General features: G+C 32.3%; 217 protein-coding genes and 2 tRNA genes (2 of these 219 cut by a window edge). 141 read left to right on the top strand and 78 right to left on the bottom strand.

Annotated elements, in window-relative coordinates; translation table 11 throughout:
- Positions 1 to 1,390, bottom strand: partial view of a 2-oxoglutarate dehydrogenase E1 component gene (locus tag ACN5J3_RS02185; RefSeq protein ID WP_418510619.1) — the 5' portion only. 1,367 nt of this gene lie to the left of the window's left edge; the window shows 1,390 of its 2,757 coding nt (coding positions 1-1,390); its start codon is at positions 1,388 to 1,390; its stop codon lies off the left edge, out of view.
- A 116-nt stretch (positions 1,391 to 1,506) separates the two neighbouring features.
- Between ACN5J3_RS02185 and ACN5J3_RS02180 the strand changes: the two genes are divergently transcribed.
- A complete protein-coding gene (locus ACN5J3_RS02180; RefSeq protein ID WP_344727550.1) occupies positions 1,507 to 2,037 on the top strand; it encodes an alpha-ketoglutarate decarboxylase in 531 nt (176 codons plus the stop codon).
- On the opposite strand, the gene ACN5J3_RS02175 is transcribed toward ACN5J3_RS02180, so the two are convergent.
- Together ACN5J3_RS02175 and ACN5J3_RS02170 are read right to left on the bottom strand one after the other, a co-directional pair.
- Positions 2,034 to 2,384 carry a hypothetical protein gene (locus ACN5J3_RS02175; RefSeq protein WP_418510618.1) on the bottom strand — a complete coding sequence of 117 codons (351 nt, stop codon included), beginning with the start codon at positions 2,382 to 2,384 and terminating at the stop codon, positions 2,034 to 2,036. The two genes, ACN5J3_RS02180 and ACN5J3_RS02175, sit on opposite strands and share 4 nt — an antisense overlap.
- A complete protein-coding gene (locus ACN5J3_RS02170; RefSeq protein WP_418510617.1) occupies positions 2,384 to 3,358 on the bottom strand; it encodes a polyprenyl synthetase family protein in 975 nt (324 codons plus the stop codon). Before ACN5J3_RS02170 ends, ACN5J3_RS02175 begins: the two co-directional genes overlap by 1 nt.
- 123 nt (positions 3,359 to 3,481) lie before the next feature.
- Between ACN5J3_RS02170 and ACN5J3_RS02165 the strand changes: the two genes are divergently transcribed.
- The 7 genes from ACN5J3_RS02165 (at position 3,482) to ACN5J3_RS02135 (ending at position 14,088) form a co-directional block, all read left to right on the top strand.
- Positions 3,482 to 4,087 carry a TetR/AcrR family transcriptional regulator gene (locus ACN5J3_RS02165; RefSeq protein ID WP_418510616.1) on the top strand — a complete coding sequence of 202 codons (606 nt, stop codon included), beginning with the start codon at positions 3,482 to 3,484 and terminating at the stop codon, positions 4,085 to 4,087.
- Position 4,088: 1 nt separating this feature from the next.
- Complete coding sequence (locus ACN5J3_RS02160) at positions 4,089 to 5,423, top strand: TolC family protein (RefSeq protein WP_418510615.1); 1,335 nt, start codon at positions 4,089 to 4,091, stop codon at positions 5,421 to 5,423.
- Between the two features lie 20 nt (positions 5,424 to 5,443).
- Complete coding sequence (locus tag ACN5J3_RS02155; protein ID WP_418510613.1) at positions 5,444 to 6,616, top strand: efflux RND transporter periplasmic adaptor subunit; 1,173 nt, start codon at positions 5,444 to 5,446, stop codon at positions 6,614 to 6,616.
- A 10-nt stretch (positions 6,617 to 6,626) separates the two neighbouring features.
- Positions 6,627 to 10,145: an efflux RND transporter permease subunit gene (locus ACN5J3_RS02150; RefSeq protein WP_418509011.1), complete on the top strand. Its 3,519-nt coding sequence runs from the start codon at positions 6,627 to 6,629 to the stop codon at positions 10,143 to 10,145.
- A gap of 114 nt (positions 10,146 to 10,259) precedes the next feature.
- Positions 10,260 to 12,014 carry an aspartate--tRNA ligase gene (aspS, locus tag ACN5J3_RS02145; RefSeq protein WP_418510612.1) on the top strand — a complete coding sequence of 585 codons (1,755 nt, stop codon included), beginning with the start codon at positions 10,260 to 10,262 and terminating at the stop codon, positions 12,012 to 12,014.
- Between the two features lie 47 nt (positions 12,015 to 12,061).
- Positions 12,062 to 13,849, top strand: coding sequence for a chloride channel protein (locus tag ACN5J3_RS02140; protein ID WP_418510611.1), 1,788 nt, complete (start codon positions 12,062 to 12,064; stop codon positions 13,847 to 13,849).
- 2 nt (positions 13,850 to 13,851) lie between these two features.
- On the top strand, positions 13,852 to 14,088 hold the full coding sequence (locus ACN5J3_RS02135; protein WP_344727531.1) for a hypothetical protein: 237 nt from the start codon (positions 13,852 to 13,854) through the stop codon (positions 14,086 to 14,088).
- Here ACN5J3_RS02135 and ACN5J3_RS02130 read toward each other — a convergent pair.
- On the bottom strand, positions 14,085 to 14,534 hold the full coding sequence (locus ACN5J3_RS02130; protein ID WP_418510610.1) for a nucleoside deaminase: 450 nt from the start codon (positions 14,532 to 14,534) through the stop codon (positions 14,085 to 14,087). The genes ACN5J3_RS02135 and ACN5J3_RS02130 overlap by 4 nt on opposite strands.
- Positions 14,535 to 14,597: 63 nt before the next feature.
- Complete coding sequence (locus ACN5J3_RS02125; RefSeq protein ID WP_418510609.1) at positions 14,598 to 17,309, bottom strand: T9SS-dependent M36 family metallopeptidase; 2,712 nt, start codon at positions 17,307 to 17,309, stop codon at positions 14,598 to 14,600.
- A 149-nt stretch (positions 17,310 to 17,458) separates the two neighbouring features.
- On the opposite strand from ACN5J3_RS02125, the gene dxs reads away from it, so the two are divergent.
- A complete protein-coding gene (gene dxs / locus ACN5J3_RS02120; RefSeq protein WP_418510608.1) occupies positions 17,459 to 19,231 on the top strand; it encodes a 1-deoxy-D-xylulose-5-phosphate synthase in 1,773 nt (590 codons plus the stop codon).
- 9 nt (positions 19,232 to 19,240) lie between these two features.
- Here the strand turns inward: dxs and dgt are convergent, their stop codons facing one another.
- Positions 19,241 to 20,581, bottom strand: a complete 1,341-nt coding sequence (gene dgt, locus ACN5J3_RS02115; protein WP_418510607.1) for a dGTP triphosphohydrolase — start codon at positions 20,579 to 20,581, stop codon at positions 19,241 to 19,243.
- A gap of 212 nt (positions 20,582 to 20,793) precedes the next feature.
- On the opposite strand from dgt, the gene ACN5J3_RS02110 reads away from it, so the two are divergent.
- The gene (locus tag ACN5J3_RS02110; protein WP_418509004.1) at positions 20,794 to 22,062 is read left to right on the top strand and encodes a hypothetical protein; all 1,269 of its coding nucleotides are present in this window, start codon (positions 20,794 to 20,796) and stop codon (positions 22,060 to 22,062) included.
- Positions 22,063 to 22,213: 151 nt separating this feature from the next.
- A complete protein-coding gene (locus ACN5J3_RS02105; protein WP_418510606.1) occupies positions 22,214 to 25,084 on the top strand; it encodes a TonB-dependent receptor domain-containing protein in 2,871 nt (956 codons plus the stop codon).
- A 72-nt stretch (positions 25,085 to 25,156) separates the two neighbouring features.
- Here the strand turns inward: ACN5J3_RS02105 and ACN5J3_RS02100 are convergent, their stop codons facing one another.
- Positions 25,157 to 25,513, bottom strand: a complete 357-nt coding sequence (locus ACN5J3_RS02100; RefSeq protein WP_344727517.1) for a nicotinic acid mononucleotide adenyltransferase — start codon at positions 25,511 to 25,513, stop codon at positions 25,157 to 25,159.
- A 294-nt stretch (positions 25,514 to 25,807) separates the two neighbouring features.
- On the opposite strand from ACN5J3_RS02100, the gene ACN5J3_RS02095 reads away from it, so the two are divergent.
- The 3 genes from ACN5J3_RS02095 (at position 25,808) to ACN5J3_RS02085 (ending at position 31,090) form a co-directional block, all read left to right on the top strand.
- Positions 25,808 to 28,099, top strand: a complete 2,292-nt coding sequence (locus tag ACN5J3_RS02095) for an inorganic phosphate transporter (RefSeq protein ID WP_418510605.1) — start codon at positions 25,808 to 25,810, stop codon at positions 28,097 to 28,099.
- A gap of 293 nt (positions 28,100 to 28,392) precedes the next feature.
- The gene (locus ACN5J3_RS02090; RefSeq protein WP_417290682.1) at positions 28,393 to 29,127 is read left to right on the top strand and encodes a LytR/AlgR family response regulator transcription factor; all 735 of its coding nucleotides are present in this window, start codon (positions 28,393 to 28,395) and stop codon (positions 29,125 to 29,127) included.
- Position 29,128: 1 nt separating this feature from the next.
- Positions 29,129 to 31,090 carry a tetratricopeptide repeat protein gene (locus tag ACN5J3_RS02085; protein ID WP_418510604.1) on the top strand — a complete coding sequence of 654 codons (1,962 nt, stop codon included), beginning with the start codon at positions 29,129 to 29,131 and terminating at the stop codon, positions 31,088 to 31,090.
- On the opposite strand, the gene ACN5J3_RS02080 is transcribed toward ACN5J3_RS02085, so the two are convergent.
- A complete protein-coding gene (locus ACN5J3_RS02080) occupies positions 31,091 to 31,657 on the bottom strand; it encodes a DUF3109 family protein (protein WP_418510603.1) in 567 nt (188 codons plus the stop codon).
- A gap of 88 nt (positions 31,658 to 31,745) precedes the next feature.
- On the opposite strand from ACN5J3_RS02080, the gene ACN5J3_RS02075 reads away from it, so the two are divergent.
- The 3 genes from ACN5J3_RS02075 to ACN5J3_RS02065 are packed head-to-tail and all read left to right on the top strand — an operon-like array spanning position 31,746 to position 33,136.
- Complete coding sequence (locus ACN5J3_RS02075; RefSeq protein WP_418510602.1) at positions 31,746 to 32,327, top strand: MarC family protein; 582 nt, start codon at positions 31,746 to 31,748, stop codon at positions 32,325 to 32,327.
- Positions 32,328 to 32,330: 3 nt separating this feature from the next.
- Positions 32,331 to 32,534, top strand: coding sequence for a hypothetical protein (locus ACN5J3_RS02070; RefSeq protein WP_417290686.1), 204 nt, complete (start codon positions 32,331 to 32,333; stop codon positions 32,532 to 32,534).
- Positions 32,534 to 33,136: an FAD-dependent oxidoreductase gene (locus ACN5J3_RS02065; protein ID WP_418510601.1), complete on the top strand. Its 603-nt coding sequence runs from the start codon at positions 32,534 to 32,536 to the stop codon at positions 33,134 to 33,136. The genes ACN5J3_RS02070 and ACN5J3_RS02065 overlap by 1 nt, the downstream gene beginning before the upstream one ends.
- Here the strand turns inward: ACN5J3_RS02065 and ACN5J3_RS02060 are convergent.
- From ACN5J3_RS02060 to ACN5J3_RS02045, 4 genes are all read right to left on the bottom strand, one after another.
- A complete protein-coding gene (locus tag ACN5J3_RS02060; RefSeq protein WP_418510600.1) occupies positions 33,133 to 34,722 on the bottom strand; it encodes a S41 family peptidase in 1,590 nt (529 codons plus the stop codon). The two genes, ACN5J3_RS02065 and ACN5J3_RS02060, sit on opposite strands and share 4 nt — an antisense overlap.
- A 42-nt stretch (positions 34,723 to 34,764) precedes the next feature.
- Positions 34,765 to 35,196, bottom strand: coding sequence for a dCMP deaminase family protein (locus ACN5J3_RS02055; protein ID WP_344727500.1), 432 nt, complete (start codon positions 35,194 to 35,196; stop codon positions 34,765 to 34,767).
- 98 nt (positions 35,197 to 35,294) lie between these two features.
- Positions 35,295 to 35,885 carry a HupE/UreJ family protein gene (locus tag ACN5J3_RS02050; protein WP_417290689.1) on the bottom strand — a complete coding sequence of 197 codons (591 nt, stop codon included), beginning with the start codon at positions 35,883 to 35,885 and terminating at the stop codon, positions 35,295 to 35,297.
- A gap of 410 nt (positions 35,886 to 36,295) precedes the next feature.
- Positions 36,296 to 36,451, bottom strand: coding sequence for a MerC domain-containing protein (locus tag ACN5J3_RS02045; RefSeq protein WP_418510599.1), 156 nt, complete (start codon positions 36,449 to 36,451; stop codon positions 36,296 to 36,298).
- 323 nt (positions 36,452 to 36,774) lie between these two features.
- Between ACN5J3_RS02045 and ACN5J3_RS02040 the strand changes: the two genes are divergently transcribed.
- The 24 genes from ACN5J3_RS02040 to ACN5J3_RS01925 all read left to right on the top strand — a co-directional run bounded on the left by ACN5J3_RS02040 (position 36,775) and on the right by ACN5J3_RS01925 (position 61,494).
- A complete protein-coding gene (locus tag ACN5J3_RS02040) occupies positions 36,775 to 37,404 on the top strand; it encodes an ABC transporter ATP-binding protein (RefSeq protein ID WP_418510598.1) in 630 nt (209 codons plus the stop codon).
- Positions 37,401 to 38,609 (top strand): ABC transporter permease, encoded by a 1,209-nt coding sequence (locus tag ACN5J3_RS02035; protein WP_418510597.1) that lies wholly within the window; start codon positions 37,401 to 37,403, stop codon positions 38,607 to 38,609. The genes ACN5J3_RS02040 and ACN5J3_RS02035 overlap by 4 nt, the downstream gene beginning before the upstream one ends.
- Complete coding sequence (locus tag ACN5J3_RS02030; protein WP_344727490.1) at positions 38,599 to 39,057, top strand: hypothetical protein; 459 nt, start codon at positions 38,599 to 38,601, stop codon at positions 39,055 to 39,057. The genes ACN5J3_RS02035 and ACN5J3_RS02030 overlap by 11 nt, the downstream gene beginning before the upstream one ends.
- A gap of 209 nt (positions 39,058 to 39,266) precedes the next feature.
- On the top strand, positions 39,267 to 40,346 hold the full coding sequence (locus tag ACN5J3_RS02025; RefSeq protein WP_418510596.1) for a tyrosine-type recombinase/integrase: 1,080 nt from the start codon (positions 39,267 to 39,269) through the stop codon (positions 40,344 to 40,346).
- Positions 40,347 to 40,356: 10 nt separating this feature from the next.
- The gene (locus ACN5J3_RS02020) at positions 40,357 to 41,343 is read left to right on the top strand and encodes a hypothetical protein (RefSeq protein WP_418510595.1); all 987 of its coding nucleotides are present in this window, start codon (positions 40,357 to 40,359) and stop codon (positions 41,341 to 41,343) included.
- Between the two features lie 160 nt (positions 41,344 to 41,503).
- Positions 41,504 to 41,782 (top strand): helix-turn-helix domain-containing protein, encoded by a 279-nt coding sequence (locus ACN5J3_RS02015; protein WP_418510594.1) that lies wholly within the window; start codon positions 41,504 to 41,506, stop codon positions 41,780 to 41,782.
- 4 nt (positions 41,783 to 41,786) lie between these two features.
- Positions 41,787 to 42,314 carry a hypothetical protein gene (locus ACN5J3_RS02010; protein WP_418510593.1) on the top strand — a complete coding sequence of 176 codons (528 nt, stop codon included), beginning with the start codon at positions 41,787 to 41,789 and terminating at the stop codon, positions 42,312 to 42,314.
- Positions 42,315 to 42,364: 50 nt separating this feature from the next.
- The gene (locus ACN5J3_RS02005) at positions 42,365 to 43,606 is read left to right on the top strand and encodes a DUF3987 domain-containing protein (RefSeq protein WP_418510592.1); all 1,242 of its coding nucleotides are present in this window, start codon (positions 42,365 to 42,367) and stop codon (positions 43,604 to 43,606) included.
- Between the two features lie 342 nt (positions 43,607 to 43,948).
- Positions 43,949 to 44,701, top strand: a complete 753-nt coding sequence (locus ACN5J3_RS02000) for a DUF6371 domain-containing protein (RefSeq protein ID WP_418510591.1) — start codon at positions 43,949 to 43,951, stop codon at positions 44,699 to 44,701.
- 154 nt (positions 44,702 to 44,855) lie between these two features.
- Positions 44,856 to 45,899, top strand: coding sequence for a helix-turn-helix transcriptional regulator (locus ACN5J3_RS01995; protein WP_418510590.1), 1,044 nt, complete (start codon positions 44,856 to 44,858; stop codon positions 45,897 to 45,899).
- 194 nt (positions 45,900 to 46,093) lie between these two features.
- On the top strand, positions 46,094 to 47,233 hold the full coding sequence (locus ACN5J3_RS01990) for a hypothetical protein (RefSeq protein WP_418510589.1): 1,140 nt from the start codon (positions 46,094 to 46,096) through the stop codon (positions 47,231 to 47,233).
- A gap of 54 nt (positions 47,234 to 47,287) precedes the next feature.
- Positions 47,288 to 48,694: a serine hydrolase gene (locus tag ACN5J3_RS01985; protein WP_418510588.1), complete on the top strand. Its 1,407-nt coding sequence runs from the start codon at positions 47,288 to 47,290 to the stop codon at positions 48,692 to 48,694.
- 11 nt (positions 48,695 to 48,705) lie between these two features.
- On the top strand, positions 48,706 to 49,689 hold the full coding sequence (locus ACN5J3_RS01980; protein ID WP_418510587.1) for an alpha/beta hydrolase: 984 nt from the start codon (positions 48,706 to 48,708) through the stop codon (positions 49,687 to 49,689).
- Positions 49,690 to 49,746: 57 nt separating this feature from the next.
- Positions 49,747 to 51,564 (top strand): dienelactone hydrolase family protein, encoded by a 1,818-nt coding sequence (locus ACN5J3_RS01975; protein WP_418510586.1) that lies wholly within the window; start codon positions 49,747 to 49,749, stop codon positions 51,562 to 51,564.
- 20 nt (positions 51,565 to 51,584) lie between these two features.
- Positions 51,585 to 52,850 carry a TlpA family protein disulfide reductase gene (locus ACN5J3_RS01970; protein WP_418510585.1) on the top strand — a complete coding sequence of 422 codons (1,266 nt, stop codon included), beginning with the start codon at positions 51,585 to 51,587 and terminating at the stop codon, positions 52,848 to 52,850.
- 30 nt (positions 52,851 to 52,880) lie between these two features.
- Positions 52,881 to 53,702 (top strand): DUF4932 domain-containing protein, encoded by an 822-nt coding sequence (locus ACN5J3_RS01965; protein ID WP_418510584.1) that lies wholly within the window; start codon positions 52,881 to 52,883, stop codon positions 53,700 to 53,702.
- A gap of 105 nt (positions 53,703 to 53,807) precedes the next feature.
- Complete coding sequence (locus ACN5J3_RS01960) at positions 53,808 to 54,296, top strand: hypothetical protein (protein WP_418510583.1); 489 nt, start codon at positions 53,808 to 53,810, stop codon at positions 54,294 to 54,296.
- 69 nt (positions 54,297 to 54,365) lie between these two features.
- On the top strand, positions 54,366 to 54,857 hold the full coding sequence (locus ACN5J3_RS01955; protein WP_418510581.1) for a hypothetical protein: 492 nt from the start codon (positions 54,366 to 54,368) through the stop codon (positions 54,855 to 54,857).
- Positions 54,858 to 54,876: 19 nt separating this feature from the next.
- On the top strand, positions 54,877 to 55,341 hold the full coding sequence (locus ACN5J3_RS01950; protein WP_418510580.1) for a hypothetical protein: 465 nt from the start codon (positions 54,877 to 54,879) through the stop codon (positions 55,339 to 55,341).
- 206 nt (positions 55,342 to 55,547) lie between these two features.
- Positions 55,548 to 57,245: a M1 family aminopeptidase gene (locus tag ACN5J3_RS01945; RefSeq protein ID WP_418510578.1), complete on the top strand. Its 1,698-nt coding sequence runs from the start codon at positions 55,548 to 55,550 to the stop codon at positions 57,243 to 57,245.
- Between the two features lie 240 nt (positions 57,246 to 57,485).
- Entirely contained in the window at positions 57,486 to 57,836 is a 351-nt protein-coding gene (locus ACN5J3_RS01940; protein ID WP_418510577.1) for a nuclear transport factor 2 family protein, read from the top strand.
- 753 nt (positions 57,837 to 58,589) lie between these two features.
- Positions 58,590 to 59,078 carry a helix-turn-helix domain-containing protein gene (locus ACN5J3_RS01935; protein ID WP_418510576.1) on the top strand — a complete coding sequence of 163 codons (489 nt, stop codon included), beginning with the start codon at positions 58,590 to 58,592 and terminating at the stop codon, positions 59,076 to 59,078.
- 83 nt (positions 59,079 to 59,161) lie between these two features.
- Positions 59,162 to 60,403, top strand: a complete 1,242-nt coding sequence (locus tag ACN5J3_RS01930; RefSeq protein ID WP_418510575.1) for a hypothetical protein — start codon at positions 59,162 to 59,164, stop codon at positions 60,401 to 60,403.
- Positions 60,404 to 60,405: 2 nt separating this feature from the next.
- Positions 60,406 to 61,494 carry a serine hydrolase domain-containing protein gene (locus ACN5J3_RS01925; RefSeq protein ID WP_418510574.1) on the top strand — a complete coding sequence of 363 codons (1,089 nt, stop codon included), beginning with the start codon at positions 60,406 to 60,408 and terminating at the stop codon, positions 61,492 to 61,494.
- A gap of 216 nt (positions 61,495 to 61,710) precedes the next feature.
- Here ACN5J3_RS01925 and ACN5J3_RS01920 read toward each other — a convergent pair.
- Positions 61,711 to 61,792, bottom strand: a tRNA-Leu gene (locus ACN5J3_RS01920).
- Positions 61,793 to 61,945: 153 nt separating this feature from the next.
- On the opposite strand from ACN5J3_RS01920, the gene ACN5J3_RS01915 reads away from it, so the two are divergent.
- From ACN5J3_RS01915 to ACN5J3_RS01825, 19 genes are all read left to right on the top strand, one after another.
- Positions 61,946 to 62,887, top strand: coding sequence for a ribose-phosphate pyrophosphokinase (locus ACN5J3_RS01915; RefSeq protein ID WP_344727488.1), 942 nt, complete (start codon positions 61,946 to 61,948; stop codon positions 62,885 to 62,887).
- A gap of 23 nt (positions 62,888 to 62,910) precedes the next feature.
- A complete protein-coding gene (locus tag ACN5J3_RS01910) occupies positions 62,911 to 63,546 on the top strand; it encodes a 50S ribosomal protein L25/general stress protein Ctc (protein ID WP_418510573.1) in 636 nt (211 codons plus the stop codon).
- Positions 63,547 to 63,626: 80 nt separating this feature from the next.
- Entirely contained in the window at positions 63,627 to 64,262 is a 636-nt protein-coding gene (gene pth, locus ACN5J3_RS01905) for an aminoacyl-tRNA hydrolase (RefSeq protein ID WP_418510572.1), read from the top strand.
- A 259-nt stretch (positions 64,263 to 64,521) separates the two neighbouring features.
- On the top strand, positions 64,522 to 66,588 hold the full coding sequence (locus ACN5J3_RS01900; RefSeq protein ID WP_418510570.1) for a M43 family zinc metalloprotease: 2,067 nt from the start codon (positions 64,522 to 64,524) through the stop codon (positions 66,586 to 66,588).
- A gap of 82 nt (positions 66,589 to 66,670) precedes the next feature.
- Positions 66,671 to 67,609 (top strand): bifunctional riboflavin kinase/FAD synthetase, encoded by a 939-nt coding sequence (locus ACN5J3_RS01895; protein WP_418510569.1) that lies wholly within the window; start codon positions 66,671 to 66,673, stop codon positions 67,607 to 67,609.
- Positions 67,596 to 68,930 carry an HTTM domain-containing protein gene (locus ACN5J3_RS01890; RefSeq protein ID WP_418510568.1) on the top strand — a complete coding sequence of 445 codons (1,335 nt, stop codon included), beginning with the start codon at positions 67,596 to 67,598 and terminating at the stop codon, positions 68,928 to 68,930. The genes ACN5J3_RS01895 and ACN5J3_RS01890 overlap by 14 nt, the downstream gene beginning before the upstream one ends.
- A 64-nt stretch (positions 68,931 to 68,994) precedes the next feature.
- A complete protein-coding gene (gene serS, locus ACN5J3_RS01885) occupies positions 68,995 to 70,266 on the top strand; it encodes a serine--tRNA ligase (protein WP_418510567.1) in 1,272 nt (423 codons plus the stop codon).
- A 144-nt stretch (positions 70,267 to 70,410) separates the two neighbouring features.
- A complete protein-coding gene (locus ACN5J3_RS01880) occupies positions 70,411 to 70,539 on the top strand; it encodes a hypothetical protein (RefSeq protein ID WP_418508988.1) in 129 nt (42 codons plus the stop codon).
- A gap of 165 nt (positions 70,540 to 70,704) precedes the next feature.
- Entirely contained in the window at positions 70,705 to 72,483 is a 1,779-nt protein-coding gene (locus tag ACN5J3_RS01875; protein WP_418510566.1) for a tetratricopeptide repeat protein, read from the top strand.
- A gap of 44 nt (positions 72,484 to 72,527) precedes the next feature.
- Positions 72,528 to 72,851 (top strand): DUF4286 family protein, encoded by a 324-nt coding sequence (locus ACN5J3_RS01870; protein ID WP_418510565.1) that lies wholly within the window; start codon positions 72,528 to 72,530, stop codon positions 72,849 to 72,851.
- Between the two features lie 5 nt (positions 72,852 to 72,856).
- Entirely contained in the window at positions 72,857 to 73,633 is a 777-nt protein-coding gene (gene rsmA / locus ACN5J3_RS01865) for a 16S rRNA (adenine(1518)-N(6)/adenine(1519)-N(6))-dimethyltransferase RsmA (protein ID WP_418510564.1), read from the top strand.
- Between the two features lie 21 nt (positions 73,634 to 73,654).
- The gene (gene mgtE / locus ACN5J3_RS01860; protein WP_417290704.1) at positions 73,655 to 75,028 is read left to right on the top strand and encodes a magnesium transporter; all 1,374 of its coding nucleotides are present in this window, start codon (positions 73,655 to 73,657) and stop codon (positions 75,026 to 75,028) included.
- Positions 75,029 to 75,150: 122 nt separating this feature from the next.
- Entirely contained in the window at positions 75,151 to 76,086 is a 936-nt protein-coding gene (locus ACN5J3_RS01855) for a 2-hydroxyacid dehydrogenase (RefSeq protein WP_418510563.1), read from the top strand.
- Positions 76,087 to 76,095: 9 nt separating this feature from the next.
- The gene (locus tag ACN5J3_RS01850; RefSeq protein ID WP_418510562.1) at positions 76,096 to 76,506 is read left to right on the top strand and encodes a response regulator transcription factor; all 411 of its coding nucleotides are present in this window, start codon (positions 76,096 to 76,098) and stop codon (positions 76,504 to 76,506) included.
- A 108-nt stretch (positions 76,507 to 76,614) separates the two neighbouring features.
- Positions 76,615 to 76,986, top strand: coding sequence for a VOC family protein (locus ACN5J3_RS01845; protein WP_418510822.1), 372 nt, complete (start codon positions 76,615 to 76,617; stop codon positions 76,984 to 76,986).
- A 34-nt stretch (positions 76,987 to 77,020) separates the two neighbouring features.
- The gene (locus ACN5J3_RS01840) at positions 77,021 to 77,530 is read left to right on the top strand and encodes a DUF4199 domain-containing protein (protein WP_418508982.1); all 510 of its coding nucleotides are present in this window, start codon (positions 77,021 to 77,023) and stop codon (positions 77,528 to 77,530) included.
- Between the two features lie 6 nt (positions 77,531 to 77,536).
- Complete coding sequence (locus ACN5J3_RS01835; RefSeq protein WP_131508720.1) at positions 77,537 to 77,995, top strand: DUF1801 domain-containing protein; 459 nt, start codon at positions 77,537 to 77,539, stop codon at positions 77,993 to 77,995.
- 1 nt (position 77,996) lies between these two features.
- The gene (locus ACN5J3_RS01830; protein WP_418510561.1) at positions 77,997 to 78,383 is read left to right on the top strand and encodes a VOC family protein; all 387 of its coding nucleotides are present in this window, start codon (positions 77,997 to 77,999) and stop codon (positions 78,381 to 78,383) included.
- Positions 78,384 to 78,438: 55 nt separating this feature from the next.
- A complete protein-coding gene (locus ACN5J3_RS01825; RefSeq protein ID WP_418508979.1) occupies positions 78,439 to 78,903 on the top strand; it encodes a hypothetical protein in 465 nt (154 codons plus the stop codon).
- A gap of 118 nt (positions 78,904 to 79,021) precedes the next feature.
- Here ACN5J3_RS01825 and ACN5J3_RS01820 read toward each other — a convergent pair whose 3' ends face one another.
- The 3 genes from ACN5J3_RS01820 to ACN5J3_RS01810 are packed head-to-tail and all read right to left on the bottom strand — an operon-like array spanning position 79,022 to position 82,606.
- Positions 79,022 to 80,854, bottom strand: coding sequence for a GNAT family N-acyltransferase (locus ACN5J3_RS01820; RefSeq protein ID WP_418510560.1), 1,833 nt, complete (start codon positions 80,852 to 80,854; stop codon positions 79,022 to 79,024).
- Positions 80,855 to 80,876: 22 nt separating this feature from the next.
- Positions 80,877 to 82,127 (bottom strand): aspartate kinase, encoded by a 1,251-nt coding sequence (locus tag ACN5J3_RS01815; protein WP_418508978.1) that lies wholly within the window; start codon positions 82,125 to 82,127, stop codon positions 80,877 to 80,879.
- Positions 82,127 to 82,606 (bottom strand): N-acetyltransferase family protein, encoded by a 480-nt coding sequence (locus ACN5J3_RS01810; RefSeq protein WP_418508977.1) that lies wholly within the window; start codon positions 82,604 to 82,606, stop codon positions 82,127 to 82,129. The genes ACN5J3_RS01815 and ACN5J3_RS01810 overlap by 1 nt, the downstream gene beginning before the upstream one ends.
- A gap of 122 nt (positions 82,607 to 82,728) precedes the next feature.
- On the opposite strand from ACN5J3_RS01810, the gene fbp reads away from it, so the two are divergent.
- Positions 82,729 to 83,736 carry a class 1 fructose-bisphosphatase gene (gene fbp / locus ACN5J3_RS01805; protein WP_417290711.1) on the top strand — a complete coding sequence of 336 codons (1,008 nt, stop codon included), beginning with the start codon at positions 82,729 to 82,731 and terminating at the stop codon, positions 83,734 to 83,736.
- Between the two features lie 70 nt (positions 83,737 to 83,806).
- Here the strand turns inward: fbp and ACN5J3_RS01800 are convergent, their stop codons facing one another.
- Both ACN5J3_RS01800 and ACN5J3_RS01795 read right to left on the bottom strand, forming a co-directional pair.
- The gene (locus ACN5J3_RS01800) at positions 83,807 to 84,526 is read right to left on the bottom strand and encodes a tetratricopeptide repeat protein (RefSeq protein ID WP_418510559.1); all 720 of its coding nucleotides are present in this window, start codon (positions 84,524 to 84,526) and stop codon (positions 83,807 to 83,809) included.
- Between the two features lie 71 nt (positions 84,527 to 84,597).
- Entirely contained in the window at positions 84,598 to 86,898 is a 2,301-nt protein-coding gene (locus ACN5J3_RS01795; RefSeq protein ID WP_418510558.1) for a M28 family peptidase, read from the bottom strand.
- Between the two features lie 125 nt (positions 86,899 to 87,023).
- Between ACN5J3_RS01795 and ACN5J3_RS01790 the strand changes: the two genes are divergently transcribed.
- The 5 genes from ACN5J3_RS01790 to ACN5J3_RS01770 all read left to right on the top strand — a co-directional run bounded on the left by ACN5J3_RS01790 (position 87,024) and on the right by ACN5J3_RS01770 (position 92,848).
- Positions 87,024 to 87,491 carry a CBS domain-containing protein gene (locus ACN5J3_RS01790; RefSeq protein ID WP_344727441.1) on the top strand — a complete coding sequence of 156 codons (468 nt, stop codon included), beginning with the start codon at positions 87,024 to 87,026 and terminating at the stop codon, positions 87,489 to 87,491.
- Between the two features lie 221 nt (positions 87,492 to 87,712).
- Positions 87,713 to 89,908: a tetratricopeptide repeat protein gene (locus ACN5J3_RS01785; protein WP_418510557.1), complete on the top strand. Its 2,196-nt coding sequence runs from the start codon at positions 87,713 to 87,715 to the stop codon at positions 89,906 to 89,908.
- Complete coding sequence (locus ACN5J3_RS01780; RefSeq protein ID WP_418510556.1) at positions 89,905 to 90,636, top strand: LytR/AlgR family response regulator transcription factor; 732 nt, start codon at positions 89,905 to 89,907, stop codon at positions 90,634 to 90,636. The genes ACN5J3_RS01785 and ACN5J3_RS01780 overlap by 4 nt, the downstream gene beginning before the upstream one ends.
- Positions 90,637 to 90,770: 134 nt before the next feature.
- Positions 90,771 to 91,361 carry a hypothetical protein gene (locus ACN5J3_RS01775; RefSeq protein WP_418510555.1) on the top strand — a complete coding sequence of 197 codons (591 nt, stop codon included), beginning with the start codon at positions 90,771 to 90,773 and terminating at the stop codon, positions 91,359 to 91,361.
- A gap of 44 nt (positions 91,362 to 91,405) precedes the next feature.
- Positions 91,406 to 92,848 (top strand): leucine-rich repeat domain-containing protein, encoded by a 1,443-nt coding sequence (locus tag ACN5J3_RS01770; RefSeq protein WP_418510554.1) that lies wholly within the window; start codon positions 91,406 to 91,408, stop codon positions 92,846 to 92,848.
- Positions 92,849 to 93,071: 223 nt separating this feature from the next.
- Here the strand turns inward: ACN5J3_RS01770 and ACN5J3_RS01765 are convergent, their stop codons facing one another.
- From ACN5J3_RS01765 to ACN5J3_RS01755, 3 genes are read right to left on the bottom strand one after another with little or no spacing between them, the layout of a single operon-like run.
- Positions 93,072 to 93,422 (bottom strand): hypothetical protein, encoded by a 351-nt coding sequence (locus tag ACN5J3_RS01765; RefSeq protein ID WP_417290858.1) that lies wholly within the window; start codon positions 93,420 to 93,422, stop codon positions 93,072 to 93,074.
- Positions 93,422 to 93,952, bottom strand: coding sequence for a GNAT family N-acetyltransferase (locus ACN5J3_RS01760; protein WP_417290716.1), 531 nt, complete (start codon positions 93,950 to 93,952; stop codon positions 93,422 to 93,424). The genes ACN5J3_RS01765 and ACN5J3_RS01760 overlap by 1 nt, the downstream gene beginning before the upstream one ends.
- A 50-nt stretch (positions 93,953 to 94,002) precedes the next feature.
- A complete protein-coding gene (locus ACN5J3_RS01755) occupies positions 94,003 to 94,647 on the bottom strand; it encodes a spermidine synthase (protein WP_418510553.1) in 645 nt (214 codons plus the stop codon).
- A gap of 179 nt (positions 94,648 to 94,826) precedes the next feature.
- On the opposite strand from ACN5J3_RS01755, the gene ACN5J3_RS01750 reads away from it, so the two are divergent.
- A complete protein-coding gene (locus tag ACN5J3_RS01750; RefSeq protein ID WP_417290718.1) occupies positions 94,827 to 95,159 on the top strand; it encodes a single-stranded DNA-binding protein in 333 nt (110 codons plus the stop codon).
- 56 nt (positions 95,160 to 95,215) lie between these two features.
- Here ACN5J3_RS01750 and ACN5J3_RS01745 read toward each other — a convergent pair whose 3' ends face one another.
- On the bottom strand, positions 95,216 to 96,997 hold the full coding sequence (locus ACN5J3_RS01745; RefSeq protein WP_417290719.1) for a ribonucleoside-diphosphate reductase subunit alpha: 1,782 nt from the start codon (positions 96,995 to 96,997) through the stop codon (positions 95,216 to 95,218).
- 21 nt (positions 96,998 to 97,018) lie between these two features.
- Complete coding sequence (locus ACN5J3_RS01740; protein ID WP_417290720.1) at positions 97,019 to 98,293, bottom strand: ribonucleotide-diphosphate reductase subunit beta; 1,275 nt, start codon at positions 98,291 to 98,293, stop codon at positions 97,019 to 97,021.
- Positions 98,294 to 98,686: 393 nt separating this feature from the next.
- Between ACN5J3_RS01740 and ACN5J3_RS01735 the strand changes: the two genes are divergently transcribed.
- A complete protein-coding gene (locus ACN5J3_RS01735) occupies positions 98,687 to 101,269 on the top strand; it encodes a phosphoenolpyruvate carboxylase (protein WP_418510552.1) in 2,583 nt (860 codons plus the stop codon).
- A gap of 287 nt (positions 101,270 to 101,556) precedes the next feature.
- On the opposite strand, the gene ACN5J3_RS01730 is transcribed toward ACN5J3_RS01735, so the two are convergent.
- From ACN5J3_RS01730 to metG, 5 genes are all read right to left on the bottom strand, one after another.
- Positions 101,557 to 102,075, bottom strand: coding sequence for a ferritin (locus ACN5J3_RS01730; protein ID WP_417290722.1), 519 nt, complete (start codon positions 102,073 to 102,075; stop codon positions 101,557 to 101,559).
- 85 nt (positions 102,076 to 102,160) lie between these two features.
- Positions 102,161 to 103,060, bottom strand: a complete 900-nt coding sequence (locus ACN5J3_RS01725; RefSeq protein ID WP_418510550.1) for a DMT family transporter — start codon at positions 103,058 to 103,060, stop codon at positions 102,161 to 102,163.
- Between the two features lie 137 nt (positions 103,061 to 103,197).
- Positions 103,198 to 105,318 (bottom strand): Tex family protein, encoded by a 2,121-nt coding sequence (locus ACN5J3_RS01720; protein WP_418510549.1) that lies wholly within the window; start codon positions 105,316 to 105,318, stop codon positions 103,198 to 103,200.
- Between the two features lie 79 nt (positions 105,319 to 105,397).
- A complete protein-coding gene (locus ACN5J3_RS01715; protein WP_418510547.1) occupies positions 105,398 to 106,801 on the bottom strand; it encodes a hypothetical protein in 1,404 nt (467 codons plus the stop codon).
- Positions 106,802 to 106,803: 2 nt separating this feature from the next.
- On the bottom strand, positions 106,804 to 108,867 hold the full coding sequence (gene metG / locus ACN5J3_RS01710) for a methionine--tRNA ligase (RefSeq protein ID WP_418510546.1): 2,064 nt from the start codon (positions 108,865 to 108,867) through the stop codon (positions 106,804 to 106,806).
- A gap of 72 nt (positions 108,868 to 108,939) precedes the next feature.
- Here metG and ACN5J3_RS01705 point away from each other — a divergent pair, with 72 nt between their 5' ends.
- On the top strand, positions 108,940 to 109,956 hold the full coding sequence (locus ACN5J3_RS01705; protein WP_418510545.1) for a S66 peptidase family protein: 1,017 nt from the start codon (positions 108,940 to 108,942) through the stop codon (positions 109,954 to 109,956).
- Positions 109,957 to 110,002: 46 nt separating this feature from the next.
- The gene (locus ACN5J3_RS01700) at positions 110,003 to 110,362 is read left to right on the top strand and encodes a YraN family protein (RefSeq protein ID WP_418508964.1); all 360 of its coding nucleotides are present in this window, start codon (positions 110,003 to 110,005) and stop codon (positions 110,360 to 110,362) included.
- On the opposite strand, the gene ACN5J3_RS01695 is transcribed toward ACN5J3_RS01700, so the two are convergent.
- On the bottom strand, positions 110,363 to 111,673 hold the full coding sequence (locus tag ACN5J3_RS01695; protein ID WP_418510544.1) for a TlpA family protein disulfide reductase: 1,311 nt from the start codon (positions 111,671 to 111,673) through the stop codon (positions 110,363 to 110,365).
- A 21-nt stretch (positions 111,674 to 111,694) separates the two neighbouring features.
- Entirely contained in the window at positions 111,695 to 115,048 is a 3,354-nt protein-coding gene (gene mfd / locus ACN5J3_RS01690; protein WP_418510543.1) for a transcription-repair coupling factor, read from the bottom strand.
- A 209-nt stretch (positions 115,049 to 115,257) separates the two neighbouring features.
- Between mfd and ACN5J3_RS01685 the strand changes: the two genes are divergently transcribed.
- A complete protein-coding gene (locus ACN5J3_RS01685) occupies positions 115,258 to 115,689 on the top strand; it encodes a TerB family tellurite resistance protein (RefSeq protein ID WP_418510542.1) in 432 nt (143 codons plus the stop codon).
- 79 nt (positions 115,690 to 115,768) lie between these two features.
- Here ACN5J3_RS01685 and ACN5J3_RS01680 read toward each other — a convergent pair whose 3' ends face one another.
- Both ACN5J3_RS01680 and ACN5J3_RS01675 read right to left on the bottom strand, forming a co-directional pair.
- On the bottom strand, positions 115,769 to 117,868 hold the full coding sequence (locus ACN5J3_RS01680; RefSeq protein WP_418510541.1) for a M13 family metallopeptidase: 2,100 nt from the start codon (positions 117,866 to 117,868) through the stop codon (positions 115,769 to 115,771).
- Between the two features lie 105 nt (positions 117,869 to 117,973).
- Positions 117,974 to 118,486: a hypothetical protein gene (locus tag ACN5J3_RS01675; RefSeq protein WP_418510540.1), complete on the bottom strand. Its 513-nt coding sequence runs from the start codon at positions 118,484 to 118,486 to the stop codon at positions 117,974 to 117,976.
- Between the two features lie 152 nt (positions 118,487 to 118,638).
- Between ACN5J3_RS01675 and ACN5J3_RS01670 the strand changes: the two genes are divergently transcribed.
- Both ACN5J3_RS01670 and ACN5J3_RS01665 read left to right on the top strand, forming a co-directional pair.
- On the top strand, positions 118,639 to 119,583 hold the full coding sequence (locus ACN5J3_RS01670) for an NAD-dependent epimerase/dehydratase family protein (RefSeq protein WP_418510539.1): 945 nt from the start codon (positions 118,639 to 118,641) through the stop codon (positions 119,581 to 119,583).
- Positions 119,584 to 119,692: 109 nt separating this feature from the next.
- The gene (locus ACN5J3_RS01665; protein ID WP_418508957.1) at positions 119,693 to 120,292 is read left to right on the top strand and encodes a hypothetical protein; all 600 of its coding nucleotides are present in this window, start codon (positions 119,693 to 119,695) and stop codon (positions 120,290 to 120,292) included.
- Between the two features lie 42 nt (positions 120,293 to 120,334).
- Here the strand turns inward: ACN5J3_RS01665 and ACN5J3_RS01660 are convergent, their stop codons facing one another.
- The gene (locus tag ACN5J3_RS01660) at positions 120,335 to 121,600 is read right to left on the bottom strand and encodes an NAD(P)/FAD-dependent oxidoreductase (protein ID WP_418508956.1); all 1,266 of its coding nucleotides are present in this window, start codon (positions 121,598 to 121,600) and stop codon (positions 120,335 to 120,337) included.
- Positions 121,601 to 121,687: 87 nt separating this feature from the next.
- Between ACN5J3_RS01660 and ACN5J3_RS01655 the strand changes: the two genes are divergently transcribed.
- The 33 genes from ACN5J3_RS01655 (at position 121,688) to ACN5J3_RS01495 (ending at position 153,487) form a co-directional block, all read left to right on the top strand.
- Positions 121,688 to 123,208, top strand: a complete 1,521-nt coding sequence (locus ACN5J3_RS01655) for an HAL/PAL/TAL family ammonia-lyase (protein ID WP_417290735.1) — start codon at positions 121,688 to 121,690, stop codon at positions 123,206 to 123,208.
- A 123-nt stretch (positions 123,209 to 123,331) separates the two neighbouring features.
- Positions 123,332 to 124,462, top strand: a complete 1,131-nt coding sequence (locus ACN5J3_RS01650) for a WG repeat-containing protein (RefSeq protein ID WP_418510538.1) — start codon at positions 123,332 to 123,334, stop codon at positions 124,460 to 124,462.
- Between the two features lie 56 nt (positions 124,463 to 124,518).
- Positions 124,519 to 125,250 carry a 3-oxoacyl-ACP reductase FabG gene (gene fabG / locus ACN5J3_RS01645; RefSeq protein WP_418510537.1) on the top strand — a complete coding sequence of 244 codons (732 nt, stop codon included), beginning with the start codon at positions 124,519 to 124,521 and terminating at the stop codon, positions 125,248 to 125,250.
- 11 nt (positions 125,251 to 125,261) lie between these two features.
- The gene (locus tag ACN5J3_RS01640; RefSeq protein ID WP_418508954.1) at positions 125,262 to 126,485 is read left to right on the top strand and encodes a beta-ketoacyl-[acyl-carrier-protein] synthase family protein; all 1,224 of its coding nucleotides are present in this window, start codon (positions 125,262 to 125,264) and stop codon (positions 126,483 to 126,485) included.
- On the top strand, positions 126,486 to 126,728 hold the full coding sequence (locus tag ACN5J3_RS01635; protein ID WP_418508953.1) for an acyl carrier protein: 243 nt from the start codon (positions 126,486 to 126,488) through the stop codon (positions 126,726 to 126,728).
- Between the two features lie 20 nt (positions 126,729 to 126,748).
- Entirely contained in the window at positions 126,749 to 127,642 is an 894-nt protein-coding gene (locus tag ACN5J3_RS01630) for a lipid A biosynthesis acyltransferase (RefSeq protein ID WP_417290739.1), read from the top strand.
- The gene (locus tag ACN5J3_RS01625; protein WP_418510536.1) at positions 127,639 to 128,562 is read left to right on the top strand and encodes a dialkylrecorsinol condensing enzyme DarA; all 924 of its coding nucleotides are present in this window, start codon (positions 127,639 to 127,641) and stop codon (positions 128,560 to 128,562) included. Before ACN5J3_RS01630 ends, ACN5J3_RS01625 begins: the two co-directional genes overlap by 4 nt.
- Positions 128,563 to 128,577: 15 nt before the next feature.
- Entirely contained in the window at positions 128,578 to 129,711 is a 1,134-nt protein-coding gene (locus ACN5J3_RS01620) for a beta-ketoacyl-ACP synthase III (protein ID WP_418510535.1), read from the top strand.
- 1 nt (position 129,712) lies between these two features.
- A complete protein-coding gene (locus ACN5J3_RS01615) occupies positions 129,713 to 130,144 on the top strand; it encodes a hypothetical protein (RefSeq protein WP_417290741.1) in 432 nt (143 codons plus the stop codon).
- A complete protein-coding gene (locus tag ACN5J3_RS01610) occupies positions 130,144 to 130,599 on the top strand; it encodes an ABC transporter permease (RefSeq protein WP_417290742.1) in 456 nt (151 codons plus the stop codon). The genes ACN5J3_RS01615 and ACN5J3_RS01610 overlap by 1 nt, the downstream gene beginning before the upstream one ends.
- A 7-nt stretch (positions 130,600 to 130,606) precedes the next feature.
- Positions 130,607 to 131,017, top strand: coding sequence for a hypothetical protein (locus ACN5J3_RS01605; RefSeq protein ID WP_418508950.1), 411 nt, complete (start codon positions 130,607 to 130,609; stop codon positions 131,015 to 131,017).
- Positions 131,007 to 132,005: a BtrH N-terminal domain-containing protein gene (locus ACN5J3_RS01600; protein ID WP_418510534.1), complete on the top strand. Its 999-nt coding sequence runs from the start codon at positions 131,007 to 131,009 to the stop codon at positions 132,003 to 132,005. Before ACN5J3_RS01605 ends, ACN5J3_RS01600 begins: the two co-directional genes overlap by 11 nt.
- A 3-nt stretch (positions 132,006 to 132,008) precedes the next feature.
- The gene (locus ACN5J3_RS01595) at positions 132,009 to 132,752 is read left to right on the top strand and encodes an ABC transporter ATP-binding protein (protein ID WP_418510533.1); all 744 of its coding nucleotides are present in this window, start codon (positions 132,009 to 132,011) and stop codon (positions 132,750 to 132,752) included.
- Positions 132,745 to 134,013, top strand: a complete 1,269-nt coding sequence (locus ACN5J3_RS01590; protein WP_417290746.1) for an ABC transporter permease — start codon at positions 132,745 to 132,747, stop codon at positions 134,011 to 134,013. Before ACN5J3_RS01595 ends, ACN5J3_RS01590 begins: the two co-directional genes overlap by 8 nt.
- Positions 133,991 to 134,437: an acyl-CoA thioesterase gene (locus ACN5J3_RS01585; RefSeq protein ID WP_344727356.1), complete on the top strand. Its 447-nt coding sequence runs from the start codon at positions 133,991 to 133,993 to the stop codon at positions 134,435 to 134,437. The genes ACN5J3_RS01590 and ACN5J3_RS01585 overlap by 23 nt, the downstream gene beginning before the upstream one ends.
- Positions 134,430 to 135,581: a beta-ketoacyl synthase N-terminal-like domain-containing protein gene (locus ACN5J3_RS01580; RefSeq protein ID WP_418510532.1), complete on the top strand. Its 1,152-nt coding sequence runs from the start codon at positions 134,430 to 134,432 to the stop codon at positions 135,579 to 135,581. Before ACN5J3_RS01585 ends, ACN5J3_RS01580 begins: the two co-directional genes overlap by 8 nt.
- 6 nt (positions 135,582 to 135,587) lie before the next feature.
- Positions 135,588 to 136,649 carry a methyltransferase gene (locus ACN5J3_RS01575; RefSeq protein ID WP_344727352.1) on the top strand — a complete coding sequence of 354 codons (1,062 nt, stop codon included), beginning with the start codon at positions 135,588 to 135,590 and terminating at the stop codon, positions 136,647 to 136,649.
- A gap of 1 nt (position 136,650) precedes the next feature.
- Complete coding sequence (locus tag ACN5J3_RS01570; RefSeq protein WP_417290748.1) at positions 136,651 to 137,274, top strand: 3-oxoacyl-ACP synthase; 624 nt, start codon at positions 136,651 to 136,653, stop codon at positions 137,272 to 137,274.
- Position 137,275: 1 nt separating this feature from the next.
- A complete protein-coding gene (locus tag ACN5J3_RS01565; protein WP_344727348.1) occupies positions 137,276 to 137,533 on the top strand; it encodes a phosphopantetheine-binding protein in 258 nt (85 codons plus the stop codon).
- Positions 137,534 to 137,622: 89 nt separating this feature from the next.
- Positions 137,623 to 138,828: a beta-ketoacyl-[acyl-carrier-protein] synthase family protein gene (locus tag ACN5J3_RS01560; protein ID WP_417290749.1), complete on the top strand. Its 1,206-nt coding sequence runs from the start codon at positions 137,623 to 137,625 to the stop codon at positions 138,826 to 138,828.
- On the top strand, positions 138,829 to 139,893 hold the full coding sequence (locus tag ACN5J3_RS01555) for a beta-ketoacyl synthase N-terminal-like domain-containing protein (protein ID WP_418508945.1): 1,065 nt from the start codon (positions 138,829 to 138,831) through the stop codon (positions 139,891 to 139,893).
- A gap of 98 nt (positions 139,894 to 139,991) precedes the next feature.
- On the top strand, positions 139,992 to 140,663 hold the full coding sequence (locus ACN5J3_RS01550) for a polysaccharide deacetylase family protein (protein WP_418510530.1): 672 nt from the start codon (positions 139,992 to 139,994) through the stop codon (positions 140,661 to 140,663).
- A complete protein-coding gene (locus ACN5J3_RS01545; protein ID WP_418510529.1) occupies positions 140,656 to 141,273 on the top strand; it encodes a LolA family protein in 618 nt (205 codons plus the stop codon). The genes ACN5J3_RS01550 and ACN5J3_RS01545 overlap by 8 nt, the downstream gene beginning before the upstream one ends.
- Positions 141,274 to 141,343: 70 nt before the next feature.
- On the top strand, positions 141,344 to 141,868 hold the full coding sequence (locus tag ACN5J3_RS01540) for a hypothetical protein (RefSeq protein ID WP_418510528.1): 525 nt from the start codon (positions 141,344 to 141,346) through the stop codon (positions 141,866 to 141,868).
- Between the two features lie 14 nt (positions 141,869 to 141,882).
- Positions 141,883 to 142,545 carry a porin family protein gene (locus tag ACN5J3_RS01535; RefSeq protein WP_418510527.1) on the top strand — a complete coding sequence of 221 codons (663 nt, stop codon included), beginning with the start codon at positions 141,883 to 141,885 and terminating at the stop codon, positions 142,543 to 142,545.
- A gap of 6 nt (positions 142,546 to 142,551) precedes the next feature.
- On the top strand, positions 142,552 to 142,917 hold the full coding sequence (locus tag ACN5J3_RS01530) for a 3-hydroxyacyl-ACP dehydratase (protein WP_417290755.1): 366 nt from the start codon (positions 142,552 to 142,554) through the stop codon (positions 142,915 to 142,917).
- Positions 142,918 to 142,921: 4 nt separating this feature from the next.
- On the top strand, positions 142,922 to 143,413 hold the full coding sequence (locus ACN5J3_RS01525; protein ID WP_417290756.1) for a hypothetical protein: 492 nt from the start codon (positions 142,922 to 142,924) through the stop codon (positions 143,411 to 143,413).
- On the top strand, positions 143,414 to 144,061 hold the full coding sequence (locus tag ACN5J3_RS01520; protein ID WP_418508938.1) for a hypothetical protein: 648 nt from the start codon (positions 143,414 to 143,416) through the stop codon (positions 144,059 to 144,061). It begins immediately after the preceding gene.
- 49 nt (positions 144,062 to 144,110) lie between these two features.
- A complete protein-coding gene (locus ACN5J3_RS01515; protein WP_418510526.1) occupies positions 144,111 to 145,307 on the top strand; it encodes a DUF2062 domain-containing protein in 1,197 nt (398 codons plus the stop codon).
- The gene (locus ACN5J3_RS01510) at positions 145,300 to 148,980 is read left to right on the top strand and encodes an MMPL family transporter (protein ID WP_418510525.1); all 3,681 of its coding nucleotides are present in this window, start codon (positions 145,300 to 145,302) and stop codon (positions 148,978 to 148,980) included. The genes ACN5J3_RS01515 and ACN5J3_RS01510 overlap by 8 nt, the downstream gene beginning before the upstream one ends.
- 13 nt (positions 148,981 to 148,993) lie before the next feature.
- Positions 148,994 to 150,514: a phytoene desaturase family protein gene (locus tag ACN5J3_RS01505; RefSeq protein WP_418510524.1), complete on the top strand. Its 1,521-nt coding sequence runs from the start codon at positions 148,994 to 148,996 to the stop codon at positions 150,512 to 150,514.
- A gap of 16 nt (positions 150,515 to 150,530) precedes the next feature.
- Positions 150,531 to 152,201 (top strand): C45 family autoproteolytic acyltransferase/hydolase, encoded by a 1,671-nt coding sequence (locus ACN5J3_RS01500; RefSeq protein WP_418510523.1) that lies wholly within the window; start codon positions 150,531 to 150,533, stop codon positions 152,199 to 152,201.
- Positions 152,198 to 153,487, top strand: coding sequence for a phenylacetate--CoA ligase family protein (locus ACN5J3_RS01495; protein ID WP_417290762.1), 1,290 nt, complete (start codon positions 152,198 to 152,200; stop codon positions 153,485 to 153,487). Before ACN5J3_RS01500 ends, ACN5J3_RS01495 begins: the two co-directional genes overlap by 4 nt.
- A gap of 37 nt (positions 153,488 to 153,524) precedes the next feature.
- Here ACN5J3_RS01495 and ACN5J3_RS01490 read toward each other — a convergent pair whose 3' ends face one another.
- The 4 genes from ACN5J3_RS01490 to ACN5J3_RS01475 all read right to left on the bottom strand — a co-directional run bounded on the left by ACN5J3_RS01490 (position 153,525) and on the right by ACN5J3_RS01475 (position 157,491).
- Positions 153,525 to 153,848: a hypothetical protein gene (locus tag ACN5J3_RS01490; RefSeq protein WP_418510522.1), complete on the bottom strand. Its 324-nt coding sequence runs from the start codon at positions 153,846 to 153,848 to the stop codon at positions 153,525 to 153,527.
- Positions 153,849 to 153,981: 133 nt separating this feature from the next.
- Positions 153,982 to 154,055, bottom strand: a tRNA-Asn gene (locus ACN5J3_RS01485).
- Positions 154,056 to 154,125: 70 nt separating this feature from the next.
- Positions 154,126 to 155,472, bottom strand: a complete 1,347-nt coding sequence (gene rseP / locus ACN5J3_RS01480; RefSeq protein WP_344727278.1) for an RIP metalloprotease RseP — start codon at positions 155,470 to 155,472, stop codon at positions 154,126 to 154,128.
- 78 nt (positions 155,473 to 155,550) lie between these two features.
- Positions 155,551 to 157,491, bottom strand: coding sequence for a M1 family aminopeptidase (locus ACN5J3_RS01475; protein WP_418510521.1), 1,941 nt, complete (start codon positions 157,489 to 157,491; stop codon positions 155,551 to 155,553).
- A gap of 120 nt (positions 157,492 to 157,611) precedes the next feature.
- Here ACN5J3_RS01475 and ACN5J3_RS01470 point away from each other — a divergent pair, with 120 nt between their 5' ends.
- The 4 genes from ACN5J3_RS01470 (at position 157,612) to ACN5J3_RS01455 (ending at position 160,831) form a co-directional block, all read left to right on the top strand.
- Positions 157,612 to 158,283, top strand: a complete 672-nt coding sequence (locus ACN5J3_RS01470; RefSeq protein WP_417290765.1) for an SCO family protein — start codon at positions 157,612 to 157,614, stop codon at positions 158,281 to 158,283.
- Positions 158,284 to 158,356: 73 nt separating this feature from the next.
- Positions 158,357 to 158,584 (top strand): FeoA family protein, encoded by a 228-nt coding sequence (locus ACN5J3_RS01465; protein ID WP_344727272.1) that lies wholly within the window; start codon positions 158,357 to 158,359, stop codon positions 158,582 to 158,584.
- Entirely contained in the window at positions 158,581 to 160,680 is a 2,100-nt protein-coding gene (gene feoB / locus ACN5J3_RS01460) for a ferrous iron transport protein B (RefSeq protein ID WP_418510520.1), read from the top strand. The genes ACN5J3_RS01465 and feoB overlap by 4 nt, the downstream gene beginning before the upstream one ends.
- Before the next feature lie 7 nt (positions 160,681 to 160,687).
- The gene (locus ACN5J3_RS01455) at positions 160,688 to 160,831 is read left to right on the top strand and encodes a FeoB-associated Cys-rich membrane protein (protein ID WP_417290767.1); all 144 of its coding nucleotides are present in this window, start codon (positions 160,688 to 160,690) and stop codon (positions 160,829 to 160,831) included.
- Between the two features lie 34 nt (positions 160,832 to 160,865).
- Here ACN5J3_RS01455 and ACN5J3_RS01450 read toward each other — a convergent pair whose 3' ends face one another.
- Both ACN5J3_RS01450 and ACN5J3_RS01445 read right to left on the bottom strand, forming a co-directional pair.
- A complete protein-coding gene (locus ACN5J3_RS01450; RefSeq protein WP_418510519.1) occupies positions 160,866 to 161,282 on the bottom strand; it encodes a hypothetical protein in 417 nt (138 codons plus the stop codon).
- Positions 161,283 to 161,304: 22 nt separating this feature from the next.
- Positions 161,305 to 161,961 (bottom strand): metal-dependent transcriptional regulator, encoded by a 657-nt coding sequence (locus ACN5J3_RS01445; RefSeq protein WP_418510518.1) that lies wholly within the window; start codon positions 161,959 to 161,961, stop codon positions 161,305 to 161,307.
- A 100-nt stretch (positions 161,962 to 162,061) separates the two neighbouring features.
- Between ACN5J3_RS01445 and ACN5J3_RS01440 the strand changes: the two genes are divergently transcribed.
- Genes ACN5J3_RS01440 through ACN5J3_RS01420 form a run of 5 tightly spaced genes read left to right on the top strand, consistent with a single transcriptional unit; the run spans position 162,062 to position 168,288 of the window.
- Positions 162,062 to 164,317, top strand: coding sequence for a TonB-dependent receptor (locus ACN5J3_RS01440; protein WP_418510517.1), 2,256 nt, complete (start codon positions 162,062 to 162,064; stop codon positions 164,315 to 164,317).
- A gap of 42 nt (positions 164,318 to 164,359) precedes the next feature.
- Positions 164,360 to 165,274, top strand: a complete 915-nt coding sequence (locus ACN5J3_RS01435) for a metal ABC transporter solute-binding protein, Zn/Mn family (RefSeq protein WP_418510516.1) — start codon at positions 164,360 to 164,362, stop codon at positions 165,272 to 165,274.
- The gene (locus ACN5J3_RS01430) at positions 165,274 to 166,008 is read left to right on the top strand and encodes a metal ABC transporter ATP-binding protein (RefSeq protein WP_417290772.1); all 735 of its coding nucleotides are present in this window, start codon (positions 165,274 to 165,276) and stop codon (positions 166,006 to 166,008) included. The genes ACN5J3_RS01435 and ACN5J3_RS01430 overlap by 1 nt, the downstream gene beginning before the upstream one ends.
- The gene (locus ACN5J3_RS01425; RefSeq protein ID WP_418510515.1) at positions 166,008 to 167,135 is read left to right on the top strand and encodes a metal ABC transporter permease; all 1,128 of its coding nucleotides are present in this window, start codon (positions 166,008 to 166,010) and stop codon (positions 167,133 to 167,135) included. The genes ACN5J3_RS01430 and ACN5J3_RS01425 overlap by 1 nt, the downstream gene beginning before the upstream one ends.
- A complete protein-coding gene (locus tag ACN5J3_RS01420) occupies positions 167,128 to 168,288 on the top strand; it encodes a metal ABC transporter permease (RefSeq protein WP_418510514.1) in 1,161 nt (386 codons plus the stop codon). Before ACN5J3_RS01425 ends, ACN5J3_RS01420 begins: the two co-directional genes overlap by 8 nt.
- A gap of 1 nt (position 168,289) precedes the next feature.
- Here ACN5J3_RS01420 and ACN5J3_RS01415 read toward each other — a convergent pair whose 3' ends face one another.
- The 3 genes from ACN5J3_RS01415 to ACN5J3_RS01405 are packed head-to-tail and all read right to left on the bottom strand — an operon-like array spanning position 168,290 to position 169,727.
- Positions 168,290 to 168,712: a hypothetical protein gene (locus ACN5J3_RS01415; RefSeq protein ID WP_418510513.1), complete on the bottom strand. Its 423-nt coding sequence runs from the start codon at positions 168,710 to 168,712 to the stop codon at positions 168,290 to 168,292.
- Positions 168,713 to 168,767: 55 nt separating this feature from the next.
- Positions 168,768 to 168,953, bottom strand: coding sequence for a hypothetical protein (locus ACN5J3_RS01410; RefSeq protein WP_344727249.1), 186 nt, complete (start codon positions 168,951 to 168,953; stop codon positions 168,768 to 168,770).
- Positions 168,954 to 169,727: a TerB family tellurite resistance protein gene (locus ACN5J3_RS01405; RefSeq protein WP_418508893.1), complete on the bottom strand. Its 774-nt coding sequence runs from the start codon at positions 169,725 to 169,727 to the stop codon at positions 168,954 to 168,956.
- A gap of 117 nt (positions 169,728 to 169,844) precedes the next feature.
- On the opposite strand from ACN5J3_RS01405, the gene ACN5J3_RS01400 reads away from it, so the two are divergent.
- The 4 genes from ACN5J3_RS01400 (at position 169,845) to ACN5J3_RS01385 (ending at position 172,707) form a co-directional block, all read left to right on the top strand.
- The gene (locus ACN5J3_RS01400) at positions 169,845 to 170,255 is read left to right on the top strand and encodes a BrxA/BrxB family bacilliredoxin (protein WP_417290777.1); all 411 of its coding nucleotides are present in this window, start codon (positions 169,845 to 169,847) and stop codon (positions 170,253 to 170,255) included.
- A gap of 61 nt (positions 170,256 to 170,316) precedes the next feature.
- Positions 170,317 to 171,054, top strand: a complete 738-nt coding sequence (locus ACN5J3_RS01395) for a lysophospholipid acyltransferase family protein (protein ID WP_418510512.1) — start codon at positions 170,317 to 170,319, stop codon at positions 171,052 to 171,054.
- 10 nt (positions 171,055 to 171,064) lie between these two features.
- A complete protein-coding gene (locus tag ACN5J3_RS01390) occupies positions 171,065 to 172,048 on the top strand; it encodes an acyl-ACP desaturase (protein ID WP_417290779.1) in 984 nt (327 codons plus the stop codon).
- 2 nt (positions 172,049 to 172,050) lie between these two features.
- Positions 172,051 to 172,707, top strand: a complete 657-nt coding sequence (locus tag ACN5J3_RS01385; RefSeq protein ID WP_418510511.1) for an HD domain-containing protein — start codon at positions 172,051 to 172,053, stop codon at positions 172,705 to 172,707.
- On the opposite strand, the gene ACN5J3_RS01380 is transcribed toward ACN5J3_RS01385, so the two are convergent.
- Positions 172,708 to 173,592 carry an AraC family transcriptional regulator gene (locus ACN5J3_RS01380; RefSeq protein ID WP_417290861.1) on the bottom strand — a complete coding sequence of 295 codons (885 nt, stop codon included), beginning with the start codon at positions 173,590 to 173,592 and terminating at the stop codon, positions 172,708 to 172,710. It lies immediately after the preceding gene.
- Positions 173,593 to 173,807: 215 nt separating this feature from the next.
- On the opposite strand from ACN5J3_RS01380, the gene ACN5J3_RS01375 reads away from it, so the two are divergent.
- Both ACN5J3_RS01375 and ACN5J3_RS01370 read left to right on the top strand, forming a co-directional pair.
- Positions 173,808 to 174,383 (top strand): hypothetical protein, encoded by a 576-nt coding sequence (locus ACN5J3_RS01375; protein WP_417290781.1) that lies wholly within the window; start codon positions 173,808 to 173,810, stop codon positions 174,381 to 174,383.
- A 152-nt stretch (positions 174,384 to 174,535) separates the two neighbouring features.
- Positions 174,536 to 175,102 carry a Crp/Fnr family transcriptional regulator gene (locus tag ACN5J3_RS01370; RefSeq protein WP_418510510.1) on the top strand — a complete coding sequence of 189 codons (567 nt, stop codon included), beginning with the start codon at positions 174,536 to 174,538 and terminating at the stop codon, positions 175,100 to 175,102.
- 134 nt (positions 175,103 to 175,236) lie between these two features.
- Here the strand turns inward: ACN5J3_RS01370 and ACN5J3_RS01365 are convergent, their stop codons facing one another.
- The 7 genes from ACN5J3_RS01365 to ACN5J3_RS01335 all read right to left on the bottom strand — a co-directional run bounded on the left by ACN5J3_RS01365 (position 175,237) and on the right by ACN5J3_RS01335 (position 182,607).
- Positions 175,237 to 176,310 (bottom strand): PA0069 family radical SAM protein, encoded by a 1,074-nt coding sequence (locus ACN5J3_RS01365; RefSeq protein WP_418510509.1) that lies wholly within the window; start codon positions 176,308 to 176,310, stop codon positions 175,237 to 175,239.
- Positions 176,311 to 176,443: 133 nt separating this feature from the next.
- The gene (locus ACN5J3_RS01360) at positions 176,444 to 177,226 is read right to left on the bottom strand and encodes an enoyl-CoA hydratase/isomerase family protein (protein WP_418510508.1); all 783 of its coding nucleotides are present in this window, start codon (positions 177,224 to 177,226) and stop codon (positions 176,444 to 176,446) included.
- A 5-nt stretch (positions 177,227 to 177,231) separates the two neighbouring features.
- Entirely contained in the window at positions 177,232 to 178,686 is a 1,455-nt protein-coding gene (locus tag ACN5J3_RS01355) for a sensor histidine kinase (protein ID WP_418510507.1), read from the bottom strand.
- Positions 178,687 to 178,745: 59 nt separating this feature from the next.
- A complete protein-coding gene (locus ACN5J3_RS01350) occupies positions 178,746 to 179,297 on the bottom strand; it encodes a CopD family protein (protein WP_418510506.1) in 552 nt (183 codons plus the stop codon).
- A gap of 4 nt (positions 179,298 to 179,301) precedes the next feature.
- Positions 179,302 to 180,654, bottom strand: coding sequence for an MATE family efflux transporter (locus ACN5J3_RS01345; RefSeq protein WP_418510505.1), 1,353 nt, complete (start codon positions 180,652 to 180,654; stop codon positions 179,302 to 179,304).
- On the bottom strand, positions 180,644 to 181,687 hold the full coding sequence (hemH, locus tag ACN5J3_RS01340) for a ferrochelatase (protein ID WP_418510504.1): 1,044 nt from the start codon (positions 181,685 to 181,687) through the stop codon (positions 180,644 to 180,646). The genes ACN5J3_RS01345 and hemH overlap by 11 nt, the downstream gene beginning before the upstream one ends.
- Before the next feature lie 17 nt (positions 181,688 to 181,704).
- Positions 181,705 to 182,607, bottom strand: coding sequence for a helix-turn-helix transcriptional regulator (locus ACN5J3_RS01335; RefSeq protein WP_418510503.1), 903 nt, complete (start codon positions 182,605 to 182,607; stop codon positions 181,705 to 181,707).
- 191 nt (positions 182,608 to 182,798) lie between these two features.
- Here ACN5J3_RS01335 and hemA point away from each other — a divergent pair, with 191 nt between their 5' ends.
- From hemA to ACN5J3_RS01280, 11 genes are read left to right on the top strand one after another with little or no spacing between them, the layout of a single operon-like run.
- A complete protein-coding gene (gene hemA, locus ACN5J3_RS01330; RefSeq protein WP_418510502.1) occupies positions 182,799 to 184,061 on the top strand; it encodes a glutamyl-tRNA reductase in 1,263 nt (420 codons plus the stop codon).
- Entirely contained in the window at positions 184,054 to 185,628 is a 1,575-nt protein-coding gene (gene hemC, locus ACN5J3_RS01325; RefSeq protein ID WP_418510501.1) for a hydroxymethylbilane synthase, read from the top strand. The genes hemA and hemC overlap by 8 nt, the downstream gene beginning before the upstream one ends.
- A 59-nt stretch (positions 185,629 to 185,687) precedes the next feature.
- Entirely contained in the window at positions 185,688 to 186,713 is a 1,026-nt protein-coding gene (gene hemE / locus ACN5J3_RS01320) for a uroporphyrinogen decarboxylase (protein ID WP_418510500.1), read from the top strand.
- 5 nt (positions 186,714 to 186,718) lie between these two features.
- Positions 186,719 to 187,252, top strand: a complete 534-nt coding sequence (locus ACN5J3_RS01315) for a GNAT family N-acetyltransferase (RefSeq protein WP_418510499.1) — start codon at positions 186,719 to 186,721, stop codon at positions 187,250 to 187,252.
- Positions 187,253 to 187,279: 27 nt separating this feature from the next.
- Positions 187,280 to 188,569 (top strand): Na+/H+ antiporter NhaA, encoded by a 1,290-nt coding sequence (nhaA, locus tag ACN5J3_RS01310; protein WP_418510498.1) that lies wholly within the window; start codon positions 187,280 to 187,282, stop codon positions 188,567 to 188,569.
- A gap of 2 nt (positions 188,570 to 188,571) precedes the next feature.
- Entirely contained in the window at positions 188,572 to 189,480 is a 909-nt protein-coding gene (gene hemF / locus ACN5J3_RS01305; protein WP_344727207.1) for an oxygen-dependent coproporphyrinogen oxidase, read from the top strand.
- A gap of 11 nt (positions 189,481 to 189,491) precedes the next feature.
- Positions 189,492 to 190,481, top strand: coding sequence for a porphobilinogen synthase (gene hemB, locus ACN5J3_RS01300; protein ID WP_418510497.1), 990 nt, complete (start codon positions 189,492 to 189,494; stop codon positions 190,479 to 190,481).
- A 25-nt stretch (positions 190,482 to 190,506) separates the two neighbouring features.
- Positions 190,507 to 191,595 carry a CNNM domain-containing protein gene (locus tag ACN5J3_RS01295; protein ID WP_418508880.1) on the top strand — a complete coding sequence of 363 codons (1,089 nt, stop codon included), beginning with the start codon at positions 190,507 to 190,509 and terminating at the stop codon, positions 191,593 to 191,595.
- Positions 191,595 to 192,068, top strand: a complete 474-nt coding sequence (locus ACN5J3_RS01290; RefSeq protein ID WP_418508879.1) for a methylated-DNA--[protein]-cysteine S-methyltransferase — start codon at positions 191,595 to 191,597, stop codon at positions 192,066 to 192,068. The genes ACN5J3_RS01295 and ACN5J3_RS01290 overlap by 1 nt, the downstream gene beginning before the upstream one ends.
- Positions 192,069 to 192,103: 35 nt before the next feature.
- Complete coding sequence (locus ACN5J3_RS01285) at positions 192,104 to 193,255, top strand: serine hydrolase domain-containing protein (RefSeq protein ID WP_418510496.1); 1,152 nt, start codon at positions 192,104 to 192,106, stop codon at positions 193,253 to 193,255.
- A 4-nt stretch (positions 193,256 to 193,259) separates the two neighbouring features.
- Complete coding sequence (locus ACN5J3_RS01280) at positions 193,260 to 193,973, top strand: 3'-5' exonuclease (RefSeq protein WP_418510495.1); 714 nt, start codon at positions 193,260 to 193,262, stop codon at positions 193,971 to 193,973.
- A gap of 63 nt (positions 193,974 to 194,036) precedes the next feature.
- Here ACN5J3_RS01280 and ACN5J3_RS01275 read toward each other — a convergent pair whose 3' ends face one another.
- Positions 194,037 to 196,115, bottom strand: a complete 2,079-nt coding sequence (locus tag ACN5J3_RS01275) for a GEVED domain-containing protein (RefSeq protein ID WP_418510494.1) — start codon at positions 196,113 to 196,115, stop codon at positions 194,037 to 194,039.
- 171 nt (positions 196,116 to 196,286) lie between these two features.
- Here ACN5J3_RS01275 and ACN5J3_RS01270 point away from each other — a divergent pair, with 171 nt between their 5' ends.
- Positions 196,287 to 197,975 (top strand): ABC transporter ATP-binding protein, encoded by a 1,689-nt coding sequence (locus ACN5J3_RS01270; RefSeq protein WP_418510493.1) that lies wholly within the window; start codon positions 196,287 to 196,289, stop codon positions 197,973 to 197,975.
- A 398-nt stretch (positions 197,976 to 198,373) separates the two neighbouring features.
- Here ACN5J3_RS01270 and ACN5J3_RS01265 read toward each other — a convergent pair whose 3' ends face one another.
- The 7 genes from ACN5J3_RS01265 to ACN5J3_RS01235 form a co-directional block, all read right to left on the bottom strand.
- On the bottom strand, positions 198,374 to 199,027 hold the full coding sequence (locus tag ACN5J3_RS01265; RefSeq protein WP_418510492.1) for a 3-oxoacid CoA-transferase subunit B: 654 nt from the start codon (positions 199,025 to 199,027) through the stop codon (positions 198,374 to 198,376).
- 4 nt (positions 199,028 to 199,031) lie between these two features.
- Positions 199,032 to 199,733, bottom strand: coding sequence for a CoA transferase subunit A (locus ACN5J3_RS01260; RefSeq protein ID WP_417290802.1), 702 nt, complete (start codon positions 199,731 to 199,733; stop codon positions 199,032 to 199,034).
- Between the two features lie 70 nt (positions 199,734 to 199,803).
- Complete coding sequence (locus ACN5J3_RS01255; RefSeq protein WP_418510491.1) at positions 199,804 to 202,155, bottom strand: penicillin-binding protein 1A; 2,352 nt, start codon at positions 202,153 to 202,155, stop codon at positions 199,804 to 199,806.
- 2 nt (positions 202,156 to 202,157) lie between these two features.
- Positions 202,158 to 202,652, bottom strand: a complete 495-nt coding sequence (locus ACN5J3_RS01250) for a gliding motility lipoprotein GldH (RefSeq protein ID WP_418510490.1) — start codon at positions 202,650 to 202,652, stop codon at positions 202,158 to 202,160.
- Positions 202,642 to 203,814, bottom strand: coding sequence for a PSP1 domain-containing protein (locus ACN5J3_RS01245; RefSeq protein WP_417290805.1), 1,173 nt, complete (start codon positions 203,812 to 203,814; stop codon positions 202,642 to 202,644). Before ACN5J3_RS01245 ends, ACN5J3_RS01250 begins: the two co-directional genes overlap by 11 nt.
- 119 nt (positions 203,815 to 203,933) lie before the next feature.
- The gene (locus ACN5J3_RS01240; RefSeq protein ID WP_417290806.1) at positions 203,934 to 204,938 is read right to left on the bottom strand and encodes a radical SAM protein; all 1,005 of its coding nucleotides are present in this window, start codon (positions 204,936 to 204,938) and stop codon (positions 203,934 to 203,936) included.
- Positions 204,939 to 206,009 carry a rhodanese-related sulfurtransferase gene (locus tag ACN5J3_RS01235; RefSeq protein WP_418510489.1) on the bottom strand — a complete coding sequence of 357 codons (1,071 nt, stop codon included), beginning with the start codon at positions 206,007 to 206,009 and terminating at the stop codon, positions 204,939 to 204,941.
- A gap of 456 nt (positions 206,010 to 206,465) precedes the next feature.
- On the opposite strand from ACN5J3_RS01235, the gene recA reads away from it, so the two are divergent.
- From recA to ACN5J3_RS01215, 4 genes are all read left to right on the top strand, one after another.
- Positions 206,466 to 207,467 (top strand): recombinase RecA, encoded by a 1,002-nt coding sequence (gene recA / locus ACN5J3_RS01230; RefSeq protein ID WP_344727175.1) that lies wholly within the window; start codon positions 206,466 to 206,468, stop codon positions 207,465 to 207,467.
- A gap of 109 nt (positions 207,468 to 207,576) precedes the next feature.
- Positions 207,577 to 207,987 (top strand): hypothetical protein, encoded by a 411-nt coding sequence (locus ACN5J3_RS01225; RefSeq protein ID WP_417290808.1) that lies wholly within the window; start codon positions 207,577 to 207,579, stop codon positions 207,985 to 207,987.
- 28 nt (positions 207,988 to 208,015) lie between these two features.
- Complete coding sequence (locus ACN5J3_RS01220) at positions 208,016 to 208,561, top strand: RNA polymerase sigma factor (RefSeq protein ID WP_418510488.1); 546 nt, start codon at positions 208,016 to 208,018, stop codon at positions 208,559 to 208,561.
- The gene (locus tag ACN5J3_RS01215; protein ID WP_418510487.1) at positions 208,562 to 210,214 is read left to right on the top strand and encodes a hypothetical protein; all 1,653 of its coding nucleotides are present in this window, start codon (positions 208,562 to 208,564) and stop codon (positions 210,212 to 210,214) included.
- 79 nt (positions 210,215 to 210,293) lie between these two features.
- On the opposite strand, the gene ACN5J3_RS01210 is transcribed toward ACN5J3_RS01215, so the two are convergent.
- A complete protein-coding gene (locus tag ACN5J3_RS01210) occupies positions 210,294 to 211,034 on the bottom strand; it encodes a lysophospholipid acyltransferase family protein (protein ID WP_417290811.1) in 741 nt (246 codons plus the stop codon).
- 99 nt (positions 211,035 to 211,133) lie between these two features.
- Here ACN5J3_RS01210 and trpS point away from each other — a divergent pair, with 99 nt between their 5' ends.
- The gene (gene trpS / locus ACN5J3_RS01205; RefSeq protein ID WP_418510486.1) at positions 211,134 to 212,102 is read left to right on the top strand and encodes a tryptophan--tRNA ligase; all 969 of its coding nucleotides are present in this window, start codon (positions 211,134 to 211,136) and stop codon (positions 212,100 to 212,102) included.
- 14 nt (positions 212,103 to 212,116) lie between these two features.
- Entirely contained in the window at positions 212,117 to 212,269 is a 153-nt protein-coding gene (locus ACN5J3_RS01200; protein WP_418510485.1) for a hypothetical protein, read from the top strand.
- On the opposite strand, the gene dprA is transcribed toward ACN5J3_RS01200, so the two are convergent.
- The gene (dprA, locus tag ACN5J3_RS01195) at positions 212,262 to 213,365 is read right to left on the bottom strand and encodes a DNA-processing protein DprA (protein ID WP_418510484.1); all 1,104 of its coding nucleotides are present in this window, start codon (positions 213,363 to 213,365) and stop codon (positions 212,262 to 212,264) included. The genes ACN5J3_RS01200 and dprA overlap by 8 nt on opposite strands.
- 104 nt (positions 213,366 to 213,469) lie before the next feature.
- Here dprA and ACN5J3_RS01190 point away from each other — a divergent pair, with 104 nt between their 5' ends.
- Both ACN5J3_RS01190 and ACN5J3_RS01185 read left to right on the top strand, forming a co-directional pair.
- Positions 213,470 to 214,408: an SPOR domain-containing protein gene (locus ACN5J3_RS01190; RefSeq protein ID WP_344727161.1), complete on the top strand. Its 939-nt coding sequence runs from the start codon at positions 213,470 to 213,472 to the stop codon at positions 214,406 to 214,408.
- 89 nt (positions 214,409 to 214,497) lie between these two features.
- Positions 214,498 to 215,007 carry an acyl-CoA thioesterase gene (locus ACN5J3_RS01185; RefSeq protein ID WP_417290815.1) on the top strand — a complete coding sequence of 170 codons (510 nt, stop codon included), beginning with the start codon at positions 214,498 to 214,500 and terminating at the stop codon, positions 215,005 to 215,007.
- An 8-nt stretch (positions 215,008 to 215,015) separates the two neighbouring features.
- Here ACN5J3_RS01185 and ACN5J3_RS01180 read toward each other — a convergent pair whose 3' ends face one another.
- From ACN5J3_RS01180 to ACN5J3_RS01095, 18 genes are all read right to left on the bottom strand, one after another.
- Positions 215,016 to 215,798: a hypothetical protein gene (locus ACN5J3_RS01180; protein ID WP_418510483.1), complete on the bottom strand. Its 783-nt coding sequence runs from the start codon at positions 215,796 to 215,798 to the stop codon at positions 215,016 to 215,018.
- Positions 215,799 to 215,865: 67 nt separating this feature from the next.
- Complete coding sequence (locus ACN5J3_RS01175) at positions 215,866 to 217,095, bottom strand: murein hydrolase activator EnvC family protein (protein WP_418510482.1); 1,230 nt, start codon at positions 217,093 to 217,095, stop codon at positions 215,866 to 215,868.
- Positions 217,095 to 217,874 carry a DUF4292 domain-containing protein gene (locus ACN5J3_RS01170; protein ID WP_418510481.1) on the bottom strand — a complete coding sequence of 260 codons (780 nt, stop codon included), beginning with the start codon at positions 217,872 to 217,874 and terminating at the stop codon, positions 217,095 to 217,097. The genes ACN5J3_RS01175 and ACN5J3_RS01170 overlap by 1 nt, the downstream gene beginning before the upstream one ends.
- Positions 217,874 to 219,169, bottom strand: a complete 1,296-nt coding sequence (locus tag ACN5J3_RS01165; RefSeq protein WP_417290819.1) for a tetratricopeptide repeat protein — start codon at positions 219,167 to 219,169, stop codon at positions 217,874 to 217,876. Before ACN5J3_RS01165 ends, ACN5J3_RS01170 begins: the two co-directional genes overlap by 1 nt.
- A 72-nt stretch (positions 219,170 to 219,241) precedes the next feature.
- Positions 219,242 to 219,541 carry an antibiotic biosynthesis monooxygenase family protein gene (locus tag ACN5J3_RS01160; RefSeq protein ID WP_418510480.1) on the bottom strand — a complete coding sequence of 100 codons (300 nt, stop codon included), beginning with the start codon at positions 219,539 to 219,541 and terminating at the stop codon, positions 219,242 to 219,244.
- Positions 219,542 to 219,550: 9 nt separating this feature from the next.
- Positions 219,551 to 220,570, bottom strand: a complete 1,020-nt coding sequence (locus ACN5J3_RS01155; protein ID WP_418510479.1) for a sugar phosphate nucleotidyltransferase — start codon at positions 220,568 to 220,570, stop codon at positions 219,551 to 219,553.
- A gap of 92 nt (positions 220,571 to 220,662) precedes the next feature.
- A complete protein-coding gene (gene dut / locus ACN5J3_RS01150) occupies positions 220,663 to 221,097 on the bottom strand; it encodes a dUTP diphosphatase (RefSeq protein ID WP_418510478.1) in 435 nt (144 codons plus the stop codon).
- Between the two features lies 1 nt (position 221,098).
- Complete coding sequence (locus ACN5J3_RS01145) at positions 221,099 to 222,559, bottom strand: oligosaccharide flippase family protein (protein ID WP_417290823.1); 1,461 nt, start codon at positions 222,557 to 222,559, stop codon at positions 221,099 to 221,101.
- 146 nt (positions 222,560 to 222,705) lie between these two features.
- A complete protein-coding gene (gene atpG, locus ACN5J3_RS01140; RefSeq protein ID WP_418510477.1) occupies positions 222,706 to 223,566 on the bottom strand; it encodes an ATP synthase F1 subunit gamma in 861 nt (286 codons plus the stop codon).
- Positions 223,567 to 223,614: 48 nt separating this feature from the next.
- Positions 223,615 to 225,195 carry a F0F1 ATP synthase subunit alpha gene (gene atpA, locus ACN5J3_RS01135; protein ID WP_344727139.1) on the bottom strand — a complete coding sequence of 527 codons (1,581 nt, stop codon included), beginning with the start codon at positions 225,193 to 225,195 and terminating at the stop codon, positions 223,615 to 223,617.
- A gap of 29 nt (positions 225,196 to 225,224) precedes the next feature.
- Entirely contained in the window at positions 225,225 to 225,761 is a 537-nt protein-coding gene (gene atpH / locus ACN5J3_RS01130; RefSeq protein WP_418510476.1) for an ATP synthase F1 subunit delta, read from the bottom strand.
- A gap of 8 nt (positions 225,762 to 225,769) precedes the next feature.
- Positions 225,770 to 226,270 carry a F0F1 ATP synthase subunit B gene (locus ACN5J3_RS01125; RefSeq protein ID WP_418510475.1) on the bottom strand — a complete coding sequence of 167 codons (501 nt, stop codon included), beginning with the start codon at positions 226,268 to 226,270 and terminating at the stop codon, positions 225,770 to 225,772.
- 106 nt (positions 226,271 to 226,376) lie between these two features.
- Entirely contained in the window at positions 226,377 to 226,565 is a 189-nt protein-coding gene (gene atpE / locus ACN5J3_RS01120; protein ID WP_004569351.1) for an ATP synthase F0 subunit C, read from the bottom strand.
- A 39-nt stretch (positions 226,566 to 226,604) separates the two neighbouring features.
- Positions 226,605 to 227,723: a F0F1 ATP synthase subunit A gene (gene atpB, locus ACN5J3_RS01115; RefSeq protein WP_418510474.1), complete on the bottom strand. Its 1,119-nt coding sequence runs from the start codon at positions 227,721 to 227,723 to the stop codon at positions 226,605 to 226,607.
- A 140-nt stretch (positions 227,724 to 227,863) separates the two neighbouring features.
- Positions 227,864 to 228,235, bottom strand: coding sequence for a DUF6168 family protein (locus ACN5J3_RS01110; RefSeq protein ID WP_418510473.1), 372 nt, complete (start codon positions 228,233 to 228,235; stop codon positions 227,864 to 227,866).
- 2 nt (positions 228,236 to 228,237) lie between these two features.
- Complete coding sequence (locus ACN5J3_RS01105) at positions 228,238 to 228,465, bottom strand: AtpZ/AtpI family protein (RefSeq protein ID WP_417290829.1); 228 nt, start codon at positions 228,463 to 228,465, stop codon at positions 228,238 to 228,240.
- Entirely contained in the window at positions 228,437 to 228,844 is a 408-nt protein-coding gene (locus ACN5J3_RS01100; RefSeq protein WP_418510472.1) for a bactofilin family protein, read from the bottom strand. Before ACN5J3_RS01100 ends, ACN5J3_RS01105 begins: the two co-directional genes overlap by 29 nt.
- An 18-nt stretch (positions 228,845 to 228,862) precedes the next feature.
- A protein-coding gene (locus ACN5J3_RS01095) for a tetratricopeptide repeat protein (protein ID WP_418510471.1) crosses the window boundary here: on the bottom strand, positions 228,863 to 230,686 show its 3' portion. 738 nt of this gene lie beyond the right edge of the window; the window shows 1,824 of its 2,562 coding nt (coding positions 739-2,562); its start codon lies beyond the right edge, outside the window — the gene reads right to left on this strand; the stop codon is at positions 228,863 to 228,865.

Raw genomic sequence — 230,686 nt, 5'->3', positions numbered from 1 at the left:
TTGGGTTTTTATGCTTTGCAATAGCTTTGTATAATAATGGTTGTGTAAATTTTGGTTCATCACCTTCGTTATGACCATACTTTCTGTAACCAAGTAAATCTATAAATACATCGCGTTTAAATTGCATTCTGAAATCTAGAGCAAACAACATAGCATGTACTACAGCTTCTGCATCATCAGCATTTACATGTAATACTGGCGATAAGGTTACTTTACCAACATCTGTACAGTATGTACTTGAACGGCCATCAAGATAGTTTGTTGTAAAACCTACTTGGTTGTTTACTACAATATGAATAGTTCCGTTTGTTTTGTAACCTTCTAATTGTGCCATTTGAACCACTTCATAAACTAATCCTTGTCCTGAAATAGCGGCGTCACCATGTACTACAATTGGTAATACTTGTGATGGGTTTTCTGGGTACTTATCGTCTTGTTTTGCACGTGTTATTCCTTCTACAACAGCGCCTACTGTTTCTAGATGAGAAGGGTTTGGTGCAATATTTAAGTTTATCTTATTTCCGTTTTCGGTTTCTCTATCGCTTGTCCAACCTAAATGGTATTTAACATCGCCATCAAAAACTTCTTGTTCGTAATCTTTACCATCAAACTCACTAAAAATATCTTTAGCAGATTTCCCAAATATATTTGTTAAGGTACTTAAACGACCACGATGCGCCATTCCCATAACAAACTCTTTAACTTCATATTCAGAAGCTCTTTCTATAAGCGCGTCAAGTGCTGGAATTAAAGATTCGCCTCCTTCTAGAGAAAAACGCTTTTGACCTACATATTTTGTATGTAAGAAATTTTCAAAAGAAACTGCTTCGTTCAATTTTCTTAAAATATGCTTCTTTTGATCAGCGCTAAACTTTGGTTGATTATCGTTTATGTTAAGCTTTTCCTGAATCCATTTTATCTCTTCAGGATTTCTAATGTACATATATTCAACACCTATGGCATCACAATAAATGCTTTCAAGGTGTTTAATGATTTCACGTAAAGCTTGTGCGCCTATACCTAAAATTTCTCCAGCATTAAAAACAGTGTCTAAATCAGAGTTTGATAACCCAAAGTTTTCTAATGCTAATGTTGGTGCATATTTTCTGCGTTCTCTAACTGGGTTAGTTTTTGTAAACAAATGCCCACGAGTTCTGTAACCGTCTATAAGTTTTACTACTTGAAACTCTTTTTGAACGTGTTCTGGTATTTGTGTAGAAACACCTTCTATAACCTCGCCTTGCATGCCGTAGCTTTCACTACCAAAATCGTAACCTTGAAAAAAGGCTCTCCAACTTGGCTCTACAGAATCTGGGTTTTGTAAATATTGTTCGTATAAATCAGCAAAGTATGCTGTATGTGCTGCGTTTAAAAAGGAATATTTATCCATAAATAATTTAAAGCTGAATAGTTCAGACAAAATTTATACAAAAGTACAACTTTTACTAAAATTAGATATGCTTTTATTATTTTTATAACATAGTGTTTATATGTAAATAGTGAATTATGAAAAATGTGCTTGATTTATTAATAAAAAAATGGTTGTTTGGAGTTTTGTTTTGCTTGTTTTCAATAACCCTTAATGCGCAAAATGAACAACGTGATTTTTGGAGTCATGTTCGTTTTGGCGGAAGTCTTGGTTTAAGCTTTGGTGATGGCTTTTTTAGCGGCACATTAGCTCCAAGCGCCATTTATGAACTGAATCAATATGTTGCTCTTGGCGTGGGACTTAATGGCACATATAGTTCTAGAAAAAATTACCATAAATCTACAATTCTTGGCGGTAGTCTTATTGGACTTTTTCGCCCTATTAATGAACTTCAGCTTTCAGCAGAATTTGAAGAACTTCACGTTTCTAGAAACTGGGATAGTAGATTAGCAATTCAAGATGAAGATTATTGGTATCCTGCTTTGTTTATTGGCGCAGGATATCATGCTCAAAATGTTACAATAGGTATACGTTATGATGTACTTTATGATGACAATAAAAGCATTTATGCTAATGCTTGGATGCCATTTGTAAGGGTATACTTTTAAGAATATTGCTGTCTAAACCAGACTTTTTGCCACTCTCTTACTAATATTAAAAAAGCAACATTTTCAGCCAGTTGTAGTGTGTCGTTTCCGTCTAGCTGTTTTATTTTTTCTTCAGAAACATCTATGATGTAAAGCAGGTTTAAATAATCAGCAAATTTTTCTTGAATGAGTTTATATATGGTTTCGTGTAAAATTAACTTTAAACTCGTTGGAGGTATTTCGTCATCAAAGTCTAAATCAATATTTGCATAAAGAAAGTCTTTATTGATTTGTTTGATAAGTTTTCTATACAACTCGTGCTTGTTAGCCTCAAATATTAATGCATCAAATGTTTCTGGTAATTGCATTATACATTTCTATTCATTAACTCTTTACCAAATGTTTTTAAAACAGCTTTTTTGTCGGCAGAAATATTTAAGCTGTCTAAAACTTCAAAAGCTTTATTGGTATACTTTTCAATCTCTTTTTTTGTTGCATCAGCAGAACCACTTGATAAGAAAAACTGCTTTACGTCTGTAATTTTATCTGTTGCGTCTGTAGGGTTTATACCAAATAAATGCTGAAGCTGTATTTTGTCTTTTTCAGACAAAAACTCTATAGCTTTTAAATACAAATATGTTTTTTTGTTTTCAATAATATCACCACCTACTTGTTTTCCAAACGTTTTTGGGTCTCCAAAAGCATCTAGATAATCGTCTTGTAACTGAAACGCAATACCAAGGTTTTTACCAAAATTATAAATACCTTCTTGATCTTCTAAAGAAGCATTAGCAACAATAGCTCCCATTTGCATTGCTGCTCCTACAAGCACAGCTGTCTTGTATTCTATCATTTTTAAATACTCTGCAATGGTAACATCATCACGTGTTTCAAAATCTATATCATATTGTTGTCCCTCACAAACCTCTAACGCTGTTTTACTAAACAGCTTTGCTAATGCCTGAAATGTCACGGCATCATAATTTTCAAACAGTTGATATGCCATAATTAGCATAGCATCTCCAGAAAGAATTCCGGTGTTTATATCCCATTTTTCATGTACTGTTTCTTTTCCTCTTCGTAATGGAGCATCATCCATTATATCATCATGAACTAACGAAAAATTGTGAAAAACTTCAATACTTAAAGCCGCATCTAGCGCCTTTTTATAATCACAATTATAAATCTCTGATGCCATTAATGTTAAAACTGGTCGTAAACGTTTTCCTCCCAATTTTAATATATAGTTTACAGGATCATACAAGTTTGCCGGCTCTCTATCTTTAGAAAAGCCTTCTAAATATGCTATAAACTCTCTTTGGTAATCTTGTACATTTTGCATGAAACAAAAGTCGGTATTTGTCGTCATTATACAAAGCATAAAGTAACAATATTAAATAATCGTTAAAACTTTGGAAACTTTTTTTGTTTTTAAAGTTTCCTATTGTACTTTTGCCATCAAATTATGAAAGAAGATATTTTAAAAACAGCAGTTGAATTATTCTTAAACTACGGGTTTAAGAGTGTAACAATGGATGATATAGCAAACGCTCAAGGCATTTCAAAAAAAACAATTTATCAATATTTTGAAAATAAAAATGTCCTTGTTGAAGAAGCTGTTATGTATTTATTTCAAACTATTTCAACAGGTATAGAGAATATTCGTGGTTTAGAAAAAAACCCTATTGAAGAAATTTTAGAAATCAAAAAGTTTTTAATGCTTAACCTAAAAGATGAGAAATCTTCACCTCAATATCAATTAGAAAAATACTATCCAAAAATTTACAAAGACATAAAAGAGAAACAGTTTTGTGTTATGGAAGACTGTGTTGCCTGCAACCTAGATCGCGGTGTTAAAGTAGGTTTATACAGAGAAACTATTAATGTAGATTTTATATCAAAAATATACTTTACATGTATGATGGCTCTTAAAGATAAAGAGCTTTTTCCTCTAAACAATTTTTCTATGCACACACTTATGAATAATTATTTAGAGTATCACCTTCGTGGCATATGCACTCAAGAAGGTCTTAAAAAATTAGAACATTATTTAACAATCAATCAATCATAAAATGAGCAACAAACCCATATTATTTATATTTCTATTTCTATCGGGCATTGCGTTTTCTCAAGAAACACCAACTAGTTTTAGCTTACAAGAAGCTATAAACTACGCACTAGAAAACAACCGAACTGCAAAAAATGCAGAAAGAGATATTGAAGCTGCACAACAACAAAAATGGGAAACCACCGCATCTGGTTTACCTCAAGTGAGTGCAACAGTAGACTACCAAAACTTCTTAAAACAACAAGTTACTCCGGTAGATTTTAATGGTGATGGCATAAACGAAGAACTTGTTTTAGGTCAGCCACAATCTCTAACAGCAACCGCTACATTATCTCAAAAAATATTTGATGGTTCGTATTTAGTCGGTTTACAATCTGCAAAGGTGTATTTAGAAATCTCTAAAAATGCCAAAGAAAAAACAGATTTAGAAGTTAGAAAAAACGTTATTAACGCCTATGGCAATGTACTTCTTGCTGAAGAGAGTCTTACTATTTTAAATAAAAACATAGAAGTGTTACAAAAAAACCTTGATGACACAACTAAAATTTATGAAAATGGTTTAGAAGAAGAAGAAAGTGTTGAACAACTTCAAATTACATTATCTGGTGTAGAAAGTCAGCTTAACAATACCACGCGTTTAAAAGATATTGCATACCAAATGCTAAACATTACATTAGGTATAGACTTAAATTCTCAAATAACTCTAACAGATAATTTAGAAACATTAACAACTCAAAACATAAACCTAGGGCTTCTAGAAACTGATGACAGTGTAGAAAACACTATTGATTACAGAATAGCAGCCAATGATAAAATATCTAAAGAGCTTTTATTAAAATTAGAAAAGAGCAAATATTTACCAACATTAAACGCTTTTATAAATGGTGCTTATGCTGGAAACAGTGACACATTTACATTTGCTCAAGGCGACCAAAAGTGGTATGGTTCTTCATTATTTGGAGTAAGCTTAAACATTCCAATATTTAGTTCAGGAATGCGAAATGCATCAACACAACGCGCAAGAATTAATCTTGAAAAAGCTGAAGCTGACTTAACCGAAACCGAACAACAATTAAAACTTCAAATTGCATCTGCAAAAAGCGATTACCAACTTGCTATTGAAGAATACGACAATAAAAAACAAAATTTGAGTCTTGCTGAACGTATAGAACGTAAAAATCAAACCAAATTTTTTGAAGGTATCGGATCTAGCTTTGAATTACGCCAAGCACAAACACAATTATACACAGCACAACAAGAGTTTTTACAAGCCATGCTAGACGTTATCAACTCTAAAGCAACTTTAGAAACCACTTTAAACACCGTACAATTAAATTAATCAATCAAAAAAACCACACTATGAAACATATATATTCATTATTAATCGTGACGCTTTTAATCGTTTCGTGTTCTGGCGAAAAAAAGAAAAATTCTGTAGAAAGCGTTTTAGAGAGTAACAACCTTGAAACCATTCGTCAAAAACGTGCTGATTTGGTAAGTGAACAAGAAACTATTCAAGGAAAAATAAAAATGCTAGATGCTGCTATCTCAAAAATTGATACCGTTAAGCATGTACCACTTATAACAACACTTGTTGCAAAAGAAGAAGTATTTAAGCACGTATTAGAAATACAAGGAAACGTTACAACAAAAAACTTATTAGTAATTACTCCTGAATACAACGGAATTCTTACTAATGTATATGTAAAAGAAGGTCAAAAAGTAACTAAAGGCCAAACCCTTGCTAAAATAGATGATGGCGGATTAAGTCAACAATTATCTCAATTACAAATTCAAGCAGATTTAGCTAAAACCACTTACGAACGTCAAAAACGTTTATGGGAACAAAATATTGGTAGTGAAATTCAGTACTTACAAGCAAAATCTACCTACGAATCGCAAAACGAAGCTGTAAACCAACTAAAACAACAAATAGCTAAAACCACTGTAAAAGCACCATTTACTGGAACTATAGATGATGTTATAACAGAGCAAGGAAGCGTTGTTGCCGCTGGTCAAACGCAACTTATGCGTATTGTAAACCTAAACGATATGTACATAGAAACAGATGTTCCTGAACGCTACGTTACAGATGTAACAAAAGGAAAACATGTAAATGTTGAATTTCCAGTTTTAGGAAAAACTTTAGATACTGAAATAAGACAAGCTGGTGATTTTATTAACCCAGCAAACAGAACTTTTAAGGTAGAAGTTGCAATTCCAAATGCTGACAAAACTATAAAACCTAACTTAACGGCCAAACTAAAAATTAATGATTACACAAACAAAAATGCCATTTTAATACCTCAAAGTATCATTTCTGAAAACGCTGAAGGCGAACAATATGTTTATGTTGTTAATGATAAAAATGCCAAAGAAGAAGGCGTAGCAAAAAGAGTTATCATTAAAACAGGTAAAACTCAAGGCGATGTTATTGAAGTACTTGACGGCATTGAAAACGGTATAGAAATCATACAAGAAGGTGCTCGTAGCGTAAAAGACGGACAAACTGTAAAAGTGATCAACTACTAAACCAAAAAACATGACAAAAAAGAAAAAACAAGTCGATAAAGAATTTGGTTTATCATCTTGGGCAATAGACAACAAAACCACAATGTATGTCTTAATTGCAGTAATTTTCTATTTAGGTATATCTGCTTTCTTTAGTATGCCTCGAGAAAATTTCCCTGAAGTAAACGAAACCAAAATTTATGTAAACTCTGTATTTCCTGGCAATACAGCAGAAGACATAGAAAAACTTATAACAGATCCTCTTGAAGACAAGCTTAAAACAGTAAGTAATGTTGTAGAAATAACTTCTACATCTCAAGAAGATTACGGAATGCTAATCGTTGAGTTTGACGAAAACATTACCGTTGAGCAAGCCAAGCAAAAAGTTAAAGACGAAATAGATAGCGAAACTGCCAGTGAAGATTGGCCTACATTCAACGGCGCAAAAGTTGAGCCTGATGTATTTGAGTTAAGCCTATCTGAAGAAATGCCTATTCTTAACATTAACCTTTCTGGAGATTATCCTATTGAAAAACTTAAAGAATATGGCGAATACCTTCAAGACGAAATAGAAGACTTATTAGAAATTAAAAAAGTTGATATTCGTGGTGCACAAGAAAAAGAAGTTGAAGTTGCCGTAGACATCTACAAAATGATGGCTGCCAATGTCACCTTCAATGATATTATTGGAGCCATTAACAGTGGTAACGTTACAATGTCTGCCGGAAACCTAAAAGCAAGTGGTCAACGTCGTACTATTCGTATTCTGGGTGAAATTGAAAATCCAAATGAACTAGAAAATTTTGTAGTAAAATCTGAAAACGGACACGCTATCTATCTTAAAGATGTTGCCAATGTTTCTTTTAAAGAAGAAGACAAAACAACATACGCAAGAGAATTTGGTCACCCTGTAGTTATGCTTGATGTAAAAAAACGTGCCGGCAAAAACATGGTTGCTGCTGCAGAGCAAATTCAGGTTATAGTAAAAGATGCTGTTGAAAATGTTTTTCCTCAAGATTTATCTGTAACTATTGCCAACGACCAATCATCTGTAACTATTGGTCAAGTAGATGATTTAGTAAACAACATCATTTTTGGAGTTATTCTAGTAGTAACTGTTTTAATGTTCTTTTTAGGATTTAAAAACGCCATTTTCGTAGGGTTTGCAATTCCTATGTCTATGTTTATGTCCTTAATGATTCTAGAATTATTAGGTCAAAGCTTAAATACCATGGTGCTTTTTGGACTTATCATGGGATTAGGAATGCTAGTAGATAATGGTATTGTAGTTGTAGAGAACGTATATCGTCTCATGGACGAAGAAGGCTTGAGTAGATTTCAAGCTGCAAAAAAAGGTATTGGCGAAATTGCATTTCCAATTATTATCTCAACAGCAACAACCGTAGCCGCTTTTATACCATTAGGATTATGGCCTGGAATTATGGGTGAATTTATGATGATTCTACCTATTACACTTTCCGTGGTATTAGGTTCCTCTCTTATTGTAGCTATCTTTTTCAACTCTGTTTTAGTATCTCAATTCATGAATACTGAAGACAAAGATATGCCGCTCAAAAAAATAATCAGAACAACCGTAATTATGGCTGTTATTGGCATTCTTGTTTTAATTGTTGGTGGTGAATACCGTGGTTTAGGAACACTTATGGTCTTTACAGCTGTTATGCTTTGGGTATACAGATTATTCTTAAGAAAATGGGCTAATAACTTCCAAACAAAAGCGTTAGTTAAACTAGAGCGTTGGTATGAGCGTCAATTACGTTGGGCGCTTTCAGGAAGAAAGCCATACGCATTAAGTATTGGTACCTTTGTTTTATTAATTCTCTCATTCATAGCTTTCGGAGCATCACTAGCTACTCAAAGAACCAAAGTAGAATTCTTCCCAGACAATAAGCCTAATCAGATTATTGTCTATATAGAATATCCGCAAGGAACAGCTATTGAGAAAACAAACGCCATAACAAAAGAAATTGAAAAACGTGTTTACGATGTAATTAATCAAGATCAATACACTGACAATGGTTATAATTTCCTAGTAGAAAGTGCTGTTTCTCAAGTTGGTGAAGGTGCTGGAAACCCACAAACAGATGGAGGTTCTAGTGCTGAAATGCCACACAAAGCAAAAATAACAGCTTCTATGCGTGAGTATAAATACCGTCGTGGCGAAGACAGTGAGTTATTACGTCAAAAAGTACAAGAAGCATTAGTTGGTATTTATCCTGGTGTATTAATTTCTGTTGAAAAAGATGCCAATGGACCACCTGCTGGATCACCTATTAACATAGAAATTGAAGGCGATGACTACAATGAGCTAATTACTACCGCTGAAAACATGCGTGAATTTATCAATAACAAGAATATTGCTGGTATTGATGAATTAAAAATAGACGTTAACAAAGACAAGCCTAGCATGCAAGTTGTTGTAGACCGTAAAAAAGCTGGTGAATTAGGCGTTAGCGCATCGCAAGTTGGGCAACAACTACGTAACTCTATCTTTGGATCTAAAGCAGGTATTTACAAAAAAGATGGTGACGATTATGATATTTATGTTCGCTTTAATGAAGAAAATAGATATAACACAAGTGCCTTATTTAATCAAAATATCACATTTAGAGACAATACCGGGCAACTAAAAAGCATACCTCTATCTGCCGTTGCTAAACACGAAAACAACTCCGGTTTTAGTGCTATAAAGCATAAAGACACAAAACGTGTTGTAACTGTTTACTCTGCTTTATCTCCGGGATATACTGATGCTGGTGCTATTGTAACTCAAATTCAAAATGAAATGAAAAGTTACGAAGGGTTACCAGAAGGCATAAAAATAGATTACACAGGTCAAATTGAAGAGCAAAACAAACAAATGGCTTTCTTAATGGGTGCATTTTTCACTGGATTAGGTTTAATTTTCTTTATCCTTATATTTCAGTTTAATTCTATCTCAAAACCAGCCATCATTATGCTTGCTATCTTTTTAAGTTTTATTGGTGTATTTGGAGGTATTGTAATTACAGGAAGCGCTTTCGTAATTATGATGACTATGGTTGGTATCATTTCTTTAGCCGGTATTGTAGTAAATAACGGTGTAGTATTATTAGACTACGCTCAACTATTGATAGACAGAAAGAAACAAAACTTAAATCTTGATGGAGATGATTATTTAAATACTGAAGACTTATACGAAAGCATTGTTAAAGCTGGTAAAGCTCGTTTAAGACCTGTACTACTAACAGCAATAACAACCATTTTGGGTTTAATCCCGTTAGCCATTGGACTAAACATCAACTTCTTTACATTATTTGCAGATTTTGATGCCAATATTTACATGGGTGGTGACAACGTAGTATTTTGGGGACCATTAGCTTGGACCGTTATTTACGGACTATTAATAGCAACATTCCTAACACTTATTGTTGTTCCAATATTATTCTTCTTATCCGTAAAACTAAAAATGTGGATTAGAAGTAAAACATCTTCTGACTTACAAGAAGAACAAATCGCTTTTTCTATGAATAAGCGTATAGAAGAGTAGTTAAAGCTCACCCAAGAGCTTAATTAATAGCAGGAAAAAGCTTCAACAAATGTTGAGGCTTTTTCTATTTATAATCATTTAACTTCATTAAATTTGCACATTAAATTTTTTAGTATGTATAGAAGTCATAACTGTGGTGAATTACGAGCATCACACATAAATAACGAAGTAACACTAGCTGGTTGGGTTCAGAAATCTAGAGACAAAGGATTTATTGTTTGGGTAGATTTACGTGACCGCTACGGTATTACACAATTAGTTTTTGATGAAGAACGCACACCAAAGAACATGATGGAAAAAGCTCAAAAGCTAGGTCGTGAGTTTGTAATTCAAGTAACAGGAACCGTTATAGAACGTGCTTCTAAAAACCCTAATATCCCAACAGGAGATATTGAAATACTAGTATCTAAACTTACCATTTTAAATGATGCTTTATTACCTCCTTTTACAATAGAAGATAAAACAGATGGAGGTGAAGACATCCGAATGAAATACCGCTATTTAGACATTCGTCGTAATCCAGTAAAAAACAGTTTAATTTTTAGACACAAAGTCACTCAAGAAGTTAGAAACTACTTATCTAAAGAAGGTTTTATTGAAGTAGAAACTCCATATCTTATAAAGTCTACACCTGAAGGTGCTAGAGATTTTGTTGTGCCAAGCCGTATGAACGAAGGTGAATTTTATGCCCTTCCGCAATCACCTCAAACATTCAAGCAGTTACTTATGGTTGGCGGTATGGATAAGTATTTTCAAATCGTAAAATGTTTTAGAGATGAAGATTTACGCGCCGACAGGCAACCTGAATTCACACAAATAGATTGCGAAATGGCGTTTGTAGAGCAAGAAGATATTTTAAATGCTTTTGAAGGCTTAACACGTCATTTACTAAAAGAAGTAAACGGTGTTACTATTGATAAGTTCCCAAGAATGCTTTATGACGATGCCATGCGTTTATACGGAAACGATAAACCAGACATTCGCTTCGGAATGCAATTTGGCGAGCTAAACGAGGTTGCGCAACATAAAGATTTTGGTGTTTTTAACAATGCTGAACTTGTTGTTGGTATTGCTGTACCTGGCGGAAATAGTTACACCAGAAAAGAAATTGACAAACTTATTGATTGGGTTAAGCGTCCACAAGTAGGTGCTTTAGGTATGGTTTACTGTAGATGCAACGATGACGGGAGTTACAAATCATCTGTAGATAAATTTTACGACCAAGACGATTTAGCTAAATGGGCTGAAACAACCGGTGCCAAACCTGGTGATTTAATTTGTGTTCTTTCAGGCGATAAAAATAAAGTTCGTGCGCAATTAAGTGCTTTACGTATGGAACTTGCAGAGCGTTTAGGCTTACGCAAACCAAATGAATTTGCACCACTTTGGGTTATTGATTTCCCTCTTTTAGAATGGGATGAAGAAACCGAACGTTACCACGCTATGCACCATCCTTTTACATCACCTAAACCAGGACAATTAGAATTACTTGAAACCAACCCAGGAGATGTTAAGGCCAATGCTTATGATTTAGTACTTAACGGAAATGAAATTGGTGGAGGTTCTATAAGAATTCACGATAAGAAAACACAATCATTAATGTTTGATTATTTAGGGTTTACACCTGAAGAAGCTAAAGCTCAATTTGGCTTTTTAATGGACGCTTTTCAATATGGAGCGCCTCCTCATGGTGGTTTAGCCTTTGGTTTAGACAGACTAGTAGCTATATTAGGTGGTCAAGAAACCATTCGCGATTTTATTGCATTCCCTAAAAACAATTCAGGGCGTGATGTCATGATAGATGCACCAGCCCCAATAGACGACGAACAGCTTGAAGAATTAAGTTTAAAACTTAATTTAAAATCATAACTTTATAAAATCCTGCAACTTGCAGGATTTTTTAGTAGATTTAGTTTATGCCAAAAAAAACATTTTTTAAGAAACTTCTTATTTGGAGAGCCAAGTACATCTCTCACAAACAATTTGTTTATTTATTAAGTATTGTTATTGGCTTTACATCTGGTGTTGGTGCAGTGGTTTTAAAAAACCTTACGCACTTTATACAGCATTTATTAGAAGGAAATCTAGTGCAGTATTACCATCATGCGTTTTACTTTTTATTCCCAATTATAGGTTTTACACTCGTGTATTTCATTATGAAATATGTTGTAAGGCACAAAGTAAGCCACGGTATCCCTTCAACACTTCTTGCTATATCAAAACGAAAAGGGATTATGAAACGCTATCAAATGTTTGGCTCAATTCTAACCGCACCAATTACAATTGGTTTTGGTGGTTCTGTAGGTCTTGAAGGACCAACAGTTGCCACAGGCGCTGCTTTGGGGTCAAATATTTCCAGACTGTTTCACATGAATCAAACTACAAGAAATTTACTTGTAAGTTGTGCAGCAGCAGGCGCTATGTCATCAATTTTTAAAGCACCAATTGCAGCAATTATTTTTGCTATTGAGGTTTTTAGTTTAGATCTCACAATCGCATCTTTATTACCCTTACTTCTGGCTTCGCTATCTGCTATTTTAACATCATTTTTCTTTTTTGGCGACGATGTATTATTACCGTTTCAACTTGAAGACAAGTTTGATGTTGCTGATGCTCCACTTTATATGATATTGGGTGTTACCGCCGCATTAGTGTCTATATATTTTACAGATATATATGAACGTGTTCAAAAAATATTTGACAAAGTAAAATCACCAGCCAAACGTGTTGTTTTTGGAGGTATTGCTATTGGTATTTTAATTTATTTCATTCCACCATTATATGGAGAAGGCTTTGATGTAATTAACAATTTAGTAGCAGGAAATCCTGAAAAAGCGCTTGAAAATAATTTCCTAGATATGGATTTATCTAATATTTGGGTTGTTATTTTGTTATTAGCTGGTTTGGTTGTCTTTAAAATTATTGCAAGTGCCATAACATTTGGCGCTGGTGGTGTTGGCGGAATTTTTGCTCCTACACTTTTTATGGGAAGCATTATGGGTAACTGTTTGGCTAAAATCATAAATAATAGTGGCCTAATAAGCACTCCTGTATCTGAAAGTAATTTCACACTTGTTGGTATGGCTGGTTTACTTGCAGGAGTTTTACAAGCACCACTAACTGCTATTTTTTTAATTGCTGAACTAACAGGCGGATATGACTTGTTTATTCCCTTGATGATTACAGCTGCGATTTCATTTAGTATCACAAAATATTTTGTCCCTCACTCGGTTTACACAATGGAGTTAGGCAGGAAAGGTGAGCTTATTACACATGATAAAGATCATGCAGTTTTAACACTAATGGACATAAACACTGTAATAGAAACAAATTTTAAAAAAGTAACTCCAAATATGACACTTGGAGATATTGTTCACAAAGCTGTAATAAAATCTAACAGAAATATTTTTCCTGTGGTTGAGGACAAATCAAACAAACTAAAAGGCATTATTTTACTTGATGATATTAGACCTATTATGTTTGATCAATCGCTTTATGATGAAGTTAAAGCAAAAGAAGTTATGCAAAATCCTCCAGCTATTATTAATATGGAAACCGATAAAATGACTGTGATTATGAAAAAATTTCAGGATAGTAATGCTTGGAACCTTCCTGTTGTAAAACATGGCGAATATGTTGGTTTTATTTCAAAATCTAAACTACTTACGGCTTACAGAAGAAAATTAATAAACTTAACACATTAACAATGAAATACATTATAGCTGTAGCTACAATAGCATCTTTAGCAAGTATTGTTTGTGGATATATAATAGATACTGATTATTCTCAAAAATTAATCGGACTAGGAGTAGTTGGGCTTTTTATTATTGTTTTTCCTTTGTTTTCTTACTACAGATGGAAAGATAAAAACATAAAAGATTACATGCTAACAAAAGAGAATTTTGAAAAAATGCGTGAAAATGAAAGAAAAAACAACTATTAGTTTAAGTTTCTTTTTTCAATAAAAAATCGTTTAAGTAGTTGTGATGCTTCATCTGCTAAAACACCACCTTCTATTATAGTTTTAGGATGAAGTTTTGTTTTTAAATTGATACAACCCCTATTTTCATCTCTAGCCCCAAAAACAATTTTACTTATCTGACTCCAGTACAAAGCACCTGCACACATTTGGCAAGGCTCTAAAGTAACGTACAACGTGCAATTTTGAAGGTATTTGCCTCCTAAAAAATTAGCTGCTGCTGTTATGGCTTGCATTTCGGCATGAGCTGTTACATCATTAAGTAGCTCGGTTAAGTTATGAGCGCGAGCTATTATCCTATTATCTATTACTATTACTGCACCAACAGGTATTTCTCCTTTACGAAAAGCTTCTTCGGCTTCTTGAAGTGCTCTTCGCATAAAATAAGTATCATCAAAAGGGTTTTCCATAGTATAAAAATAAAAAAAGGCAACTTCATGAAGTTGCCTTTTTCATAGATTTATTTAAAAAAATTATTTTTTAATAATCTTATTATTTGCATTAAGCGAATCTCCGTTTATGTTAAGGATATAAATTCCTGTTTGAAGATTACTTATATTAATTTCAATTTGTCCAGATAACTGTGTTTGTTTTGAAAGCACTCTACGTCCATTAATATCTGTAACAGTTACTGTAACCTCTCCAAAGTTTTTAGATGTTTTAATATATAACACATCATTTGCTGGGTTAGGGTATACTTTGTAATCGCTAGTATTAAACTCGTCTACACTTAAGCTTGTACAGTTTGATAAAGATGGGTCTGTATCTAAAGGCATATTAAAATCTTCAACTTGATCTGTCATAGAGGCTGAAGATCCTTGAGATGCATTTACACCCAATCCTCTTGCTGCAAAAACTTCCCATATCAAACACTGATCTTCTCCTCCTGTTAAAATCATATCGGCTTGTAAAATAGCATCTCTACCATCAACAAATCCTGGTCCACAAGGCTGAAGTTTAAGACCGTCCATTACTATCTGCATTACTTTGTTGTTTCCTCCTGTACCATTATATAAATCAGGATCAAAACCATATTTATCAATATAAGCCCAAGTTAAATCCCAAAGCATTGTAGCCCAAACAAATCCTATATTGTGTTGACTATCATTCCATCTTACAATATTACCGTTAGCATCTGTACCTAGTTGAGTATCATCATTAGTAGCATCATAAGTAAAATCATTTACAGCAAAATCTGTACTATATTTTGCTGGTCTAATACCAATACCATCAGTACCTTCACCATTAGCAAAAACAGCGATACCTTTCCCGACTTCTGGAGAGTCTCCTGCTTTCATAGTTAACATTAATCCAAACCAATCAGACCAACCTTCTCCCATTTGCTCTCTGTTTGTAAGACAACTTGCAGCACTTGGTCCTCCAGTTAATCTATTTGAAATACCATGTCCATATTCATGAGCAATAATTCCATTATCAAAACTTCCATCTCTATCAAATGGCCCATTATTTACAATTGTAGCATTTATTGATTGATTAGCCATTAAAGCAGCTATTATTTGCTCTCCATCTGCGTTATTTACAAATATTGAAGGAATTGTAAACGCAGGATTACTTTGCCCAGCCATATTAACATACTCTACATACTCTGGATCATTATCAGGGTTATTATGATTTACCATAATTACTCCAACAGCACCAGCGTTTTGGGCATTTTGAATTTTATCTACAAAAGGACAATTTCCTCTTTTTATTACAGCTATTTTTCCAGCTACATTACTTGCATTTATAAGAGCACTACAACCTTCGGTTGGGTTTATAGTACCATCATTTACTAAAACTAAATCTGCAGTTACTGGAATATCAGATGGTCCAGTAATGTTATTACCAACTCCTGTTGCTGGTGTTGCAGCCACATAACCTCCTGCTAAATCTGTATTATTGATTGTTAACGGTGTTGGTAAACCTATTGCTTGCCATAAAAACATTTGCATTCTTGGGTTACTTCCATCAGCTGGTGTACTAAAGTTAGCATTGTTTAAACTTGAACCATCTTGACCATCAGCAAACACATAGTCATTCCCTAAACCTCCATTGTTATAATTGTTTTGTTGGAAATTTCCAGCTGCTTCATCAAATCCATAATGATACCAAATGTCATGCATCACATTATTCATATAGAATAAATTTGTTAATGACGCTTCTTGATATCCGCTAGGTTCTTGATTTAGATTTAAATCAAAATCAAAATTTAAACTTGCTGTACCATTTGCTGATAAACCAAAACCATTGTTACCATTAGCATCTTCTTGCGCCCAAACATTATTTCCTCTAGTAATAGAAAATTCTGCTCCCATTACACCATTGGTATCATGCCATCCGTAAGGAGAGGCTGTATCGTCAGAAGGGTTTGTTAACAAAGCTCTATCCCCATGAATTGGGCTCTCTTCTGGCAACGGAAAAACATTGTATTGAGAACCATCATCAGTAACTAAATAGTTTTCATTAAAAAGGCTAAATGATTCTTCTACTTTTAAAGCAGTAGCAGTATGGTTGTGTTGAGAATGATTGTCATTACTAAAGTTACATGACACAACCCAATCATTAAATTCTAAAATATCTCCAGAAGTAGCATCTACTCTTACACTCCACCAATGTGAGCTATCATTTGTGTAAACACTTAAATCCCAAGCTAGTTTCAACTCATTTTCATGTAAAACATAAACTTGCTCTACAGGTATATTTTCTTGAGAAATACTACCATTACTATAAATAAACTTTTTTCCACTAACAGCTAAAACACTTAAGTTTTGTGGTGCGTTTAAGTTAAAACGAGTGGCTACATTTTGAATTGCATTTTCAGGAGATAATGTTGCAGACTGTGTATTGATTTTATCTTCTATTTGAGAAATAAAATTATTTGCATAGTAAGAAACTCTGCCATTTTTTATTGCAACACTAGATAAAGCATTAAATATTTTTACTCCATGATATCTTTGATTAACATACACATGAGTTACTTTTGTTTTTTTTGTTAGATATTCGTTTGTTACTAACAAATCTGAAATATCTTCAGTCTGTAGATTAAGTTTTTCTTTATTAACATTCAGATAACCTTCAATTAAAGTTCCGTATTGGGAATTTTCTAAACGGTTTTGAGAAAAAACCGTTAAACTTACAGAAAGCACCAATGATAGAAACAATAATGGTTTTAAGTAGTTTTTCATCATTTAAGTATTTATTAATCAATTTTTTTAATGAATTCTACAAATATAGCCACAGAAGCTCAATTTTTACAACAAAAACTTAAAATTATTCTTTTGAATTTCATGAATTCAAACATTAATTATCATAATTTTGCAAATAATTAATCTTAATGGCAACGTCTCTTTTAAATTCTATTAACATTCCAAAAGATTTAAGAGCTTTAGAAAAAGACCAACTTATAAAACTTTCTAAAGAGCTCCGCGATTTTATTATAAATATTGTTGCTACTAAAGAAGGCCATTTAGGTGCTAGTTTAGGTGTTGTAGAACTTACCATAGCTTTACATTATGTATTTAATACTCCTAATGATTTATTAGTATGGGATGTTGGCCACCAAGCTTATGGTCATAAAATATTAACTGGAAGAAAGTCTACTTTCCACACAAATCGTCAACTTGAAGGCTTAAGCGGATTTCCTAAACGCGAAGAAAGTATATATGATACTTTTGGTGTAGGTCATTCTTCTACATCTATTTCTGCTGCTTTGGGTATGGCTATGGCATCAAAACTAAAAGGCGATACACAAACACAACATATCGCTGTTATTGGTGATGCGTCTATTGCAAGCGGCATGGCGTTTGAGGGTCTAAATCATGCAGGAGTAAGTGACACAAATCTGCTTGTAATTCTTAATGACAATGCTATAGGTATTGATCCTAGTGTTGGTGCTTTAAAACAATATCTTACTAACGTAAAAAAAGGCACTCAAAAGCAAGACAATATCTTTGAAGCTCTAAATTTTGAATATGCAGGCCCTATTGATGGACACAACATTTATAAGTTAATTGATGAATTAGAGCGTTTAAAAACCATAAACGGTCCTAAACTTTTGCACGTTATCACTACAAAAGGGAAAGGCTTAAAACAAGCTGAAACTGACCAAGTAAAATATCATGCTCCGGGAAAATTTGATGCAAAAACTGGTGAGTTACTAAAAAAAGCTTTTATAAATCAACCTCCAAAATATCAGGATGTTTTTGGAAAAACCATTTTAGAACTTGCAAAGACAAACAAAAACATTGTTGGAATAACTCCAGCAATGCCAACGGGAAGTTCTTTAAAATATATGATGAGTGAAATGCCTGACAGAGCTTTTGATGTAGGCATAGCAGAACAACACGCTGTAACACTGGCAGCAGGTATGGCTACACAAGGTCTTATTCCTTTTTGTAACATATACTCAACATTTTTGCAACGCGCTTATGATCAAATAATTCATGATGTAGCATTACAAAAACTGCCTGTGGTTTTTTGCTTAGACAGAGCTGGATTAGTTGGTGAAGATGGAGCTACGCATCATGGAGCCTTTGATTTGGCCTATTTACGATGTATTCCTAATTTGACAATTTTTGCACCTAGAGATGAGATTGAGTTACGAGACATCATGTTTACAGCTCAAATGGGAAATTTAAAACAACCTATTGCGATAAGATACCCTAGAGGTCGTGGCATAACTTTAGACTGGCAAAAATCATTTAAAGAAATTAAAATAGGAACAGGAGTGCTTTTGAAAAAAGGCAACAACATTGCTGTTTTAAGTATTGGTGCTATTTCAAAAAATGTTACAGAAGCGATTAACAGTATTAATGATCATGATAAAATTGCTCATTATGATATGCGCTTTGTAGCTCCTCTAGATGAAACATTATTACATGATATAATGAAAAATCACACCTCTATAATTACAATAGAAGATGGTGTTATAACTGGCGGTTTTGGTAGTAGTATTTTAGAATTTGCCGCTGCTAAAAACTACAAAAACAGTATTAAAAATTTGGGCATACCTAATAAGTTCATAGAACAAGGCTCTATTGATGAACTACAAAAACTTTGCTCTATAGATGCTGAAAGCATTAAACAAACACTTTTAGCTTACTTGTAAAACGTAACACTATAAGTGATTACCTCTTAATGTTTTAAAAGTTAAAATAGCGTTACTATCAGAAAGTAATGATACATAATTACAGATTCTTAACAAACATTCATAAAGTGAATCAGACGCATTATAAATAGAAGGATAAGCTTTCAAAATTAACTTATCATAATTAGACATTTCCTGATTGTGCTTATTTGTAGCTGCAACCACAAAAACGTGCAAAAGCTCTTTTAAAACTTCATAGCCAGCTATTTCTTTATCAATAACCTCTTTAGATTCATAAATGTTAGCTACACTTATTTTTATAATGTCATCTATTTGTGCTTCATACTTGCTCTTATCAAGTAAAGACACAGAAAATGTTCCATTTAATATATCTGCTTCATTAGCAACAAAAACCTCAACAGCTTCATTAATTAAGGTGTTTATAGCTAGTGCTCTTAAATAACTAACACGATCTTTGGTGTTAGTAAGTTGGTTGTATTTTTTTATTTGTATAGAATCTTTTACAAGATTTATCAAATATTCTAAAGCAAAATCTTCATTAATCAAGCCTAGATTAATTCCGTCTTCAAAATCAATAATAGTATAACAAATATCATCAGCTGCTTCAACCAAATAGGTTAAAGGATGTCTTGAGAAACTTATCGCATCATCTTGCTCTTTTTTTATAAGACCTAAATCATTTGCAACATCAATAAATGCAAATTTATCCTGCTGAAAAAAACCGTATTTTTTATCAGCAATATGTTGAGTTGGCTTTTTAGGTAACGACTCTTTGGGGTATTTCATGAAAGCACCTAAAGTTGCGTAGCTTAAACGAAGACCTCCTATTCTACCTGAACGACTTTCGGTTAAAATCTTAAAACCGTTGGCATTGCCTTCAAAGTCACACAAATCTTGATATTCTTTTTTTGTTAGCTTATCTTCAAAAAAATTACCGCTACCAGACTTAAAATACTCTCCAATAGCTTTTTCTCCAGAGTGTCCAAAAGGCGGATTACCTATATCATGAGCCAATGCTGCCGCTGCAACAATAGCACCAAAATCATTAGGCTGATATCCATGAACACTTTGCAAATGCGGATGTTTTTCAAGAATTTTTACACCTACTTTTCTTCCTAATGTTCTTCCTACAACACTTACCTCAAGACTATGTGTAAGTCTTGTATGAACAAAATCAGTTTTTGACAAAGGAATTACCTGTGTTTTATCTTGAAGGCTTCTAAATTCTGAAGAAAATATAATACGATCATAATCTACCTCAAAACCAAGTCTTGTTTCGTCTTGTTCTTTTCGTAATCGTTTATTAGTATCTCCAAATCGTTTTAGTGAGAGTAGTTGTTCCCAGTTCATAATGTAATTTAAATGAATTGCAAGATACTATTTTCAATGTTAAATAATTGTTTCGAATCATGAAAACAATCAAATAATAGGTAACATTAATCTAACCTTTTCATCACAGATGTTTAATTCTTGCGTAACTTAAACTTTACACTTTAAGAGTTTCTTTGCCGAAAGATTTTTACTTAAAAACCATAATTAAAAAAACGCAAAACAAAAACACAATGAAAAAATTAACATTAGCCGTTATAGGCCTATTATCAATAACTTTAACAGGTTGTTTTAAAGATGATGACACACCTATAGTTATAGAAGAAACTACTATTTACCAAAACAGTGGTAATGAGGAGACTTGCCCAACTATTATTAAGGCTGGTGGTATTGCGATAGATGAAACTTGGACAAGTGACAATATTTATATTCTTGACAGAAAAGTTGTTGTGCAAAATGGTGTTACCCTAACTATTGAGCCTGGTACAATTATAAAAGGTAGAGCTGGTCAAGGTTCTTTATCTTCTGCATTAATCGTTGCTAGAGGTGGTAAAATAAATGCTGTAGGTTCTCCTACTCAACCTATCATCTTTACTTCTGAAAGTGATAATATTTCTTGTGGACAAACTTCAGGAGATAACCTAGATGAAGACGATCGTGGTCTTTGGGGTGGTGTTTTAATTCTTGGATATGCTCCTTGTTCTCTTTCAGGAGATATTGAAGAAACTCAAATTGAAGGTATCCCTGCTGATGATACTTTTGGTCTTTACGGTGGTACAGATGCTGATGATGATTCAGGAAAATTCAAATATGTTTCAATCAGACATGGTGGTACTTTAATTGGAGATGGAAATGAAATAAACGGATTAACACTAGGTGGTGTTGGTAGAACTACAGAAATAGACCACGTTGAGGTTGTTGGTAACGTTGATGATGGTGTTGAGTTCTTTGGTGGAACTGTTGACGCTTCAAACCTATTAGTATGGGCTCAAGGAGATGATGCTTTAGATATTGACCAAGCTTATTCTGGTACTGTAAGCAATGCTGTTATCATTTTAGGAGCAAGCTCTGACCACGCATTAGAAATTGATGGTCCAGAAGGATCTGCTGTTGGTTCTTACACACTTGAGAATGTTACAATGAAAGGTAATCTTGATACTGCTGCTGGTGAGTACGCTGACTTTAGAAGTAACGCAATGGGAGCAAACAACAATATTTATGCATTCGGATTTAAAGATAGCTCTGATGTTGAATTAGATAACGATGGTGTTGCTACTAACTATAACAATGGAGACTTAACATTATCTAACTGGGAAGTTGTTTTACCAGCTGGTATTTCAAACGTGTTAGACATATTTAACAATACAGCTTCAGGTACTACACCTACTCCAAACTATGGTTCTGAAGCAACTGCAGTAACTGAAGGTTCTCAAACTGTAGGAGCAGATACTTCTGTATTTACTTGGACATACGCTAGTGAAGCAGGAGCATTAAACTTCTAAACAATAATATAACTATAAGCACTAAAGCTATCCTTTAAGAGGCTTTAGTGCTTTTTTAAAATCTTTCTTAAAGATTAGGAAACACTATAGGAATGTAAACTCTATTTTTTTATAGTAACACCTGAAAGTTAAGAAATAACAAAAAGCTCAGATGAAAAAAAACAAAATACTAATCACGCTATCTTTGTTGTTTATTACTTTGTTTGGTTATGCACAAACTGGAAAGGTGACAGGCACCGTAATTGATGGAGAATTTGTTGATCCGCTACCATTTGCCAATATTTTAGTTAAAGGCACAAGCAAAGGAACATCTTCTGATTTTGATGGTAAATACACTTTAGAATTAGAACCTGGAACCTATACCATTGTATTCTCTTACGTTGGTTATGAAACCAAAGAAGTTAGCGATGTAGTAATTAAAAGTAATGATGTTACTGTTTTAGATATGACATTAGCGCCTAATGCTCTAGATGAAATTGTAATTACAACAAGTGTAAAAAGAAACACAGAAAACGCTGTCCTTAATATGCAACGAAAATCTGTTGTTGTATTAGATGGTTTATCAGCTCAAAGTATAAAAAAGACAGGAGCAAGCAATATTGCTAGTGCTGTAAAAAGTGTTCCTGGTGTATCAGTTCAAGGTGGAAAATATGTATACGTTAGAGGTCTTGGTGATCGCTACACTAAATCTATTTTAAATGGTGTAGACATCCCTGGTTTAGATCCTGATAGAAATACAATTCCTATGGATATTTTTCCAACCAACATTATAGACAACGTATTGGTTGTTAAATCTGCAGCAGCAAATAACCCTGCAGACTTTACAGGTGGTATTGTTGATGTGGTTACCAAAGACTTTCCTACAAAAGCAGAATATAGTATTTCAGTAGGTTTTGGTTTTAACCCAAGCATGCACTTTAAAGACAACTATTTAAAATACGATGGTGGAGACACAGACTTTTTTGGATACGATGACGGAACAAGAAACAGACCTATAAACAGATACCAACCTATTCCTGGAACCTTTGAAAACAAGCTTTTATTAAATAGCTTAACAAATAGATTTCAAAAACAACTTAAAGCAGAACAAGCAACAAGTAATCCAAACTTCAGTTTAGGGTTTACTGCAGGAAATCAATACGAGCTTAAAAACGGTAACAAAATTGGGTATTTAGCATCTGCTTCATACAAAAACAATACAACGTTTTATGAAGATAGAATTGATGGTGGAACCATAAAAGCTGCAGATAAAAACAATTATCAACCTCGTTACTCTCTTTACACAAAAGGTTCTGAAGGTATAAACGAAGTACTTGTTAATGCATTAGTAGGTTTGGCATATAAAACAGATTTATCTAAATATAAATTTACAACATTACACATACAAAACGGAGAGTCTTCTGCTGGTTATTTTGATCAAGACTTATCTCAAGATAATACTGGTGGTGCTTACGAAGATGTTGTAAAAGACGCTTTACTTTATACTGAAAGATCTATTACAAACTTTAACTTAAGCGGTAGCCACAAATTAGGTGTTGATACTGGTTGGGGACTTGACTGGACACTATCTCCTTCTTTCTCTAAAGTAGAAGATAAAGATCATAGAATTACACCTTTATTAGTAACTCAAGAAGGTGAATACATAATCAACCCAAGTACAACAACAAACCCTACCAGAATTTGGAGAAGTTTACTTGAAGAAAACTGGGTGTTTAAAGCAGATTTAGATAAAAAATACGAATTATTCGGAAGACCTGCTAAATTTCAAATAGGTGGTAACTTTATTTACAAGTTTAGAGATTTCAGTATTGATGAATTCTTTATGACAGCCACAAACTTAACAGTTCCTAATGGCGATACAAACTTGCTACTTATGAATCAAAATTTATGGACTCCTGAAAATGACAACGGAACCCATTTAGTAGCAACTTCTAACAATCAAACATTTAAGCCTTCAAATGCTTATGAAGGTGAACAACAAGTTTATTCAGTATATCTTTCTAATGAGTTTAACTTAAGTGAAAATCTAAAAACTGTTTTAGGATTAAGAACGGAGTTATACCAACTTTACTATACTGGAGAAACAGCGCAAGGAGATGTTTATGATAGAGCAAATACTATAGACAAGCATGATTTTTATCCATCTGCTAATGTTATTTATTCACTATCAGAAAAATCAAACGTTCGTGCTTCTTACTCAAGAACAACAGCAAGACCTTCTTTTAAAGAAGCTTCTAGAATACAAATATTTGACCCTATCACCAATAGAACATTTATTGGTAATGGTTTTGGTATATTTGACCAAGATGGATCTGTTATTTATGACGCTGTAAAACCTACATACATTAATAACTTTGATGTACGCTATGAAATGTTTAGAGACAAAGGGCAAATGTTTGCTGTAAGTGGTTTTTACAAAGGTTTTAAAGACCCTTTAGAAACTGTATTTTTCCCAAACTCTTCTGAACAATTTACGGTAGCTAATTTAGGTGATGCCACAGTTTTTGGTGCGGAGTTTGAGTTTAGACAAAACTTTGGATTTGTTACTGAAAATTTAGAAAAATTAAAGCTTAATTTAAATGTTTCTTATATCTATTCAGAATTAACAATGTCTGATATTGAGTATGAAAGACGTCTTCTTGCTGCAAGAACAGGAGAATCTATAGATAACAAAAGAGAGCTTCAAGGGCAATCGCCATATTTAATAAATGCTGGTTTTGATTACGATAATGAAGATATCGGTTTTCAGGCAGGTTTATTTTACAATGTACAAGGTAAAGCTTTAGAAGTTGTTGGTTCTGGTATTGTTCCAGATGTATATAGCCAACCTTTCCATAGCTTAAACCTTACAATAAACAAGAAGTTTGGTAAAGAGAAGAAGTCTTCTATCGATTTAAAGATAAATAACATACTTGGAGATGAAAGAGAAAGTCTTTATGAGTCATTTAGAGCAAGTGATTTAATTTTCACTCAAAGAAATCCAGGAACAGAATTCTCATTAGGATACAGCTATAAATTCTAATTACAGAACTCATTATATAAAAAAACCCTTTTCATAACTTGAAAAGGGTTTTTTTATTTTTTCACTAACGAATTAGTCTCTTAACGCAATGTTAGATTTACTTTTCCATTCATTCACACTTGTTATTTTAGAGTCTTTAAAATCAACTTCATTCAGTGTTTCATTTGTCCAAAATAACCACTTACCTACTTTCTTACCATTATCATAATTTCCTATAGCAAGTTTATTTCCTTGTAAATCATAACTCGTCCAAGTACCTTGTAATTTACCTGATTCATTAAAGAAACCATGTTGTTTTACAACACCATTATCATAATAATAAGTTACTTCTGTTTTATCACCAATTTTTTCTACTTTAGGACTAATCTTTTCTTGAGCAAAAGAAAAACTAACACATAACACAATAACTACTAATACTATCTTTTTCATAACTTAATATTTATTAATTAAACTTCTCTTAACAAATATATGTATTAATTTACATTTAAAAAACATTTAGTTAACACTGGCTTAACATTGAAGTTATAATTAATTGATTTGTAGGTCTTTAAAAAATTCAATAATTAAAAACTTAACATTAGAGCTATAAAATAAGGCAGAAAAATGCGTTATTTTGAAGCATTTACTCATATACAAATAAAAAGAACATAACATTGGCTTAACATACTGTTGCTAATAAAATAGGAAATTTGCAACCTAATATGTCTATTTTTTATTGATTAAATGGAAAACGTTTACATTTATATGCTTGTTGCTCTTGCTGTTTTAGCAATAGCAGATCTTGTTGTTGGTGTTAGTAATGACGCTGTTAACTTTCTTAATTCAGCAATTGGTTCAAAGGCTGTTTCTTTTAAAACAATCATGATAGTAGCCAGTTTAGGTGTTGCTATGGGAGCAATGTCATCTAGCGGTATGATGGAAGTTGCAAGGAAAGGTATATTTAACCCTAGCCAATTTATGTTTGATGAAATCATGATTATTTTCATGGCAGTCATGATAACAGACATTCTCTTGCTAGATTTCTTCAATACGCTCGGCCTTCCAACATCAACTACAGTTTCAATTGTTTTTGAATTATTAGGAGCTTCAGTATGCGTTGCTTTACTTAAAATCTCTGCTAACGATTCGCAAACATTATTTGATTTAAGCCAATATATTAATAATGAAAAAGCCATAGAAATTATCCTGGGAATCTTACTCTCTGTGGTTGTTGCTTTTTCTATAGGTGCCATAATTCAATACATATCAAGAATACTTTTATCATTCAATTTTCAAAAAAAACCTTCTTGGTACGGAGCTATTTTTAGTGGCTTTGCAATAAGTGCCATCATGTACTTTATTCTTATAAAAGGTTTAAAAAGTGCTTCTTTTATGGATGCTGGCTTTATTGAAGCCATTACGCAAAATACATTTGCATTTATAGGCATTAGCTTTATTGCTTGGTCTTTAATCTCAATGCTTATTATTTCTTTCTTTAAAGTAAATATTTATAAAATTATTATTGTAATAGGAACGTTTGCTCTAGCTGTTGCCTTTGCTGGTAACGACTTGGTAAACTTTATTGGTGTACCAATTGCAGCTCTTAATTCATTTGAAGCTTGGTCTGCTAGCGGTATATTACCTTCAGAGTTTAGTATGGAAATACTTGCTGAAAAAGTGCAAACACAACCTTACTTGCTACTTATTGCAGGACTTATTATGGTACTTACATTATGGTTTTCAAGCAAAGCTAAAGCTGTAGTTAAAACATCAGTAGATTTATCTAGACAAGAAGATGTTAAAGAACGCTTTGAGCCTAACTTTTTATCTAGAGGTATTGTAAGAGTTGCTATAGCTATGTCAAAAGGGTTTAACAGTATTCTTCCTGAAAATACAAGAAAGAAAATAGATACCAAGTTTACAAAACCAAAAATGAACTATGCAGCTACAAAAAGCCAAGATTTACCAGCTTTTGATTTAGTTAGAGCTGCTGTAAACCTTATGGTTGCTAGCGTACTTATATCTATTGCTACTTCTATGAAATTACCTCTTTCTACAACCTACGTAACATTCATGGTTGCAATGGGTACATCACTTGCTGATAGAGCCTGGGGAAGTGAAAGCGCTGTATATAGAGTTGCTGGAGTATTAAATGTAATTGGCGGATGGTTTTTCACGGCATTAAGTGCCTTTGCTGCTGCTGCTTTAATGGCTTTAATTTTATTTTATGGCAAAGCTTATGCATTAACAGCTTTACTTACAATAGCCGCTATATTACTAGTAAAAAACTATTTATCACACAGAAAAAAATCTCTTGAACAAAAAGCTGAAGATAGCCTTGAGCGAGCAGAAAGTAGTTCTACACAAGGAGTGATTCATGAAAGTGCAAAAAACATTGCCAATGTTGTAAAACGAGGAAACAAGATTTATTCAAGTGCTATAAATGGGTTAGCAACACAAAACCTATCATCGCTAAAAAAGAATAAAAAGAACATTGAAAAATTATCTAATGAAATAGATGATTTGAGAGATAACCTATTTTATTTCATAAAAAACCTAGAAGAACCTAGTCTTACAGCAAGTAATTTTTACATCAACATTTTAGGTTATTTACAAGATATGACACAATCTTTAGAGTACATATCTAAAGCAAGTTACAAGCACATAAACAACAATCACAAAAAACTTAAGTTTAGCCAAATAAAAGAGCTTAAAGATGTTGATGAACGTTTAGAAAACTTATTTAAAGACACTAAAGCTGCTTTTGATTCAGAATCATTTGAAGAGATAGGAAACATCTTAAATAACAAACGTGGAATTTTTAATTTAGTTACCGAAAAAATTCAAAAACAAGTTGAAAGAACACGTACTGAAGAATCGAGCCCTAAAAACACTACACTGTATTTTAGCTTACTTTTAGAAACTAAAGATCTATTAACGGCTACTATGAATTTACTTGAAGAGTATCATAATGCTCATGATGACACTGTAGAACCAGCTAAAATAATAGAAAAAGCTAAAAACGAAGAAGAGTAATAACAAACTCACATACCTATTAAATATAAAAAGCCAGAAATAATTCTGGCTTTTTTAATAGTTTACCCCTTTAAAATAAACTACTGCGTTTTTGATTAATAGCAACGCTAATATCTATAAATTATCTGAAACACTAATAAAAAATGTATAATTGGTACAAAATAATGTACTATTGGTAATTATAACATGTTTAATTTTAATTTTTCTTAAAATAAATAGCGCTTTACACACAAAACACTACCAACCTTACAACAACTAAAAACAAAACCCTAGATATTATTATATTTGATAATATGATAAAAGCAATAATTGTAGACGATGAACCTAAAGCTATAGAAAGCTTAACTTGGGAACTCACTCATTTTAGAGAAGACATTGAAATAATCAGCAGTTTTAACAAGCCCGAAGAGGCACTAGCTTATTTAAAAACCAATAGGCCAGACTGTGTTTTTCTGGATATTAATATGCCAACTATGGATGGCTTTCAGTTTTTAGAAAAATTAGAAAAAAAAGACTTTGCTGTTGTTATCACTACTGCTTACAACGAATATGCGCTTAAAGCTCTAAAAAATGAAGCCATAGATTACTTGCTTAAACCTATAGATTCTGATGACTTACATGACACTATAGTAAAATTAAAAAAACACAAAACCAATTATTTAACCGTATCAAAGGTTGAAGAGGTTCTTTTAAATTTTAATGAATCATTAAATCAAAAGAAAATAACCATAAACACCGATGGTAAGCTAATATTTTTAAACACAGAGGATATTCTTTTTGTAGAATCTGATGGTAATTACAGTACCTTTAACATGGTAAACGACAAAAAAATAGTTGTTACAAAAAAACTTAAAGAAGTCAACACCATACTTCCTGAAACCTGCTTTTTTAGAATACATAATTGTTACATCATAAACCTAAACAAAATAAAAGAGTTTATAAAAAGTGATGGTTATGTTATTATGGATTCTGATGACAAAATACCTGTAGCTAGACAGCGTAAATCAGATTTTTTAGAAAAATTATAGTATGCCATTTCACTCTACATATTATAGCTTATTTATAAAAGTGTTTTGCTTTTTTATAAGCATGAGTTTTTATCAAGGGTATTCTCAAAACAATTTTGAGACATTAGCAGATAGTATTATAGATATTAAAACATCAAACTATCAAGATATAGACAACATATTTAGAGCTTTCAAAACTGACACTCTAAAAATGATGTATCTTTCAAAAAAAAGTAAAGAAACAAACTATTACGAAGGAGAAAGTTACGCTCTTAACATGATTGGTATTGTATACCGAAACCTATCACTCTATGATAAAGCTATTAACGCACATACAGAAGCTCAACAACTAGCAAAAAAAACAGAAAATATAGAGCTTGAAACCATAAGTTTGAATATGCTAGGAGTTGTATACAGACGTATGGATGCCATACGTTCTGCTTTAGACTATCATAAACAAGCACTTGATCTTGCTGAAACCGCAAACCCACAATCACTTGCCTTAAAAAGAAGTATTGCTGTATCTCAAAACAGCATGGGAAACATCTATTTAGCATTAAAACAATATGATTTAGCCATAAGACTTTTTCAAAAGTCACTAACTATAGAAGTGGGCTCTGATAATAAATTAGGTCTTGCTATAAACTATCATAATATAGGATATGCACAAGAAGCAAAAGGGCTACTTAAAAGCGCTCTAAACAATTACCAACGCTCATTAAAATATAACAATGATATAAACTCTGAAATAGGTCGTGTAATCTGCTACAATAGTATCGCTGGTATTTATATAAAACAAGGGAGAAACAAAAAAGCTCTACCATTGATTAATAGCGCACTAAAAAAAGCTTTAAATATAAACGACCAGTATTACATAGCTACTTCTTATTTAAATTTAGGTCTTGTAAACTTGAAATTAAACAACTTAAAAAACGTTGAGAAAAATTTAAACACCGCATTAAATATTGCAGAAAAATACAATTTAAAATCCTCTAAAATTGAGACTTACAAAACTCTATCTGAATATAATAACGAGGTAGGAAACTACAAAGAAGCTTTAAATTACTACAAGAAACATATTGAACTTGACAACACACTAACCAATGAGCGCAACTTGCAATATGTAAATGATTTAATCATTAAGTATGAAAGTGAAAAGAAAAACAATCAAATTAAAGCTTTAGCCAATGAAAATGAGTTAGTAAAAATAAGATTAGCTCAAAACAAACGTGTACTCATATTATGTCTTGTTGGTATTGCATTAATAGGTGCTATATTATTTATATTACACAGGCAACATCAATTAAGAAATGAAAAAAAAATAATCACTTTAGAGCAAGAAATGTTGCGAAACCAAATGAATCCACATTTTATTTTCAATTCATTAAACTCTATAAAACTCTACATAATAAATAACGAGAAAGAAAATGCTGTTTACTATTTAAATAAGTTCTCAAAACTTATCAGGAAAATTCTCATTGCTTCAACCGAAAAAGAAATTTCTCTAGAAAATGAATTAGAAACAATGACGCTATACATGAATATTGAAAATATTCGGTTTTCAAATAAAATACATTACAATGTAATTATAGATGAAAACGTAAGTCTGTCTAATATAAAAGTGCCTTCACTTATTTTACAGCCTTTTCTAGAAAATGCCTTATGGCACGGGCTTTCGTCAAAAAACGGAGAGAAAAAAATATCATTACAGGTAAGCAAAAACCCTAACAAGTACGTTACCATTTCTATTACAGACAATGGCATTGGCCGTGTTGCCTCTCAAAAAATAAAAAGTCAGAGTAAATTACAACGAAAGTCTGTTGGTTTAAATATTACAAAAGCTAGATTAGATAACTTTTCAAAAAACTTAAACGCTCAATACAGTATTCAAATAGAAGATTTATACTCTGATAATAATACACCTACAGGAACAAAAGTTATAGTAAAAATACCTTTAAAAAACCTTGCAAGCAAAGCTTCGTGATTATCGGTAATTATTTGATACTTTTTCAAGCTCCATATACCAATCTTCACCAAACTTTCTAATAAGAGCTTCCTTTACAAACTTATATATTGGCACTTGAAGTTCTTTTCCTAATGAGCAAGCATCATCACATATATGCCATTTATGGTAATTTACAGCCGAAAACTCACTGTAATCCTTAACTCTTATTGGGTATAAGTGGCAAGAAACAGGTTTTTTCCATGAAATTTCACCTTGGTTATAAGCTTCTTCAATAGCACAAAGTGCAGTTCCTTTTTTGTCAAAAATCACATAAGCACAATCTGCACCATCAATAAGAGGTGTTTCTAGCTCGTCATCTTCAGTAGTAATAAATGTACCTTGTTCTTCTATGGCTTGAATACCTTTTTTACGCAAAAAGGGTTTTACTTTTGGGTAGATTTCTTTTAAAATATCAGCCTCTTCTTTTTCAAGTGGTGCTCCAGCATCGCCATCAATACAGCAAGCGCCTTTACACGCAGAAAGATTACAAATAAAATCCTTTTGGATTATATCTTCTGAAACTATGGTTTTTCCTAATTGAAACATGTTGCAAAAATAGGCAAACTTTATTTTAAATCTTATTGTAAAAAATTATTAATGGTTACTTTTGCAAAAAAATTAAACCCATAATATTATGCAACTCAATTTTAAAGAAATATTTACAGCCTTTATGGTTTTATTTGCTGTAATAGATATTATTGGAAATATACCAATTGTTATTGACTTAAGAAAAAAAGCTGGTCATATACAAAGCGAAAAAGCATCTCTTGTTGCTGGTGTAATAATGATTGTTTTTTTGTTTTTAGGTCAGAATATTTTGTCACTAATTGGTGTTGGCGTAAATAGTTTTGCTGTTGCTGGTTCTTTTATTTTATTTTTTATTGCTTTAGAAATGATACTAGGCATAACATTATATAAAGATGATGAAAATGCAGCTATGACAGCTTCTGTATTCCCTTTAGCGTTCCCTTTGATTGCTGGACCAGGAAGTTTAACCACGCTGTTATCATTACGTGCCGAATTTAGAATAGAGAACATTATTGTTGCTGTAATATTAAATGTTTTAATTATCTTTATTGTATTAAAAACATCTTCAAGAATAGAGCGTTTAATTGGTCCTAACGGGATTAATATAATTAGAAAAGTTTTTGGAGTTATTCTACTAGCCATTGCAGTAAAACTTTTTGCTCATAACATAAAAGCATTATTCATTTAGTTTATGAAAATAGCCATTCCATTACTTACAGTTGTTGCGTGTATTTTAATTATTTACAACCTAACAAATTTAAATTATGACGCGTTACTAGAAGGTGAAAGCGTAATTGCATTAATAACAATTTTTGCATCATTATGTGCTATTTTGTTATTACAAATATTAAGGGTTTCAAAAAAAATTGAAAAACTAGATAAAAGAAAAAAATAATGTTTGATGTATTAATTATTGGTGGTGGCGCTGCAGGTTTATCTTGCGCATTAATTTTAGGCTCTGCAAAAGACAAAGATTTTGCAAAAGATAAACGCATTGGAATAATTACTCATCAAAAAACTTCACACTTAAACACGGCATTATTTAATAATGTTTTAGGGCTTAATCCTGGTACAACTGGACTTTCTATTTTAAATGATGGCAAACAGCAATTGGCTGATTTATATCCTCATGTTGAACAAATTGAAAAAGAAAAAGTCTCTCAAATAACCCAAAGTGATACTGGCTACACCGTTGTAACAAACAAAAATACATACACAACAAAATTAGTGGTTATTGCTGTTGGTTACACAAACTTATTAACCATAAAAGGTCTTGAAAATTATGTTGGTCCTCACCCAAGAGCAGCTATTGAAAAGGATAGAATTTGGTTAAAAAACGAAGATCATTTAGTAACTAAAGGCATGTATGTTGCCGGTACTTTGGCAGGTTGGCGTAGTCAATTTGCAATTGCGGCTGGTAGCGGATCTCAAGTTGGCACAGATATTTTAACGCTTTGGAATAACGGAAAGCACACCAAGGTTCATGATAAGATTTAATCAGCTGAATTAAGCTCTAGAACTTCATCAATCATAATATCATCTTGATTTATAACTTCTTCAAAAGCGCCACTACCAAATAATTGATTTGCTAATGTAGCTTTTATATATAGTTTCACTTCATCATTATAAGCTACAAAAGTGATATTTGCTTTAGTTTTAAAGTTTAAATAATCTTGAAAAGCAATTACCATTTCGTCATCAACCTCATAATCAGAAATAAAGTTTTCTCTTGTTAAATTTTGATAAGCTTCTCTATTTTTATCTAATTCTTCAAACACAAAATAACTAATGAATCCGCGCCTTTGCAGAAATGTTAGGGTTTCATTTTGCATGCTTGTATCTAGAGGAACAAATACATCAGGTATAATTCCGCCGCCGCCATATACAACTTTTCCTTTTGGCGTTGTAAATTTTAATGAATCTGCTACTTGAATTTTTTCAGGATCAAGCAATTCTCCTCGTTCTAATCGTTCAAAATAATCATCATAGTAATCTTTGTTACCATGTTCATAAGAGCGTTGTATAGAGCGACCTGTTGGTGTGTAATAGCGAGATACTGTTAATCTTACAGCACTACCATCTCCTAATTCCATTTCACGCTGTACCAATCCTTTTCCATAAGAACGGCGACCAACTATAGTCCCTTTGTCATTGTCTTGTAAAGCACCTGCCACAATTTCGCTGGCAGATGCTGAATTTTCATCAATTAAAACATAAACTTTGCCTTTTTCAAAATCACCTTTTTTGGTGGCAAAACTCTTCTTTATATTACCGCGTTTATTTTTTGTAAAAAGAATAAGTTTATCTTCTTCTAAAAACTCATCAACAATACTTTCGGCAATTGTTAAAAAACCTCCAGGATTACCTCTTAAGTCTAAAACAAGTTCTGTTGCCCCTATTTTTTGAAGGCTTTTTAGTGCTGTTTTAAATTCCTTATAAGTAGACTCTGCAAACCTGTTTATTTTGATATAACCAAGCGTATTACTTAACATATAGGCAGCATCAATACTTTTTATTGGTATATGATCTCTTTTTACGGTAAAATCTAACAGTTCTGATTCGCCTTTTCTAAATACTTTTAGTTTTACATTTGAGTTTATAGGACCTTTAAGCTTTTTTATTATTTCGTCATTGGTGATGTCTTTACCAAAAACAGGTTCATTATCTGCCATGATTATACGATCTCCACCAACAATACCTGCTTTTTCACTTGGACCTCCATGAACAGCTCGTATTACCGTAATGGTATCATTATAGGTATAAAAACTTACGCCAATACCTACAAAATCTCCTTTCATGTTTTCTGTAACACGCTGCATATCCTCTTTAGGTATGTACACAGAGTGAGGATCTAGATTTTCTAAAATCCCGTTTACAGTAACATCTACAATACTATCTGTATTAACATCATCAACATACTCATAGTCTATATAATCTATAAGTCTATTAAGCTTGTCTTTTTTACTATTTGATGAGAATAATCGATCAGAATCATCAGAAAAATTAAGTTTACCCCCAATAAAAATACCGGCTGCAATGGCAACACCTAAAATAAGTGGTAAATATTTTTTTCTAATTTTCATTATTAATTCTGTTTAAATAATCAATTAAACATCCTATACTTGTTAAGCATTAAGGTCATCAATTAATGTAAGTTCTATGCCTGCTTTTTTTAGAAAGCGTAATCCAGAGTCGTCTTTATAAGCTTGTTTATAAACAACTCTTACTATACCAGCTTGATGAATTAACTTACTACACTCTTTGCATGGTGATAACGTAATATACAAGGTAGCGCCTTTACAAGATTGAGTTGATGCTGCAACTTTTAAAATAGCGTTGGCTTCAGCATGTAAAACGTACCACTTTGTATATCCTTCTTCATCTTCGCAAAAGTTTTCAAATCCAGAAGGCGTACCATTGTATCCATCTGATATTATCATTCTATCTTTTACAATAATGGCACCTACTTGTTTTCGTTTACAATATGATAGTTTTCCCCATTCTGTAGCCATTCTTAAATATGCTTTATCATACTTAAGTTGTTTATTATCTGTCATACGCATAAATCATTATAACGAAGATACAGGCTTCGTATTTTAATTACAACCTTGATTGTAGAAGTTTATGAAAACTTTAGGTTACAGTTTTACTTATTTTAAGAAATAAAGTCGCTATTAAGTATCATAGGTATAACCAATCCCACTACAATTGATGAGATTACCATAACCCAATCGCGTTTTGAAAACCTAAAAATTGTTTGCATTATGTATGCTAAAAACAGCACAACAATTACCACAATTATTTGCGCAATTTCAATACCTAAAGCAAACTCTAATAGGGTTAATATTTTGTTATCTGATTTTCCTACTAAAATTTGAAACTCTCTAGCAAAGCCTAATCCGTGTACCAAACCAAAAAATAAGGTTGAAAAAAATAAAACACCTACTTTTTCTTTTTGAGCGCCTTTTCCTGCTGTAAACACATTAAACAACGCTACTACCAATATTGTAACCGGTATAAGAAACTCAACAATGATGCCATTAACACGGACCACATTGTAAGCAGCCAAAATAAGCGACAAAGTATGTCCTAATGTGAAAGTTGACACTAATAACAATACACGTTTCCAATCTTTAAACAAGTAAGGAACTGTTAAAACAATTAAAAATAATACGTGGTCGTAAGCATTTATATCTAGAACATGGTAAATACCATACTCTACATTAAACCAAAAATTTTCTAGCATAGTTTTTTATTGTAGGGTTTGGGTTGAGTTTCAAAAATACAATTTAAAATGAATTCTTCTTCATTTCACATGAAAAACAACATGCTAAAGATTAGAGTTTGCTATAAAAACTATTTGACAAACACTAAAATGGTTTAACATTTTCACAAACACACTCATAAATGCAAATGCTAACACCCTTTAAATCAACTAACACCTTTCTGAATATTCACAGCACTTGTGATTATAAAAATGAAGTCCAATTATTACAAATGCAGGTATATAAACAAAAAGTTCTGACACTAAAACTATCTCAAATGTTTCATTAACTATAGCTAACAACAATAATAACCAAGTAACCCAAAAAACATTTCGCAGCCAATTTTTAGTTACTTTTTTTGTTGCCTGTTTAATAGCTACAAATGATACAATTAAGAATCAATAAGCTGCCACCACATAGGCGCATGAGAACAAGTTGTAGCAGAACATGTTTTAGCTAAAAACAAAAAAGGCATTGCCAAACAATACACAAGGCATAAACCACTTGAAACTATTCCTAATTTGTCTGCTTTAAGTTTTAATATCATTCAATTAAATATTATTGCAACATTGTATCATTAATATTTTACTCGGGTCATAATTAAGCAATGTATTTAGTATACTGCTATCAATTTTGCGATTAAAATTAACTTATGAAAAACGGCGTTTTATCAACATATCATTAACACTTTTGTAGGTTTTTTTTGTTTAGTTTTGAATTATGATGTTTTATAAAGATTGATTAGAAAAAACAACCATTATTTTGAGTTAAATTACAATCTTCAAACAACAATTACAGCCTTTATATTTAAGGTTTAACAACACATTTAGACCTAAATTAAATCTAAAAAAAACAGATAAAAAATCAAGTATGATTAAAACAGAAAACATATCATACCAATACAACACAACAGAAAATATTCTTAAATTCCCTGATATTTCATTAAAAAATCAAGAGTCGTTATTAATACTGGGTAAATCTGGAATTGGTAAAACAACGTTATTACATCTTATGGCTGGTTTACTAAAACCAAAAACCGGCAAAATAACAATTGGTGATGTTTGCCTAAAAACATTAAGCAGAAAACAACTAGATTTATTTATTGGTAGGAATATTGGTTTAGTTTTTCAAAAAAATTATGCTGTAAAATCATTAAATGTTATTGAAAACATTAAAACACGCTTACTATTTTGTAATAAAAAAGCTGACGATTCTACGATATCAAACTTACTTCAGCAACTTGATATAGAACATTGTAAATCCAAAAAAATTAATGAATTAAGCGAAGGTCAATTACAACGTTTAGGCATTGCGCTTTCAGTAATTCACGAACCGAAATTAATTTTGGCTGATGAACCCACAGCAAGTTTAGATGATGAAAACTGTAAAACAGTTATGGAGCTACTATTAAACCAAGCTAGCAAAAGTAACGCCAACCTTATAGTAATTACACATGATCAAAGAGTAAAACCGTTGTTTCAAAACATCCTTGAGTTATGAATATTTGGAAAATCAGCATAAAAAATCTATTTCACAAACCACTATATACGTTTTTAAGTATTCTTTCTTTAGCAATTAGTATCGGATTACTTTTAGGCATAAAGCAATTAGACGCTTCAGTAAAACAACAATTTGATAATAGTTTAGGTAATATTGATTTAGTTATTGGCGCCAAAGGAAGTCCATTACAATTAGTATTAGCTTCTATTATGCATATAGATAATCCTACTGGCAATATCTCTTATAAAGAAGCAAAAAAAATAGGTAAAAACCCATTAATTAAAACAGCAGTTCCTATATCATATGGTGACAATTACAAAGGGTATAGAATTGTAGGAACAACAGAATTATTTGCGAATTTTTATGAAGCTGAACTTGAAGAAGGAAAGCCAATAAAAAAACCTAGGGAAGTTATTTTAGGCCATACCGTTGCACAACAACTTGGTCTTAAAATAGGAGATACCTTTTTAAGCTCTCATGGTTTTAAAGACAACACAATGGATGTGCACACTGAACCACTAACCGTTGTAGGTATTTATAAACCAACACAAAAAGTTATAGACAGACTTATAGTAACAAATTTAGAAAGTATTTGGGATGCTCATGATCATGAAGCGCATGAAGCCGGAGAAGCTCATGAACATCATGAAGATGAAAACAAAGAGGTAACATCATTACTTATTTCTTTTAAAAGCCCAATGGGACTTTTAACAATTCCTAGACAGATTAACGAAAAAACAGATTTTCAAGCCGCTTTGCCTAAATATGAGATACAACGCTTATTTCAATTTACAGGAATTGGTGTAAAAATCGTTTCTTGGATAGCTTATATCATTTTAGTTATTTCATGTATTACTATATTTATTAGCCTATTTAAAATGGTAAAAGAACGTGCTTTTGATTTAGCGCTATTAAGAACCTATGGAGCTAGCAATTTTCAGTTAATTAAAATTGTGGCTTACGAAGGATTTACAATTGGATTCCTTGCCACAATTTTAGGGATACTTATATCACAATCCGGTTTAATCATAGTATACAACATGATAGAAAATCAATACAAACAAAATATTGTACAAAGCATATCATATACAGATATATTAGAAACAAGCTTATGGGTTTTTATAATGATTATTGTGGCAATTTCATTATCAATACTCCCGATAATAAAAATGAACATTTCAAAAATATTAAGCAATGAAAAATAATTTAGTACTTATAATAGCAATAATAACATGCAACATCTTCACATGTTTTAGCCAAAAAGAAGTCACTTGGAAGGATTTATCAAACGTAAAATTTTCTGAAAAATATTTTCCTGCTTTTGAAGACACTTTTTTATATCCAAATTTCAGCCCAGAAGTAAAAGAATTACACGGTAAAGAAATAACTATTGTTGGATATTTTCTTGATGTTTCCCCAGAAGAAAACACCTATATCCTATCAAAAAACCCAATGGCATCTTGCTTTTTTTGTGGAGTAGGCGGACCTGAAACAGCTATAGAATTACAATTTTCTAAAAAACAAACACATAATACCGATGATTTTATCATGGTTACAGGAACTTTAGAGCTTAATGCTGATGATGTAGAACACTTCAACTACATTCTAAAAAACTGTAAAATCATGAAAACGATACCCAACGAAGACTTTTAGGTAAAAAACAAGTAACAAAAAAGCCTGCTAAACATCTGTTTATCAGGCTTAATACGTACTCAAGGTGGGAATTTTTAAGAAAAACAAAAAGTAAACAAATACCAAAGAAACGCAACTATAACGTGCATTTAAGCGTTTTTACAAAATACTCTATTTGCTTTTAATCCACCTTTATTTGCATATTTTTGTTACTAATTTGTTACTGATTTATGAGTGTAAAATTAAGGGAGCGAAAACTCGCTAAAGGAGCAATAAAATACTATTTAGATATTTATCATCATGGAGACAGAGAATACGAGTTTTTAGATATTGTAGTCTTTAAAAATGATAGTAAAGATGTAAAAGCTGAAAAAAAGAACATTGCCAATCTTATTCGTTCTAACCGTGAGTTAGAACTAATTTCTGAAAACACTACCTATGTCCCAAAACATTTAAGGAATATTAACTTCAATGATTTTGCAAAATCCTTTATTGACAATTACAATAAAAAGGACTTAAGGATGATTGAAGCGACTTTAAAGAAGTTTAACGAATACATAAAGAATGATCGTTTAAAATTATCTGAAGTAACACCATCAATCATGAATGGCTATAAAGACTATTTAAATGATTCTGCCAAACTTAATGGGGAAACACCTCATAACTATTTTACAAGGTTTAAGAAAATATTGAAAGATGCTGAACTTAAAGGCTTAATAAAAGATAATCCTGCTCGAAACATCAAATTTCAAAAGAAGAACAATTCTGAAGAGTTGAAAAAGCAAGTTTTATCTACAGATGAATTAAAAACATTAGCTAATACTGAATGTGGAAACGAAAACATTAAAACAGCTTTTTTATTTGCTTGTTATACTGGACTTGGATATGCAGAAATTAAAATTTTAAAATGGAAGCAAATAAAAGATAATAGGCTCATAACCAAAAGAGAGAAAACTTCACAAAAAGTAGAAATCAAACTTAAAGACAAACTAATTAATCTACTTGGAGAAAGAAAAGAAAAAGAGGATTATGTATTTCTTCTTTTGAATGATAGAGGTCAAAGTATTTCAGATAACGGTGTAAATAAATGCCTTAAAAACTGGGTAAAACGAGCTAAAATTGACAAGCATATAACATTTTATTGTGCTAGGCATACTTTTGCTACTCAGTTGCTTATTTATGGAGCAAATTTAAAAACAGTTGCTGATGCTTTAGGACATACTAACACCAGAAATACTATAAAGTACCTAAACTACATAGATAGCCTTAAAGATGAAGCTATAGACAACTTACCAGACATAAACTTCTAGATTTTATATAATGGATAAAGATATACAGCTCTATAAGACAACTTACAATAAGCAATTATTAATTGCATTAAGATATTTTAAAAAGGATTTAATTGAACAAAGCTTAAATGATTTTGACGAATATTACGCTTTTAATAATTCTTTAAATTCACTTTACAGTGTTAAACTTGAAATACAAAAAGAGCTACCTGATTTTAAACCTTTATTTGATGAATTTTATCATCCTAAAATTCCATTAAGAGCTGAAAAATTTTTAAATATTATCCCTAGAAGTTTAAAACCGAAATATCATGAAATTAGAAACCCTAATACTACATTTCTAGATTTTATAGAAAAAATTGCAACAGCAAATGCTTACAACGAAGTCGGAAGAATTTGCCATAATAATAATGCAATTTACCGAAAGATTTATGAATTAAATAGATTTGACTTGTTTAATACAGATGAGTATAAACCATTACTTGAAAACTCTGATTTATATAAAAAACTTTGGGATGGCACCTATAAAGAAAAGCCGTTAGAAGAATGCATAAAAAAAAGTGATTTATTACAAATATCCGAATACATACTCCCTTTTCAGAAAAAAACCTTAACTAAAAACAACTCACTAGAGCAAGAAATAACTGCCTCATTAAATTTTAAAATTAAAGCAAAATATAAAGAAAAGTTTAAAAACCACTACCCTTTTTTTACTGAACACTTTATAAATAAAGATGTTGTAAGCCAAGAAGCTTTCGAAAAAGTATTTTTTGAAGACACTAATTCTCATTCTGAAACTATAAAATTCTATTGCAACACAACTGATGCCTCATATTTACTTTTTAAGCTTAATAAATCAATATTTCAAAATCTTTCTCTAACTAATATTGAAAAATCTAAAAAGTTTATAAGTTGTGATGACAAATACCTAAAGCAGTCAAATTTATCTCACAGCAAAAAAAATGTAACTTATAATTATGAACTTTTGATAAATGATTTCATAGAAAAAATAAAATAAATACCACTAAAAATGTTAAAATTCATTCATACTATGAACATGGTATTCATAATCCATTCATAGTATGAATACCACTACTTTCTTTCCAGATTAAATTTGTTGCCGTTAACAAAAAAGGAATAGCGCTAATCCATTTTATAAATTTTAAAAAACAAAAAAAATGGAACACATTAAAGAAGTTCTAGAAAGAATTGAAGCAACTCTTTTATATCAAAAAAAGAGTTTAACATTAAAGGAGGCTTGTACTTATATGGGTTTATCAGAAAACACTATGTATAAACATACTTCTAAAAACAAAATACCATACTACAAACCTGAAGGAAAGACTATCTATTTCAAAAAAGAAGAATTAGATGATTGGATGTTACGTAATCGTCAATCTTCAAATGAAGAGTTATTACGTGAAGCATCAAAATACTCTCTAACTAGAAAAAGGTAGCAATATGAAAAGTACAGTAATAAACGCAAGAATATCCCAAACATTAAAGGACGACTTAGAAATTTTGGCGATTTTAAAAAACTTATCATTTTCACAAATGACTAGAATAGCCCTTGAAGAGTTCTATAACAATACTCCTATTGATGATATACCCATCAATAAGGACAGTCAAATAAAACCTGTTCTATTAGAAGATAACCTCTTACAGTCTTTTGAGTTTACAGAGTTAATATTCTGGATATATGATAAAAGAATTGACAGTAGCATAAATGAGATTTATGAATTTTATGAACAACATTTAAACTTAATAAATGAAATGCATAAACACCCAAGATTCAACAAAAAAATCCTTACCGAATTTTACAAAATTAGGGATGAGTTAAAATTTCGTTTAGAAGGGAAATGGCATGGAGATGAATTTCATTTTTCAGACGCCTATAATATGGACGGTTTCGATTATGAAGTTTTAAGAAACTTCATGTACGCTATCAGATATGACGAAAATAATAATAAAAATCTCTTCATAAAATAGCTCAAATGATGTATGACAGTATAGAAACCATAGAATCAAATCTAAATGATTTGACAAAGACTGACAAAGATAAAGCGCATGACAAACTTCATGCTATCATTAATAAGCTCCCTGAAGAATACAGGGGGCTTATTGAAAGTAGTTATAATTTTAAAAGGATTCCAAAAGAATACCTATTAAGTTCAATCCTTTTTACAATAGGGACAGCTACAGGAACAACATTTCACATAAAAGCATTAGGTTATCAGAATTATGGTAATCTCTATTACACAATAATAGGTAGCAGAGGGGATGCCAAAACAGAAGCTATTAAAACAGCAACAAAGCCTTTGAAAATTATTGATGACAACAATTACAAAGACTTCACTAGAGAACTGGAAGTTTCATATAATGAAGATGAAAAACCAAATAGAAAACAGATTTTGGTACAAAATGCCTCTATAGAAGCAGCTAACAAAATTCATTATGACAATCCTAGTTCTATTGGAATTTGTATTGATGAAATATATGGGTTAATAAACAACATGGGAAATAGCAATAGTAGAGATGGTGTCGCATGGAGAAATTTCTTATTAGAAGGTTACACTAATGGCTGTATTGATGTTTCAAGAAAAACAACAGATAGTTTTCGCATAAATCAATCCTGCCCTACTCTTGTTGGAGGATTACAACATCAGTTTATTCCAAAACTTATTGCAAATGGCAACTTGGAAAGTGGGTTTATAGACAGACTTTTATTTTGTGTAAAAATCACAAATAATAATAAGCTTCAAAAAGGTTTTGTAGGCATAGAAACACTTGATAGTTATTCATCATCTATAGTTAACATCCTTAACTATAAAATCCAAGCAGAAAAACCTGATGAAGAGATAAAATCATTCGAAATTCAAATAACTGATGAAGCCCATAACATGTTATTTGATTATGTCCAAAACTTAATTGAAAGGAAAGATAAAGCTGAACCAATATTCGAAGAATACATGTCAAAAATGCAAATATCAATACATAAACTATGCATAAATGTTTTTATGATGTTTCATTCATCCGAATCTAATTTTAGGAATCAACCTTTGACTATTGAAAATGTAGAATTAGCAATAGAGCTTAATGAATTTTATTTTTTAAATTTTAAGATCGCAATAGATGAGTATTACAAAAACGCTAATTCTTCAGAGCCAAAAATTGAAGATATAATCAAAATGGCGAAAAAAAATAATGCTAAACAAAAAGATGTGGTTGCTATTACTGGATACAACAAAGGTTCCATTTCAAGAAAATGGAAGGAATTATAAAAACAACATGCAACTTACAACTTTTACAAAAACCCTTGTAATGTTATTTATATCAATCAATTATAACATCCACCTTTTTGGTTACAGGTTGCAAGTTGCATTAAAAAAAGTTAAAGAATGTTACAAAAAGTCGTACATAAATTTACGTTTCACAACAAGCGTAATAGACACATAATCACTCCATGTTGTAAGAGACATAACAAGGATGGCAAGTTTGTCAACTATAGGGAATTACCTGATAATTATGGATATTGTCACTCATGTGGCAAGGTGACTCTTCCGAAAACAAGGTATACAGATAAACAAGGAAATTATTATGTATATAATGATATAACAAAGAACATGGAGAAAACTCTTGAAATATTGTATGACAAAAATGTAATACAACCGTATGACAATGTAGTACAAAATAGTAATACAATGTCTTACAAAGTAAATACTAAACAGAGATACATTGATTTTACGGAAGTTGAAAAGTCATGCAATAGCTTAAATGAGAATAATTTGCTATTATACTTACGTAATACATTTGGTAATACAGTCACAAACCTTGTAAAGAAAATGTATTACATAGGAACAACAAAGGACATGGGAACGGTGTTTTGGAATATCAATAAAGAAAACCGAGTACAAAAAGCTAAAATATCTTATTACAAACTAAATGGAAAGCGAACAAATAAATTTAATGCACCTTATAAAAATTCTGACGGTTACTATAGTTGCCTCTATGGAGAACATCTATTGAACAACTGCAAGGACAAAGCTGTTATACTTGTTGAAAGTGAAAAAACGGCGATAGTTTGCGCAATGCATTTTACAGAGTACCTTTGGTTGGCTTATGGAGGAATAAATGGTCTTACTGAAAGTAAAATTCATGTGCTAAAAGGAAGGAAAACTATAATAGTTCCAGACATGAGTGAAAACGCAGTTTCCATAGCAAACAAAAAGCTTACTGTTTTTAAAAATTTAGGAATAGATGCTAACATTTGGGATTTAACGGAAGGAAAGAAAGATAATACTTTAAAAAAAGAGGGGTTGTATAATTTTGATTTGGAAGATTTAATTAGTCGTTTCACAATGACTAATAATTCTTAAGATTATTATAATCATCAAATTAATTAATAGAAAAACTCCACATTAGTTTATCTTTGAAACGAAAATTCCAATTTAGTATCAGAAAAAACGATAAATTCATTATTGCTGTATGAATGTATTCCTATTTGCAATTGCCGCTTTTAATTTTTTATTCGTGACTTTCGTCATATGGAAGTACAGAAAAAGACTTGACAAATCATTTCTTATATTATCATTCTTTCTTTTAGGAAAAGGCTTAACACTAATCAGTAATTTAATTTTCAATTTAGAAGTAAATCTGCCATTGCTTTGGAGAAATACTGCTATTTTTTTCTATTCATTTCTTTTCTTTTATGCGCCGTTCATTTATTTCTTTTCAAAACAAGTAACAACTGGCATGATATTCAAAACAAAGCAAGCAATTCATTTTTTTCCCTTTGTTATATTCCTTTTATTAAATTCAATATTAATATTACAAATTAATGTATTTCACAATCAAAGCTTTATTACTGATTTAGCTAACATAATTGAGAAATTCACTTATCTCTATTTTGTTCAAGTAATTAGTTATAGTTTGGCTGCTTACTATTTGTTACTAAAAAACGAGAGGGCTGATGTACACTTTAAAAAATCTTTTAAATGGGTAAAGCATTTCATACTATTATTTATCATTGTATGGTTTCTATTTTTATCATCCACAGTTAGTGCTGTCTGTTTTAAAAACTATTCAATAGCCCAATCTTTAGAGATTTTTGGACTAGGTTTTCTTATAGTATTATCAAACATAACACTCTTTACATTATTTAAAAACCCTGAATTGTTCTACAATGATTTATTATTAAAAAAGACTCCTAATCCAAACAATAATGATTTAATAACAAAAGAAAATTACGATAACCTATGTCATGTTATTGTAAAGAAAGAACTACACAAAGAGTCTGATCTAAAAGTGGCTAGGTTAGCAGAAGAGATTGGATTGTCTGCTAGAAATACTTCCTTACTAATAAAAGAATATCATAAAGGTAATTTTTATGATTACATTAATTCCTTTAGAATTGAGGAGGCAAAAAAATTACTATTGAACAGCAATAACGATTTAACCATTTTGTCTATAATCTATGAATCTGGGTTCAATAGTAAATCAGTATTCAATACTGTTTTTAAAAAAAATGTTGGTATGACTCCTTCAGAATTTAGACAACTTCAAACCAAAGATTAAAAACCCTATACTATTATTCAGTATAAAACCTGTTAATTTCTGTTAAACTAGGTTCTAATTCTTGTATTTGCACATATTCGGTCGTGCAACATCTTTATTCAACATAGTTTTGATTCATGTTTATAAATTAGCGTTGTTAAGCACTGCTATTAGTACACCGCAATTCACTAAAGAATACATAAATTACGTTTACAATGAATCTAAAAGGAAAACACAAAAATTCTAAAACAAGTTGTTTCATATTGTTAATATTCCTGATAAGTATTGAGGTTTGTGCTCAAAAAACAGAATATTATAGGCATTTAGTATTTAGGGAAAGCCCGTATTCAGATATTCGAGGAATACACATGATTGATGGACAAACTTCAAAAAACGAAACCCATTATAAGTTTGTATATGATGGTCAAGATAGACTAATTGAGGTGTCACATAGATTGGGCGATTATATAATTAACAATAATGACAATTGGGATAGCTTTATATGGTTTTCTCCAAAAATGACAATCGAATACAAGAACAATCAAGAAATAAGATACTTCTACAATCGTTTAGATAAAAAAATAGAAACACATGGTAAAATGTACAAAGCTGTTTTTGATTTAGATAGAAACGGAAAACGAACTGCTGTAAAATTTTATGATAAGGATAATAATCCATCAGAAAATGCATGGAATATTCACACCTACCAATGGACACATTTAGGAAATGGCAATGTGCTAGAAAAACGATTCAACTTGAAGAGCGAATCACAACCAATTCGTCCAGATTTTACATTCTATACAGTAAAGCTTGAATATGGGAATGATGATTTGCTGGACTTTATTCACCATATTGATGAAAATGGAGAATACATGAACAACACCATGAATGCAGCAATGGACAGAATAGTTTATGATCAAGAAGGTAATTTTTCCCGATGGATGGTTTTTGACGAAGACTTAAAACCGTCAGAAGGTAATGCTCCAGAATTTGCTATTGGCGAACATTTATACGATGCACGTGGCAATAAAGTTGAACTTAGAGGTTTTGATGTAATTGGTAAGCCCAAAGCAATGCCCACTGGAGTAGCAAGAATTTTAAACACTTATGACTCGTATAATAATTTAATTGAAGAAAAAATACTCGACTTGCAAAACAATGTTTTACAGCACATAAAGCGAGAATATAGTAAAGATGGTAAACGTATAGAATGGATGAAATTTATTGGGCAAGATGGCAAATTATTAATGCATCCTCATGCAAAATATGCAGCCATGAAATTTGATTATGCTGAAGATGGAAGTATTTCTGGAAGAATTTTGTATGACGATGACCTAAATAGGATTAAGGGATAAGAAAGAGCCCTAAAAGTGATAAAAAACAAACACTACATAATATTCTTAGCCATTATGTTGAGTTATACAATTAACTCTCAAAACAAACAATCTATTAAGGAAGATTTATTGTTCTTATCTAAACAATTTAGAGATTCATTAAACTTTAACGGTAGTTTATTTGTTGCTAAAAATAACGAGGTACTTCTTGGTAAATCTTTTGGTTATTCCAATTTTGAGCACTGTACTAAAATTACCAATGAGACAACTTTTAGAATAGCTTCAGTAAGTAAAATGTTTACTTCGTATGCTATTTATATTTTGGCATCTCAAAACAAATTGAGATTAGAAGATAAAGTTGTAAAGTATTTGCCTAAGTTAAATTCAAAGTTCAATAATCTAAAGATTAGTCATATTTTAAATCACAGAAGTGGTTTAACAAGAACCGTTGATAATTATCTGGAAAATGTACCTCATTTAACATATAGCTCAGATGAAATAATTAATGTAGTTAACAAAACCGACTTAGCATTCCAGCCAGATGAATCGTTTCAATATTCTAATGTTGGGTATAGTATATTGGGATTAATTATTGAAAGCGTAACCAGTCAAAGTTATGGAGAAGCAATGAAAAGTTTAATTTTTTCACCTTTAAGCTTGCATCAAACCTCACACGAAATTGAAGGGCGTGTAATTAAAAACATTGCATCTGGTTATAATTTTTTGGAAGGAGAAACACTTAAAAGCGAGCATGAAAACAAATCGCATGTGTTGGCTGCGGGATCTATTATGTCTTCTATTAAAGATTTATATCGCTTTTCACAAGAAATAATAAAAGGAACGTTACTTACAAAGGAGTTGCATCAACAATATCTTGCATTAGACAAGAACTTTAGAACTCATGGTGGATTAATTACCTGGAACTATTCTTCTAAACTTCCTTTAGAAGAAAAAGAAGGTCAAATAGTAATGCATTCAGGGTTATGTCCTGGGTTCTCAAGTACAGTAGCTATCTTTTTAGAGCACAATTTAGTTGTTATAGGTTTGTCTAATAGAAACCCAATAGACATGTCTAAAATGTATAATAAGCTTGGGAATGTTGCTTTAGGGTTTGAAAAAGAAATAGTTAATACACCAACAATTAATAAACTTAATGCTCTAATTGTAAAAGGAAAACTTAATGAAGCTTTAAAACTGTATAGAACTTTATTGGATAAAGATGATGCTCATAAAATTAAAGCTACAGAGCTTAATAATTTAGGATATAACTATTTGCAATATCAAATGAACAAAAAAGCGATAAATGTATTTACTTTTTTCACCATGGTATATCCAGAAAACGCAAATGCTTATGATAGTTTAGGTGAAGCTTACATAACAAATAATAATACAGATGAAGCCATTAAGGCTTACACAAAAGCAGTAGCGTTAAACCCAAATAATAACCATGCAAAAAGCGTGTTGAAAAAAATTAAACAGTAAATAAAATCACAATGAAGAACATCGTAATAATTTTATTCCTTATGAGAAGTGTAGCACTATACGCTCAATCAAAAGAATATCCAGCACCTGGAGAGTTTGTTGATATTGGTGGATATAATATCCATTTATTAGTGGAGGGCAAAGACAAAAAAGGACCAACGGTAGTATTTTTTCATGGAGCAGGCGATATTGCATTACATTGGAATCTTGTACTACCAAAAGTAGGCAAGTTTGCAACAGCTGTTGCTGTTGATTTTGCAGGAGAAGGCTGGAGTGAACATGGGCACGGGCTAGCATTAAACCAACAAGTATACGATACCTATCAGGCCTTACAAAAAGCTGGCTACAAAGCACCATACATTGTTGTTGGACATTCTTTGGGCGGTATTCAAGCCAATTTGTTTGCTGTAGAATATAAAGATGAGGTAAAAGGAGTAGTCATGGTTGATGCTACACATTCAGATGTAACACTTAAAATCTTTAACAAGGAAACAAAACAAATGGAATGGAAACGCATGCGTTTAACTGCTGACCAGCCCATAAAAGAAGTGGTAAAAACACCATTGACTGAAAAGCCTGAAATAAAATCGTTTCAAGGGAAACGAGACTTTGGAGATATGCTTAAAAAGTTTTCTGATGAAGATAAAGCGCGCTTCAATTGGATTTATAATGAGCGCCCTTTCACTTACGTAAAAGGACAAAGTAATACTTATGAAGCCGAAATCATGCAAAATATGTATCTAAATAAGGGGAAATACACTTTGGATGTCATTCCGTTAATAGTCATTGCTGGAGGAAATAAAAGTATGCCTGAAGGCGATGAAAATTGGAGTTCAGGGCAGTTAGTAAAACATAGAGATTCGTTACAAAAAGATTTACTCAATCTATCTACAAATAGTAAGCTAATTATTGCTAAAAAAAGTGGGCATTACATACAAATTGATCAACCTGAAATAATTGTTAAACAAATAAGACAATTGGTTAAAAATCAATAAGCACAACTGTAACAATTTTATTATGAGGCTATCTTAATTAAAACAAACAGAACAACAATGAATAAAAAAATCTATTTCAATATCATCACTATAGTCTTAATTACTTTTAACGCTCATTCACAAAGCAATATTACTAACCACTTAACTTTTGGTGAGTTTTCCGTAGGCTATAAAGTGTTTCACACCTACGATAATAGCCGCTCTTTCTTCCAAAAATATGATTATTACGGCAATAGAACAGAATACCCAATAGGAAGGCCAATGCAAGTTTCTATTTGGTATCCGTCGAAACTTGGCAATAAATCTAATTACTTACTGTATAAAGATTATATTGGTTTCACGTCATCTGAAATAGACTTTGAAAAAACATCAATAGAAGACAAAGACACTAGTATCAATGCGCTTGTTAATTCCTTAAACAACAAGACAAAACAAGATCAATTAAAAAAAATACTGAATAGCAATACCCATGCTCTTCTAAATGCTGATGAAATCACAGGCGATTTTCCAATCATCATTTATGCTCCACCTATGAATACTTCTGCTATAGATAATAGTATTATGTGTGAATATTTGGCAAGTAAAGGATATGTAGTACTTTCAGTTATGGCAAAGGGTGAATTTTCACAACTTCAACAAAGAAATTTAAACGCTGTTAAAGTTCAAGCTGAAGATTTAGCATTCCTATTACAATATGCAAAAAGAAAATATCCGAGTGATAAAATTGGTGTTTTTGGGTTTAGTTTAGGCGGATTGTCAAATATTGTATTCGCCTCAAAAAATAAAGCTGTAGACGCAACCATTTCATTAGATGGCTCCATCATGTCCCAAGGATGGTTAAGTGACTTCACAAAAAGTGAATTATACAATCCAGAACATTTTACTTCCAATCTACTATTCATTGGTAAAAATTTAAAGTCACCCGATCAAAACCCAGCAACATTTCTTGAAAATGTAAAATATGCTGACAAAGCCTTGATTAGATACGATATTGAAAACCATAATTACTTTTCAGGGTTATTCTTATTGTATGAAATGGTTAATAACGAAACTCTAACTGAAGATGAAAAGGAAACCCATTATAAGTTTTATGCAGAAATGACTAACTATATAGGGCTCTTTTTTGACCACTATTTAAAGGACAAAAATAGTTTTAAAGAGTATGAGCCTATAAGCCATGATTTTAGTTTTCAATTTAAAAAAGGCAAAAGAGCACCTTTAGATCCTAATTCCATAGGACAGTTAATCATTGAAAAAGGGGTTGACTATATTGAAACCATAATCGACTCAACCTTGACCTATGAAGAAGATTACTTAAATACGGTAGACTGGCGAAGTTTGTTTCAAACCGCTAGTACTTTAAGAAATAACAATCAAGTTAATAAAGCCATTAAAACCTTATTATTAGCAGATCGCGTGATGCCCAACTTTTATACAATCCATCGTGAGCTAGGAAACTTATATTTAGAAAACAATAACTCAAATTTAGCTGCAAAGCATTATCAAAAAGCATTAGCTGACAATCCAAGAGACGTAGAAAGTTCAAATGCTTTAAAACAACTAAAAATCAAAATACCAGATTATCATAATACCCGTATTCAGGACCTACAACCCTATCTAGGTAAATATATTGTTGATAGCGAAAGATATAGAGAAGTATATCTTAAGGATGGTAAGCTTTATCTGGAGTCTAATTACTGGGTGGAACCCATTATTTTATGGCCCTATAAAGCAAATGTATTTTTAGTAGAAAGTGATAACCCAAGAGACAATATGCAGATTCTATTTCAGTTTAATACTGATAAAAAAGTTGTTTCGATGAGTATTCGTGGTTTAAATTCAGGAAGGGTAAATGCTCCAAGCATAAAGGAATAATAGATTTTAAACTTATAACCGTGAGAGCCATTTATTCTTTATTAATCAATTTATTTTTAGTGTTTTGCGTGAATATTTTAAATGCTCAAAACCTTAAATTTAAGATCTCAAATAACTATGTTATTCCTTTTGGCAACAATACCGATTTAGTAAGCTTTAATCCGTTATTTAAACTAAATAGTAATGCTGTTGTTAACAAAACAGAGCGTAAATCTATTAAACGTTTACCAGCACATTTAAAAGGAACAGATTTAGTATATGGTTTTTTATTTTTTAAAGGAAACAGTGTTTCAGAATTTGATAACGAAATCACGTTTATAGTTAAAAATTATAACTCTAATACACCCGAAATATTTATTGATAAAAACGGAAATTTAGATTTTACTGACGATGGTTCTCCAATCACTTTTGAAAATGATGAACTTATTGTAGGACTAGAAAATCAGAGTCATAAAGCATCTGCTTATCACTATAAATTAGGAAAAAGTAATATTGCTTCTAATAATGCAAGTAACTTAAAAAATCGTTTTGCATCTAAATATCCTAATTCAGAGATTGTTGATGCTAAATTTTGGTTGACTAATCAAAGACTGTCGGTTAAATTATCTCATCAAACCTTAAATAATAAACCTATAACCATTCTTTTAAATGATGCCTCAACAGATGGTATATATACGTTTGATACCAGTGATTTTGGTGATAGGATTGTAATTACTGAAGGTCATCTAGATTCAAACAAAGACTTAAATGCTGTTTTGCGATTAGGTGAACCTATTGATAAAAATGCAGTGTTTATGTTGTATGGAAAAAAGTATGGTATAAAACATATCAACCCTCAAGGAAGTGGTTTAGAACTTGAAGAAACCAATGTGCGAACCAGAATAAAGACTAAAGTTGGCTCCAAGGTTACAAACCTAGATGTTGAATTAATTGACGGAAGCACTGTTAATCTTAACGATTTTTTAGCTAATAATAAATTTTTATTGCTGGATTATGGAGGCAGCTGGTGTGGTGGATGTATTATGCAAAAACCAACAATTAAAGAAGTATTTAAAACCAATAAAGTAAATATAGTTGGAGTTTTTGATCACGATACCAAAACATCGGTTGCAAATTATGTAAAAAAGCATAATATAAAGTGGCCAGTGGCTTTAATGACACCAAAATTAAAATCAATGTTTTCTATAAATGCATATCCAACATATGTATTAATTGCTCCTAATAGAAAAATTGTAATGATTGATTTAAAATCAGAAAACATACTTGAATATATCAACAAAAAATAATCTGCCATTTATATCTAAAAAATCAATTTTATGAAAAACGCAATCATTACTTTATTTCTTTCATTTATTCCAATCTTTACGTTAGCACAAGCAATTGAGGAAACCATTGACAACGTTTTTTATTCTGAAACAGATACGGTGTATTATAAATGGTCTAACCATCCAAAATTATTTTCTGATGTTTTACGTATAGGAAAATCTATAAGCCCAGGAACGAATACTCAAAAAGGATTAGTGCTAACAGCTTACATAGGTGAAGACAGTTTAAAAATCGTAGCAGATAATTACCCATTTACTAAATATACTTGGGTACAAGTAAAAACACCTAAAGGTGATGCCAAAATAAAGTTTAGGTTTAATTCAGTAACCAATAATTTTTCAAATTTGTATGTTAATGAAAATAAAGACATAGCTACGTTTGAAATCCCTGAAGTATATGAACTAGCCAATATTATTTGGGCATTATCCCCAAGTGGTCAAAGGGCAAGTGATTTAGCATTGGACACAAAATACTACCAAAAGGTTAAGGATTATTTCAGTCCATTTTTAGACCATCCTATTTTTAAAAAATTGAATTTTTCAGGAGATGAATATTTCTCTAAATATTATAGTTTTCGGGAGAATAGTTATATGTATACATTTAATGATAGCAAGATAATTCATAATAATGTTTATTATTATGTTATGGGTGATGATTGGCACAGTTTTACCAATTTATTTTCAGAACTATTGCCTTTGGTTCAAGATTTTTCTGATAAAAGTAACTTCCAGAAATTTTATAGAGAAAACAAACCATATTATAATAATTCGATAAATAAAATGAAAGATCTTTTACCAATTAAGAATATGTAGAATTGGTTGGAGAAAGAGTTTCCAGTAAGAGAATATAATACCTACAGAGTGGTTTTTTCGCCATTAATTAGGAACTCTCATAGCACACAAAATTATGCCAAAATAGTGAACTTCGATACAAAGGAAATTTACAGAGAGTGTTTAATGTTTGTTTGTGGATCAGAGCGATACGACACTCAAACCAAATTAAACCAAAAACAAAAGTCTGGACTAATATCTGGAATTGTTTTTACCGAAATTGACCATAATTATGTAAATCCTACTTCTTCAAAATTCAGAAAAGAGATAGATGAAATTTTTAAGAATGATACTGTTTGGGCTAAAAAAGATCGTTTGACTTACAAAAACCCAATTGAAGTTTTTAACGAATATATGACGCATGCAGTATTTTGTACTTGGGTAAAAGAAACCTATACTAAAGAAAACGCAAAGTTTATTATTCGTGAAAGGGAAGCATTAAATGTAGAAAAAAGAGGTTTTTTTAAGTTTAAAGCATTTAATCAAGAATTACTTAAGTTACGAAGTCTTCATCCAAACTTAACAATAACTCAATTGTACCCTTATATGTTAGATTGGAGTAAACTCCAAGTTTAATTGATTAAAATTTTAATTTTTTAATGCTTAAAGTATATAGTCTTGTTGGCAAACATTATAAAAAACACAATGATAAAATCAATTTATATAGTTGCTCTCTTATTCCTTACGACAGACTCAGCTAATTCTTGTGAGTGTATATGCCCTGATGATTGTTCTTTCAGTGTAGTGTATAATTCAAGAAGCTTTGTAGCTCTAATAAAAGTTGTTTCTTATGTTGACTATCTAGACGAAGGGAAAACACCTTATTCAATGAAAGTTGAAATAAAAAAGAAGTATATGGGAGAAAAAACTAAAGACACAATAAAAATTTGGGGAGATAACGGTCAAGAGTGTCGACCATATATTTCTCATTTCAAAATTGGCGATTATTACTTAATTGCTCCCAAGCAAATAGGTTACCATAAATTAAAAAATGAAGAACCCAAGGGCTATGAATTTTTTAGTTGCTCCACAGATTATTTAAAAGTGGATATTGAAAATGAGAAAGCTTATGGGAATTATTCAAGAAAAAAATCTAAAATAAAACTTTCTGACTTTGAGGAAGAAATGAATAAATAGTAAATTAATAAACACTCAAATGAAACCACTTAAACTCGTAATGATAACAGCTTTGGCTTTAGGGTTTTGCACAGATTTATTTGCATGTGATTGTCCTGAATATCAAATATCTGAAATAGACTCAATTAGTTTTGATAAAAATGAAATTGTGCTAATTGGTAAAATTATAATTATTCAAGAAGACCTTTATGAAATTGAAATTAAAGAAGTATTAAAAGGGAAAGTAGAAAATAAGAAAATAATTGGTGTTTTCTCACTTCGGCAAGGATTTAGAAGTAGCTGTAGTTTTTACCCAAAATACAAGACGGACTTTTTACTATACTTAACTCCAGTACTATTTGACAACCAAATATATTATTATGCTAGCCAATGTAGTGGCAGCAGATCATTAGATCAAAAACAGAAACCTGTAGCTAGTTACGAATCTGATAAACATTTAAAAGATTGGACTGAAGAGTGGTTAGAACAAATGAAAAATAAATAAAAATACTTGCCAGCAAAGCTTATAGCTTATGTTGTGTGAACAGTTATCAGGAAGGTGTTCTGAAACCATAAAAGCAATATTCAAACCGTTAATTTCTGTCAAAATTAGGTTCTAATAGTTGTATTTGAAATTATTAGGTCGTTAAAACTAAATTTAAGGCTTATGTTTGAAGCTTTCATCAATCTAATTTATATCATCATTAAATCATGGCTTTTAATAAACAGTTTATAGTTTTTATTTCATTTCTGCTTTTTGCTTCAATTGTTAATAGTCAAAATAACTCTCTAAATTATAAAATAGCACTTAATGAAGTTGAAAATAAAATAGATATTACATTTTTATACTCACGAAAACAAGTTAATGATACGACTAGATTTGTTATACCTACTAATTTTGATAATAATACACTTGACACACTATCTATTGCTCAAAATATCACACTTAAGTCAACTGGAAGACTTATAAAAAAGTCATTAAGCAATTATGATTATATAGGTACAGCAGAAACTATTGAAATATCTTACACTATTAGTGTCAATAATGGTAATGAAGATTTTTTACCATGTAATGGTAATGACTATTTTTTGCCAATTTTAAATGATAATTTTTTTCACTTTTATTCAGATAAAAGCTTAATACTTCCAGATGCAAAGAACAATTTAAAAAGTCTATATGATGTAAATATTAAATGGGAAAATTTCCCAAACCATTGGCAAATAGCCAATGATTTAGGAGTAATTAATAAAAAGCATAGAGAACTTCAACAATCCGCTCTTAATATAACCTCAGGCAAAATAGGGCAAATGTTATTTTTTGGAGGCGATTACAAAAAGACAACATTTAGAGTGCAAGGTATAAACTTTCACACCTTTGTTTACGGTAAATATAAGTTTCAAAATAACGACGTAATTGCATTGTTAAAAAAGGTAGCTATGACTAATCTAAAACTTTGGAAACAGTTTGATAAAAAGAAAGACTACGTTATAAGTTTAACCCAAAAGGGTGCTGATTGTGGTAAAATTGGAGGTAGAAACATGACTAATTCGTTTGCCGTTTATATGTCTGGAAATTTTACAAAAGAACAACTTCCCTTAATTTTTACAAAAGCATTTACGCATGAGTTTACGCATACTTGGATTGGAGGGAATTTTGTTAGTAATCATCCTAAATGGGAATCCATGCGCTGGTTTGTAGAAGGGTTTTGCGAATACTATTCTATTATAATTAATGGTAAATCAGGAATTCTTCCTAAAGAAAAAGTTATAGAACTTATAAACCAAAATTACATTAAGTACAGAACGTCTCCATACGCACAAGTAGATTTAAATTATTTCTCAAAAAACTTCACTTTTAGTAACGCTTTAGATAAAATAGCCTACACAAAAGGTGCTTCTTTTGCGTTTTATTTAGATGGTTTTATAAGAAATAAATCTAACTCAAAATACACATTAACCGATTATATGCGAGCATTAATACAATCTAATAAAAGTATTAATGGCAATTTAGATTTTGATTCAATGAGCAACTTTGCTAACCAATTTTTACAAATAGATATTTCTGCATTACTAAACACTTACATTCAAAAAGGAGAAGTATTTGCTTTAGAATCTCCGTTAGTAAAATCTTATAAAAAGACAAAAGTTACCTCTTTAGATTATGGCTTTGATTTTATTGAAAGTGCAAAAAATCAAACTATTATAGGTGTTAAAAAAGGTAGCGAAGCTTATAAAAATGGCTTACGAAATGGACAAAAATTAATAGCTATTAAAAGTTTTTCAAACTCTATTTCTGATGCTATAACTCTAGAGGTTGAGCATGCCAACAAAACAGTAGAAATAACATATTTACCTAAAGGAAAAGTCCAGGAAATTGAAATTATTAAAGACTTAAAAGAATTTTATTAAGCATTTAAAAGCAAGATTATAAATTTAGATATGAAAAGAACAAGATTACTATTAAGCACAAAGGAGACCTTTTTAAAAAAGGAAGCAAAAGTTAAGAACTTTATATTTTTTATATGTCTCATCTGTTTTTCAAAAATCAGTGTAGCTCAACAATTTAAGGAGTTTAACGATAGTACTACAAACACAAAAAGTATAACCACTAGCTATTTTAATGCTTATATGGATTTAAACTTCGAGTCCATGAAAAAATTAATGCATAAAGATATTTCATTTTATGACCCAACATCAAAATACATTTTTGGTAGTATTAAAGTTATAGGCAAGGATGAAGTTTTTAAAAACTTTGTAGGTAATTATTCTGCTATTATAGATTTTAAGAAAAGTAATTTAGAATCATTTTTTTCAAGTAACACAGGCGTATTCAAATTTAATTTATCATGGAAATTTAAAGAAGCCGATAACAAAGTAGTTACAATTAAAGACATGCCTCTTGTTGTTGTATTAACTGTAGAAAACAACAAAGTAATTTCACATGTTGATTATGGCGACTACACATATTTTGTAAAACAAATAAAGAAGTTAGACCAATAGGTACAAAATGAAAATTTCAATAAAATAATTATTTCTTGCTTGAAAGCGTTACTTTATTAATTCATAAGTTTAAATTAGTTTTTCAGATTGTAAAAATTCATGGAGTTAACTGGAATTTTTGAAATAATTCTTTTAGGTCTTGGAGTATCTTTCATCGGTATATTTGTAAGTCCCTTTTTTTTATCAAAGACTAATTTTAAAATACAACGATATTTCTTTCTGTATCTATCAATTTTAAGTGTTGTGCTTGAGCTAGTCTACAAATCGCTATTATATAGCGGTATAATTAGGTACTATCCTAATTTATTTTTACCTGAACGCTACTTTAATCTTACAATATACCCCTTGCTTTTATTTTTTGTGTGGACGTTTACTAAAAAAGATTTTAAACTTAAGAAGCTACATATTGTATTGCTATTTATAGTACTTTTTTTTGGTGTATACCCTTATATAAACAGTTTATTGATACCAACAGATTTAAAAAGGCAAATGATAGCTAGGTTTTATGAAGATAGTAGGCCTGGCCCTTTTAATTACTGGTCAACCTTAAAAACCTTGTTTCAAGGTACTCTACTGCCCTTGTTTTTTTTAATCACTATGTTCTGGTCATTTGCACAATTTAAAAAAGCAAACATAAATATTAAAAATGCACGTTTGGTTAATTTAGTTCTGACAACAGTTATTATATATTTTTGTTATAGTCAGTTTTCAAATCTTATTTACAAAGGCTTATATGTTTTAACACAATACTCAATGATAGAATGGCCAGTAGATATTATTTTTTTATCATCATTATGCATCCTGTTTTGTGTGTTAGCTATGAAAGTGAATACAGGAAGCACCTTTTTTCCTGAACAAAAATATGCCAATAGTTCTATAAAAAGTAATATCTATGATGGCCTTATTACAAAAGTTAAAAATAGCATTGAAAGCAAAAAATTATATTTAAATGGTAAGCTTACATTAAACGAATTGGCAAAATCAGTAAATACCAACCCTAAATATTTATCACAAGCCATCAATCATAGTTTAGAATTAAGCTTTGTAGACTTTATCAATAAGTATAGAGTTGAAGAGTCAAAAAAACAGTTGTTAAAAGCAGATAATTCTATACTTACTTTGGAAGCCATCGGACTAAAGTCTGGATTTAATTCTAAATCATCTTTTTTTAGAGCATTCAAAAAGCACACCAATCTTACGCCTAAACAATTCATAGAAACGAAAACGAGTATCAATTCTTGAACTGCCTCTTGTTAGCTCAATATTTATCATGCTTCTTGGTTACTTCTAATGATATTTGACTAAAATTTAAATTATTATTAGTCATGAAAAAATTACTGTTGCTGTTTTTGCTTATTGCAGGTAAAACGACTCTAGCATCAAATTCATTAAATAACACCAGAGTAGTTTATTATTCTACTGTTGAGTTTGCTGAAACACCACTATCAGAAATTAAGGGTAGCATCCCATTACATAAAGATATTGCCATTAAACGAAACCACTATAGGTTTGAGTATGATGAATTAAACAGATTAAAGACCATCTCATTTTTTAATGGTAAGGAACCACAACATCCTAACCACACAGCTAACCTATTTACTTTGGCTCATAGAATGGAGTTTACCTATGCCAATAAAAGTGAACACATTAATTTTTTTGATATTAGAGGAAACCCTGTTGATGTGTTGGATAATGTACATCGCTTTACTTATAAATTAAATGAATTGGGATACCGAAGCCAGCTCATCTTCTTTAATGAGAATCATGAGCAAGTTGAAAATGGATGGAACATATTTGAGTATAATTGGGCATATCATTCTGATGGCTCTATAATAGAAACAAGAGTTAATAAAAACGGCGACGAGGTTGCCATAAGACCAGGCTTTGAGTTTTATAGGTTGCATTTGTTTTTCAATATAAAAGGGCATATCGCATTAATGCAGCAAATTGATGCTAATGGGAATATGATAGAAAACGAGTCTGGTGCAGCACAAGATAACATTACAACAAATGCCTATGGTAATTTTATAAAATGGGAAGTTTTAGATAAAAATCATCAATTAGAAAAAGGTAATGGACCAGATATTGCCATAGGAATCCAGACGTTCAATGAATTTGGCTATGAAACAGGTTTGGAGCATAGAGACGAAAACAATAAATTGGTGTATAGTGCTTATGGAATATGCATTAGTAAAACCCAGTTTGATGCTTTTGGAAATATTAAAGAAAGGAGATTTTATGGCCCAGACAGTAAACCCGCTAATCATGAATTTGCAGGTTATCATAGCCTTAAGATACAATGGGATGCTACAGGAAATAGAAGAACTAGTTTAACCTATTATGGATTGGACGGACAACCTACCTTGCATAAATCTAGAGGTTATCACAAGGTGACATATGAATACACAAAGAAAGGCTTATTAAAGAAAATACGGTATTTAGATATCAATTTGAATCTAGTTAACAGAATGGATAATGGTGTTGCCCAAATAGTTTATGACTATAATAAAAAAGGTAAACTGGTATCCACCGAAAGATTCAATACTAAACATCAAAAAGTAAATTGAAAATGCTTAACATAAAAATAATTCTTCTTCAATATTTTTTATTGTTTGCTTTTAATGCATTTTCACAAAGCAACCAAAAATTACTTGAACATGAACTGGATAGCTTGTTGTACCAATACCATAGTATTAAACAATTAAATGGGGTTGTTCTGGTAGCAAAACAAGGAAAAGTATTATATCAAAAATCGTTTGGTAAAGCAGATATAAGTAAAGCAATTGATAACACTCTTGAAACTAAATTTTCAATAGGTTCTTTAACAAAGTCGTTTACGGCAATTGCCGTGATGCAGTTACATGAAAGAGGACTTTTAAATTTACATAAGCCTATTAAAACCTATATACCAGAGTTAAACGCTACCGTTGGAAAACTAACACTCCATCAACTCATGAAAAATGCTTCAGGGTTACCTGTACACCTCAACAGAATAACGGACCTTGAATATAGAGATATCACCTCTGAAGAACTCATAGAGCTATATAATAACAAAGCTACATTGGCTTTTGAGCCAGAAACAGAATACAGTTATTCTAACCTCAATTACCAATTGGCTTCAGTAGTTGTAGAAAAGGTATCTGGATTGTCTTATAAAGCCTATTTAAAGCAGCATGTTTTTGACCCAATTAACATGAAAAACAGTGGTGTGGAAAGAACATTTGATTATCCAAAAGATAAAGCAAAAGGGTACGATGTGAATGATGGTAAACTTGTAAAATCTGAACGAAATTATATGGCTTATGCTAAAGGAGGAGGTGATGTTTATACTACAGCAAAAGATCTTTTAAAATGGGATCAGGCATTATATTCAGATAAGTTAGTGTCAAATAATTCAAAACTCTTGTTATTTAATGGAACTCTTGAAGACTATGGTGGTTATGGTTACGGATTTAAAATCAAATACTATAATAGACATTCAACTTCTAAAGGTAAAATTGTGAGACATGGTGGGTCAATGTATGGGTATATATGTAATATCAATAGGTATTTAGACGATCAAGTGACCATTATCATACTAGGAAATATTAGACCATCCCCTATTATGGAAATTAATAAGGTAATTGAAAACAAACTTTTTAATCATAGCTTCATCTAGTTAGGCTTGATTAACAAAACTGTTTAACCTTTCATACAGACCATAAAATCCATACTCACTTCCATACTCGCTCCTATACTCACTTTTGAAATCAGCAGAACATATTTTTGCCTTTTTTACATCTTTTCTTACAGAATAAGAATATTTTTTGTTACTTTCGTGTTACTAATAAAAACAAAAAAGCCTGAAAAACAGTTGTTTAACAGGCTTATTATGTACTCAAGGTGGGAATCGAACCCACACTCCCGAAAGAACTGGATTTTGAATCCAGCGCGTCTACCAATTCCGCCACTTGAGCTAATTCTAAAAACGGGATTGCAAAATTATAAAATAAATAGCTACAAACAATCAAAATAGTCTCTTTTATCTTTTAGCAGTTAAAATAAATTTCTAAATTTGCACCTTGTTAAACAAGAATGAATATAATTCATTATTAAACGATAGATTAACAATGCCTAATTTAAATACCGAAGCTAAAATTTTCGCTTGCGCTCAAAGTAAAGTACTTGGAGAAAAAATTGCCGCAAATTTTGGAGAGAGTTTAGGAAATGTTATTACTTCAACATATAGTGATGGCGAATTTCAACCATCTTATGAAGAATCTATTAGAGGGACACGAATATTTATAATCGGATCAACTCATCCTGGACCAGAGCATTTAATGGAAATGCTTTTAATGATAGATGCTGCAAAACGCGCATCTGCAAGGCACATAACAGCCGTATTGCCTTACTTTGGTTGGGCCAGACAAGACCGAAAAGATAAACCTAGAGTTCCTATAGCTGCAAAATTAGTAGCTAAAATGCTTGAAACAGCTGGAGCAACTAGAATTATAACCATGGATTTACACGCAGATCAAATTCAAGGATTTTTTGAAAAACCAGTAGATCATTTATTTGCATCTACAATTTTCTTACCTTATTTGAGAAGCTTAAACCTTGACAACCTAACAATAGCGTCACCAGACATGGGAGGTTCAAAAAGAGCCTACGCATATTCAAAAGCACTAGAAAGTGATGTTGTTATTTGCTACAAGCAACGCGCTAAAGCAAATGTTATCTCTCATATGGAGCTTATAGGTGATGTTACTGGAAAAAATGTTGTTTTGGTAGATGATATGGTTGACACAGCTGGCACACTAACAAAAGCTGCCGACTTAATGATGGATCGTGGTGCAAAAAGCGTAAGAGCCATTTGTACACACCCAATATTATCTGGCAACGCATATGAAAAACTTGAAAACTCTAAGTTAGAAGAATTGATCGTTACTGATTCAATTCCTTTAAAACAAGAAAGCAAAAAAATTAGAGTATTAAGTTGTGCTGAACTATTTGCTGATGTTATGTATAACGTACATTACAACAAGTCAATTAGTTCTAAATTTATAATGTAATTAATAATTAATATAAACAAAGAATGAAATCAATTACAATTAACGGATCTAAAAGAGAAAGCGTAGGCAAAAAGTCAACAAAAGCCTTACGTAATGCTGGACAGGTACCTTGCGTATTATACGGAGGTGATAAGCCATTGCATTTCTCTGCAGATGAAATAGCATTCTCAAAACTGGTTTATACGCCTAACGCGCATACAGTTGTGATTGCTTTAGACAATGGTGAAACACTTAATGCTATCATGCAAGACATTCAGTTTCACCCAGTAACAGACAGCATTTTACACATAGACTTCTATGAGTTAAATGACGAAAAACCTATTACTATGGAGGTTCCTGTACACTTTATTGGAAACTCTAGAGGTGTTAAAGCTGGTGGTGTTTTACGTAAAAACTCACGTCGTTTAAGAGTAAAAGCTTTACCTAAAAACTTACCTGATTTTATTGAAGTAGATATTACTCCTTTAAAAATTGGTGATAAGTTATATGTAACTGCTTTAGAAAACGAAGCTTACAAAATAATGCATACTGATAGCACTGTTGTTTGTCAAATAAAACGTGCAAGAGCAGCTATGGCTTTAGCAGCACTTGAAGACGATGAAGACGAAGATGAAGAAACAGAACAAACTTCAGCTGAAGCAACTGATGCTCAAGAATAGTAAAAACTAATCTAGTTTATTTAAAAAGCATTCTGATTCTATTTCAGAATGCTTTTTTTATTTTTACACAAACTACTAAAATGTGTAAATTTCTATACCGTTTATTTAAAAAGCAGACAACATCTACTTTAATTAATGAAACAAATTCTATGAAAAAATTTTTAATCGTCGGACTTGGTAACATAGGAGAGAAATACGCAAATACCAGACATAATATTGGTTTTAAAATTCTTGATCATTTAGCACAAAAAGAAACACTTACTTTTGAAACTCAAAAATTAGGAGATATAACCACCTACAAATTCAAAGGAAGAACATTTATCTTGCTAAAACCAAGCACTTATATGAACTTAAGTGGTAAAGCTGTACAATATTGGCTTACTAAAGAAAAAATACCATTAGAAAACTTACTTGTCATCACAGATGATTTAAATCTTCCTTTTGGTAGTATTCGATTAAAAACTAAAGGAAGTGATGGTGGCCACAATGGATTAAAAGATATTCAAGATAAACTACAAACAAACAAGTACAACAGATTTAGGTTTGGTATAAGTAATGAGTTTAGTAAAGGCAAACAGGTTGACTACGTATTAGGAGACTGGAATGAAGATGAATCGCTTAAACTACCTGAAAGATTAAATACCTCCGTTGAGCTTATAAAATCTTTTGGAACAGCAGGCGTAAACAACACTATGAATTCATTTAATGGTAAGTAAAAAAAAGGAAACTCCAATGAGAGTTTTCTAAATTATTTTTTTTAATCTAAATAACTCATTACAAAAAACTTAATTCACCTTAACATACAAACAACAAGCTTGAATTTTAATTTAAATGTTTAATTTTAGTATATAAATCTATAAAAAGAAGAACCAACAATATATTTTATACATTTTTAATTGTATTTTTTAAATTATGTTTAGTTTTTAACTTATTATTTCTATATTTTTATAATCTTATAACACATTTTAATAGATTATGAAAAAAACTACTTTCTCAATTAGAATGCTTCTTTGGCTTTTATGTATACCGAGCTTTTTAATTGCACAACAAAAAAACTCTCAAAATCCTGAAAAGTGTTTTACAGACACATACAACGCTAGACTTTTAGGAGAGCACCCAAACATGATGGGTTCTGAAACATTTAGACAGCAATTAAACACGAAAATTGAACAAATGAACAACTCTTCAGAGCGAAGAATTGTTATTTCAATTCCTCTAGTTGTTCATGTATTACATAACGGTGAAGCTTTAGGAACTGGCCCTAACATTTCTGATGCCCAAGTTATTTCTCAAATTACGGTTATGAATCAGGATTTTAGAATGATGATGGGAACACCTGGAGAAAGCACAGAAGGTGGTGTTGATGTTGAAGTTGAGTTTGTATTAGCTCAACGCACACCTGATGGATGCCCTACAAATGGTATAAACCGTGTTAATATTTGTCAAGACGGAACTAATCAATCTGATGTACAATCATGGAAAGCACAAACTTCTTGGGATCCTAGCAAATATATGAATATGTGGTCTTCAAAATATGTTGGAGATTTAGATGGTATTTTAGGCTATGCTCAATTCCCTGGCGGTCCAGCAAGTACAGATGGCGTTAGTGCGGGTCACACATATTTTGGAAGTTCAGATTATGATGATGGCACATTTCAGTTAAGCCCTCCTTTTGATAGAGGAAGAACAATGACTCACGAAGTTGGTCATTATTTAGGTCTATATCACACATTTCAAGGTGGCTGTTTTGGAGCTGGTGATGAAATTGATGACACTCCTGCAGTTGACTCCCCTAACTATGGTTGTCCAACAGGTCACACCTCTTGCGGAACTCTTGACATGATTGAAAATTACATGGATTATACAGACGATATCTGTATGAATACTTTTACTAGCGGTCAAAAAACTAGAGTACAAGCTGTACTAGCTACATTTGCAAATCGCTCTACTCTTGCAGCATCAGATGGAGCTGACCCATTACCTGCAGTTAGTGTAGATGCTTCTGCTGAAATAGAAAGCACTAATATTTCTTGTGGTACTGAAGCAAACCCTGTAATAAGAATAACCAACTGGGGCACAAACACTCTTACAAGTGCCACAATTACATATGATATTGATGGTGGGACATCAGAAACATATAATTGGACTGGCTCATTAGCAGCTGGAAACTTTGAAACAATCACACTTCCTTCATTAGCATCTAGCCCAGGGTTACATGACTTAAACATATCTATCTCTGCTTCTGGTGATGCACGTGCTTGCAATAATAGCAGTAGCACTTGTTTTACTTTAACTGCTGAATCAGGAACTTGTGCTTCTGTTGCTAATACAACTTATGAAACTAGTACTGAAGGCGTTGTTATTAATGATGGCACAACAGATATCTTAAGCAATCTTAACACCGGAAAACCATCTGGCTATAGTGATTATACAGCAACAACAACAGACCTGATTAGAGAAGAGTCTTACGACTTAAGTGTTTATGTTAACACAGATGGTAATTACTTTGTAAGCACTTACGTGTGGATAGACTGGAATCAAAACTGTTCATTTGATGATAATGAGGAATATGACCTAGGTGTTACACAAAACGTTTCAAACGGTTTAGCATCAAATTCTCCACTAGAAATTACAGTTCCTTCAAATGCAACTTTAGGAAACACAATTATGCGTGTAACTACAATGTGGGCTGGTAATGCTGGTACTGAAACTCCAACTGCTTGTGATAATGGTCATGATGCTGAAGTTGAAGATTACACTATAAATGTATTAGGAAGCTTAAGCGTAGATGAGTTTTCTGTTAACAGCATTAGCTTATATCCTAACCCAACAACAAACGTGCTAAACATCTCTTTAGCTAATAAAAATGAGCTACCTGAAAACTATGCTGTTTATAACATGTTAGGTCAAGTTGTTCTTAAAAAACACATAACAAATGACTCTGACTTGTCAATAAACACATCAAGCTTCAGTAATGGAATGTATTTTATTAAAATAAACAAAGGAACTAGCCAAGTTTCTTTACCTTTTATAAAGAAATAAACCTTTTAAAAAGTAAACTTATAAAGAGGATTGAAACTTATTCAATCCTCTTTTTTATTTTTGTATCATCAATATTTGTAATTTGAAAATAATAAAATCTAAAAAAGAATCTTTTCATCAAGCAACTGCTATTACCATTGGCACCTTTGATGGTGTACATATTGGGCATCAAAAAATTATTTCCAGGTTAATTAATACTGCAAAAAAACAAGGTCTAGATGCTGTAATTCTAACGTTTTTTCCTCATCCTAGAGTGGTATTGCAAAAAGATACTAGTATAAAACTTATTAATACGTTAAATGAAAAAGCCGAGATTTTAGAAAATCTTGGTTTGGATATTTTATATGTAAAAGAGTTTACTCAAGAATTTTCCAGACTTACTGCTGAAGATTTTGTTTCTAAAATTCTAGTAAATCAATTAAACGTAAAAAAAATAATTATAGGTTATGATCATCATTTTGGAAGAAACAGAACAGCTAATATTGATGATTTAATTGCTTTTGGGAAACAATATAATTTTGAAGTTGAAGAAATTACAGCACAAGAAATCAATGATGTTTCTGTAAGCTCTACAAAAATTAGACAAGCATTACTGCAAGGAGATATTAAAACCGCAAATAGTTATTTAGGTTACCACTTTATGCTTAATGGTAGTGTTGTAAAAGGCAAAGGCCTTGGTCATACAATCGGTTTTCCTACGGCAAATATACAAATTGATGAAACCTACAAGCTTATACCAAAACATGGCGTATACGTTGTGTCATCTATCATAAATAACAAAACATATTATGGCATGATGAATATTGGTGTAAACCCGACAGTAAGTAATGATATTAAACAGTCTATTGAAGTACATTTTTTTAATTTTGACAATAGTATTTATGGAAATGCATTAACAATAAAACTCCTTCATAGACTTCGAGATGAAATAAAGTTTGAATCTGTTGATGCTTTAAAAGAACAACTAAAGAATGATGAAATATCATCAAAATTATATTTAGAAAACAATGAACCTAAATAATGTGTTATTTAAACATATAGACAATAGCCCTTTAATTATTTTCAGGATAATTTTTGGATTATTATGTTTTTTAGAATCGGTTGGGGCCATAGCAACTGGTTGGGTAAAACGCACATTAATAGATCCTCAATTTACATTTTCTTTTATTGGTTTTGAATGGCTACAACCATTACCTGAAAATTGGATGTATGCCTATTACCTTGTAATGGGTGTTTTTGGTTTTCTTATTATGCTTGGCTACAAATACAGAATGAGCACCATTATGTTTACGCTTATGTGGCTTGGCACCTATCTTATGCAGAAATCATCTTATAACAATCATTATTATTTACTGATTTTTTTAAGTGCTATCATGGTTTTTCAACCTGCAAATAAATATTTTTCTATTGATGCCAAACAAAACCCAAGTATAAAAAGTATATCTATGCCATATTGGTGTAGCTTACTGCTTATCATACAAATGTTTATTGTTTACACCTTCGGCTCAATTGCAAAAATATATCCAGATTGGCTTGATGGTACCGTCATGGAGCTTCTTATGAGAGGCAAACAAAACTATTACCTTATAGGCGATTTTTTACAGCAAACCTGGTTACGATACTTTTTGGCTTATGGCGGTATTCTTTTTGACGGACTAATAATTCCTTTATTACTTTTTAAACCCACAAGAAAATGGGCTTTTTATGCATCTATTTTCTTTCACCTGTTCAACTCTATTGTTTTTCAAGTTGGTATTTTCCCTTACCTATCACTTGCCTTTGCCTTATTCTTTTTTGAACCAAAAACTGTGAGAAACATTTTTTTGAAAAAGAAACCATTTTATAATAAAGGCGAAGTAATAATACCTGCATACCAAAAGCCTTTAATTATTATTGGTACCATATATTTCATCATTCAAATAGGGTTACCATTAAGACATCATTTTATAAAAGATAATGTTTTATGGACAGAAGAAGGCCACAGAATGTCTTGGCGCATGATGTTACGCACTAAGCATGGTATTGCTACATACAAAATTGTAAATAAAGAAACTCAAAAAGCTACAGTAGTAAACCTAGATGACTATCTTACAAAAAAACAACAACGACTAGCTAGCGCAAAACCTGATGTAATTTGGCAGTTTGCCCAACACTTAAAAAAAGAATATGCAAAAAAAGGAGACGATATTTCTGTATATGTAGATTCAAAAATTAGTGTAAACGGAAGACCTTACAAATCACTAACAGATCCTAAAGTAGATCTTGCTGCACAAAAATGGCTTACTTTTAAGCATAGTCCGTGGCTTTTACCGTCAAGTTTAGAAGAAAAAACATCTAATTAAACCCTTTTTTAAAGATTATATCTCTTTGTAATTGTTTAAATTTGTCGCTTAAATTTTTAAACGTATGTTACAAATTCCTTTTATTAGAGAAAACAAAGCATTGGTTATTGAGCGTTTAGCAAAACGAAATATTGATGCAACACAGTCTATCAACGACGTGATTACTTTAGATGAAGACAGACGTAATCTTCAAACACAGTTAGATACCCTTAAAGCAGAATCTAACAGTATCTCCAAAGAAATAGGAAATTTGTTCAAATCCGGGAAAGCACAAGAAGCAAATGCTTTAAAGGAGAAAACAACGCAAATAAAAGAAGAGACAAAACAACTTGAACAAGCTTTAAATGATAAAGCCGAAGCATTAAGTAATTTATTATACCAATTACCTAATGTACCTCATGAATCTGTTCCAGCTGGTAACACAGACGAAGACAACGAAGAGATTTTTAGAGAAGGTGACATTCCAACACTTGTTGATGGTGCATTACCGCATTGGGAATTAGCTAAAAAGTATGATATTATCGATTTTGAATTAGGTAATAAAATTACTGGAGCAGGATTTCCTGTATACAAAGGCAAAGGTGCAAGATTACAACGTGCACTTATTGCTTACTTTTTAGATAAAAACACAGCTGCAGGTTATACCGAATACCAGTTACCACATTTAGTAAATGAAGCTTCTGGATATGGCACCGGACAATTACCTGATAAAGAAGGACAAATGTATCACGTTACTGGTGATAACTTATATTTAATTCCAACTGCTGAAGTTCCTGGAACCAACCTTTTCAGAGACACGCTACTTAACGAGAGTGATTTACCAATTGGTATTACAGGTTATACACCATGTTTTCGTCGTGAAGCAGGTAGTTATGGCGCTCATGTTCGCGGATTAAATCGTTTACATCAATTTGATAAAGTTGAAATTTTACGTGTTGAGCACCCTGATAATTCTTACAAAGCGTTAGATGGTATGGTTTCTCATGTAAAAGAGATATTAAACGAATTAAAACTTCCATATAGAATTTTACGTCTTTGTGGTGGAGATTTAGGGTTTACATCTGCATTAACTTATGACTTTGAAGTATTCTCAACCGCACAAGACCGTTGGTTAGAAATTTCTTCAGTATCAAACTTTGAAACCTTTCAAGCGAATCGTTTAAAATTACGATTCAAAAACAGTGAAGGTAAAAACAAATTAGCGCATACACTAAATGGTAGCTCATTGGCTCTACCAAGAGTGCTTGCCGGAATATTAGAAAATTACCAAACAAAAGATGGTATAAAAGTTCCTGAAGTTTTAATTCCTTATACAGGATTTGATATGATAGATTAAGATTATTACTTCTGTAATATTATTCTTGTTTTATCGGTAAAACGCTAAAAATTAACGTTGTTTAACGATTTTTTAGCGTTTTTCTTTTTTTTATAAATATTTTTTTTGAAGTTCGTTATACCAAATCTAAAATGAAATCTAACATTGAAAAATCTGAAACGAATTTTTCTATTAATAACTGTAATTACTGTAGCAAGCATAGTGCTTTTTTCTGATTTAGACAAAGACGAAACTAAAAGCAATGCCTTATCTACTACAGCAGTTATAAAATAAAAATAGTCCCAATCGAGTAATTGAATCATGTTTTAACTTAACAGTGATTAATAGCACATTTATTTTGATTGGCAAAATGCCTGAATTAATATTCAGGCATTTTTTTTATAATAACATTTACATTTTCTACCCATAGCATTTGCTATATTTACACAAAGTTAAAATATGAGACTAGTTGTTTTTTTATGCTTTCTTTTAAGTTTTAATGCCTTTTCACAAGAAGACCTTGAAGCTAAAGAATATTATAAAAACGGAGAATTTGAAAAAGCACTTCTCTCCTATCAAAAGCTATACAAAAACAACCCTAACAGCAATTACTTTATTCAGTTAATAAAATCTCATCAACAACTTGAACATTATAATACGGTTGAAAATTTACTTCAAGAACGCTTAACAAAAATTAAAGATCCCAGACTATTTGTAGAATTAGGATATAATTTTAAGCTTAAAAACGATACCATTTCAGCCAATGTAAACTTTAATAAAGCGATAGATTTTATAAACCAAAACCCCAATTACGCTTACACTATAGGTCGTACTTTTGAAGACCACTCGCTACTTGAACAAGCTATTCAAGTTTATGAAAAAGGATTAGAATTAAGTCCTAATCCTAATTTCAAACTTCAACTTGCCAGAATTTATGGTGAGCAAGGACATATTGAAAAAATGTTTAAAAGCTATCTGGAATTTGTAGAAATTAATGAAAATGAAACTTATATAAACTCTATAAAAAGAGCTTTTAATGAATTTATTAGTGAGAATAGCGAAAACGAAAACAATATTATGCTTCGTAAAATTCTTCTAAAAAAAATTCAAGAAGAACCTAAACTACTTTGGAATGAAATGTTAAGCTGGTTGTTTATCCAACAGAAAGATTATAACAAAGCATTTGTTCAAGAAAAAGCTATTTTTAACAGACATCCAGAGTCTCTTGACAGAATAAACGAGCTGGCTTTAGTAGCTCTAAACGATAAAAACTATGACATTGCTCAAGATATTTACACCTATTTATCTGAAACAGCACAAGAGCTAGACACAAAACTAAACGCGCATTATAACTTATTACAAATTGAAACACAGCTAGCAACTTTAAAAGATTTAGATGCTATTGATACTAAATACCAAAACCTATTCAAAACCTACGGCAAGTTTTCTCAAACTTTACAACTACAAATAGCTTACGCTCATTTTTTAGCATTTAACAAACACCTACCTAAAGAAGCAACAACATTTCTGAAAGAAACCTTACAACTGCAACTTACAGTAATTCAAGAAGCCCAAGTAAAAATAGAACTTGCAGACATATTAGTCCTTCAAGAAAAATTTAATGAAGCTTTAATTTATTACACACAAATACAGCGTAGCTCAAAAAACAGTACTATTTCTCAAGAAGCAAGATATAAAGTTGCAAGAACAAGTTTTTTTAAAGGCGATTTTAAATGGGCAGAATCTCAACTTAAAGTCTTAAAAGCATCAACATCGCAGCTTATTGCAAATGATGCACTAGACTTGATGTTACTAATTACAGATAACAAATACGAAGACTCAACACAGTTAGGACTTAAACTCTATGCAAAAGCAGATTTAATGGATTTTCAAAACAAACCACAAGAAGCCATTACCTTATTAGAGGAAATTTTAACACAGCACAAAGGCAAAACAATAGAAGACCAAGCATTATTTAAACAAGCCCAACTTTTTGAAAAAAACAAACAATACGACAAAGCCATAAAAAACTACCGGGCTATCATCACAAATTTTAAAGATGATATTCTTGCTGATGATGCCTACTATTATCTTGCTGAACTTTATAACAACATCTTAAGCGATCCAGAAAAAGCCAAAGAAAATTACGAGCAAATAATCTTTAATCATCAAGACAGTATTTATTTTGTTGAAGCACGAAAAAAATTTAGAATGCTTCGCGGTGATGCTATTAACTAGTATAATTGTATTTTTGAGCCATAAAACATTAATGCGCTTAAAAAATGATTGTTTACAACGTAACTGCAAACATAGATGACAGCATTCATAACGAATGGTTAAACTGGATAAAAAACCACATTGCATTGGTTTTGGCAACAGGTCATTTTACTGAAGCTAAATTAACTCGTGTTTTAGTAGAAGAAGAAATGGGTGGCTTAACCTACTCTATTCAATATAGAGCAAAATCTCGTGAAGATTTAGATGCTTATTATAAAAACCATGCTGATGCTTTACGACAAGACGGACTAAAACGTTTTGCTGACAAAATGCTAGCCTTTAGAACCGAACTAGAAATAGTTGATGAATTTTCAGTAACTTTTAACTAACAACAATGTCTGTAAAAGCAAAAAAACATTTAGGTCAACACTTTTTAACCGATGAATCTATTGCCCAAAAAATTGCCGATAGCTTATCGCTTAAAGGTTATAAACACGTTTTAGAAATTGGCCCAGGAATGGGTGTGCTTACTAAATATTTGCTCAAAAAAGACATCACAACCCACGTTATTGAGATTGATACAGAATCGGTTGAGTATCTTAAAGCCAATTACCTAAATCTTGCTGATAGAGTTATAGAGCAAGACTTTTTAAAATACGATATCACAAAAGTTTTTGGCGAGCAGCCTTTTGCTATCATAGGCAATTACCCATATAATATTTCATCACAAATTGTATTTAAAACTTTAGAAATGCGTGACCAAATTCCAGAATTTTCTGGAATGTTTCAAAAAGAAGTTGCGCAACGTATTTGCTCTAAAGAAGGCAGTAAAGTATACGGTATTTTATCTGTTTTAACACAAGCATTTTACAATGCTGAATATTTATTTACAGTTCCACCTTCGGTGTTTAATCCACCACCAAAAGTAGATTCTGGTGTACTTTTATTAACAAGAAAAGAAAACTACACCTTACCATGTGACGAAACCTTATTTTTCAAGGTTGTAAAACAAGGATTTCAACAACGCCGAAAAACACTTCGTAACAGTTTAAAAACATTCAATTTGTCAGATAATTTAAAAGCAAATGCTATATTTGGCAAACGCCCAGAGCAATTAAGTGTTAGCGATTTTATCATGCTTACACAATTAATTGAAAACGATAATTCATAATTCTCTAAAAAAACATTCAATTTGTCTGAAGAAAAAGAAAACATACAATTTGAACTCACAGATGAGCTTATAGAACGCGTAGAGCTTCTTATAGAAGAACAAAACGATAAAGAACTCCGCAAGTTTTTAAGTGATTTTCATTATGCTGATGTCGCCGAAATTCTAGATGAATTAAATCTAGACGAAGCCATTTATGTCATAAAGTTATTAGATTCTGAAACCACTTCAGATATCTTAATGGAGCTTGATGAAGACAATCGTGAAAAAGTATTAGACCAATTATCTTCTAAAGAAATTGCTGAAGAAGTTGAAGAATTAGACACTGATGATGCTGCTGATATTATTGCTGAACTCTCTGAAGAACGACAGCTAGAAGTAATCTCTCAAATTGAAGACGAAGAACATAAAGCTGAAATTAGAGAACTTCTTGCCTATGACGAAGATACAGCTGGTGGACTCATGGCTAAAGAACTTGTAAAAGTTTATGAAACCTGGACTGTTGCTGGTTGTTTACGTCGTATTCGTGGTCAAGCAAAAGATGTAAAACGCGTACACTCTATTTACGTGGTTGACAAACAAGACAAACTTATTGGAAGACTTTCTTTAAAAGACTTAATTGTTGCTAAAAGCGATCAAAAAATTGCTGATATCTACATAAAAAGTGTTGACTATGTTACCGTTGATGAAGATGCAGAAGAAGTTGCAAGAGTCATGCAAAAGTATGACCTAGAAGCCATTCCTGTCATTGATGAAAACCAAACACTTTTAGGTCGTATTACCATTGACGATATTGTAGATGTTATTCGTGAAGAAGCTGATAAAGATTACCAAATGGCTGCCGGTATCTCTCAAGATGTAGACTCTGACGATAGCATCTGGAAACTTACCAAAGCCCGTTTACCTTGGTTACTCATAGGTGTATTTGGAGGTATTGGAGCTGCAAGTATCATTAGTGGTTTTAGTGAAGCTATGCTTAAATTTCCTGAATTACTTCTTTTTATACCACTTATACAAGCAACAGCTGGAAATGTTGGTGTACAGTCTTCAGCTATTGTAGTTCAAGGTCTTGCCAATGACACCATAGACGGCAACATTGTAAAACGTCTATTTAAAGAGTTTGGTCTCGGTTTAGTAAACGGTCTTGCCATTGCCTGTGTAGCCCTTGTAATTAGTCATTTTGGTTTTGGTACAACCTATCATGTATCTATAACTATTGGTGTTGCATTAATATCTGTAATTGTAATGGCGGCTCTTATAGGAACATTTATTCCTATTGTTTTAGATAAGCGAGGTATTGATCCAGCAGTTGCAACAGGTCCTTTCATCACAACAAGCAATGATGTATTTGGTATTTTAATTTACTTTTTAATAGCTAAACTTATTTTAGGATTTTAATTAGGGCGTTACCCTTTTGGGTCGCGCTTTTGCCAGTCGCTTTTTTTTAAAAAAGAGCTCCAACAATGGCGCAATCGCTAACGCAAAACTTCGTAATTTTACAAAGCAACAACCATTTCATTATGCAAATATTACATCTAGATACCAATCACGAGCTTCTCATTAATCAACTTAATGCATCAGGATTTACAAATCATGAAGATTACACGGCATCAAAAACTGATGTTGAAGCAAAAATTCATGAGTATGATGGTATTGTAATAAGAAGTCGTTTTACTATAGACAAGCAGTTTCTTGATGCTGCCACAAACTTAAAGTTTATAGGTCGTGTTGGTGCTGGTTTAGAAAACATAGATTGTGATTATGCCGAAAGCAAAGGCATTTATTTAATTTCAGCACCAGAAGGCAACCGCAATGCTGTTGGCGAACACGCTTTAGGAATGTTACTTTCCTTATTCAACAAGCTCAATAAAGCTGATAACGAAGTAAGACATGGTCAATGGTTACGTGAAGCTAACAGAGGCATTGAGCTAGATGGTAAAACTGTTGGGCTTATTGGTTATGGTAACATGGGAAAAGCCTTTGCTAAAAAACTTCGTGGGTTTGATGTTGAAGTTTTTTGCTATGATATAAAACCCAATGTTGGCGACAATAACTGTAAACAAGTGTCTCTTGAAACTTTACAAGAAAACGCTGATGTTTTAAGTTTACACACACCACAAACACCACTAACGCTCAATATGGTTAATGCTGATTTTATTAACGGGTTTCAAAAACCGTTTTGGCTCATTAATACAGCACGCGGAAAAAGTGTTGTCACTACCGATTTGGTTTCAGCTTTAAAAAGTGGTAAAATTTTAGGTGCAGGATTAGACGTTTTAGAATATGAAAAAGCCTCTTTTGAAAGCCTTTTTTCTTCTGATATGCCAGAGGCATTTCAATATATCATTCAAGCCGAAAATGTATTACTAACACCTCATGTAGCTGGTTGGACAGTTGAAAGCAAAGAAAAACTAGCGCAAACCATCGTTGATAAAATTAAAGCTAGATTTTGTTAACTTTCATCTATGAAAAAAACAATAGCTGTTTTTGCTGGTTTAATTTTTGCCTTGTTACTACTTTTTCAGGTTAGCAAATACGCTATCATATCTGGAAATGTAAACATAGAAATTGTAATTGCTGTTACTGCGATTGTTTTCCTAATTGTTGGTATTTACCTCAACAAAAAGAGCCTTCAAAAAGAAACCGTTGATACAACCGAAATTGATCACAATAAAATAAAAGAATTAGATATTACATCACGAGAATATCAAGTGCTTCAACATATTGCTCAAGGATTATCAAACAAAGAAATTGCCGAGACATTATTCCTATCAGAAAGCACTATAAAAACGCATGTGTCTAACTTATTGGTAAAACTAAATGCCAAAAGACGCACGCAAGCACTTCAAGTTGCAAAAGAACTTCAAATACTATAAAATTATGTATTTTAGACCAAAGTACTAACGGTTTGGTACTTTAGTATGAGTCGATTTTTAAAGGCTTCTCGTAGTTTTGTATTAATAATTAATCAATACCACACAATTATGGAATTAGGCGCATTTTCAATTAGTTTAAGCGTAAAAGACATTACTGTTTCAAAAGCATTTTATGAAAATTTAGGATTCACCGTTTTTGCTGGTGATTTAGAAAAAAACTACCTCATTATGAAAAATGGGAAGGCTTTAGTAGGCTTGTTTCAAGGTATGTTTGAAAACAACATACTTACCTTTAATCCTGGTTGGGACGAAAACGCAAAAACATTAGATACATTTACTGATATTAGGCAAATTCAGCAGCATTTAAAAAGTAAAAACATAGCGTTGCAAAGTGAAGCAGACGAGACAACTTCAGGGCCTGCAAGTTTGGTTGTAACCGATCCTGATGGTAATACCATATTAATTGATCAACATATTTAAAACCCGTTTTTAACTTATAAAACTAACTGACAATATGAAAAAAACTGTATTAAAATATGGAGGCTACGGACTTATAACTGCCGCTGTTTTATTCTTTCTAGCATTAACCTTTGGTAAAAACTTAAGCTATTCGGCCCAAGAAGTTATTGGTTATACGTCAATGATTGCATCATTATCATTTATATTTTTTGGGATAAAACACTATCGCGACAAAGTAAATAATGGTGCTGTAAGTTTTGGAAAAGCTTTGGTTATTGGCTTATTAATTTCAGCTTTAACAGGACTTGGAATTGCTATGGTAGATTACATTTATACAACCGTAATTAATCCTGATTTTGCTTCAGAATATTTAGAAGTCACTTTAAAAACTTATGAAAGCACTTACTCTGGTGCCGAACTAGAAGCTAAAAAAGCTGAACTCACACAACAAATGCAAGATTATGGTGGCTCTGGATTTATGGCTGCCTTAATGTTTGTAACCGTTGTATTAATTGGGTTTGTACTATCTTTAATATCTGCTTTAATTTTACAACGAAAAAAATAAATTATTATGCAATACAAAGCGTCATCTCCCGAAGATTATATAAGTCAAGTTCCAGAAGAACGTCAAGATGTTTTAAAAACATTACGCAAAACCATTAAGGCCAATTTACCAAAAGGCTTTGAAGAAGGTATTCAATATGGTATGATAGGCTATTATGTGCCACATAGCAAATATCCTGATGGTTACCATTGCACACCAGAAGAACCATTACCATTCATGAGTTTTGCTTCACAAAAAAATTCAATAAATCTTTACCATAGTGGTATTTATGCTGTACCAGAAATACACGATTGGTTTGTAAACGAATACCCAAAATACAGTAAGTACAAGCTAGACATGGGAAAAAGTTGCGTGCGTTTTAAGCGTATTAATGATATTCCAATGGAATTAATTGCTGAACTCTGCACAAAACTAACTCCAGATCAATGGATAGACATATACGAAACCAACCTTAAAAAGAAATAAAATGAAAAAACGCGTTACAGGCATTGGCGGATTGTTCTTTAAAACAAAAGATCCAAAAGCAACAAAAGACTGGTACAAAAAGCATTTAGGTTTTAACACCGATGATTATGGCTGCACCTTTTGGTGGAAAGATAAAGAAGGCAATGATTGCTCAACACAATGGAGTCCGTTTACTGAAGACACAGCCTATTATCAGCCTTCAAAAAAAGATTTTATGTTTAATTATCGCGTAGAAAATCTTGAAGAATTACTAAAAACATTAAAAGACGAAGGTGTTACCATTGTTGGAGAAATGGAAGAATACAGCTACGGAAAATTTGGTTGGATTATGGATAACGATGGCAACAAAATTGAACTTTGGGAACCTATTGATAAAGCTTTTTTGTAAACCAATATTTTTTTTTTTTAACTTTAGACTTCTAACCATATAAACAGATTTACAAATGTCAGATGAAAAAAATTTAAGCGACGATCTTAACGATATGTTAGACGACGCTAAAGATGGTGCAAAAAAAGCAGCAGACAAAGCAGAAGATACTGCTGATGGCGCTAAAGAAAAAGCAAAAGAATTTGCTAGCGAAGCAAAAGAAACTGCAAAAGAATTTTCTGATGGAGCCAAAGAAGCTTTTGGTAAAGCATCAGGAGATAACAAAAAACTATTAGCTGGTATTTTAGGTATCATTTTTGGAGGCTTAGGCGTTCATAAATTTATTCTTGGTTATAACAAAGAAGGAGGAATCCTTTTAGGTGTTTGGCTATTAGGAGCAATATTATCTTGTATAGGTATTGGTATTTTAATTGTTTGGATTCCTGGAGTTATAGGATTAATTGAAGGTATTATTTACCTAACAAAATCTGACGAAGAATTCTACAACACATACCAAGTGGGTAAAAAACCTTGGTTTTAATTATACCTTAAAATAAAAAAAGTCGCAAACACTGTTTGCGACTTTTTTTTAAACGATACCTGTTATTTCTTGATAGAAAAGATTAGAAATACAAAATAGCAACGCTATATATGTAAACTTACTCTTCTTCATTTTGCTCTGAAAGTTTTTGTTCTAATTCAGCTTGAAACTCTTCCATAACGGGTCTGACAGTACTCTCAGGTAAATCAGCAATTTTTATATACATCAAACCATCAACAGAGTTATTAAATAATGGATCTACATTAAATGCTACAAGCTTTGCATTTTGCTTGATGTATTTTTTAAGTAAAACTGGCAATCTTAAAGCTCCTGGTTCTACTTCATCAATAATTTTATCAAACTTGTTTAAATCTGCTTCTGTCTCATCAAAAACAAAGTCTTTATCGGCATCTTTTAGTTTTACTTTAAACTCTTTTTTAGGATGTACATACTGTGCTATGTAAGGATCATAATAATGAGATTTCATAAACTCTATCATAAGAGACTTTGAAAAGTTAGTAAACTGGTTACTAATACTAACGCCTCCTATTAAAAACTTGTGCTCTGGATACCTTAAGGTTGTATGCACAATACCTTTCCATAGTAAAAATAAAGGCATTGGTTTTTGCTGATATTCTTTAATGATAAAAGCGCGTCCCATTTCTATAGACTGGCTCATCATTTTATGTAATTCAGGCTCAAAACGAAATAAGTCTTGAAGGTAAAAACCATCTATACCAAAACGTTTAAATATTTCAGAGCCTAATCCCATTCTGTAAGCACCAGCTATAAGTTGTTGTTCACTATCCCATAAAAACATATGATGATAATAGGTATCAAAAGCGTCTAAATCTATGGCTTCATTAGTTCCTTCTCCCACTTCCCTAAAGGTTATTTCACGTAAACGACCTATTTCTCTTAATACATTAGGTATAACATTTGCTGGTGTTAAAAACACCTCGTAGTTTTTACTTTGTAGTAGTCTGTAATCACCATCTCTTGCTGCTTCAACCTCTTTATTCATAACAGCTTTATCTATTGGTGTTGCAATACGTTTAGGTGGTTTAGGCACTTTTAATGTTGACGAAATATTGCTTAAAAACTTCCCTTTTTCATCAAAAGAATTTGATAGCATATATGTTTTTCGCCTTAAAAACTCTGAAAACTCTGGTAAGGTTGCGTGTTCTTTTTGATCATTTACTGATATAGGTCTTCCTATTCTTACTTTAATAACACGTCGTTTTTGTGTAAGTAGTTCTGACGGAAGCTTGGCTGTTCTAAATGTATCGCTAATTTTGGATAGCTTATAAAACAACTGACTGTTCTTGGCATGGAAATATATAGGAACAACTGGAACTTCAGCTTTTTTTATTAATTTCATTGCTGCTTCTTCCCAAGGTTTATCAACTACTAATTTGCCATCTTTGTAAGTAGAGACTTCTCCTGCCGGAAAAACACCAAGCGGATGTCCTTCTTTTAAGTGAGAAATAGCACTTTTAAAACCTGAAACACTAGACTTTACATCTTTCCTGCTTTCAAAAGGGTTTACAGGCATTATATATGGCTTTAAAGGCTCTATTCTATGCAAAAGAAAGTTGGCTATAATTTTAAAGTCTTCGCGTTGCTCTAACATTAATTTTAGCAATAAAATGCCATCAATTCCACCTAGAGGATGGTTTGAAACTGTTATATAAGCACCATCTTTTGGTAAACGTTTTAAGTCTTCTTCAGGGATTTCAAATTTGATTTGAAATTCATTCAAAATACTATCTAAAAACTCTAATTTCTCTAAATGTTTATTTCTATTGTATATGTTATTAAGTGTCGATATTTTTAACACTTTCATAAGCATCCAACCAAAAAAAGTTCCTGCAATTCCGTACTTATCTAACTGTATGGCTTTTGCTACTTCTTTTGCGGTTACTAATCCTTTATCTTGAGGTTTGGTCATAATTGTAAATGTACTAAATGTTTTATTTAGTTACTATTTGCACTGTTTTTTGTGTCAGCTGCTTTAATAATACGTTTTTCCCGGTTTCTATCTGCTTTACAGAAGCGTCGTTGTAATGCCTAATGGTATAAAGCGATACATTTTCGTTACAGGTTACTCTAAATCTAGCTCTTAAATGCTGTAGTAATTTCTCAAGGTTTCTATACATATCGTCAACACAAACGGAAAAGCTAATAGCTGAATTCTGAATCATGTGTACTTTCATTTTGTATAAATGTAATAGATTAAAAATATCGCTAATATTCTCTTCTACAATATAAGAGAAGTCTAATGATGATAATGAAATTAACACTTGGCTTTTTTTCACTATAAAACAAGGAACTGCAGGCTCTATACCATAACCTTTGCATACTATTGTGCCTTCATTCTCTGGTTTTAAAAACGACTTTACCTTTAGCGGAATTTCTTTTTGTTGTAAAGGCTGTAATGTTTTAGGGTGAATTACTGATGCTCCATAAAAAGCAAGTTCTATCGCTTCTCTATATGAAATTGTGTTAAGTAACTGCGCGTTTTCAAAATATCTTGGATCGGCATTTAAAACACCTGGAACATCTTTCCATATGGTAACACTTTTTGCATTGAGACAATATGCAAAAATTGCAGCGGTATAATCACTTCCTTCTCGCCCAAGTGTTGTTGTAAAATTATTAGCATCACTTCCTAAAAACCCTTGAGTAATGTTTAAAACACCTGTGTTAAAGTTTGTTGCTATTTGAGCTTGAGTAAGCTCCCAGTTTACATGCGCGCTACGATAATAATTATCTGTTTTTATAAACTCCCTAACATCTAGCCAATAATTATTAAGACCAATATCATTCAGGTAACAACTTACAATCGTTGTAGATACAAGTTCTCCAAAGCAAATTGTTTGATCATAAACAAAATTATAGTCTGGAGATTTATTTCTATCAAAAAAAACTCCTAGCTCATCAAAAAGCGTCGCAACTTTTTTAAAGACTACATGCTGTTCATTATCAAATAAATCTAATAAAATAGCATTGTGGTATTTTTTTAAATCTTGAATTGAACTTTGAAGTTCAGCTTTATTATTAAAATAGTTATCTATAACTCCTTCTATAGCATTGGTGGTTTTTCCCATAGCAGAGATAACAACCAATGTGTTTTCATACCCAACTGTTTTTAATACAGTTGCCAAATTTTTTACTCCGTTAGCATCATTTATTGATGCACCTCCAAATTTAAATACTTGCATTATAGTTTTGATATATACGCTTTAATAGCATTTTCATCAAGTTGAACAACATCCCAATCTCTCATAACGTTGGCACCCTTTTTTTCATAAAAAGCTATTGCAGACTCATTCCAGTCTAGCACTTCCCAGCTTATTCTTTTCACGCCCAACTGATTCCCATATTTTACAACTTCATCAAGCAAAAGAGTTCCTAATCCTTGACCTCGCATATCTTGACTTACTATTAAATCTTCTAGATGTAAAACAGCGCCTTTCCAAGTAGAGAATCGCATATAAACCAACGCTATCCCTACTATTTTAGTGTGATACTCTGCAACAAAACAATGAAAAGATGGATTATTAGAAAAACCATAATTAACTAAATCATTTACAGTCACCTCAACAGCATCTGGTTCTTTTTCAAAAACTGCAAGTTCATTAATTAAGTTTAACACAGCAGGCATATCACCTTTTTCAGCGACTCTAATTGTAAAATTCATGAGAATTATTTTAATACCAAATATAACTTAAAGTAAGTGATTATCTATTATTAATCTTTGACGAAAACGTTGTAGTTTCGTAAAAAATACGATATTTGTAAAAACACAACACTACAGGTTTCATGTCTCGAAAAAATCAAACTCTAGGAGAGTTTATCATTGAAAATCAAGCATCATTTAAGTATACATCTGGAGAATTATCTAGACTTATTAATTCAATAAGGCTAGCTGCAAAAGTTGTAAATCACGAAGTAAACAAGGCTGGTTTGGTTGATATTATTGGCGCAGCTGGTGATACTAACATTCAAGGTGAAGACCAACAAAAGCTAGATGTTTATGCGAATAACAAGTTTATACAAACCATGACCAAAAGAAATATTGTTTGTGGTATTGCTAGTGAAGAAGAAGATGATTTTATAACCATAAACAGTCAAGATGAAAACAATCAGAATAAATATGTGGTTTTAATTGATCCGCTTGATGGTTCTTCAAACATTGATGTTAATGTTTCTGTTGGAACTATATTTTCTATTTATAGACGTGTTACACCTGTTGGAACTCCTGTAACTATTGAGGATTTTCTTCAAAAAGGAAACCAACAAGTTGCTGCTGGCTATGTTGTTTATGGAACATCAACAATGATCGTTTATACTACTGGAGATGGCGTAAATGGTTTTACACTTAACCCAGCAATTGGAACATTTTACTTATCACATCCTGATATGAAGTTCCCTGAAGATGGACATATTTATTCCGTAAACGAAGGAAACTACATTCACTTTCCACAAGGCATCAAAGATTATATAAAGTATTGCCAAATGGAAGAAGGTGATCGCCCTTATACAAGTAGATACATAGGCTCTTTAGTATCTGACTTTCATAGAAATATGATAAAAGGTGGGATTTATCTATATCCAAAAAGTTCTAAAAACTCAAATGGTAAATTACGTTTACTTTATGAATGCAATCCGATGGCTTTTTTAGCTGAACAAGCAAGCGGTAAGGCAAGTGACGGATTTACACGTATATTAGACATACAGCCTACAGAACTGCATCAGCGTGTACCTTTTATTTGCGGTAGTAAAAACATGGTGAAAAAGGCTGAAGAGTTTATGGCCAAGTACGCATAGTCATATTTTAAAACAACAAAAAAAGCAGCATAAAATTATGCTGCTTTTTTTGTTCTAAATATACCGTTATCTAATTTTTATTTTCTCCTGAATTTTGAGTTTCTGCAGGTTTTTGTTTTTGAGATAACAGGGCGTTTTTACTAATATTTGCCATATTGAAATTTGGCGCCATTGATAACGCTTGATCTAAAAACGAAATAGCGGTATCAATATTATCTGTTTTATTTTCGTTAAACTTTACCAAACCTTTTAAATACAAAAAAGCTGCTTTTAACGGCACTCTATATGGCTGCTGTGTTTCATAAAATGCTTTTGCCATATCATCTTGAGAGTTCAATAATCCGTATTGAATATAAGTATTTGCCTCTGTTAGTTTTTGAGTTTGTAAATATAGTTCAGCTAACTCGTATGCAGCACCTACATTTGGCTCTCTATCATACATCACTTTAAACTGTTCAATAGCACGTTCTGTTTCTCCTAATGATTTTAACGATACAGCTTTTACCTCTAATGCCATATCAGAATCTGACACGTTTTTTTCAATACCAATAGTATTTAATGCCTGAACGTATTTACCTTCGCTCATGTAAATGTATGACAATGTATCTTTTCTGGCTTGAGATGGTGCTAGCACATTAAGATGCGTTAAACCATTTATCATGCCTTGAATATCGCCTTGCTCTCGCATTTGTTTATAAAAAGCTTCATAATGCTTTAGTAATTGCTGATTTGTTTGTGCATTTACTGAAAAAGCAGTTACTAATACAACAAGTAGTAATAATCGTTTCATTATTATATAATTTTAATTTATCGGCTCAAAACTAAAAAAAATCTGTATGTAAACTCTTAAAGCAATGCTAATTATTTAATAGTAACCGAGCTTTTTATTACTACAGCATCATTTAAAACAAATGGTTTTGGAATCATATTTGCTTTTCTATCTGGAACAGAAAACATAGCATTTGTAAGTAAATCGTATGTGCACTCATAAAACTGCAAACTTGTTTCTTGGCTTTCAGGAACTGTAATAATTATATCTAATGGTTCATTGTCTGTCACAAAATAACTAAACAACCTGTTATTTAGTCTTTCACTGAACACGTATTCAGAATCTGTGTTTTTATAGGCGCTTACACCATTTATTGTTGCGCTATAAAATACATTTGTTGTATCAGAAAAAACCTCAATACGCTCTGCTTGTCGTTTTGAAGTAATACAAATAGCAATTTGTCTTTTTCCATTTACAATGGTATCGTGTGTTATATCTATTACTGGTTTTTGTAACTGTTTTAAAGGTGCTTTTTTAGTATACGTAAACCCTGATTTGTATTTACTACCTATGGTGTTTTGCTTTAGTAAATCGGCATTATCTGGAGTTTTGGTAAGATAAGCTTCTGTCCACGCATCTAAAACATCATCATACGTTGCCCAAACAGCAGTATTTGAGTTCGTATCTAACATGTAAATTAAGCTATTCGGTTTAGGAGTATTCTGTGTAAAATGAGAATTTGTATGGGCTGATATCAAGAACCAAACACTTGCTATTATAAATACAACTGATAGTCTATTTTTATGCTTAAAATATCCGAAAACAGAGATTAATAAACTAAAAATAAACACTACAAAAATACAGGACACAAATAAAATTTTGAGCCCTAAACCAACGGGAAACATTTTTACTAAAGGCGCCATAATTGTAAGCAGTGGCATTCCTAATAAAGCAAGTAAAATAAGGTTTGGTTTTTTTTGTCTAATGACAACAAACAAACTCAATAACGCAAAAAACACCGGAATAATAAAAAAGCTAGCACCTTGTAGTTTAAATGCTACTATTGCACAAATAAGCAACCAAAACGACAACGGAGCAACTAACAAACTAGCTGTATTTTCAACGTTGTAAACTTTATGATATACATAAAAACAAATGGCTAAAGCAATACAAACAAACAGAGCTATATATGTATGCCCGTTGTAAGTAAATCCGTGAAGCATTTCATTGTATTGAGGATATACAATAAGTATAAGTTTCCATAGGCCAAAACCAATTCCTCCAGATACTAGTAGTGCTATGAAAAACGCACCATATCCTTTTCTAATTTCAGAAATAGTCATCGCTTTTCTTTTTAAACCATAAACCAACAACACTATAAATAAAACCAAAGCAATTATAAGCATAGGAATAATCCAAGAAAAAGGATAAATCACCGTTTTAAATAATGGTACATTAAAGTAAATGTAGTCTTCTGTGCTTTTTATATTTGTTAAATCAGCATCAGCAAAATATGTTAAAAGCGGCATTAAATAACTACCTTGATGTTCAAGTGTATTTCTATCTAATCGGTCATAAGTATCCAAAGCTGTGTGATAATCAAAATGATCATCTATAAAGGCGAAATTAAATCCGTCAATATCTTTATCTGCTCTAAAACGTGTTAAATCGGTATCATTTGGAAGCATTTTATAAATACTATAGGCTAAAGAATTAGCTACTGGAAACTCTGGATTTGCCGCAACAAAACCTTTCATTAAATTAGCGTTTCCTTGGTTTGTTTCTATTAGCATATAGCTTGGTCCACCGCTTCCACGAGCTTCAAAATTTAATACTAAACCAACATCTTTTGCCCACGGATGTTTATTAACAAAAATATCAGCGCCATTAAGTCCTAGTTCTTCACCATCGGTTATAAGAATAATAATGTCATTTTTAGGTTGTTTTCCTGTACTTAAAAAAGCACGTATTCCTTCCAAGATTGTAACTACTCCAGATCCAGCATCACTTGCGCCTATAGAAGAATGCGGATTACTATCATAGTGAGACAATAATAAAAGTGCTTTGCCAGAATTGCTTCCGGGTATTCTTGCCAATACATTTTTAGGCTTTGATAAATTACCCCATTGACTCATAGAGTAATCTATTTGCACTTCTGTTTTTAGTTCTAATTTTTCTAATTCACTTATGATATAATCTCTAACTTTTGCATGCGCTTCATTACCTAAATAATGAGGTGCTTTGGAAATTTCTTTTAATTGAACTAAAGCGCGATCTGTAGAAAACGCATTATTAGGCGTATCTATATTTGAGATTTTACTTGGCAAAAGCACGTAAAAACTCCAAAAAACAGTAATAGCTATAAGTATAAGAGCAATCGCTTTTTTTATCATAATGTATGAGCATATTGGTTAGCTGTTATAAAAATACATATTTATAAAGCAAGTTCACACCACAACAATCACTTTAGGATAACTCATTAAAAAAGTGTATATTAGAAACACTAAAAACACGTATCATGGGTATAAAAAGTTTTCAAGGCGCTAGAAAGCAACAGCAAAATTCTATTGTAGATGAACCTTTTAAGGTAAGTGATTATATGACTCGAGACTTAATTACGTTTAAGCCAGAACAGTCTGTTGAAGAGGTTATTGAATCTTTGATAACCAATAAAATTTCTGGTGGACCTGTTGTAAATGACAAAAACGAGCTTGTTGGTATTATTTCTGAAGGAGATTGCTTAAAACAAATAAGTGATAGCCGTTATTACAATATGCCTATGGAACAAGATAATGTAGAAAAACGCATGATTAAAAATGTAGAAACTATAGATGGCAATATGAATGTGTTTGATGCTGCCAAAAAATTTTTAGATTCTAAAATACGACGTTTTCCTATAGTTGAAAATGGTAAACTTGTAGGACAAATAAGCCAAAAAGATATTCTTAAAGCTGCCCTAAAACTTAAAGGGCATAATTGGAAATAAAACACAAAAATGCTTTTTTGTTTAAATGAAGCAAATATGTAATGAAACCAAGCACATATTTAATGAATGCTGTCATTTATATAACACCTATTTAGTGTTATTATTAAAACCCCTATTTTAACTTTTTTATGTTTATATTTAAAACCATTGATATGTTTTAAATATTGCTATTCGCCTTATCTGATAACACATCATCATACAACAACCCATTTTACAGGTTCATGAAGAACATTAACTTAGCCTTAATTTTTTTAATCTGTTTTTTTACAGCATTACAAACTACGTTTTCTCAAAAAACAGCTATAGACAGTTTAGAAAACGTTTTAAAAACACATCAAAAAAAAGATACTATTCGTTTAAATACGCTTAATTATTTAGCGTTTTACAATTACCGAAATAATCCGCCTCAAGCTATAAAATATATAGATGAGGCTTTGTCTTTAGCTGAAGAGTTACAAATTGTAAAGTTTTTAGCGCACAGTTATTACATAAAAGGTGTTGTGTATACAGAACAAGCCAATTTTGAAGTAGCGATTGAAAACTATGAAAAGTCTGTACAACTATATACATCTATTGATGATAAAAACGGCTTAAAGAAGTGCAACAATGGGTTGGGTGTATTAAATGCTTATAGAGGAAATTTTGATCTTGCTATAACGTATTACAAAAAAGCCCTAGAGCTTGCCAAACAAATTGATAATGACGAAACCGTCCATAAATATTTATATAATATTGGAAACATTCAAGCTAACACAGGAAATTACAAGGATGCATTAATCAATTTTAAAAAAGCCTTAAAGGTTAATAGAGAAACAAAGGACTCTTTAGGAATACTTAACTCTTTAAACTCTATAGCCAATATTTATTACAGTCAAGGCAATTATCCTGTAGCTTTAGAGTACCATAATAATTCTTTAGAAATTGCTAAAAGTGCTAAAGATTCTATAGGAATATTTCAATCATTAAATAACATAGGAAATGTTTACCGTTTTCAAGGTCTTAATAATAAAGCGCTACATTTTTACAACAAAGCACTAGAAATTGACAAGGCCAAATTCAATGTTAAAAACGTAACAGCTTTAAAAAATAATATTGCAGGGATTTACTATGATAAAAACGAATTTGATAAAGCCATTACTTATTACAATGAATCTATCGCTTTAAGTAAAGAAATTAATGACAATGTAAATTTAGCTACTGCTCTTAATGGGCTTGGTTTTATTCATTTAGAAATTGACAAATACACACAAGCTTTAAGTTATTTTAAAGAAGCAAATACAATAACTTTAAACAATAACAATTCATACAATTTAGCAGATTCTTATCACGGTATGGCTGAAGCCTACTATCTCATGAAAAAATACGATCTCGCTTTATCTAATGCAGAAAAATTAGGGCAACTATCAGAAGAACAAGAACTTTTATTACATCAAAAAAACGCTTATTACATTCTGGCTAATGTTTACGAAAAAAAAGGAGACTTTAAAGCCGCCTTATTAAATCATCAGCAATTTAAAACTATAAATGACAGCCTTTTCAATGAAGAAAGCATAGAGAAAATCACACAATTAGAGTATGAATATAAATACAAACAAGCGTTAGATTCAGCAAGTATTAGAGAGTTAAAGCTTACAAAAACAGTAATGGCTACTTCTCAACATTTAGAGGAAACACAACGCAATTTATTTATAGGTGTTATTGCATTTTTAATGACTGCTATTGTTTTAGGAGGTATTATTTTTTCATTAAAATTGAGAAATGAAAAAGCAAAAACACAAAACATTGTCATTGAGCAGAAATTATTGCGCTCTCAAATGACACCGCATTTCATTTTTAATTCACTCTCTGTGTTACAAGGCATGATATTAAATAAAGAAGATAAAAAATCAATATTTTATTTGTCTAAATTTTCAAAGCTATTACGTATTACACTAGAGAACTCCAGAGATAAAATGGTTTTACTCTCACAAGAGCTTTTAGCAATTCAAAACTACCTAACACTGCAAAATTTAGAAAATGATGCTTTTAAACATACCGTTTTAGTTGATGATACAATAAATGTCTCGTTGTTTGAAATTCCTCCTATGCTTATTCAACCCTTTGTAGAAAATGCTATTGAACACGCATTTAAAAACAAAACAGACGATAAGCAAATAGACATAAAACTTACTTACAATGATAAAAAATTAATTTGTACTATTGCTGATAACGGCATTGGCATTGATTGTTCTATTATAAAAAGCAATAATAAAAACAAAAGCTCTCTAGCCACAACCATTACTGCTGAACGCCTTGCTGTACTTTCTAAAGATTATAACATGGAAGGATCTGTAACTATTGAAGACAGAAAAAAGTATAATGAACAAGGCACTTTGGTCACTTTAGTAATACCTCATAAAATCATTCTTATATCATGAAAACGTTACTCGTTGAAGACAAAGCATACATAAGAAAAGGCTTATTAAATTTGCTACAGCTTATTGATACAGATGTTACTGTTATTGGCGAATGTGAATCTGTTAAAGATGCCGTTGTAGTTACAAATGCTTGTAAACCAGATTTGATTTTTTTAGATATAAATCTTACTGATGGTAATGCCTTTGATTTTCTAGATCAGACTGAACATCTAAACTTTAAAATCATTTTTATTACTGCTTATGAAGAATATGCCTTACAAGCACTAAAAATTGGTGCTGTAGATTACATTCTAAAACCTGTTGATATAACAGATCTAGAGATAGCCTTACAAAAAGTAGCTGCCTTGACAGTTACTGAACAAAAGCAACAAATAAAAACAGTAAAATCAGTTTGGAACAATGAAGATTCTAAACTCATTTTATCACTTCATGATAGCTTTCAGGTTATAGATCTTAACGAACTTATGTATTGTGAGTCTGACAAAGGTTATACATCATTTTATTGTAGTAATGGCAAAAAACACGTGGTTTCTAAAACGCTAAAAACATTTGAAGATCAACTAAATGCTGCAAATTTCACACGACCTCATCAATCATATATGGTCAATTTAAAATTTATTGACAAGTATGATAAATCGGGAACTATTTACTTAAAAAACGGAAAAAAAATACCCGTTTCTTCAAGAAAAAAAGATGCGTTTGTCTCTTCTTTTTTAAACAAAAACTAGAAAACCTAGCTCAATTCACTTTTCAAATATAGTTTCTAGTGCAACGCTTATGGATTTATAGCCCGTATATATCTATTCACTATTTCACACTCAATATCCGTAGCATACATTTATCATAAGCAACAGATAAAAGTATGTCTATAAACATCTCTAAATCAAACAAAAAAAAGCACATAGCTTTAGTTTTTATTTTATCTCTTCTTTTTTATTCATGTAGAGATAATTTAAGTCAACAACCTACTACTGCCAAAGGTTTTAGTGTTTTAGAACAACACCTTAAAAGCAAGTTTGGTGAAGATGCTTACTATACTAATTTAAGTGTTGTTCATAACTCAACTATAGGCAATAGCTTAAATGTTATTGTTGCTGAAAACCCAGAATCATTAAAAATGGAAGAATGGAATATGGTAAAAAATGATTGGCAGCAAAATTCTGATATAGCAATTGAAGTACCTCAAGGCACTAAAGCTACCGATTACATGTACCAACTGAATAACAATATAAACCTAACAAAATTGGGTGGTTTGGTAGAAACATCCAAACTAAAATTAAAGAAAAGTAAAAACCTTAAAAATCCAAAATTGAGTATCGCGTCTATAAAGTTCCCAAAAAACGGTGACATATCTAAAGCAGAATACTTGGTGACTTTAGAGCCTGAACATGGAGGAACCACTTTTAGCTTTTTCTACACTTTAGATGGCAACCTAATTAAAATAGATTACTAAACATTAAAACAATTTTAAATCAATAACCTTAAATCTTTAATATTATGAAAAACTTTACACGTTTTCACAAACACTTAAGCAATAGATGTTACATGAGTAAAAAAAATCTACTTGCATTAATCGCTTTTTGTATAGCTGTGATTGGGTATTCGCAGACTTTTGTTGATAATTATTTTACTTATCAAATTATAAATAATTCAACTTCGGTTGTAATATCAGATTATGATGCAACCGGAGGTACTGTAGTTAATATACCTGCTACTGTTGACTATAATGGTACAGCGTATAGTGTTACGATTATAGGTTCTAATGCTTTTGAAAGTAAAGGATTGACGAGTGTTTCTATGTCCAATAACATTACAAGTATTTACCCAAATGCCTTTAGGAATAATGCTATTTCTACCTTAAATTTATCAGACAATATTACGTTCTTAGGGGCTACATCGTTTTTCAATAATCAGCTAACTAGTATTACTATTCCAACGGGAATTACTGAAATAGCCAATAGTACTTTTGGTAATAATCAAATAACAAATCTTGTCATTCCAGATAATATTACTAGTATAAATTTTAATGCTTTTACTAATAACCAATTGCAAAGTGTTACTATTGGAACAGGAGTTACAGATATAGGAGATCAAGCATTTTTAAATAATGCGATAACAAATGTTGTAATACCAGATAATGTGACTTCAATTGGCACAAATTGCTTTTCTGTAAATCAATTACAAAGCGTTACCATTTCCTCTAATATCACGAGCATACCAAATCAAGCATTTAGAAACAATCAATTATCAAACGTTGTAATACCAGATAATGTAACAAGTATTGGCTCTAATGCTTTTTCTAACAATCAAATAGCTAACATCGTTATACCTGATAATGTTACTGGCATAGGAACCAGTGCTTTTGCTAATAATAATGCAACAAACCTAACACTTGGAAATAGTGTATCTTCAATTGGAGTTACGGCATTTACGGGCAATAATTTATCATCAATTACTATTCCTGCTAGCGTTACTAATATAGGTTCAATTGCTTTTGGATATAACCCAAATTTAACAAGTGTTACATCGTTAGCAACAACACCTCCAACTGTGGTTACTGGTGGTAGTTCGGATACTTTTGGGAATTACGTATATCGTGGCAATATGCACCTACATATACCTCCTGGTACTATAAGTGCTTATGTGACTGATGCAGGAGCATTGTGGACTGGTTTTAATCCAGTAACTGAAGACGCTTTAAGTGTGGATGAGTTTCAACTTCAAAATACTGTAAAAATCATAACAAACCCTGAAAGCTTAACTATAACATCAACCAATAACCTACAGTTGAATAGTTATACACTATATACTATTACTGGAGCAAAAATACATACAGGTGCAAGTAGCGAAATTTCAACGAGTACAATGTCAAAAGGTGTTTACATCCTAAAATTAGATTTCAATCAAGGAACGCTTGTTAAGAAGGTTATTATTAACTAAAACCATTTCACAACAAGGTTATGTGTTTGCTATAACAACTATTATGCAGTTTTGGTCAATAAAATCGAGCTGCATAATAGTATTAAATTAAAGAGAACCTCAATTTTTTTAAAAAAACAAACTATGTCTAAATTGTTTTATAAATACAAATTAGAATTATTTTTATTGGTGTTTTACAGTATTACATCCTTACTGCTATGGTGGATTTTTTAAGGTAATAAAATTAATTTTCTCGCTTTACCAGGGCATAATAATCACCTTCTAAAGGCAAATAACCTTGGTCATAAACAAAATAATAAACCGTTCCGGCCTTTGTGGTATAAATGCTTGTTATGTAGTTAAAATCAAAACCTTTTTCAATGAGTCTTGCTCGTGAGGTTTTAGTTTTTTTATCAGGATTCAAAGCTTCTAAAATGCGGTAATTTTTACGTAGACGGTTATTCGTATTTCTAATTAAGTTTTTACTATCCTTGTTTATTCGGTTATTATAAGAATTACGGCACGCATCACTACAGAATTTTTTATCAATTCTGCCTACTATTTTTTCACCACATTCTGGACATTGCTTTTGAATCATTTATTTTCAATTTTATACCAACGTAAATCCATAGCTTCTTCTTCAAAATAAAAATCTTCTACATAATGCAATCCTATTTTTAAAAGCGCATTATGAGATGCTCTATTGTCTTTTTCTGTTGTTGCATAAAGTGCTGGTAGCTTCATGGTATGAAATGCATATTGCACTGCAGCTTTACCTGATTCAGTAGCGTATCCATTTCCCCAAAAACGCTCAATTAGTCTGTAACCTACATCATAATATGTCGTAAAACCATTCATATTATATTCTGTATTTAACCGAATACCAGACCATCCCATAAACTCATCTGTTTCTTTGTTGATAACAGACCATCTACCTATACCACGCTCTTTATACTGCTGCTTTACTCCTTCTATTACTTTCTGTGCTTCGGCAATTTTCTTGATAGGTTTATTACCTAAATAACGATGAACATTAGGATTTGAATCAAGCTCAAACATCCCTTCCAGATCTTCGTCTCTCATTTCTCTTAAAAGAAGTCTTTCGGTTTCTATATTAAATTTCATACTACAGAAATAAAGTCTTATAAATATATAAATTATTCACTTACAAACATCTAAATAGAATTTGCAACAACAACAGTGTTAGTATCATTCACTTTTTCGTAAACATCAACCTTATAGACTTTCGTTTTTAAATAACTAATCACAGCTTCTAAATTTTGCTCTATATGTGTTTTTAATGAAGCATTAAAAAGCAAACAACCTTTTGCTGATTTAAGTCTTATAACATTTTGCCAGAATTGATGTTCTAAAAATTGTTTTGGAACTTCTGTGTCTATAAATAAATCAACAATTATTAAATCATATGTAGATGAGTTTTGAGCTACATAATTAAGTGCGTCATCGCATACTATATGTAATTTGTTGTTAGTTTGAAGCGCAAATTCTTCTTTTGCTATTTTAATAATTTCTGGGTCAATATCAACAGCCGTAATAACTCCTTCAAAGTTAAAATCCTCATAAAGGGTTTTTATAACACTTCCGCCTCCTAATCCTAAAAGTAAAACAGAACGCACTTTATGAAGGTCTATTTTCTCTAAACCAAATTTTAAAATACGCTGTAATGAACCGTAGGAATAATTGGCGTTTTTAGAGTTTAAATGTTTTTTCCCATTATACCAGGTTATTTCCAAAACACCATTTACATCAGATTTTATCTTTTTAGTAATAGGATACAAATAGCTTAAAAGTCTTACCATACTTACAAATATAGTGAATAATGATGCTTTATAACGATAGCTTTTATTCGTTTACAAACATTTACAAACGAATTTAAATAGGTAACTACCGACTTTCTATTAGTAGTCATAGCATCTTTGCCTTGTCGAAACGTAAGAACTCGATGGTATTAACTGTTTAACATTTAAAAAATAAAATTATGAACACGCTTAGAAACAAAGTACAGTTGATTGGTAGATTAGGACAAGATCCTGAAATTGTAAATTTTGATAATGGTAATAAAATTGCCAAATTCTCTCTTGCTACAGATGATAGCTACAAAGACAAAAACGGAAATAAAATAGAACGCGCTTACTGGCACAACATCATTGTTCGTGGTGGCCTTGTAAAAGTAGTAGAGAATTATATTTCTAAAGGACAAGAAATTGCGGTTGAAGGTAAACTTACAAATCGCTCTTGGGAAGACAAAGAAGGTAAAAAACACTACACAACTGAAATAGTTTGTAATGAACTTTTGATGTTGAGTAAATAAACTGCAATAAAAAAAACCGCTCATTCGAGCGGTTTTTTTACTATTCAATATGATGATTAAGCCTCACAGCTTGCACACTCTTTTTTCTGTTTGAATTTTTGTGCAGCATTCATACTGTGTTGGTAGTACAATGATTTTAAACCAAGTTTCCAAGCTGTAACATGAATGTTGTTTATTTCTTTTACAGGCATTTCAGGATGCACAATAATGTTTACAGATTGTCCTTGATCTATAAATTCCTGTCTTGCTGATGCTTGATAAACTACATCTAATTGGTCAATTTCAGAGTACGTTTTAAACACGTTTTTTTCTTGCTCTGTTAAAAACTCTAAATGTTGTACAGAACCATCCATATCTCTAATGCTTCTCCAAACTTCCGTTGTATTTTGTCCTTTTTCTTCTAATAAATTTTCCAAGAAAGGATTCTTTATTGTTGTTTTTATTTTAGCAATATCTTTCACATAAATATTTGACCATATTGGCTCAATACCTTGAGATACTTGTCCTAAAATAAACGCCGAAGATGTTGTAGGCGCTACAGCGTTTAATGTTGTGTTTCTACGACCGTAACCTTTTAATACTTTAGGCTCTCCAAATTTTACAGCCAATTCTTCTGAAGCTTTGTATGAACGCTCTTTTATAGTTTTAAAGATTTCACGGTTTAAGTTAAATGCTTCTTGACTATCAAAGGCATGCATTCTAGACTGTAATAATGAGTGCCATCCTAAAACACCTAATCCTAATGCACGGTTTTCTTTTGCAAAGTTGTAAGCACGCTCCATAAACAAGAATGTTTGACGGTCGTCTCTGTTATCAGAATCACGATATACTTCTAGTTTTTCAATGAATTCTGTGATTACAGCATCCAAGAAGTAAATCATAGTTTCTACTGCGTCAGTGCTCTTCCACTTATCGTAGTGTAATACATTTATACTAGAAAGTACACATACAAACGACCAATCATCGTTTGATGGTAACATAATTTCAGTACATAAGTTACTTGCGTGTATGCTGTGGTTTTTATCTTTATAAACTTCTGGTTTACCATTGTTAGCATTGTCTGTAAAGAATACATAAGGGTAACCCATTTCACCACGACTTTGTAATACTTTTGCCCAAATAGTACGTTTTTCAACATCACCAGCAATCATTTCTTCCATCCACTTATTGGTAACTGTTACACCATGTGTTAATTGCTGTATTGGGTTACCTTCAGTACCTATTTCTAAAAACTCTTTAATATCTGGATGCTCAATTGGTAAATATGGAGAAAAACGACCACGACGTACAGAACCTTGACTAACCACATCAACCATAGACTCAAACAACTGCATAATATGAACTGCACCAGATGCTTGCCCATTGTTTTTTACAGGAGCTCCTCTATGGCGAATTTTACCAAAAAACCCAGAAGTACCACCACCTAATTTTGACATCATACCAACTTCAGACTGTGTGTAAAGAATATTACCCATGTCATCATCAATATGAGAACCAAAACAGCTTATTGGTAAACCACGTTCTTTACCAAAGTTAGACCAAACTGGAGATGCTAAAGAGAAAAACCCTTCAGACATATAGTGATAAAACTTATCTGCATATCCAGGAATTTGAAGAATATGTTCTGCGCGTTCAGCAATTTCTCTAATACGTTGCTTGGGCGTTACACCTTCGGTTAAGTATCCTGCTTCTAAAAACTGTTGACTGTATTCGTTTAACCACTCAAATCCTTCTTCCTTTTTCGTGTTGGTTAAAAATTCTTTTCGGGCATTTACTAGTTCATCAGTTGTGTTTTTTTGATCTTGTAGTTGCGGCTGGTGTATTGTTTTGTTCTCCATAGGTTATAAAAAATAGTCTGGTTAAAATAAGTCGTCGCTTGTTATACTTTGTGTTCTTTTACTGTAATTGATAGAGCGTTTTACAAAGAAATCGCCATGTTTTGTACCAATAATCTCGTCATCAAACCATTCGGTTTGTGTAAGTAGTGTTTCGTCTATATCAAATACTTTTTCAATACCAATGCTTTCTAAAGATTTGTTGAAACGGTTTTTAATAAACTCGTTTACAACTGTTTTTGGTAAGAAATCTAATTCGCCTTCTTCAAAAATCCAATCTACAATCTTGCTTTCAGCAACATAGGCTTCTTTACACATATCTTGAATCATGGTATTGTAGCTTGCATCAAACCACTCTGGGTGCTCATCTTTGATGATATTGATGATATCTATACCAAAATCTCCATGAATTTGCTCTTCTTTTGATGTTGCTTCAACCACGTTAGAGATACCTTTAAGCATATTTTTATGCTTGTTGAATGCCATAATGATTAAGAATTGAGAGAATAAAGACACGTGCTCAATAAATAATGAGAACAATAATACAGACTCTGCATATTCTTGATTGTTTTCACTTTTAGCGTTTTTTAATGCAGTTTCTAAATACTGCACACGCTTCATGATTACTGGCTTTTTCTTTAGCTCTTCAAATTCTTTGTTTAATCCTAAAATTTCAAGAAGGTGCGAGTATGCATCAGCATGTCTTACTTCACTTTCTGCAAATGTTGAACCTACAGATCCTATTTCAGGCTTTGGCATTCTGTGGTAAATATCTCCCCAAAACGTTTTTACTGCAATCTCAATTTGAGAAATTGCTAGCATCGTATTTTTTATAGCAGATTTTTCTACTTCAGAAAGATTTGATTTGAAATCTTGTATATCACTTGTGAAATTAAACTCGGTATGTATCCAGTATGAATGACGAATTGCTGGAACATATTCGTACAATTGAGGATACTCGTAAGGTTTTAAGTTTACACGTTTTTCAAAAATGTTACTCTTACGACTTAAAGCTTGTTTGTTTCTGTATATAATGTAAGCTTTTGCAACATCGTGAAAAGAACTTTCCATTAATTTATCTTCTACTACATCTTGCACTTCCTCAACCGTAGGCAAATAATCAGCATCTTGTTCTTTACGTTTTAGTAAAACATCATAGACACTATTTGCTATAAGTTGTGCGTCTCCAAAATCTCCATTTTCAACCGCTTTCATGGCTTTTAATATGGCATTTGTGATTTTGCTTAACTCAAAAGGTTTTTTGCTAAAATTTCTTTTAGTAATGTGTAAAATTTCCATAAGTAATAACGAATTAGAATATATCTAAAATAAGATAATGTAAAAGTCATAAATTATTCCAAACGAAATGAAACACCTCAAATATTGTTCTTAACATTTTATCAACATTCCTGTTAATACACTAGTTTACAGGGATTTAAAAACACCTGATAAAATCACGCAAAAGCCTACAAACACTAGGCTTTCAAAACGATTTTGAACTAATTTTAAAATAAAAAATAGCTTTTTATTGATAAAAAAACACTATGGAAAATGCATTGAGAAAAAAGCAAAAAAGGGGTGATTAAAAGCTCATTTTTTGATTTAAATACAATTATTTTGACAGAATAATCAAAACTTAATAAACATGACAATCGTTTCATAAAGCTTTATTATTTTTATAAAAAAAGATTTATGCCTACGCAACCTAAATTAACAAGATTTAAGCAAAACGTTTTATCAAAATATCAAATATACAACAGTATATTCATGACGCTTCCTTTTGATACCATTTCAAAAACAGGTGTATTACTTCCGCTTTTTCACGAAACTTGCGAAAAAGGTTTTGCAAATGGAGATAACCCAACAACAATTGTTGAGACATTCTTTAAAAAATATCAAGCTAGACGTTCAGAAGAAAGCCAGATAAGCCTATTATTTCGCTTTATTCAATACATAGAGCGTCAAGTTGTATTGTTTGATGCTATTGAAGACGCTGCTTTCCCTATAGTTAATAATATGGATGGTATTGGAACTCTTCGTAGCTTAAAAGAAGCTATAAAATCTGAAGACAAAACAGAAACCTTAAAAGCTTATTTAGAAGAGTTTAAAGTACGTATTGTACTCACTGCACATCCTACACAGTTTTATCCTGGCGCTGTTTTAGGTATTATTACAGATTTAGACAACGCTATAAAATCTAACGACTTATTAAAAATAAACGATTTACTAGCGCAATTAGGAAAAACACCTTTTTTCAAGCATAAAAAACCAACACCTTATGATGAAGCCGTGAGTTTGATTTGGTATTTAGAGAATGTGTTTTACGAATCTTTTGGCCGTATTTTCGACTACATTCAACAAAATATTTTTGATGGCAACACCATTGAAAACGACATTATTAATATTGGATTTTGGCCAGGTGGCGATCGTGACGGAAACCCATTTGTTACACCAGTAACAACACTAAAAGTTGCTACCAGACTAAAACACACGATTTTAAAAAACTACTATACTGATATACGTAAGCTAAAACGCAAGTTAACTTTTAGAGAAGTTGATAATAAAGTAGCAGATTTAGAAGCAAAAATTCACGCTATGCGCAATAATAATAACAGCCATTTATTAACGCCAAGTGAATTTATAAGCAACCTAAAAGATATCAAAGATATTATTATAAAGGAGCACCAATCGTTATACTTAAACGACATAAATAGCCTTATAAACAAAGTGCATCTTTTTGGTTTTCATTTTGCTTCTCTAGACATTAGGCAAGACAGTCGTGCTCACGATGCAGTGTTTAATAATATGGTTGATACATTAATTGAGCATGGAAGCGATATTTTTCCTGAAAATTACCATGATTTATCAGAGAAAGATCAAGTAAAAATTCTTTCAGAAATAAAAGGAGAAATCAATTTAGACATTTTTCAAGATGAAGATGTTTTAAAAACATTACAAACAATAAAAGCCATAAAAACCATTCAGGAAACCAATGGCGAACGCGCTGCTAACAGGTACATTATAAGCAACAACCAAACAACGCTAAATGTTATGCAATTATTTGCCATGCTAAAGCTTGTAGCTTTTCATGAAGATTTAACAGTTGATATTGGACCACTATTTGAAACCATAGAAGATCTTGAAAATGCGCCTCAAGTTATGGAGGAGCTTTATACCAACCCTAATTATGCTGCACACTTAAAAAAACGCGGAAACAAACAAACCATTATGTTAGGCTTTTCTGACGGAACAAAAGATGGCGGTTACCTAATGGCAAATTGGGGTATATTCAAAGCCAAAGAACGCCTTACCGAAGTTTCTAGAAAATATGATGTTACCGTAATATTTTTTGATGGTCGTGGTGGACCACCAGCGCGTGGCGGCGGAAAAACGCATCAGTTTTATGCTTCGTTGGGACCAACAATAGAAGATAAAGAAGTACAACTTACAATACAAGGACAAACCATAAGCTCAAACTTTGGTACTCAAGATTCATCACAATACAATTTAGAACAACTTATTAGTTCGGGAATTTACAACAGATTAAACGAAAACAACATAGGCATGTCTGAAGAAAACAGAATGGTTATGAATGATTTAGCTGTAAGAAGCTATAAAACCTATTCCGATTTTAAAAGTCACCCAATGTTTTTACCGTATTTGGAGCGCATGAGTACGCTAAAATATTATGCTAAAACAAATATTGGAAGTCGTCCTTCAAAACGTGGAAAATCTACAGAATTAGTTTTTTCTGATTTAAGAGCTATCCCTTTTGTTGGTAGCTGGAGTCAGTTAAAGCAAAATGTTCCTGGTTTTTTTGGTGTAGGAACAGCCTTAAAACATTATGAGGATACTGGCAATTTTGAAAAAGTAAAACAACTGTACAATAGTTCTAGTTTCTTTAAAACATTAATTGAAAACAGTATGATGTCATTATCAAAATCATTCTTTGATTTAACTAAATATATGGCTGATGATCCTGAATTTGGTGAGTTTTGGAAATTAATCTTTGCTGAATACGAACTTTCTAAACGTTTAATTTTAAAACTAACAGGTTACAAAGAACTTATGGAAGAGGAGCCTGCAGGAAAAGCATCTATAGACGTAAGAGAGTCTATTGTTTTACCGCTTTTAACTATTCAGCAATTTGCACTAAAGAAAATTCAAGAGCTACAAAAAACAAACCCTGATGATAAAGATCAAATAGAAGTATTTGAAAAATTAGTAACCCGATCTTTGTTTGGAAATATTAATGCAAGTAGAAACTCTGCTTAATTTTAAATAAAAAAACCCTCGATTTTCGAGGGTTTTTTATGCTACTTTTTTTAGTAAATCAAAGCAAGGGCATTTACCACAGCGCTTATTTTCACCTTTTTTATACTTTTTACAACATTTACTTTTAACCTTATCAGCATTGATAATTCCTGCTTCATGTAAGGTTTTTAGTGCCTTTTTTTGTTGTTTCTTTTCTTTTTTCTTCTTGCCCAATGTATACTAACTTGTAGAATATGAGGCAAAAATAAATTATTTTAATTAATTCTAAATAAAATTAACTGTTAAAATTATTCAGGACTTTCTGAAGCTGCTGTACTTATTGTTATTTGTTGAATATCTCTATCAAATAAATACAATCCACCTTTATCATTTCCTATCATATTTATTTTATCTAAAATGGTACGAGCCATAGCTTCTTCTTCTATTTGCTCACTTACATACCATTGTAAGAAGTTATGTGTTGAGTAGTCTTTTTCTTGTAACGCAATATGTACTAACTCGTTAATACTATCTGACACAAATACTTCATGGTCAAAAAGCTTTTCAAACATTTCCTTAAATGAATTAAAAGTCACATTTGGTGCATTTAATGCAGAAACATGAGCATGTCCACCACGTTCGTTTACATATCTAACTAATTTAAGCATATGAGCACGCTCTTCATCAGACTGAGAGTACATAAACCCAGCAACACCTTCTAGCCCTTTTACTTCAGCCCAACAAGCCATTGCTAAATATATTTGAGACGACTCTGCTTCTATTCGTATTTGGTCGTTTAATGCTTTTTCTATTTTTTCTGATAACATAATGTCTTTCTTTTTACGTAAAGTTAAGCATTTTTAAGCGTTAAAGATGTTAGAATAGTTTTAAATTACCTTCGTTGCAGTAATATTATAAAGGCTTTACTTTTGACTTAATTTTTCTAAATGAATATGATGTTAGTGGTGTTTCTTTAAAAGTAATCCCAATACCTAAAAGCAAAATGATTCCTCCAATTACCATTTGAATAGTTACTTGCTCTCCTATAAACATCCATGCAAGAACAGTTGCCAAAATTCCTTGACCAAGTAAACTCACAGAAACTCTTGTAGCACGCATATGTTGAGTTGCGTAACTAATAAGAAGCCAAGCTAGCAACTGACAAACTAATGCTTGAATTATCAACACAATCCATCCCATGTTACTAAACCCATAAAAGGGTTCATTAAGAAAATAGCTTAACACACCTAAATGAATACTTGAAGCTATTAAGTTAAGTGTCATAAAACTTAAAATATCCATCGTTTTTAAAACATATTTACTTATCAGCATATAGAAAGCATAAAGCACTCCAGACAACACACCAAAAACAAATGCCAAATCAAAATCTAATGTTTTAAACACCTGAAAACCTACTAGTAACACCATACCAAAAATAGCAACAAGTGTTCCTATCCAAAAATTAGGTTTTGGTTTATTCTTTAAAAATAGGAATGCTAGAATACCAACCCACACAGGAGATAAATTTGTCAATAGTGATGCTTGCGTAGCAGTTGATTCTTGTATAGCAATATTCCAAACTGTGACATCAGTGCCAAAAATAACACCGCAAATAACAGCTAGTAAACCCGCTTTAAAACTAGGAATTTTTAATGCTCGCTTGTACAGCATATAGGGCAGCAATACAAGTAGTGAAAAAAACATTCTGTAAAATGCAGAAATTACACCAGAGGTTAAACTTAACTTAACCAAAACAGGGAATACAGAAATACATATAATCCCAATAGCCAAAACCATTCTCGCCTTTTTCATAAACTAAAAAAAATGCAAAGCTAAATCTTATATTGAATTTTAAGGCTTTATTTTCACACAAAAAATGTTAAATATTATCAGCTAATGTTGCGAAACAAATTTTAGACCTACAATAGAGATAATTAAAATAACCCAATTCAGGATTTATGTAGTTTTAATTGAATGCGCTTACGCGGAATATCAACCTCTAAAACTTTTACAATGACCTGTTCGTGTAAACTAATATGCGCACTAACATCACTTACAAAACCATCTGATAAGTTTGAAATATGAATTAAGCCGCTTTCTTTAATTCCAATATCAACAAAAGCTCCAAAATTGGTTACATTATTAACAATTCCGGGAAGCAATTGACCTTCTTGAACATCATTGATAGTTTTTATGTTTTGATTAAAGGTAAACACTTTGGCTTGTTCTCTAATATCTAATCCTGGTTTTTCAAGTTCTTTTACGATGTCTTTAAGTGTTGGCAAACCAACTGTGTCTGTACAATAGGGTTTTAAATCAATACCATTTAAAACGGCAGAATTTCCTATAAGCTCTGAAACACGTTTTCCTTCATTTTTTGCAATAGCTTTTACAATACTATAGCTTTCAGGATGCACAGCAGAATCGTCTAACGGATTTTTTGCATCTTTAATTCTTAAGAATGCTGATCCTTGTTCAAAAGCTTTATCTCCTAATCGTGGTACTTTTTTTAAATCGGTTCTTGAAGAAAATGCACCATGTTCATCACGATAACTAACAATGTTTTCGGCTAATTTAGGGCCAATTCCAGACACATAACTCAACAAACTTTTACTTGCTGTATTTAGATTAACGCCAACAGCATTCACGCAACTTTCTACAACCGTATCTAGTTCGGTTTTTAGCTTGTTTTGATCAACATCATGCTGATATTGACCAACACCAATAGATTTTGCGTCAATCTTAACCAACTCTGCCAACGGATCTTGCAAACGACGACCAATAGAAACAGCGCCTCTTACAGTAACATCATAATTAGGAAACTCGTCTCTAGCAATTTTTGAAGCCGAATAAATACTAGCTCCTGCTTCACTTACCACAAATACTTGAATATCATTTTTAAAACGAATACGTCTGATAAGTGATTCCGTTTCGCGCGAAGCGGTTCCGTTTCCAATAGCAATAGCTTCAATTTTATAAGCTTCAGCAAGTGTGCTTATTTTTTTTATTGCGCCTGTGCTATCGTTTTTAGGTGCATGCGGATAAATGGTTTCATTGTGTTTAAGTTGCCCTTGCGCATCTAAACACACTACCTTACAACCGGTTCTAAAACCAGGGTCTATAGCTAAAATTCGCTTTTCTCCTAATGGTGAACCCAACAACAATTGTTTTAGGTTTTTGGCAAAAACAGTTATCGCAGCTTCATCAGCTTTTTCTTTGGCATTTTGTAACGCTTCATTGCTCAATGATGGTAACAATAAGCGCTTGTATGCATCTTTTATAGCAATCTCGATTTGGTCGGAACACGCATTGTCAGATTTTATAATACGCTGCGCCATTTTATCTAAAGCACGTTCATCATCAATTTCAATTTTCACACGAATAAAACCTTCGTTTTCGGCACGTAAAATGGCTAGCAAACGATGTGAAGGAATACGACTCAACGACTCGCTCCAATCAAAATAATCTCGGAATTTTTGAGCATCTTCTTCATCAGCTTTCTTTTTTACAACTTTGGTTGCAATGGTTGAAAAACGTTCTAATTGATAACGCATATTGTTTCTTACGTCAGTACGCTCATTAATCCATTCGGCAATAATATGTCGCGCGCCTTCTAGAGCATCATCAACCGAACCAACAGCATCTTTTACATAGTTATATGCTATGCTTTCAATATCGTGAGCGTTTTGACTCATTATGATTTTAGCTAAAGGTTCTAATCCGTTAGCTTTAGCAGTATCAGCTTTTGTTTTTCGGCTTTTTTTGTATGGCAAGTAAATATCTTCAAGTGTTGTAATATCTTGAGCGTTGTTTACTTTTTGTTCTAATTCTGACGTTAAAACATCTTGCTCTTCAAGTGCTTTTAAAATAGCCGCTTTGCGTTTTTCAAGCGCCTCAAAGAGTTCTTTGTATTTTACAATATCACCTATTTGAACTTCGTCCAGATTTCCTGTAGCTTCTTTTCTGTAACGTGAAATAAACGGAACAGTACAGGCATCGTTAAGCAAGCTAATGGTGTTTTTTACAGAGTTTTCTGATAATTGAGTTTTAGAGACTATATAGGAAATCATATTAAATAGAAAAAGTACTCGCTAAATTTCACGAGTATATTGGTTTTTAAATATAACTAGTAATCAATGAAAATACTTTTTAAAAGGAATAAAATTTATACATTTTTGAGACGTCGCTATAAAAGCCCCAAATGTATGAACCATCATATTTAAAGACTGTTTGAGCACTCATTTCCTTTAATTTTTTATCTTCAATAAAATTATGAATTGCATCAAATTTATTATCTGGAATATCTCCTTGAACATGATTAAAGTTACTATCTAATAAATTTAATATTTTTACAGATTTACTGTTAGAATACGAATCAAACATTGAAAAAATAATGGCTCCTGTAAGACCTCCAACCATAGCGCCAACCATTATTATTGCTCCTGGTTTTGGCTCATAACTACCAATAGTCACAACATAATTAGCATCTAATTTGTAAACAGACAATGCCATTTTAGAATACAATATTTTTCTAATAAATTTTGTTGTCTTTTCAAACTCTCTGTAGTTATCAAAATCACCTCCCTCTTGGATAATTGGGGTATTTTTAAAATAAATAGAGTCTTTTTCAGTAATAGAAAACTGCTTTAATGATTTATGACTTTCTAAATCAATAATATCCATTACAAACCTCTCATTGGTTACATATGCTTCAAACAATTTATCGCCTAACAAAAAACTATTATGAGTATTGTAATAATTCCCTTTTTTAAAGCTTTCATTTGTGATCTTCTTAAAATCATAACGAGGCTCTTTTAAGTTTAATTTAATGATATAAGTAAACTTACCTGTGAGATTAATCGTTAAAAAAACATGTCCGTCTTGAGAAAAAATTTTTGTAGGTAATGAAGCTTGTTCTAAAGAGCAAGGCAAACTGTTATCTATAAATTCAAATTTGGTTAGTTTATTAATTACATACAGAAACGAGTACAGTGAAAATGTTAGTTCATTATCACTCTCAAAAACCTCATCTGACAAATCATAAGATTTCTCAATAAAATCTCCTTGAACATTGAAAGAATATAATTTTAATATTGATTTCTTTTTTTCTACAGTAAGCAAATGGAGTTTGTTTTCATCTGTAATAAATTGGATAGCTTTTTCTCCTTTTATACTTAAATTCAGATCTTTAATTACTGTATAAGCCCCTGTTGTAAAGTCTATTTTAACGCAGCCGATTTTACTCTTTGAACGATTAGAAAAAAACAAAGTATATGTGTTTTTTTCATATATGCAGCCCACCAAATCACCTGAAGAAATGTTAGAAACAACTGTTTCATATAGCAATTCTTTTTTGTCATTATAAAGTTCTGCCACATACCCTTTTTTTACTTTATAAAACAATGCAATATTTCTTGTTTCCTTATTTACAACAGGCACAATATCACTAACAGGATGTGTCTCAAAATGATAATTAGAAGATTGTAACCAAGCATTTTGAGCTATAGACGTGTAACATAATAAGCAAAAAAAGAAGGCTATAAAACTCCTCATAATTAACTTATCTGTAAACCGTTCGCGACATCTTGGTTGGCATCAGGGTTTACAAACACCAATTTGCCTTCAGGACTTTCGGTCATTAAAATCATACCTTCGCTTTCAACACCACGTAATTTCCTTGGTGCTAAATTCACTAAAACGGTAACGCGTTTTCCAATGACTTCTTCAGCAGTAAAACTTTCAGCAATACCAGAAACTATGGTTCTGGTGTCAATACCTGTATCAACTTTTAAGACTAAAAGTTTTTTAGCTTTCGGCATTTTTTCGGCTTCAATAATCGTTCCTACACGTAAATCTAACTTTGTAAAATCATCAAAAGTAATTTCTTCTTTTTGAGGTTCGGCTGCTTTATTGGCAGCTTCATTGGCCTTTTTACTCGCTTCTAGTTTATCTAATTGTGCTTGAATGTCTTTATCTTCAATTTTATTGAATAACAATTCAGCTTTTCCTATTTGATGTCCTGCAGGAAGCAAAACATCTTTAGTTGAAATGTCTTCCCAAGAAGATTCCGTATCAAGTGCGGAATGAGAAAGGATAGATTTCAATTTCTCTGAAGTAAACGGTAAAAACGGCTCGCTTATAGTTGCTAAAGCCGATGCTATTTGTAGTGCTACAAACATAATTGTTTTTGTGCGTGCCTCGTCTTCTTTAATGACTTTCCAAGGTTCTTCATCAGCTAAATATTTATTACCCAATCGTGCAAGATTCATCAATTCCTGACTTGCCTCACGAAAACGGTAACGCTCAATAGAACTTGCTATAACATCTGGATAAGCTTTTACAGCAGCAAGTGTTTCTTCATCAACTTGAGAATAGTCGCTTGGTTCTGGAATAATACCATTGTAGTACTTGTTAGTTAAAACAACTACACGATTTATAAAGTTTCCAAAAATGGCTACCAACTCGTTATTGTTTCTTGCCTGAAAATCTTTCCAAGTAAAATCGTTGTCTTTGGTTTCTGGTGCATTTGCTGTTAATGCATAACGCAAAACATCTTGCTTATCAGGAAAATCTTCTAAATATTCTGGCAACCAAACTGCCCAGTTTTTAGACGTAGATAATTTATTGCCTTCTAAATTTAAAAACTCGTTAGCTGGCACATTATCTGGTAAAATATATGAGCCTTCTGCTTTTAGCATACTTGGGAAAATGATACAGTGAAATACAATATTATCTTTTCCTATAAAGTGAACCAGTTTGGTGTTTTTGTCTTTCCAGTATGGTTCCCAATCTTTTCCTTCGCGTTCAGCCCATTCTTTGGTTGCCGAAATGTAACCAATTGGTGCATCAAACCATACGTAAAGCACTTTGCCTTCGCCACCTTCAACAGGAACAGGAATTCCCCAATCTAAATCACGTGTTACAGCACGAGGTCGTAAACCATCGTCAATCCAAGATTTTACTTGTCCGTAAACATTAGGCTTCCAATCTTTTTTATGACCTTTTAAAATCCATTCTTTTAAAAAATCTTCGTGCTTATCTAATGGTAAAAACCAGTGTTTTGTTTCTTTTAGGGTTGGAGCATTGCCAGTAATAGCCGATTTTGGGTTAATTAAATCGGTAGCATTATGGCTGGTTCCACATTTTTCACATTGATCGCCATAAGCTTCTTCATTGCCGCATTTTGGGCAGGTTCCAATCACAAAACGGTCTGCCAAAAACTGTTTAGCTTCTTCATCATATAACTGCTCGGTAACTTCTTCAATAAACTCACCTTTTTTATACAACTCCAAGAAAAACTCTGAAGCCGTTTCATGGTGAATTTGTGCTGATGTTCTTGAGTAATTATCAAAGGTAATTCCAAAATCTTCAAAAGATTTTTTAATAATAGTATGATATTTATCAACGACATCTTGAGGTGATACACCTTCTTTTTTTGCTTTTATAGTAATAGGAACACCATGCTCATCGCTACCGCAAACAAAGGCCACATCGTTTCCTGTTAAACGTAAGTAACGTGCATAAATATCAGCAGGAACATACACACCAGCTAAATGCCCAATATGAATTGGACCATTTGTGTAAGGTAATGCTGCAGTAATTGTATATCGTTTTGACATTGTTGTATCTTTTTGAAGCCACAAAAGTACGTAATTTAAGAGCGTTTCTGAAAAAAAATGTACATTTACAATATGTCTAAATTTGTCCTTAAAATATGTTTATGTTGTTTGGTTTTTTTCTTCGGAATACAAGCCTTTTTTGCGCAAAATAAACACTCACAAACCACTACTAATTTGATACAACCAGAATATCTTAAAGCAGGCGATACCGTTGCTATTGTAGCGCCTTCAGGAATATTAAAAAATCGCCAAGGCGAAGTACAACAAGCTGTTGATTTAATTAAAAGCTGGGGCTTGCATGCTGTTGTTGGCAAACATGTTTTTAGTCAAGCAAACCATTTTGCTGGAACTGATGATGAGCGTTGTGAAGACTTTCAAAAAGCTATGGACGACCCAACTATAAGTGCTATTTGGTGTGCTCGTGGTGGATATGGAGCTGTAAGAATTTTAGACAAACTGGATTTCACAAAACTTAAAACAAAACCTAAATGGCTTATAGGTTATAGTGATATAACTGCACTTCATAATTTATTTCATAACCAAGGATTTGAAACTATACATGCTATGATGTGCGTGAGCCTTACAAAAGATTTAACCGAAATTCCAGAAACTGTGAGCACGTTTAAAGCTGCTATTTTTGGTGAGTCTCTTTCTTATACTCTAAAAGGTTCAAGCTACAATAAATCTGGTGTTGTAACAGCACCTATTGTTGGTGGCAACTTAACTATGTTACACACAATGTTAGGATCAAACACCAGTATTAATACTTCTGGGAAAATTTTATTTATAGAAGAAATTGGCGAGTATAAATATCATATAGACCGTATGTTACAAAGTTTAAAACGCGCTGGCTATTTTGATAATTGCGCAGGTGTTTTAGTAGGCGACATGACAAAGCTTCGTAAAAACACAACGCTTTGGGGAACATCTATTGAGCAACTTATTTTAGATGCTTTGGCTGATTACGATTTCCCGATTGCGTTTAATATGCCTGCTGGTCATGAAAAAGACAATCGCGCCATGATATTGGGAAGCACTGTAAAATTGACTGTTGACAAGGATAAATCAACGGTGGTTTTTGAAAAGTGAAACGATTTTAAATTGAAGCAGGGATTTCTGCTTTCGTAGGAATAAAATGGCACAACATAACGAACTTGGTAAAATAGGCGAACAGTTAGCTACAGATTATTTAGAATCTAAAGGCTATGAAATTATTGAGCGAAATTTTAGATTTCAAAAAGCAGAAATTGATATCATTGCCAAATGTAAAAACACCATGATTTGTGTTGAAGTTAAAACTAGAAATTCAGCTTTTTTTGGCGATCCTCAAGAATTTGTTACACCTTCAAAAGTTAAGTTACTGGTAAAAGCCATGGATGCCTATATTACTGAAAATGATATTGATCTAGAAGCACGCTTTGACGTGATTGCTGTTTTAAAAAACAATACAACCGAAACGGTTACGCATTACGAAGATGCGTTTTATCATTTTTAATTAATCTTGAAAATACGCTTCTAAATCTTCGGCGTGTTCTGGTTTTGCTAATATAGTTTTGTCGTTATCTAATATAAAATAACTTGGTGTCGCTTGAACTCCATAATCTTCAACCAACGGACTATCCCATTTCCCTAAATCATAAGTATGTATAAAATCTGGAAAGTCAGTAATTGTTTTTTTCCAATTTAAAACACCATCTTCAAGCCCATACGCTATAACTTTAACATCAGGATGTTTTTCCATGATAGCCTTTACTTTTGGCAGTTCCTGTAAACAATGACTGCAAGTACTACTCCAAAAAATCAACAATCCTTTATGAGGCATATCTACCTCGTATAATGAAGTTTTTATTGGTTTCTTTTTTTCTAAATATGTGAACTTAAAATCTGTTGCTTTCTTGCCTATAGCGGTTTTGTTATAATTAACAAGCACCTGTTCTAAATCTGCTCTATTAAATGCTTTAGCCAGCGGTAACAAATAAGTGTCACTAATGTACGTTGCAACTGATGCTTGATTATTATTAAGCATGTGTTGCCAAAGTGTTTCTAGTAAATAAATTTTTGTTTGTGAGTTTTGATCTCCTACAGCCTTTACCACGTGATCTATTGCTTTTTTATACGCTTTTTCATTTTCTGGCATTGCAAACACATAGGCTTCTACTCTATTTATCAAAAAATCTGAACTTTGAATTAATGGATTACCAAAATCTATCGCATCAAAATAATGTGTCATTAAGTTTACTGAATACGTTTCTACATCTTCAAATGCTTTAGGAACATACATTTTGTTTGATTTTACAAAAGGCAAAATCATCATGTTTGCTGCTTGCTTTTCAAAATCATCTTGCGTTTTATCAAGTGTTTTAAAAACGGCTTCCAATGATTTTTTATTAGGTGAATTTGAAGCGTAAAGTTTACTTATCTCACCATTTAATTTTGAAATACTATCAGTATATGTATGCCAAAGTATATTTTCTGAAGATTCTGAAAAGCTTAAACCTTTATCCAAATCAAAGTGAAAAGTCACATGCTCTCTACCGTTGTAAAACACCTCAAAATTGTTATCCTCTGGCGGAATTGCATAAACAATTTTATAAATACCTGTTTCCGCGTTTTGATCTAAATTAAATACAAACGATCCGTCAGATTCAATTTTTGATTGGTTTATATAACTTGCTCCTTCTGGTGTAGACTTGTATAATAATGCAAATGTGAATGATTCGGCAGGTGAAAAAACACCTTTAATATTGTGCTGTGAAAACAGCATTATTGGAAACAAAAGCAGTATTAAAATATGTTTTTTCATCATTGTTTTTTCTTTTACATTCAATTATTGAGCCAAAATTGGTTTTAAAACAGCTAGTGCTTGATCTACAGTTTTTATACGCTCAAAGGTTAGTAACAATCGTAAGCCTGCTCGTGTTTGCTTTTCTTTCATTTTACAAGCTTGCGGATGTGATTGTACAAATTGTAACACTTTAGTAAAACCACTGCTTTGGTAAAAACCACTTTGTTGATTATTGATAAAATAACCTACCATTTTACCATGCTTCATCACTAATTTTTCTAGGCCAATTTTTGCTGCGATCCATTTTATTCTCACACTATTTAATAAATCTACAACTTGTGTTGGCAGTTCTCCAAAACGATCTATAATTTCAGATTCAAATTTTTGTAATTCCTCTTCAGTTTTAAGATTATTTAGTTGCGTGTACAGATTTAAACGCTCTGTAATATTATTTACGTAATCATCTGGAAATAAAAGCTCAAAATCACTATCAATTGTAATATCTTTTACATACTCTTTAGGTTTACCTTCGTCTTGATACAGCTCTTTAAACTCGTTTTCTTTAAGCTCTTCTATGGCTTCGTTTAATATTTTTTGATACGTGTCAAACCCTATATCGTTAATAAATCCGCTTTGCTCTCCGCCTAACAAATCACCTGCTCCACGAATTTCAAGGTCTTTCATTGCAATATTAAAACCACTTCCTAGCTCGGTAAATTGTGATAAAGCTGTAATACGTTTTCTGGCGTCTTCGGTCATAGCAGAATACTCTGGAGTTATAAAGTAGCAAAACGCTTTTTTATTGCTTCGACCAACACGACCACGCATTTGGTGTAAATCACTTAAACCAAAATTATTAGCATTATTAATAAATATGGTATTAGCATTTGGTACATCAAGCCCACTTTCTATAATGGTTGTACTAACCAAAACGTCAAATTCGCCACTCATAAACGACAGCATAAGTTGCTCTAGTTTTTTACCATCCATTTGACCATGACCAACGGCAATTTTGGCATCTGGCACCAAACGTTGAATCATTCCTGCTACTTCTTTTATATTCTCTATACGGTTATGAATAAAGAAAACTTGTCCTCCACGTTCTATTTCATAACTCACAGCGTCACGAATGGTTTCTTCGCCAAAACGAATTACGTGACTTTCTATAGGATATCGATTTGGCGGTGGTGTTGTAATTACCGATAAATCTCTTGCTGCCATAAGGCTAAATTGAAGTGTTCTAGGTATTGGCGTTGCAGTAAGCGTTAACACATCAACATTTTGTTTTAGTGTTCGTAATTTTTCTTTTACAGCAACTCCAAATTTTTGTTCTTCATCAACAATAAGCAAACCTAAATCTTTAAAAGCAACATTTTTATTTGCTAGCTGATGAGTACCAATAATAATATCTATGGCGCCACTTTCAAGATTTTCAAGCGTGTTTCGTTTTTCTTTAGCGGTTCTGAATCGGTTTACATAATCTACTGTTACAGGAAAATCTTTTAAACGCTCCTTGAACGTACGATAGTGTTGATATGCCAAAATAGTTGTAGGCACCAAAACAGCGACTTGTTTACCATTATCTACCGCTTTAAATGCCGCACGAATAGCGACTTCAGTTTTACCAAAGCCTACGTCACCACAAACCAAACGATCCATTGGGCGTTCACTTTCCATGTCTTCTTTAATATCAGCAGTAGCTGTACTTTGGTCTGGTGTGTCTTCGTATAAAAATGATGCTTCTAACTCATGCTGCATATAACTATCAGGATTATACTGATAGCCTTTTTCTAACTTACGCTTGGCATAAAGTTTTATCAGATTGAAAGCAATTTCTTTTACACGTGTTTTAGTTTTTTGCTTTAGAGTTTTCCAAGCTTTACTTCCTAGTTTATAAACCTTTGGTGGTTTTCCATCTTTACCATTGAACTTGGTAATTTTATGAAGCGAATGTATACTTAAATATAACACATCACGCTCACCATAAATAAGCTTTATAGCTTCTTGTTTTTTGCCTTCAACATCTATTTTTTGCAAACCTCCAAATCGTCCAATACCGTGATCTATATGAGTTACATAATCACCTATATCTAGATTTGTAAGCTCTTTTAATGTTATGGCTTGCTTTTTTGCATAACCATTTTTTAAATGAAACTTATGATATCGTTCAAAAATTTGATGATCTGTATAACACGTAATTTTGTTATCGTGATCTACAAAGCCTTGAAACAAGGATAAAACAACCGTTTTATAATGCACATCGTGATCTACATCTTCAAAAATATCATGAAATCGTTTGGCTTGCTGTTCACTTACACATGCTATATAATTTGTATAACCTTTATTATGATGCAGGTTTAAATCATCTATCAACACATTAAATTGTTTGTTGAAAGATGGCTGTGGTGTTGTGTTGTATGTAATAACTTTTGCGGCATCAGAACTACTTGTCAAAATATTTGACGTTCCAAACTCAACCAAAGTAAAATCTAACAATTGTTTTTTTAACAAAGCAGCATTACAAAACAATGCTTCAGGTTCTGCGTGCTTTATGTCTTTAGATAACTTTTGAAAAGCTTCTTCTGCTTTACCATAAAAGTCGTCAATTCTTGAAAATAGCATATCGGCATTTTTTATAAACACCACTGTTTTTTGAGCCATGTATTTCAAAAAACTCTGTCTACTTTCTTCTAAAAACTTATTAGCAACATTAGGAATGATGCTTATTTTTTTTATTTGCTCTGTTGATAATTGTGTTTCAACATCAAAAGTTCTAATACTATCTACCTCATCGCCAAAAAACTCAATTCGGTAAGGTTCATCATGAGAAAACGAAAACACATCTACAATACCACCACGTACTGAAAACTCGCCTGGTTCTGTAACAAAATCTACACGTTTAAACTTGTATTCAAATAACACTTCGTTTACAAAGTCAATAGAAAGATTATCATTAACCGCGATTTTTAAGGTGTTTTTTTCTAATTCACGTCGCGTAACTACTTTTTCAAAAAGTGCGTCAGGATAGGTTACAATGACTGCTGGTTTTTTTTGAGAGTTAATACGGTTTAGCACTTCTGCTCTTAATAACACATTGGCATTATCAGTCTCTTCTATTTGATAAGGTCTACGATAACTGCCTGGATAAAAAAGCACGTCTTTACCATTAAGCATTACCTCAAGGTCGTTAAGGTAAAAAGCAGCTTCTTCTTTATCATTAAAAACAAGTAAGAAAGGCTTATTAGATTGCTTAAAAGTTTCAGATAAAACGAAAGAAAAAGACGACCCTACAAGTCCTTTAAGATGTGTTCTACTTTGAGATTGGGCAATAGCGGTGTGCAAATTTTGCGTTTGCAAAGCCTGATCATACGTTTGCGAGAGGATAGATTTACTCAAGACTCTGATATTTTGATGACAAAGATAAAACTTACATTGTTTTTGACTATTTATTGCTATGAGAAATTTTTGTTAAGAGTTATACTAAAAATCAAAACTCATAGTTACTACTCTATTTGCAAATACTTGCTATTAAAAAAGGGAGAGTTTTCATTTAAATAATGAAGGAAGTTTAATTATATTTGCACGACTTTAAAAAACAAGAACATATGTCAATTTCAGATTTATTTGATAGCGGGTTTAAAAAACGTAACGAAGATCATTTTGCTGCCATAGTTAGAGTAGCTATGGATGATGGTATTATTAGTGAAGACGAAAAGTCTTTTTTAGACCGATTAGCTAGAAATTTGGATATCAGTGAAGCTGATTATAAATTAATTTTGAAGGATTACCAATCTCATCCTATCAACCCACCAACATCTTATGATAAGCGTTTAGAGCGTTTATATGATTTAGCGCGTATGGTTTATGTAGATCACATAAAAGGAGATCATGAAGAGTTGGTTTTAAGAAAGATTGGTATTGGTCTTGGGTTTACGCCAGATAACGTAAAATACGTTGTTGACAAAGCTTTAACGCTAGTAAGCAATGGTGTAGATTTAGAAACTTTTATGGAAGAAATAAAAAATATGAACAAGTAAAAACCTGTTTATATTCTTTTAAATACTAAATAAAAAAAGCGAACTTTTCAGTTCGCTTTTTTTATGCTGTTATGATTTATTACCAAATCTTAACACGTTCTTCTGGTGCTATATACATACTATCTCCTTCTTTTATACTAAATGCTTCATAAAAAGCATCAACATTTAATAAAGGCTGTACAGCACGATTCATTCCTGGTGAATGTGGGTCTGTTTTAATTTGCGTTTTAAGAGCATCATCTCTATATAATGTTCTCCAAACAGTTGCCCAAGACATAAAGAAACGTTGTTCTGGTGTATAACCATCTATTTCTCCTGGATTTCCATTTTCTTTTAAGCTCATTTGTAATGCATCGTAAGCAGCATTAACACCTCCTAAATCTCCAATGTTTTCACCTAAAGTAAATTCACCATTAATATGTACATCTGGTAATACTTCTAAACTACTATATTGATCAGCTAATGCTTTTCCTAGTTTTGTAAACTCTTCTAAATCTTCATCTGTCCACCAGTTGTTTAGGTTTCCATCTTTGTCATAACGTGCTCCAGAATCGTCAAAACTATGAGATATTTCATGACCAATTACAGCACCAATACCTCCGTAATTTACAGCATCGTCAGCTTTGTAATTATAGAAAGGTGGTTGTAATATTGCCGCTGGAAATACAATTTCGTTATAAGAAGGGTTAAAATAAGCGTTTACAACTTGTGGCGCCATATACCACTCGCTTTTATCTACTTGTTTTCCTAATTTTTCAATATCTTCTTGATAGTTCCAAGCTCTTGCATTTTGCATATTTTGAAGGTAGCTTCCTCCTTCTTCAACACTTTGAATTTTTAAAGCAGAATAATCTTTCCATTTATCAGGATACGCTATTTTAATTTGCGTAGCTTGAAGTTTTTCAATAGCTTTTTTCTTTGTGTCTTCACTCATCCAAGGCAATACCGAGATTCTTTGCTCAAATGCTTTAATAACATTTTGAATCATCTCTTCGGCTTTTGCTTTTGCTTCTGGCGGGAACTTTTTATCTACATAAAGCTTTCCTAATGCCTCACCAACTGTCCAGTTTATTGTTTGTAGCGCACGCTCATCTCTTGGTCTTTGCTTTTTAGCACCACGAAGTGTTTTGCTATAAAAATCCCAGTTTGCTTGGTCTAACTCATCGTTTAGCATGCCAGCTGCTCCATTAAGTGCTGACCAACGTAAGTAAGCTTTCCAATTGGATACATTTTCTTTAGCCAAAATATTTTGTAGTTCTTTCATGTATTTTGGTTGACTAACAATAACTGTATCTAAATTTTTAGCACCAATTCCGTCAAAATAAGCTTTCCAATCTATTGCAGGCACCATTTTTTGTAAATCTGAAACAGCAGTTGGGTTGTAAGTTTTTCTAGCATCTCTCAACTCAACTTTATCCATTTTTGGTTTTGCTAGGCTTGTTTCAAATGCCAAAATTTGTTTTGCTTGGGCATTTGCTTGGGCTTCTGAATCTCCTAAAAACTGAAGCATTTTTGTTATATGCGCCACATATTTTTCTCTTTTCTCTTTAGAATCTTCATCGTCTTTTACATAATAGTCTCTATCAGGAAGTCCTAATCCTCCTGTTCCTAAATACCCAACATTCATGTTGCTATCTTTGGCATCAGCTCCTACTCCAAACCCAAAAAACCCAGCGCCTCCTTTAGGCTCCATTTCTATTAAATAAGCTTGAAGGTCTTGAATGTTTTTAATGTTGTCTATTTTTTCTAAAACTGGTTTTAGAGGCTCGATACCTTGTTTGTTTCTAGAAACTGTATCCATAATAGTTTGATAAAGAAAAACAGCTTTTTCTTGATCTGAACCTGGTAATACATCTATTTTTTCTAGATCTTTATTATCAGACATAGCTGCTTTAAGAATTCCTAAAGCGTCTTCGTCTGTTTTTTGTCTAAGCTCATCAAAACTTCCCCAACGAGATCTATCGTCTGGAATTGTGTTTGTTTTAAGCCAATTTCCATTTACATGCTTAAAAAAATCCTCGCTTGGCTTTACCGAGGTATCCATGTATTCTAAATTGATTCCAGGAATTGCTTCTTCCTCTACAATAGCCGTTTCTTTTTTAGCATCTTCTTTACAAGCTGTTAAGCCCATAAACGCTATAGCGCTAAATAGAGAAAGCCTTTGAATGTTGGTTTTCATAAAGTTTGTGTTTAATTTTTGGTAGTACAATTTACTACTATTTAGAGCCTTGAAACTTAAAATTGCTACATATTAACAAAATATTAATAAATAGTTTTTTTGTGTTTAAGGTTTTTGAATTCTTTGACTCTCTCTTTCAACCTGTTTATTCATTTGTAAGTTTAGGTTAGAAAAAGCCACCAATACTTCTTGTACAGATAATAGAAGTTCTTTTTTTTGAATGTTTGATAAGTTTGCAACACCTTCTAACTTATAAAGTTTTGTTTCTAATGCTAAAATTCTAGCTTGTATTAAAGGTGTTTGAAATTTTTCTGGAATGGTACTTTTTAAGTCTTTTATAAGTGCTTCAAGAATTTCAGAATTGTTTTTAAAATATGATATATCTGCTTTTTTTAGATTAGAAACCACTGTTTCTAATTCGTAATATTTCATCCAATTTGAAATAATTTTATCAGCTTTATTGTCTAATGCGTAGTCTACATATTTTAAGGCTTCAATATCGCTAATGGATATAATAGAACTCTCGGTAGTATTTTGAACTGACACTTCTGTACCTGTTGATGTTTTCTTGCAAGAAAACAAACAAACCGCTAAACATAAAATACTTAAAATTTTCATTCTCATCATTTAAGGTAAACACTACAAATATATTGCTTTCATTATTTTTTTGTAGCAATTACACAAATACTTTTAAACTAGGTATTTTATACTAAAAACTTTATTTCATCATTAAATTCTTGCTATTTTTGTGAACTTTTTAATAGGAAATAATGAGTTCAAAAATTTTAATAATAGGCGCCTGTGGCCAAATAGGATCTGAATTAACCCACAAATTAAGAGACATTCACGGTAATGAAAATGTTATTGCTAGTGATATTAATTACGGAAATTTAGACGTTGTTAACTCTGGAATTTTTGAAATTCTTGATGCTCAAGACTATTCTTCTGTAAAAATTTGTATAGAAAAACATAGCATAAACACCATTTACTTAATGGCTGCCATGTTGAGTGCTACTGGAGAAAAATTTCCTATGAAAGCATGGGATTTAAATATGGATTCGTTATTTCATGTTTTAAATCTAGCCAAAGAAGGCATTATTAAAAAAGTGTTTTGGCCATCTAGTATAGCCGTTTTTGGTTCTACAACCCCAAAAGAAAACACGCCGCAATATACCATTATGGAACCTTCAACAGTTTATGGTATTACAAAGCAAGTAGGAGAACGCTGGTGTGAATACTACCATAACAAATATGGCGTTGATGTAAGAAGCATAAGATACCCTGGAATTATAAGCTGGAAAACGCTTCCTGGTGGCGGAACAACAGACTACGCTGTTGATATTTATCACAAAGCTATTGCTGACAAAACCTACGAATGTTTCTTATCTGAAAACACCGAGTTACCAATGATGTTTATGGATGATGCCATTAAAGCAACTGTAGATTTAATGCATGCTGACAGTGATTCTGTAAAAATAAGATCCTCATACAATTTAGCTGCAATTAGCTTTACACCTATTGATATTGCCAACGCAATAAAAAAGCATATTACAGATTTTACAATTTCTTACAAACCAGATTTCAGACAAGAAATAGCAGACTCTTGGCCTAAAAGCATTGATGATTCTCAAGCACGCCAAGACTGGAATTGGACACACAACTTTGATTTAGAAGCCATCACTGAAGAAATGCTTACAAACTTATCTAAAGAGTAAAATATCTTTTTATCGCTTTTCTTATTTTAAAAATACGTTGATTGTCGTATACTTTTTTAGAAAAAGTTCTATTATTTTAGCTGTCTAAATCAATTATTTTTAAAATATTATGAAAAACATTTTATTTGTTGCTGTATTATTTGTGTCTACTACTATTATGGCTCAAAAGGCAAAAGTTACAAAAGGAGATTGGAGTGCCTTAAAAGGAATTTCTGTTTACAATTTAGAATTTGATTACTCTAATTTGGAAATCCCTAAATATGATTCTGAAGAAGAATTCTTAAAAGACAAAATGGCCAAACGTGAAGAGAAAGAAGTTGGCGGTGGTGAAAAATTTAAAAACTCATGGTTTGGTGATAGAGAAGATCGTTACGAACCAAAATTTATTGAATCATTTAACAAACGCTGGAAAAACAACGAAGTTTCTGTAGGTAAAAACATGGGTGCTGAATACACGTTAAAAATTCACACAACCTTTTTATACCCAGGTTATAATGTTGGTGTTATGAGACAAAACGCGAAACTTGAAGCTACAATTTCACTAGTAAAAAGCGACAATCCTGATACTGTATTATTTTCTGTAAACTATACTAAGGTTGAAGGTTACGGTGCTATGGGTAACGATTATAATTCTGGCTACCGAATATCTGAAGCTTACGCTAAATTAGGTAAAGAGTTTGCGGCAAACATTAGAAAAAAGGCTAAATAATATTTTTATTTAAACCAATACTAAAAGCGAATGAACAGTGTTTTATTCGCTTTTTTCTTTTTCCATATTGATTAAATGAGCCATTGTTTTAACAGCTCTGTTATGCTTTTTTACAAACGGATTAGTTTCATCCCAAACGTAACCTGCTAAAACTGCACATATTTGACGTTTTACATCTGGGTTTTCTGGTCTGTGAAAAAACAAAGTTTGTAAATTTCCTGTGTACCATTCTTTTACGTACGTTGCAAAAACATCAACACCTTTTTTAATGTAGCCTTCATATTCTTCTTTCCAATCTACAGTTTCTCCTTTCAGCTCTTTGGCTATAAGCTTGGATGATTGTAAAGCAGACTCGGTTGCAAATGTAACGCCTGATGAAAAAACAGGATCTAAAAACTCTGCACTATTACCGGTTAAAGCAAATCCTTTTCCGTAAAATTTAGTTACCGCTTTAGAATAGTTTTTTATGGTAATAGGTTCAAACAAATAATCTAAACCTTGAAACCTGTCTCTGTAGTATTTAGAATGTTTCAACAAGGCGTTTAAGCGTTGAGCAGTGGTTCCACTTTCAGATTCTATAAATTCGTGCTTACCTACAAAGCCTATACTTGTATTTCCATTAGAAAAAGGAATAACCCACAACCACGTATCTTTATCTAAAACATCAAATGTTATTATTGTACCTTCTTTTCCTTCAGGTCTTCTAACATCTTTTACATGTCCAAAAATTGATGAATGTTCTGGTATTTGAGACGGCTTGTCCAAACCTAAAAGCCTTGGTAATACTCTACCATAACCACTAGAATCTATAATAAAATTAGCGTTTACAAAATATGTATCTCCATCTTTGGTTTTTACAGATGTTTTAGATGTTCCGTCATCTGCAATAACAACATTGGTAACCTCATGCTCAAAAGCAACATCAACACCTTTCTTTATTATTTCTTGTACCAATGTATTGTCAAAATCGGCTCTTGGAACTTGCCATGTCCAATTCCATCCATCAGTATGTTTTTTACTAAAATCAAAATTACAAACAATATCGTCTCTTAAAAATCGTGCGCCAGATTTCACTTCAAAACCTTGAGCTTTTAAACAGTCCAACAAACCAACCTCTTCAAAGTGGTCCATACATCTTGGTAACAAACTCTCGCCTATTACAAATCTTGGAAACTTGCTCTTTTCTAAAACTTTTACACGTATTCCTTGCGAATGAAGATAAGCAGCTGCCACACATCCTGAAGGTCCAGCACCAATAATTAAAACATCTACATTTATATCACTAATAGTCATTGTAGTAAAATTCATTTATTATTTTAAATTTGCAATCCAAAATAACTATTTTAGTTTAAGTTATTAAAATAAATTATCAAAAATAATAGAACAAACACATAGATGCTAACATTTAACGGAACATTAAGTATAGAAGATTTTTATAAAGTTATTATTGAAAACAAGCCTATCTCTATTGATACAACTGTTTTAGAAACAGTAGAAAAGAGTTTCAATTTTTTAAAAGAATTTTCTGAAAACAAGGTTATCTATGGTGTAAACACTGGGTTTGGCCCAATGGCCCAGTATAAAATTAAAGACTCTGAACGTATTAGATTGCAGTATAATTTGATACGTAGTCATGCTTCTGGAACAGGACAACCAATTCCACCAATGTATGTTAAAGCAGCTATGCTTGCCAGATTAAACACATTATCATTGGGGCACTCGGGAGTTCACAAATCTGTTATTGAATTAATGACAGAACTTATAAACAGAGACATAACACCATTAATTTACGAGCATGGTGGTGTTGGTGCTAGTGGAGATTTAGTACAATTAGCGCATTTAGCTCTAGTTTTAATTGGTGAAGGAGAAGTGTTTTACAAAGGAGAAAGACTTGCCACAAAAGACGTTTTTAATGCCGAAGGCTTAAAACCAATCTCTGTTGAATTAAGAGAAGGTTTAGCTTTAATGAACGGAACCTCGGTTATGACTGGAATAGGTATTGTAAACACAATATACACCAGACGTTTACTTGACTGGATGATTTCTTGTTCTGCAGCAATAAACGAAATAGTAAAAGCTTATGATGACCACCTATCTCTAGAACTTAACGAATCTAAAAAACATGTTGGTCAACGCAAAATAGCTGAAGCAATGCGTGAGCATTTAAAAGACAGCAAACTAACTAGAAAAAGAGAACACCATTTATATTCTAAAAATGAAGATGTTTCTGTATTTAAAGAAAAAGTACAAGAATATTACTCATTACGATGCGTTCCTCAAATTTTAGGACCTGTTTTAGATTCTTTAAATAGTATTGAAAAAATATTAATTGAAGAAGTAAACTCTGCAAACGACAACCCAATTGTAAACGTAGACAAAAAACACGTATATCACGGCGGAAACTTTCATGGAGACTACGTTTCTCTAGAAATGGATAAATTAAAAATTGTCACTACAAAAGCTACTATGCTAGCAGAAAGACAACTTAATTATTTACTAAATACTAGGCTGAATGATATTTTACCTCCTTTTGTAAATTTAGGAGAGTTAGGTTTAAATTTTGGTATGCAAGGTGTACAATTTACAGCTACTTCTACTACTGCTGAAAACCAAATGCTTTCAAACCCAATGTATGTACACAGTATCCCTAACAACAATGACAATCAAGACATTGTAAGCATGGGAACAAATGCTGCGTTAATCACAAAAAAGGTAATAGAAAACGCATTTGAAGTTTTAGCTATAGAGTTAATTACTGTCGTTCAAGCCATAGAATACCTAAACGTACAAGACCAAGTATCTACTAATACCAGAAAAATATATAACGATATTCGTAAAATAGTACCTGCTTTTAAAGAAGATATTACTATGTACCCTTATGTAAACAAGGTAAAAGAGTTAATAATGAATAGTTAATAAAGGAGTGCTAGTTTCTAAAAATTAGTTCTTATCTTTACAAAAACCGTTTTATTCCTACCCTACTGTTAACTTTATTATGATAGCGCCATTAACAAATAAAACATAATTAAAACATTCATTATGAAAACAAAGTTACTATTATTTGGACTGCTTTTATTAAGCATAACAGGATTCACACAAGAACTTGCTTTAGCTAGAAAAGACGGTAAATTCGGGTATATCACAAAAGCAGGAGAATGGCACATTAAACCACAGTTTAAAACTGCAAAGAATTTTTCTGAAGATTTAGCCGAAGCTACTAGCAACGGAGACTTATGGGGCTACGTAAACAGAAAAGGCGAATGGGTTATACAACCTCAATTCAACAAAACAAAAGCTTTTAACTCTGGTTTAGCTATCGTTTTAAAAGATAAAGAGTGGATTTATATCAACACAAAAGGAGAACAAACCTTAACCAATGTCTCAACAGATAAGCTATACGATTTTAGCGAAGGTTATGCAGTAATAAAATCTGGAGATAAAATTGGTTTTATTAACACAAAAGGCGATGTCGTTATATCACCTAAATTCACCAAAGCTTTTGATTTTGTAAACGGCTACTCAAAAGTTCTAGAAAACAACAAATGGGGATTAGTAGACCCTACAGGAAAATATCTTGTAAAAACAGAATATGATGGCGTAAGCAACTTTTATAACGGCAACATTGTAGCTAATAAAGGAGAAACTTACGGACTTATAATAAACGGAGAATTCAAACCTGTTTCTGGCGCAAATAAAATTTGGGATTTTTCAAACAACCCTGATTATACATATGCCAAAAAGGGTGAAAAAGTAGGTTTTATAGACAAAAAAGGAGCATGGATTATAGAACCTTCTTTTGACAAAGTAAGAGCCTTTAAAAACGGTTTAGCTCCAGTTTCAAACGAAAAACTATGGGGTTATATTAACCTAAAAGGAGAACTTATTGTTCCAATGCAATATAGAGACGCTGAAACTTTCAGTGATGACGGTCTTGCACCTGTGAAAACTAAAAAACTATGGGGTTTTATAAATAAAAAAGGTGAACTTGTTATTCCAGAAAACTATGTCATTACTGCTGGCGGATTTGCTTCTTTATTCAGCAAAAATCCAGAAAAAGGTTTCATAGACGGACTAGCTAGAGTAAAAGAAAAAAAGTCATGGATGTATATAGATACTCAAGGAAACACCTTAAAAAACATGACATTTGAAAATTTGGAATTATTTAAATAAATTCCAACCCAGAAAACCTAACAAACTAATTACCCCAACTAAACAATACCCAATAAATGAAATGTGCCTTAATTACAGGTGGATCAAGAGGAATTGGAAAAGCAATATGCATACAACTAGCCAAAGATTCTGATTACCATATCTTAATAAATTACAACAGCAACGAATCTGCTGCATTAGAAACCCTAAAAGCGATTGAATCTGAAGGAAACACTGGCGAAATCATAAAGTTTAACGTAACAAATTCTGAAGATGTAAAAACAGCTTTAGACAACTGGCAAAACCAAAACAAAGACGCCATTATAGAAGTTATAGTAAACAATGCCGGTATTACAAAAGATGGGCTATTCATGTGGATGCCACAAAACGATTGGCAAGATGTTATAAACACCTCGTTAAACGGATTTTATAATGTCACAAACCATTTAATTCAAAAATTATTACGTAACAGATACGGAAGAATTATAAACGTAGCCTCTGTATCTGGTGTAAAAGGAACTGCCGGACAAACCAATTATTCTGCCGCAAAAGGTGCTCTAGTAGCAGCAACAAAAGCTCTTGCTCAAGAAGTTGCAAAACGCAAAATAACCGTAAACGCTGTAGCTCCAGGTTTTATAAAATCTGATATGACTGCTGAACTTGATGAAAAGGAATTAAAAAACCTTATACCAGTTAACAGATTTGGAGAACCTGAAGAAGTAGCACACGCTGTTTCATTTTTAGCTTCTAAAAAAGCTTCGTATATTACTGGAGAAGTTTTAAACATTAACGGAGGTATTTACTCGTAAATTTTTAAAAAATGAAGAGAGTTGTGATAACAGGAATGGGGATATATTCTTGTATTGGAGAAAATTTAGAAGATGTAAAGGAATCTCTGTATCATGGTAAATCTGGAATTGTTATAGACGAAAACCGAATCCCTTACGGATATCGTTCCCCTTTAACAGGTATGGTAAAACAACCTAACCTAAAAAATTTATTATCTAGAAGACAACGTATAAGTCTTGGTGAAGAAGGAGAATACGCATACATAGCAACTTTAGAAGCACTTAAAAACGCAAAAATTACAGACGATTTTTTTGAAACTAATGATGTAGGTATTCTTTATGGTAATGATAGTACAGCAAAATCTGTTGTAGATTCTGTAGATAAAATTCGAGACAAAAAAGACACTACACTAGTAGGTTCAGGAGCTATATTCCAAGGTATGAATTCTTCTGTAACAATGAATTTATCTACAATTTTTAAGTTAAAAGGTATCAATTTCACAATAAGCGCAGCCTGTGCAAGTGGTTCTCATGCCATAGGCATGGCTTATCAACTTATAAAAGGTGGCTTACAAGAATGTATAATTTGTGGTGGCGCTCAAGAAATAAACCCAATAGCAATGGGTAGTTTTGATGGATTGGGAGTGTTTTCATTAAACACTGAACACCCAGAAAAATCATCAAGACCTTTTGATAAAAACAGAGATGGCCTGGTTCCTAGTGGCGGAGCAGCAACATTAGTATTAGAAACTTACGAATCTGCTGTAAAACGTGGCGCATCAATATTAGGAGAAATAATAGGCTATGGTTTCTCATCAAACGGAGAACATATATCAACTCCTAATGTAAACGGACCTGCACGAGCTATGAAAATGGCTTTAAATCAAGCAAACATCAATGCCTCTGCTATAGAATATGTCAATGCTCATGCAACGTCAACACCAGTTGGTGATGCCAATGAAGCAAAAGCTATATTTGAAGTTTTTGGTGAAAACGGTCCTTATGTAAGCTCAACAAAATCTATGACAGGACATGAGTGCTGGATGGCCGGAGCTAGCGAAATCATTTACTCAATGCTTATGATGCAAAATGATTTTATAGCACCAAACATTAATCTTGACGAACCAGATGAAGACGCTTCTAAATTAAATTTAGTAAGTAAAACTTTAGATAAAAAATTTGATGTATTTTTGTCAAATTCGTTTGGATTTGGCGGAACTAATTCAGCATTAATAATTAAAAAAACAAAAGTGTAAATGAATAAAGAAGTTATTATTGAGAAAATAAACAACTTTCTTATAGATGAATTTGAAGTTGAGGAAGATGATATTTCACCAGAAGCAAATTTAAAAGAAACCCTAGAGTTAGATAGTTTAGATTTTGTAGACCTTGTTGTTGCTGTAGAGTCTAACTTTGGAGTAAAACTAGTAGGTGAAGACTTTGTGAACGTTGTATCACTTCAGGATTTTTACAACCTAATTGAAAATAAATTAAGCTAAAAAAGCAATTGTAATTTTTTATGGCTGCTGAATGGAAAGGTAAATCCAGAGGAACTGTTCTTGGGTATAGAATATTTGTGTTCTGTATGAAAAATCTAGGATTACGTGCAGCATATTTTGTTCTATACTTTGTTGCTGCTTACTTTGTGTTATTTGCCATGAATAGCTCTAAAGCTATTTACTATTACTTTAATGAACGGTTAAAATACTCACGTGGCAAAAGCCTAATAAGCATTTATAAAAGCTACTACGTATTTGGAAAAACCATTATAGACAAAGTCGCTATATCATCTGGATTACGTGACAAATTCACCTATCAATTTGATGGTGTTCACCACATTAAAGATGCTTTAAAAAGAAAAAAAGGTGGCGTTCTTATAAGTGCACATGTTGGTAACTTTGAAATTGCCGAACATTTTTTTGGGGAGTTAGAAGAAAACGCCTCAATAAGCTTACTTACAACAGATATAGAACACACAGCTATAAAAGAATACATTGAAAGCGTTACAAAAAAATCTAATATTAACTTAATTATTATTAAGGAAGATTTATCACATATATTTGAAATAAATGCAGCATTGGCTAGAAACGAACTTGTTTGTATTACTGGCGATCGTTACATTGACAACTCTAAATACCTAACAGAATCTTTATTAGATAAAGAAGCCAAATTTCCTGCAGGCCCATTCTTATTAGCATCAAGACTTAAAGTGCCTGTACTATTTGTGTATGTAATGAAAGAAACCAATACACACTATCATTTATATGCAAGAAAAGCTAAAGCCAAACAAAAAGATGCACAAGCCTTACTTAAAGAATATACAGAAAGTGTATCTTGGATGCTAGAAAAATACCCATTGCAATGGTTTAACTATTTTGATTTCTGGGGAACCCAAAACAAAAAACAACCATGAAACACGTTTTAGTTTTACATTATTCACAATCAGGGCAACTCACAGAAATACTCAATAACGTTGTATCTGATATGGTTAATCATAGCGAATTAACTATAGACTATCATAAAATTGAAATGGAAACACCATTTCCTTTTCCGTGGAGTAAAGAAGAATTTTATGGTGTATTTCCAGATACTTACAAACAAAATGCAAGACCAGTAAAAGCCGTACCCAAACATATACTAGAAAAAAAATATGATTTAATAATATTTGGTTATCAAGTTTGGTACCTAACGCCATCATTACCTACAACATCATTTTTAAATACCGATGACGCTAAAAAACTATTTAACAACACAAATGTTGTTACAGTAATAGGCTGTAGGAATCTCTGGATGATGGCTCAAGAAAAAATGAAACACAAGCTAAAAACCTTACAAGCAAATTTGGTTGGTAATATCGCTTTAGTAGACAATCATATAAACCACATAAGCGTTATTACAATTGCGCAATGGATGTTTTCTGGAAAAAAAGAACGCTTTCTCGGTATTTTTCCGAAACCAGGTGTAGCACAAAAAGATATAGATAATGCAAGTAGATTTAGCCCTACAATAGTAAAACACATACTTAAAAATGATTTTAGTACATTGCAAAATAGCCTTTTAAAGAAAAAAGCAGTAACCGTAAAACCATTTTTAGTAACTATGGACACTCGCGGAAATGTCATATTCTCAAAATGGGCCCAAATAATCACCTCTAAAAGTGAAAAAAACACACCAAAAAGAGCATTTTGGGTTAAAATATTTAATTATTACCTATTATTTGCTATTTGGATTATTTCACCTATAGTTTTTATCTTATTTTTGTTCACTTATTTACCTTTGTATGGCAAAATAAAAAAAGACAAGAAATACTACTCATCTGTTGTATTAAAATAGAAGATGTTAAAAAAAATGAAGGAAGTTTACATTACCAAAATATCAAAGTTTTTACCAAACCGTCCCATTACCAATGATGAGATGGAAGAAAAATTAGGAACAATCAATGGGAAAACCTCAAAAGGACGACGCATTGTGTTACGTAACAACCAAATAAAAACTAGATATTATGCTATAGATGACAATGGTAACATAACGCACAATAATGCGCAACTTACAAAAGAGGCTGTTGAAAAATTATTTGATGAAAATTTAAAACCATCAGATATTGAAGTGCTTTCTTGTGGAACCTCAAGTCCAGACCAAATATTACCATCTCATGCAGCTATGGTTCATGGGTTTTTAAAAAATGGGAATATAGAAATAAATTCACCATCAGGCGCATGTTGTTCAGGAATGAACGCGATGAAATACGCCTACTTATCAGTAAAATCTGGACAAACAAAAAACGCTGTTTCTACGGGTTCTGAAAGAACATCATCATGGATGAAATCTGATATTTTTGAAGATGAAGTAAAACATTTAGAATCGCTAGAAGAAAACCCAATACTAGCTTTTAACAAAGACTTTTTACGCTGGATGCTATCTGATGGCGCAGGCGCATTTTTATTAGAAGATGCTCCTAATGGTGACATGCCGTTAAAAATAGAATGGATGGAAGGCTACTCTTATGCTCATGAAATTGAAGCATGTATGTATGCCGGCGGAGATAAATTAGATAATGGCTTTTTAAAACCTTGGAGCGAATATCCTTCAGACCAATGGAGTAAAAAATCATTGTTTGCTATGAAACAAGATGTAAAACTTCTTGGTGAAAATATTCTTGTTAAAGGTGTAGATAGCTTAAAAATGGCTCTTGAAAAACACGGTGTAAAACCAGAAGAAATAAACTACTATTTACCTCATATATCTTCTTACTATTTTAAAGAAAACCTATACCAAGAAATGGTTAATCAAGGTGTTGAAATCCCTTGGGAAAACTGGTTTATGAATTTAAGCAAAGTAGGAAATGTTGGTGCAGCATCAATTTATATTATGCTTGAGGAGTTAGCCACTTCTGGAAAACTTAAAAAAGGTGATAAAATTTTACTTTCTGTTCCAGAAAGTGCGCGTTTTGCTTATGCTTATGCGCTTTTAACTGTTTGTTAAAATGACAGCCAGCAATTTACCAATAACAACTATATCTCACCTAATACCGCAAAAAGCACCTTTTGTGATGGTAGATACGTTAGTAGATTTTTCTGAAACTAAAGTTGTATCTTCATTAAAAATATTAGACACAAATATCTTTGTAGAAAACGGTGTTTTTCTTGAACCTGGTTTGGTTGAAAATATGGCACAAACAGTAGCTTTACATACAGGCTATGATTACTTTTTAAAAGGCGAACAAGCACCTACAGGTTACATAGGGTCTATAAAAAAAGTAACTGTTAACAAACTACCAAAACTAAACGAAACCATAACCACCGAAGCTCAAATACTACATGAGTTTATGGGAGTAACCATGGTTACAGTAAAAGCTTTTAACTCCAATAATGAAGAAATTGCTTCAGGGGAAATGAAAACAGTTATTGCTAGCTAATGAATAGGTTTCAAAATTTAGATATCACAAAATTTCTTCCTCACAGAAAACCATTTTTAATGGTAGATAATGTGTTATCTATTGATGACGAACACGTTGCAACCTCATTCAAAATAGAAAGTTCTTGTATTTTTAACGACAATGGCTACTTTAACGAAGTAGGCCTTGTAGAAAATGCCGCCCAAACATGTTCTGCCATTGTGGGTAAAAGTTATTTTGAAGATGACGATATAGAAGGCAAAGGCACAAAACTTATAGGTTTTATTAGTGCGATAAAAAACGTCACAATAAAAGAGTGCCCAAAAGTAAATACAACCATCATATCTAAAGCCAATTTAAAATCTAGGTTTGATACAGATGCTTATAGCATTTGTACTTTAGAATGTATTATCTCTCAAGACGATAAAGAATTAGTATCTTGTGAGATGAATTTAGTCATTCAAGAATTAAAATAGATTTTTTATGAAGAAGAATGAAGTCCCTCAAGACAAGAGTAATTTAGAGTCTGCTAATTTCAAAGAATTATGCTATGCTGTAGATGAAAACGGCGAGTATACAACAGCTCATAGTACAGGTTGGGCGCCAAAAACAATAGCATTAGATAACGCAATCGAAGAGATAAACGAACGCATTTCTACTGCAAAAAATCGCGTGCTAAACAACGAAACTAGCCCTATAGAATACTATATGGAATTCCACAAAATGGATCCTCAAATATTAGCTAGTTATGTAGGTATGTGGCAATGGCGCGTAAAACGTCATTTTAAACCCAAAGTCTTTAATAAATTATCACAAAAAACACTGCAAAAATATGCTGATGTTTTTGAGGTAAACATAGACCAATTAAAAAATATCACTTTACATGAAAATTAATTTCACGCATCATCAATCTGCACATTGCGAAAATGGTGTGATTTCTAATTTAATGAAATACAACGGGTTTAACGTTAGTGAACCCATGGCGTTTGGTATTGGCTCTGGTTTATTATTTTGTTATATTCCATTATTAATGGTAAACCACGCACCTGCAATAACCTATCGTGCAATGCCTGGATTTATTTTTAAAAAATTTGCCAAGCGTGTTGGAATTAAAATAAAGCGTGAGAAATTTAAAAACCCACAGCAGGCCAAAGCTAGACTTGACGAAAACTTAAAAAACAACAATCCTGTAGGTTTACAAGTTGGTGTCTATAATTTGGTTTATTTCCCTGACGAATATAGATTTCATTTTAATGCCCATAACTTAATTGTATACGGCAAAGAAAATGACACGTATTTAATAAGTGATCCTGTTATGGAAACCGTAACAACACTAACAGATAAACAATTAGAAAAAGTACGTTTTGCCAAAGGCGCTTTTGCTCCTAAAGGTCATATGTATTACCCTATAGATTTTCCAAAAGAATTACAGCTAGAAAAGGCTATAATAAAAGGAATAAAACAAACCTGTCGCGATATGCTAGCACCAATTCCAATTGTTGGTGTAAAAGGTATCAGAAAAGTCGCAAAGCTTATAAGAAAGTGGCCAAAGAAAAAAGGCAATAAAGTTGCTAATCACTATTTAGGTCAAGTTGTTAGAATGCAAGAAGAAATAGGAACCGGCGGCGGCGGTTTTAGATATATTTTTGCTGCTTTTTTACAAGAATCAAGCAAAATATTAAACAACCCTAAACTCTCTGAATTGTCTAATGAAATGACTAATATTGGAGACCTTTGGCGTGATTTTGCCCTAGATGCTTCTCGTATTTATAAAAATAGAAGTGCCAAAGATGATGCTTACAACAATGTTGCATCACAATTAGAAACTATTGCTGATAAAGAAGAAATCTTCTTTAAAAAACTAAAGAAAGCCATAAAATAATACATGATTAACGTTGAACAAGTCTCAAAAAAATATAAAGGTGCTGATCATTATTCAGTAACCAATTTAGACTTGTATATTGATGAAAAAGAAATTTTTGGTCTATTAGGTCCTAATGGCGCTGGTAAAACCACACTTATTTCAATTTTATGCTCGTTAATAAAACCAACTTCTGGATCTTTTACAATTGATGGTTTAACATACCAGAAAAATAAAAACGTGCTTAAACAACGTATTGGTATCGTTCCGCAAGAGTATGCATTATATCCATCTTTAACGGCTTTTGAAAACTTACAGTACTTTGGTAGCATGTATGGTTTAAAAGGTTCTAAACTAACATCAAAAATAAACAACACACTAGATTATTTAGGTCTATTACCTTTTGCCCATAAAAAAATAAACACATTTTCTGGCGGAATGAAACGCCGTGTAAATCTTATTGCTAGTATTTTACACGACCCTAAAGTATTATTTCTAGATGAGCCAACTGTTGGTGTTGATGTGCAATCTAAAAACGTTATTATTCAATTTCTTAAAGAGTTAAATAGTAACGGAACCACAATTATTTACACATCACATCACTTAAATGAAGCTGAAAACTTCTGTACGCGAGTTGGTATTATAGACCATGGTAAAATTATTATAAAAGGAGAACCCAAAACCCTAATAAAAAATCAAGAAGGCGCTCATAATTTAGAGGATGTTTTTTTAAGTCTAACCGGAAAAGCCTTAAGAGATCATGCATAAATTACTGGCAACCACAAAAAAAGAGCTCTTATTGCTTACCCGAGACATTGGTGGCATTGCCATTCTTTTTATTATGCCATTGGTGCTTATTGTAACCATAACGCTTATTCAAGACGGAACTTTTAAAACAGTAACAGATGCCAAAATAGCTATTTTAGTTGTTGATAATGATCAAGGTTCTGTTTCTGAAACCATATTAAACGGACTACAAGACTCTAATGCTTTTGAAATCATAAAAAAGAATACCGAAGAAGAAGCAAAGGATCTCGTTTTTAGCGGAAAATATCAGTTAGCCATTATTATTCCTGAAAAACTATCTGAAGGGTTAGAGCAAAAAGTTGCTCAAAATGTTGAAGGCATCATTGCTAAATTCAGCATGAGTGATTCTAAAAATCAAGAAGCGAGCTCACCATTTCAAAGCAAAGAAGTAAAATTATATTTTGATCCTGCCACGCAAGTGTCTTTTAAAAGCTCTGTAAAAAATGGCATTGACAAAATGATTTCAAAAATAGAAACTCAGTCTATTTACAAAGCGTTTCAAGAACAAATCACTGATGATCCTTCAGAAACCATTTTTGCCACAGATAATTTTATCACTTTCAAAGAAATTTTACCAAAAGATGACGATAAAGAAATGATTCCAAACTCGGTACAACACAACGTTCCTGCTTGGACATTATTTGCTATATTTTTTATTATTGTACCATTATCAATAAATATAGTAAAGGAAAAAAGTCAAGGTACTTTTGTAAGATTACGAACAAATCCTGTTTCTTACGCTACGGTTTTAGGAGGAAAAACAGTTGTTTACCTTATTGTTTGTTTAATTCAGTTTGTATTAATGCTTTTAATAGGTGTTTACTTATTTCCGCATTTAGGATTACCAACTTTAGACATTTCAGGTCGTTTACCATTACTCTTTGTCGTTGCTACATTTGCAGGTCTTGCAGCTATTGGTTTAGGTTTATTACTAGGAACCATTGCTAGAACCCAAGAACAATCTGCTCCATTTGGTGCTACTTTTGTTGTTATTTTGGCCGCATTAGGAGGTGTTTGGGTTCCTGTTTTTATTATGCCTAAAATTATGCAAACACTTTCTCATATTTCACCTATGAATTGGGGATTAAATGCATTTTATGATGTTTTTTTAAGAAATGGTTCTTTTTGGGACATTCTACCTGAAATAATTTTGCTATTATTATTCTTTATAATAACCACCTTAATTGCAATTGTTTATAATGAAAAGAAAAATGCCGTCTAAAGAAATAACGCATACCAGTCAAGTACGTGTACGTTTTGTTGAAACTGATCCTCTTGGAATTGTTTGGCATGGTAATTATATTCAATATTTTGAAGACGGTCGTGAAGCCTTTGGAAGGCATCATGGCATCTCATATTTAGATCAAAAAAAACATGGTTTTGCTACACCCATTGTAAAATCTAGCACCGACCATAAATTACCACTTAAATATGGTGATATTGCTACTGTAAAAACAATTTATGTAGATAGTCCCGCTGCAAAAATGGTATTTCGCTATGAGATTTATAATCAAAATCAAGAGTTAGTTTGTACCGGAGAAACCGTTCAGGTTTTTGTTGATAACATTGGTGAAGGCGATTTATGGCTTAATCTTCCAGATTTTTTTAAAACTTGGAAACAAAACGTAGGGCTTCTTGATGAATAACATTTACGCGTCATATAATAATATTATCTCATCATTAGGGTTTGACAGTAATACCGTTGTTGATAACATAAAAAACGAAATAACTGGACTACAACTTGTTAGTGACCCCAATATTTTACCACAAGATTTTTATTCGGCTTTAATAAACAATAACGATTTGGATACTGCTTTTAATAAGCTAAATCCCAAAGAATCCTATACTCGGTTAGAAAAAATGATGATAACCTCTTTAAGTGAGGTTATATCAGATTCTGAAGTTAAAATCACAGATCGTGTTGGGCTAATTATATCTACAACAAAAGGAAATATTGATGCTTTAGACACCAGCAACCCATTTCCTGAAAGTAAAGCTTACTTAAGTGAATTAGGAAAAGCCATAACATCTTTTTTTAATTTCAAAAATGATGCTATAATAGTTTCAAACGCCTGTGTTTCTGGTATACTAGCAGTTGCAATTGCAAAACGCTACATAAACCAAGGTATTTATGACCATGTGTTTATTACAAGTGGTGATATTGTAACGCCTTTTATTTTATCAGGTTTTAACTCATTTCAAGCATTAAGCAGTCAACCCTGTAAGCCTTACGACAAAAACCGCACTGGAATCAATATTGGCGAAGTTGCTGCAAGTATTTTAATAACAAAAAGTAACAACAATCTAGCTAAAGAAGCCGTAAGTATTCTGGGTGAAGGCTCTTGCAATGATGCCAACCATATTTCTGGACCGTCTAGAACTGGCGAAGGTCTTTACAGAAGTATTCAGTCTGCTATATCTCAATCCCAAATAAAACCCGAAGAAATTGATTATATTTCAGCTCATGGAACAGCAACCATTTTTAATGACGAAATGGAAGCTATTGCATTTAATAGATGTCAATTACAAAACATTCCTGTCAATAGCTTAAAAGGTTATTTTGGACACACGTTAGGTGCTTCAGGGTTACTAGAAACTATTGTTGGCATGCATGCTTTAAAAAACAATATGCTTTATGCCTCTAAAGGATTTGATACATTAGGTGTTTCCCAACCTATAAATGTTATAAAAGAAACTAAACAACCAACAAAACAGCTACAAATATTTTTAAAAACCGCATCAGGTTTTGGAGGATGTAATACCGCTGTAATATTTGAAAAAATTAACTAATTACCGATGTCAAATAAGCCAATAAGAGCCATAGATGCTGTTCAAGAAGCAGAAAAAATAGCCTTTGCACCCTTTGTTTTTCAAGCCGTAGTTTCATTAAGAAAACTAGGAATTTTTAATCTTATTTTTGAAAAAAGAAGAAAAGGCGGTATTACTCTTGAAGCTATTTCAAAGGAACTCCGATTAACAACTTATGGCGTTGGCGTACTACTAGAAATTGCTGAAAGCTATAACATTGTTAATAAAGATGAGCAAGGAAATTTTGAATTAACCACAACAGGCTACTTTTTAGCTTTTGATCGTACGGTTGATGTAAACATTAATTTCACACAAGATGTTTGCTACAAAGGATTATATCACCTAACCGAAGCCATAGAAACTGGAAAACCAGCCGGATTAAAAGAACTAGGAAACTGGGACACTATTTATCAAGGGCTTTCTGTATTACAACCTGATGTTCAAAAAGCTTGGTTTGAATTTGACCATCATTACTCTGACGAAGTGTTTCAAGAGGCTTTAGAATTTGTTTTTAGAAACAACCCTAAAACTATTTATGATGTTGGTGCAAACACAGGTAAGTTTGCCATAAGCGGCAGCAAACACAGCGATACTGTTTCTATAAAAATGATTGATTTACCAGGTCAATTAAAAATAGCCCTTCAAAATGTTGAAAAAGCAGGCTATGCTAATCGCGTAACACACCATGAAATAGATTGGTTATCAGAAAATCCAACATTACCAAAAGGCGCTGACGCCATTTGGATGAGTCAATTTTTAGATTGTTTTTCTGAAGATGAAATTTTAACCATTTTAAAAGCCTGTGCAAACGCCGTAAATGATAATGGTGAAGTTCTTATTATGGAAACCTTTACAGATAGACAACGTTTTGATAATGCGAAGTTTATTCTAGAAGCTACATCACTTTATTTTACAGTTATGGCAAACGGAAACAGCAAAATGTATCCTGCAACAGTGTTTAAAAAACTTATTGACAAAGCTGGTTTGGTGCTTAAAGAAGATATTGCTGTAGGAGAATATCATACCATTTTAGTTTGTAAGAAAAAATAATATGCATACCAACCATTACATAACATCTTTTTGTCACATAAAGAATCAAACTGTTTCTTTAAATAATACTGTTGTGTACCAAGATAAAACAGCTGACACCTTTACTAGCTTTATAAAAGGGGCTTATAAATCGCTTAATACTAGCTATTCAAAATTTTTTAAAATGGATAGTTTAAGTAAATTAGCCTTTTTAGCTGCTGATGTTTTACTTCAAAACGAACACTTAAATATTGAAGAAGAAAACAACATCGCTGTTGTTTTATCAAACAGAGCATCAAGTTTAGATACTGATAGGGCTCACCAAAATGCCATTCAAAATAAAAATGATTATTTTCCTAGTCCAGCAGTTTTTGTGTACACATTACCAAATATTTGTATTGGTGAGATAAGTATAAAATATAAGCTGTATTCTGAAAATAGTTTTTTTATATTTGACAGCTTTAATGCGCAACACCTATTTGATTATTCTAATAGCTTGTTAGCATCAAAAAAAGCAAAAAGTGTACTATGCGGTTGGGTAGATTTTGATGAAAATCATTATGAAGCCTTTTTGTATCTTGTATCAGAAACATCAAGCAATATAGAACACAACAAAAACAATATAAACACATTATACAATACATAATATGGAAGCCTTAAAACAAGAATTAAAAGAAAACCTTATCGAGCAATTAAACCTTGAAGATGTAACCGTTGATGAAATCGCTGATGACGATATGCTTTTTGGTGACGGATTAGGGTTAGACTCTATTGATGCTTTAGAACTAATTGTTATGCTAGATAAAACTTATGGTATAAAACTAACAGACCCAAAAGAAGGTCGTGCCATTTTTGAATCTATCAATACCATGGCTGCTTACATTACAGAGCATAGATCTAAATAAAAAACACCTTTAAACAATTAAGGGTTTCTAAGAATACAAACAGAATCATTAAACTAAACAAGAATTTTTCAGCTTTCGCATAAAACTATATGAGTAAAGGCGTCGCAATAACTGGAATGGGAATAATTTCTGCCATTGGAAACAATGTTGCAGAAAACTATCAGTCGCTTATTGATGGTAAAAAAGGGATTTCAAGAATTTCTAAAATACAAACCATTCATAAAGACGACATCATGGTTGGTGAAATTTCCCTATCAAACAGCGAGCTAGAAAAAGAATTAGGTTTAGATTCAAACAATAATTATTCTAGAACAGCCTTACTTGGTGTTATTGCAGCAAAAGAAGCTGTAAAAAACGCAGCTATAACAAACATATCTGCATACAAAACAGGGTTAATCTCATCAACCAGTGTTGGTGGTATGGATATGACTGAACGTTATTACTACGATTACTTAACCAATCCTGAAAATCAAAAATATATTGATGGTCATCATGCAGGTGATTCTACTCAAAAAATCGCTCAACAACTAGGCATAGATCAAAGTTTAGTAACTACAATAAGCACCGCTTGCTCATCAGCAGCAAATGCTATTATGCTTGGCGCTAGACTTATTAAATCTGGGCAATTAGACCGTGTGGTTGTTGGTGGCACTGATTGTTTATCAAAGTTTACTATCAATGGTTTTAAAACCTTAATGATATTGTCTGACACTTACAGTACGCCTTTTGATGAAAACAGAAAAGGGCTAAATCTAGGTGAAGCAGCAGCTTTTTTAGTATTAGAATCAGATACTGTTGTTAAGACTGAAAACAAAACCGTTTTAGGCTATGTAAAAGGTTATGGTAATGCTAATGATGCTTTTCATCAAACGGCTTCTTCAGACAATGGAGATGGTGCAACTTTAGCCATGGAAAAAGCATTAAAAGTTGCCGGATTAAAACCTGAAAACATTGACTATATAAACGCTCATGGCACTGCTACTGGTAATAATGATTTGTCTGAAGGCCGTGCAATTATACGCGTATTTGGAGATAATCACGTGCCTGATTTTAGCTCTACAAAAGCCTATACAGGACATACGCTTGCTGCTGCAGGCGCTATTGAAGCTGTGTTCTCCGTTTTAGCTTTGCAAAACGATGTCATCTATCCGAATCTGAATTTTAAAACCCAGATGAAAGAATTTGATATTACGCCAGAACTACAACTTAAAAAGAAGTCATTACAAACTGTTTTATCTAACTCTTTAGGGTTTGGTGGTAATTGTTCAACAGTCATTTTTTCTAAACAACAATAAATGAAACAGGTTTATATAAATAGCGTTGGCTCCATATCTTCTCAAAAAACATTTGATAACACAATGTTTTTAGATGAAATTACAGCCTATGACGATAATGTTATTTCTACTATAGACCCTAATTATAAAGATTATATTCCTCCGGCTGCTGCGAGACGCATGGCAAAAGGAATTAAAATGGGGATTGTTACCTCAAAAATAGCACTAAATGAAGCTGGTTTAGATAACGTTGATGCTATCATAACAGGAACTGGCATGGGTTGTGTTCGCGACTCTGAAAAATTTGTAAGTGCCATTATAGACAATGATGAACAATACCTAACGCCAACACCTTTTATACAATCTACACACAATACTGTTGGCGGACAAATAGCTTTAGATTTGCAATGCAAAGGCTATAATTTCACGTATGTGCATGCAAGCATTTCGTTTGAGTCAGCTTTAATTGATGCTAAATTACAATTAGAACTAGACGAGGCTAACAATATACTCATTGGTGGTGTTGATGAACTTGCAGATCATACGGTTAAAATACATCATATTGCAAAACATATAAAACAAGACGCGGTAAAGTCTTCTGAAGTATTAACTTCTAATACTTCTGGAGCAGTTTTTAGTGAAGGCGCTAACTTTTTTGTTTTATCAAACAAAAAACAAACCTCAACCTATGCTGAAGTTGTTGCTGTAAAAACATTCAATACACTTCCTGAAGCAAATTTGCATGATGCTGCGATTACCTTCTTAAAAGAAAATAATCTTGATGTAAATGCTATTGATGCTGTAATACTTGGCAATAACGGCGATGTAGATTACGATTCTTTTTACAACACATTAGCTAATACAACCTTTAGTCAAACACAGCAAGTATGTTATAAGCACTTGTGTGGCGAGTTTAATACGGCTTCATCATTTGGCTTTTGGCTAGGAGCTAAAATTATTAAAACGCAATCTATACCTGAAGCTACAAAACACAATCACATTGCGATAAAGCACTTTAATACTGTTTTATTATACAATCAGTATCGTGGAGAAAACCATAGTTTTACACTACTTCGCAAATGCTAAACTTTAAATCAGTAAATATAACCGCGAGTGTTATTTTTATAGGTTTAATAGTATGTCATTATTTTTTTAGCCTTTCACTTTGGTATATTGTTTTACTAATGGTTTTTTGGTTTTTAATTACTGCTTTAGGATCTGGTTTAATTGGTTGGAATTATCATTTAAAAGCAATACTCTCAAATACGTCAACAAAAACTAATCATGTGGCTATTACATTTGATGATGGCCCAAATTCTACCTTTACGCCTCAAGTTCTTGAATTATTAAAAAAGCATCATGCAAAAGCCACCTTTTTTTGCATAGGAAAACATATAGAAAATCATCCTGATATTGTAAAAAACATATTAGATCAAGGGCATACTATTGGCAATCACACCTATTCTCATGCTAATTCTTTTGGTTTTTTTTCAACAGAAAACGTAATTAAAGAGTTGCAGAAAACAAACAGTATTGTACAAAATCAAACAGGATTAAAATTAAATTTATACCGACCTGCTTTTGGTGTAACCAACCCGAATATTGCTCGTGCAGTAAAAGCGTTAAAACTTACCACTATTGGTTGGAATAAACGTTCATTAGACACCACAAAACTTTCTGATGAAGCTGTTTTAAAACGCATTACAACAGCACTAAAAGCCGGCGACATTATCTTGTTGCATGATACTAGTGAAAAAACTTTGATTGTTTTGGAACAGTTATTGTTATTTTTACAACAACAAAATTTAGAGTCTGTTACTGTAGATTCTTTATGCAAAATAAAACCTTATGCGTAACCTTGCTTACCTATGCTTTTTTATAGTTGTGTCATTACAAGCACAAACCCAAATGACTTTGGCAGAAGCAACAGCTTTAAAAGAAACTGTAAAATCTCAAGCAACAACAACAAAAACCATAACAAGTGATTTTGTACAAAACAAACATTTAGATTTTTTATCAAATGATATTATCACTAAAGGATCGTTAGCATTTAAAGTTCCCAATATGATAAAATGGGAATATGTAGACCCTTTTAAATACTCGGTAGTGTTTAAAAACGATATGCTTTATATAAATGACGAAGGCAACAAAAGCGATATAGATTTAGGGTCAAACAAAATGTTTAAACAACTTAATACACTAATCATAAAAAGTGTAAAAGGCGATATGTTTGACGAAAATGAGTTTGATATAGAATATTACAATAAAGACAATAACAGTTTGGTGTATTTTAGCCCGAAAGACAAAAAATTTGCCAAATATATTAAAGCCTTTCATATTACGTTTAACGAAAAAGGAGACGTCATTGCCTTAAAAATGATAGAACCTTCAGGCGATTACACAAAAATTACTTTTACAAACAAAATATTAAACAGCCCGCTTGACGATGCGTTATTTACTAACTAGTTTTTGCGTTATATGGCTGTTTTTTTCATGTAGCTCCTACCCAAAAAAGCAACAGTTTATAACAACCCAAGTGGCTAAAAGCCACATTACAAATTCGTACTTTTCTGATGTATCAAAAGACTACGTATATAAAACACGCATTTCAGTATATGATAATGATTTTGGTGGGTTACTAATCATAAAAAAAGTAGACAACAAACAACATCGTGTGGTTTTTACTACAGAAATGGGAAATAAAATATTTGACTTTTCTTTTTATACTGATGATTTTAAAGTAAATTACATTTTAGATGACCTTAATAAACCGCTATTAATTAATATTTTAAAACAAGATTTTAAGGTGTTAATCAAAGAAGACATTAGTATATTAAACGCATACAAAACCAGCAATACGCATATTTACAAAACAACAATAAATAATAAAGAACATTACTATTTTGTGCAAGATGCTATTTTGAATAAAGTGGTACGCGCAAACAACGGAAAAGAAAAAGTGCGTTTTCTGTTTTCAGAAATTAGTGATACTATTGCAAAACATATTGAAATAAAACACAATAACATACAATTACAAATCAATCTTAAATCAATTAAATAACCAATCTTAAAAACATGAAAAAAACAATTTTATTTTTCGCATTACTTACCGCAAGTATTACGGCTTTTTCACAAGTAAAAGTACGTCCAGGTGTAAGATTAGGGCTTAACGCCGCTAACATCACAAACATTAGTGATTCAGACACTAAAATTGCTCCTAACGCAGGGCTTTTTGTAAATATTCATTTATCAAACTTTTATGAGTTACAAGTTGAAACTAACTACTCTAATCAAGGAGCTTCTAGGGACAATAATGCTTTACACTTTACAACAGTAGATCCATACGATCCATATTATAGAAACTATTTAAACAACGATATAAATGTTCACTATGTGTCATTAGCGATTGCAAACAAGTTTTTTGTTATTCCTGATGTAGGCTTACACCTTATTGTTGGTCCTAGCATTGATATTAATGTTTCTGATGATACTTTTTTTGATGTGACTCCTGTTGATTTTGCTTTATTTGGAGGTATTGGTTATGAGTTTCCGTTTGGTTTAGGTATTGAAGCGCGTTACAAGCAAGGACTTATTGACACAAGAGATAATTATGATGGAGACAGCTTCTATGCTGGAAGTGATGGTTATTATATAGAAACCGATGGTGATTATTATGATGGTGACAACTGGTTAAACAGCGTTTTTCAATTAGGTGTATATTATAAATTCAACTTTTAGTAAAACATGCTGTTAAAAGATTTTTACACAGTAAATAAATTAGCTGTTGCCAACAATCAGGCAACAGCTAATATTAGCATAAACAAAGATCATGATGTTTTTAAAGGGCATTTTCCAGGAAACCCTGTAACGCCTGGTGTTTGTATGATGCAAATAATTAAAGAATTATCAGAACAAATTGTTGAAAAGGCACTATTTATGGAGTCTTCAACCAATGTAAAGTTTATGGCCATTATCAACCCAGAAAAAACACCTGATTTAGAGCTTACGCTAGATATATCAGAAACTGATGAAGGCTACAAAGTAAAAAACATTACAAAATTTGAAGACACGGTTGCTTTAAAGCTATCAACTACGTTCAAAATAAAATAACAACATGAAATTTCTTGTTTTTCTTATTACATTTTTTACTTTAAACACACTCTCTTTAGATATTAAAGATGTGCGTGTTGCTTACAGAGATGCTGCGCACAACGATGATAAAGTAACTGCTTTTAATAATTTAGTAGCCTCTGTAACCAAAAACGATGATGTTGCCCTAGTTGCCTACAAAGGCGCCGCAATAACAATGAAAGCAAAAATTGGTGGTAGCATAAAAGAAAAAAAAGAATTTCTAAAAGAAGGTGTAAGTTATATTGAGTTTGCTATTGAAAAAGCTCCTAATGACATTGAACCGCGTTTTGTACGCATAGGTGTTCAAGAAAACACACCCAGAATCGTGGGCTATAAAGACAATATAGATGAAGACAAAGCCTTTATATTAAAGCATTATAGCAACATAAAATCTACCGACTTAAAAAACCACATAAAAGACTACATACTAGAGTCTAAACTGTTTTCTGACGAAGAAAAACAAATCACAAATTAAATGAGAAGTACGATTACCTTTCTTACATTACTAATATCTTTTTCTTTATTTTCTCAAGACATTATAGTTACCAAAAATAATGATGAAATTTCATCAAAAGTTTTAGAAATAGGCATCAATAAGATTAAATACAAAAAACAAGAAAACCTTACAGGTCCAGACTATTTTATAGAAAAAGATCTTGTTGAAAAAATAATTTTTGAAAACGGTACTGTTGAGGACTTTAACATCATTCGTTCACAAGAAAAAGAAATTTCTCTACAAGAAACCAAAGCTTTTATAAAAGAGTATGTTGATAAATATGCCTATTCAGACAATGGCTTTTTAGTAAAAAGCTATAAAGTAAGTTATGAAGGTGACTTTTTGAGGTTAACACTTTTAAACAAAAAGAAAAGCAAAGAAATAAACAGCATGCTTTTTGATGTTAAAAATGCTTATGCCTTTAAGCGCGCTTCAAGACGAGATAATAACCTGGCGTACTTAAATATTTATTTACCTTTTTTAGCAAACGAGAAAAAAAATAAGTGGGAGAAAACAAAACTAGTTATAAGTGTTGAAGGTTATGAAAACGCCGTGTCTATTCTAAAAGCCATGAAACACTACAAAACACTTTTAGTAAATAAAAACAAAACTGAAAGCAAGTTTTAGGTAAAAATTAGTACTTTCGATATAGTAATACTAATAGCCCATTACGTTAGTGAATACCGTTCCAATCAAACAAAAAATAGCTAATTTAAACGTATGTGTTCTCATTCCAACATACAACAATGAGCGCACTCTAAAACGTGTAATAGATGGTGTTTTACAATATACTGACAACGTTATTATTGTAAATGATGGCTCTACAGATACCACAAAAACCATTTTAGATAGCTATACAGGCATAGAAACCATTCATTTTAAAGCCAATCAAGGCAAAGGTGTTGCGCTACGCAAAGGTTTTAAACATGCCGTTTCTTTAGGATATGATTTTGCCATAACTATAGATTCTGACGGACAACACTTTCCTAGTGATATTCCTGCTTTTATTGACACGCTAGAAACTAGCGAAAACAAAGACATTTTGCTAATAGGTGCTAGAAATATGGAACAAGAAGGTGTTCCTGGAAAAAGTAGCTTTGGTAATAAATTTTCTAATTTCTGGTTTTGGTTTGAAACAGGAATAAAACTTCAAGATACACAATCTGGATTTAGACTTTATCCGCTTCAAGTTCTTGAAAAATTAAATTTTTACACCACCAAATTTGAATTTGAAATAGAAGTTATTGTAAAATGTGCTTGGAAAGATGTTGTTGTAAAAAACATCCCTATTCAAGTACTTTATGATGAGTCCGAACGCGTTTCTCATTTTAGACCATTCAAGGACTTTACGCGTATTAGCATCTTAAACACTTGGCTGGTTTTTTTAACGCTTATTTACTACAAGCCTAGAAGCATTTTTAGAAACTTAAAAAAAAAAGGGCTTAAACGTTTTTTTTTAGAAGACTTTTTGGGCAGTTTAGATTCGCCTAGAAAAAAAGCACTATCAGTAGCATTAGGTGTATTTATTGGGTTATCTCCTTTTTGGGGATTTCATACTGCTTTGGTTATTTTTTTAGCTATTTTTTTTAAGCTAAACAAAACCATTGCGTTTGCTTTTTCAAATGTAAGTTTGCCTCCATTTATTCCTTTTATTGTCTATGCAAGCGTAAGAATAGGAAATGCCCTTTTAGGATTAGAGCACACGTTTTCTATAAAAGATTTTACCACCAACTTTGAAGTTGTTACGCATTTAAAAATGTATATTATTGGTAGTTTATCACTTGCAACAATTTCAGCCATAGCTTTAGGATTAATTAGTTACCTGATATTTTTTATTGTTGACAAGAAAAAAGTAACTTTAAAAAATGGCTAATCTTTTCTATAATATTTATAAAACAATTTCCCTTAAAAAACGTGTTGGTTTTCTAGTGGCCATTGTTATATTTTTAGGTTTAGGTTACCTAGCATCTTTTATTACTTTTGAAGAAGACATTACCAAACTAATTCCAACAAACAACAAAAACTCTCAAGCACAAAAGGTTTTAAAAACTGTAAACTTTGCCGATAAAATCATTGTAAACTTCACAAAAGAAACCAATGGCTCTGTGGATGATTTAACAAGTTATGCGTCAGAGTTTATAGACAGCCTAAAAACAACATCTGGTGATTATTATACAAAAATTCAAGGCAAAATTGCTGATGAAGATGTGCTAAACACTTTAGATTTTGTCTACGAAAACTTACCCTTATTTCTAGACAATACTGATTATAAAAACATAGAAGAAAAGCTTCATGCAGATAGTGTGAAAGCTATAACAAAGGCTAATTATAAAACACTTATTTCTCCTTCTGGATTTGTAGCAAAAGAAACCATTTTAAAAGATCCTTTTGGAATCTCTTTTATGGGACTAAAAAAACTTCAGCAATTAAGCTTTGGAGATGCTTTTAGTTTACACAATGGGTTTTTATTAAGTAAAGACAAGAAACATGTGCTTCTTTTTATATCGCCAACACATGAATCTAGTGAAACTGCTGAAAACAGTAAGTTTTCAGAAATTTTATACCGAATAAACAACAACCTAAACGATAAATATAAAACCAAAGTAAACAGTGAATACTTTGGTGGCGCATTAATAGCTGTTGAAAACGCTAAACAAATAAAAAAAGACATACAACTTACAGTAAGCATTGCAATGAGTATTTTACTCATAATTCTTATCGTTTTTTATAGAAAGCTTGCGTTACCCATTATATTATTTGTTCCAACAATTTTTGGTGGTTTGCTCGCTGTGGCACTTTTGTTTTTAATCCGAACAAAAATATCTGCTATATCACTTGGTATTGGTTCTGTTTTGCTAGGTGTAACACTAGATTATTCGTTGCATGTATTAACACACATACGAAGTAATAATAACGTAAAAGCGCTTTTTCACGAAATCACCAAGCCTATTTTAATGAGTAGCTTAACAACTGCTTTGGCTTTTTTATGCTTGTTGTTTGTAAAATCTCAAGCATTACAAGATTTAGGCATTTTTGCAGCAATAAGTGTTATTGGCGCTTCAATTTTTGCGCTTATTTTTATTCCGCAAGTTTATAAAGATGTTCCTAATAAGGTCTCAAAAAACACCTTTATAGACAAACTTGCTTCTTTTCCGTTACACAAAAGCAAATGGAGTTTTATAGTATTAGCCATACTTTTAGGAGTAAGTTTATTTACATATAAAAAGGTGACTTTCAATCATGATATCACTAAACTAAATTACGAACCGCCAGCTTTAATGGCTGCACAAAAACGATTAGACGCACTTACTAATGTCTCTTCAAAATCGGTTTACCTTGCATCTTATGGCAATACTAAACAAGATGCAATAAATGCCAATGATGCTGTTTTAAATAAGCTAAAGTCACTTAAAGCCAATAAGCAAATAATAAATTACAGCTCGGTTGGTGCTTTAGTACAGTCTGATATTACACAAAAAAACCGCATTCAAAAATGGCAATCGTTCTGGAATGATTCTTTAGTAAATAAAACCAAAACAAATCTTATAGAAAATGGCGCTTCGTTTGGTTTTAAACCAACCACGCATAATGACTTTTACAGCTTACTAGAATCCGATTTCAGTCCATTACAAATAAGCGATTATAACGCATTAAAAACGGTTGCTCTTGATGACTATATAACAACAAAAAACAATTTTACTACCGTTACATCACTTGTCAAAGTTAGTACAGAGCAAGCTACTGATGTTGTAAACGCGTTTAAAGACCAACCTAATGTGCTAGTCATAGACAGGCAACAAATAAATGAAACTTTTTTAGGAAACTTAAAAGATGATTTTAACCGATTGGTACAATATTGCTTTGTTGTTGTTTTGGTTATTTTATTGTTGTTTTACAGAAGTGTTTCCTTAACTCTAGTAACAGCAATTCCTATTGCTTTAACTTGGTTTTTAACCATAGGATTAATGGGGCTTTTTGGTATAGAGTTTAATATTTTTAATATTATTATATCAACCTTTATTTTTGGGTTAGGTGTTGATTACTGCATTTTTATCACAAACGGTTTATTACACGAATACCGTACAGGAGAAACAGCATTACCTACCCATAAAACATCTATTATACTATCTGTTATCACAACTATATTAGGTGTTGGCGTACTTATATTAGCAAAGCATCCTGCATTATACACAATGTCTTTAGTTTCTATTGTAGGAATATTATCTGCAATAACAATTTCATTTATTATACAACCTTTACTTTTTAAACTTCTTATAGGATCAAAAAACAAAAAACCGTATCCGCTATTACTACTTATTCAATCTACCATTTCATTTACTTATTATGGTCTTGGCGGCTTAGTTTTATCTATTATTGGTGTCATTATCATTAAGGTTGTTCCTGTAAGCATGAAGAAAAAAATGGCTTGGTTTCATGGTATTATGTCAAAATTTATGAAGTCTGTTTTAGATTCGTATCCATATACCAAAACTAAAGTCATAAACAACCACAAAGAAACTTTTGACAAACAATGTGTAATGATTGCAAATCACACTTCGTTTCTTGATATTCTGGCCATAGGAATGCTTCACCCAAAAATTATTTTCTTGGTTAATGATTGGGTATATAACTCTCCTATATTCGGAAAAGCCGTAAGACTTGTTGGTTTTTACCCTGTTTCTAGTGGTATAGAAAATGGTGTTGCTCATTTACAGAAAAAAGTAGATCAAGGTTATTCGTTAATGGCGTTCCCAGAAGGAACACGATCGTATACTAATAAAATTCGTCGTTTTCATAAAGGTGCTTTTTATTTGGCTGAACAGTTTAAATTAGACATTGTACCTATTGTTATTCATGGAAATTCTGAAATTTTACCCAAAGGGCGTTTTGTTATAAAACGCGGTACATTAACGGTAGAAATTCTTAAAAGAATACAGTATGGTGACTCTCAATTTTTTGGAGAAACAACAAAAGAAACAACCAAAAACATAAGTACGTACTTTAAACAAAAATTTCAAGACATTAGAAAACGCCTAGAAAATGACACTTATTTTCACAATGTAATTCTTGAGGATTTTAGATACAAAGGCTCAAACTATCTTAAAGACATAAAGCAAGACCTAAACACTTACAAAAGTGATTACAAAAAAATTATTGATACTGTTGGTAAAAGAGACCGTATTCTACATATTTCTAAAGATAACGGACAATTAGATTTTTTACTTTCTCTTGATAGCCCTGATAGAAGCATAACAACACTTATTGAAGACACTCAAAAACGAGCAATAGCAAAAAACTGTTATATTAGCAACAATCACAGTAAGATACAGTTTACAAACTCTTTTAGTGACATGTTAAATATTGAGGCAAACACGATTATTATAAATTCAGATGACATATCTGAATTAGAAATAGAATCGGTACTAAAAGAATCTGTTACATGCATTATTTTACTTAAACAAAGTTGTTTACTATACCCAAAAATAAACACTAGTAATTTTACAAAAACACTTGAAAACAATCAGCTTATTATGTTAACCAAATAAGCTATCATTTACTATGAAATCGCACTACGATGTTGTTATTACAGGAAGCGGATTAGGAGGCTTAGTTTCTGCTGTGGTTCTTGCCAAGGAAGGTTATCGTGTGTGCGTTTTGGAGAAAAACCAGCAATTTGGCGGCAATCTTCAAACATTTGCTAGAGACAAATCTATTTTTGATACTGGAGTACATTACATAGGCGGCTTAAGTAAAGGTCAAAATCTTTATACCTATTTTAAATATTTAGGTATTATGGATGAGCTTTCTTTAGATAAAATGGACGAAGACGGTTTTGATGTTATCACTTTTGATAATGATGATTCTGAATATAAATATGCTCAAGGCTATGACAATTTTATTGAGACATTAAGCAAAATGTTTCCAGAAGAAAAAGAAGCCATTCAAGCCTACTGCCATAAAATTCAAGAAACTTGTAGCAAATTCCCGCTATATAATGTAGAGCAAGGAAAACAATATGATATTAGTGTTTTTGGTGAACAGGCAAAAACCTTTATAGAGTCTATAACTTCAAACAAAAAACTACAAGCAGTACTTGTAGGAACAAATTTTCTATATGCTGGTGATGGCGAAAAAACACCTTTCTATGTGCATTCGTTATCTGTAAATTCCTATATAGAAAGCGCTTATCGCTGTGTAAACGGAGGAAGTCAAATTACAAAGCTTCTCATTAGAAGACTTAAAGAATTGGGCGGCGTTGTACATAAATACCATGAAGTTGTAGATTATAACTATAAAGATGGTAAACTTACATCTGCCATTTGTTCTAATGGTAATGAATTTTATGGTGATATTTTTATATCAAATATAGAACCCAAACTTACTCTAAAACATGTAGGCAAAGATAAGTTTAGAAAATCATATGTTAACAGGATAGAAGGTATTGAAAGCACAATTGCTGCTTTTAGTGTTTACATTGTTTTAAAACCTGAAACATTTAAGTATTTAAACAAAAATTACTATCATTTTAAATCCCCTGAATGTGTTTGGACGGCACAACATTACTCACAAGAAAGTTGGCCGGAAGGCTACATGCTTTCTATGGGACGCAAAAAAGGTCAAAGCGTTTATGGCGACAATATTACGATAATGACTTATATGCATTATGATGAAGTAAAACCTTGGGAAAATACGTTTAACACAACGGCGTGTCAAAATGATAGAGGACAATCATACGAAGCTTTTAAAGCTGAAAAAGCCGAAAAGGTTATTATTGAATTAGAAAAAAAATTCCCAAATATAAGAGCTTGCATACAAGAAGTATATACATCATCGCCTTTATCTTACAGAGACTACATTGCCACTAACAATGGCTCTATGTATGGTTATGTAAAAAACGTGAATAAGTCTATGCAGTCTTTTATATCGCCTCGTACTAAAATAGAAAACTTATTATTTACAGGGCAAAGTTTAAATATGCATGGTATATTAGGCGTTACAATAAGTGCTATTGTTACCTGTTCTGAAATATTAGGTATGGATTATTTAGTATCCAAAATAAAAAAAACAAACAGTCAATAAAATACATTGTAAGCGAATGATTTTAAAAAGAGTATTCATAGTTATATCCGTATTTATTTTGATTACATCCTGTGGTGTTTCAAAATCAAAACACGATATCCCAGATGTTAGCCACTATGATACGTCTGTTCCTAACCGCATTACACTATCAGACTCTACATTTAGCTCTGGCGCCAACTACTTAACAAAAAACCAACAACAACTTTGGGAATTATATGTTCAGGGCGATCCTTATCAAATAGGTTTAGAAACAGGAAGCTTAACCAGAGAACTATTTGAAAAACAAGAACGAGCTTTATTAAGCAAAGTTGCCGAAATGGTACCGTCAAAAACCAAACAATACCTACTACGTAAAGTTTTGGCTTGGTATAACAGAAAAATGTACCTACATATTCCTGAAGAATATAAAGCTGAAATTTTAGGACTTTCTAAATATGCTGGAGATGATTATGATTATATAGCAGATGATTATTTACGCATACTTTACTTACACGGCGCTCACGATATAGGTCATGCCTTTCAAGATTTAGCGCTTGTAGGCTGCTCATCATTTGCTGCTTGGGGAGACAAAACCGAAGACGGCAGCTTAATTATTGGACGTAATTTAGATTTTTATGCCGGTGATGCCTTTGCCGAAAATAAAATAATAGCCTTTGTAAGTCCTACAAACGGCCACAACTTTATGTCTGTTACTTGGGCAGGAATGATTGGTGTTGTTTCCGGTATGAATGATCAAGGACTAACCGTTACCATTAATGCAGGAAAATCTAAACTACCACTTATTGCAAAAACGCCAATTTCTATTGTAACTCGAGAAATCCTGCAATATGCTTCAACTATTGATGAAGCCATAGCTATTGCAAAAAAACGTGAAGTATTTGTATCAGAATCTATCTTTATAGGAAGTGCTAAAGACAAAAAAGCTGCCGTTATAGAAGTTTCTCCAGGTAATTTTGGTATTTATGAAGTCCCAAATTCTAATCAGTTAATTTGTGCCAACCATTTTCAGAGTGATGCCTTTGCTAATGATGAAAGAAACTTAAAACAAATAGCCGAAAGTCACTCGCAATACCGTTACGAGCGCATGGAAGAACTTCTTAATAACACACCAAAACTCACACCACAAAGAGCCGTTGATATTTTAAGAGATAAAAAAGGATTAGAAAATAAAGCCATTGGTTACGGTAATGAAAAAGCATTAAATCAATTGCTAGCGCATCATGGTATTGTTTTTAAACCAGAACAAAATATGGTTTGGGTATCTTCAAACCCATATCAGTTGGGCGAATTTGTTGCTTATGATTTAAATGATGTTTTTGAACAAGCACCTAATAACACTAATAAAACTTCGCTGCAAAACGCCAATTTGCTTATTGAGGAAGATCCATTTTTATACACAAAAGCCTATGAAAATTATGAAGCATATCGGGTTTTAAGCAGGCACATATCAAAAGCTATAAATAATGACGAACATATTGAGATATCTTCTTTAAAAGAATTACAAAATCTCAACCCAAACTATTGGGAAGCCTATTACTTAACCGGTCGTTATTATTATGAAAAGGGTTATTACACTGCAGCTTTGACTGCTTTTGAACACGCTAAAACAAAAGAAATTACAACAGTTCCTGATACGCGAGCTGTAAACGATTATATTAAAAAATTAAAGAGGAAATTAAACCTATGATTCCTGATATAGAAAAAGCATCAAAAGAAAAAATTAAAGCATTACAAGAAGACAAGCTACAGGAATTATTAAGCTATCTTCAAACACATTCTGCATATTATCAAGATGTTTTTAAAAAACACCAAATAGATATAAAAACCATTACGTCTCTAGAAGATTTAACCCAAATTCCTGTTACTACAAAAGACGATTTACAAAAGCATAACGATGCTTTTTTATGTGTTCCAAAACACAAAATTATTGATTATGTAACCACTTCGGGTACCTTGGGAGATCCTGTAACATTTGCCTTGACAGATGCAGATTTAGAACGACTAGCCTACAATGAGGCAATTTCGTTTGCGTGTGCTGGTGTAAAAGAAACAGATGTTTTACAACTTATGACAACAATTGATAGGCGTTTTATGGCTGGTCTAGCTTATTTTTTAGGAGTAAGAAAACTTGGCGCTGGTATAATTCGCGTTGGTGCAGGAATTCCAGAGTTACAATGGGATTCTATTTTAAAATTTAAACCTACCTATCTCATTGCTGTGCCTTCTTTTTTATTAAAGCTTATAGAATATGCCAAGCAGCACGACATTGATATTAATTCTTCTGGTGTAAAAGGTGCTATTTGTATTGGTGAATCACTGCGAAACCAAGATTTTTCTTTAAATACATTGGCTGAAAAAATCACCTCGCAATGGCATATTGATTTATACTCAACCTATGCTTCAACCGAAATGAATACGGCTTTTACCGAATGTGAAGCGCAACAAGGAGGACATCACCATCCTGAATTAATTATTGCTGAAATTTTAGATGATGACAATACCCCAGTTACACCCGGAAATGTTGGCGAACTTACAATTACAACTTTAGGCGTTGAAGGCATGCCTCTATTACGATTTAAAACCGGAGATATGGTTAAAGCACATACCGATGCTTGTTCTTGCGGAAGAAATACCATGCGACTGGGACCACTTGTAGGTAGAAAAAAACAAATGATTAAATATAAAGGGACAACCTTATATCCACCAGCAATGGATAATATTTTAAACGATTTTAATGAGGTTTTAAGCTATGTTATTGAAATTTCACACAACGACATAGGTACTGATGAAATATGTATTAAAATAGCAGCTTCTAACCCTGAAGAGACGTTATTATCAAAAATTAAAGATCATTTTAGAGCTAAATTAAGAGTATCACCTAAAATTGAGTTTCACGACAAAAAAACAATTCAAGCAATTCAGTTTCCAGCAATGAGCAGAAAACCCATATTGGTTATTGATAAAAGGGCTTGATAACATGTCGTTTTATTTTTATGTTATAATTTAATCTTCAAAAATGAAATTGCTCAAAAGGCATAAGCTGAAATGAGCTTTTTCTATTCATAGAAGGACAAATATATATTTTTAAACCAACGATTTCTTCTTTATTAAAAACAACTTTTTCTTTTTTATTATTAATAATTTCAATCCTTTCATCAAACAATCTCACTTCGTTATTAGCATTTACATAATAATCTATTAACAAGAAGCATGCTATTAAAACAGGGGACAAAAAGAAAATTGACATCAGGATAACATTTACTTCTACCTGATTTACATATGCATATAAAACTATAGAAATGAAAGCTAGAATAATAAAGAAACTAAATCCCATATTTTTACAAACACTCTTTATATTTATTCTATAATATGTCAATTTTTGCTTCACTCATTAATATTAACTAGTCTTCATATTCCTTAAAATTACAACAAAAAAAGCCTTACATTTCTGTAAGGCTTTCATTTTGCTCCCCCTCTTGGGCTCGAACCAAGGACCCTTTGATTAACAGTCAAATGCTCTAACCAACTGAGCTAAGGAGGAGTGTTATTCGCTTTTGCGAGCGCAAAGATATATTATTTTTTAATCTCTGCAAACTTTATCATTAAATTTTTTAATTAAAAATAGCTTTAAAGATATCATTACCGTTCGCAAACAGTACTAATGCTATTAAAATGATGAATCCAACTAATTGTGCGTACTCTAAAAACTTGTCTCCTGGCTTTCTTCCAGATATCATTTCGTATAATAAAAACATCACATGACCACCATCTAACGCTGGTATTGGAAGCAAGTTTAAAAATCCTAGCATAATAGATAAGAATGCTGTTATTCCCCAAAAATACTGCCAACTCCACGTAGTTGGAAATATATCATAAATGGCTTTAAATCCTCCTACACCTTTGTAAGCTCCTGTGCTTGGTGTGAAAATTGCCTTTACTTGCTTAATGTAAGAAGCTAACTTATCTTTTGTTTTCACAAAACCAACTGGGATTGCTTCAAAAAAGCTATAGTTTTTTGTTTCAAACTGATAGTACCCTATTTTTTCTAATGTCTCTGGTGTTGCACCAGTTGCGTAAACAATTCCTAACTTACCTTTTTCATTGATAGTAAGTGGCAATGTTACTTCATTATTATCTCTTAAAACAGATGCTTGTACTTGTTGTCCTTTGTAAGTTTCTAGTAAAGGGATTAATTCATCAGCATATTTAGTTTTTGTACTGTTTAAACCAGTAATGATATCGCCTTTTAATAGACCGCTACTTTTATTGAAAGAAGAATCCGGAACCTCTGCTACTAAAAATGGCATGCGAAGATTAATGAATGATTTTTCTTTAGAATCTATAAGTTGCGCTAAAAAATCTTCTGGTAATGTCACTGTAGATGTTTGCCCATTACGTGCTATAGTTATTTCTTTTCCAAAAAGCACCTTTTCTGATATTTCAGAGTAGTTCTCAATCTCTTGACCATCAACCGCAATTATTTTATCTCCTGTACGTAAACCGGCATTATTTGCAACTGTGCTTTCTATAAGCAAACCATCTTTTACATTATTGTTAGGCAAAAATTTATCTCCGTAAAAATAACTCATACCTATATAAATAATAATTGCTAGTATAAAGTTTACTGTAACTCCACCTAACATTATGATAAGTCGTTGCCAAGCTGGTTTTGTTCTAAACTCCCATGGTTGTGGTGGTTGAGCCATTTGCTCTTTATCCATACTTTCATCAATCATACCAGATATTTTTACATATCCTCCTAAAGGTAGCCAACCAATTCCATAAACGGTTTCTCCTATTTTCTTTTTAAATAATGAAAACTTCACATCAAAAAATAAATAGAACTTCTCTACTCTAGTTTTAAATAATTTTGCAGGGATAAAATGTCCTAATTCGTGTAATACGATTAGTAAAGAAAGGCTCAATAAAAATTGAGATATTTTGATTACAAACTCCATGTAATTTTATGTCTTGTTAAAATGAACGCACAAAAGTAATGTTTTAGCACCATTTAGAAAACTATAATTCGTTTATTACTAATTTTTTAACAAGGTTTTATTAATAACTCCCTGATTAGTTTGAAACTGAACAAATAGCAACCCATCTGAAAATGAAGAGACATCTATTGTTGATTGCCACGGCGCCACATATACTTTTTGTCCTAGTGTATTGTAAATAGTAACCTGTTCAACCATTAAATGGTCAGGCTTTGTAATATGAAATACACCTGTTGTTGGATTTGGATAAACGTTTAATATATCGTTTTTTAAATCAAAGCTATCAATACTTAATGTCACTGTATTGTTTCTAGAAATTAGATCATATTCAGGATCAAAAATAACATCGGTAACAGTAAAATTAACAGCACTTGTAAAACCTTGATTATTTACTGTGTTTTCTAAAACAATATTGAGCTCTTCTCCAGAGGCTCCTAAAATTCGTATAGGCACAGGAGCTTCAAAAAATGATACAGATGCGTCACTTTGTGTTTGGTTTAATGCAATATAAATTGATGATTCGTCAACTTGATGCCAAGTAACGTTGTATGTTGGATAACCTTCATTATATAACCAATCATTAAAAAACTCGGTTAAATTGGTTGCTGTAGAAGTTTCTACACTATTTATGAAACCTTCAGTTTTTGCATAATCATAAGCAAAATCTGGATGGTTTAGATAATCTCGCATAGCTTGATAAAATGCAGTATCTCCAAGTTTTTTACGAAGCATATGAATAACCATTGCTCCTTTGTTGTAGGATAATCTACTACTAAAAATTCTACCAATACTTAATGTATCTGTGTCTGATAAATACACAGCACCATTAGGCTGTGATGTAATGGAATTTACGGTTTGTTGTTTCCAAGTTGTGAAATAATCATTTCCATCTAAATGCTCTACCGTCAAACCAGATAAGTACGTAGCAAAACCTTCGTTAAGCCAAATGTCTTTCCAGCTACCACATGTTACTTTATCTCCAAACCATTGATGTCCTAATTCGTGAGCAATCAACCCTCTACTAAAAGATCCCATAAATGAAACAGTAGTATGCTCCATACCGCCGCCCCAACCAAATTGTGCGTGGCCATATTTTTCGTCTGAAAAAGGGTACTCCTCAAAAAGCGAGCTAAACAAATTCATAATATCTACGGTAACTCCTGTATTTGCTTGAGCATATGCTAAACTTTCAGGATAAACATAGTTTACAATATCAAAAGGTTGCCCATTATTATCAACCTGATGACTATATACTTCGTAATTGGTAATGGCAATAGCCACCAAATACGCAGGTATAGGATACTTGTGTTTAAAGCGTGTTGTTTTTTCTCCTGCTTGGGTTGTTTGCGATATTTCTAATCCGTTGGCAACTGCAATATACGCTTCATTATCAGGATTAAATTCAGGGGTATTTAAATACACATCTATTGAATCTATTTTATCTATTAAATCTTGCTTACAAGGCCACCAACCTTTGGCTCCGTAAGGTTCAGAAAGTGTCCAAATAATTGGGTCTCCACTATGAGTTGTTTGTTCAAAAGAGCCAAACCCAGAACTTTCAGGGTTTCCAGAATAGCTTACTGTCAAAGAATCTAAAACACCTGCATTTTGTGTTTCTGGAAGCGTTATCACTATTTCATCATTGCTGTTTTGAGAAAAAGCCAATGAATTACCACGCTGTATTACTTGAGAAACAACCATATTATCAGTAAGCTCTAAAGTTATTTGATTTAGGTTTTCTTTAGCTTCAAAATATGTTGTTACATCTCCAGAAATAAATGCAACAGAAGGGTCAATATTTAACTCTAACCTGTGATACTTAACATCATAATTACCTGTATTTAAATTGACGCGCTGCATCATTTGCCTAAAAGCGTTTCTTGCTTCGGCTTTTTGAATATCACTTTGAGTTTTTAAGTAATCCTGGCTATAAAAAACTGTTGTAAATAAACAGCAAATAACAAGTAGTTTTGTTTTCATTTTTCTTTCTCTTAAAAAGATGTAACATCTTAATTAGCATGTTAAAAATAGTGCTTTTAAATCTATTGTATTGTAATTTTGTATTTGAATTTTATATGACAACACATTCAAATTAGTTTTATGATTTCTTTTTTTAAACAATACAAGCGCTTCGGGATTGTTTTTTTTATATTATCTGCTATTATCATTTCTATCATGTATAGCATTTTAACACCTAAAAAAGTACTTCCTATTTATCAACCTACTATGGTAAATGCAGAATTGGTTGACAGCACACTTTTAGACACAAGAAAATATCATAAAATAGCCGATTTTAAATTACTTAATCAAAATGGCGAAACCATAACTCAAGCTACTTATAAAGATAAAATTTATGTTGCTGATTTCTTTTTTACTACATGCAAAACTATTTGTCCTATAATGACAGATCATATGTATAAAATACAAAAGGAAATAAAAAATGATGATGAAGTCATGCTACTTTCTCACACAGTAACTCCTGAAATTGACAGTGTTGCACAGCTTAAAAAATACGCTAAACTAAAAGGCGTAATAGACGGGAAATGGAATTTGGTTACCGGTGACAAAAAACAAATTTATGAGCTTGCCAGAAAAAGCTACTTGGCTGTAAAAACTAGTGGAGATGGCGGCCCTTTTGATATGATTCATACCGAAAATTTTATGCTTATTGACAAAAAGCAACAAATTAGAGGCTTTTATGATGGCACCAACCCTGATGATATATCGCGTTTACTTGATGATATTTCCACTCTAAAACAGGAATATCAATAGTTTTATTTGTAAGCATTTTTTTAGCCTAAATATTTCTCTTATTTTTGCTTTTTTAAAATCAATCTAAATAAGCTTGCAAACGACTTTAGCACAATTAAAACGTGGCCAAACGGGTATTATAAAAGATGTTTCATCTATACATATCCCGTTAAAACTATTAGAAATGGGTTGTCTGCCTGGCAATCAAGTAGAGCTTGTTCAAGTTGCTCCGTTTTCAGATCCTTTATACCTAAACATAAACGGTTCACATCTTGCAATTAGAAAAGAAACGGCTATCCATATTTTAATAGACATTGTATGAGTAAGCAAATAAATGTAGCCTTAATAGGAAATCCTAATACCGGAAAAACATCGGTTTTTAATGCCTTAACAGGTTTAAACCAAAAAGTAGGAAACTACCCAGGAATTACTGTTGAAAAAAAAGAAGGAATTTGTAAGCTACCTCGTGGCGTAAAAGCTCACATTATTGATTTACCTGGAACTTACAGTTTAAACGCTTCCTCTCTAGATGAAAGTGTTGTTATAGAATTACTTCTTAACAAAAATGATAAAGATTATCCTGATGTAGCCGTTGTGGTTTGTGATGTAGAAAATTTAAAACGAAACCTGCTACTTTATACACAAATAAAAGATTTAGAAATTCCTACCATTCTTGCCATTAACATGTCAGATAGAATGGTTTACAAAGGTATTTCATTAGACATAGAAACTCTTGAAAAAGAGCTTAACACTAAAATAGCATTAATTAGCACTAAAAAGAAAACAGGTATTTCTGAATTAAAAACACTAATTACAGATTACAAAAACCTGTCTACAAAACCTTGCTTAAATGCTAATGATATAGATCCAACCTATTTTAAGGATTTAAAAAGCGCTTTCCCAAACCAGTTACTATACAAACTGTGGTTAGTTATTACACAAGATGTTAATTTTGGAAAAATAGACCGTCAAGCTTTTGATGCTTTAGAAGATTTTAAAACCAAAAGCAACTCTGATTTAAAAAGGTTACAACAAAAAGAAACCATAAAGCGCTACCAGTTTATAAACAATATCCTAAAAAAAGGACAAACTATAGACTTAAGCTCTGCAAAAGATTTACGAATACGACTAGACAGAATATTAACGCACAAAGTTTGGGGTTACTTGATATTTGCTGCAATATTACTGCTTATTTTTCAAGCTATTTATGACTGGTCTGGTATTCCAATGGACTTTATTGATAATACATTTGCTTCTTTAAGCGAATGGGCAAATAACACACTACCAGAAGGTTCTTTTACAAGCCTATTGGCTGATGGAATAATTCCAGGTATTGGAGGCGTTGTAATTTTTATACCTCAAATTGCCTTTTTATTCTTTTTCTTGGCACTTTTAGAAGAAAGTGGCTACATGAGTCGCGTCGTGTTTTTAATGGATAAAGTTATGCGTCCATTTGGTTTAAGCGGAAAAAGTGTTGTTCCTCTTATGTCTGGTACAGCTTGTGCTATACCTGCTGTTATGGCAACACGAAATATTGAGAGCTGGAAAGAACGATTAATAACCATTTTAGTCACACCGTTTACTACGTGTTCTGCTCGTTTACCTGTATACTTAATTTTAATAGCTTTGGTTATCCCTGAAGGATCTTTTTTAGGGTTTAGTCTTCAAGCATTAACCCTGTTGTTGCTTTACATTATTGGGTTTGTTGCTGCCATTGGCTCTGCATTTGTTTTACACAAAACACTAAAAATAAAGAGTAAAACATTTTTTGTAGTAGAAATGCCTAACTACAAAACACCTTTGTTTAAAAATGTAGCTATAACTGTTATTGAAAAAACTAAAGCTTTCGTTTTAGGTGCTGGTAAAATTATTTTAGCTATTTCAATTGTATTGTGGTTTTTAGCTTCTTATGGCCCTGGAGATAATTTTAATAATGCTGAAACTATAATAAGCGAGCAATTTGCTAATGATAATATATCTGAAGATGAACTAAATCAACATATTGCTTCATTTAAATTAGAAAACAGCTATATAGGTATTGCTGGCCATGCTATTGAACCAATGATTTCTCCTTTAGGTTACGACTGGAAAATAGGGATAGCTTTAATTACATCATTTGCTGCCAGAGAGGTTTTTGTAGGAACACTAGCAACTATATACAGTGTTGGTAGTGATGACGAAGATACTATTAAAAACAGAATGGCATCTGAAATTCATCCGGTTACAAAAAAACCTGTTTTTAATTTTGCTTCAGGAATTTCTCTCATGCTATTTTATGCTTTTGCTATGCAATGTATGAGTACATTAGCAATTGTAAAACGAGAAACTAATAGCTGGAAATGGCCAACATCACAATTAGTTTTCATGAGTTCATTTGCTTATGTTGTTGCTCTAATTACATATCAACTATTAAAATAAAACTGTTATGAATCCTTTTATTCAAGAAGTACTAGTCATCACAGCTTTAGTTATTGCTGTTGGATTTTTAGTTATGAAATTTGTTTGGAATCCAAGAAAAAAATCTTCTTCAAAAAACTGCGGAAGCGGTAATGATTGTGGTTGTCATTGATTTGTTTTCAACCTTACCTATTGGTAATTATAATCTATTCAACAAGCTTGGTTACCAGCTGTAAGTAATATTCTTCTGGTTTAATTTTTATATCATATTCTGGATATGGAGCTAAATTCATTACATGTAGTTCTGAACCATCTAAAACAGTAACCAGAGACGCATTGCTTAAATAGCTGGAAGAAACTTTTATAATACGTTGCTCTTTTTTTACACCGTTTTTAAAAACATCAATTAAAACTTCTGCTTCTCCTGCCCAAATACAATTAACGCCTTTAGGACAACGAGAATCTGAAATTACCTTTACAAACTTAACAGAAATACCTTCCTTATTTAACATTTTACCATAACCCAACTTCGTAATGATTTTAGGCGATCTCACCTGAATGGTATCTTGAGAAAATCCAGATAAAGCAAAGAGAAAAATAAATATATAGATTAATTTATTCAAGACGTAATGGTTTATAAAGTCTTTAATTTTTCTTTAAATATAAGTTTTTTGCCACACTATTAGACACTGTAAATTCATTGTTGTTTACCTTTATCTTGATAGATTTATCAAATGGTTCTATGTACATGATTTCTATTTCAGATCCTAGTCGAATATTATTCGTATCTAAATATTGTAAAAATTCCGCAGAACTATCGTTAACACCAATACAACTATAAATATGACCCACTTGTGCTTGAGACAGTAGTGTTTTTTCAACTATTGGCATATTTCCGTTTATATCAGGTATTGGGTCTCCGTGAGGATCATGTTTAGGATAATCTAAAAAGCGATCTAACTGATTAATTAACTTTGGAGATTTTATATGCTCTAACTGTTCTGCTACTTCATGCACTTCATCCCAAGTAAAGCCTAATTTATCAACTAAAAAAACCTCCCACAAACGGTGTTTTCTTATAATACTAAGAGCTACTTTTTTTCCTGAATCTGTAAGAATAACACCTTGATATTTTTTATAATTAGCATAACCTTTTTCTGACAGCTTTTTAATCATATCTGTAGCAGAAGATGCTTTAGTATTCATTGCTTCTGCTAAATCATTGGTACTGACGGTCTCTTTCCCTTGCAAACTCAAATGAAAAATAGCTTTAATGTAGTTCTCTTCTGTTAGTGTTATCATAATTACTTTTTCTAAAAACAAATATACGTTATATAATTTTTTAAATATATTTTTAGTCTAATCTAAAAATATATTTATATTTGATTAAAATTAATTTAAAATGAAGCTAATTTATATATGCTTAATAACAATAATCACTACAGTATCGCAAGCGCAAAACAAAGCTGACATTTCAGGGAATATTAAAAACGACGAAGGAAACCTTACGTATGCTAATGTTTATTTAAAAAACACAACTCAAGGCGATATAACAGATGAGAATGGTAATTACACTATAAAAAATGTTACTGAAGGAGATTATATCATTGTCGCTTCATTTACTGGTTATAAAACCATTGAAAAAAAGATATCTATAAACTCTAAAAACCTTGAAATTAACTTTACGTTTGAGCAAGCTGAAAATCTTGATGAAATTGTTGTCACAGGCACACTCAAGCCCGTAAATAGATTAGAAAGTCCTGTGCCCGTTGAGATTTATTCGCAGGCATTTTTAAAGAAAAATCCAACCTCTAATATTTTTGAGGCATTACAAAACGTTAATGGTGTTAGGCCACAACTTAATTGTAATGTGTGTAATACTGGCGACATTCACATTAACGGACTAGAAGGTCCATACACATTAGTTTTAATTGATGGTATGCCTATTGTTAGTGGTTTATCCACAGTTTATGGATTGTCTGGAATTCCTAATTCACTAATAGATCAAGTTGAAGTCGTAAAAGGCCCAGCTTCCTCACTCTATGGTAGCGAAGCTGTTGGTGGTTTGATAAATATTATAACGAAACATCCTGAAAACGCACCAAAATTTTCAGCAGATGGCTTTATTACTGGCTGGGGAGAAGCCAATCTGGATTTAGGATACAAAGCTAAAATAGGACAAAAAGCAACCTTGTTACTTGGTACAAATTATTACAACTACTCTAATCCTATAGACAATAACAACGATAACTTTACTGATATAACACTACAAGATAGAATTTCAATTTTTCAGAAATGGGATTTCAAGCGCAATAATAACCGTAAGTTCTCATTAGCAGGTAGATATTTTTATGAAGATCGTTGGGGCGGCGAAATGCAGTGGAACAAAAACTTTAGAGGTGGAGATGTAATTTATGGTGAAAGCATATACACATCACGATTTGAGATTATTGGTAATTATCAATTACCAATTAAGGAAAAGGTAAACTTTCAGTTTTCATATTCAGACCATGACCAAAACTCTGTGTATGGCAACACACCATACATAGCTCAACAGCGTATAGGCTTCGGGCAATTGGTTTGGGACAAAACGTTAAAAAAACATGACTTACTTTTTGGCACGGCAGCTCGTTACAATTTTTATAACGATAATACTACTGCTACAATTAAAGCTGACGAAGTCGTAATTCCATCATTATTTGCCCAAGATGAAATAACACTTTCAGCAAAACAAAAATTATTGCTAGGCGCTAGGTATGATTATGACAAACGTCACGGCTCTATATTTACTCCAAGAATTGCTTATCGATATAAACCCACAAACAATGATATCATTAGATTAAATGCTGGTACCGGATTTCGTGTAGTAAACCTTTTCACTGAAGAGCATGCCGCTCTAACAGGTGCAAGAGATGTTGTTATTGAAGAAACATTAAAACCTGAAAAATCATATAATATAAACATTAACTACCTTAAAAAACTTTACACCAAAAATGGGATGATATTTACATTTGATGCATCTATTTGGTATACACATTTCACAAATGCTATTCTTCCTGATTATGATACCAACCCAAACAAAATTATTTACAGCAACTTAGATGGTTATGCTACATCAAAAGGAGCTAGCTTAAATATAGACACTGTTTTTGAAAATGGTATAAAAGCACTTCTGGGAGTAACATATCAAGATGTATCACAAACCGAAAATGACAACACAATAAATCAAATTCTAACCGAAAAATTTTCTGGAACTTGGGCTATATCTTATAAAAACTATAAAACAAACTTAACTTTAGATTACACAGGAAACGTTTATGGACCAATGCGATTACCAACACTTGGAAAATTAGACCCTAGAAGTGACAAATCTCCAACGTGGAGCATTCAAAATATACAACTAACTTATGATGGACTAAAAAATTTCGAGTTTTATGGCGGCATTAAAAACCTGTTAAACTGGACACCTAATAAAGGAGAACCTTTTATTATAGCACGTGCTAATGATCCTTTTGATGAGCAAGTAAGCTTCAATCCTGATGGAAGCGTCATACCTACTCCAAATAACCCTTATGCACTAACTTTTGATCCTTCTTATGTTTATGCACCTAATCAAGGTAGACGCTTATTTTTCGGAATACGTTATAATCTTAATTAAATTATTGAATATTTAGTAAATTCGCAATAAATATTTAGACCTATGAAAAAAATATTTTTCTTACTACTATCTATACCGCTGATGTTTTCAAGCTGTAAACAAGAAAAACAAAGCAACGGCAAATTAAATGTAGTAACCACTACGACTATGATCACCGATTTAGTAAAAAACATTGGCGGCGATAGTATAAATGTACAAGGACTTATGGGAAGCGGTGTCGACCCACATTTATACAAAGCTAGTGAAGGTGATGTCACCAAGCTTGCAAATGCTGATATCATATTTTATGGCGGATTGCACCTTGAAGGTAAATTGGTTGAAGTATTTGAAAAAATGGCACACCAAAACATTAAAACAATTGCTCTTTCTGATGCTTTAGATCCTAAAACACTCATCAGATCAGAATTGTTTAAAGGTAATTATGATCCTCATGTTTGGTTTAATATAGACTATTGGAAATCTATCACCAACTATGTTGTTGAGACTCTTTCCGAAGCAAATCCAGAAAACAAATTAATATTTGAAACCAATGGTAAAGAGTACATATCAAAACTAAACGCTTTAGAAAGTGAAATAAAAACCCGCATTGAAACTCTTCCTAAAGAAAAACGTATTTTAGTTACCGCCCATGATGCTTTTAGTTATTTTGGAAAAGCATACGGATTTAATGTTGTTGGTCTTCAAGGTATCTCAACTGCAGCAGAAGCCGGTGTTCAAGACGTACAAAAATTAGCTGCTTTTATTATAGAAAACAAAGTAAAAGCCATTTTTGTAGAAAGCTCTGTACCAAAACGTACTATTGAGGCATTACAAGCAGCCGTAAATTCAAAAGACCACCATGTAGAAATTGGCGGTACATTATACTCGGATGCATTAGGTAATGCTGGCACTGAAGAAGGCACCTATATTGGGATGTTTAAATACAATGTAAACACAATTGTAAACGCATTAAAATAATGAAAAAACTAGCCGTAAAAGTTGATGACTTAACTGTTGCTTACAACTACAAACCAGTACTTTGGGATATAGATTTAGAAATTCCTGAAGGCGTGCTTATGGCTATAGTAGGACCTAATGGCGCAGGAAAATCTACGCTTATAAAAGCTATTTTAGGCATTTTAAAACCCATAGCAGGAAGCGTTTCAATCTACGGGAAACCTTATGAAAAGCAACGAGAGCTTGTAGCTTATGTTCCTCAAAAAGGAAGTGTTGATTGGGATTTCCCCACTACAGCTCTAGATGTTGTTATGATGGGAACTTACGGAAGTTTAGGCTGGATAAAACGTCCTGGCCAAAAAGAAAAAAAAGCAGCGTTAGAAGCTCTAGAAAAAGTTGGTATGCTTCCATTTAAAAACAGGCAAATTAGCCAGCTCTCTGGGGGACAACAACAACGTATTTTTTTGGCAAGAGCTCTTGTACAAGATGCTGCTATTTATTTCATGGATGAGCCTTTTCAAGGTGTTGATGCAACAACCGAAGTCGCCATTATCAATATTTTAAAAGAATTACGAAAAGCAGGAAAAACAGTCATTGTTGTACATCATGATCTACAAACTGTGCCTGAATATTTTGATTGGGTAACATTTCTAAACGTAAAAAAGATTGCCACAGGTCCTGTTATGGATATTTTTAATGATGATAACTTAACTAAAACCTACGGAATTAATTACAAAGTAAGCATACAAGAGTAATGAATTTACAAGAGTATTTTTCTTTAATCATTAACGATTACACCTTAAGAACCATTACACTTGGAACCGCAATTCTAGGTGCTATTACAGGTATGCTAGGAAGTTTTGCTGTGCTACGAAAACAAAGCTTATTGGGTGATGCTATTTCTCATGCAGCATTACCAGGAATCGCCATTGCCTTTTTAGTCACAGGAATTAAAGACACTCATATACTCCTTTTAGGAGCCTTGATTAGTGGATTGATTGGGACCTTTTGGATTAGAGGTATCATTACAAAAACACATTTAAAATCTGATACGGCATTAGGACTTATTCTTTCTGTGTTTTTTGGTTTTGGAATGTTGTTACTAACATTTATTCAAAAACAACCTAACGCTAACCAAGCCGGATTAGATAAATATTTGTTTGGGCAAGCCGCAACACTAGTCGTAAATGATGTTTGGCTTATGGCAATTGTAACAGGAGTTTGTTTAGTTATTATGCTGTTATTCTGGAAAGAATTTAAAATTTTACTCTTTGATGCTGATTACACGAAAACACTAGGGTTCAACACAAAAACTATTGATGTTTTAATCACGTCATTTATTGTTCTAGCAATTGTATTAGGCTTACAAACCGTAGGTGTTGTTTTAATGAGTGCTATGTTATTAGCTCCTGCAGCAGCTGCAAGACAATGGACAAATAGTTTATCAACTATGGTTATTCTAGCAGCTATTTTTGGTGCCTTCTCTGGGGTTTTTGGAACAGCCATTAGTGCCAGTCAAAACAACCTTTCAACAGGACCTGTAATTGTACTTGTTGCAAGTGTATTTGTCCTTTTTTCATTTGTATTTTCACCAAGTAGAGGCTTATTGTTTCGTCAAATAAGGTTTATAAAAAACAGACGTGATTTAGAACTTCATAAAACTTTAGCTTTTATGTATCATATAGCAGAAGGTCACGAAAACATATCGCATCCGCATGCTATTAAAATATTAAACAACTTTCAAGGGTTTACAAGAGGAACACTTCAAAAACTAGTAGACAAAAACTATGTAATCATTGAAGGAAATATGTGGAGCTTAACAAAACAAGGGTTTGAAAAGGCGGCAAACCTATATAATCAACAAACCAAAGACGATGAGTAGCGCACAAATAGAAATACAGTTAATTGCTAGTTTAGTGGCTATTGCTTGTGCTATTCCTGGTACATTTTTAGTGCTTCGTAAAATGGCTATGATTAGCGATGCCATTAGTCACTCTATTTTACCAGGAATTGTTATTGGTTTTTTTATCACGCAAGACCTCAACAATCCATTACTTATATTTTTAGCTGCTTTTACAGGCATTATAACCGTTGTGTTAGTAGAACGTATTCAAAAAACAGGATTAGTAAAAGAAGATACTGCTATTGGACTTGTTTTCCCAGCACTGTTTAGCATTGGTGTAATTCTCATAGCAAAAAACGCCAATGATGTGCATCTGGATGTTGATGCTGTACTTTTAGGCGAACTTGCCTTTGCTCCTTTTGATAGATTAATGATTTCTGGAACGGATTATGGTCCGAAATCTTTATGGATAATAGGCAGCATATTAACAGTAACCATAACATTGCTTTTTGCTTTTTTTAAAGAACTAAAAGTAAGCACTTTTGATGCTGGTTTATCTGCGGCTTTAGGGTTTTCTCCTGTGGTAATACATTATGGCTTAATGACCGTTTCTTCTATAACCACAGTTGGTGCATTTGATGCTGTTGGCGCAATATTAGTTGTTGCATTAATGATTGCACCTGCCGCAACGGCCTACTTACTTACCACAGATTTAAAAAAGATGTTATTACTTTCTTGCTTGTTTGGTGTTTTAAGCGCCATTACTGGCTACTGGTTTGCCCACTGGTTAGATGCCTCGATAGCTGGTTCAATCACAACTATGCTTGGTGTGATATTTTTTATAGTATATCTTTTTGCTCCAAGCAAAGGCATAATCGCTGTATTATACAGAGAAAAACAACAACGTACTGAAGTCTCTTTACTTACATTCTTATTGCATTTAAAAAATCACAACGAAGAAAACGAACGCCATGTAAATCACCTAAACGAGCATATTAATTGGCAAAAAGTACGAAGTAAAACCGTTTTAGATTTAGCATTAAAAAACAATATGATAGAAATTAATAATCGGATTGTTTCTTTAACCGAAAAAGGTGATGCATTCACGTCAAAAGCCATTGATTATATTATAACCAATGAAGACGCTCAAATTGAAGACATGAAAGATGATTTCTTTTTGTTTAGGGGTTAATTTATTTTTTTAATAAGTCTCGTCCTTTTACCCAAAAAATATTCGACTTAAAAAACCTTAACGAAGTCGGTACTTCCCTATTCGTTTTATCTCTTGGAGATTTTGTAATAAATCTTGCTTTAGAATTATTGAAATTTAATGTGTGTGTTTTATCAATATCTGAAGTGGTTGTCTTGAAAACAACAATATTATTTTCAAGTTTCCAGGTACCCTTTCCATACATGTTTCTTTCTGGCGGAATACCTCCATCATGCTTGTCGTATACATGATAAACAAACGTACCATCATTGTTTAAAACTAACGTATCTACAACTAAAGCGTTACTAGAATCTAATCGCATTTCATAAGTCCCAACAATACCTTTTGTTTGAGCAACTGATAAAAAATGTACAATTATAACGAATAAAGAAAGAGTGATTTTCATATGATTGGTTTTTTAGTTTATGATCTACCAAAAAAACAATTACTATGCCACAGTTTTACTTTATTGGTTTTTCGTCTTCACCTAAACGCTTATCAACCATTTCAATATCTTGTTTTTTAAATGTACTTGGATGATCCATAATACCCAATTGAGAATCTGGGTTTTCCTTTGTATTTACTGTTAGCTTAATGAGAATATAAGCTATTACAAACACTGCTATGGTTCCTAATAAATAATACATTTAGAATCCTTTCTCTTTTTGAAGTTTTTCGTAAGCTTCTTGTACTTGTCTAAATTTTTCTTCGGCGCCTTCTTGATGTTCTTTGCCTAAATGCACAACTCTATCTGGATGATATTTTTTTGCCATCTTTCTATAAGCTGCTTTTATTTCAGCCACTGAAGCGTTTTTATCAATTTCTAAAATTTTATAAGCATTATCACTACTATTATAAAACATGGCTTTAATGCTTTCATAATCGCGAGAGCTTATACCTAAATACCCAGAAATGGTATAAATTTGTTTTACTTCAGATTCAGTAACATGACCATCTGCTTTAGCTATTCCAAAAAGAAAATGAAGCAATTGCAATCGTGATGGATGATCCATCATACGCTGTATTTGCAAACATACTTGGCGTGTAGGTATTTGTTGCTTATTAATTCCTTTAAAAAGCTTAAACGCATGATTAGCGCGTTCTTTACCGTACATATTAACAAACTGTTGACGTACAAAATCTAATTCGCGCTGATCTTGCTTGCCATCGGCTTTTATAACAACTGAAGCTAATATTAATAAACTCACCTCAAAATCTCCCGATTGTGTTTGCGGACGCTCTTGTCTAGATCTATAAGTTGTACGCTGCCTTTGTCTTGATTGGTCTTGCCCTAAAAACGGACGTTCCTTTCCATCAGATACTGCATCTACCATGCTTCCTAATGCCATACCAATAATAGCACCTATTGGCCCACCAAAAGACCATCCTAAAGCTGCACCAATCCATTTTGTAAAACTCATATAACTATCAATTTTATTTATCGTCAAATATACTATTTGTTAGTAGAACAGATGTGCTGTTTGTTACACAATTGGTATCTTTGCCATATTAAACAATAATCATAAAAAATATAATATATGTATCCAGCAGAATTAGTAAAACCAATGCGCGAAGATTTAACAAGTGTTGGCTTTGAGGAATTACAAACAGCAAGTGCTGTTGACGCTGCTTTAGCTAAAGAAGGAACTACGCTTGTTGTAGTAAACTCGGTATGTGGTTGTGCCGCTGCAAATGCACGCCCAGGAGCAAAACAAAGTTTACAAAATGCAAAACGCCCAGATCACACCGTAACTGTTTTTGCAGGTGTTGACAAAGAAGCTGTAGACAAAGCTCGTGAACACATGATTCCGTTTCCTCCAAGCTCGCCATGTATGGCTTTATTTAAAAATGGAGAATTAGTTCATATGCTTGAGCGTCATCATATTGAAGGAAGACCAGCTGATTTAATCGCTGAAAACCTTATGGATGCTTACAATGAGCACTGCTAAACAGCTGTTAAATAAATTAAAATAAAACCACGTTTTAAAACGTGGTTTTTTAATTTTGTATATGATTAAAATTCTCTCATACATATTAACCACAATATATTCTTTATGTTTTTTAGGAATATTGGTTATTTTTCATGCGATTCAGTGGTTTTGTCTTAAACTTTTTGGTTACAATGCTCATAAGGTAAGCGTTGATTGGTTACAGTTTTTTATAATGAGGTGTACTAATATTTTAGGAACCCGATATACGTTTACAAACCCGTATGATATAGAACCAAACCAACCACTAATTATTGTAGCTAATCATCAAAGCATGTATGATATTCCTCCTATAATATGGTACATGAGAAAATACCACCCAAAATTTATTAGCAAAAAAGAATTAGGTAAAGGCATCCCTAGTGTTTCTTTTAATTTGCGCCATGGTGGCTCTGTTTTAATAGATCGTAAAAACCCAAAACAGTCTTTACCTGCCATAATGAAATTTGGAGAATACATAGAAAAGAACCATAGAGCAGCTGTTATTTTTCCTGAAGGTACGCGAAGTAAAAACGGAAAACCAAAAGCTTTTCAAACTAAAGGTTTAGAAGTTTTATTCAAGAAAATTCCTTCTGCCACTATTGTTCCTATTACAATAAACAACTCTTGGAAATTATTAAAATACGGCAAATACCCAATGGGATTAGGTGCCAATGTATCATTTACGGTTCATAAACCAACAAAGCTTGCTTCTGCAACAGATAAACAAGAGCTCATAAAAAACATAGAGGCCACAATAACCTCTAGTATAAACCCATAAAAATCTAAACATGTCCTTAAAGAACGTAAGATTAGAAGTCATGCAGTTTTTAGAAAAAGATGTTGACTCTCTAATAAAAAAATATTTAATGCCTATTGAAAAAATTTGGCAACCTACAGATTTTTTACCTAACTCTGAAAGCGATAGCTTTTTAGATGACGTAAAAGAAATACGTGAATTATCAAAAGAGCTACCATATGATTTTTGGGTTGTTTTGGTTGGCGATATGATTACTGAAGAAGCCTTACCTACTTATGAATCTTGGCTTATGGATGTAGAAGGTGTAGATCAAGTAGGTAGAAATTCTTGGGGAAAATGGGTAAGACATTGGACTGCTGAAGAAAACCGTCATGGTGATGTGCTTAACAAGTACCTTTACCTATCTGGTCGTGTAAATATGAAAGAAATAGAAAAAACCACACAGTATCTTATTGCTGATGGTTTTGATATTGGTACTGATCGAGATCCTTACAAAAACTTTTTGTATACAAGCTTTCAAGAGTTAGCTACTTATATATCACACAATCGTGTGGCAAAAATTGCTAAAGAAAAAAGCAATAAACAATTGGCAAAAATGTGTAAAATAATTTCTGGTGACGAAATGCGTCATCATCACGCATATTGTGAATTTGTTGAGCGTATTTTTAAGGTTGACCCAAGCCAAATGATGCTAGCTTTTCAACACATGATGAAGCTTAAAATAACTATGCCAGCACATTTTTTAAGAGAATCAGGAGAAAAAATAAGCACTGCATTTGAGGAATTTTCAAATACTGCACAACGTATTGGTGTTTACACATCTCAAGATTATGTAGATATATTACAAAAACTCATCAAGCGTTGGGAAATAGATAAAATAACAAACCTAACTGATGAGGCTGAAAAAGCTAGAGATTATTTAATGAAACTTCCTAGTCGTTTAACGCGCTTATCTGAGCGTATGAAAGTCCCTGAAAATTCATATCAATTTAAATGGGTTGAACCTGCTATTTAGCCATGAATCATTCAGAAATAATTTTAAAAACAATTGCTTTCGTAAAACAAACGCTGAAAGACGCTGAAGGTGGTCACGATTGGTTTCATATAGAACGCGTTTATAAAAATGCATTACTTATTGCCAACCATGAAAATGTTGACACTCTTGTTGTTCAGCTTGGTGCATTACTTCATGATATTGCTGATAGCAAATTCCATAATGGAGATGAAAGTATAGGTCCTAAAATAGCTAGTGAATTTTTAGAGAACCTTAATGTTGACACAGCAACTATTCAGCATGTAATTAAAATTATTGAAAACATTTCCTATAGTTCATCATTAGATATCAATAAAACGTTTCGCTCTCCTGAACTAGATGTAGTTCAGGATGCTGACAGACTTGACGCGCTTGGAGCTATAGGAATTGCTAGAGCTTTTAATTATGGCGGGTTTAAAGATAGAGCTCTTTACAATCCGGAAATAGCTCCTAATTTAAACATGAGCAAGGCTGAATATAAATCATCAACAGCACCAACCATCAATCATTTTTATGAAAAGCTTCTTTTGCTTAAAGATAAAATGAATACAAAAACAGGAAAAAAACTTGCTGAAAAACGCCATACATTTATGCTTCAATATTTAGAACATTTTTATGCTGAATGGGAAGGAAAACAGTAATTAATACTGAATAATATGTTTTATTTCTGCGCGGTATTTTGAAGCACTTTTCCCTGTAATTTCATTAAACAGTTTATTAAAATGAGAAAAGTTATTAAAACCACTTTCAAAGCAAACATCGGTAATACTCAATTGACTTTCGTTTAAAAGCTTTGTAGCATGAACTACTCGATACTCATTTACTAATTTGGTAAAGGTTTTTCCTGTTGCTTTTTTTAAATACCTACAAAAAGCAGGCTCTGTCATGCTTACTTTATCAGCAATTTCCTCTAAAGTAATTTGACGCGTGAAATTGTTATTTATATACTTAAAAATAATGTTAAGCTTATCATTGTCTTTAGGTTCGGTTTCAAAAGCAATACCATCAACATTTAATAATGTATAGTCTGTAGATTTACCTAAATCATTTAATATTTCTAGTAGTTTGATAATGCGTTCAAACCCTTCATAATGAATAAGGCTTTCTATTTTTGGACCAACATACTTTTTTGTTTCAGGTTGAAAAAGGATGCCTTGTTTCGCTCGCTCTAAAAGCTGTTTTATTGCTGCCATTTCAGGCTTTAAAAAAAATAGCTCTCCAAGAAAATCAGGCTTAAATTGAATAATTGTTTCTGATCCTTTACTTGTTAACCTATCTGTAAACCCATAATGAGGCAAATTAGAACCCAATAAAATAAGCTGACTATTATTAAAGTAAGATAAATGATTTCCTATATGCCGCTTTCCTTGTCCTTTATTTACATAAACAAGCTCCAATTCAGGATGGAAATGCCATTTACCATTATTACTACGTACAGCCTCTAGAGATTCGGTATGTTGCTTTACTAAAATAGAACTCCCAAAACTGGTACTTACTTTCTCATATGTTGGTTTTATCCTCAAAATTAGATAGTTAAGTTTAAAACAAAGGTAGCACATAAAATGGTAAACTTCTATGATTTATTAACCCTTTTATGTGTTATTTTAACTTAATAATTAATTAACATTATAATAACGGTTAATTTTACATATAAATTAGAAAATTTTGATGTTTTTAATTCTTTACTTCTAGCATAATTTTGGACTATAAATTTTTTGTATAACCTATAAAAAGTAATGTCATGAAAAGATTAATTAAAAACAGTTTAGTGCTTGTAGCATTATTTACTACATTACTAAATTTTGGAAACGTAAAAGCAAAAGAAACCTATGTTACATTCTCTAATGTAAAAAAAGGGTCTTTATTAAGCCTTAAAGATGAAGACAACCAAATAATTTATAAAGAAGAAATACAGGCTGAAGGCTACTATTCAAAAAAGTTTGATTTCACTTTATTGCCTACGGGAAATTATTACTTTGAATTAGAAAAAGATCTAGAAATAAACACAAAACCGTTTAGCGTAACATTAGAAGCTATAGATTTTCATGAAGAAAAATCTGTAAAATTCTACAAACCTATAGTGTCACTAAAAGGCAGTAAAGTGCTTATCTCACAATTAACGCTAAACAAAAAGCCTCTTGATATAAAACTTTACTATGAAGATGGTATTGGGGGTTTTGAAATGATATACGCAACAACCCTAAAGGACAAATTAATTTTAGAAACTATCCTAAAACTTTCTGAAGAAAGAACTGGAACTTATAAATTAATCCTAAAAACAGAAAACTACAAGTTTGAAGAAATCTTAAATCTATAACCATATAAACAACTTAACGACTTTAGTTAGCTTGAATATAATTTGTTAAGTCCTTAAAAGCCTCTTTTATATCATGTACATATTTGAGGCTTTTTTAACTAAAAAAACATATATTTTATCATACCTTTAGGGCGTGTAAATGTTATTTATTAATGCATCCTAATTTTGAGTATTTAAAATCTTATTTTGATATTTCAGAAGAATCTTTCTATTTATTACAGCAAGTATCTTCTAAAAAGATATTAAAAGCAAATACAAAAATTGCCGAAGCAGGTAAAAAGGGTACTAAATTATATCAGCTAAATTCTGGTATAGCCAGATCTTTTATTGTTACTGAATCTGGCAAAGAGTGGAATAAAAATTTATATTCTCCTACAAGTTTTGTTGGTCCCTTAACAGCTATTTCTTTAGATAAACCATCTTTACTTACATTTGAAACTCTAACAGATTGTGAGGTTTACGAGGTAGATTTTATCATGTTTTTAGAGCATGCTAAAAAGCATATAGACATCAGTAATCTCTATAATAAAATTTTAGAAAAGGTTTATATAGCCTACGAAAAAAGGCAAATTGAGTTTATTACACTAAACGCTATAGAACGTTATAAAAAATTGCAAAAAAACATTCCTGAAATTGATTCACTTATACCTCAATTTCAAATAGCATCATACTTAAATATCACGCCTGTTCAATTGAGCAGAATTAGAAAACAAATATAAAATTCCTACAAATTAACATATGTTAATTTATAGGTAGGTTAAATCTTATATATTGCCGCTACTATTAATTTTTCTCCCAAGACTAGTTTAATAGTTATCAATAATAAGAGCAGGTTTACGCCTGCTTTTATTTATTAAAATAACTTCAACTGTCCATCTTTATATTGCTCGTGCAATTCTAAATTAAGTTTAGGCATACTCTTACTTTTAAAGTACTTGAGCTTCGCTAAATGAATTAAATCATTTATCTGTTTTGCTATTTGCCCTTCGCCTCTCATACGGCTACCGTATGTAGAGTTGTTTAGACTACCTCCATGACAACTTTCTATTTGGTGCAGTACTTTTTCTGCACGATCCGGCATTGTTTTTTGAATCCAATCGGTAAAAATTTCTCCAATAGCACCATTAAGCCTCACAATAGTATGACCTATACTTAAAGCTCCAGCTTCTGACACTGCTTTTGCCATAGGTAATATTTCATGACTATTTATTGATGGGATGATAGGCGCCAGCATCACATTTACAGGAATGCCATTATCACTCAATATTTTTACAGTTTCTAATCGTTTTTTTATGGTTGCTGTTCGTGGCTCTAAAACACGACGTGTGTTTTCAGATAGTGATGTAATAGATATATTTACGTTTATAAGGTTATGCGTTGCTAATTCTTTTAAAATATCTAAATCACGAAGTATTAAAGCGTTTTTTGTAATAATTGCTACTGGATGTCTATACTTTAAAAACACTTCTAGACATTGCCTTGTTATTTTGAATTCCTTTTCAGCAGGCTGATAACAATCCGTATTACCAGACATTACAATTGGATACGCGTGCCATTTTTTTCGTGTTATAAAAGCCTCTAGTAGTTTTGGCGCATCTTTTTTTACTAAAATACGTCGTTCAAAGTCTAATCCTGCACTATAACCCCAAAACTCGTGAGTATTCCTGGCATAACAATAAATACAGCCATGTTCACAACCTTGATACATATTCATAGAATACGCCATACCAACATCTGGACTTGCAACTTTGTTGACAATGGTTTTAGGAAATATTGGTAAATAAAGTGTTTTGTTTTTGTCTGGTTTCTCTCCTTCTTTGGCACAATACTCCAAGAAATCATCACGCATTTCATGACGCAATTCAAAGAATTTGTTGGGCACATTAATTTGTGCGCCACGACCTTTTATAGAAGACTTGGAACTCATTAAAAAATAAAATAAGGTGTTGTTATAGAAAATACGACACCTTAAAATTACATATTATTGTTCCTGAAAACTGTTAAAGAGAAAATGGGTTATCAACAAACTTGCACCAAACAATCTATAAAAAACTTAAAAACTATTCCCCTGGGAAATCAGCTTTACGTTTTTCTAAAAAGGCTGTGGTACCTTCTTTAAAATCAGCTGTGCCAAAGCAGTTACCAAACTCTTCAATTTCAACAGCAAAACCATCAACACCATCTTTATAATTAGCGTTTACGGCTTTAATAGCTTTACTAATCGCTACAGATGAGTTTCTCATAATTTTGCCCGCAATTTTTTCGGCTAGCGGTAATAATTCATCTACCGAGGTTACGTGGTTTACAAGTCCGTAATTGTGCGCCGTTTGAGCATCTATCATGCCAGCAGTCATAACCAATTCCATAGCACGACCTTTACCTATAAGTTGTGGCAAACGTTGTGTACCACCATAACCAGGAATAACTCCTAGCGATGTTTCTGGTAAGCCCATTTTTGCATTGTCGCTCGCTACTCTAAAGTGACATGCCATAGCTAGTTCTAAACCACCGCCAAGGGCAAAACCATTTACAGCAGCAATTACCGGAGTGCTTAAATTTTCAACAAAATCAAATAACAATTCTTGACCTTTAGCGGCAAGTTTTCCGCCGTTTTCTACATCAAAATCAGCAAATTCACTAATATCTGCACCAGCTACAAAGGCTTTTTCTCCACTTCCTGTAACAATTACAACTTTGGTGTTTTTATCTGCATCTGCAGCTTTAAACGCTTCATGAAGTTCTTGAATAGTTTCTTTATTTAACGCGTTTAGCTTTTTAGGTCTATTTATTATAATGGTTGTTATGCCGTTGTTAAATTCTGAAAGGATATTGTTATATGTCATTGTGTTTATTTTTTTGGAAAATTTACGACAAAAGCAGTGCCTTTATCTTTTTCAGTTGTAAAGGTAATACTTCCGTTATAAGTTTCCACAATATTTTTCACCATAGCAAGACCAAGCCCCATTCCACTTGTTTTTGTGGTAAATTTCGGTTCAAAAATCTTCGTTTTATTAGCTTCAGAAATACCTGTACCATTATCTGATATAGAGATAACCACATCTTTTTCTGTTTCTAAAACACTAACAACTATTTTTTTGTTCTCTTGTTCGTCTGGAATGGCTTGAATACCGTTTTTTACTAAATTGGTTATTACCCTAATAAGTTGTGTTCTATCAAAATTTGCCCAGATTTCATCTTTTTCTGAAACAAATACTATATAATCTTCACTAAAAATATCAATAGCAAGTTTTGATATTTCTACCACGTTTAGTGATTCATTTTGTTGCGCAGGCATTTTAGCAAAATTTGAAAATGCCGAAGCGATTGAGCTCATTGTGTCTATTTGTTGAATAAGCGTTTTTGTGTATTCATCTAGCTTTTGATGAATGTTTTCATCTTGTGGGTCAAATTTTCGCTGAAAACTTTGCACGCTTAATCGCATAGGTGTAAGCGGATTTTTAATTTCATGTGCTACTTGTTTTGCCATTTCTCTCCAGGCTTGTTCACGCTCATTAGTTGCTAACTTTACTGCACTTTCTTCTAATTGGTCAATCATAGCATTGTATGATTTTACCAATGTTTCAATCTCCTCACTTGAAGACTCAACCTCTATTTTTTTATTACGCTTTTCTAACCTAGTTGCATTCATTTTATCGCTAATGGTTTTTAGCGATCTGGTAATGTATTTTGACAAAAGATAAGCCAAAATAACTGCTATAATTAGCATAAAAAGATAGGCATAAGCCAAGCGCTCTAAAAACTCTTTAAGTTTATTATCTAAAAAACCATCGTTTTCTAAATATGGTAAATTTAATATAGCTAGTGGTTTAAACTTCTCATCTGTTATGTAAGAAAATGACGTTTGATATGTTTCTCCGTTCTCTATATGCTCGCCTACATAACGATGCTCAACAGTGTTTGCTAATGTGTTTAAAACTTCGGCTTGAATACATTTTGGAATAGAATCTAAAGACAAACTCGCTTTTGATGATTTTAACAAACTTCCTTCTAAATCATACAAATTAATCTGAAGTTTATGAATAGCTGCTATTTCGCTTAATTTCTCTTTAAATATTAATGGAATTCGTTCTGTTTTGACCTCATAAGTAGTTTCACGAAGCGTGTAATTTATACTTTCACGAATGTTTTCTTCTTTTCTATCTAAACGGTCTTTATGGTAGTCTTTTGCTTCTTCGTTATATTGATAAATAGTTACTATCGCTATCAAAATAGACGCCATTAATACTAAAAGAATCATGGCGATAAAAATTCTAAATCGTAAGGATAGTTTTCTTAATTGCATTTAAAAATATTTGTGATGAGATAAATATAACAATAATCACACCAAAGATTTAAAGCTGTTTATGCATCTGGATTTTTAGCACGAATATTTTTGTAAATCTTAAAACCTAACATTAATAATATTCCTAAAACCAAGATTCCAATAACACCAAAAATCCAATTTATTGCATTTTTTAGAATAACTAAAAAAACAACAGCAAATAGAATGAATGTTGCGCCTTCGTTCCATAAACGCATAAAGTTTGATGATTTTTTAACCTCATCGCGTTGTAACTGTTTATAAAACTGATGTGTTTTTAGGTGGTAAAAAATCAATAAGATCACAAATGTAAGTTTTACATGCATCCAACCTTGTTGCAACCAAAACGGCTGTAAAACAAGCAACCAAATAGCAAAAACAATTGCTAAAATAGCTGACGGCCAAGTAATGATATTCCACAAGCGTTTTGCCATGAGCTTTAACTGCTTTCCTAAAATTTCCTTTTCAGGAGATGGCTTATGAAATGCTTCTATTTGATAAACAAACAGTCTAGGAATGTAAAACAAACCGGCAAACCACGTGATTACAAAAATGAGGTGTAATGCTTTTATGTAATTGTAATATTCAGTCATAAAATTAAGTTTTGACAACTAATGTTTTACGTATTTCTCTATTTAAAAAGAAAGCTGTTACTACGGTAGCTAAAATATCTGAAATAGGAAACGACATCCAAACACCCATTTCACCATAAAAATTAGGCAAAATTAAAATAAGCGGAATAAAAAAGAATCCTTGCCTAGTAAGAGTGAGTAATAATGCCGGAATGGCTTTTCCTATAGCTTGAAAATAGGCTGCTCCTATAAGTTGCACAGCAATAATAGGCGTCATTGCAAACACCCAACGCATATCATTAGGAGCTTCTTTTAGCACGTCAACATCTGAAGTAAATAAGCGTGTAATTTGCTCTGGGAATACCATTAATAATATAAAAATAGTGGTAGCCAATACTGTGGCATAACCAATAGCTGTATTTATAGTTTTTCTTACTCTAGAATAGTTTTTGGCTCCATAATTATATCCTGCAATAGGCAAAAACCCTTGGGTTATTCCAAAAACAGGAAATAAAGCAAACATGAGCATTCTACCTACAATAGCATATGCTGTTACTGATGTTTCGCCACCTAGATTATATAAAATATTATTCATAAATAAGTAAGTAATACTTACCACAGCTTGTCTTGCCAAGGTTACAAACCCCAAAGAGGCTATTTCTGAAACAACATTTTTTTGAAGTTTTAAATGCGAAGCATCAATTTTTAATTCAGATTTATTTGATAAAAAATACCAGATTATAAAACCAATACAAAGCATGTAAGAACCTGTAGTTGCCCAAGCAGCTCCAGCCATTCCATAATCTAAAACATTAATAAACAAATAGTCTAAAACTAGATTTCCTATAGAAGGAATCATCATGGCATACATAGCAAATTTAGGCTTACCTTCAGCCCTAATTGCCGTGTTTCCCATCATACAAAGTCCTAAAAACGGCACGCCATACAATACTATTTTATAGTAAATTTTTGCTGGATCAAAAATTGCGCCTTTTCCTCCAAAAGCAGGAATAATATCATCTACATAAAGCAAACCAAAACTCGCAAAAGCTACAGTAAACAATAAGGTAAGCGTAATTTGATTTCCGAATGTTTTTAAAGCTTTTTCTTTATTATTTGCTCCGAGTGCTCTTGAAATAATTGATGATCCTCCAACACCAATACTCATTCCTAAAGCCGCAATAAAAAAGGACACTGGCAACACAACATTTATGGCTGCTATGGCTATTGAACCTATCCAATTTCCAACAAAAATGGTATCAACCAATATATTTAGAGACATAACCAAAATTCCTATAGCGGCAGGAACAGATTGCTTTACTAATAGCTTTTTTATAGGTTTAGTTCCTAAATCTTGAGATGATATTTTATTTGCCATTTACGGTTTGTGTTTCTGGTTTAGTTACCCAGTTATTTATCCATTTTGATAATAGGCTTACCCAAGCATCGTCATCATTTAAGCAAGGAACTGTAGTAAACTCCTTACCTCCCATTTCATGAAAAATCTCTTCACCTTCCATAGCTATTTCTTCTAAAGTCTCTAAACAGTCACTCACAAATGCTGGAGTTACTATAGCCATGTTTTTAATTCCTTCTTTTCCTAAACGCTCTATGGTTCTATCTGTGTAAGGTAATAACCAAGGATCAAAACCTAATCGTGATTGAAATGATGTTGAGTAAGTTCCTTCTTGTAATTGCAACTTTTCAGCAACTAATCTTGTTACTTCTAAACATTGATGTCTATAACAAAACTCATGTGCTTTTGATGGTGTTTTACAACAAATTCCATCTATTTTACAATGAGATTTTGTTACATCGCTTTTTCTTATATGGCGTTCTGGAACACCATGATATGAAAACAATAAATGCTCATAAGACTTACCTGATAAATGTTTAGAAATACTATTTGAAAGCACATCTATATAGTCTGCATTGTTATAAAATGCGGGTAAATCTGTAATTTTTATATCAGGGAAATGTGCTTTTCTTATTTCTTCAGCTAATACCAAAATAGTTTCTGTAGTTGCCATGGCAAACTGAGGGTATAGCGGGATTAAAAATACCTCATCAACGCCTTTATCTACTAATTCTTGAATACCTTTTTTTATGGTCATACTTCCATAACGCATTGCTAAAGCAACGGGAACTTGAACTTGTTCTTGTACTTTATTTTGCAAGCGTTCAGAAATAACGATAAGCGGCGATCCTTCTTCCCACCAAATTTTTTTGTATGCTGCCGCTGATGCTTTTGGCCGCGTATTTAAAATTATACCTTTTACCAATAAGTTTCTTGCCCAAAGCGGTACATCTATAACGCGCTCGTCCATTAAAAACTCACCTAAATATTTTTTTACATCTTTTGGATCAGGGCTGTCTGGTGACCCTAAATTTACTAGTAAGACTCCTTTCATGTATGCTTTTTAAAGAGTTACGAAGATAATGACATTATATATTTTTTTGGCGTCGTGCCATACTTCTTTTTAAATGCTGATATAAAGTGGCTAGCAGTGCTATAACCTACTTTTAGTCCAACTTCGTTAACATTATTATTTCCTGATTCTAACAATTTTCTGGCTACTTCCATTTTGTAATCAAATAAAAAGCTAAAAACTGAATCGCCATAAATTTCTTTAAAACCTTCTTTAAGTTTTTTCAGGCTTAATTGTATTTCATCTGCAAGTTCTTGTAGCGTTGGCGGCTCGGTCATTCTAGAGATGATAATATCTTTAGCTTTTCTAATTTTTATTACGTTGGTTTCATCTATTAAAAACGGACACTGCTCTATATTAGCATCTTCACTTCTATTAAAATACAAACTCAATAACTCATATGCTTTTCCTTTAAAATATAAACTCTTGATAGATTTATTGAGATTATAATGTAAAAGCTGCGTCAAAACTATCGCCATAGAAGGTGATATAATTCCGTCTTTATAATATTTTTTATCCTTATTATCATCACTCAAAAATGTGATATAATCAGCTTCTTGAGAAAATAACCCGTGAAATTTCTTTATAGATATTAAAACCGAAACCAACCACGAATCTGGATCTATTTCTAAATGTATGGGTAAATCTCTCTGCGGATTATAAAGTAGTAATGTTTTTTCATCTTCAATATCTAAAGCGTATCTGCCTTCATTAAAAATAAACTTACATGTTCCTTTTAAACAAAAATGAAATTGTATAAAACTACTATCTATTTTTCGCTCAAGAGACTCTACAACACTATTGTTGTTTTGATAGGTTAAAACAAAAAAATCATTTTCAATAGCAACCTCATTGAACGACCCTTTAGCGTTATTTTTTAAAGCGTTAAAATCTGATTTCATTTCAAAGTTATTTAGATTGATTCTAAACTAATGTTTGCTAAAACGTTATTATTGCTACAAAAGTATGACATTTATCTTATTCTCATAAAAAACATAACAAAAAAACCAACAGCGACATTTATTGTTCTTTAAGCGTTATTTTATTTCGTATCAACCATATATTTTTGTTCCCAGAATATCCGAAGGGATTTATGAAAAATAAAACGATTACAAAAACAACATATTTCTATGCAATTGGTTTAAGCTATAAAAAGGCTGATGCCGAAATTAGAGGTCATTTCAGTTTAGATGACACAGCTAAAACCAATCTGCTAAAGCAAGCCCAAAACAGCGATATTGAAAGCTTAATTGTTACATCTACATGTAACAGAACAGAAATTTATGGCTTTGCAGAACACCCGTTTCAGCTTATAAAGTTGCTATGTGATAACACCAAAGGAACTGTAGAAGAGTTTCAAAAGGTTGCATACATTTACAAAGGCAAAGATGCTATTTCTCATATGTTTAGAGTTGGCTCTGGCTTGGATAGTCAAATTTTAGGAGACTTTGAGATTATAAGTCAATTAAAAGCTAGCGCTAGATTATCAAAAAAATCCAGCTTATTAAACGCCTTTTTAGAACGCTTAATCAACGCTGTTATTCAAGCAAGCAAGCGCATTAAAACCGAAACAGATATTTCTTCTGGAGCAACTTCGGTATCTTTTGCATCTGTTCAGTACATTATGAAAAATGTAGAAAATGTATCAGACAAAAACATTTTACTTTTCGGAACAGGAAAAATAGGAAGAAACACTTGCGAAAATCTTGTTAAGCATACAAAAAATGAGCATATTACTTTAATTAACAGAACAAAAACAAAGGCAGAAGAAGTTGCTGGAAAGTTTAATCTAATAGTTAAAGATCATGCAAACCTACAAGATGAGATTAATCTTGCTGATATATTAATAGTTGCCACAGGCGCACAAAACCCAACAGTAAGCAAAGATTTAATTCAATCTGAAAAACCACTGTTAATTTTAGATTTGTCAATCCCTAAAAATGTACACAAAAATGTTACAGAATTAAAACATGTAACACGCATACATATAGATGACTTATCAACAATAACAGATGAAACTTTAGAAAAAAGAAAAGCGCAAATTCCACTTGCCGAAGCTATTATAAATGATGTAGAGACAGAGTTTAATAACTGGCTAGAAACACGAAAATTTGCACCTACAATAAAAGCGCTTAAACATAAACTGATAGACTTTAAAAACGCCGAGCTAGAAACACAACGCAAAAAACTAACTGGTTTTAACGAAGAGCAGGCAGAATTGATAAGTAATAATATTATTCAGAAAATCACCAATCATTTTGCGCATCATTTAAAAGATAACGATATTTCTACAATAGAAAGCCTTGAACTTATAAGAAAGGTTTTTCAATTAGAAGAACTTCAAGAACATGTCTAAAACAATACGTATTGGTACCCGAGATAGTCAATTAGCGCTATGGCAAGCCAAAACAGTACAAAAACAACTAGAAAAATTAGGTCATAAAACAGAATTAGTACCCGTAAAATCTACTGGTGATCTTGTTTTAAACAAACCTTTATACGAACTAGGAATCACAGGTGTTTTCACAAAAACGCTAGATATAGCAATGCTTAACGGCGATATAGATATTGCTGTACACTCTATGAAAGATGTTCCTACAGTATTACCAAAAGGCATTGTACAAGCAGCTGTATTAAAACGCGGAAATATAAAAGACACTCTAGTTTTTAAAAACAATGAGGAATTCCTTTCTCAAAAAGAAGGAATAATCGCTACAGGAAGCCTGCGCAGACGAGCTCAATGGTTAAATCGTTACCCAACTCACACTGTTGTTGGCCTTCGTGGCAATGTAAACTTAAGACTACAAAAACTAGAAGACAGCAACTGGAATGGAGCCATATTTGCTGCTGCGGGATTAGGCAGACTAAACATAAAACCAGAACTATCTATAAATCTAGACTGGATGATTCCTGCACCTGCTCAAGGTGCAGTTATGGTAGTTGCTATGGAAGAAGATGAAGAAACTAGAGCTATTTGTGCTGAAATAAATCACGAAGAAACCGAAATATGCACCAAGATAGAGCGTGATTTTTTAAACCTACTAGAAGGTGGATGCACAGCACCAATAGGCGCATTAGCTTTTATAAAAGACAACGAAGTAAACTTTAAAGGCATTTTATTAAGCCCTGATGGTACTAAAAAAATTGAAGTAACTCGTACCGAAAAACTAGGCAAACACAAAAATATAGCAAGCTTTTGCTCAAATTATATTATAGAACGCGGAGGCAAAAGACTGATAGATGCTTTAAAAATAGAAACATCAAAAACTAATATATACTCTACCAAGTCTTTTACTGAAACACAACAACAATTATTTAACGATAATCTTGTTGTAGAAAGTCATGATGCTATAAAAATTAGCCTAAACAGAATACAACCAGCTGTTTTTAAAGCACCTATCAAAAACGTTGTAATCACCAGTAAAAATGCGGTAGAATCTATAGTAACAAACCATCCTGCCAATGCTCTTAGATTTGAAAACATTTATTGTGTAGGTCGCAGAACCAAAAAACTTATAGAGCAAAAAATTGGTGCTGTAACGCACTCTGAAAAAAATGCTAAATCTTTAGCTAAATACCTGTTGAATAATATTGACGGTAGCGAAATAACGTATTTCTGTAGTGATTTACGACTAGATGATTTACCAAATATACTTGAAGCTGAAGAAATAAAAGTTAACACTATAGAAGCCTACCAAACAAAGTACGACTCTAAAAAAGTTAGCAACTCACTAGATGGCGTTATGTTTTACAGCCCATCAACTGTTGAAAGTTTTATTAAGCAAAATACTCCTAACGGAATTGCTTTTTGCATTGGCGAGACAACAGCCAAAGAAGCAAAAAAGCACTTTAGTGATGTAAGAGTGGCAAAAATACCAACAGTTGAAAGCGTTATAGAGTTAGTAAACGAACATTATATTTAATTTTATTACACTTATTTGTGTTTCAAATAAGTGCAACAACATAATATTTCAGATAAATTATGATTAAAAACGATTTATTTTTAAGAGCCTTAAAAGGCGAAACTGTTAGTCGTCCGCCTGTATGGATGATGCGTCAAGCCGGGCGCTATTTACCTGAATTTATCGCAATTCGTGAAAAATATGATTTTTTTACGCGTTGTCGCACACCAGAATTAGCAAGTGAAATCACCGTACAACCTATAAGACGCTATGGTATGGATGCAGCTATATTATTCAGTGACATTCTGGTTATTCCTCAAGCTATGAATATTGAGGTGCAAATGAAACCTAACTTTGGACCATATCTACCAAACCCTGTTAGAACACAAAAAGATGTAGACAATGTTATTGTTCCTGATGTCACTGTAGAACTAGACTATGTATACCAAGCTATAAAAGCAACAAAAGAACTTTTAAACAACGATATTCCTCTTATTGGTTTTGCAGGATCTCCTTGGACTATTTTATGCTACTGCGTACAAGGTCAAGGAAGCAAAAATTTTGACAAAGCCAAAGAGTTTTGTTTTACAAATCCAGTAGCTGCACATCAATTGCTTCAAAAAATAACAGATACTACCATCGCTTATTTAAAAGAAAAAGTAAAAGCTGGTTGTAATGCAGTGCAAGTCTTTGATTCTTGGGGCGGCATGCTGTCTCCTACCGATTATCAAGAATTTTCATGGCAATACATCAATCAAATCATTGAGGCGTTAAAAGACGATGCACCTGTAATTGCTTTCGGAAAAGGTTGTTGGTTTGCTCTTAATGACATGGCAAAATCTAATGCATCTGCTTTAGGCGTTGACTGGACGTGTTCAGCAAGAAATGCACGTTATTTAACAGGCGGAAATATTACATTACAAGGGAATTTTGACCCATCAAGGCTATTATCACCACCTGCTGAAATTAAAAAAATGGTACATCAAATGATTGATGAGTTTGGCAAAGACAAATATATCGTAAATTTAGGCCACGGTATTTTACCAAACATTCCTTTAGATCATGCTAAAGCATTTATTGACGCCGTTAAAGAATATAATGCCTAAAACTTATGTTAAGCGCTGAAACATTTTATCTAGCCCCACTTAACCTAGACGATGCTTCTAGCTTAAACAGTTTGATGATTTCAAACGGCAAAAGATTTCAAGCTTATTTACCAAAAACCCTTGAGCAAAATATTTCTAAAAGCGCTTCAAAAGCTTATATTTCAAAGAAACAAAAAGAAATAAAAGAACAATCAGAATTTACATTTGCAATAAAAGACAAAGACACGCATAATGTTGCTGGGCTAGTTATCCTTAAAAATTTAGACTGGAACAAAAAACAAGGCGAGTTCGCTTATTGTTTAGGGTCAAAATATTCTGGTAATGGTTGGATGACCAAAAGTATAAAAGCAGCAAAAGCTTATGCGTTTGATGAATTAGGATTAGAAACCCTTCAAATTATTATTCATAAAACCAATAAAACAAGTATTCGTGTCGCCGAACGCAATGGATTTACCTGGAAACAAACGCTAGAAAAAGAATATGTTACCGGAAAATCTACGTTAGATATGGAACTTTATGAATCTAAAAAACAGACTTAATCCAAATTTTATAAAAGGACATAAATCATGACTGAAAAAACTTTACTATCTCCATTTCAAAAATTTGTAAAAATTGAAAGCTTTGGTGGTCTTCTACTTGTTATAGCCACTATTTTAGCTCTTGTCTGGTCAAATTCGCCATTTTCTGAAAGCTACACATCGCTTTGGGATTATAAAATTGGTTTTACAACAGAAGCTTTTGAACTCAACAAACCAGTCATATTATGGATAAATGATGGTTTAATGGCTGTGTTTTTTTTCTTAATTGGTTTAGAAATAAAACGTGAGTTTTTAATTGGTGAACTTAATTCTCCTAAAAAAATAGGCTTTCCTTTAATTGGTGCTTTTGGTGGTATGGCCATACCTGTGCTATGCTTCTTTTTATTCAATAACAACCCTGAAACACAAAATGGCTGGGGAATTCCTATGGCAACCGACATTGCTTTTTCTTTAGCAATACTAACCGCTTTAGGCAAAAGAATTCCATTGGCATTAAAAGTGTTTTTAACAGCATTTGCTATAGTTGATGATTTAGGCGCAGTTCTAGTTATTGCTATTTTCTATAGCAGCTCTATAAAGTTTAGTCTTTTAGGTGTTGCTTTATTGCTTTTAGCCTTTTTATACATATTATCATATCGAGGTTTTTACTCAAAATTTTTCACTATAAGTCTAGGTATTGTAATCTGGGTGCTATTCTTAAAATCAGGCATACATCCAACTTTAGCCGGTGTATTATTGGCTTTTTCGGTGCCTATTAGACAAAAAATAAACACTCCTGAATTTATTGATAACCTTGTTAAAATTACAACAAACATCAAACAAGCAAGTGTTCTTAACAAGCCTATTTTATCCAAAGAACAAATTCAGCAAATTGATGATTTAGAAGATTGGACATACAAATATCAATCTCCATTACAACAAATTGAACACAATTTACATGATTGGGTTGCTTACTTTATTATTCCTGTTTTTGCCTTTGCAAATGCTGGTGTTATAATTAATAGTTCTGAACCACTTGAAATAAATTTAGTAACAGCAATTGTCGCAAGTTTAGTTTTAGGAAAAAGCATTGGTATTACATCATTTGTAGTGTTAGCAAATAAAATCAAGCTGATTAATATACCTTCAGAAATTTCAATATGGCATATTATTGGCGTGTCTTTTTTAGCTGGTATCGGATTTACTATGTCAATATTTATAGCTGGGTTAGCCTTTGTAGGAGAAACAGCTAATATAAACTCTGCTAAAATTGGTATTTTAATAGGTTCGCTAATTTCAGCTATTATAGGATACCTCATATTGCGATTTAAAAAATAGTTATGAAAACTGCATTTTATCAATACATACAAGACTTACAAGACACAATTACATCAAAACTTGAAGCTATAGATGGAAAGTCTAGCTTTCAAGAAGATATATGGAAACGCCCTGAAGGTGGCGGCGGAAGAACCCGTGTGATTGAAAACGGAGCTGTTTTTGAAAAAGGAGGCGTAAATATCTCTGGCGTTCACGGTAAATTACCCGAAAGTATGCAAGCTTACTTTAATGTAAAAGATGCTGATTTTTTTGCCTGCGGATTAAGTTTGGTTTTACACCCTAAAAACCCTATGGTTCCTACTGTTCATGCCAATTGGCGATATTTTGAAATGTACAATGCTAATGGCGATATTGTAGACCAATGGTTTGGTGGTGGACAAGATTTAACACCTTACTATCTCTTTGAAGAAGATGCCAAACATTTTCATCAGGTTTGTAAAACAGCCTGCGATAACCACAACCCTGAATTTTACCCAAAATACAAGGCTCGTTGTGATGAGTATTTTTTTAACACGCATCGTAATGAAGCTCGTGGTATTGGCGGTTTGTTTTTTGATTATTGCAAAGCAACCGAAGAAATGAGCATGGAAAATTGGTATAATTTTGTAACTGAAGTTGGAAACAGCTTCCTTGAAGCTTATGTACCAATTGTTGAAAAACGCAAAGATTTACCATATACAAAACAACAACGTGATTGGCAAGAAATTCGTCGCGGTCGCTATGTAGAATTTAACCTTGTTCATGATAAAGGAACATTATTTGGATTAAAAACCAATGGTCGTATTGAAAGCATATTAATGAGTTTACCACCACATGTACAATGGGCTTACAACCACCATCCAGAACCTGATAGCGAAGAAGAAAAATTAATTAAAATACTTAAAAACCCTGTAAATTGGGTTAGCAAATAAAAACCACAACCATGTATCCTTTAAAAAGAAACAGACGATTAAGAACCAACGAAGCTATACGCTCTCTTGTTCGTGAAACCATAATATCTCCAAACGATTTTTTAGTACCGCTATTTGTTGTTGAAGGAAAAGACGTAAAAGAAGAAATTCCTTCTATGCCAAATTACTACCGTTATAGTTTAGATTTACTTCAAAATGAAGTAAAAGAACTATGGAAACTTGGTTTAAAATCTGTATTGCTATTTGTAAAAGTTCCTGACAACTTAAAAGACAATAAAGGCACCGAAGCTCTTAACCCTAATGGCTTAATGCAACGCGCCATAAAAACAGTTAAAAATGCTTGTCCTGACATGCTAGTTATGACAGACGTAGCTCTTGATCCTTACTCGGCTTATGGACATGATGGTATTATAGAAAACGGTGTAATTTTAAATGATGAAACCGTTGATGTTTTAGCTGAAATGAGTCTATCTCATGCAAAAGCTGGAGCCAATTTTGTTGCTCCTAGCGATATGATGGATGGTCGCATATTAAGCATTCGTGAACTTTTAGAAGATGAAGGTTTTACAAACACAGGCATTATGAGTTATTCAGCAAAATACGCTTCGGCTTTTTATGGTCCTTTTCGTGATGCTTTAGATTCAGCTCCTGTAGATATGATTGATATCCCAAAAGACAAAAAAACTTACCAAATGGATTATGCCAATCGTTTTGAAGCTATAAGAGAAACCGAAATGGATATTGATGAAGGCGCTGATATTGTTATGGTAAAACCTGGACTTTGCTATTTAGATATTGTTAGAGAAATCAAAAATGAGGTTGATGTTCCTGTTGCTGTTTATCAAGTATCAGGTGAATATGCTATGCTTAAAGCTGCTGCTGAAAAAGGCTGGCTAGACCATGATGCCGTAATGCTAGAACAAATCACAGCTATTAAACGTGCTGGTGCAGATATCATTGCAAGCTATTTTGCTAAAGACGTTGTGAAATTGATTTCGTAACTTCGTAAAAAATCAAAACAAACTTATGGGTGCACTCATTTTTTGGGCTACTATTTCTATCTTTTTCTCATTCATGTGTTCTATTCTAGAAGCTGTGCTTTTAAGTATCACACCAACATTTATAAATATTAAAAAACAAGAAGGCAAAGCCTACGCCAATATTCTTGAAGATTTAAAAAAAGATGTTGACAAACCTCTTATTTCAATTCTAACATTAAACACTATTGCACATACATTAGGCGCTATGATGGTTGGAATTGAAGCTGAAAAGCTACCTTACAAAATAGAGCTATTCGGTATTAATACCGTTGGAGTCGTTTCTGCTATTATGACATTATTAATCTTAATCGCTTCAGAAATTATACCAAAAACCATAGGTGCAACTTACTGGAAAAAACTAGCAAATTTCACATCAAAAGCCCTAACCGTATTAATTTTTCCTTTAAAATGGTCAGGTATTCTTTGGCTACTTCAATTGACCACAAAACTTATTGGTGGCAAAGGACATCATGGTAGTGTTTTAAGTCGTGAAGACTTTCATGCAATGACTAATCTCGCTGAAGAAAAAGGTGTTTTTTTAGAATCTGAAAGTAAAGTGATAAAAAACATGCTAACGTTTAAAGACGTTCAAGCAAAAGATATTATGACACCTAGAACCGTCATGAAAATTGAAAACGAATCAGAAACCATTGAGAACTTTTTTAATAAAAACTCTAACGTTAGGTTTTCTCGTATTCCTGTATATAACGATAATTCCGACAATATTTCTGGTTTAGTTCTAAAAGATGAAATCTTTAAAGAAATGGCTTTTGGTAATGGTGACAAAAAACTAGCTGATATAAAAAGAAATATTATCATCATAAACCGTTCAATGCCTATACCAAGACTTTTTGAGCAATTGGTTGAAAGTAAAAATCATATGGCGCTTGTGGTAGATGAATACGGTTCTGTAAGCGGTTTAGTAACTATGGAAGATGTTATTGAAACGCTTCTTGGTATGGAAATTATGGATGAAAGCGATAATATTCCAGACTTGCAACTACTTGCTAGACGTAGCTGGGAAACCAGAGCTAGAAGACTCGGTCTAATTAATGACGAAAACACAAATCAATAATGGAAAGTTGCATCATAAATAGCCCTTTAGGGTTTACCAAAATTACTGGTGATGCAAACGGAATTGCTTCAGTTTCTGTATTAAACTCTGAAGAAACCATAACCTCCATTGTTCCTGAAGTTTTAGAAGATTGTGTCTATCAACTCAATGAATACTTTAACGGAACACGAGAAAATTTCGATTTAAATTTAAATCCTCAAGGCACTGACTTTCAGAAAACTGTTTGGAATGCATTGCTTAAAATTCCATTTGGGAAAACAACAACGTATTTAGCTCTCTCAAAACAACTAGGAGACCCAAAAGCAATTCGTGCTGTTGCCAATGCAAACGGGAAAAACCCTATTTGGATAATCATTCCATGTCACCGTGTAATAGGTAGCGATGGAAGCTTAACAGGTTATGCCGGCGGCTTGCATAGAAAAAAATGGTTGCTAGAACATGAAAGCCCTTATAAGCAACAGCGCTTGTTTTAATTTTTTGTTTATATTTAATAAACTAAAAAAACTAAATGAAATTCCTTAAAACTCTCCTGAAATGGGTCGTTATTCTATTTGGCCTCCTTATCATTGTACTTTACATTACTGATACTGATTATCTTATAAAAGCCGTAAGAACCATTTACATGAAAGGCTACACGACAGCCTATCTTGAAGATTACAAGCACTTTGACAATCAACCATTAGAGATTGACAGACCACAGGCTTGGCCTAATCATAAAGACTATAATTCTGTAAAAGAAACCGAAAAACTTTCTGAAACCAATAAGCAAAATGGTACTATCGCTTATGTTATTATAAAAAACGATAGTATTTGGTTTGAAAACTATTATGATGGATTTGATGAAAACTCAAAAAGCAATTCCTTTTCTATGGCAAAAAGCTATGTTTCTGCTTTGCTTGGAAAAGCCATTATGGATGGCTACATAAAAAACCTTGACCAACCTGTTTGTGATTTTATACCTGAATTTTGTGACGGAAAAGCAGCAAAAATGACCGTTGGCGATTTATCTAGCATGGCATCAGGAACCAACTGGGACGAACGCTACTATTCTCCTTTTTCAATAACAACTCGCGCTTATTTTGATGATGATTTAACCAAAGTTATGACTGGATTAAAAGTTGTAAACGAGCCTGGAACGGCTTACAAATATGCTAGTGGTGACACACAAATGCTAGCCATTGTTATAGAACGTGCAACAGGAAAAAAACTTTACAACTACCTTACTGAAAGCTTCTGGAAACCTTTAGGAAGCAAAAACCAAGCTTTATGGCAAGTAGATAGCGAAGATCATGATTTAGTAAAAGCCTATTGCTGTATAGCAAGTAACGCTAAAGATTTTGCCCGTATGGGAAAACTATATAAAGACCACGGAAAGTGGTATGGAAAACAATTGCTAGACTCTGCCTTTATAGCAAAATCTATCAAACCGAGATTTAAAGCAAGTCCAGAATACGGTTACGGTTGGTGGCTAAAGAATGTTGAAGATAAGCACTTTTTTATGATGCGTGGTCATTTAGGACAATACGTTATTGTTGAGCCAAATGACAATGTGATTATAGTACGTTTAGGACACTCTAAAGGTCCAGGAGATGCCGTTGCTACTTTTACACCAGATATTTCCACATACATTGAGGAAGCATATAAAATGCTAGAAAAGTAAAATTATGATTTCTAAACTTAATCTTGAAAATATTCTATTTCTGGACATTGAAACCGTTCCGGAAAAACAACATTTTTCAGATTTAGATGAAACCAAGCAAGCGCTTTGGGAAGTTAAATCTCAATATCAGCGAAAAGACGAATATACAGCCGAAGCATTTTATGACCACGCTGGTATTTGGGCTGAATTTGGTAAAATTGTCTGTATTTCAGTTGGCTATTTTAAAATGCAAGGTGACATCAGAACTTTTAGAGTAACATCCTTTCATGGTGATGAAATAAAAATTTTAAAAGATTTTAAAAACTTATTAATTACTCATTTTAGTCAAAACAAACACCTACTATGTGCTCATAATGGAAAAGAGTTTGATTTTCCATACATTGCCCGCAGGATGATTGTTCACAATATTGAACTGCCTTATAAACTTAACCTCTTTGGAAAAAAACCTTGGGAAGTACCTCATCTAGACACATTAGAACTATGGAAATTTGGCGATTATAAAACCTATACATCACTAAAACTATTAACTAATGTATTGGGTATACCTTCACCAAAAGATGACATAGACGGAAGCGAAGTTTATAATGTTTATTATGAAGAAAATGATATAGATCGTATTATTACCTATTGCGAAAAAGACACCATTGCTGTTGCTCAAATATTTTTAAGACTTCGAGGTGACTCATTACTTCACGACAATGAAATAACTCATATTTAACCAATATGTATAAATAAAAAAAGTCCAGATTTTTCAATCTGGACTTTTTGAAAATAGAACAACCTATTCTTTTATAAATCGTTTTGTTTTTGTTTTCTCTCCTATTTGTAACTGAATCATATACATACCATTATTCAATTCTGATACATTTATAGCATCTGTATACGAACCACTTAAAACAACTTGACCAAGCATATTTATTACCTTATAGCTTTGCGCTTCTAATCCGTTTAAAGACACATTTAGCGTTTGTTTTGCAGGATTAGGATATATTTTAAATATATCATCATATACGCTAGCTACAATGGTTCCAGCTTCTCTAGAAGCTCCTCCAACACAGAAATTGGTTGTTTGAGAACTCGAGAACGATCCACCACTTGCTAAAGTTGTACCTCCATCAGTTAATGCATAAGATCCATTGCCATAAGAGCAACACATACCATCGCCATAAGCATCATTCATTACTAGAGAATAACATCCTGCTGGTAAATCTACATCAATACTTAATGTTGATCCGTCTGCTTGAGAACCATAAGTTCCACCTAAAGCTACAGTTGAGCCTCCACTTAAAATAGACCAAGAAGTTTCTTCAGGGTAATTATCAAAGTTTAACGTTAAGGTTACTGTTGTGTCTCCTCCAGAACTTCCGCCATTAACAATATTTACAGTATAATCCTCAACTTCACCATAACTAAATGCTTCACATGATGATGGAATACCATTATATTTCATAGATACACGCATTCTTGTTTCTCCTTCTAATACAGAATTTGGAACTGTAAAATTACCACTTACAGGTGTCGTTGTTGTCGCTGACCTTGTCCAAACTTGCTCTCCTGAATCTGTAAAATCTCCATCTTGGTTATAATCAACCCAAACAGCATAGCCTTCGTTATAAACTGTTCCAGTCCAAGTTGGTGTTACTGTTACTGTATATGTATCATTTTTAGATAAATCTGTTGCTGTTGAAGTAAAATCTGAATAGAATTGTGCTCCAGATGGATTATTAATAGTTCCTAACTGTACTCTAGAAATATATTCATCATTAACATTATTACCTTGAGAGTCGCAGTATTGAACACCTGTTTGACATGGTTGACATGATGAACCGCCACAATCTACACCAGTTTCATCTCCATTTTGAATACCATCAGAGCATGTTGGTGTTGTTCCGCCACCGCCACACTTATCTGATAAAGCTAAACTTCTTCTAGCTCCTCCAGCTTCTAGCACAGCTCGCATTCTATTTTTTTGCCCTAAAGTGAATAGATTCATACAAGAATCATCACTATAGTCCATATAGTTCTGAACCATATCAGTAGAACTACAAGATGTATGACCTGTAGCACAACCATAGTTAGCCGCATCTGATGCTGGTGTATCAGAAACAAAATCATCATATCCACAAGGACCATCTCCCCATATATGGCGTAAGTTTAAAAAGTGACCCACTTCATGCGTTGTTGTTCTACCTAAATCAAAAGGCGCTGAAACAGCTCCTGTTCTACCAAAATAATTATACGCCATTACCACACCATCAGTTGAAGCGCTTCCTCCAGGAAATTGAGCATAACCTAAAATTGTTCGTCCTGAATCTGTCATTTTAGGAACAATCCACATATTTAAATACTGTGATGTATCCCAAGGATCAACTCCTCCTTGCGATGTTTTTTTCATATCATCGCTAGTTCCCCAATCCTGTCTTGTTGTAGATTTTCTAGTAATACCTGTTGTTGTATTACCATTCGGATCTACAGTAGCTAAACAAAATTGAATTTCAGTATCAGCAGCTTGAGACCATGTATTGTCTGCATCAGCATTTGTTCTACCAAAATCTTCATTTAATACATCTATTTGAGATTGAATTTGAGCAACACTTATATTTTCTGTACTATTGCGATATAGTACATGAACAACAACAGGAAGTGTAATTATAGAACCATCTATTCTATTCATTTCTGTGCTCATTTGCTGAATCTTGGCTTGCGTAAAATCTTCAATTTCCTGCATTTTTCTCTCTAATTCAGGGTTTTGCTGTTTTCGTTGTTCAAGATTCTCCATGGTTGCACATTTTCGCTCTTGAGCAAAAACTGAAGCCAACATAAGAAAAAACACAATTGATAAAGTAAAGTTTTTTTTCATAATAATTTGCTATTTAATTAATACTTTTATTGATAATTATTCAATGAAACTATTAAAATAGCAACCAAATAAAAATTTAACGATAACGTTTTCGATAAACGGCTTTCAATTATTAAATTCTTACGGAAAAGCCGTAACTTAAATACAGAAAATGACTACATTTACATTGTTATGAATAACGAAATACTCTCTATAAAAAACCTTTCAATTTCTATTTTATCAAACAAAATTGAAAAGGATATTATTCATAACATTTCTTATCATTTAAACAAAAATGAAATTCTTGGTGTTGTTGGAGAATCTGGCTCAGGTAAATCTATATCTTCATTGGCTATTTTAGGTTTGCTACCTAAAGGTGTTTCTAAAATCACCAATGGTTCTATACTATATGAGGGTAAAGATTTGACATCGCTTTCTTCTAAAAATTATGAAGCCTTAAGAGGAAAGGATATTGCAATGATTTTTCAGGAACCTATGAGCTCACTAAATCCCTCTATGACATGCGGAAACCAAGTTATAGAGATTTTACTGTTGCACACCAAGCTTACTAGAAAAGAAGCTAAAGACAAAACATTAGACCTATTTGCAAAGGTTAAACTACCTGAACCTCAAAGGGTTTTTAAAGCTCACCCTCATGAAATTTCTGGCGGACAGAAACAACGTGTTATGATTGCTATAGCTATTGCCTGCAAACCTAAAATTTTAATTGCTGATGAACCTACTACAGCACTTGATGTTACTGTACAAAAAGAAATTATATCTCTTTTGAAAGAACTACAGTCTCAAGAAGGCATGAGTGTTATTTTTATTTCTCATGATTTAGCCTTGGTGTCTGAAATATCAGACCGTGTGTTGGTTATGTATCAAGGCAAAATTGTTGAACAAGGTGATGTGTTAGAAATTTTTAATAACCCTAAACATAGCTACACTAAAGCATTAATAAACTCTAGACCTTCACTAGACGTAAGGTTAAAAAAACTTCCTACCATAGCTGACTTTATGAATAAAACCGCTAGTACTGAAATCATTTCAAATGAAGATCGTAAAAGTTATCATAAAACACTTTACAGCAAAAAACCATTACTAGAAATACAAAACCTTGAAAAAACTTATATTTCAAAATCTGGTATTTTCGGAAAAAAATCATCGTTTAAGGCTGTAAACAATGTGAGTTTTAAATTATATGAAGGTGAAACACTTGGTTTAGTTGGCGAATCTGGCTGTGGAAAATCTACATTAGCAAACACCATATTACAACTAGATAAAGCCAGCTCTGGACATATTTTTTATAAAGGTATCGATATTACAACACTCTCAAAAAAGAGTGTGAGAAACTTGCGCAAAGATATTCAGATTATTTTTCAAGATCCGTATGCGTCATTAAACCCAAGGCTTTCTGTAGGACGCGCTATTCAAGAGCCTATGAAAGTTCATGGCATTGGCACTAATAGTGAGCAACGAAAACAACTTGTTATTGATTTACTTAATAAAGTTGGTCTTGATGAAACATATTATGATAGATACCCTCATGAGTTTTCAGGAGGACAAAGACAACGTATTGGCATTGCCAGAACGATTGCCTTGCAACCTAAAATTATTATTTGCGACGAGTCTGTTTCTGCATTAGATATATCTGTACAAGCACAAGTTTTAAACTTATTAAACTCTCTAAAAGAAAATTTTGGGTTTACATATATATTTATATCTCACGATTTAGCTGTAGTAAAATATATGTCTGACCAACTCATTGTAATGAATAAAGGTGAAATTGAAGAAAAAAATGATGCTGATACAATCTATGCCTCTCCTAAAAAAGACTATACCAAAAAGTTAATTCATGCCATCCCAAAAGGATTATAGCATGAATAATTTTTTAGTTAAATACAAAAGGCTTTTAAAAAAGTGCTTTGTATGGTTTAAATTCCCATAAATTTTACTCTCATAACGTGTAGGTTGTTCAGGTAGATTTGAGGCAAAATTCATAAGTACGTTTATGGTAGATTTGGAGTTTGCTAAATATTTAACTTATAATAGATTTGGGACAAATTATAATTTAAACTTTAAACAAATGTTTATTGTTCGATTTGGTTTTGCTAATATGAAACAAATTTCAAAAAAAACAGTCAAAACACATAAAAAATCGATGAAATGCGTTTTATTTTAACATTTAAAAACAATAAACATGGTTTTTCCTACAAAAAAGTGATGCAACTACATAAAAAAACCACTTTTAAAAAAGTGGTTTTAAAACTAAATTTTTATAATGTCATTTCGGGTATTTCTCCTTCAACTATCAGAACTCCTTCTGTTGCGTTTTTAATATCATCTACAGATACACCTGGCGCTCTTTCTAATAATTTAAATCCTTTGTCAGTAACTTCAATAACAGCAAGGTTGGTAACTATCTTTTTTACACAGCCTACGCCTGTTAATGGCAAACTACATTGTTTAAGTAATTTTGATTCACCTGCTCTATTTGTATGCATCATAGCAACAATTATATTCTCTGCACTTGCAACCAAATCCATGGCACCTCCCATACCTTTTACCATTTTACCTGGTATTTTCCAGTTTGCAATGTCTCCATTTTCAGCAACTTCCATAGCTCCTAAAATGGTTAAGTCTACATGTTTTCCTCTAATCATAGAGAAACTCATAGATGAATCAAAAAAACTAGCACCTGGTAAAGTTGTAATTGTTTGTTTTCCTGCATTTATAATATCTGCGTCTTCATCTCCTTCAAAAGGAAAAGGTCCCATACCAAGCACACCATTTTCACTCTGAAACTCAACTTCAATATCGTCTCTTACATAGTTAGCAACCAATGTAGGAATCCCAATTCCTAAATTTACATAAAAGCCATCTTGAACTTCTTTTGCGATACGCTTTGCTATTCCGTTTTTATCTAACATAGTATTAATTTCTTTGTCTTACAGTTCGTTGTTCAATACGTTTCTCATAATTTTCACCTTGAAAAATTCTCTGAACAAATATTCCAGGAATATGAATTTCATTCGGGTTTAACTCTCCTACAGGCACAAGTTCTTCTACTTCAGCAACCGTTATTTTTGCAGCACCGCACATGGCTGGGTTAAAGTTTCTGGCAGTACCCTTAAAAATTAAGTTTCCTGCTAAATCTCCTTTCCAAGCTTTTACAAAAGAAAAATCAGCTTCAAACGCTTTCTCTAGCACATACATTTTACCATTGAATTCTCTCGTTTCTTTTCCTTCGGCTACTTCAGTTCCATAGCCAGCTGGTGTATAAAATGCTGGAAAACCTGATTGTGCAGCACGACAACGCTCAGCAAGGGTACCTTGAGGTATAAGCTCTACATCAAGCTCTCCGCTTAACATTTGTCTTTCAAACTCATCATTTTCGCCTACGTAAGACGATATCATTTTATCGATTTGTTTTTTATGTAATAATAATCCCAAACCAAAATCATCTACACCTGCATTATTTGAAATACAAGTAAGCCCTTTTATGTTCATTTTTACCAATTCTGAAATGGCATTTTCAGGAATACCACACAATCCAAAACCGCCAAGCATAAAGGTCATGTTGTCTTTAACGCCTTTAAGTGCTTCGGTTACATTGGCTACTTTTTTATTGATCATTTTATATTGTTTTTGCTAGTGGAAAAATACGAAATAAAAAAGCCATTCAAAAATGAATGGCTTTGGTTTTTTAAAAATCTAATTCATCAGGAACCTCTTCAGTGGGAAGCGAACCTGAATTCTCATTAGGATCATAATTGTCGCAATCTACCTCGATAGATAGCTCCATAGGAGCTTCAAATTCACCTTTGGACACATTAAGTTCTTCGTCCTCATAACAAGCTTTCATATATAAACCCCAAATTGGCAATGCCATAGATGCTCCCTGTCCGTAAGTTATGGTTTTAAAATGAGCTGCTCTATCTTCTGCTCCAACCCAAACACCTGTAACTAAATTTGGCACCATTCCCATAAACCAACCATCACTTTGATTTTGTGTAGTTCCTGTTTTACCTGCTATAGGATTACTGAAACCATAAGGATAACCTGTGATAATCTCTTTATAAACACCACTTGAAGGCATCCAAGTTCTACGAAGTCTTGCTCCAGAACCGTCCGTTGTTACACCTTCCATAAGTTTTACAGTTACATAAGCTGCTTCAGCACTTAACACATCTCGAGATTCTGGCGTAAACTGATATAAGATTGTACCATTTTTATCTTCAATATGAGTAATCATAACGGGCTTGGTATAAACGCCTTTATTGGCAAAAGTTGCATAAGCTGCTACCATTTCATACACACTTAAATCGGCGGTTCCTAATGCTATAGATGGCACAACTGGAATTTCAGCCTCAACACCCAATTTTTTAGCTAAATCAACAACTGGTTGCGGACCTACTTTATCCATTAATCGTGCTGTAATGGTGTTTACTGAATTTGCTAAAGCTGATTTTAATGTTAAATTCCCGGCGTAATCACCATCAGAGTTTCTTGGTGTCCAAGGTTGCATATTTCCATATTTACCTGCTTCTATCGTGATTTGAGAGCGCGGTAACTCATCACAAGGAGATAAATGTAATTGGTCTATAGCCGTTGCATATACAAATGGTTTAAACGTAGACCCTACTTGACGTTTCCCTTGCTTTACGTGATCGTATTGAAAGTATTTATAATTCATACCGCCAACCCAAGCTTTTACATGACCTGTAAGCGGATCCATAGACATCATTCCTGGTTGTAAAAAAGATTTATAATACCTCATAGAATCCATTGGTTTCATTATGGTATCTATTTCTCCTTTCCAAGAAAAAACAGTCATTTGTGTAGGCTTATCAAATGATGCTATAATTTCTTTATCAGATTTTTTTAAATCATACTTCATATGTCTCCAACGTTCAGATTGGCGCATACTTCGTTTCATTAATGCGTCTATCTGGCTTTGATCTAATTCTAAGAAAGGTGCTGTTGGGTTTCTTTTTGGTGTGTTTTGATGATCAAACTCTGCTTGAAGTCTTGGCATATGCTGTTGTACAGCATCTTCTGCGTAATTCTGCATGCGCGAGTCTATGGTTGTGTAAACTTTTAGTCCATCACCATAAATATCATACTTTGTACCATCTGGCTTTGGGTTTTGCTTCACCCAATCTTTAATAAATGCATCAACATAAGCTCTAAAATATGTTGCAGTACCATCACGATGAGATTGCGGAGTATAGCGTAATCCTAAATCGGTTTTTTGTAATGAGTCTCTTACTTCTTCTGTTATAAAATCATATTTTTCCATTTGAGACAACACAACGTTACGACGGTTTCTTGTTCCTACCGGGTTTCTGTGTTCTCTTGGATTATACAGCGAAGAGTTTTTAAACATTCCTACCAACATGGCAGATTCTTTTAAATCTAAATCTTTTGGTTCTTTATTAAAGTAAATACTGGCTGCAGACCTTATTCCGTCAGCATTATTACCAAAATCATAAATATTAAAATACTGTGCTACAATTTCCTCTTTAGTGTATTGTCGTTCTAATTTTATAGCGATAATCCACTCTTTTATTTTTTGGCTAATTCTTCCTAAAGTGTTTTTAGAACCTTCTCCGTGAAATAATTGTTTTGCTAATTGTTGCGAAATAGTACTTGCGCCACCGCCTTTTCCTAGTTTAAAAATAGCACGAAGTGTTCCGCGAGCATCAATACCAGAATGGCTATAATAACGAGCGTCTTCGGTAGCTATAAGCGCGTTTACTAAATCTTGAGGTAAATCATCATAACTTACCGGTGTTCTGTTATCATTATAATAAATTTTACCAAGGGTTTTTCCGTCAGATGATATAATTTCTGTAGCGAGATTGGTTTTTGGATTTTCTAAAACAGTATGGTCAGGAAGTTCTCCAAAAACGCCCCAAGAGGCTAGTAAAAATAATAATACAACAAAGAAAATACCTGCTAAAAACAGCTTCCAGAACCATTTTATGTAGGGACTAAAATTCTCTTCCTTTTTTGCTTTTGTTTTTGTTTTTTTTGTTTGTGCTTTCTTTGCCATACTTATTTATTATTTTCTGACTTTTCTACTCTAAAACCAATGTCTGTAATTCCCTCAAGCTCAACAACACCATTTACTTTTCCGTTTTCTCTCATTGCTTGCTGGATATTTACGGTATATTCTCCAGACTCATTAAAAACAACACCTTCTTTATACCAAAGTTTGTTTTCTTTTATGTCTGTAAAGCCTGTTCCTAATAGCTCTCCATTAGGTTTAGCCATCTCATACTCTAATGTGTCTTTTACTTTTTTTCCGTGAGGAAAATTCATCTCAACAATAAGAAATAAATTTTTGTATTTGTAATCGTTAGTGTTTCTTAAATTCACAAACAAATTATACGGTTTTATAGAATCAGGTGGTGATATTTTAAAACTTACAACAGAGTCTTTGTGCCAAGTGTTAGGAACAGATTTGTACACATCGTATACGCTTTTAGAATCGCATGAAACTATTGTTATAGCTACTATAAAACACGCTAACAAAATGTTATTTCGCATTCTTTTTTTTGTTTTGAGGTGATCGCTTTTTTCGTTTGTTTCTATTATTTCTACGTTTTCTATTTGATTTTGGATTATCAAAACGTGTTAAACTATCTTGACCAACAACGTTTTCAAACTCAACTTTAGTATCATCTAGTAAACTTGCGGCATATTCTTCTAGGCTTGAAATTTTCTTTTTCTTTTTGTTAAGTTCAACAATTTCTTTAGCCTGTTCTTTTGTTATTTTATGCCAATTTGCCCATTCGCCTTCGTAGGCAAACCACATATGACCTTTAAAAATATCTGTTTTTTGACAAACAGCTGTGCCTTTTTCTGTGTGTAGCTTTACGTCAGATTTTGGAAAGTCTTTTATAGCGTCTAAATAGGTGTCTAACTCATAGTTTAAACAACATTTTAGTTTACCGCATTGCCCTGCAAGTTTTTGCGGGTTTAGAGATAATTGCTGATATCTAGCAGCAGATGTACTTACTGACCTAAAATCTGTTAGCCATGTAGAACAGCATAATTCACGACCACAAGAACCTATACCACCAAGTCTTGATGCTTCTTGCCTAAACCCTACTTGCTTCATTTCTATTCGGGTTTTAAATTCTCTAGCAAAAATTTTGATAAGCTCTCTAAAGTCTACACGCTCTTCTGCTGTATAATAAAACGTGGCTTTACTTGCGTCTCCTTGATATTCAATATCTGATATTTTCATTTGTAATTTTAAGTCTATTGCAAATTGGCGCGCTTTTACCTTCATAGGTTCTTCTTTTTCGCGCGCTGCACTCCAAATATCAATATCTTTTTGAGAAGCTTTTCTGTAAATTTTTAAAATCTCTTCGCTTTTTTCGGATATTTTTTTGCGCTTCATTTGAATACGCACCAACTCTCCGGTAAGAGTAACCATACCTATATCATGGCCTGATTGTGCTTGTGTAGCTACAATGTCACCAATACTTAAGGTTAATTTTTCTGTGTTTTTATAGTAATGTTTTCTTCCGTTTTTAAAACGAACCTCAACCCATTCAAATGGTTTTTCTCCATTAGGTAAAGACATGTTAGATAACCAATCAAAAACTGTTAGTTTATTACAGCTATCGGTACCACAAGTTCCGTTATTTTTACATCCTTTTGGCTGACCATCTTTTCCTGTTGAACAACTTCCACAAGCCATAAATTTTGAATATATTGATTCTGAAAAAAGCTTTTTTCAGAAGACGATTAATAATCTGTTAAAGATGTAAAGATAAGATTATTCTAAAGACTTGAAAAGACTATTTTGAAATAGAGATTTTAATTAAATTCTACTTCGTAGTTTAATCTGTTTGCTAAAGATTTTAATTGTTTTTCAGACTTAAACACATTGGATAACAATTGTTTACTCCAACCTATTTTTTTTGAATATTGATTAAAGCTTTCTGTTTTCCAGTTAAAACCTTCTTTCCAGAATTTTTGGGGTGAGATGTAACAAAAGGTGTAGTCAAAAATAAGACTAGAATTATTTACATCGTTTTTGTTTGGTATAGCATCAGGTGCTAAAAGCGTGATGTTATTTTCTTTACAACGTGCCTTGATGTGATTTATTAATTTGGGATAATCTGCCCTTATTGTTTCTAAATCAAAATCGCTGTACTCGGTATTTCCTATTTTTTGAATAGGCCTTATTTGTAGTATATCAAAGCTCTTACCGTTAAAGTGTTTGAAAAAGTCTTTAAGCTCGTAAAAATTATCCTTATTAAAAGTGTAATTGATGCGGACTTTAAAATTATATTGTGCTTTTAGCTTTTGAAAGGCCTTAAAAGCGTTATGAAATTTTTCATAACTCGCTTTTTTCATAAAGCTTTCATAGCTTTCTTTGTTTACACCATGAAGCGAAATTGTAAACTCGTCTAATCCCGCTTTTAAGAGGGCTTCTATTTTTTCTTCTGTAAGTAAGTTAGCGTTTGTAGTGATTGAGATATAAGGCACTTTGTATTGTTTTCCCAACGCGACAATTTTCACTAAATTTTTATATAAGGTTGGCTCTGTGCCGCAACCTATTTGTAGTTTTAATGCTCGCTTGAAAACTGTTTTTGCTACAAGGTCTATTTCTTCGTCTTTAAACTGCCCTTTTAAAGTTTTTATATAATCAGCATCTGTAAAATAACACATTTTACATCGCAAATTACACGCCATTACCGGATCTAGGTTAACCGCTAAATAACGCATATTAAGTTTATGTAACATAAAGAGCCCTAAAAACTTAATTCTATGACTCTTTATGTTTCTATTTAACTTTAAAAGTTTATAAACGTTCATTTATTGGGTTTTGCTTAAGGTATCAAATATATTCCTTAAGTCTTTTTTATAAGGCAAATGATCTGCGCGTCCTTTCTTAAAAATGTCATTGCTATTTCCTTGCCCTTTTCGTAATGCTTTTTGCTCCTCATGAGGTAAACGGTTTATTTCCATACATGTTGTAGAGCAGCAATTTTCCATTTTTTCTTTACAAGAGTCACATTGTATAAATAGTAAGTGACAAGCTTCGTTAGCACAGTTTGTGTGCATATCAGCAGGTTCTCCACATTGGTGACATTGTGCAATAACGTGATCTGATATGCGTTCAGAACGACGTTGATCAAACACAAAATTTTTACCTAAAAATTTATTTTCCAGTCCTTTTTCTTCAATTTGACGAACGTAATTTATTATACCTCCTTCTAATTGATATACTTGCTTAAAGCCCTTGTGTTTGTAATATGCACTGGCTTTCTCGCAGCGAATTCCACCTGTACAATACATAACTAGTTTTTTATCTTCTTTATGCGCTCTTAAATCTTCTTCTATCAAATCTAAAGATTCTCTAAAAGTATCTACATCAGGAGTAATGGCATTTTTAAAGTGACCTATTTCACTTTCGTAATGATTACGCATATCAACCAAAACAGTATCTGGATCTTCAATAAGTTCATTGAATTTTTCAGCATCAACATGCACGCCTTTGTCTCTTACATCAAAAGTGTCATCATTAAGACCATCTGCTACAATCTTCTCACGCACTTTTACTTTTAGCTTTAAAAAGGCATAGTTATCGTGTTCTACGGCTATATTTAATCGTACATTTTCTAAAAATGAAATGGTATCTAAATGTTCTTTAAAAGCATTAAAATTATCTGCAGGAACAGATAATTGAGCGTTAATGCCTTCAAAAGCCACATAAATTCTACCTAGAACATCTAGTTTGTCCCAAGCTAAAAACATGTGGTTTCTAAAAAGTTCTGGATTACCAATTTTGGCGTATTTGTAGAAAGAGATTGTCAAGCGTTCTTTTCCTGCTTGGTCTATAAGTTCAGCTCTTTCTTTAGCGCTTAAGTTATTGTACAGTTGCATGCTATACTACGTTTTTAAGGTTAAAGATTTATTTTGCTGCAAAGATACTATTTTTAAAACGTTTTAAAGTTTATATAAACAAAAAGCACTTTATGGCTTTCATAAAGTGCTTTAAGTAGACTAACTCGTTATTAATAATTTTTTAATTTATTTTCTAAATTGAAAAAACATTAATAAGAGTTAACCTCCATCGGCTTTACAGTTGCTGTTTATAAAAATAGCAACTGAAACACCTAATGCATTAATACATTTTTTAAAAAATTTCATCTGTTCATTTTTAAATAGTTACTAAAAAAATCAGATAAAATTCACCGTTCTTTACGGTTCATTTCATAGCAAAAGTTTCCCACTTTATTAAGTAGATGCAAAAAGTGTAAAAAGGTTGCGTCATAAAATTGTAAAGTGATAAAAGATGTAGTATTTTAGCATTAATTACACAAGAAAAAATATTGATAGATGAGCAACGAGAAAGAAGCAAAATTAAAAGCACTAAAACTAACTTTAGATAAACTAGACAAAGCCTACGGTAAGGGAACTGTTATGAAAATGAGCGACCAAGCTGTTGTAGATGTAGAAGCAATTTCTTCTGGGTCTTTAGGTTTAGATTTAGCATTAGGCGTAGGTGGTTATCCGCGCGGTCGAGTTATTGAAATTTATGGACCAGAATCTTCTGGTAAAACTACATTAACACTACATGCTATTGCTGAAGCACAAAAATCTGGTGGCATTGCTGCTTTTATTGATGCTGAACATGCGTTTGATAGATTTTATGCTGAAAAATTGGGTGTAGACATTGATAACTTAATAATTTCTCAACCTGATAATGGAGAACAAGCATTAGAAATTGCTGACAACCTAATTCGTTCAGGAGCCATAGATATTGTTGTTGTTGACTCTGTAGCTGCTTTAACACCAAAAAGTGAAATTGAAGGTGAAATGGGAGACTCTAAAATGGGTTTACATGCACGTTTAATGTCTCAAGCCTTAAGAAAACTTACAGCATCTATTAGTAAAACCAACTGTACTGTAATTTTCATTAACCAATTACGTGAAAAAATTGGTGTTATGTTTGGAAACCCAGAAACAACAACAGGTGGTAATGCACTTAAATTTTATGCTTCTGTAAGGTTAGATATACGCCGTTCAACTCAAATTAAAGCAACCGATGGCGAAGTTACAGGAAACAAAACCCGCGTTAAGATTGTTAAAAACAAAGTAGCACCACCGTTTAAAACTGCTGAATTTGATATTATGTATGGCGAAGGCGTTTCTAAAGTTGGAGAAATTTTAGACATCGCTGTAGATTTTGAAATCATTAAAAAAAGCGGTTCATGGTTTAGCTACGGCGACACAAAGCTAGGGCAAGGTAGAGACGCTGTTAAAGCCTTAATAAAAGATAACCCAGAGCTTCAAGAAGAGCTTGAAACTAAAATTAAAGAAGAAATTAAAGCTTCATAATATATTAAAAATCCCGAATTCTTCGGGATTTTTTTATTTTTAAACGCAACCTTTTTACACTTTTTGCATCTTAAGGTTAAAGCATCTATTTTTAAATATAAAAATTAAAATGAAGCGCCTCCTAATCTTGCTTTTTGCCTTAGCAACCTTATTCTCTTGTAGTGTTGGTGATGACTCACCAAATACTTACATGGAAATATTGCCTGTAGAAAGCGCCTCTTTACCTGACGAATTTGAACGCGGAGAAGTTTATGAAATATCATTAACCTATCTTAGAGTCTCAAACTGTCATACCTTTAGTGATATATATTACACTAAAGAAGCCAACAAGCGAACTGTTGCTATTGTTGCAACTGTATTTGTGAATAATGAAAATTGTATATCTAGCAATGATGAATTAGAAACATCATTTAATTTTGAAGTGACAAATTCAGATTCTTATATCTTTAAGTTTTGGCAAGGTGAAGACGAATATGGAGAAGATCAATACTTAATTGTTGAAGTGCCCGTTGTAGATTAATTTATGTTTAACTAATAAATGTAACTATTTGAGTTTAAAACAACTCATACATAAATGCATTAATAATGAGACAAAAGCACAAAGTGAACTATACCAACTCTATTCGAGTAAATTGTTTTCTATATGCTTAAAATACTCTAGAAATTATGCTGAAGCAGAAGATAATCTGCAGGATGCTTTTGTGACTATTTTTAACAAAATATCACAATATAAACACAAAGGTTCTTTTGAAGGCTGGCTAAAACGAATAACTATAAACACCGCGTTACAACGCTATAGAAACCAAGGTGTTTTTGAGATTATTGATGAAAGTAAAATTGAAGTTGTAGAAGTTACTATTGATGATGATTTTGATATTTCAATAGATTTTTTACTACAAATCATTCAAGAATTACCTGATCGTTATAGGTTAGTTTTTAACCTATATGTAATGGATGGCTATTCGCATAAAGACATAGCTGATATGCTAAAAATTACAACAGGAACCTCAAAATCAAACCTAGCTAGAGCTAGAATGATTTTAATAGAAAAAATAGAAGTCTATAAGGCAAGTTTAAACTCACAATCATTATAAATGAGTGATAAAAAACATATTGATAGAATATTTCAAGAAAAACTGAAAGATTTTGAAGCGTCTCCTAATCCTAAAGTTTGGAAAAATATTCAAAATCAACTTAACCAACAAGAACCAAAAACAAAACCAATTTGGCTTCGCTATGCAGCAGTAGCCGCACTGGTCGTTTTATTAGTATCTGTAAGCACGGTATTAATTACCAATCAAATAAGTACTAACAAAACAACCAAAACAACAAATACTAAACAACCGTCAGAGATTAACAATAACGCTGTTATTCCTGAAAAACAAAATACTACCATAACAACTGTAAATCCGAAAGAGACCAAACCTAACAACTCTACTTCTGAAGAAAAATCTTCTTCTAGCAGCATTAATAACACTGTAAAAGATGCGCTTATTGAAAACAAAAGCACCGTTGTTTCTAATAATTCAACAACTAAAGAAACAGACGCAACAACTCGCTACTCTACCCAAAATAAAGCATCTATAAATTCTGATAAAACAGCAAACAGACAAACAACCTTAAATAAAACAAAGAGCAAGAGTAACAACAGTATAACTTCAAGCTCAAAAAATCAGTCAAGTAAAAGTGAGGAACAAATTATTCGTTCTAACAAAGTTATTTCTTCTAATTCTAAAAGAACAATAGCTGACAGTAACGGAAAAGACGTTGGCAACAACACTGATACAAGTATTTCCAAAAACTCATATACAACGGCAACCACAACAGATAACAACAATACAAACAATACATCTACAATCGAAACGACATTTGACTATAACAAAAACACGGTAACTAAAATTTCATCTGAAACAAATAATACTGCTGTTGCTGATTCACTTTTAAGTAAACCTTTAAAAATTGATGAATCATTAACCATAGAAGCTGCTATTGCATTGGCAGAGTTAAAAAACACACCAAAAGAAGAAAAGCTAAAAAACAGGTGGCAAGTTTACCCAAACATTGCTCCAGTTTATTACAACTCTCTGGGCAAAGGTTCTCATTTAGACGATCAGTTTGTATCTAACAATAAAAGTGGTGAAGTAAATACAAGTTATGGTATTAGCGTAAGCTATGCTTTGAGTAAAAAAATTGCAATTAGATCTGGTTTTAATAAGCTAAATTTAAGTTATGATACAGATGGTGTTATTCTTTATGAAACACCTAGTTCTGGAAATCCTGTAAATCCTTTACGAAACATCACCCTTTCTACAGGAAACGAAACATTATCTGCCTTAAGCATGGATAATCTTGGTGTACAAACCGTTGATGACGTTTACAATTATAACGCAGCTATTAGTCAACGTATAAGTTACTATGAAATTCCGCTTGAAGCTCAATATAAACTTGTAAACAATACCCGATTTGGTTTTAATATCATTGGAGGTTTTAGCTCATTTCTATTAAGAGACAATCAAGTATACTCTGAATTTGATGATTACAAAACATACATAGGAGAAGCTAATAACATAAACGATATGAGCTTTAGTGGTAATTTAGGTTTCGGAATTATCTATAAGTTTTCTGAAAAATTTAAATTCAACCTAGAGCCTACATTTAAATATCAGTTTAATGCTTTTGACAATACGTCTGGCAATTTTAAACCCTATATCATAGGTGCATATACCGGGTTTAGTTATAGATTTTAGTTTTTAGGTTGGTTAAAACAGATTTTTGTTATCCCAGACAAAAATCTTTAAAAAGCTACTCGATGCCAGGAGTAGCTTTTTATTTTAAATCGTTTTCTAACGCATTTAAAATAATACTTCTCGCTTGGTTATTTAATGGTTTTGTGGCCTGCGTTGTTAATCCTTCAGTGCTTAAAAAACGATGAATTTTAACGCGCATTTTTCCAGGACTACCACTAAAAAACGAAAATGAAAATCGTTTTTTATTATCATAAAATGTTAAAGGTACAATAGGAATTTGATGATTAATTGCTAACCTAAAAGCACCATCTTTAAATGTATCTAAAATAACTGATTCGTCATCAGGAACGCCTCCTTCAGGAAAAATACAAATGCTCAAACCTTGTTTTAATCGTCTTTGAGCTCTTAAAAAAACAGCTTTTCTACTTTTTTCAGAGCTTCTATCAACCAAAATACATGTGCGTTTATAAAAAAAGCCAAACAAGGGTATTTTTGCTAACTCTTGCTTACCAACAAACACATAAGGGTTTTTAACCGAAACAAGCATTAACATAATATCTGTCATTGATGTATGATTAGCTATAAACATATAGCTCTTTTTAGGATCAGGGGTTTCTTCCCTAACTATCTTGTAGCGAAATCCCATACCAATTAAAATAAATCGCGCCCAAAAACGTGCTAATTTAAAAAAGAAAGGATACCAAGATTCTTTTAAAATTGACAACAATAAAACTGGAAATAAAATAAGAATAGGTAAAGCAACAAGTATATAGAACCAAATACGATATAGGATCCAGAACAGATATTTAAATACTTTCATAAAAACAAAACTAAATAAATAAATTGAGCTATTGTAGTAAAAAAATTACCTTTGCTGTAATGTTTAATTAAAAAAGATTCCCATTTTACAGGGCATACTATGGCAAGAATACTAACAGGCATACAAAGCACAGGAACACCACATTTAGGAAATATTTTAGGAGCAATCATTCCAGCAATTGAAATGGCTAATAATCCAGAAAATGATTCTTATTTATTTATCGCAAATCTGCATACGCTTACCCAAATAAAAGATGCTGCAGAATTACGAGCAAACACCTATTCTGTAGCTGCAACATGGTTAGCATTTGGCCTTGATGTTGATAAAACCGTATTTTACAGACAAAGTGATATTCCTCAAGTAACTGAATTATCATGGTATTTAAGCTGTTTCTTTCCTTATCAACGATTAACATTAGCTCATAGCTTTAAAGATAAAGCCGACAGATTATCTGATGTAAACGCCGGATTATTCACATATCCTATGCTTATGGCTGCAGATATATTGCTATACGATGCTGATATAATTCCTGTTGGAAAAGATCAATTACAACATATTGAAATGACACGTGATGTTGCTACACGTTTTCATGCAAAAATGGGAGACACTTTTGTACTACCAGAAGGAAAGGTAGATGATAACATCATGATTATTCCTGGAACAGATGGTGAGAAAATGAGTAAAAGTAGAGGCAATTTTATCAACATCTTTTTAGATGATAAAAAACTACGTAAGCAAGTTATGTCTATAGAAACTGATAGTACTGCACTTGAAGATCCTAAAGACTGGAAAACATGTAATTGCTTTGCTCTATATCGTTTATTAGCTTCAGATAGTGAAGTAGAAACCATGAAATCTAATTATGAAAAAGGAGGTTATGGTTACGGTCACGCCAAACAAGCTTTATTTGAATTAATAATCACAAAGTTTGCTGAACAACGCGAGCGTTACCACTATTATATGAACAACCTTGAAGAGCTTGATAAAGCGTTAGCTGTTGGTGCTAAAAAAGCTAAACTAGTTGCTGATGCTGTTTTAAACCGTGTGCGAGAAAAGGTCGGGTACTAATGAATAAAGCATATTTGAGTCCCATTTTAAACATGATAGCCATGCTGCTTCTTATTGTTTCAAGACTCATTTCTGAAGAAAAATTTGATTGGTTAGCTATTGCTGGATTTGTTATTTTTTTATTATCAGGAATATCTTTATTTCGTTTGATTAAAAAATCTAAATAACCTCAAATAATTTTCCTGGCAGCGGTCTAACAACACCTTTTAATTCCATATTAAGTAATATACTTGCAAGCTTATAAATGGGCATGTTACAATCTAATGCTATTACATCTAGCATTTGTTTATCATGCCCTTTTAAATAATTATAGATTTGCTTTTCTTCTTCTTCAAGCTCTACAAAAAGTTGTTTTTGCACCGTAGGTTGTTTCGCTTCTTCTAATTCCCAATTAAGCATATACGGAATATCTAATGGATTTGACAATAAGTGTGCTTTTTGAAATTTAATTAAATTGTTGCATCCTACGCTTTGAGTATCTGTAATACGTCCAGGAACAGCAAACACATCTCTATTGTAAGAATTAGCAATATCAGCCGTAACAAGACTTCCGCCTTTTTCAGCCGATTCTATCACAATGGTTGCTTCGCTTAAACCAGCTATAATACGGTTTCGTTTTAAAAAGTTTTTTCTATCAAAATTTGATGTGCTCCAAAAATCTGTAAAAAAACCGCCATGTTTTTCTACATCAGCCATGTATTTTTTATGTGTTTTAGGGTAAACTTCGTTTAATCCGTGAGCTAAACAGCCTATAGTTTGCAGGTTGTGATCTATTGCTGATTTTTGAGCAGTAATATCAGTACCATAAGCAAAACCAGAAACAATTACCGGATTAAAAGGCGCTAATTGTTCTACCAATTTTTTACAAAAGGCAATACCATTAACTGTAATTTTTCTGGCACCAACAATACTAATGATACGCTGATTTTTAAGATTAATATTTCCTGATTGAAACAAGAGAATTGGACCATCAATACAATGTTTTAACTTTTCTGGGTAATCACTATCCATAAAATACGAGACAGAAATATTGTTATCTTTTATAAATTGAATTTCGTTTTCAGCAGCAGTCATATGATATGCTCCAAAAAGATCACTAATTGTACTTGTGCCGATGCCATCAATTTTAAGCAAATTTGCTTTCTTTTCTTTTAAAACAGCTTCGGGAGATCCACAATGTTGAATCAATTTTTTAGCAGTTAAATCACCTATTTTTGATACATGTTGAAGTGCTAACGTATAAATTAAGTCTTGCTCGGTCATGGTATATCACTGATATATAAGCTACAAGAAACTAATTTTTATGATGTTAATAAAAAAATTATGTGTAATTTTATTACAAAGCAAAAAATTCTAACTTTGTTTTTATGCAATTAGAAACCTACATAAGCGATTTACTATACCGTTACGAATGTGTTACTGTGCCTGAATTTGGTTCGTTTTTAACACAACGAGTATCTGCAACCATTCATGAATCTACTAATGCTTTTTATCCACCAAAAAAGCGTCTATCATTTAATGAGCAGATTCAAAAAAACGACGGTATTTTAGCACATTACATTGCTGATGTAGAAAAAATTCCTTTTGAAGTTGCATCAAAAAAAATTCAAAAGCGCGTAAAAGCTTTAAAATCATACTTAACAGAAGGCGAAACAATTTCGTTTGATGCTATTGGTGAATTATCATTAAATAATGAAGGTAAAATTCTTTTTGAACCTTCTTATCATTTAAACTACCTAACCGATGCCTTTGGTTTATCGCAATTTGTAACTCCAACTGTTACACGCGAAGTTTACAAAGAAACGGTTGAGACTATAGAAAATGTGGTGCCTATTACGGTAACACCTGAAAAACGTAAAGCGCGACCTTACTTAAAGTATGCTGCTGTAGCTGTTGTTGCATTAACTTTAGGCGGGTTTTTAGCATCAAATTATTACGTTAAAACTATAAACCAACATAATTCGCTTGCTCAAGAAGAGGCTAACCAACAATTGGAAAGTAAAATTCAAGAAGCAACTTTTGTTATTGACAACCCATTACCAGCAGTAACGCTAAACGTTAAAAAACAATACGGCATGTATCATATTATTGCAGGTGCATTTCGTGTAGAAGAAAATAGTGATAAAAAAGTAGCTGAACTAAAAGCTAAAGGTTTTGATGCCAGAAAAATAGGTGTAAACAAATATGGATTACATCAAGTAGTTTATGCCAGCTATGAAGACAGGTTAGCATCTTTAGAAGCTTTACGCACTATTAAAAAAACACAAAGCAAGGACGCTTGGTTGTTGGTAAAAAAACTAGATTAAGAAACCTTCTTTATCTAAAGAATTCTTAAAACGTAGTCAGAAATCTAAAATTACGATTTACCTTTGCAGTGCATTTTAAAACATAAGTGATGACTGCAAAAACGCCAGAACAATCTAAAACAACTATGACTGACTTGGTATTGCCAAGTGAAACCAACCCATTAAACAACTTATTTGGAGGTGAACTTTTAGCCCGAATGGATCGTGCTGCTAGTATTGCAGCAAGACGTCATAGTCGTAGAATTGTTGTAACAGCATCTGTAAACCATGTAGCGTTTAATCGTTCAGTACCTTTAGGAAGTGTGGTAACTATAGAAGCCAAGGTTTCTCGTGCGTTTAAAACCTCTATGGAAGTCTTTTTAGACGTTTGGATTGAAGACCGCGAATCTGGTGAGCGCACGCAGGCCAATGAAGCCATTTATACCTTTGTTGCTGTAGATGAAACCGGACGTCCAGTTTCTATACCAGAATTAACACCTGAAACATCATTAGAAAAAACACGTTTTGACGGCGCGTTACGACGCAAACAATTAAGCTTGGTATTAGCTGGAAAAATGAAAGCTAATGACGCAACAGAACTGAAAGCGTTGTTTGAGTAAGGTTAAAGTTATTCTTGATAAGTATAAGTTACTTCCACTAACAAATCACCATTTGAGTATTCTTTTGATGTTAAAGGATAACCGGCCTCGTTGTAAGTATATTCAATGTTGACTTCACTCGTTAAAAAATCATCTGAACGGATAGATTTAGTAATATTATTAAAACTATGCCCTACAATTTTATTCATCTCTTGGTTTTCAAAAGTTGTCTTAAGAGGGTTATTATAAGTATCATACTCAAAAGTATAATCTATAATTTCGGTACCAAAATTTCTTTCTTCATGCCTACTTTCAATATTGCCGTTTACATCAAATGAAAAATTTGACATAGCATATTCCTCGTTATCAGAATTAAAAAAATGCTTGTTTATTAATTGATTGTCGTCATTATAATTATAAACGGTGCGTGAAACATTACCACTAATAGAATGTCTCTCTGATGACGTAATCAAACCATCCGTATAGATAAATTCAGTATATTCAGTACTACCATCAACCATAATAGAGAGCATCCGAATTTGTCCATTTGAATTATAAAAATATGTGTAAATAGCACGTAAATATTGTGATGCACTCCATCCCTCTTCAAGTGCGTTTACAACTTTACCTTCTGCATTAAATGAATAGGTCGTTGTTGTGCGAAAATTTTCTTCAGGATGGATAATTTCTACTTTTACTAAAGACCCTGAAGGCGCATTGTTTTGCGGTAAATCTGATCCGGAATCATCACTGCTACAAGCTGAAAATAAAACAATAGCTACAACACTAATGGAAAGTAATAGTTTTTTCATTTTTATTAGTTTAATTACAAAATGCTATCACATTTTGTAAACCCTTGATTTAAATTTCAAAATGCTATCACATTTTGTAAACCCAATCAGCAGGGTTTTGAGTTTTGGTTTCTTTAAACACACTAAATCTTAATACCGTTTTTCCATCAGCTGGATTGGTGAAAATTTCGCCAATGTCTTGTTTTGTAGTGATATTATCGCCTGTTTTCACATACACTTTAGACAGGTTTGTATAAGATGTAATGTAATTACCATGCTGTATCATCACGGTTAAATTACCATGCCTAATTGCTTGAACACGCATTACTTTACCTTTAAAAACAGCTCGTGCTTTGGCATTTTTTTCGGTAGCAATACGCACACCACTACTTTGTATCATAACCGTTGGTACAATAGGCGATGGTTGTTTCCCATAGCGAACAGTAACAATTCCCTTTTCTACAGGCCATGGTAATTTGCCCTTACTCGCTACAAAATTACTTGCCAGTACTTTATCTTCTGGTGTTAAGGCAAAATTACTTGACGATGTTGAGGCTTTTCCTGCTTTTTTATTAGAAGCTGCTATAGCATCTCTAATTATTTTTTCTATCTCTCGGTCTATTCTATCAGCTTCTTGTTGCTTTTCACGAATTTGAGCGGTATAATTACTTAAATTCTTTTTAATAGATGCCATAAGGCTTTCATGCTGCTTTAACTCACTTTCTAATTGACGTTGCGCCACACGGTTTTCTTCTATAAGCTTTTGCTTGTCTTCTTTTTGTTTTAAAAGCGCTTGGTTAGTGGCTTGAAGCTCGGCTGTTTTGGTTTTAATCATTTCGCCTTGCTCCTTTTGGTAATTGGCATATTGATTAATATACTGAATACGCTTATAAGCTTGCTTAAAGTTTGTTGATGATAATAAAAACATTATTCGGCTTTGCTCACTTTTACTTTTATATGACGTGAGAATCATTTTTGCATAATTATCCTTTAATGTTTTTAGTTCGTCTCGTAACTCGGTTATTTTATTTTGATTGGTATTAATCTCACGTGTTAGCAAATTGGCTTGTTGATTGGTTACCTTAATCAAGTTTTTACGCACATTTACCTTATAGTTTATGTCTTCAATAAGTGACGTTTGCGATTTTTGCTTGGTTTTATTCGCAAAAAGTAACTCATTAATTTGCTGGATTTCTTTACGAAGTTCCTGACGACGCTCTTCTAATTCTTGTTGTTTTTTACTTTGAGAAAACGTCAAGGTACTGCATAATAAAAGCAGCCATAAAAATGATATGTGATATGATGGTTTTTGTGGCATTATTCTAACCTAATTTCTTTAAATCCTGAAGGAATTTTAAACGGATATCTTAAATCTTCGTTCAAAGATACCGATTTGAATTCCATTTCAATAATGGTTTCGCTATCGCCTTCTAAAGCGATTACCTTTAGCTGCTCTGGCAATATTTGATTATCAACATTTTGATATTGTAAGTAATCTATTTCTAAAAATCTTGATTCTGTAGCTTGAGCTAATTGTTGTGATTGCATTTTAAAATTTACAGCGCTAACTACATAAAACAACTCAAATAAAGCTGTTTGTGTATGCGGTTGAAACAAATAGGCTTCGTCATGAATTGACATTTTATAATCAGCTTTATTAAGTGGAAATAAGGCATTTCCTAACAATAGGTTTTGAACTTTTTCAAAGTCTAAATCAGTTCCTAAAAGGTTGCTTAAATAAGCAAAATCTCCATCAAAATATGTGTTGTCAAGTTTGTTATAAAACTGTACACTTTGTGGTGTTATCTTAAGTCTGATAAGGTTTAATGCTGAATTGATCCAAATAATTTCATCTTTTTGAATACGCATTGTAACCGTATGCGTTTGCGATTTGGTATCTTGTGTATAGCTTGCTTTTACTCGCGCTTGAAATGTTTTAAAATCAGGTGCGTTTTTATCATTGATTTTTATAACCTCTTTTGCTGAAAGCTTTAAGTTTTTTGTGCCGTCTGTTGCTATTTTGGATGATTTACATCCAACAAGACACATGACACATGTTACTACTAACAAGCATTTTATTATTGAAATTTTGTTCATTAATTGGTAGATTCTAACTTATTTGCTTTGTTACTAAACGTTTTTGCTTTTGCTGTATTGCCTAATTCAGAATGCGCTAAACTTAATTGTTTATAAAAATCAGCTTCCATTTTTGAGTCTTCTATGATATAGTCAAGTCCCATTTCTAATGTTGATATAGCTTCTTTAAAACGTTTTAATCTATTAAGAGACACGCCATTTACTAAATAAAAAACGGGTTGAGAAGGATAGCTTTCTAAAGCTTTGTTACTTTTTTCAACAGCTGTTTCGTACTGCTCTAAATCTATGTGAAGCAATAGAATGTTTCTTAAGATACCGTAATTGTTTCCCTCAATTTTTAAGGCCTCTTCATAATACTCTAGTGCTTTTTTCTTATCTCCTTTTGCTAAAAAGTATTGAGCAACTTCTACGTTAGATTTTCCGTTTGGTTCTGATGTTAAATTGGTTATTTCTACCAAATCATCTTCATATTCTGGATGAGAGCCTACAAAATTTACAAAGTCTGAAAGCACCATCATTTTTGCTTCAGGCTTAATTAGCGTACTTTTTAGAGCTATTTTCATAGAGTTTATTGCTTTATCTACATTGCCTTCTTCTAGATAAAACTTGTAAAGCGCTAGATGTACTAGTTGAGAATTTGGTTTTATTTCTAATAGCTTTTTGGCTGTTTCAAAAGCCTTTTCTTTATCGTCATTTTCACTATATCTATATATTAGTGCTAAATAGTTTGCTTCTTCATCTGGGTTTCCTTCTACGCGCTCTTCTAAATTTTCTATTTGTTTTTCTTTTTGACCTGTGGCAGCATAAATTTGGTTTCTTACAACATCTCGTGCATACGAAATACCATATTTTTCATCTAATTCATCTAAAATTTTTAATGCATCTTTATAGTCTTTTGTTCGCATATAAAGCGCAACTAAATCTTCTTTATAATCAGGATGATAATCAGCTAACTGTTTTAGCGTTTTTATGGCTTTGTTATAATCGTTTTGCTGTGCATAAACATCATACAACTCATCAAGATACCATTCGTTACTTGGCTCATCTTTTATAGCTTCTTTTAAAGCATCTTCTGCTTCTCCAAAATTTTTAAGCTTGTTGTAGTTTTTACCTAATTCATAATAGAATACCGATTGATCATCGTCTATTTCTATACACTTTAGTAGTATTTGTGCAGCTTTATCGTAGTTTTCTATACCTTTTTGTTTTAAGGCTTCAAAAAACAACTCTTGCAGCTTATCATCTACTTCTCCTAGATCATCTTGATTTACTTTATTATAATCTATTTGAGACAAGGCGGTTTGGGGAATGATAAAAATTCCGAAGAGAAAATATAATATTAAAAAAATCTTTCCGCTCAATTTGATTTATTTTAAAAGGTCTTCAATGACATCTAACTTTTCTATAATATCAACTTTTTCACACGAAGCCTTCATTAAACATCTAAAGTGTTCTGCCTCTTGTGGCAGGTTTTTACCTGCATTGTCAAAGGTAGTTTTATCAGGCCATTGTGCATAAGCTATATAAGTTAATGCGTCTTTTTTGTGTAATCTTGAACCTAAACTACCTTCATGTTTATATATCAATTTTGTTAAGCCTTTCCAGGCTTTTATAAAATCTTCTTTGTGATCTTTCTTTATTTTAAATGTGTAAAGAACAATATACATTATCAATTGTTATTCCAAAACTGAATAATCGCCTATGCTTATTTTTGAAAATTGGCCATCATAAGTTACGTGGTTTCCTATCATGGCTTCATCTAAAGTAGCATTTTTTATAGTGGTGTTGGTTTGTATTAAGCTATTTTTAACGGTTGTATTTTCGATATTACAATTGTTTCCTATAGATACATTTGGGCCAACAGTTGCATTGCTTAAAACCACATTTTCACCTATAAAGCATGGTTCTATTATTGTTGCGTTATTAATAACGACAGAAGAAGCAATTAATTGCTCTTTATTATCTTCTTGTAAAAAGCCTAGCATGCGTGTATTTGTTTCTACCGTTACTGCTTTATTTCCGCAGTCCATCCATTCATTTACAGTGCCTGTTTTAAAAATTTTGCCATCAGCCATCATACGTTTTATACCATCATTAATCTGGTATTCGCCACCATTCATAATGTTTTCGTCTAAAACCTCTTGTAGTTTTTCTTTTAAAACAGCGACATCTTTAAAATAATAAATACCTATTACTGCTTGATCAGAAATAAACGTTTCAGGTTTTTCAACCAACTCAATTATTTCATTATTATCATTTAGTTTTACAACACCATAGGCTTGTGGGTTTTCTACCTGTTTTGTCCAAATTACGGCATCAGCTTCCGGGTCTAAATTAAAGTTTGCTCTAATTAATGTATCTGCATAAGCAATTACAGCAGGTCCTGAAAGTGATTCTTTAGCACTCATAATAGCATGACCGGTTCCTAGTGGTTTATCTTGACGATATATAGAAGCTTTTGCGCCTAATCCGTTTGCTAGTTCGGTAAGACTTTGCACAACATCTTCTCCAAAAAAAGCAGGGTCTCCTAAAACAAAAGCAATTTCATCTATAGGTTGTTTTAATATTTTGGCAATATCTTTAACCAAACGGTGAACAATAGGTTGTCCAGCCACTGGAATTAATGGTTTTGGAACTGTTAATGTGTGCGGACGCAATCTTGAGCCACGTCCTGCCATTGGTACAATTATTTTCATATTACTGTCTGCAAAAGCAGATATCTTTTTGTGTTAAACGTTTTGTTTTTATTCTCTTGGCAGTCATAAATTACTGAATCTGTAAGAAATGATTATTTTACTCCCGTACTTCCAAAACCTCCTTCGCCTCTTGAGGTTTCAGAAAGTTCTTCTACTAATTCCCATTCAGCACGTTCGTGTTTTGCAATGACTAATTGTGCAATACGCTCACCGTTTTCAATAGTAAAATCTTCGTTTGAAAGATTCACAAGTATTACTCCTATTTCTCCTCTGTAATCAGCATCTACTGTTCCTTGAGCATTTAAAACTGTAACACCTTTTTTTGCTGCTAATCCGCTTCGTGGTCTTACCTGTGCTTCATAACCTACTGGAAGTTCTATAAACAAACCTGTTCCTACAATACTTCTTTCAAGAGGTTTTAATGTTCTAGGCTCTGATAAATTGGCACGTAAATCCATACCTGCTGAAGCAATGGTTTCGTAGTTTGGTAAATCGTGATTAGATTTATTTATAATTTTTATAGTCATTTTATCTGTTTATTAATTGTCTTATTTGTTGTTTTTCTGAAAAACCAACTATTGCCAAAAATACAATTAAGAGCGAAATACTTACTGGATAATTGTCTCTAAATTGATAGAAACTTATAAAAGAAAAAGCAATAGATAGCGTTAAATACAAACTAATCTTTTTTAAGTTGTATGGTATTGGGTAATACTTTCTGCCAAAATAAAATGAAAGAAACATCATGATTGCATAAGCAGCAAGCGTAGCAACTGCTGAAGCTTTATAACTAAACTGTTTTATAAAAAGCAGGTTTATAACTAATGTTACTAATGCACCAATAACAGAAATATAAGCACCAAATTTGGTTCTATCAGTTATTTTGTACCAAACCGAAAGGTTGTGGTAGATTCCTAAACAAAAGTTAGCTAATAGTATAATAGGCACTACCCACATAGCTTCCCAATAATCTTCACTTCTTACAATAAATATCTTTAAAACATCAGCAAAGACCACTACGGTAAGTAGAATGACCGAGCCTATAGCAACAAAAAATTCTAATATTCTAGCATAGTTTTTTTGAGGATTGCTGCTCTTTGCATGACTAAAAAAGAATGGTTCAATACCTAACCTATAAGCTGTTGCAAATAGTGTCATAAAAAGCGCTATTTTATAGCATGCCGAATACATGCCTATTTCGGTTTCTGCTATATTTTTAGGTAATAGCTTATCTAATAAAATACGGTCAAACGTTTCATTTATAGAAAAAGCCACACCAGCAACTAGAACCGGAGTTCCGTAACGCATCATTTTTTTCCAAAGTGATTTATTAAAACTAAATGAAATCTTGGTGTAAAACGATAGCATAAGTAACAATGTAACACCACTTGCAACCAAATTTGCTATAAAAATGTAATTGATTTCGAAATTATCCTTATATATACTGTCAAGAAAACCAATATAATGAGAAGCGTCTGCAAGTGCTAATAAGAAGAATAAATTCAACCCTAAACTAATAACTACGTTTAGTATTTTTATAATAGCATAACGCATAGGTTGTTGGGTAGCACGTAACCAAGCAAAAGGTATTATTACAAGTGCATCTAAAAGTAAAATCCAGATAACAAGCTTTATATACGAAACATTAATATCAGTGATATTAGCTATTTGATTTTGAAATAATAGTGCTAAAGCAAAAAAAACAAATGATGAAATCACTAGTGATATTGCTGATGTACTAATAACACTATTCTTATCGTCTTCTTTATTGAAAAACCTAAAAAATGCGGTCTCCATACCATAGGCTAAAATCACATTAAAAAGCACAAAGTATGAGAAAATAACAGAAACCTTTCCATATTCTGCAACCGATGATAAAACACCTTCTGTTGTATAAAGAGGCACCAATAAAAAGCTTAACATTCTGGGAAGTACAGTTGCTAACCCATAAATAAATGTTTGTTTAAAAAGTGCTTTGAGTCCGCTCAAAATAATTTAGAATAGATTATGCTAAAAGTAGCTATTTAAGTAGAGCTATAAAAATAATCAGGAAACAAAAAAGTCTCACTAATAAGTGAGACTTTTTATTTTGATATTGATGCCTTGGTATGTAACCAAAACATCAAGTTTTTTTATTAGTTATTTAAAGCTTCTGCACCACCAACAATCTCTAAGATTTCGTTAGTAATAGCTGCTTGACGCGCTTTGTTGTAAGTTAATTTTAATTGATCTCTTAACTCGGTAGCATTGTCTGTTGCTTTGTGCATTGCTGTCATACGAGCACCATGTTCTGAAGCAAAAGAATCTCTAATACCTTTAAATAATTGTGTTTTCAATGATTTAGGTATTAATTGCTCAACGATTTCTACCTTTGAAGGTTCAAAAATATAATCAAGGTTTACGCTTTCATCAGCCTCAACAGGAACAATTGGTAAAAACTGTTCTCTTGTTACTATTTGCGTAGCTGCATTTTTAAATTTGTTATAAACGATTTCGATTTTATCAAACTCGCCAGCCACAAATTTATCCATTAGCATTTCTGCTAATTCTGCTACGTTATCAAAAGTTAAGTCATCAAAAATGTCGCTTTTATTTGCTATAATCTTGTTGGTTTTCTTGAAAGCATCATTAGCTTTTTTTCCAACAACAACATAAGAAACATCTTTATTTGCATATGTTTCTGTAGTAAGCTTGTTAACAGCTTTTATGATGTTTGAGTTAAAAGCACCACATAAACCTCTGTTTGAAGTAATAGCAACAATTAATACTTTGTTTACTTCACGTTGATCTGAAAACTTGCTTCCTGAATCTGCATCTAATGTTGCGCTTAAACTTTGTAAAAGTTCAGTTAATTTATCTGCATACGGACGCATTGCAGTAATAGCATCTTGTGCCTTCTTTAACTTTGCTGCCGATACCATTTTCATGGCACTCGTTATTTGCATCGTTGAAGATACTGATGATATTCTATTACGTATTTCTTTTAAATTTGCCATATGTTCTTTTTGAGATCCTGTAAATTTTTCAGGATGACATTAACATTATTACGCTTTATACTTACTTGATAAATCTTTTGCTACAGTGATTAATGTGTCTGTAACTTCATCTGTAAGTTTTCCTGCTTTAAGTGTATCTAAAACACCTCTGTGTTTAGCGTTTAAGAATTCTATATAATCTCTTTCAAATTCTTTTACTTTCTCTACAGGAACATCTTTTAATAAGTTTTTAGAACCTGCATAAATGATAGCTACCTGATCTTCTACAGTAAACGGATCGTTTTCAGCTTGCTTTAAGATTTCAACGTTACGTTTTCCTTTTTCAATTACATTTAAAGTAACTGCATCTAAATCAGAACCAAATTTTGCAAAGGCTTCTAATTCACGGAAAGCAGCTTGGTCTAACTTTAATGTACCAGATACTTTTTTCATTGATTTAATTTGTGCCGAACCACCTACACGAGATACTGAAATACCTACGTTAATTGCTGGACGTACGCCAGAGTTAAATAAATCTCCATCTAAAAATATCTGACCATCTGTAATAGAAATTACGTTTGTTGGGATATAAGCAGAAACGTCACCAGCTTGTGTTTCAATAATAGGTAAAGCTGTTAATGAACCACCACCTTTAACCATAGGCTTTAAAGATTCTGGTAAATCGTTCATATCTTTTGCGATATCATCATCAGCAATTACTTTTGCTGAACGCTCTAATAAACGAGAGTGTAAGTAGAAAACGTCTCCTGGGTACGCTTCACGTCCTGGGGGACGACGTAATAATAAAGACACCTCACGGTAAGCTACTGCTTGTTTAGATAAATCATCATAGATAATTAATGCTGGACGACCAGTATCTCTAAAATATTCTCCAATTGCTGCTCCTGCAAATGGTGCATATACTTGCATTGGTGCAGGATCTGATGCGTTTGCAGCAACAATAGTAGTGTAAGCTAAAGCTCCTTTATCTTCTAAAGTTTTAGCAATGTTTGCTACAGTAGATGCCTTTTGACCTACAGCAACATATATACAGTATACAGGCTCACCTGCATCGTAAAATTCTTTTTGATTTAAGATAGTATCAATACAAACTGTTGTTTTACCAGTTTGACGGTCACCAATTACAAGCTCACGTTGTCCACGACCTACAGGAATCATTGCATCAATAGATTTGATACCTGTTTGTAATGGTTCGTTTACTGGTTGACGATAAATTACTCCAGGAGCTTTACGCTCTAGAGGCATTTCATATGTTTGACCTTCTATAGATCCTTTACCATCAATTGGGTTTCCTAAAGTATCAACCACACGACCAACAATACCTTCACCTACATTAATAGATGCAATACGTCCTGTACGTTTTACTGTAGAGCCTTCTTTAATTCCTTGAGAAGCTCCTAATAATACGATACCTACGTTATCTTCTTCAAGGTTAAGTACGATTCCTTCTAATCCACCTTCGAATTCTACTAATTCTCCGTATTGTGCATTTGAAAGTCCGTAAGCACGTACAATACCATCACCCACAGTTAATACTGTTCCTACTTCGTCTAATGAAGCACCTGCTTCAAAACCTGAAAGTTGTTGTTTTAAGATTGCTGATATTTCAGCTGGTTTTACTTCTGCCATCTTATTATTTATTTAAGATAAAACTATCTTTAGTTTAATGTAAATTCTCTTTTTAACTTATTTAATTTGTTTGCAATACTAGCATTGTATTGCATGTCACCAACACGTAATATGAAACCTCCTAATATTGTTTCATCTACAATGTTTTTAACTTCAACAGCTTTATTTGTTAACTCTTTTATTTTTGCTAACACTTTCTTTTCTAAATCTTCGGTCATTGGCACTGCTGTTGTAACTGTAGCCATTTCTTTTCCGTTTTGGATATCGAATAATTCAGAATATTTTTTTGCAACATTTTGAATGATGTCAACACGCTTGTTTGAAACAAGGATATTAAAAAGCTCTTTAGTAATGTTATTACTACTAGGAAATACTTGTAATAGAACTTCTTTTTTTGTTTCAGACTTTACAACAGCGTTTTCTAGCATTGCTTTAAGCTCTGTATTATCTTCTATAGTTTTAGAGATTAAAACCATATCAGTGTTTATAGCATCAGCTATTTGCTTTTCTGTTGCTAAACTTAATACTGCTTTTGCGTATCGTATTGCTGCTCTTGTTCCTGCCATGGCATTTATTAGTTTAATGTTGCTTCACCTAACATAGACTCAACTAACTTCATTTGTTTGTCTTTGCTAGATAATTCTTCACGAACTACTTTTTCTGCAATATCTATTGATAAATGAGCTACTTGCGATTTTAATTCGGCAATAGCTGCTTTCTTTTCTGCTTCGATTGATGCTTGAGCGCTTGCTACTAATTTATTAGCTTCAGCTTGAGCTTCGTTTTTAGCATCTTCAATCATTTTAGCTTTCATATCACGTGCTTCTTTAAGCATAGTTTCACGCTCTAATCTTGCTTCTTGTAAAAGTCTGTCGTTATCAGCTTGAAGATTTTGCATTTCTAATTTAGCATTTTCTGCTGATTTTAATGCATTTTTAATACCATCTTCACGGTCTTGTAACGAACTTAAAATAGGTTTCCATGCAAATTTGCGCATTAATACTATTAAAATAAGTAAAATGATGGCTTGCATGAAAAACAAACCTGGTGAAAAATCGTTTAATAACTGATCCATGTCTTAATTATAAATGGGTTATTTATTGTTTAATTTTGTTAAAAACCAGAACCTGCAACCAACCGTTACAGGTGTTCTGGATTTTTGTGTTTAATGCGGAAATAAATTATTTCCCTAAGATTAATGCACCGAAAGCTAAACCTTCTAATAATGCACCGATGATGATCATCGCAGTTTGGATTTTTCCAGCTGCTTCAGGTTGACGAGCAATACCTTCCATTGCTTTACCACCAATTTGACCTAAACCGATACCTCCACCGATTACGATTAATCCTGCTCCAATTAAATTGTACATACTAATTGATTTTAAAATATTAATTAAACAAATTTATATTTAGTGATGTTCATGTTCTTCAACAGCCATCCCTATAAATAACGATGATAACATCGTAAAAATAAACGCTTGTAAAAAGGCTACCAATATCTCAATAACCGATATAAATAATGCTAACACTAACGACATTCCTGTTGATGCTACTGGACCAAAGGCTTCTTTCATAGTAATCATTAAAGCAATTAAGCTCATTACCACAAAGTGACCTGCCGTCATGTTTGCAAATAAACGCACTAATAAAGAGAATGGCTTAATTAACACAAAACCAACCAACTCAATTACTGCTAAAATAGGACGTAAAAGCACTGGTACACCAGGCATCCATAATGTATGCGCCCAGAAATCTTTACTACCACTGAACATATAAATCAACATGGTGAAAACAGCTAAACACACAGTTACTGCTATTTGCCCTGTTACGTTAAATCCTAGCGGCGTTAACCCTAATAAATTTAATATCCATATGAAGAAAAACACGGTTAATAAAAAGCCCATGAATTTTCTGTATTTTTTCTCACCAATATTTGGTTTAGCAATTTCATCGCGAACATAAATTACTAGCGGCTCTAAGAAACGACCTATTCCTGTTGGAACATGACCTTTTTTGTAACCTCTAGCTAAAGCACCAAATCCTAAAAGCATTAATAACCCAGCCAACAACATACCGAACACACTTTTTGTAATAGAAAAATCTAAAACTCTGTGTGCATTTGTTGCGTGATGAGATTCATCAAACTGAACCGCCTCTGCATTTGCTTCTAATTCGTAAATTTTGCTGTGTATTTTTGTTAGCTTAACACCGTCTTTTTCAACAATAACATGACCTGCATCGTCGTGATGAAACTCTGAAGACATAAATGTTCTCAAGCCCTCGCTTGTCCATACAATTACTGGCAGCGGAAAGCTATAGTGTTTCCCCGATTCATTATCGGTATAGAAATGAAAATCGTGTGAATCTTTTAAGTGATGCGCAATGTACTCGTTAATTTCTTCTGGAGTATCAACTTGGTTCCCTTCTGGATGCTGGTTTTCATGATCGTCTCCGTTAGCAAATACAGATAATGAAGCTGTTAATGCAAACAATACGACTAAAAACTTGATAGATTTTTTTGCTATCATAATTCCTTTTCTAAATAATAACATTTAGGCTTTGTAAAATTTTGTGCAAAGGTACACAATAATTTAAAAACCCAAGCGGTTTTTTTGTTTAGTTTTTTTTAACAGTTGTTTTTTAATTTTCATTTGCTTAAAAGCCTCGTTTATTTATTGTTAAGAAGTCGCGCTACGCCAATAGCTTCAATTATTAAAAATAAAAACAACGGAACTATTAGTGCAACCGATTCTGCTTTAAGCAAACTCTCTTTTGCAAATACTGATTCTTGAAAAATTAAAACAAAAGCTCCTATCTTGAAAAACATAAGCATTAGATATGCATACCCTGCTTGATTGGGCATCTTTTCTGCCATAATTTCAACAGAAACGTAAACTTTAAATGCAGCAATTGCATGAAACAAATACACGTGCCATAATGCAAACGAAAGCGTTTGTGTGTTTAAATAGTTATGAGCAGAAAAGGCTATAACAAAACACCCAATTATAGATAATGTAAATACTAGTATTCTTTTTATCAAGGCTAATCTTTTTTATTTGTAATGTTTAGAACTTGTTTTATGACGGCATACATAGCTATAAAAACAGACAGCAAAGTTACTATTTTATAGTAAAGCTGATTTGTATTATTAAATTTAACATCAAGCCAAGCTCCCAACTCACTACCTAGATATATGGTAGCTCCCATTTGTATGGCTATTGTTGTAAATCTTATATATTTACTATACTGCTGTTTTGGTTTTTGAGACATGTTTATCGGCATTCTGGTTTACTCCTTTCATTGAGCATGTCACATTAAATGTTGCTCCAGGATCTACCTCAAGTTTTCCTACAGTTACTTCTCCTTCTATTTTTGCTGTAGATTTTAGCGTAAGTGTTCCCGATAATATTAATTTTCCAGAAAATTCTCCTTCAAAATATGCATCGGTTCCTTCTATGGTTCCGTTTACTATTCCTGTTTTTCCAACAACTATTTTTCCTGGAGTTTTTAGTGTACCGTCAATGGCGCCATCTATTCTAAAACCTCCGTCACTTGTTAGGTCTCCTGTAACTTTGGTTCCTTTTGCTATAATGTTTTGATTTGAAATGCTCTCTAGGTTATGATTGCTTTTTCTATTGTCAGAAAACATGTTTTTTGTATTTAAATATTATTGATTTGAAGCTGTATATTCGTCTACATTTTTATGTATTTGTATCACCCTGTAGTTTGATGAAGATACCGCAAAGAACGGTTTTGTGATTTTATTTTTCTTGCGTTCTAATAATGAACTTGCATAGCCTTCAGCTCCTTCTTTACTTTTTAAACCATGAATAACTACAAACTTTGTTGCTTCATTGTAAACATCTGTTGAAAGTGACATATCAAAAACTCGCACTTTTTCAATGGCTTCCTTTAATTGTTTTTTAAAGTCTTCTATGGATTCAAACTCGTCTTTAGAAAATGTGTATACTATTTTAAAATTCTTTTCTTCAGGGTTATCAGTAAATTTCTTGTTTGATATTTTTGGAAGCACATTGTCTACAATGTTTTTTGCTTGCTGCCCTTCTGGTGTGTTTGCATAATTTAAAGCAACAAAATTCATACCCTTACTATATGCTTCATAACCATGCAATCGCCCAGATGCTTGAGCCTTTAGCAGCTCTAACTTTGGCACTATTGGGTCGCCTTCAAAAAGTGTAATATATTCTTCTGTACCTACTATTACTGCAGCGTACTGTTGATCTTGAAGTTTTCTGTAGAGGTTTTCGTAAATACTTTCAGGACTACTCTCATCTTTAAGGTTTGCGCTTTCTGGATTTTTTAGGATAGCCGCATATCTAGATTCTGGATAGTTTGATATAATATCATTTTTACTAATTGTAGCCTCATCGTTTTCACCTAAAAGTGTATAAATTTTATATAAATTATACTTGCTAGGTAATATTAATTTTTCTTCAGGAGAAAAACTTAAAAGTGTTTGAAACTTGTCTTTAGACAACTCGTATTCTTTAAATTTTTCTTTGTAAATCAATCCTAATTGATAGTATGCATAGTTTCGTTCTTTTGTAATACTATCTATTGCTTTATCTTCTGTTGGAATTTGATCTATATAAAATTTAGGGTCGAAAATTTCATTGCTTGCCTCATCGTCTAACAATCCTGCTAACTCTGTGTTTAATGCTGATTTTGCTTTGCTAGACCATCTCCAATTATCAGCGTTACTTCTATTTCCCCAATTACTAACAAACTCTGTTTTTCCATAAGCTACAGTTGTTGGGTTGTAAAAATAAAAGGTTGCTGCGACTCCTGGCATTGGTCCTTTTGATCTTGCTGCAACTCTAGACATTTGTGCCGTAAGCTTATCATTTGTGTTTGCTGGTTTTTGACTGCGCGCAGCTTGTTCTTGACGTTCTTTTTCTTCTTCTGCTAGTTGTTTTAATTTCTCTGTGTAACCTTGAAAATACGTCAACCTTGCTTCGTTTGACATAGCAACTAAATCTAAAATACTATCATCTACTTTTGCTATATCCTCATAATTTATAACGTCTTCTAAATTATCTCTTTTACGTTTTATAATACGATAAGGCTTACTATTGGTTTTAAGGTTTTTCATGGTGCTATCGTAGTAAGCACCAGCTAACTTATATTCAGAATTATCAAAATTTATATTCCCTATGGTTTCATAGTTTTTTGCTCGCAAAAGTTGGTCTTGCGTATTTGTTCGCAAAGATTTATTGTAATATGCAACCGCTAAAGAATCTGATTGATTTTGTAAATGATATTGGGCAATTTGAAAATATATTTTATCTAAAAAAGGCCTGTTTTCTCTGTTTTCTTCTAAATCTGTTAACAACTCTAAAAACTCAAGCTTATTTCCTTTATCATAATTAAAGTTTTTAGCTTTTTCTAAATGTGCAGTGATTAAATAAATTCTTGGAATTCTTCTGTTTAGTTCTATAACACGGTCAAAAGCAATGTTTGCGCTGTCTTT

The organism is Corallibacter sp. (genome assembly GCF_048381695.1).
Taxonomy (GTDB): Bacteria; Bacteroidota; Bacteroidia; order Flavobacteriales; family Flavobacteriaceae; genus Corallibacter; species Corallibacter vietnamensis.
Note: the sequence above shows the minus strand (reverse complement) of the source record. Positions and strands in the feature narration are given on the sequence as shown.

Coding starts and splice junctions, on each gene's coding strand:
- ACN5J3_RS02180 (WP_344727550.1), top strand. CDS start 1,507: ATGAAAAATGTGCTTGATTTATTAATAAAAAAATGGTTGTTTGGAGTT.
- ACN5J3_RS02175 (WP_418510618.1), bottom strand. CDS start 2,384: ATGCAATTACCAGAAACATTTGATGCATTAATATTTGAGGCTAACAAG.
- ACN5J3_RS02170 (WP_418510617.1), bottom strand. CDS start 3,358: ATGCAAAATGTACAAGATTACCAAAGAGAGTTTATAGCATATTTAGAA.
- ACN5J3_RS02165 (WP_418510616.1), top strand. CDS start 3,482: ATGAAAGAAGATATTTTAAAAACAGCAGTTGAATTATTCTTAAACTAC.
- ACN5J3_RS02160 (WP_418510615.1), top strand. CDS start 4,089: ATGAGCAACAAACCCATATTATTTATATTTCTATTTCTATCGGGCATT.
- ACN5J3_RS02155 (WP_418510613.1), top strand. CDS start 5,444: ATGAAACATATATATTCATTATTAATCGTGACGCTTTTAATCGTTTCG.
- ACN5J3_RS02150 (WP_418509011.1), top strand. CDS start 6,627: ATGACAAAAAAGAAAAAACAAGTCGATAAAGAATTTGGTTTATCATCT.
- aspS (WP_418510612.1), top strand. CDS start 10,260: ATGTATAGAAGTCATAACTGTGGTGAATTACGAGCATCACACATAAAT.
- ACN5J3_RS02140 (WP_418510611.1), top strand. CDS start 12,062: ATGCCAAAAAAAACATTTTTTAAGAAACTTCTTATTTGGAGAGCCAAG.
- ACN5J3_RS02135 (WP_344727531.1), top strand. CDS start 13,852: ATGAAATACATTATAGCTGTAGCTACAATAGCATCTTTAGCAAGTATT.
- ACN5J3_RS02130 (WP_418510610.1), bottom strand. CDS start 14,534: ATGGAAAACCCTTTTGATGATACTTATTTTATGCGAAGAGCACTTCAA.
- ACN5J3_RS02125 (WP_418510609.1), bottom strand. CDS start 17,309: ATGAAAAACTACTTAAAACCATTATTGTTTCTATCATTGGTGCTTTCT.
- dxs (WP_418510608.1), top strand. CDS start 17,459: ATGGCAACGTCTCTTTTAAATTCTATTAACATTCCAAAAGATTTAAGA.
- dgt (WP_418510607.1), bottom strand. CDS start 20,581: ATGAACTGGGAACAACTACTCTCACTAAAACGATTTGGAGATACTAAT.
- ACN5J3_RS02110 (WP_418509004.1), top strand. CDS start 20,794: ATGAAAAAATTAACATTAGCCGTTATAGGCCTATTATCAATAACTTTA.
- ACN5J3_RS02105 (WP_418510606.1), top strand. CDS start 22,214: ATGAAAAAAAACAAAATACTAATCACGCTATCTTTGTTGTTTATTACT.
- ACN5J3_RS02100 (WP_344727517.1), bottom strand. CDS start 25,513: ATGAAAAAGATAGTATTAGTAGTTATTGTGTTATGTGTTAGTTTTTCT.
- ACN5J3_RS02095 (WP_418510605.1), top strand. CDS start 25,808: ATGGAAAACGTTTACATTTATATGCTTGTTGCTCTTGCTGTTTTAGCA.
- ACN5J3_RS02090 (WP_417290682.1), top strand. CDS start 28,393: ATGATAAAAGCAATAATTGTAGACGATGAACCTAAAGCTATAGAAAGC.
- ACN5J3_RS02085 (WP_418510604.1), top strand. CDS start 29,129: ATGCCATTTCACTCTACATATTATAGCTTATTTATAAAAGTGTTTTGC.
- ACN5J3_RS02080 (WP_418510603.1), bottom strand. CDS start 31,657: ATGTTTCAATTAGGAAAAACCATAGTTTCAGAAGATATAATCCAAAAG.
- ACN5J3_RS02075 (WP_418510602.1), top strand. CDS start 31,746: ATGCAACTCAATTTTAAAGAAATATTTACAGCCTTTATGGTTTTATTT.
- ACN5J3_RS02070 (WP_417290686.1), top strand. CDS start 32,331: ATGAAAATAGCCATTCCATTACTTACAGTTGTTGCGTGTATTTTAATT.
- ACN5J3_RS02065 (WP_418510601.1), top strand. CDS start 32,534: ATGTTTGATGTATTAATTATTGGTGGTGGCGCTGCAGGTTTATCTTGC.
- ACN5J3_RS02060 (WP_418510600.1), bottom strand. CDS start 34,722: ATGAAAATTAGAAAAAAATATTTACCACTTATTTTAGGTGTTGCCATT.
- ACN5J3_RS02055 (WP_344727500.1), bottom strand. CDS start 35,196: ATGACAGATAATAAACAACTTAAGTATGATAAAGCATATTTAAGAATG.
- ACN5J3_RS02050 (WP_417290689.1), bottom strand. CDS start 35,885: ATGCTAGAAAATTTTTGGTTTAATGTAGAGTATGGTATTTACCATGTT.
- ACN5J3_RS02045 (WP_418510599.1), bottom strand. CDS start 36,451: ATGATATTAAAACTTAAAGCAGACAAATTAGGAATAGTTTCAAGTGGT.
- ACN5J3_RS02040 (WP_418510598.1), top strand. CDS start 36,775: ATGATTAAAACAGAAAACATATCATACCAATACAACACAACAGAAAAT.
- ACN5J3_RS02035 (WP_418510597.1), top strand. CDS start 37,401: ATGAATATTTGGAAAATCAGCATAAAAAATCTATTTCACAAACCACTA.
- ACN5J3_RS02030 (WP_344727490.1), top strand. CDS start 38,599: ATGAAAAATAATTTAGTACTTATAATAGCAATAATAACATGCAACATC.
- ACN5J3_RS02025 (WP_418510596.1), top strand. CDS start 39,267: ATGAGTGTAAAATTAAGGGAGCGAAAACTCGCTAAAGGAGCAATAAAA.
- ACN5J3_RS02020 (WP_418510595.1), top strand. CDS start 40,357: ATGGATAAAGATATACAGCTCTATAAGACAACTTACAATAAGCAATTA.
- ACN5J3_RS02015 (WP_418510594.1), top strand. CDS start 41,504: ATGGAACACATTAAAGAAGTTCTAGAAAGAATTGAAGCAACTCTTTTA.
- ACN5J3_RS02010 (WP_418510593.1), top strand. CDS start 41,787: ATGAAAAGTACAGTAATAAACGCAAGAATATCCCAAACATTAAAGGAC.
- ACN5J3_RS02000 (WP_418510591.1), top strand. CDS start 43,949: ATGGAGAAAACTCTTGAAATATTGTATGACAAAAATGTAATACAACCG.
- ACN5J3_RS01990 (WP_418510589.1), top strand. CDS start 46,094: ATGAATCTAAAAGGAAAACACAAAAATTCTAAAACAAGTTGTTTCATA.
- ACN5J3_RS01985 (WP_418510588.1), top strand. CDS start 47,288: ATGTTGAGTTATACAATTAACTCTCAAAACAAACAATCTATTAAGGAA.
- ACN5J3_RS01980 (WP_418510587.1), top strand. CDS start 48,706: ATGAAGAACATCGTAATAATTTTATTCCTTATGAGAAGTGTAGCACTA.
- ACN5J3_RS01975 (WP_418510586.1), top strand. CDS start 49,747: ATGAATAAAAAAATCTATTTCAATATCATCACTATAGTCTTAATTACT.
- ACN5J3_RS01965 (WP_418510584.1), top strand. CDS start 52,881: ATGAAAAACGCAATCATTACTTTATTTCTTTCATTTATTCCAATCTTT.
- ACN5J3_RS01955 (WP_418510581.1), top strand. CDS start 54,366: ATGATAAAATCAATTTATATAGTTGCTCTCTTATTCCTTACGACAGAC.
- ACN5J3_RS01950 (WP_418510580.1), top strand. CDS start 54,877: ATGAAACCACTTAAACTCGTAATGATAACAGCTTTGGCTTTAGGGTTT.
- ACN5J3_RS01945 (WP_418510578.1), top strand. CDS start 55,548: ATGGCTTTTAATAAACAGTTTATAGTTTTTATTTCATTTCTGCTTTTT.
- ACN5J3_RS01940 (WP_418510577.1), top strand. CDS start 57,486: ATGAAAAAATTAATGCATAAAGATATTTCATTTTATGACCCAACATCA.
- ACN5J3_RS01935 (WP_418510576.1), top strand. CDS start 58,590: ATGATAGAATGGCCAGTAGATATTATTTTTTTATCATCATTATGCATC.
- ACN5J3_RS01930 (WP_418510575.1), top strand. CDS start 59,162: ATGAAAAAATTACTGTTGCTGTTTTTGCTTATTGCAGGTAAAACGACT.
- ACN5J3_RS01925 (WP_418510574.1), top strand. CDS start 60,406: ATGCTTAACATAAAAATAATTCTTCTTCAATATTTTTTATTGTTTGCT.
- ACN5J3_RS01915 (WP_344727488.1), top strand. CDS start 61,946: ATGCCTAATTTAAATACCGAAGCTAAAATTTTCGCTTGCGCTCAAAGT.
- ACN5J3_RS01910 (WP_418510573.1), top strand. CDS start 62,911: ATGAAATCAATTACAATTAACGGATCTAAAAGAGAAAGCGTAGGCAAA.
- pth (WP_418510572.1), top strand. CDS start 63,627: ATGTGTAAATTTCTATACCGTTTATTTAAAAAGCAGACAACATCTACT.
- ACN5J3_RS01900 (WP_418510570.1), top strand. CDS start 64,522: ATGAAAAAAACTACTTTCTCAATTAGAATGCTTCTTTGGCTTTTATGT.
- ACN5J3_RS01890 (WP_418510568.1), top strand. CDS start 67,596: ATGAACCTAAATAATGTGTTATTTAAACATATAGACAATAGCCCTTTA.
- serS (WP_418510567.1), top strand. CDS start 68,995: ATGTTACAAATTCCTTTTATTAGAGAAAACAAAGCATTGGTTATTGAG.
- ACN5J3_RS01875 (WP_418510566.1), top strand. CDS start 70,705: ATGAGACTAGTTGTTTTTTTATGCTTTCTTTTAAGTTTTAATGCCTTT.
- ACN5J3_RS01870 (WP_418510565.1), top strand. CDS start 72,528: ATGATTGTTTACAACGTAACTGCAAACATAGATGACAGCATTCATAAC.
- rsmA (WP_418510564.1), top strand. CDS start 72,857: ATGTCTGTAAAAGCAAAAAAACATTTAGGTCAACACTTTTTAACCGAT.
- ACN5J3_RS01855 (WP_418510563.1), top strand. CDS start 75,151: ATGCAAATATTACATCTAGATACCAATCACGAGCTTCTCATTAATCAA.
- ACN5J3_RS01850 (WP_418510562.1), top strand. CDS start 76,096: ATGAAAAAAACAATAGCTGTTTTTGCTGGTTTAATTTTTGCCTTGTTA.
- ACN5J3_RS01845 (WP_418510822.1), top strand. CDS start 76,615: ATGGAATTAGGCGCATTTTCAATTAGTTTAAGCGTAAAAGACATTACT.
- ACN5J3_RS01840 (WP_418508982.1), top strand. CDS start 77,021: ATGAAAAAAACTGTATTAAAATATGGAGGCTACGGACTTATAACTGCC.
- ACN5J3_RS01835 (WP_131508720.1), top strand. CDS start 77,537: ATGCAATACAAAGCGTCATCTCCCGAAGATTATATAAGTCAAGTTCCA.
- ACN5J3_RS01830 (WP_418510561.1), top strand. CDS start 77,997: ATGAAAAAACGCGTTACAGGCATTGGCGGATTGTTCTTTAAAACAAAA.
- ACN5J3_RS01825 (WP_418508979.1), top strand. CDS start 78,439: ATGTCAGATGAAAAAAATTTAAGCGACGATCTTAACGATATGTTAGAC.
- ACN5J3_RS01820 (WP_418510560.1), bottom strand. CDS start 80,854: ATGACCAAACCTCAAGATAAAGGATTAGTAACCGCAAAAGAAGTAGCA.
- ACN5J3_RS01815 (WP_418508978.1), bottom strand. CDS start 82,127: ATGCAAGTATTTAAATTTGGAGGTGCATCAATAAATGATGCTAACGGA.
- ACN5J3_RS01810 (WP_418508977.1), bottom strand. CDS start 82,606: ATGAATTTTACAATTAGAGTCGCTGAAAAAGGTGATATGCCTGCTGTG.
- fbp (WP_417290711.1), top strand. CDS start 82,729: ATGTCTCGAAAAAATCAAACTCTAGGAGAGTTTATCATTGAAAATCAA.
- ACN5J3_RS01800 (WP_418510559.1), bottom strand. CDS start 84,526: ATGAAACGATTATTACTACTTGTTGTATTAGTAACTGCTTTTTCAGTA.
- ACN5J3_RS01795 (WP_418510558.1), bottom strand. CDS start 86,898: ATGATAAAAAAAGCGATTGCTCTTATACTTATAGCTATTACTGTTTTT.
- ACN5J3_RS01790 (WP_344727441.1), top strand. CDS start 87,024: ATGGGTATAAAAAGTTTTCAAGGCGCTAGAAAGCAACAGCAAAATTCT.
- ACN5J3_RS01785 (WP_418510557.1), top strand. CDS start 87,713: ATGAAGAACATTAACTTAGCCTTAATTTTTTTAATCTGTTTTTTTACA.
- ACN5J3_RS01780 (WP_418510556.1), top strand. CDS start 89,905: ATGAAAACGTTACTCGTTGAAGACAAAGCATACATAAGAAAAGGCTTA.
- ACN5J3_RS01775 (WP_418510555.1), top strand. CDS start 90,771: ATGTCTATAAACATCTCTAAATCAAACAAAAAAAAGCACATAGCTTTA.
- ACN5J3_RS01770 (WP_418510554.1), top strand. CDS start 91,406: ATGAAAAACTTTACACGTTTTCACAAACACTTAAGCAATAGATGTTAC.
- ACN5J3_RS01760 (WP_417290716.1), bottom strand. CDS start 93,952: ATGAAATTTAATATAGAAACCGAAAGACTTCTTTTAAGAGAAATGAGA.
- ACN5J3_RS01755 (WP_418510553.1), bottom strand. CDS start 94,647: ATGGTAAGACTTTTAAGCTATTTGTATCCTATTACTAAAAAGATAAAA.
- ACN5J3_RS01750 (WP_417290718.1), top strand. CDS start 94,827: ATGAACACGCTTAGAAACAAAGTACAGTTGATTGGTAGATTAGGACAA.
- ACN5J3_RS01745 (WP_417290719.1), bottom strand. CDS start 96,997: ATGGAGAACAAAACAATACACCAGCCGCAACTACAAGATCAAAAAAAC.
- ACN5J3_RS01740 (WP_417290720.1), bottom strand. CDS start 98,293: ATGGAAATTTTACACATTACTAAAAGAAATTTTAGCAAAAAACCTTTT.
- ACN5J3_RS01735 (WP_418510552.1), top strand. CDS start 98,687: ATGCCTACGCAACCTAAATTAACAAGATTTAAGCAAAACGTTTTATCA.
- ACN5J3_RS01730 (WP_417290722.1), bottom strand. CDS start 102,075: ATGTTATCAGAAAAAATAGAAAAAGCATTAAACGACCAAATACGAATA.
- ACN5J3_RS01725 (WP_418510550.1), bottom strand. CDS start 103,060: ATGAAAAAGGCGAGAATGGTTTTGGCTATTGGGATTATATGTATTTCT.
- ACN5J3_RS01720 (WP_418510549.1), bottom strand. CDS start 105,318: ATGATTTCCTATATAGTCTCTAAAACTCAATTATCAGAAAACTCTGTA.
- ACN5J3_RS01715 (WP_418510547.1), bottom strand. CDS start 106,801: ATGAGGAGTTTTATAGCCTTCTTTTTTTGCTTATTATGTTACACGTCT.
- metG (WP_418510546.1), bottom strand. CDS start 108,867: ATGTCAAAACGATATACAATTACTGCAGCATTACCTTACACAAATGGT.
- ACN5J3_RS01705 (WP_418510545.1), top strand. CDS start 108,940: ATGTCTAAATTTGTCCTTAAAATATGTTTATGTTGTTTGGTTTTTTTC.
- ACN5J3_RS01700 (WP_418508964.1), top strand. CDS start 110,003: ATGGCACAACATAACGAACTTGGTAAAATAGGCGAACAGTTAGCTACA.
- ACN5J3_RS01695 (WP_418510544.1), bottom strand. CDS start 111,673: ATGATGAAAAAACATATTTTAATACTGCTTTTGTTTCCAATAATGCTG.
- ACN5J3_RS01685 (WP_418510542.1), top strand. CDS start 115,258: ATGTCAATTTCAGATTTATTTGATAGCGGGTTTAAAAAACGTAACGAA.
- ACN5J3_RS01680 (WP_418510541.1), bottom strand. CDS start 117,868: ATGAAAACCAACATTCAAAGGCTTTCTCTATTTAGCGCTATAGCGTTT.
- ACN5J3_RS01675 (WP_418510540.1), bottom strand. CDS start 118,486: ATGAAAATTTTAAGTATTTTATGTTTAGCGGTTTGTTTGTTTTCTTGC.
- ACN5J3_RS01670 (WP_418510539.1), top strand. CDS start 118,639: ATGAGTTCAAAAATTTTAATAATAGGCGCCTGTGGCCAAATAGGATCT.
- ACN5J3_RS01665 (WP_418508957.1), top strand. CDS start 119,693: ATGAAAAACATTTTATTTGTTGCTGTATTATTTGTGTCTACTACTATT.
- ACN5J3_RS01660 (WP_418508956.1), bottom strand. CDS start 121,600: ATGAATTTTACTACAATGACTATTAGTGATATAAATGTAGATGTTTTA.
- ACN5J3_RS01655 (WP_417290735.1), top strand. CDS start 121,688: ATGCTAACATTTAACGGAACATTAAGTATAGAAGATTTTTATAAAGTT.
- ACN5J3_RS01650 (WP_418510538.1), top strand. CDS start 123,332: ATGAAAACAAAGTTACTATTATTTGGACTGCTTTTATTAAGCATAACA.
- fabG (WP_418510537.1), top strand. CDS start 124,519: ATGAAATGTGCCTTAATTACAGGTGGATCAAGAGGAATTGGAAAAGCA.
- ACN5J3_RS01640 (WP_418508954.1), top strand. CDS start 125,262: ATGAAGAGAGTTGTGATAACAGGAATGGGGATATATTCTTGTATTGGA.
- ACN5J3_RS01635 (WP_418508953.1), top strand. CDS start 126,486: ATGAATAAAGAAGTTATTATTGAGAAAATAAACAACTTTCTTATAGAT.
- ACN5J3_RS01630 (WP_417290739.1), top strand. CDS start 126,749: ATGGCTGCTGAATGGAAAGGTAAATCCAGAGGAACTGTTCTTGGGTAT.
- ACN5J3_RS01625 (WP_418510536.1), top strand. CDS start 127,639: ATGAAACACGTTTTAGTTTTACATTATTCACAATCAGGGCAACTCACA.
- ACN5J3_RS01620 (WP_418510535.1), top strand. CDS start 128,578: ATGAAGGAAGTTTACATTACCAAAATATCAAAGTTTTTACCAAACCGT.
- ACN5J3_RS01615 (WP_417290741.1), top strand. CDS start 129,713: ATGACAGCCAGCAATTTACCAATAACAACTATATCTCACCTAATACCG.
- ACN5J3_RS01610 (WP_417290742.1), top strand. CDS start 130,144: ATGAATAGGTTTCAAAATTTAGATATCACAAAATTTCTTCCTCACAGA.
- ACN5J3_RS01605 (WP_418508950.1), top strand. CDS start 130,607: ATGAAGAAGAATGAAGTCCCTCAAGACAAGAGTAATTTAGAGTCTGCT.
- ACN5J3_RS01600 (WP_418510534.1), top strand. CDS start 131,007: ATGAAAATTAATTTCACGCATCATCAATCTGCACATTGCGAAAATGGT.
- ACN5J3_RS01595 (WP_418510533.1), top strand. CDS start 132,009: ATGATTAACGTTGAACAAGTCTCAAAAAAATATAAAGGTGCTGATCAT.
- ACN5J3_RS01590 (WP_417290746.1), top strand. CDS start 132,745: ATGCATAAATTACTGGCAACCACAAAAAAAGAGCTCTTATTGCTTACC.
- ACN5J3_RS01585 (WP_344727356.1), top strand. CDS start 133,991: ATGAAAAGAAAAATGCCGTCTAAAGAAATAACGCATACCAGTCAAGTA.
- ACN5J3_RS01580 (WP_418510532.1), top strand. CDS start 134,430: ATGAATAACATTTACGCGTCATATAATAATATTATCTCATCATTAGGG.
- ACN5J3_RS01575 (WP_344727352.1), top strand. CDS start 135,588: ATGTCAAATAAGCCAATAAGAGCCATAGATGCTGTTCAAGAAGCAGAA.
- ACN5J3_RS01570 (WP_417290748.1), top strand. CDS start 136,651: ATGCATACCAACCATTACATAACATCTTTTTGTCACATAAAGAATCAA.
- ACN5J3_RS01565 (WP_344727348.1), top strand. CDS start 137,276: ATGGAAGCCTTAAAACAAGAATTAAAAGAAAACCTTATCGAGCAATTA.
- ACN5J3_RS01560 (WP_417290749.1), top strand. CDS start 137,623: ATGAGTAAAGGCGTCGCAATAACTGGAATGGGAATAATTTCTGCCATT.
- ACN5J3_RS01555 (WP_418508945.1), top strand. CDS start 138,829: ATGAAACAGGTTTATATAAATAGCGTTGGCTCCATATCTTCTCAAAAA.
- ACN5J3_RS01550 (WP_418510530.1), top strand. CDS start 139,992: ATGGTTTTTTGGTTTTTAATTACTGCTTTAGGATCTGGTTTAATTGGT.
- ACN5J3_RS01545 (WP_418510529.1), top strand. CDS start 140,656: ATGCGTAACCTTGCTTACCTATGCTTTTTTATAGTTGTGTCATTACAA.
- ACN5J3_RS01535 (WP_418510527.1), top strand. CDS start 141,883: ATGAAAAAAACAATTTTATTTTTCGCATTACTTACCGCAAGTATTACG.
- ACN5J3_RS01530 (WP_417290755.1), top strand. CDS start 142,552: ATGCTGTTAAAAGATTTTTACACAGTAAATAAATTAGCTGTTGCCAAC.
- ACN5J3_RS01525 (WP_417290756.1), top strand. CDS start 142,922: ATGAAATTTCTTGTTTTTCTTATTACATTTTTTACTTTAAACACACTC.
- ACN5J3_RS01520 (WP_418508938.1), top strand. CDS start 143,414: ATGAGAAGTACGATTACCTTTCTTACATTACTAATATCTTTTTCTTTA.
- ACN5J3_RS01510 (WP_418510525.1), top strand. CDS start 145,300: ATGGCTAATCTTTTCTATAATATTTATAAAACAATTTCCCTTAAAAAA.
- ACN5J3_RS01505 (WP_418510524.1), top strand. CDS start 148,994: ATGAAATCGCACTACGATGTTGTTATTACAGGAAGCGGATTAGGAGGC.
- ACN5J3_RS01500 (WP_418510523.1), top strand. CDS start 150,531: ATGATTTTAAAAAGAGTATTCATAGTTATATCCGTATTTATTTTGATT.
- ACN5J3_RS01495 (WP_417290762.1), top strand. CDS start 152,198: ATGATTCCTGATATAGAAAAAGCATCAAAAGAAAAAATTAAAGCATTA.
- ACN5J3_RS01490 (WP_418510522.1), bottom strand. CDS start 153,848: ATGGGATTTAGTTTCTTTATTATTCTAGCTTTCATTTCTATAGTTTTA.
- rseP (WP_344727278.1), bottom strand. CDS start 155,472: ATGGAGTTTGTAATCAAAATATCTCAATTTTTATTGAGCCTTTCTTTA.
- ACN5J3_RS01475 (WP_418510521.1), bottom strand. CDS start 157,491: ATGAAAACAAAACTACTTGTTATTTGCTGTTTATTTACAACAGTTTTT.
- ACN5J3_RS01470 (WP_417290765.1), top strand. CDS start 157,612: ATGATTTCTTTTTTTAAACAATACAAGCGCTTCGGGATTGTTTTTTTT.
- feoB (WP_418510520.1), top strand. CDS start 158,581: ATGAGTAAGCAAATAAATGTAGCCTTAATAGGAAATCCTAATACCGGA.
- ACN5J3_RS01455 (WP_417290767.1), top strand. CDS start 160,688: ATGAATCCTTTTATTCAAGAAGTACTAGTCATCACAGCTTTAGTTATT.
- ACN5J3_RS01445 (WP_418510518.1), bottom strand. CDS start 161,961: ATGATAACACTAACAGAAGAGAACTACATTAAAGCTATTTTTCATTTG.
- ACN5J3_RS01440 (WP_418510517.1), top strand. CDS start 162,062: ATGAAGCTAATTTATATATGCTTAATAACAATAATCACTACAGTATCG.
- ACN5J3_RS01435 (WP_418510516.1), top strand. CDS start 164,360: ATGAAAAAAATATTTTTCTTACTACTATCTATACCGCTGATGTTTTCA.
- ACN5J3_RS01430 (WP_417290772.1), top strand. CDS start 165,274: ATGAAAAAACTAGCCGTAAAAGTTGATGACTTAACTGTTGCTTACAAC.
- ACN5J3_RS01425 (WP_418510515.1), top strand. CDS start 166,008: ATGAATTTACAAGAGTATTTTTCTTTAATCATTAACGATTACACCTTA.
- ACN5J3_RS01420 (WP_418510514.1), top strand. CDS start 167,128: ATGAGTAGCGCACAAATAGAAATACAGTTAATTGCTAGTTTAGTGGCT.
- ACN5J3_RS01415 (WP_418510513.1), bottom strand. CDS start 168,712: ATGAAAATCACTCTTTCTTTATTCGTTATAATTGTACATTTTTTATCA.
- ACN5J3_RS01410 (WP_344727249.1), bottom strand. CDS start 168,953: ATGTATTATTTATTAGGAACCATAGCAGTGTTTGTAATAGCTTATATT.
- ACN5J3_RS01405 (WP_418508893.1), bottom strand. CDS start 169,727: ATGAGTTTTACAAAATGGATTGGTGCAGCTTTAGGATGGTCTTTTGGT.
- ACN5J3_RS01400 (WP_417290777.1), top strand. CDS start 169,845: ATGTATCCAGCAGAATTAGTAAAACCAATGCGCGAAGATTTAACAAGT.
- ACN5J3_RS01395 (WP_418510512.1), top strand. CDS start 170,317: ATGATTAAAATTCTCTCATACATATTAACCACAATATATTCTTTATGT.
- ACN5J3_RS01390 (WP_417290779.1), top strand. CDS start 171,065: ATGTCCTTAAAGAACGTAAGATTAGAAGTCATGCAGTTTTTAGAAAAA.
- ACN5J3_RS01385 (WP_418510511.1), top strand. CDS start 172,051: ATGAATCATTCAGAAATAATTTTAAAAACAATTGCTTTCGTAAAACAA.
- ACN5J3_RS01375 (WP_417290781.1), top strand. CDS start 173,808: ATGAAAAGATTAATTAAAAACAGTTTAGTGCTTGTAGCATTATTTACT.
- ACN5J3_RS01370 (WP_418510510.1), top strand. CDS start 174,536: ATGCATCCTAATTTTGAGTATTTAAAATCTTATTTTGATATTTCAGAA.
- ACN5J3_RS01365 (WP_418510509.1), bottom strand. CDS start 176,310: ATGAGTTCCAAGTCTTCTATAAAAGGTCGTGGCGCACAAATTAATGTG.
- ACN5J3_RS01360 (WP_418510508.1), bottom strand. CDS start 177,226: ATGACATATAACAATATCCTTTCAGAATTTAACAACGGCATAACAACC.
- ACN5J3_RS01355 (WP_418510507.1), bottom strand. CDS start 178,686: ATGCAATTAAGAAAACTATCCTTACGATTTAGAATTTTTATCGCCATG.
- ACN5J3_RS01350 (WP_418510506.1), bottom strand. CDS start 179,297: ATGACTGAATATTACAATTACATAAAAGCATTACACCTCATTTTTGTA.
- ACN5J3_RS01345 (WP_418510505.1), bottom strand. CDS start 180,654: ATGGCAAATAAAATATCATCTCAAGATTTAGGAACTAAACCTATAAAA.
- hemH (WP_418510504.1), bottom strand. CDS start 181,687: ATGAAAGGAGTCTTACTAGTAAATTTAGGGTCACCAGACAGCCCTGAT.
- ACN5J3_RS01335 (WP_418510503.1), bottom strand. CDS start 182,607: ATGAAATCAGATTTTAACGCTTTAAAAAATAACGCTAAAGGGTCGTTC.
- hemA (WP_418510502.1), top strand. CDS start 182,799: ATGAAAAATAAAACGATTACAAAAACAACATATTTCTATGCAATTGGT.
- hemC (WP_418510501.1), top strand. CDS start 184,054: ATGTCTAAAACAATACGTATTGGTACCCGAGATAGTCAATTAGCGCTA.
- hemE (WP_418510500.1), top strand. CDS start 185,688: ATGATTAAAAACGATTTATTTTTAAGAGCCTTAAAAGGCGAAACTGTT.
- ACN5J3_RS01315 (WP_418510499.1), top strand. CDS start 186,719: ATGTTAAGCGCTGAAACATTTTATCTAGCCCCACTTAACCTAGACGAT.
- nhaA (WP_418510498.1), top strand. CDS start 187,280: ATGACTGAAAAAACTTTACTATCTCCATTTCAAAAATTTGTAAAAATT.
- hemF (WP_344727207.1), top strand. CDS start 188,572: ATGAAAACTGCATTTTATCAATACATACAAGACTTACAAGACACAATT.
- hemB (WP_418510497.1), top strand. CDS start 189,492: ATGTATCCTTTAAAAAGAAACAGACGATTAAGAACCAACGAAGCTATA.
- ACN5J3_RS01295 (WP_418508880.1), top strand. CDS start 190,507: ATGGGTGCACTCATTTTTTGGGCTACTATTTCTATCTTTTTCTCATTC.
- ACN5J3_RS01290 (WP_418508879.1), top strand. CDS start 191,595: ATGGAAAGTTGCATCATAAATAGCCCTTTAGGGTTTACCAAAATTACT.
- ACN5J3_RS01285 (WP_418510496.1), top strand. CDS start 192,104: ATGAAATTCCTTAAAACTCTCCTGAAATGGGTCGTTATTCTATTTGGC.
- ACN5J3_RS01280 (WP_418510495.1), top strand. CDS start 193,260: ATGATTTCTAAACTTAATCTTGAAAATATTCTATTTCTGGACATTGAA.
- ACN5J3_RS01275 (WP_418510494.1), bottom strand. CDS start 196,115: ATGAAAAAAAACTTTACTTTATCAATTGTGTTTTTTCTTATGTTGGCT.
- ACN5J3_RS01270 (WP_418510493.1), top strand. CDS start 196,287: ATGAATAACGAAATACTCTCTATAAAAAACCTTTCAATTTCTATTTTA.
- ACN5J3_RS01265 (WP_418510492.1), bottom strand. CDS start 199,027: ATGTTAGATAAAAACGGAATAGCAAAGCGTATCGCAAAAGAAGTTCAA.
- ACN5J3_RS01260 (WP_417290802.1), bottom strand. CDS start 199,733: ATGATCAATAAAAAAGTAGCCAATGTAACCGAAGCACTTAAAGGCGTT.
- ACN5J3_RS01255 (WP_418510491.1), bottom strand. CDS start 202,155: ATGGCAAAGAAAGCACAAACAAAAAAAACAAAAACAAAAGCAAAAAAG.
- ACN5J3_RS01250 (WP_418510490.1), bottom strand. CDS start 202,652: ATGCGAAATAACATTTTGTTAGCGTGTTTTATAGTAGCTATAACAATA.
- ACN5J3_RS01245 (WP_417290805.1), bottom strand. CDS start 203,814: ATGGCTTGTGGAAGTTGTTCAACAGGAAAAGATGGTCAGCCAAAAGGA.
- ACN5J3_RS01240 (WP_417290806.1), bottom strand. CDS start 204,938: ATGAACGTTTATAAACTTTTAAAGTTAAATAGAAACATAAAGAGTCAT.
- ACN5J3_RS01235 (WP_418510489.1), bottom strand. CDS start 206,009: ATGCAACTGTACAATAACTTAAGCGCTAAAGAAAGAGCTGAACTTATA.
- recA (WP_344727175.1), top strand. CDS start 206,466: ATGAGCAACGAGAAAGAAGCAAAATTAAAAGCACTAAAACTAACTTTA.
- ACN5J3_RS01225 (WP_417290808.1), top strand. CDS start 207,577: ATGAAGCGCCTCCTAATCTTGCTTTTTGCCTTAGCAACCTTATTCTCT.
- ACN5J3_RS01215 (WP_418510487.1), top strand. CDS start 208,562: ATGAGTGATAAAAAACATATTGATAGAATATTTCAAGAAAAACTGAAA.
- ACN5J3_RS01210 (WP_417290811.1), bottom strand. CDS start 211,034: ATGAAAGTATTTAAATATCTGTTCTGGATCCTATATCGTATTTGGTTC.
- trpS (WP_418510486.1), top strand. CDS start 211,134: ATGGCAAGAATACTAACAGGCATACAAAGCACAGGAACACCACATTTA.
- dprA (WP_418510484.1), bottom strand. CDS start 213,365: ATGACCGAGCAAGACTTAATTTATACGTTAGCACTTCAACATGTATCA.
- ACN5J3_RS01190 (WP_344727161.1), top strand. CDS start 213,470: ATGCAATTAGAAACCTACATAAGCGATTTACTATACCGTTACGAATGT.
- ACN5J3_RS01185 (WP_417290815.1), top strand. CDS start 214,498: ATGACTGCAAAAACGCCAGAACAATCTAAAACAACTATGACTGACTTG.
- ACN5J3_RS01180 (WP_418510483.1), bottom strand. CDS start 215,798: ATGAAAAAACTATTACTTTCCATTAGTGTTGTAGCTATTGTTTTATTT.
- ACN5J3_RS01175 (WP_418510482.1), bottom strand. CDS start 217,095: ATGCCACAAAAACCATCATATCACATATCATTTTTATGGCTGCTTTTA.
- ACN5J3_RS01170 (WP_418510481.1), bottom strand. CDS start 217,874: ATGAACAAAATTTCAATAATAAAATGCTTGTTAGTAGTAACATGTGTC.
- ACN5J3_RS01160 (WP_418510480.1), bottom strand. CDS start 219,541: ATGTATATTGTTCTTTACACATTTAAAATAAAGAAAGATCACAAAGAA.
- ACN5J3_RS01155 (WP_418510479.1), bottom strand. CDS start 220,570: ATGAAAATAATTGTACCAATGGCAGGACGTGGCTCAAGATTGCGTCCG.
- dut (WP_418510478.1), bottom strand. CDS start 221,097: ATGACTATAAAAATTATAAATAAATCTAATCACGATTTACCAAACTAC.
- atpG (WP_418510477.1), bottom strand. CDS start 223,566: ATGGCAAATTTAAAAGAAATACGTAATAGAATATCATCAGTATCTTCA.
- atpA (WP_344727139.1), bottom strand. CDS start 225,195: ATGGCAGAAGTAAAACCAGCTGAAATATCAGCAATCTTAAAACAACAA.
- atpH (WP_418510476.1), bottom strand. CDS start 225,761: ATGGCAGGAACAAGAGCAGCAATACGATACGCAAAAGCAGTATTAAGT.
- ACN5J3_RS01125 (WP_418510475.1), bottom strand. CDS start 226,270: ATGGATCAGTTATTAAACGATTTTTCACCAGGTTTGTTTTTCATGCAA.
- atpE (WP_004569351.1), bottom strand. CDS start 226,565: ATGTACAATTTAATTGGAGCAGGATTAATCGTAATCGGTGGAGGTATC.
- atpB (WP_418510474.1), bottom strand. CDS start 227,723: ATGATAGCAAAAAAATCTATCAAGTTTTTAGTCGTATTGTTTGCATTA.
- ACN5J3_RS01105 (WP_417290829.1), bottom strand. CDS start 228,465: ATGTCTCAAAAACCAAAACAGCAGTATAGTAAATATATAAGATTTACA.
- ACN5J3_RS01100 (WP_418510472.1), bottom strand. CDS start 228,844: ATGTTTTCTGACAATAGAAAAAGCAATCATAACCTAGAGAGCATTTCA.